Source organism: Ignavibacteriales bacterium, from assembly GCA_015709675.1.
In the GTDB taxonomy this organism is placed as follows: Bacteria; Bacteroidota; Ignavibacteria; order Ignavibacteriales; family Ignavibacteriaceae; genus H2-BAC3.
In genome coordinates, this window is the sequence record CP054182.1 from 3,344,941 (window position 1) to 3,575,626 (window position 230,686).

Sequence of the window (230,686 nt, forward strand, 5' to 3'; positions counted from 1 at the left end):
CAAAACATCAGCGGCAAAAAACAGCTCCCATTTCTTCTCCGGCACATCCAAAATATAAAGCGGATTTCCCGTCGGGAGTTTTATCAGATATCCCGTAAACAGCAGAAGCATCGCACGCTTGAATCCTTTAGCAAAACGGGGATTATCCGTAAAGCCTGAGGACTGTATCCTGAACAGATACGTAAACGTTGTTCCTGCCGTAAACATAAAAAGCGGTGCTGTCATCCCCCGGTTAAAATTCCAGATACCGTACAGCAGATAATCTAATGAACGGTAATCTTTGCTCAGAAGCACATCTATCGTATGCCCCTGAACCATATTCAGCACAGCGAAAGCCCGGATTAAATCCAGGAATATCACCCGGTTTCTCTTAGCCGTCTGAGTCATAGGTCTGAATTATCAGTTAAGCGGTTTAAGCTTAACCGTCATCTCAATTTCAACAGAAGAGTTCTTCGGAAGACCGGCTGCCCCTACTGCCGAACGCACATGTTTTCCCTTCTCTCCGAAAATCTTCTCAAGCAGCTCCGAAGCCCCGTTTGCTATCATCGGCTGATCGCCGAATCCCGCGGCTGAATTAACAAATACCGTCAGCTTTATAATCCGGTCAATTGCATCCAGAGAACCCGTAAGTCCCTTAATGGCAGCCAGACAGTTCAAACAGCAGATTTCGGCTGCTTTCCTGGCATCCTCAGCGCTCAGCTCCGTGGGCACCTGACCAGTATAAAGTATCACTCCATCCTGAAGAGGCACCTGACCGGATGTAAATACCAGATCTCCGGTCTGTATGGCTGGAATATATGCTGCAAGAGGTTTGGCGGGTTCCGGAACGGCAAGCCCCAATGCCTTAATTTTTTCTTCTATTATCATCTGTCTTCTTTTCCTATTTTAAATGCTGTTTTGAAGAGAATTCAGTGAACATCCCGCAGGATATTTTGAATGTCTGAAGTTAAATTTAACGAATTTATCGCTATCGTGAAACGCCTCCGCAAAGAATGTCCGTGGGACAGGGAGCAGACTAACGATTCAATTAAAGCCAATACCCTTGAAGAGGCCTATGAAGTAGTCCATGCAATTGATGAGGGAAATTATTCCGAACTCAAAAAAGAACTCGGTGACTTGCTCCTCCATGTAGTCTTCCATACTATTATGGCAGAAGAAAAGAAAGAGTTTACCATTGATGATGTAATAGATTCCATCACGGAAAAACTCATCAGGCGGCATCCGCATGTCTTTGGCGAAACTGAAGTCAGCGGTTCCTCCGAAGTCAAAAAAAACTGGGAAACCATTAAACTTGCTGAAGGAAGAACTTCTCTTTTGGAAGGAATACCTTCGGACCTCCCCGCCCTTCTCAAAGCCCACCGCATTCAGGAAAAGGCATCTAAAGTCGGATTCGACTGGTCTCACAAAGATGAAGTCTGGAAAAAAGTAACTGAGGAAATTTCAGAATTACACGAAGCCGAAGAAAAGGGAAACAAAGAAAAAACAGAGGAAGAGTTCGGAGACCTCCTGTTTGCGCTGGCAAATTACTCCCGGTTCATTCACGTTAACCCGGAAGATGCTTTGCGGAAATCAACCGCAAAGTTTATTAGACGATTCAGATATATAGAGGATGAGCTCCGAAAAAAAGATATCCCTCTGCCTGAAGCCGGTCTCAAACTGATGGATGAACTCTGGGAAGAAAGCAAGAAAAAAGAAGTATCCTGAACCGATATATATCACCCCGCACGCACACCACCATCTTTCCCATGTCGCTCTCGGTGCTTGCCCTTTCGTAAACGATGGCCGGTTCCAGCGCTTGCCCCGACGCAGTCGGGGTAGTCGAGGGGCGGTCCCCGAGCCGGTCCCCGAGCGGAGCCGAGGGGTAGTCGAGGGGTTCCCCTAACTAAATCAATCGAGCATCAGCTCTGAAAAAAAACAGAAAAAAAGAAATTACTTTAAAATCTTCTTATCCTGATACTTCTCATATGCGTCAATAATATCCTTCACCAGTTTATGGCGCACAACATCGGACTTCTCAAAGTATATAAACCCAACGCCCTCTATCCCCTGAAGGATTTCCTGCGCTTTAATCAGCCCGCTTGCGGTTTTTGTCGGCAGGTCAATCTGAGTTATATCACCGGTGATTATGGAGCGCGAATTTGCCCCGAGCCGTGTAAGAAACATCTTCATCTGCGTGTCAGTGGAGTTTTGCGCCTCATCAAGAATAACGAATGCATTATTCAGCGTTCTTCCGCGCATATACGCAAGAGGGACAATTTCAATAATCCCTTTCTCTATATATGACTTCAGCTTTTCCGTGGGCAGCATATCATCAAGTGCATCGTATAACGGCCGTAAATAGGGATCAATTTTTTCCCTGAAATCTCCCGGCAGAAACCCGAGGCTTTCACCTGCTTCAACCGCCGGACGCGCCAGCACGATCTTCTTTACGAATCCGTTTTTTAGTGCACTCACGGCAAAGGCAACAGCCAGATACGTTTTTCCGGTACCCGCCGGCCCGATCGCAAAACAGATATCATTCCTCCGCGCCATCTGCAGATAAGCAATCTGCCCGGGTGTTTTCGCTTTAATAACATCATTCTTTGTGTAAAGAATAATGGAGTCAAAGTCCTTATCATTTACCATCTCCTTCCCCTTGCCCACCAGCTCAACAATCATAGCCACATCCCGCTCGGAGAGTTCCCCTTTGGTATTCAGGACAAAGGCCATCTCCTTAAGCAGTTTCTCCACAATTTCTACTTCCTGCTGCACTCCGCGTATCAGCAGAGATTCCCCGCGCGCAATCAGCGTGGTGTTGTAGCGGTTCTCAAGAAGACGAAGGTTGGTGTCGTTAAAGCCAAAAAAGGTGAGAAGATTTATTCCCTCAAGGGAAAAACGTTTTTCAAACTCAGCCATATATACCTTTAAAAATAAAAAGCCCCGGCTGCCGGTTAAGGCAGCCAAGGCATATATACTTATCTGACGTGAGAGGTCAAATTACTGCACTGGTGCAGGCTTATAGTTCCTTCTCAGTTTGTCATACTTTTCTTTTTCATCAGCGGTCAGAGCCGGAATGGTGAAGACCTGCTTCGGATAAATCAGATCAGGATTCTTGATCTGATCTCTGTTTGCCTGGTAAATCTTCGGCCATGCAAAGCCGTTGCCGTAGAATTCTTTTCTGCGTGCGATAAACCAGAGGCAGTCACCTTTTACTACAGTGTAGTTATTATCTGCTTCAACTTTAGCGGTTTCTTCTACCCAGTCATTCAGCATCTTCTGCATCTGATTGTGTACTCTGTCATAGAACTCAGGAAGCGCGCTGATTTTGTTAGCTTTCAGTGCATCAAGATCTTTCTGTCTGTCAGCCTTAGGGCCTTCTTTTCTTCTGATCTTTCCTTCGAGCTCATTTACTGCTTTACGGAAATTATCAACTTCAGCTTTTTTAGCACCAACGAGTGCATAAGCATCATCCATACAGTCTTCAAATGACTGCATTTTTGAAAGCTGATTGTTGAGATTGCTGATATCAGAGTTAAGTGTCTCAATCTCTTTCTGGAGTGAGGTTACTTTTGCTCTGTTTTTGTCCATTTCGTTCTGCCACTCTTCAACTGTCATCTCTTTATTCTGAGCATAGAGATTCAGGCTTAAAGCGAGTACGAAAACAAATGCAAACATTCTATTGAATTTCATGTTTTTTCCTCACTTTCCTTACTTATTCAGTTTCTGTAAATTAGCCTGAGTTTCCTGCTTAATCTTAGCGCACTCTTCAAGCTTTTTGTTTTTATCAGAGATTTCTTTCTCCAGTCTTGCTCTCTGTTCTTTCAGGCTGTTCACCTGCTTTTCAAGGGAGCTGACTTCGTTTTTGATAGACTGGAGCTGAGCTAACTGTTCTTCAGTAACTCCGCCGCAACCTGCAAAGAAGGAAGAAATTCCGAAAACACCTACCATAGCGATCGTTCTCAGAGATTTTCTCATCGTTGGATTCCTCCGTTTAGTTGATTAAATAATTACGATTTTTTTAAATTCTTATCTAATAACCGGCTGGAAAACCGGGTACAACTGTTAAAAAACAGAAATAGTCCCACAAATATAAGATGACTTACCCGCAGAGTCAATTTAAATCGGTCATCCCCCCCCTATTTCTGCCATTTTATGCTATTCTTACCCTGTATGACGATGACCTGAACTAAATGTTTCCGGCCCCTCAAAAAAATTAAAGAAATCAGATTTTTGTCAGATAATCGTGAACATCCGTAATCAGTCCCTTGGCCGCAAAACTGGTATAACTGTTACCCGCAATAATGATATGATCCAGCACCTTAATCGAAAAAATCTGTCCCGCTTTAACCAGCCGGTCAGTAATAGCAATATCTGCTTTGCTGGGCTCAGTATTTCCGCTGGGATGATTATGCAGCAAAATGATGGATTTTGCGCTATTTTCCACCGCGAACTTAAATACCTCCCGGGGGTGAACCACGCTGGCATCAAGATGTCCGGATGAGATCATTTTACTTGAGATGATGCTGTTGGCTGCATTGAGGGCAATTACGTAAAATTTCTCAACCATCTCATTTCTAAGCTCAGAACTGAACTTGTTCACGATGTACTCAGGTGAGGTCACTCTTATATTCGGATCTTCATAGCGTTCATCCGGTTTAAGGCGGCGGGCTATCTCAAAGGCCGCAAGAAGTGTGGCTGCCTTATCCGCTCCAATACCCTTATGCTCGGTGAGTTTCTGCGATGTTCTGACCTGTGAAAGAATTGTCAGATTCTTATGTTCAAGAATCAGCCCTCTGGCGAGATCAAGCACGGATTTGTTCTTAGTCCCTGTTCTGATCAGAATCGCGAGCAGTTCGGATTCGGAAAGTTTATCAGCGCCATACTTCAGGAGTTTTTCTCTGGGTTTATCATCCTCAGGAAAATCCCGGAACTTTAGCGGTTCATCACTTCCGTTCATCGGCTCACCCTGAACCGGTCAATTAGTTCGAAACCTCCGTTCTTATACCGGAAGAATATCATATAACGGTTTGTTCTGCCGTCACCAAAACTGAGAGAATTATGGAAGCCGTCAAAACTGGTTTCCTTTTTAAGTGCTTCGGTTAGATTTTCATCTTTGTGCTTCTGGACCAGAGGGAGCAAACCTGCCATGAGGTCGTAGCCGTAAAAGTGATTACGGAGTGGTTCATCACCGGTAAGGTCGTAAAACTGTTTAGCAAACTGCTGATATGCAGGTGAGGCGTATTCTACAAAATAGTCAGATGAAATTACCATATTATCTGTAAGCTGCTGGTTAAGTGCCAGTTCCTTTATGGAAAACCAATCCTGATTTCCGTACAGATTCATCTTAAAACTGGTTCTGGTAAAGGCATTATTCAGAACGGAAATGAACTTTTTATCCGCAAAGGGAAAGAACAAACCCTCCGTTCCTGCCGTGCTCTGGACCGCCAGATTAGCGGTAATGGACTGAATCTCACTGCCTGTGGAAGAGACCGGTTCGAAGAGCGTTACTCTGCCGCCAAGTTTTTCAAACTCCCTCCGGAAAGAGAACGCAATAAGCGATGCATAGGTCTGATCCTGATAGACTACCGCTATTCTTCTTTTCCCCTCGGTATATACCAGATACTGTGCCATTGATTCCCCCCTGATTGAGAAAGAAGGATTTGCCTGAAAAAACCTTTGATGAGAAATGGTAAGACTGTCGTCAGTTGCGGTAGGAGAGATTACCGGAACATCAAGATCATGCAATAGATAACACAGAGTGTTGGTTTCACTGCTGAAAAGTGAACCAATAACCGCCTTCAGCCCCTCAATCTGCTTAATTTCCGAAGCGATGCGGATTAGCTCGGAGTTTTCTCCTCTGGTATCATATATAACAATTCCGATATTGGAATCATTACTACGGTTAAATTCATCAACAGCAAACTGTATACCGCCAAGCACCTGTGTACCGGCCGTATTGGGCTCTCCGGTCTCGGGATTGGTCAGGGGCAGCACAACTGCTAATACACCAATCCGGGCTTCCGCCTCACCGCCGAAAATTTCCTTAAATGTTACCAGAATTTCAGATGTCTTTTCATGCACGAAAGATCCGGGAGGAGTCTGAATAATATCCAGCAGCAGTTTATGTGCCTGTTCAGCACTTCCCGTATGTATGAGTTTTTCGGCAAGTGCCAGTATTAAAAAAGGTGCTTCTTTACTGCCGCTGTAGGATTCCGCCTTTCCTCGTATATATTGCTCATCAATAAAATAGATGGAAAGATTTTCAAGATTATTGAAAAAGGCAACCGTATCTTCACCTCCTGATAAGAAAGGGAATGAACTGAGGAGAAGGTCAAAAGACTTATTGAATTCTGTCAGATTATAAGAAACTTCACTCCCCAGAAAGAACCATTCTTTTTTCAGCGGTTTTTCAAGACGTGAAGTATCAATTCCTGCAAGAATACCTGCTGCTTCATTATATTTTTTTGTCTGTAGATGGTACCTGGCAAATAGGAGAGAAGCGGAAGATGATACCGGCGCGGAATCGGATTTTCTGAGTAATTCAATAATTGGCAAAGCTTCGGCGTATCTTGCCTCACGAAGATATCCGGAAACCTGCAGAAGTCTGGCAGCATCTGCAGAATCAACCTGTAGATTCTGTCCGCTGAGAAATGCCGGTATCAGAATCAAAAAAAGTAAGAATATAAAATTTTTCATCAATATTTTCTTGCTATTATTTCCAGAGCATGTTTTGCTTTTACATTATCGGGATCACCGGCTAAAATTTCAAGGTATTTACGCCGGGCATGTGCATACTTCTTTGCATGCAGCAAACCTTCGGCCTGCCAATGAATAATTCTATTCTTCACCGTCTGAGAAGGATTATCAGCGACTGACTCATATTGCTGAATGAGTTTTAATGCTGCCTGACCCTCCCTGTTCTGAAGCAGAACAGATATCGCCAAGGCAAGCATTTTCCTGTTTTCGGGCAGCAGTTCAAGAGCTTTCTTAGCCGCCTGAAGCGCATGCTCAGGCATGCCGCATTTCACATACATATATGTCAGCTGCCGGGCGACCCGCGGGTTATCCGGAAACAGATCTGACAGGCTTTCTATCAGAGGAAGCCCCTCATGGTGCATTCCGGTCTTTGCGTATACAAGTGATAAAAAGTAATATGCAACAGAGTGTATTCCCTTTTCTTCATTTCTTCTGATGTAATATTCTAGATATTTTCTGGCTGCCGTCAGCCGGCCGGCTCTGAATGAACAATAACCACTGAGCAGAGCGAGATTGGGAAATCTGGTGATGCCAAGGGAACGAAAGACTTTGAGCGCTTTTATCCATTTCTTATGGTGAAAAAGAAATCTGCCATAGGAAAGGACAATCCAGTCATCATCAGGATTTGAATCCAGATAATCAAGATAAGCATCATTAGCCCGGCCGATTTTCCCCTGCCGTATATAATATTCTATCAGAAGTTCTGTAATCCTGAATTCATCCGGAAATTCGATACCGGCCTTTTCTAAAAGCTGATAGGCATGCAACATATCCCCGGAATCCATTAAATTCCGGATCTTTTTTACCTCATGATCAAGCTTATAATTAGGAGCAGGTTTAAGCCGGATTATTCCCATTCAATAGTCGCCGGTGGTTTTGAACTGATATCGTAGACAACCCGGTTAATTCCTTTGACCGAATTGATAATCTGATTTGAAACATCCGCAAGAAATTCACCATCAAAACGGAACCAGTCTGCAGTCATACCATCTTGTGATGTCACCGCCCTGAGAGCAAGAACATTCTCATAGGTACGGGCGTCACCCATTACACCCACTGACTGTACCGGCAGGAGCACTGCAAAGGCCTGCCATATCTGATTATATAAACCCGCTCTTTTGAGAGATGATATATAAATATCATCCGCATCCCTCAGAACACTAAGTTTTTCCTCCGTTATATCTCCGAGAATTCTTACAGCCAATCCCGGACCCGGGAAGGGATGCCGCTCCAGGAAATCAGCAGGGATACCGAGTTCTGACCCAATCAATCGCACCTCATCCTTAAAGAGCTCTCTGAAAGGTTCGATCAGTTTAAGGTTCATTTTTTCAGGAAGACCGCCGACGTTATGATGGGTTTTAATTTTGTGAGAGGTGCCGCGCAGTGAAACAGATTCAATTACATCCGGATACAGCGTACCTTGCACAAGATACTCTATTTCACCTGCCTTTTTTGCTTCATGCTCGAAAATTTCGATAAACGTATTCCCGATAATTTTTCGCTTTTTTTCGGGATCGGAGATTCCGGCAAGCCGTGAGAGGAAGACATCCGCTGCATGGACAAACGAAACATGAAGATCAAGTTGTTCGTTAAATAGCTTTAGTATCTGGCTGCTCTCATTCTTGCGCATCAGCCCGGTGTCAATATGAAAACAAAGCAGATTCTCACCAATGGCTTTTTTCATCAGCACCGCTGCCACGGTGGAATCAACACCGCCGCTAAGAGCGAGCACCACTTTTTTACCTCCGGTTTTTTCCCGGATTGACTCAACAGCATGAGAGATAAAATTGCCCGGAGTCCAGTCAGGTTCACAATTACAGATATTGAATACAAAATTGCTGATTAAGCGGAGTCCCCCTGCAGTGTGATGCACTTCCGGATGGAACTGCACTCCGTATATACGATCCGCATCATTGGCTATAACGCAATGAGGGGTGTTATCCGTTGAAGCAATATTGATATATCCGCCGGGAATAGCAGTTACTTTATCTCCATGGCTCATCCATACCGCTGAACCGTTATCCAGAGACTGTAATAACGGATGCTGCTGTTCTACTGAGAGAATTGCCTTACCATATTCTCTTGCACCGTCACTCTCAACCACTCCGCCGTTGAGGTGGCAGATCAGCTGCAGACCATAACAAATACCAAGAACCGGTATACCCTCTGTAAAAATTCGCTTATCAATTAGAGGAGAGCCCTCATCATACACGCTCACCGGACCGCCGGAAAGAATGATTCCTGCGGTATCCTTCAGAGGAAGTTTTTCATAAGGCATTGTTGCCGGAACAATTTCCGAAAAGACCTTCAGTTCGCGGACCCGCCTGGTTATCAGCTGAGTGAACTGCGAACCAAAATCAATAATCAGTATTTTTCTGGAGCTCATGATGAGTTAGGTAAGTAAAGTCTATAAACAAAACTGCCGGACTATCAGCCCGGCAGTCAATCAAATCAGTTGCCAGTCAGAGCAGCGTAGGTGCTGCTGTCAAGCAGTTCCCCCAATTCTGAAGTATTGGTGATTTCAATTTTAATCATCCATCCTTCTCCGTAGGGGTCTGAGTTTACCTTGTCAGGGTTATTATTCAGATTCTGATTAATCTCCAGCACTTTGCCTGAGCAGGGTGCGTAGAGATCTGAAACAGTTTTAACCGCTTCGATTGATCCGAATATCTCACCTGATTTCAGTTCGGTCAGTGAAGGATTTATATCAACGAAAACAACATCACCAAGCTCGCCCTGAGCATATTCTGTAATGCCGATTACACCGGTATTGCCTTCAATTCTGATCCACTCGTGGTCTTTTGTATATTTTAATTCTGACGGGAAATTCATATCTGCTCCGTTAATTCGATTTGTTCTTGAGAAATTTGTCCAGGAATGAAGTATCAAAGTTGCCTGAAAGGAATCGCTCGTCCTGCAATACTTCAAGGTGGAATGGAATGGTGGTCTTGATGTCTTCAACCGTGAATTCTTCCAGAGCACGTCTTGCTTTTGCAATAGCACGCTGGCGGTCTTTACCCCAGACGATCAGTTTCGCAACCATTGAATCATAATAAGGAGGAATAACATAGGATTGATATATATGTGAATCAATTCTTACGCCCATACCGCCGGGAAAATGAAGTGAATCAATTTTACCGGGAGACGGACGGAAATTGTGATCAGGGTCTTCAGCATTTATTCTGAATTCTATTGCATGACCTCTCGGTTCCCCCGGTGAAGAATGCAGTTTTTCTCCCATGGCTACCAATATCTGCTCCCTGATAAGATCAACATCGTAAATCATCTCCGTAACAGGATGTTCTACCTGTATACGTGTGTTCATCTCCATAAAATAAAAGTTCTTATGCTTGTCAACCAGGAACTCGATCGTACCGGCTCCTTCATAGTTAACCGCTTTTGCGCCGAGTACAGCCGCTTCACCCATTCGTCTTCTGAGGTCTGCGTCCACAATGGGAGAAGGAGCCTCTTCAATCAGTTTCTGATGCCTTCTCTGCACAGAGCAGTCTCGCTCTCCGTAATGATACACATTTCCGTGTGAGTCCCCCATCACCTGGATTTCAATGTGGCGCGGTTCTTCGATGTATTTTTCGATATAAATATCAGGATTTCCGAACGCTGCCTCTGCTTCGGTGCGTGCCATCTGATAAGCATTTTCAAGCTCTCCTTCTTCAAGGACCACACGCATTCCCTTTCCGCCGCCGCCTGCCACTGCTTTGATAATGACGGGAAGTCCCATCTCCTGGGCAACTTTTCTTGCGGTCTGTAAATCGGGCACAACACCATCGCTGCCGGGAATGACCGGAACGCCATTACGTTTCATGGTGTCCTTTGCGATTGCTTTATCCCCCATCATATTGATCATGTGGGGAGAAGGTCCGATAAACTTAATGCCGGAATCAGTACAGATTTCAGAGAAATTTGCATTCTCAGAAAGAAATCCATACCCGGGATGAATCGCATCAGCTCCGGTGATCTGAGCGGCAGAAATCAGAAGAGGAATTTTAAGATAGCTTTCTTTACTCTGAGGAGGTCCGATGCACACTGCTTCATCAGCAAACGTTACATGGAGTGAATTCCTGTCTGCTTCAGAATAAACGGCTACCGTTTTAATTCCTAACTCTTTGCAGGTTCTGATAACCCTGAGGGCAATTTCGCCTCTGTTTGCAATCAGTATTTTTTTAAACATTTACCGGCTCAAATCTCAATAAGGAAGAGCGGCTGATTGTATTCCACCGGCTTGCCATTTTCAACAAGAATTTTTACTACTTTGCCGGAAACATCAGACTCAATTTCGTTCATGAGCTTCATTGCCTCCACGATGCAAAGAACCTGACCAACAGAAACTTCATCACCAACTTTTGCGTAAGAATCAGCATCAGGAGCAGGAGCGCGATAAAACGTACCGACTATTGGTGACTTAACTTCATGCAGATTGGAGGGAAGGTTTTCTTTTGGTTTTGGAGAAACTGCCGGTTCCTCGGCAGGTCTCAGATGGGCATGCTGTGAGGCAACAGGCACCGGAAACTGAGCAGCGGGATGCTGAGGAACAGCCATATGAACAGCACCGGTATTTTTCGAAATTTTAATCCTGCTGTTTTCCTCTTCAATTTCCAGCTCGGTGATGCTGCTGTCTTCAACAATTTTAACAATTTTTTTTAGGAGATTAATATCCATGTTGATGCCCTGCAAATAATTTAAACATGAAACAAGAGAAATGGCAAAATACACAATTTTGCCATTTTTCTCATTTATTTAATAAAACAGGTACAAAAGTAACAAAAAATTGCAATTTTTCTTAAAAATTGTCAAAATTTGATACTTACTGAAATATGCTGAGCATTCTGGAGCCGGCCAAAATCCTGATAGGCATAATCCATATAAAGCACCGCCGCGTTAAATAACCGCGTATTAAAGCCAAAACCGAAGGTCAGCCCCTGCTCTCCCCCTTCCTCGAACAGCGATTTTACCCCTGCCCTGAAAAATACGGTTTCGTTCCAGGCATATTCCATTCCTGTATTCACTACCTCGGTATTATCATTCGGATGAACCGCATCCACCGCCGCGGTTACTCTCTGATCCTGAGTTTTCACAAAATCAGCGGCGACACCTACCCTGAAGGTAAGGGGCAGTTCAAACTCTTCCAGTTCTACCAGGGTATTAATCTGATTACCGATTCCTCCGCCGATGTGAACTATCCGGTAAAGATCACGTCCCTCCATTTTCATCTTTGGACCAAAATTGGAAATTGAAGCGCCAATCCTGAATTCATTAAAGAGCGGAATCGTATAAAGCGTGCCAATATCCAGAGCCAGCGCTGACGCAGTTTCATTGTAAAGTTTTTCGCGAATATATTTTCCATTGAACCCAATGGAAAAATTATCCGTGAGATTGCGTGCATAACTGAGTCCGATCATCAGAGTACCGTAGTTAAAAAATTCTCCAGTACCTTCCGGCTGCTCAATGGTTCTTACCATCATCTCCCCCATGGAAAGGACAGAAACAAAAAGACCGACGGTACCAAGATCAGGGATTCCGGTCGCAAAGGAAGCATAATCATAGTTCACATCTGCAATCCAGTCAATATGGTTGAAGTTCACCTCGCGTGAATATATATGCGCGATGCCTGCCGGATTCCAGTACATGGAATTCAGATCTCCCTTAAAGGTGGTAAATGCTCCGCCTAGACCAAGTGCCCTTGAGCCTACTCCGATTTTCAGAAACTGGGCTGCCGTCGTTCCGGTTTTATTGGTGCCTGACTGTGCAAGATTTACGTTCACTACAATCATGAGAAGAATGAGAGTCTTAACTAATGTTTTCATGTTCATTCCTCCTACTTAATAAGTGCAAATTTGACGATTTTCTCACCGATACCAGGGGCATCAATGTGAGCAAAATAGATTCCGTAAGAAACACTGAACCCGTCCTCATTGAGCAGATTCCAGAACTCCTGTGCCCGTTCTGTAGTACCATCGTGTTCTATTCGCTTAACCAGTTCACCCGAAAGCGTATAAATTCTGATGGTGCAGCGCATCGGAAGATTCTCGAAGTATATCCTCCGTTCACCCCTGGTTTTACCGGGGAGAGCATTGGTTGGCTCAAGTTCATTAAATCCAACGTACGGATTCGGAACTACATAAACATTATCGAGTGCGGAATTTGCATCAGGCTGCGCGTAGGTTCCGCCTTTAACAGAGAAGGTGAACTGATCATCTTTCCTGAAAGGACGGTACGTGCGCAGGAAAAACTTATCACCATCGGTCGGCACTTTCACACCGCCTGTAGTATCAGCCGGAGGTTGCAGAACCACGCCCCATCCGACCGTATCGGTCTCAGTACCATTTACACCGGTTTTGAAAATCACGATTTCCTCACCGGGTTCCCATTTCTGATTGCGCGGCGGAACAGCTTCATAAACATAAGCCCAGACACGCCGGGGGACGGATGTGGTGATATCCTTAATTGAAAAATTCACCGGTGCAGACATAAGCCGGTTATTTGTTCCAAGGAACTTTGCCGAATCAATTGGTGTGGAAGAAAAAGTTATCTCATAATCAGCCGGGAATTTATCTTTTCGCAGCGGCAGATTTGAGAGGCGTACGATATACCTGAAATTTGTATTTCCGGCTATCCATCCTGAGCCAATTGAATCATAATCAATCGAGGTATAATCATTAATCTTGATATTCATTCCGCCAAAGACAGGATTTCCATCCTCACTCTTTAGCAGAGTGCTCTGGAAGACAGCATAATGCTTGTAGGTTACGCTGTATGTTCTGCTGAGCGGCATGGTTGAGGTTCCTGTCCTTCTTACTATTCCTCTTAGGTAATCAACTTCATAATCCGTGCCTTCAGTATATATGGTACCATCGGTACCCTTTACCTGGAATCCGGAAGCTTTGTCAATTGCAAGCTTTGAAAGTTTGGTAAAGTTGGTATCATAGAATACAACATTATCCGTATGATCTGCCATATCAAGGACGGAATAGTTCTTGAACGGGAGTGTATCGAACGGAGAATAAAGCAGATCAGAGAAAGTGATGCGGTAATTTCCGTTTTCAGGAACCTGCAGATCATCTATCAATGAAAGTTTAATTGCGCCGTTTCCGATACCGGATTCGTGTGTGAGCGGAATATCAGATACCGAGGGAGGAGTATATCCGTTCGTCCGGGGACCAGGTATTACCATCAGAGTATTATCATCAAATTCATACTGACCGGTTATCGGGTTCAGTGTGATCTTTCTTGTTGTCTCAGTAGGCGGAATGCCCACAGAGTCGCCGTGATCATAAGCAACCAGAGCGTAGAAATACGTCTGCCCGTTTATGACGTTATTTGAATCAACATAGCTGTGCACCAGACCGGAGTTATTGCCGATGAAATACTGAATTCCTCTTCCAAGGAAACTGACCGGGTGATACCCCTTCCACCAGTCCGGTATATTAGCTGACCAGCTGCCGTTGGTATTAATATCAACAAAAGGTTCACCAGCATCGTACTTTTTATTTCCGTTCAGATCTGTGTACGGTTCATCCCGCCGGGCTACATCCCATTTTGCTTCAGCACCGCTGATATCTTTAAGGGGAGTTGAAAAGAATGCATTACCCTTTCCGTCAGTTACCGTCTGAATATCACTGAAGGCATAATCGGTACTTCTGTAAAGGACATAGCCTTCAAAATCATTTCCGGTGAGCGGGTCACGGCTTGCTTCCGCTTCGGAATCCCAGTAAAGGGTTACCTTTTTATCATCCGCAATCGCTGAAAGCTTAGGAGTTTTCGGCGGCTTGAAGAAACGGTAATTTGCATTGTATATACGCTGAACAGTTTCTGCCGAAATAAGGAGATCATCCAAAGTCTCGCCGAACAGGAGGGACATGGAAATACGTTTGATTTCCTGTTTATGCAGCTTAATAATACCGGAACCAAAAATAAATACGATATCGGTATTCTGAATAATATCGCTGAAGTTACCTGCGCGGATCCGGTTCCACATGGACTCATCATTAGAGACTTTGTCCTGATTCCAGCTCCAGCTGTTAAAGCTGGTAAGACCAATCTGATCTGCTTCATCAAGATCAGTATATTCAAAGTTTGGCTCACCGGGGCTCAGCGGATTAAGAGTACCATTCGGAAGAATTGCTCCTCTGGTTGGTATTCCGTCACCTTCGCCAAAATCTCCGGTGTTGGCAATTCCGTCCAGTCCCAGATCATCAGTGACTGGATTCCAGTCACCATCGTTATCTATTCCGTCTGACTGTGACTCATCGGTCATACCGTCACCGTCATTGTCAATTCCGTCAAGAGGATTACCGGGGCTCTCAAGAAACTTTGAAGCAACATAGCCGACTTTTATGCCACGGTCACCTGTTCCGTCAGGGTCAAAGAAATACACCATACTGCGGGAGTAAACGGGTATATCGTCAACGTTATGATTCCCGTCATAATCATACGGCGGAACAAAAAGACCATTATCATCAGTATTTTCGGGTGATCCGCCTCCGACATCACAATCCCCATATATACCAAAATAAACCGAGTCAAGATCTTTCTCACTGACATTGGTTACCGTATAGACAAAAAATATGCTGTTCTCTGCAAGAGTGTTACTCCACTGCAGCGCTCTTCCGTCAACCTGAAGTCCAAGACCTCTGAGAAGAGTGTCTGATGGGTAAGGATAGTAAGGGAACTCTGCATTGTGGCGGTCATCCATCGCCCAGAAAACCTCTAAATCAGCATTCGTAGCATCCAGTTCAAGATAGCCAGGCCATACATATTTCCCGAGGGTCGGGTTGTACCATTCACGGGGCCATGAATCTGGTTTTCCGTCATTATCCGAATCAACCGCCGGATTGGATGCCATGAAATTAGAATTTGAATCGCTGTATCCTGGTATCGGTTCAAACATCCACCGCTCACCTGTGGGTGAAACTTCGCGGAGGTTCGGGTAATCCCACAATCCGTCTGAAACAATATGAAGATAATTGGCAGGGTTCAGATCACTTGGAACAGATGCGGCAAATAAAGGGCAGAACTGGAAAATATAGGATGATCCGCGCCAGACACCATTATTAACACCTCTTATCAGATCATAACCCGGGGCAATAGCGCCGTAATTATATACATCCGTCTGAACTTTATTGCCGTTCATGAAATAGCTTTTTCTTCTTTCATGAGACTGCACAGCCCCTTCTTTATAAAACTCGTTAACTGAGTAACTCTTGCCCTGCTGGGGTGCTGAACTCACCGGCTGAAGCCCGAAAGTCCTTGCAATAAATGCCTTAACGGCATTGTGATCGGCCGCCCGCTTCTGTGCAGAAGACTGCTGTGCGTTAAGAGGAACGAGCAGCGCCGCGATAATTATATATACCCGCAGACCGGAAGCAATTGATAGTTTTGTTCTCATAAACCTGGCTGATGAAACTGTTTTCATAAATTAAACTCGAATGATACTCCTAAACGGACTTCTCTGGGAGGGAAGAAATAATTAGGCCGCTGAAAGTATTCCTGCGGGGAATGAATGCCGGGAATGGTTTCAGAAAGCTCCTGAGTGGTTTTTGTTCCGCCGGAGTTCTGGAAAAGAGAGTACGTCGCGCGGCCGGTATCAAAATATACTACTCTTTCATTCAGAGTATCGAACAGGTTGAATATCTTAAGGAACAGATTTAAACGGATATCGAAGAGAGATATAGTTTTTTCGGCAAGCAGGTCAACGCGTGCATTCGAAGGCCTGCGTCCGCTGTTGGTTTTAGCATAGAGCTGGGTCTGAGTAATCTGCGGGGTATACGGAAGACCAGTTCCGAGACGTCCGATAAGACTCACATTCCAGTCTCCTGCCTCCCCGACACTCACCGTCGTATTTAGCGTATGTGTCTGATCCCATGGAAGATATACAACTACTTTCTCACTCTGTCTGCCTGATGAGAGATCAAGGAAAAATGCATCTGCATCGGTATCATTTCCTTCTGCGATCTGTAGAGTATAGTCGAGAGTTACGCCAAGCCAGTCACTCTTAGTTCTCCTTTTTGTCAGTGAGAAGGTAAACCCTTTTATTCCGCCGTAATCCTTATTCACATATTTAAGGTAGGTCTTATCACCAGCAACACGGACAACCTGTGTAGCCAGCAGATCACGGACATCCTTAAAGAATCCGGTAACGTTAAAAGCAAGATCTTCCGTTAACTGCTGCTGAAGGCCAAGTTCATATGTAACGGTTTTTTCAGGATTCAGATTTGCATTGCCATAAAGGGGCTGCCCGACCGAGTAACTGAACTTAAAATCAGAGTTTGAATAGAGATACTGAAAAGGAGGAATCTGGAAAAAATGACCATAGGAAAAATGGATAATTCCTTTGTCAGTAATCGGGAAGGAGATGCCGAGACGCGGTGAAATCTGATGTTTTACCGATGCATCCTTAAGCAGTTCATCTTTGTTGATATATGGCGGTATCTCCGGATCATTGGGAGTGGGATAAAAGATATTCACTGAGGCCCGGGATTCAGGATTAAACATATCATAGCGGATACCAAGATTCACGATGATATTGTCATACTCCATTTTATCCTGAATATATGCTGAAATCTCAAATGGCTTTTTTACGTAATAATCATGAAACGCGGTACTTACAGGCAGGATAGTCGGCTCAAGGAACCGTGAGGAATCACGTTTCACGGTGAAGTTCTGATAGTCCATAGTGTGTGACTTTACTTCAAAACCGGTTTTTATCTCATGATTCATGTCAATCTGAGAGACAATATCAAACTTTGCCAGAAGAGTCTGTGATTTTTCGTAATTGTGGTTATTTTGTGTGCCTCCGAAATAGAACATATACGGGGCGGGAGTGGTAAGTTTTTCTTCAGGCTGATGCCGGGGGTCGGGGCGAAGTCCGGAGAGTGACATTCCCGGTTCAAAATCAACCTGATTACCTGATGCATTAAGCAGAGGATAAAGATAAGCAGATGATTTATTGTAATTATGTGAACCGCGCAGGGTATAGAATGTTTTGTCGCTGATTGCCTGACGGATTTCAATCGAGTTCAGCATACCGTCATCATAATAGGTTCTGGTGCCTTCAGGATTATACTTAAAGTTATGATCATATCCCTTACCGGTGGAACCGGAAAGAATTAAATCGTAATTTATTTTAACCGCGGTCCAGGGTTTAAGGGTCAGTTTAAAAGTTGCCGAATACGATTCATTCCAGTTCATGGGAACAATGGCATTATCACCGGTCAGAGCAATACGAATATCATTGGGATTCATCGGATTAACATAGGCAGAATCAGAGGTTTTGTGTTCCCTTATTCCGTAAAGCCAGCCGTCATCTTTATCATGACGCCCTGAGAAAAAGAAGCCCAGCATTTTTTCAAGACCAGGAACCGGACCGCCGAGAGTGAATTCTGTAACAGAATTACTCAAGACATCAAGATCGTCTATATTTGGAAAACGGGAAGTTTTTCCACTGAAATGGTCTCCGGTATAAAAAGAAAATTGCCCGGTATATTTCTCTCCCCCCTCTTTCGTAATACTGTTTACGATACCGCTCATTGCATTGCCATATTCAGCATTAAAAGTACCGCTTATCACGGAGAGCTCCTGTATCGCATTTGTTGCAAGCTGCACTGTCGCACTGTTATCAAACGGGTTTGAAACCGGAATTCCATTAATGGTATATTGAATTTCGCTGGATCTTCCGCCGCGGATATGAATACTTCCGTCCACACCCTGCGTGACTCCCGCCTGAAGCGTTAATAACTGAGATATACTTTCAACAGGGAGTGTTTTAATCTGCTGGGCATCAATGGTTGATTGCGATGAGGTGAGGTCTTTCCGGACGAGGGGAGCTTTTGCTTCAACGACCACTGCATCAAGCAGAACATCTTCAGTGCCAAGATTCACATCCAGGCGCGTTGTGAAGTCAACATTGATTTTTACTGAAAGGAATTTTTTTGACTGATAACCGACGGCTGAGAAGATAACAGTATATTCACCCGGGGGGATATTATTGATGAGGTAGTTACCATTCAGGTCAGTCGCTGCACCAAAACCTGTGCCTTCAAGGATGATGTTCACTCCGTAGAGCGCCTCACCGGTTGACTCATCTTTTACTCTTCCGGAAAGTTTACCTGTTGTGCCGGCAAGCAAAAGCTGAACTGAAAGTAAGCACAGTAGCAGTACTTTTTTCATTATTTCGACTCCTGTTGTTGAAGAGGGATGCATCAGAGATCGATTAGGTCATTTAAAAATGCCCTGAGATGCAAAACCTAAAAATAAGTAAGCCCGGGCATCTGACCAAATACTGTTCTGATATTTTGAGAGGGAATTTTGTTCGAGGGAGCAGAGATTGAAAAATTCGGAAAATAATCTGATAAACTTAAAATCTAAGTTCATCAGGAATCAAAAGTATGCAAATTTGCAATCTGACTGCAAATTTGCATACTTTTTAACCCGCAAGGGCAGCTTAAATCTCTGCCGGTCTCAGGACCATTATCCCGGTGTGTTTTTTTATTCCGGCCAGGTATTTGTCAAGGGGGACATCGGTTATCTGCACTTTGGCACCGACCTGAGGAGCATGCATAAAATGAATCCTTCCATTTATCTCAACAGCTATGCCAACGTGATTGATATCGAGACCGTTTACACTTGAAGTGATAGCGATCAGGTCTCCGTTTTTAATTTTCTCTTCAGCTATGGAAACATTTTTCTTAGGGATGTAATAATACTGACGGCTGTTAATCTCATTCTCGGTTTCCTTAATTGCCTTCAGATTTTCCGGATTCCCTTTAATCTGCTTATAAAGGTTCTGATTTTCAGACATGAAAGAAACCTTTTTGTTATAAGGCACTCCCCCGGTCTCCTTCGTGATATCCATAACAATTCCCTTGGACTGATTATCATGAATCCAGTCGGTAAAATAGTGGAGACGAGAGGGGTAACCGTCAATTCTGCCTCCGCGGTAACGTATATACTGAAGTTCTGCCAGATATGCTTCAAAGCCGTTTTTCCCCTGCTTTATGAGCCGGGCAAATACAAGACTGTTTTCAAGAAAAGTTGTGCAATCAAGACTCCTGAGATTCACGACAAGTGACTCTTCTCCCGGCTTCTCAAGCGTGAATGCTTCGTAATCCACGCCCAGAAAGGATTTACCTATCTCAACAATCACATCCCCTGCCGGAAGCTCAGAAAGACCTTTACTAACAGCAAGTTCAAATTTTGATTTGCAGATTTCCATATCCTTTTTGTCATGATCACCAGCCATCATAATGAATGGAATGATTATGAACAAAATCATAAAACGGAGGTCAGAACGGACCATCTTCATCCTCATCTTGATATTTTTTAATTCCGGCCTGAACACTTTCAGGTATCTGATAATGCTCACCGGCAAAACTTTCGAATCGGGAATATTCTCCGATAAAATTCAGATTAATTTCACCGGTCGGGCCGTTCCGGTGTTTCGCGATAATGATTTCCGCCAGCCCTTTTTTTGCTTCTCTTTCCGGATTGTTTTTCTGCATATAATATTCCGGCCGGTGGATAAACATCACCACATCCGCATCTTGTTCAATTGCACCGGATTCACGAAGGTTGGAAAGCTGAGGACGGTTATCTTTCTGATTTTCCACTTCACGGTTTAGCTGTGAAAGCGCCATGACGGGGATATTAAGATCCTTGGCCATCGCTTTTAATGACATGGATATATACGCAATTTCACGCTCGCGGCTTTCCGACACTTCAGGGGCGCGGATTAGCTGCAGGTAGTCAATAATGATAAACTGTACATTATGCTCAAAAACCAGACGCCTGGCTTTGGCACGGATATCCATAATGGTCTGCCCTGCGCCGTCATCAAGAAAGATGGGTGATGATCTTAGTTTGGAAGTAGCAGTTGCAAGTTTTCTGAAGTCATCATGCGAAAAATTACCTTTCCGCAGGCGGTTCGAATCCATTCGTGCCTCTGCTGCAATCAAACGCATCATCAGCTGAATGCGGCTCATTTCAAGCGAGAAAATCGCTACCGGCGCATTGCTGAGTACGGCAACATTCCTCATCAGGGAGAGAGCAAGGGCAGTTTTTCCCATAGCGGGACGGGCAGCAAGAATTATCAGATCAGATTTCTGAAAGCCGTTTAGGATATTATCAAGATCATAATAGCCGGTTTTAACAGCGTATTTATCGGTATCCCTGTCAAGCAGATGCTCGATATATTCAAGTGCCTCCATTGCAGCACTGGACATCTTTACAAAACCTTTTCGGGTCTGCTCCTGTGAGATCTGCATCAGTTTGCTGTTTGCGTGGTCCAGAATCTGAAACGCATCATCCTCCCCTAAATACGCTGCCTGAGCAGTTTCATTTGAAACCGCAATCAGCTGCCGGAGAATGTTCTTTTCCTGAAGCACTCTCGCGTAGTATTCAACATTTGCGGCTGAGGTAACATTCTGTGTCAGCTGAGCGATATAAGCTACTCCCCCCGCCTGCTCAAGTTTACCGGCCTTTTTCAGCTGCTCAATAACCATAACGCCGTCAACCGGCTGGGTCATGCTAAAGAGTTCATACACCGCTTCATAAATTAAACGGTTAGCTTCTGAATAAAAGGATTCAGCAGTAAGAATACCCAGAACTTTTGGAACCGCCGCCTGATCAAGCAGCACAGCACCCAAAACTTTCTGTTCAACATCCGGCGCGGATGGTGTTACTAGTACACCGTCAATTGTTTCCGGTTCTCTCTGCTTTTTTCTTTTCTGATATCGTTCCATATATACTCGTTACTCTGCCGGAAGTTCGTCATAGAGTTTTCTAAACTGCTGCACATCAGTCCAGGTATCCCTCTTGAGGGCAGGGTTTCTTAAGAGTGCGGCCGGGTGGTAGGTAACCATTACCCGTGCATGGCCGTACTCAAACACCTTACCGCGCATAGAGGAAAGAGTGGCCTTTTTGCCCAGAAGCCCAAGAACCGCAGTCGCTCCGAGAAGCAGAATCAGTTTGGGTTCAACCAGATCAATCTGCTTTTGCAGATATGGCATGCATGCTTCAATTTCAGCAGGAAACGGAGTACGGTTTGCCGGAGGCCTGCATTTTACAATGTTTGCTATATATACTTCTTCCCTGGTAAATTTTATGGCTTTAAGGATATCGGTTAAAAGCTGGCCCGCTTTGCCTACAAAGGGCTCACCCTGCCTGTCCTCATCCGCCCCTGGTCCTTCGCCTATGAGCATTACTTTTGCATTCGGATTTCCTTTACCGAAGACAAATTTATTACGGCCTTTTGCGAGCTCACACTTCTGACAATTGCATATTTTCTGTTCAAACTCGTGCAGTGTGGTAATGTGATTAAACACCTGAAGCACTTCTGAGGGTATAATACGTTCGGTCTGAAGCGGAACACTGGCCGGCTGAACCGGAGAAGGTGTGGAACGGGTAATAATTGCAGATTCCGCGCCAGGCTCTTTCGCAGATACTGATCTTCTCTCATTAAGAAGTGAAGGTATTTTCACGCTGAGCGGCTGATATAAATCATCACCGAAAATCTCCTGCTGCTTTTTCAGCAGATCAATCAGTTCAGTTCTTTCCATGAGACTTTCTGTAGTCTATGATCTGATCCAGCAGTCTGTTCGCTACTTCGAATTTTGAGGCCATCCCTATTTCTTTTTTTCCTCCATCTGAGGTAAATACCGTTACTGAATTGGTCGGCACCTCAAAACCAGAGCCGGCATTATTCAAGGAATTCAGCACAATCATATCAAGCCCTTTTTTGCTGAGCTTTTTTTGCGCGTTTGATTCTTCATTATCCGTTTCAAGAGCAAAGCCAACTACGGTCTTTCCCTTTTTTTCGACTGATGCAATAAGATCTGGATTTTCTGTCAGAGCAATTGAACCAACTGATGATTCTTTTTTAATCTTTCTATCAGATATAACAGCCGGACGGAAATCAGCCACTGCTGCCGCCATAATCGTAATATCTGTTTTGGCTGAGGATTGCAGCAGTGCTTCCTGCATCTGAAGAGCAGAACGTACTGAAGTAAATTTCATTTCAGGGTAAGGTGTATATACCGAAGGACCGGAAATCAGTTCAACATCAGCACCCCTGAGCCAGGCTGCTTTTGCGATTGCATATCCCATAAGTCCCGTTGAGCGATTGCCGATAAACCGCACGGGATCAATATCTTCATAAGTAGGTCCGGCAGTTACCGTAATTGAAGTTCCGGCAAGATCACGTTTATACCCCATGAGCACAGAGGCGGCTGCTTCAATGATCTTTTCCGTTTCAGGAAGTCTTCCGATTCCCTGAAGACCTGAAGCAAGTTCACCTGATTCAGCAGGGAGAATATGATATCCTCTTCTCTCAAGGACCTTGATATTTTCCGCGGCTGCGGGACTGTTATACATATCCAGATCGGCGGCGGGACAAATCAGTACCGGTGAGCGCATCGCGGAAAAAAGTACGGTCAGTGCATTATCAGCGATACCATAAGTAATTTTTGCGACAGTATTCACTGTGGCAGGAGCAATGATCATTAGATCGGCTTTAAGCGCCAGGTCAATATGCCAGGTGCCTAGTGAGGAACCGGATTTCTGATTTTCAGGAAAAACATTGATGATGACAGGGTTTCCGGAGAGTGCGGAAAACGTGAGAGGGGCAACAAACTCAGCGGCAGAGGAGGTCATGATAACATGAACCTCCGCTCCGCTTTTCTTTAATTCTCTAACGAGCAGACATGCCTTATAGGCAGCAATTCCTCCTGTAACTCCAAGAAGAATTTTTTTCCCGGAGAAGACTTCCGGGAGCATGTCACTTTTCCTTTCCCTTGTAGGTGTATTCGATCTCGTCGTTGAGGAACTGTTTCAGAGCATGAATGTGGGGTTTATCCCTTTTTTCAAACTCAGCAGAAAGACTTCTCTGCTGCGGATTGTTGAAATCCTCTGCATCATCATCAACCACGGTACCAACAACATCCTTAAGGCGGTTCTCAAATTCAAGTTTTACTTCATCATTGAGATCGCGGGCTTTGCGTCCGGCTATGACTATAGCTTCATATATATTACCGGCTCTTTTATCTATCTCACGCAGATCAATTGGTTCTAACGGCATCTATTCGTTTCCTTTTTGTTTAATTTCATCAATAAGACGGTCAAGTTCGAAGACGGCTTTTTCAACATCAGAATTAACCAGATGATATTCAAAATGCTCTTTCTGGCTTATTTCCATTTCGGCTCTGTTAAGACGTTTTGCCAGGTCCTCTTCAGTCTCCGTTTTTCTTTTTGTCAGCCTCTCCCTAAGCGCTTCAAGCGAGGGGGGCTCAATAAATATCAATGCTGCCCCGGGATAGCTTTTCTTTATCGAAAGCGCTCCCTTCACGTCAAGTTCAAGCAGAATATGACGGCCGTTTTCAATGGTTGTGCTGATAAACTCCTTCAGAGTGCCATAATAATAATCATACACTCTTTCCCATTCAGCAAATTTATCTTCGGCTATCTTCTGTTCAAACTCCTCACGGCTTATGAAGAAATAATCTCTGCCGTGAACTTCCCCTTCTCTCATTTTTCTTGTGGTTGCAGAAACCGAAAATACAATATCCGGGTGTTTCTGCAAAACCTGTTTCAGAATGGTTGTTTTTCCCGTTCCGCTGGGGGCCGAAATAACCAGAATTTTACCCTTCTGCAGAACCGGATTATTCAATATTCTGAACCTGTTCCTTTATTTTCTCAATTTCCTCTTTGATGACCAGAGTCTCATGGATGATTTCGGCTGCAATGGATTTCGCGGAAATCGTGTTACTCTCGCGATGCAGTTCCTGACAAAGGAAATTAAGTTTTCTGCCAACTTCACCGCCAGTTTTGAGGGTGGTGGTAAATACTTTAATATGGCTTTTAAGCCGGGTGCATTCTTCAGTAATATCGGCTTTATCCGTTAAAAGCGCAAGTTCCAGTTCAAGACGTTCGTTGAATGAAGTGGATTCCGCCACTAATTCGCGGGCACGTTCTTTCTGCTTCTCAAAATGCTCTTTAAGCGATGACTTGAATGCTCCCATAATTCTCTCAAGTGCCTCATCTATCAGTTTCAGCCTCGAAAGCAGATCATCTTTAAGATGATCTCCCTCTTTGCCCCGCATTCCTGAAAGGTTATCAACAGCATTGCCGAGCACTTTTTTCACCCCTTCAAAGGTCTCATCGTCCACTCCGTCCGATTCGATAACAAACAGTTCCTTGAATGCAGTCAGGTGGCTGAGCCCGACATCTTCCTTCAGACCAAATTCCTCTTTAACTGTTCTGAGTAGACTGATAACCTCTGAAAAGCGTTCTTTATCAATTGTTTCAGCGTTTACGGTTCCGGGTTCTGACCTTTGGGAAATATAGAGAGAAATCTTGCCCCTTTTAATTCTCTCTCTGAGAAGCTCCCTGATTTCGAATTCACGGCTCTGCAGCGAGGCAGGCAGCCGCATACCGACTTCTAAAAATCGGCTGTTTACGCTTTTAATTTCGACTTCAAAAAAGAGACCGTTGGAAGACCCTGAGGCCTTGCCAAAACCGGTCATACTGTAAATCATGCAAAATCCGGGATAAAAAGACCTTAAAGATAGGGAATTTTTAAGGAATTATGAAGTGTGAAGTATGAATTAAGAAAATTTGGTCAACGGTATCCGGCAGAAGTAAGGATTATCAGCACCAAGTTCCCCGAGTCAGTGATATTTCACCTCAACCAACATGAACCGTCAGCGCGGGTGACTGGTTGGCATAGTCTGTTATGACCAAAATCCCCGAGCCGCAGAGCGGCGACATATTAATAACAACCAACAATTCCCAAAATCCCCGAGCCGCAGGGCGGCGACATATTAATAACAACCAACAATTCCCAAAATCCCCGAGCCGCAGGGCGGCGACATATTAATAACAACAAATAATTACCAAAATCCCCGAGCCGCATCGCGGCGACATTTTACTATTCTTTCAAAACATTCACTCAGTTTTCAGACCCTCAGGGCTGATCCCGCTACTTCTCCTTTTTGCCCAGCAGAACTGCCATTCGTTTTTCTCTCCGGTCTTTGTCAGCTTCTTGAATTGTTTTGAATTTATAAATTCCGGGTTTGTAACCTGTCCTGAAATCTATCAGTTTTTCAGTAAAATCAAAGAATGCTCTCAGCCGGTCATAGTACTCCTGATCAGGATTCGAAACCCAGAGGTCACGGCGGGCTTCTTCAAAGGTTTTGAATTTTTTAATCATTACTTTTTGAATTTTTCCTTCAGCATTTCACTGATGAACAAGGAATCCTCCTGGTCAATTGGCCTATAGGTATTTTGCTTAAGTTTAAAAAGTGTTTCCAGAGAAGCAACTCTTATTGAATTTCCATCAACCAGAATATCCTCAAAAACTAAATCGTCAATTGAGAACATTTCCCCTAAATTACTAATAATATCGATAGTAATTTCCTCCTCTGAAATGAAACGCAATACCGAATACTCATTAAGTTCTGATACAGTTATTTCCTCAATAGACTGTTCATTGAAAACACTTTTGAGTGCCTCTCTTAACTTATGCAGGTTTTCATCCGTAGTCCGTACAAAAATATCCAGGTGTGTCGTTGTACGCTGGGAACCATGAAGAATAACGGCATATCCTCCCACAAGAACATATTCCACTCCCTTATCTTTGAGCGCCTTTAGAACCGCAAGAAACTTTGCATATCTCATTTTGTCAGCGGTCTTTTCAACCACTTAACAATACTTTGCGATGCCTAAGCCTACTCCTGATACGCCCCCATATTCGCGAATTTTTCGATGCGGTTTTCAACCAGGCGGTCGGGTTTAATTTTAACGAGCTGGTTGAGTTCTTCAATCAGCGCTTTTTTCAGAAGAGACGCTGCTTCCTCGTGGTTTTTATGAGCACCGCCGAGAGGTTCGGGAACGATGCGGTCAATTACTTTCTGCTCGATCAGATCTGGTGCAGTAAGTTTAAGAGCTTCAGCTGCCTGTTCCTTGAAATCCCAGCTTCTCCAGAGAATCGAGGAGCATGACTCCGGACTGATTACCGAGTACCAGCAGTTTTCAAGCATAAGGATTCTGTCTCCAACTCCGATACCGAGAGCACCTCCGCTGGCTCCTTCGCCAATGATGACAACAATGATCGGGACTTTTAGCCGCGCCATCTCAAAGAGGTTTCGAGCAATGGCTTCGGCCTGCCCCCGTTCTTCTGCTTCAAGCCCGGGGAAAGCGCCTGGGGTATCGAGCATTGTTATTACGGGCTTGTTAAATTTTTCAGCAAGTTTCATCAGCCGCAGAGCTTTACGGTAACCTTCCGGATTCGGCATACCAAAATTGCGGTAGAGATTTGACTTCGTGTCTCTTCCCTTCTGGTGCCCTATCATCATGACCTTATAATCGCCAAGCTGAGCAAATCCGCCGACGATTGCTTTGTCATCCTTAAAATACCGGTCACCGTGAAGCTCAACAAAATGCTCGGTCATCAGATAAATATAGTCCAGGGTATAAGGCCTTTCGGGGTGCCGGGCAAGCTGAACCCTCTGCCACCTTGTGAGTCCCTTATATATACTCTCCTTGAGTTCGTTGACTTTCTTCTCTATCTGAAGAATCTCGCCTTCAATTTCAAGTGCATCCGACATTTTTTTCATTTCTGCCAGCTTTTCTTCCAATTCTACAATTGGCTTTTCAAATTCCAGGTAATTTTTTGCCATTTACTGCTGCTTTAGTGTTTTTAATACTGTTTTCCCAAGAATATCCAGATCAAGCCAGACATTCTGATTTTTTGCGTAATATAAATTCAGTTTTGCTTCATCCTCTCTTCCCTCAAGAAACCAAAGTCCCGTAATACCGGGTTTGCCGACATAAAGTCCGTCAAGATACTCAGATTCGGCCGGACCAACAAAACTCTTTCTTCCCTTCAGGATTTCCGGCACCTGTATCAGCATCCGGTGAAGTTCTCCCTTTTTACTTCTGAGAAGCGCCAGTCCAAAAGTGAAGGGCAGAACCAGAAGAAAAATAATTGATGCAAAGGTATAATCAAAAACAAATTTAATTGCCTTATTAACCGGCAGAGAGATATTGTACGAAATCTCAATAAGCGGAACATCTTCCGTAAGGGTAACCGAGTGCTTGCCTACAAGGAAATCATTCTGACCTCCCGCAATCCGAAACTCGATATTACTGCCGCTATTTTCCGAAATAATACTCATTATCCGGTTATATGATAAACCCGGGGGACAAAAGATAATTTCCGATATTCTATGTTCTTTAACGATTTTCGGGATATTGGAGATATGCCCAATTACCGGTGTACCCTGAATTTTCTCCCCCGTTTCGCTCAGCAGCGGAGTTGCCACGCCAACCAGAGTATGATAAAGCGGAAATTTCCCCGACAGACGGTTAACCAGTTTTTCTGCTTCCGGCTTTTCACCGATGATCAGGGTTCTGATACGGGGTCTGAGAGTTTCGTTGCCGAATCCGGCAAAAAGTTTGATCGCCGCCCTCCAGAATATCAGAAGGAAGAATATATAAACGTATGCCTGGATGAGCACACCGCGGCTGTATGCAAAATCCTTAAAGAAAAAGGTTGTTGCGGAAAGGAAGACAAAACTAAAAACCGTGGCTGCCAGAACGGGAAGCACAGAAATTCTATCCCGCCGGTAAACACGCATGACTGACGAGGTGAGCAGATGAATAATAACCGGAATCGTATATACCACGGGAAGGGCGAAATCGGGGAATTCCCTGAACCGTTCGGATAAAATATACGTATGCTCAGCCAGATAAAGCGAGAGATTATAAAATACCGTATCAAGAATTACTGAAAGTATAATGGTTTTTCTCGCGGCAGCATAAGCCATGCTCTCCCTGAGACCTATTGCAAATCTGAGCATCAGTTTTACCAGGAAAGAACCTGAAAGATTCTTTTTTACGAAGAGATGCATTGCATTATAAAAATGCCTTGTTTCATCTATACTGCTGCGCTTGGTACTTTCTCCCTTATAGTGGATAATCTGTGTTGAGTGAACATAGTGAACCTTATAACCGGCTTTCTGAACCCTGAGGCACCAGTCAAGGTCTTCGCCATACATAAAATAACTTTCATCAAGCCCCCCCATTTTTTCATACACTTCCCTTTTCACCATCATGAATGAACCGGAAATAGCATCTACTTCATAAGATTTATTTTCATCCAGAAAAGTGAGGTTATAACGGGCAAAAAGAGGACTATGCGGGAACAATGCACTGAGACCAGTGATACGGCAGAAAGATACCCAGGGGCTGGGGAAACTTCTCCGGCAGGCAAGCTGAAGGGTTCCGTCGGGATTAAGAATTTTGCATCCTGCCATCCCTATTGAGGTATCCTGTTCCATATACTGCATCAGTACGCGGAATGTGTCTTCCCTGACCAGTGTGTCAGGGTTAAGCAGGAGAAGATATTTTCCGGTTGCTGCTTTCAGACCGATATTATTTGCTTTGCTGAATCCGGCATTAACCCGGTTTTCAATTAGCATTACCCGGGGATGATTTTGTTTTATATACTCCTGGCTGCCGTCAGCGGATGCATTATCAACCACAATAATTTCCGCCTCGATTCCCTCTATCGCCTTATATAGAGTATCGAACAGATTAGCGAGGAATTCCCTCACATTATAATTAACAATAATGATTGATAACTGCAATAGTGTTACGGTGATTCTTTGAGAACAGTTTGCTCAGTTAAATAATTACTGTATTCTGCCAAAAATGCTCATGATTCTGAGCTTCCAGACCAGTGTAACAGCTTCGCGCACTATCTTTTTCGACATTTTGCTCTTGCCCATGTAGCGGTCAACAAAGATAATCGGAATCTCCTTTATGCGGAATCCTTTTTTCCATGTCTTAAAGTTCAGTTCAATCTGGAATGCATATCCGTTTGATGTAATCTTATCCAGATTTATGGATTCCAGAACTTCGCGCCGGAAACATTTATATCCGCCGGTTGAATCATGAACCGGCATTCCTGTTATAAACCGGGTGTACTGATTCGCAAACCAGCTAAGAAGAAGGCGCTGCATGGGCCAGTTAATCACATTAACGCCTGTAAGATACCGGCTGCCAAGAACCAGATCTGCATTTTCGATTTCACGAAGAAAAACAGGGAGCTCTTTGGGATCGTGTGAAAAGTCAGCATCCATTTCAAAAATAAAGTCATATCCGTTTTTTATGGCATAGCGAAAACCGTCAGTGTAGGCAGTGCCCAGCCCCATCTTTTTCGGCCGGCTGAGAAGGTGAATCCTTTCATCTTTTTCAGAGAGCTCTTTGATATATCCGCCCGTTCCGTCAGGGGAATTGTCATCAACCACAAGAATATGAACATTACTGTCAGTATACTGATATACAGCAGGAATGAGGCGGGTTATATTTTCCATCTCATTATATGTCGGGATGATGATAAGTGCTTTACCTGGCATATGTTAACTCCTGCTTATTATTCAAAATGCCCTTTACCAAAGGACACTACAAAAACGGTACGTAAAAGAATTTTAAAATCCATCCTCAGGGACATATTTTCGATATAAAATAAATCGTATCTGATTTTTCCTTTAACATCATCAAGGGTTTCATCATACTTATGACGCACCTGAGCCCATCCGGTTATACCCGGACGTACCCTCAGGCGCCTTTTATAATAGGGGATTTCCTGTGAGAGAAGTTCCACAAAATAAGGACGTTCCGGTCTCGGTCCAATCAGACTCATTTCTCCTTTGAGAACGTTAAATACCTGCGGAATCTCGTCTATACGTACTTTTCTAATAAATCTGCCAACACGGGTAACCCTCGGATCATCTTTTGTTGACCAGACAGGTCCCGTTTTGGCTTCCGCGTCTGTATACATGGACCTGAACTTTACAATCTTAAAAAGTCTCCCTTTCAGTCCTACTCTTTCCTGTGTAAAAAATACCGGCCCTCTGCTGTCAAGTTTAATGGCTATTGCCGTTAGTATGATAACTGGGAGAGATAGGATAAGCATAATCATTGAAAAAACGATATCCATGAGCCGCTTGGTATTTTTTTCCCAGTCTTTCATCGGCTCAGGATTAATATCAATCAGCGGAATGCCATAAAGCTGCGAGGTTCTTGCCTGACCGCTCAGAATTTCATACATCTCAGGTACCATCTTCATCCCCACATCATGAGTCTCGCATCTGCCAATGATATCAACAATGACGGAATCATGATGCTGCTCAAGAGCAATTACCACTTCTTCGATACGATTTTCTTTTATGATCCTTTCGATATCATGAATTCCGCCCAGTACCGGTACTCCTTCAAGTGAATCCCCCGGGCCCTGATTCTCTATATCAATAAATCCGGCAATGCGTACACCTAAAGCCGGATGAGCATTGATATCCTTAAAAACATCCACCGCTTTTTGTGTGCTACCGACGATGATGCCTTTTTTAGTACCGACTCCCCTTATCAGAAGATTTCTCTGCATACTGCGGACAAACAGCCTGCCTGCACCTACAAACGCAAGCAGGAATCCCCAGTAGTAAAAAATGATCACTCTTGATGTGGATTCAACTCCATGCGAATAGTCATCAAAGAAAATCAAAAAGAAAAGGATGAATATGCCAACAAAGGTAACCTTAAACAGCTCGGATAACTCATCGAAACGGGAAGGGGCAAACACATGTTTATACATCCCGACAAAGTTAAAAATAAACAGCCAGTAGCCGTTTACAATCAGCATGGGAAGAAGGAAATCAGGCTGAAGAATAAGATCAAACCATCCGGTGGTGACTCTGAAATAGAAGAAGAATATATATCCCAGCATCAGAGATATAAAATCGGCGGCAAATACCGTAAGCCGGAGTACTTTTTTACCGTCCATTAGATTGCCTGCTCCCTTGCTCCCGAAAGTGATAATCGCTTTCGTGAAGAAAGCAATTCCAGTTCCTGTTCAAACCCGCTGAGGATTGTATCCCATGAAAGTTTCTCTCTTATTACCGCAGATAACTGTTTCGATTCTCCGGCATATTTCTCTCTGTTCCGTAATACATCAACAACAAGTTTAGCGAACTCTTCAGGAGTATCCCCTGCCGGGATTCTGCTTTTAATCTCGGCGGGAAGCCCCGATACCGCCATTGAAGTTGAAACAACCGGAATACCAAGGGCAAGGGATTCGATAACTTTATTGAGGGTACCGGCTCCGAAGCGGATTGGTGCAATGTTTACCGCGCTTTTACAATATTCAGCGCGTATATCTTCAACAAATCCCGTTACAATCACACTTTGTGATGCGAGATCTTTAACTGCCTGCGGAGGTTTCTGTCCGACTATATAAAACCTTGCATCAGGTATCTCTTTGAGTACCAGAGGAAAAATCTCCCTCACGAAATATACTGCTGCATCCGAATTTGCAAAGTATGGCATGTTACCGGTAAAAATAATCCGGTTCGGCTCATAGGGAATATCAATCGGGGAAAAAGTTTCAAGATTGACACCGTTCATCAGAAGACTTATTTTTTTTCCATCATATCTTCCGCTCAGATAATCACGGTCTTTTTCACTGCAGACGTATATCGCATCGAATGACCGGGCTTCTTTTTCATAAGATTCGATCCTTTTTGCCTCTTCACCGATTCCGAATTTCTTAACCGGATTTTTTTCTGCCATCAGGTAACGGCTGAGATACATTGAGACTGCGTCAGTAAAATCCTGAACCTTGACAGCCGAAGTTCCTGAAACATATTTCAGATATTGTGTTGTGCGGATCAGATGGAAATAAATTACATCATATGAGTTATCCCTGGTGATTTCTCTCAGTTTTTCTCCAAATGCCTCTGACTGATAGAAGAGAACCTGGAAGGGCAGCTTCGAAAATATACCCTTTCCAACACTCAGGACGGATTCCGCCAAAGTACGCCTGATTGCGAAGGCGGAGTGGGTAATCTTCTCAATTTCCCTGAAATCGCCGTGAAGCTGCGTTTCATTTTCGTAGAAAGTCAGCAGAGATACAGCGTGATTTTTAGAGAGATATTTGATAAGATTGAAAATTTTCAGTTTGTCTCCGCGGTACGGGGGATAAGGAATCCGCGGGGTAACAATAAGAATCTTCAAATTTCAGAATTATTTTTAATAAATTGAGTAAAATAATAAATAAGATTTAGATTGACAGGCCAAAACCGCATCTTATGAACAATTCGAGCGTTTACGTTAAAACAGACTGCCTTAAATTCCGGGGGGATTTACCCTGCCTTCCGCATAAAAAATTCGGCTTTCACTGCCAGAATTGCCCGGAATATGTGCAAACTAAGGGAAAAATCCTTATAATTAAGCTCGGGGCTATCGGTGATGTTATCAGAACCACCCCGCTTCTCCATAAAATTGCAGCAGAATACCCTGATTACGCTGTCCACTGGCTGACCTATTCTCCCGAAATCCTTGATAAAGACTCAGTTACGAGGATTTTCCCCGTAACGGTGGAGAATATCGAACTGATCAAAAACATCAAATACGACCTGCTTTTTAATCTGGATAAAGATCCCATAGCCATTGCACTGGCTAATCAGGTGCAGGCGAAGAAAAAGCATGGATTTACCATTGATGAATTCGGACACGCCACCTATTTCCCTTCTGAGGCCTCAAAGCATAAATGGCTTACAGGGCTTTTTGATGACCTGAATAAAGAGAACACAAAGCACTATGTGCAGGAGATTTTCGAAATCTGCGGATTTGAATTCGGCGGAGAAGAGTACATCCTTAAAGTGGAAGAGCCCTTTGCCGAATACGTACCGGAACCCGGTAAAAAAGTTGTCGGGCTTAATACCGGATGCGGCGGAAGATGGACATCCCGCCTCTGGGCTGAAGACTATTGGGTTACAACTGCAAAATCTCTTCTTGAGAAAGGATACGATGTTATCCTGCTCGGCGGAGAACAGGAACACGAAAAGAATCTCCGTTTGCAAAAAGCGAGCGGAGCAAAATACTTCGGCTACTTCCCCCTTAAAAAATTCATTGCACTGGTTGACCGCTGTGACCTGGTAATTACTGCGGTAACCATGGGAATGCATATCGCGATAGGTCTGGGTAAAAAACTTGTTCTGTTTAACAATATTTTTAACAAGAATGAGTTTTATCTTTATGATAAGGGAGTAATCCTGGAACCGGATTATGACTGCCCATGCTATTTTGCTGCAACCTGCCCGAATGACTGTATGCAGTATCTCTACCCGGAAACTGTGATAGAAGAGACGGGGAAACTTCTTTGAACTATCCCCGCCCCTGTGTTTATAAAGATTACCAGCAGCCTCCCCTCATGCTGCATCAGAAAGTATTCAGGGCTCTGGCCAGGTTTCTCGCGAAAAAGAATATATACCTATCGAAGTCGCTGAGCTATGCCGCATATCCGCAAAGAGTTTCGGTTGAACGTCTGGATTTTGTCAGGCTGGCAATGCTTGACCTTGCGGCAAATGAAATATACTCAAAGAATATGAAAGGCAGCACCGCAGAACTAGGGGTTTATAAGGGGGAGTTTTCAGCTGAAATTAATACTGCCTTCCCTGACAGAAAACTTTATCTGTTTGACACCTTTGAAGGATTTGACAACCGCGATGTTTCAGCCGAACGGGAAAAAGGATATTCGAGAGGAAATCAGGATTTTTCTGATACCTCTGTTGATGCGGTCCTTTCGAGAATGCCGGTAAAACAAAACTGCATCGTCAGAAAAGGCTATTTTCCTGAAACTGCTGAGGGGATTGATGATACGTTTGTCTTTGTAAGTATTGATACCGATCTTTATGAACCCATATACGCAGGATTAAAATATTTTTATCCGCGCCTGGCTCAGGGGGGCTTTATCTTTGTGCATGACTATCATAATCATGAATATCCCGGAGCAAAAGAAGCTGTCGAAAAATTCTGTGTGGAGATGAGCGTGGCTTTTGTCCCCTTTCCTGATAACGGGGGTTCTGTGGTAATCAGGAAACCGCAGAGCTAATAGGCTACGGACTTCAAACTTTTTCCTGAGTAACACTCCGTAAATTTTTTGGCAATACTGCTCCAAGTATAGTTTTGCAGGATAAACTCCCTGGCGTTAACTCTGATGCTTTGGGATTCATCAGGATGATTTATAACCCGAAGTATCTTCTCCACAAATATTTCTGCTGAATCTGCAACCAGTATTTCCTTTCCATCCGATGCATCAATCCCCTCCTTTCCGATAGAAGTACTGACCACAACTTTTGACAATGCCAGCATTTCAAGAACTTTAATTCTGATTCCGCCTCCGACCGAAAGCGGAACAATGCACATATGCTTGTCTGCAATTTCTGCAAGTAAATCCTTAACATAGCCGGTTATATTAACAGCGTCTTTTACATCAGAAGGGACGGTAAGTTTCTCAACAGCTTTACCGTATATATGCAGACGGATGCGGGATTCACGTTTTATAAGTTCAGGCATTACCCGGTCAATAAACCACTGCAATCCGGTGTAATTGGGAATCCATTCAAGTGAACCTACATGAAAAAGAGTAAAAGGATCCGTCTCACCAGCCGGCTGGTTTAGAAATTCTTCAGTAACCCCCGCCGGGATTACCGTTGTCTCCAGCCGTGTATCAAAGGAAAGAAGTTTGTCCCTGTCAACTTGTGTGATCATCATGGCAGTATCAGTCATACCGCAAAGGCGGGGTTCGTAACGTCTGAATTTCTGATATTGCATCCAGGCAAAAAATTTAATCAGCGGATTCTTTTGATTTTCATAAAACCGCTGCATAATCTCCATCTCAAGATTATGTTCTCTGAGAACGACCCTGATGTTTTTAATTTTCTTTATCTCCCCTGAAAGCCATGCGAGATGCAAATGATCAATGTGAACAACGTCATAATCATTCTTCAGTACAAGTTCTTTTACTTTAGCAAGCATCTCCGGACGGATATACTTAGAGATATTATATGGAACCAGGGAAAACAGATTTTGCAGTGCCCCAACAGGTGAATCTTTTGTGTCAGCCACTACAAAATGAGGTGTGCAGAATTCAGAGAGCACATCTGAGGCCTCTTGATTCCCCTCAGTCTGGGAATACATAACCAAATCAATTTTATGACCAAGCGCGGCAACATACTTTGTGATGTTAAATATACCTATTCTGCCCCCGGCATCAAGGGGATAAGGAACCTGGGGAGCAATCTGCAGGATTTTCATTCCTGAATCCTGTATTTGCCTTTGGGATAAATAAAGAGCATCTTACAGAAAAACCATCCACGTACAATCAATTGCTTTTTCATAGTGAGCACACCGGCAATCAGGTTAAGCACTCCCCGGATGATATATCCAAGATACTGTGAAAGAAGTACGACGGGAAATCGTACTCCTTTAAACCATTTCTTAAAAAGTACGATTCTGCTTTCAGCAACATTGCGGAACTTAAACCAGGAGTAGGATCCGGTGCTTACTTCTCCGTAATGGATGATACTGGTCAGGGGATAAAAAAGAACCTTTCCGATATTCTTCTGAAATCTGCGGCAAAGGTCGGTTTCCTCGGAATAAAAGAAAAAATCTTCATCAAAACCTTTTAACCGGTTGTTTGCCTCGGCTGAAAGAAAAATAAAACACCCCTTAACCACATCAGTCTCAATTGGCTTTGTCCCCTCATAATAACTTGGGGCAAAGAAATTAAAAAATGCCGAACGGGGAAAAAATTTAGCCAGATAGATGCTTTCAAAAAAGATATGCCTGAGCCCGGGGAAAAGGAAAATGGACTCCTGCAATGTCATATCAGCATTCAGTACTTTACAGCCAAGGAGGACTTCTTCATTTGAGGCATCAGAATATGTTACCAGTATGGACAAGGTATCCTCAAGAAACAATGTGTCATTATTCAGGTAGAGGATATACCTTCCTTTTGCCAGAGCTGCACCCATATTATTTGCAGCTCCAAATCCCCGGTTCAATTTGTTTTTAATGATGCGCAGATCATCTGATTCAGAAAGGTGGTCAAGGATATCCCCTTCGGTAGAGCAGTTATCAACCACAATGATTTCGTATGTTACACCCTTTGTATGCTCCCTGAGAGAATCAATACACTTTGTAATAAATTCAAATGCATTGAAATTCACAATGATTACCGAAACATCAACCATTACGCACCATCATAATGATATCACGGACTTCTTTCTGTTTGTTCTCGGAGAGTACAAAACGAAATGTAAGATAAGACACCATCAGGAGCCCCAGACCAGCCAGAATCTTCACCACTAATTCCTGATAGGTAATATAATACACAGCAACAGTGCCGGCTGAGAAAAGAAGCAATATGGCAGTTATAAGTTTATATGAGACGAATTTTTCGATACTACTGTTTAAGAAATATAAATGCACGATTATACCCGCAAGATATCCGCACCACATTGCAATACTCATGCCGAGTGCGCCGTAAAATGAACCTGCCAGAATAAGTGATCCAATCACTATTGCGTTAAAGAATGAAAGCTTTACCATGAGCCGTTCCTTACCTGCAGAGACCATTACTGTACCAATAAAGCTATGGAACATCATATTCAGTGTAATCCAGAATTGCAGAGCAAGAGGAAGTGAGGCCGGATCATAAGGTGCGCCTAGAAAAAGTAAAATCATTTCCCTGCTAAACGTGCCTGAAACAAAACTTAACAGGATTCCTCCGAGAGCAATAAGCAGAAAGAGATTACGGGTCATTATTCTGAAGCTCTCTTTGTCTGCCGTATATTTTTGTGAGAGTTTTGGAAGAATGATGGTATTAAGATTATGAATCAGAAGGGTAATAGGAACAGTAAATTTGGAAATCGCGGCAAAATACCCTACCTCTGCTTTACCAGAAAACTGACTGAGGAATAACACCGGCATTTGTATTATCGGAAGAGAAAGCAGCACTGTACCATAGAGCGGCAGACTTGAAACAAGCAGTGAGAAATTCCCCTGTTCACTAGCTGATTTATTGCCGTACAAATCATGAAGAAAATAACTCATAACCAGTAATTTCAGCAATCCGCCGGAAGCCATAATCACCAAAGCGAGCGTAAGCTGACTGCTGTTCTTTACTCCGAAAAACACTGAAACAAAAATAACAATCGCAAAAACAGCCCCTGTTAATCCGGTAAGGCGGAACTTTGAATAGCCGAAGGCAATTGCCTCAAAATAATTCCATCCGGTGTTTATAAAAAATAACAGACAGATAATGATCAGGATAGTTATATCAGAGACAGCTTCAAAATTGAAAAGGTAAATGACGGTAATAATCGAAGTAAGTAACGCTGCATAACTTAAATACATCCTGAAATTCCGGATCAACACCGGGGCACTTTCAGGACGGGCGGCAATTTCTCTTGTAACTATCCGGCTCATACCAAGGGAAGCTATAAGCTGGGCAATGGAAACAGCCGTAAGTATTACAGAAAAGCGGCCGTACTCTTCCGGCTTAAAGACCCTTGCCAAATAAAGATAAGTAACTGCGGTGAATCCGTGCTGAATGACATTACTGCCAAGCAGAATGATCCAGTCCTTAAGCAAACCTGCCATGTATCAGGAATCGCTTTTTAACGGTGTGAACACTTTTTCTGAGTAGTTCTTGTGAAACTCGACAGCTTTAATAATCAGATAAACTGATACAAGACTAATAAGCCAGATTGATACCTTTGTTACCAGAATCATAAAACTCATCCCTATTCCGATATAAATATAACTCAACAGCAAAAGATCAGTAATCTTGCCGCGCTCGTAAAACCGCATCCAAAAGAATGAGGCCAGCAGACCCGTTAAAAATGGAGGAATGAACAGGCCAAATAATCCAAAATCCTGATGCAGATAGCGGTAAACTGTTGAAGTATTGCTCCACATGGGTATAAAAAAGCCCTTATCATACATTTCGGGAGCTTTCACCAGATCGAACTTGCTAAGAATATTATAAACAGAGAAGAACGTTGTTTCTCCGGGAGGAAATTCTTTTTCAAAATCTTTATCAAGATATTTGCTTAATACACCTGCATGACTTGATATATAAAGATACAAGGAGGGAGTTATGAAGAAGCCCCCCGCCGTTTTGTTGAGTGATGAACTTGCGGCTTTATATGATTCGAAGGTTCCTCTAAAAGTACGAACCAGCCCTGCCGAACCAATGACCAATCCGATAATAATTAAAAGAGGAAGTATTGAACTTTTATTAAAAAAACTTTTTGAACCCTGGGATGAATTCGCCTGAATAGAGTAGCGGCTCAGAAAAATAACACTTATGAACATCATAAATGCAAATAAAATACCTGCTCTGCCAACATTTGCTAGTTCACGCAGAATAACTCCGATAAACGGGCTTAATGAAAGCAGACCGACTTTTCCTTCCTTAGCCACTTTAATTCCGGCAAAAAATACTCCCGCAAACGCCATGACAAATGCGTAAGGAATAAGTCCTTCTATTTTATTCTCGACACGAAGACGATAAATCACATTATAATTGATAAGGACTTTGGTCAGACTCCCGAACATATCAATAAGTACAAACCAGTGGTGAACAGCCGAAACAATACCAATAAAACTGCAGAGGAAGATGAGTCGGTTCAACAATTTATCATTTTCGAAGAATATTTTATACAGAGGATCAGATCCCGCTGAGACTGAACTCCTAGATTCAAAAGCCTTTTTAATGGCTGGATATAAGAGAGATCCAAACAAAAAGGAAAGCGAACCGGCAAATACCACCAGCCAGAAACGGTCGGATAAGTCAAAATATGCCATCAGTTTCATTTCATAAAATGAAACCATGCCTGCCCAGAGCGCAAAGTAAAAAGAGATGTGATTAAACCATTTGCCGAGAACCGCGCGGGACACAACTATTGCCAGAAATGAAACCAGCAAAAAGAGTCCGAAATACATCAGTTGTCAGAAACCCTGAAAAATCTTTTACACCAGTTTGCAAATCCTCTCATCTTTACTTCAAGTGCATTGGATGCTGTATCGGTTTTCAGAAAATATTCATTCGTAAAAACAATAACCGCAACGCCAAAAAAGCTTATAAAGAAGCCGAAGAGCACAATCAGCATTCTCTTGGGACTATCCTTAAGCATGGGGGGAACTGCCGGGTCGAGAACCATTACTGTTGGAAGGCTTTTTTGTTCCTCAACTTTAGCCTGTTCATACAGAGGCAGTACTACCTCCAGTATTTTTGATTGTATCTCTATCTCACGGAAATACCGGAAATACTGAAGTGTTAGAGAAGGGACTTCCTTGAACGGAAGAAATACATTTGACGGATTAGAGAGCTTGTCCGAGAGTTTCAGTTCGCTAACTTTGTTCTTAAGCAATTTCAGTTCAGCCTCTACAAGCGCCGCCTGCTGTGATGTCTTTCCAAACTGTTCCTGCATGAGAAGCAGGGCTATCTCCTGTTTTACAATCTGTGATTCCAGTTCGGCAGAAGCTTTTACCGCTGCCTCAAGCTGTTCAGGCACGGCAAATACGCCGTACTTCTTCTGGAATATATATAAAGAATCCTCTGCGTTTTTAAGATCAAGAACATTTTGCAGATAACGTTTTTCTATAAACAGACGGTTATTTGTGGCTTGCTCCACATTGATTTTCCGGTTGAGACTGTCCAGGAGAACAACAAAATAATTTGCCATTTCAGCGGCAAGTTTTGGATCTTCGTTTATAACCTCAATCTCTATCATACCCCATTCATTCGGAGAAAAAACCACATCTTTGGTGAAAGCTCTTAAGATTTTATCGGTATTACCGTCATCAATCTCATAATATTCCGCAAGATTATATCTTTCCACTACATGAACAAGTGACGTGCGGGAATTCAGAATACCGAGCAGCATATCCTCAGAGGAAGAGGAAATTCCAAAAAGTTTAGCTCCGAGAGCCGCTGTAGAAGATTTACCGCCAAGGAGTCCTGTGAGTCCGCCAAGCCCCATTTCGGTGCCCTGGGGTACAACAACAACTGTAGATGCCTTAAATTTCTCCGGAATCAGATACGAAATAACGACTGAGACCGCTGTAATGAATATGACAATCGAAAGGATTAAACTCTTCCATTTGTACATAACACCCAGGTAATCTATAAGACCCGGTTTTTTGCTTTGTTCGAGCTCCAAATACTATCCTATGCTAAAAAAATTAATATAATTTAGTAAATTAACGAGTAATATTTCAAAAAAAAACCTGATTCAGCCGGGGGAAAGAAATGCCCCCGCCGGAAGACACCAGATGTCCGATAAAATTCAAAAAGAAAAAGAGTTTCATAATCACGCCTTCTCCGATAAACGGAGATCCAAACTGGATTCAATTTACACGATCGTTGAACCCAGCCGGTCTTTTTATCAGAGTCTGATCTCATCAGAATGCAGAGGCAAAAAGGTACTTGAATATGGATGCGGTCCTGGCAGCCAGTCCTATCTGCTGGCCTCCAAAGGCGCCGAGGTCACCGGAATAGATATCTCTGAAGTAGCGATTGAACAGGCAGTCGAAAAAGCTGAAAAAGAAGGTCTTAAGATTGAATTCAGGGTGGCGAACGCTGAAGAACTCGATTTCAGGGATAATGAATTTGACCTGATATGCGGAAGCGCAATTATCCATCATTTGGATATTGAAAAATCTTTCAAATCCGTTACCAGAGTTCTTAAATCAAACGGGGAGTGTATTTTTTTTGAACCCCTGGGCCACAATATTTTCATTAATCTTTTCCGCAAACTTACTCCCGGACTTAGAACAGAGGATGAACATCCCCTTACGAGCGGAGAATTAGAGACCATCAAAAATTACTTTTTTGAGAGCAAAATCCGCTATTTTCATCTGATTAGTCTGTTTTTAATCCCTTTTACCCGATTCCGCTTTTTCCCTGGGCTGCTTAGTTTTACCGAATTTCTTGACAAAATTCTCTTTAAAATCCTGCCATTTCTTAAAAATCAGGCCTGGATTGTCGTAATTCACCTGAAAAGACCCAAAAAAGCACAGAACTGACGCCGGTAAATTTTACCGCTCGTCCTGTTTTGTTGTGATTTAATTAAAAACCGGATTATATTGTTCTGTTCTTTTACTGAAAACTTGATGAGGCCGGAAATGTGCTTCGGAACACTCCAGTAAATATGCAATTCCCGGTACATGAAACTTTTTTACCCATATGAACATCTAATCAGGTAAAATGAGCAATCTTTACGGCGGATTTAAAATGCCGGAACTAAAATTTAATTACTATTTGTTATCGTGCTAAAACGGAGGTCATTTAAGGTTTCTTGATACTTTCTTAAAATAGTCAAAACTGTATCAACTAAAAGAAGGATGTGTACTATGAACACTCTTAAAGCACGGATCGAAAACCCGCTTTCTGATTTGATAAGCGATGATATCTATGAACTGCTGAATTCCCATCAGCTTATTGATGAAAAAGCCGTCAGAGATTATCACATCAGAAAAAAATTCAGACAAATGCGGCACGAAAAAGTCAGCGCAGGTGATGCTATTGACAACATCAGAGAACAGTATCCTTACCTGCAGTTTGATACTATCAGAAAAATTGTTTATCAAATAAATAAATAATTTTAAATAGTGCTTGACAGAACATCAAAAATTTTCTAATTTTGTGATGTCTTGTCTGTAGGTTTCTCCCCTGGCCTACGGACCTTAGTAAGAGACAGCCCAGTGTATCCCCCAGCGCTGGGCTTTATTATTTTATGGAGCAAGAATGGCAAAAACAAAAAAAAGTACTTCAGTTAAATCAGCTAAGCGCGTTATTCAGTCACCGTTCAGTATTTACTGGACAAAAACGAATTATATATTCTTCAGCGCTGCAGTCCTCCTGATAATCATTGGTTTTTATGTAATGTCCATTGGTCCTTGGGATAATGTGACCGGACTGGTTTACGCTCCGATTATATTATTTGTTGCATATATCATTTTGCTTCCGCTTTCAATTCTCTACCGTGACAGGAATTCTGCTAAAGCAGACGAGTCAAAAATTGATACTGGCAAAAGTTAAAGGAAACATTGTTGCAACCCAGAAGGACTCCCACCTGGTGGGACATAAACTTCTGATTGTGCAGCCGGTTGATCTTTCTGGGGAATATCTCTCTTCATCTGAAATAGTCGCTATTGATCTGACAGGAGCCGGAGCAGGTGAAACTGTTCTGGTTACGCAGGAGGGAGATGCAGTTCAGCAAATTCTGGGACATAATAAAGCACCTGTAAATACTATTATTGTCGGAATCGTTGACTCAGTTGATGTAGAGGGGTAATAAGCAGCGTGTTCGGCCAGGAAATCAGGGAACTCTCAGCACTGCGCCTTCTTCTTTCGGTGGAGGGAGTTGGCTCAAAAAAAATTGCATCGCTTGTCAGTAAATTTCGTTCCCCCTCACAAATTTTAGATTCCTCCGTTAACTCCCTTGCAGCTTCTGAAGGTATAGGTCCTCTTCTGGCTTCGCGAATCAATCTTGCAGCAAAGGGCATTGATGTATTCACACAAACAACACAAAAACTGATTGATACCTGCCACAGAAAAGATATCGGTCTTCTCACTCTCTGGGATGACGAATATCCATATCTGCTAAAAAACATCTCTGATCCCCCTGTTATTCTTTATTATAAAGGAGCCCTCCTTAATCAGGAAGTAAACCCGGTGGCTATTGTGGGAACAAGAACACCAACTCAATACGGCAAGAATCAGGCGGAACGTATGGCAGTTATCCTTGCCCAGAAGAATATCACGATTATCTCCGGAATGGCACGGGGCATTGATTCTATTGCTCACCGCGGAGCTCTCTCAGCAGGTGCAAGGACTCTAGCCATCCTCGGCAGCGGAGTTGATGTGATCTACCCGCCAGAAAATGCCGACCTTGCTTATGAAATAACAAAAAACGGTCTGCTCCTTTCTGAATTCGAACCCGGTACAAAACCGGACGGTATCAATTTCCCCAAACGAAACAGAATCATTGCCGGTATGTCGCTCGGTACAATTGTAGTTGAATCAGGAATAGAAGGAGGTGCAATTCATACCGCTAAACTTGCTCTTGACAGCGGCAGGGAAGTTTTTGCAATACCGGGAAACATTGGTGTAAAACAATCTGAAGGGCCAAATTATCTCATTCAAAACAGCGGAGCTAAACTGGTAACTTCTGCTGATGATGTTATATCTGAACTGAGAATAGAAGCAGGAGAAAAAAGCATTTCCTCTCCCCCGCCTGAAATTTTTAATCTGAATATTTTTGAAGAAAAAATTATCTCACTACTGAACAAAGAGAATCCGGTACATATAGACAGTATCTCTAAACTTGCAGGCATGAGCACATACGATGCTCTTACCCATCTGCTTCAGTTGGAGTTCAAAGGTGCAGTCAAACAACTGCCGGGAAAGAACTTTATAACTTCTTTCTGATAAATGAAGAATGAAGAATTAAAAATGAAAAATTGTCTTTAAAGAGCCAAGTATCTCACCGTTGTTATCCCTAATGTCGTTGCAGTCCTTGTTGTCTTTATTGTCCTTGAATACATACTGCAATACATTCTCACTCATACCTCTTCTTCCCTTTCCATAAGGCTTTCAGACGGTCTTTAAGGGACTTTTCCTGCCCCTCCTCTTTCGGAAAATAAAACTGACTTCCGATCAGATCTTTGGGCAGATAATCCTCTAAAATAAATCCATTAGGGAAATCATGAGGATAGCGGTATCCCTTGCCGTATCCTTCGCTTTTCATATACTGTGTTACGCCATTCCTTAAATGAAACGGTACCGGTTTATCTCCGGTTCTCCGTACAGACTCTGCTGCTTTTTCGATACCAAGATAAGAGGCATTTGATTTTGAAGCCGAGGCAAGATAGGTAACAGTTTGCGCCATGACTATTCTTCCCTCAGGCATTCCGATTTTTTCAAGCGCCTGAAAACAAGCAACCGCCAAAAGCAGTGCACTCGGTGATGCATTGCCGATATCTTCTGATGCAAATACAATCATCCTGCGTGCAATAAAAAGCGGATCTTCTCCCCCTTCAATCATTCTTGCCATCCAGTAGAGTGCTGCATCAGGATCACTCCCCCGCATACTTTTAATGAAAGCAGAAATCAGATTGTAATGCCCCTCACCGCTCTTATCATACAGCGTATTCTTCTGCTGAAGAACATTCTCGATAATCTGCTGTGTAATTTCTGTTTTACCTTCATGTACTGCATACTCAGCGGATGATTCAAGAAGATTCAGCAATGTTCTTGCATCCCCTCCTGATACAAACAAAAGATAATCTTCATCAGCAAGCGTAATCTTATTTCCGGTTATCAGGGAATCTTCTTTTACAGCGCGGTGAAGAATGAAACGTAGTTCTTCTTCACTCAGACTATGAAGCATAAAAATTCGCATCCGGGAACGGAGCGCGGGAATAACCTCAAACGAAGGATTTTCGGTAGTTGCGCCAATCAGTATAATGATCCCCTGCTCAACAGGATTCAGAAGAGCATCCTGCTGGGCTTTATTAAAACGGTGAATCTCATCAATAAACAGAATTGTGCCCTTACCCTGCCGGCGGTTATCAACAGCTTTTTCAAGAATATCACGTATATCCTTTACACCGGAGGAAACCGCGTTAAGCTGATAGAATATATATCCGGATGAAGCGGCAGCAAGTTTGGCGATGGTGGTTTTACCGGTGCCGGGAGGTCCCCAAAGAATAAACGAATATAGTTTTCCGCTTTCAAAAAGCATCCGTAGCGGTTTTCCTTCTCCCAGAAGATGCTGCTGGCCGGCAATGAGATTTAATGAATCGGGGCGGAGCCTTTCAGGAAGCGGCTGCCTTATCTGATCAGCCATATCTTTACTATTTTTCGCTCTTTATAATAAGAAGCTGTTCCCCCGGCTTCAGCATGGAGTATTTCTCGCGGGCAATTTTTTCCATCTTAAAAGGAATCTTTTTTTCGACCGAATCTATTTCGGCTTCAAGAAGAATGTTGGCCTGTTCAACGGAATCAAGAACAGCATACAGTGAGTCATTCCGGGAGGAGGCAGCAGAATAATCAATATATCCTTTATCCCAGAAGAGAATTATTCCGGAAAATATCAGAATAATGGAAAGATAAATAAGGGCTGCAACACTTTTCATTTCAGACTGACTTTTATTATCTGCTCTATCAATTCTAAAAAGGAATATCCTTTGGCCTGTGCCATTTTAGGCAGGAGACTTGTGGCTGTCATACCAGGAAGTGAATTCATTTCAAGGCAGGAAAATCTTCCATCGGGAGTTAATCTGAAATCGGCCCTTCCGTATCCTTCGCATCCGAGTGCATGAAAAGCTTTATTGCCTGCTTCAACAATTTTCGCGGCAAGTGCTTCAGGTAAATCAGCCGGACAAAAGTAATCTGTCATTCCCTGCGTATATTTACACTCATAATCGTATAGGTCGTGTTTAGGCTTAATTTCTACCACAGGCAGTTCCCAGCCTTCAACCACTCCAACGGTTAGTTCGCGCCCGGGAATAAACTCCTCAAACAAAACCTTTGTTGAAAACTTCCCGGCCAGTTCAAAGGCCTTATGAAGTTCAGCGGGACTTTTACAGATGGTCAATCCAACCGTTGATCCCTGATCGTTAGGTTTAACCACAACCGGGTACCCGATTATTTCATCAGCTAATTTCAGGATATCCGCTGAGGTATTACGAGAGGAGATACAAAAACCCTTCGGCACATCAACACCGGCAACACTGTGCATCACAGACTTTGCTATATGTTTATCCATAGATAGCGCTGAAGCCATTACGCCCGAGCCTGTATATGGAATCTGCTTTAATTCGAGTAGAGACTGAATAACACCATCCTCACCGTTATGTCCGTGTAAACCAATAAAGGCGATGTCATATTCACTTTTATTCAGTGATTCAACTGAATGAATAAAATTCGTCGCGCTGTATTCCTCAGCTATAGCAGTTTCGAAATAAGGCTGAACATTTTTGACAAAAGGTGAAGCGAGAGCTGGATCAAAAAGGGTAACCTGATGTCCCCCGTTCAGCAAAGTTGAATAAACCGCGGCAGATGTCCGCTTGGAAATTTCTCTTTCTTCTGAAGAACCGCCGCTGATAACCAGTATTCTCAATTATAAAAACCTGTTCTTTGGGTGAAGCGTAATGCCGTAAATTTTTTCTGCTATTGCATAGAGTTCTTTAAGCTTTTTCCTTTTAAGCTGATGAAATCCGCCCGTGGTGATGAGAATACTCATCATCTTTGCATAATGCTCAAGTTTATCCATTCTGTTAAAGGCTTGCTCAAGAGTTTTTCCCGTTGCTACTGCCCCATGGTTTTGAAGGAGAAAAACGGTTGCAAACTCAATATATGGATCAAGACTTGCGGGCAGGTCTGCTGTGGAAGGAGTTGCATATTTACACAGAGGTATCCTGCCTAAGGAAAGAACCACTTCCGGAAAAACGGGCTGATCAAGTGAGTGCGGTGATGCGGAAAATGCAGTTGCATGAACCGGATGAGCGTGCACAACTGCTCCGATATCAGGCCTTGCTCTATATAACGCTGCATGTATCTTGGATTCAGTTGAAGGTTTGTTGCTATGAGTTACGGGATTGCAGTCAAGATCAAGTTTACTTATATCATTCTCCGTCAGAGAATCTTTGCGCACTCCCGAAGCAGTAATGTAAAATGAGTAGGCATCCGCCCGGACTGAAATATTACCGTCTGTTGCAGCGACCATCCCTGCCTGCTGAAGAAGTTTTCCTATACGGATTATTTCAGCTGCGGGGGACATAACTGCTCAAGTTGTTCCATTAATTTCATATTAACCAGACCATCCGTACCGGTCACAAGCGGTTCTTCTCCTCTTAGAAATGAATCGTTAACACTCTTAAAAAGACGAAGGAATTTATTCGCTCTTTTTCTGAAAGCTTTTTTCACCTCGCCGTCAATAAGGATGGTCATCTTGGCTGAAGCAAACCGGGATGCGACAAGATTATCAATATAGATGGTCCCCTTGCTTCCGATAACTTCGATCCTGTTTGACGCCTTGGGAGTTGAATAGGACACTTGAAAGAATGTATATCCTCCCCCCTGCGTTCTGAGCGTTCCCGCGAAGAAGTCCTCAACATCCCCCTTGAAGACTAAATTATCTGAGACTGCGTTCAACGGATAAAGTTCACCGCCGATATAGCGGCACAGATCAATCATGTGAGTCCCGACATCACGAATGGCTCCTCCGCCGGCAAGCTTTTTATTGTAACGGAAGTTATCCCTGTCCGCAAGAAGAAAATTGCACTCAGCCCTTATGCTGATAATCCTGCCAATGACGTGATTATCCACCAGTTCTTTTAATTTAGTGATCAGCGGATGAAACCGGTATACATAACTCATAGCCAGTTTAGAGCCGCTCTTCCTGCAGGCATCAACCATTTCTTCCGCTTCGGCAGACGTGATTGAGAGGGGTTTTTCGCAAAGTATGTGTTTCCCGGCTTTGGCGGCTGCCAGCACCTGGTGATAATGATCGCTGTTGGCGCCTGCTATATATACTGCGTCAATTCCTGATTTCAGAAATTCGGAAAAATCAGAAGTCGCATATTTCGCGCCGGCTTTTTCAGCAATAAATCTTGCGCGGGAAAGATTGGAACTGTAAACAGCTTCAAGTTTCGCCCGCCTGATAAGATTCAGTGCAGGAAGCAGGGAGGTTTCAGTAAACTTGCCGCAGCCGGCAACCCCCCAGTGCAGTTTTTTCTTCCGTCTGATTTTATCTAATATCATTTAACCGGCAATAAAATAATATTGTTTATGTAATTTAAGTTTCTGCATCAGCAGATTGATTGGTTTTGCATTCTGCATAATATAAAAATGAATGCTCGGCACACCTTTATCAAGCAGGTCTATTACCTGTTTAGCTGCCCAGTTAACGCCAATTTCCATTACGTGTTCATTGTTCTTCGCTTCCATCACCTCACCCGTCAGATCCGGGGGAAGGTTGATAAAGAAGTTCCTCGGGATATTTGTCAGATGTGATTTTGCGGTGATGATTTTAAGGCCTGGTATGATGGGCACGTTAACACCTTCAGCGGCACATGCATCTCTATATTGAAAATACACTGCATTATCAAAAAACATCTGCGTAACAATGTAGTCCGCTCCCGTGCTGATCTTTTTGCGGGTATATAAGATGTCAGTCTTCAGGTTCGGTGCTTCGAAGTGCTTTTCAGGATATCCGCTGATTCCAATGCAGAAACTGGTCGGTTTTGCATCAAGAAGTCCGTCTTCAAGGAATTTTCCAGAATTCATGGCAGCAATCTGGGCAACCAGATCAATCGCATAATTGTTCGCGGACCGCCCGGCGGGCACCGGTTTCTGGAATCCGTTATCATCCCCTCTTATGGCCAGCACATTATCAATCCCAAGATAACTCAGTTCAATAAGGAAATCTTCTGTTTCTTCCCTGGTAAAGTTTTTGCAGAGTATGTGCGGAACAGCATCAATATTGTATTTATTCTGAATCAGCGCGCAGATTCCGAGTGTACCCGGTCTCTTTCTTTTAACATGTTTTTCGATACCGGTCTTGGTTTCAACATATTCAATTTCCGCTGAATGACTGGTAATATCAATAAACGGGGGTTTGAATTTCGATATCTCTTCAATGACAGCCAGCAGGCTCTTAATATCTCCGCCCCTCTTGGGAGGGATTATCTCAAAGCTTATAAAAGGTTCTTTTGCTCTGTCTAAATGTTCGGTAACCTTCATTATCCTCAAATCTAAAATTATTGCCCCCAAATTTAACATATTCCCCAATCACTCAGTAAAGCAATATTAAGACCCTTTTTATTGCGGTTTTAACTATTCCACAGGGATTTTGCACTATTAATTCCCCTGCTCAGGGAACTGAGATAAAGTTCAGGTTTGTTATTTTTCGAGATGAAAATTGCAGTATTATTAAGCGGCGGGGTTGATAGTTCCGTTGCCCTGAGGATTCTGAAAGACCAAGGACACGAAATCACCGCCTTTTATCTGAAAATCTGGCTTCAGGATGAGTTCTCTTTTCTTGGTAACTGCCCCTGGGATGAGGATATCCAGTTTGCGAAGGAAGTCTGCCTTCAAGCCGGAGTACCTTTTGAGACGATCACCATGCAGAGTGAATACTGGGAACACGTAGTAACGTATACGATACGGGAGATAAAAGCCGGCAGAACCCCTAATCCGGATATCTTTTGCAATAGTCTGATAAAGTTCGGGAAGTTCATTGATAAAATTGATCCTTCCTTTGAAAAGGTAGCTTCAGGGCACTATGCCAGGACAGAGATTGCGGAAAACTATGCCTTGCTCAAAACATCACCTGATGCAGTCAAGGACCAGACCTATTTTCTTGCCTATCTCAATCAGGAGCAGTTAAAAAGAGCACTGTTCCCTATCGGCTCATTCAACAAAAAGGAGATCAGGCGGATGGCTGAGAGTTACAATCTTCCTAATATGTCCCGCAAGGACAGCCAGGGAATTTGTTTTCTCGGGAAGATCAAATTTCGTGATTTCATAAGGCATCATCTTGGAGACGCACCAGGTGATATTATTGATATTAATTCAGGCAGAAAACTCGGGAATCATAATGGTTATTACTATTACACCATTGGTCAGCGGTCAGGTCTTGGATTAGGAGGCGGCCCGTGGTACGTGGTAAGAAAAGACACGGAAAATAATATAATCTATGTTTCAGGCACTGAGGAACTGATAAAAAAAGAACGGGATATGTTTATCATGGAAAATATGAATATCATCTCCCCCGACTGGCAGGCGGCCCTTAAGGATGAAGCGCTGCGGGTAAAAATAAGACACGGTGCACGTACCTTCGGAGCAAAGGTTTCGGAAGGATCCGATGGTTTATATACCGTCCACATTGACAGCCGCGAAAAGGGCATCGCCCCAGGGCAGTTTGCAGTATTTTATCTTAATGATATCTGCCTCGGCGGAGCAGTGATCTCAGAAAAAACTTTCTGAACATCACTCCGGAATAAGCCGCAAAACCTTTTTATTCTTTGAGAAGGATTCTTTATCCGTTTTCACCTGTATATATTTCCCCTCAAGCCATAAAGCCGTCAGATTCTTATAATGATCTGACATACTGTTTCCGCTCTGGCCTCCGGTGGTTGCATAATAGAAATTATCCGGCTGAGAAAAATCGCAGATAAACCTCATTGAGGGTCCGACAAGGTTTTCAAATTCTTTAGCCTCTCCGAATGAATCATACCGGTAAAAAGGATATTCAGAGAGATTAAGTGTGGTTCCATCCCCGCCAAGCGGATGAGGCCCGTCATTGATAAACCTGTCCAATAGTGCATTATTGCCTGAAAAAAAGTGACGAAGCGTGAGCGTGTGCAACTCACCCCACTGCCAGGCGGCAAGATTACTGCCAAAACGGTTCTCCAGGAAATTCAGGGCATCACTAAGACTTTTACGCAGTATCTCATCCCGTTTTTCAATTTTAGGCGTTGTAATGTCATCAAACACCGCGGCCTCAGGATTGGTGATTAATTGAAACATTATTTTCAGAGGCACATTTGCTATGCGGGAATACTGATTCAGCAGGTCAGCACCAAGCTCATCTTTAAGCGTGTTTTCATAAAACTTATATAAAAATACGGAATAGACTGCAGGTGTCTGGCTGAGCGGCTCAAATGAATAATCCCATGCATCAAGAAGCTCAAGCGATTCTTTAAGATTGGGGTCCTCAACTTTTACTTCCTTAAAAGCGGACAACAGATACGGTGTTACCTTTTCAGCGTAAAATGATATTCTGTCATACTGGTAACGCATAAAATCTTCAGCACTGTGCTTCTCTTTTTCTGAGAGCAGCAGATTTATGCGTTCAATCCTGCTGCTTGGCTCCCATAAAGTAGAAATATAAAAAGGTGTAATCTGAGTACGGTTATTTGCAGTGGCAATAAAACCTTTTGAAGGATTAACAGCAGATGGGAGCATCTGGAAAGGTATATACCCGCGCCATTTGGTTTTACTGCTTGTACCGTCCAAAATCATGCGGGGATCACCTTCTCCCCTTTCAGGTATGCCTGCACCGCTGTAATAGGCAATATTTCCGCTTTTATCGCCGTAAACGAAATTTTGCCCCGGAACTTTGAAATGAGAAACGGCTTCTTTGAATTCTTCAAGACTGCGGGCTTTATTTACTTTATAAGCAGCATAATACTCATCTGAAAGTCCGTTCCCCGTCCATTTAATTGCAATTTCACGGAGATAATTGGTTTCAGCGGAGTCTGTGTTATGTGGATGAACAGCCGAGACAACCGGCCCAAACTCAGTGATATATATACGGAACGGCTGAGGCTCCTGGTCTTTAACTTTAATCATTTCATCAATGATTTCAACTGCCGCAGTATCCCCGTCAATCAGGTAACCCTTCCTGTCCTGTGTAAACTGAACCGAGTAAAAATCCGCGTCATCCGCCATCACATTGGTAAGACCCCATGCAATGGAATCGTTCTTGCCAATTACAACGGCCGGAATTCCGGCAAGAGTAACCCCTGAAACATTTAGTGAACCTGCTCTGATCACTGCCAGATACCATTTACCCGGCTGCTGCAGACTCAGATGCGGATCGCTTGCAAGGATTACCGCGCCCGATGCTGACCGGGATGGAGAGACTACCCAGTTATTGGAACCTGACTGGTTTCCCTGTATCCCTGCAAACTCGCGATAGTCTTTTACAATATCAAAAAACGCGAAATCATGATTTTTAGTTGACTTAATATTCAGGGAACTTACCAGCGGTGCATCATCAGGAAACGAAGGGATAACATTATTCCGCTTAAGATCACCGGCTTTCTCTACAACACGTGTAAGAGAAATATCCTGCCACCAGGCTATATTCAATTCCCAGGCCATCATTCGCATCATGATAATACTATGGAGCGGCTGCCACTCTTCAGGTGTATATCCCAATATATCAAACTCAACCGGAAGCCGGTTTTTATTCAGCCGGAGATACGTATTAACTCCCTCGGCATACGCCTGAAACATGTTTCTTGTTTCATCGGGAGTTTTTGAGAGTATCTCTTTTGCTGTGCGCTCTATGCCAACCGTTCTGAAAAGCTGATCAAACCGGAGTGTTTTTTCACCAATAACTTCACTCAGTCTTCCCATTCCGGCCCGCCTGCCAAGTTCCATTTGAAAAAGCCGTTCCTGAGCATGCAGATATCCAAGAGCATAAGCAGCATCGGTTTCATCCTGTGCTTCTATATACGGAACTCCGAGAGAATCAAACCAGATGGTAGTCTCCCCTTTTAACCCCGCAGCATCTATATTCCCCTCGTAAGAAGGGACTGACTGCTTAAGAATGGATCGGACAATAAAAATTCCGGGGATGATCAGCAGAACCGCGACAATGATAATAATAACCGTAACACGCAGCAGTTTCTGCATAAGCAGTCAGTCCTTTTTAATTAACTATTCTGGAATTTTTCAAAGTAAGCTGCTATGCTCTTATAAGCCTTCTCAAGGATTTCTTCATTCGGAAGAAATACTACTCTGAAATGCTGCGTGCCAGGCACCTGTCCGAATCCGCTTCCGGGCACAACAACTACTCCCGTCTCTTTAATAAGTCCCGAGACAAAGTCTGCATCCGGTTTATCAGTGTGCAGCCGCGGAAATGCATAAAACGCTCCTTCGGGCGCGACACAAGTAATCCCTTTGATACTGTTCAGCATTGATACCGTCAGATCTCTTCTGCGGGTCAGTTTTTCCATTGCCAGACCGATATGACTCTGATCACCCAGCAGTGCGGAGTGAATTCCATGCTGTTCAGGATGGTTGGCGCTTAGACGCGCGCGGAGAATTTTGTTTATTGCTTCAATATAATCCGTAAGAAGCGCTTTTTCACCGCTGATAATACCCCAGCCAATACGGAAACCGGGTACAAAATAGTTCTTTGATAATCCTCCGAAGGTAATGCAGGGTACATCCTTATCGAGCGATGCAATTGAGACGTGATGCTTTCCGTCATAGAGCAGTTTATCGTAAATCTCATCGGCAAAAATTACCAGATTATTCTCTTTAGCAATCTTAATAATTTCCCGCAGAATATCTTCAGTATATAAGGAGCCGGTAGGATTATTCGGATTAATCAGAACAATTGCTCGTGTCTTGCTGTTTATCTTGGAACGGATATCATCAAGATTAGGCTGCCAGCCGTTATTCTCATCAAGATAGTATGGGTTTTCAATGGCTCTCAGTTTGCTTGAAATTGCCGTATAAAGCGGATACCCGGGAGTGGGGGTAAGCACATTTTCATCATCATTCACCAGAGCAGTCAGGCAAACTTCAATTGCTTCACTTGCTCCGTGTGTGATAAATATATCATGAATATTGCTGATGCCTTTGCGTTCAGCCTCTTTTTCAATTGCATCAACCGCCTGTTTAATACCTGAGGAAGGGGCATAGCCGTTTTTATTGCTAAGCATTGCCTGATAGGTATCTTCAACCAGGTGTTTGGGCGGAGCAAAGTCATAAAGATTCGGATCGCCGATATTCAGATAAAGCATTTCTTTGCCCGATTTGGCAACCTGGTTTGCAAGCACCACGATATCGCGGACTGCGTAGGTAATATTTTCTGTTCTGATTGCAGGTTTAATTGCTCTGCTGCTCATGATTTATTCCTTTTAAATTTTACTATACCCGCGGCCTGCCGGCAGCCTTTTTCTTCATAATTTCAAAAAGAAGAATTCCGGCAGCAACGGAAACATTTAACGATTGTATCTTACCCCTCATAGGTATCTTTACCTTGAAATCACTCAGCTGAAGGAGAAGTCGCCTTACTCCTTTTTCCTCATTCCCCATGATAAACGCAATTTTACCGGAATAATCCGGCTCTGAATAATCTAAACTTTCTTCCAAAGAGGAAGCACCAATCCAGTAACCGATGTCCTTAAGTTTTTTTATATAATCAGACAGATTCCTAACTGCACAAATCTGCAGATGATTAAGCGCTCCCGCTGAAACTTTAGATACTGTTTCATTCAGAGGAGCTGAATTAAACTTTGTGGTAATAACCGTCTTAACTCCGGCACATTCAGCTGTTCTGAGTATAGCCCCCAGATTATGGGTATCCTGAATTGAGTCCAGCAGAATAATTAATTCATCCTGATTCTTAGCCAGCATCTCAAGACATTCTTCTTCCTCAAGAAGCCGTTTTTCCGGAGTAAGGGCAACCACTCCCTGATGATTTCCATCACCGGCAAGTTTCTTAAATTTATCCTGCTGTAACTCCTGCCAGGGAAGTTTTTGTCTGATGACGATTCCCTTAATCTCATCAATAACATCACCTTTTATTCCCCTCAGGAAATATACTTTAAGTATATCCTGCTTTGATTTAAGAAGTTCTAATACCGGTTTTCTGCCGAAAAATTTTGGCATTATTTTCCTTTTTTAGCTTTTGGCTTTTTAGAAGCAGCTGTTTTATACTGATCATTAAGGGAATTCAGTGATGGCGCAGTCTTCATCATAACAAAAAGAGCAGCGCCGCTTAACATCAACCCAATGGAGATAAGCTGTGCTTCAGAAAGGCCAAAGACCAACCGGGGGTTAAGCCTGATAAACTCAACCAGAAAACGGAAAAGCCCTGAAAAAATCAGATATATACCAAAAATCTGGCCGGTTCTCCAGTCTTTTTTAAGCAGGTAGCGCAGAAAGAAAAACAGTGCGGCAGCAGCCAGGAATTCATAAATCGGGGTTGGGTGCAGAGGTGTGTCATTCGGTACTAACCCATTCGGAAATCCGGCGGCAATATCTGAACCGGCAAACATATCAACCGGTTTTACAATCCCGTTCTCGTAATTGGTACCCCAGGGAAGCGTGGTCGGTATACCATAATCCCCGTCACCTGCAAGATGACAGCCGATTCTCCCGATTCCATACGCAAGCGCAAGTGCAGGGGCTGTTATATCTGCAACATAAAAAAAATTGATACGTGTTTTTCTGGTATAAATAAAAATTGCAATGGTTGCAAGTATCAGACCGCCATAAAAAGTAAGCCCTCCCGGAGAAAAAGCCATCTCAATAGGGTCTTTGATAAACGCATGCCAGTTCTCAATCAGGTGGAGCAGTTTGCTTCCGATAATACCAAATATAATCGCAATCAGGGTAACTTCAGTTGCATATGCCTTATCCAGTCCCCGTTTTTCATAATCGTAATTAAGGACAAGATTAGCCGTTATGAAGGCAATGCCCAGCATGAGTCCGTAACTGTAAACCGTAAAGGGACCAATACTGAATAATTCAGGTAACATAGAAGGGGAACTCCTCAGCCAAAAGTAAATTGTGAAATATCCGTCTCAAACTGACAGAAAATTCTGTCAGTTCCCTGGTTGCCGGAACTGGTTGAACGGATTTCAATTGTTTTGTTATATATATTAAACGCAACCTGGGCACTGTTCACAGTGCCATCCTGTTTGACAATGTTTACGGTAAAATCACCGAATAAATCCTCGAATCGCAGAAAAGAAACCGCAGAATATGAGTTTGTGTAGTAGCTGTTATTAGTACTGAGACCAAGCAGGCTAATGGTAATCTGGTCTTTTTGCTTTTTCACTTTGGTGGTGATTGAATAATTCAGCTGTGAAAACAGCCGGAACGTGCTCAGTTCTACTATATAATACTGTTTGCCCGTCAGTTTATCAAAGCTGAAGTAAAAGCGAATGAGATATTCAAGATTCGTTTTGCCAAGCCGCTTCCTGTCCTCAATCAGAGTGGATTTCCTGACTTCCGGGTCATCCTGCGGCTTTTTTGACTTAACCGCTGCTTTTGATTTGAGCTTTTTCTTCTCTTCAACAACTGCTGATTTAGCCATGCAGATTCTTGGTAATAAAGTTAACGATTTGATTCAAGGCTACAATTTCCTGAGAACTGTCTTTCATGTTCTTAATCGTACAGTTTCCATCCCCTGACTCATCGCCTCCAAGGATAACGACAAATGACACTTCCAGTTTATTTGCTTCCCTCATCTGAGCTTTCATACTGCGGCCCAGTATATCTATTTCAACAGATATGCCTTCGTCACGGAGTTCTTCCGCCACTCTGAATGATCCCGCGGTGTTATCCCGCTTCAGATTTGCAATATATACATCCGGGTGGCTGTTCCCGCCAAAAGCGATTCCTTCATTTTTGGCAGCAAGCAGAATTCTTTCAACTCCGGCAGCGAATCCGACACCCGGAATTGCAGGTCCGCCCAGATCACTCACCAGATTGTCGTATCTGCCGCCCCCGCAAAGTGCGCTCTGAGAGCCGACTTTTCCGCTAACGATTTCAAAGGTGGTTTTAGTATAGTAATCGAGTCCGCGGACAAGCTGATAATCCGGCTGATAAGATACTCCCCGCGAAGAAAGCACTTCCTCCACGAGATTAAACTCAGCTCTGCTCTCTTCATCAAGATACTCATAAAGAAGAGGCGCTTCAGCCATGATTGCCTTGTCCTGCTCTTCCTTGCTGTCAAAAATCCGGAGGATATTCGTGTGAAACCGCTTCTGGCTTTCAGGGGAAAGAGAGTTCATCCGGCCATTCAGATAGTGACGCAGTTTTTCTTTATATGCCTCACGTGCCGCAGGTGAACCAAGGGAGTTAATCTTAATGGTAAGATCCTGTAACCCTATTGCTTTCAGAATTCCTGCCGCAGAAAGAATTATTTCACAGTCAGAAAAAGGTGAACTGCTCCCGAGAATTTCAGCACCAAACTGGTGGAACTGCCTGAGACGGCCTGCCTGGGGCCGCTCCTGACGAAACATCGGAGCAAAATAGAATAATTTAGTAACCTGACTCTGGTTAAACATCGAATGCTCGATAAACGCCCTTACAACCGGAGCTGTCATTTCCGGCCTTAGTGTAAGTAGGTCATCCCCTTTGTCACGGAAAGTGTACATCTCTTTGCTGACAATATCGGTTTCTTCCCCTATTCCCCGCGAAAAAAGCGAGGTGGATTCAAAAACCGGGGTTCGTATTTCACGAAAATTGTATCTGCTGAAAATCCGGCGGGATAATTCTTCAATCCGGTACCAGGCACCCATTTCATCGGGCAGAAGATCTTTTGTCCCCGGGACTGCTTTAATGGTTTTGCTCATAAATCAAAATATTTGGATTCTTCTTCGGCAAAAATCCCTCTTATTTCCGCGGCAGATTCCGCCAGGCGGAGCTTTTCGCGGAACTGATCATTGGACATCATTCTGGAGATGCGGCTGAGAATCTTAATATTAAAACTGACGCTGTTTTCCCTGCCAATCATCAGCAGGACGAGATACACCGGCTGGCCGTCTAAAGAACTGTAGTTTATCGGATTATCAGATTTTCCGAATGCTATAATAATGTCACTTATTCCATCTGTTTTGCCGTGCGGAATGGCAAAGTTTTTACCGACTCCCGTACTCATGACTTTTTCTCTGTCAAAAACCGATTGCTTCACTTTCTGGAAATCCAGCACTCTCGGGTCATGCTCAATAAGTTTCAGCATTGCTTCTATAACCTGATTTTTATCAGATACCGGCAGGTCCGTTGTGATTAATTCAGGTGTCAGAAGTTCAGATATTTTCATGAGCAACAGGGTTTTCTGGTTAGAATTCTTGAAATTTACAGGTGCAAGATACTCATTTTAAAATTTGGAAAAACGGGGTAAATCCCAAAAAGAGCATCGTTTATGGGGGTAAAATTGAGGGGATTCCCTGTAATCCCCGCTACAAGTCCAGCCAAGAAAGGCAGCTTTCCAGAAGGGGTATTTCAGTCCTTTTTACCAAAGATTCCTGTGTTATTCCTCCCCTCGCTCAGAGAGAGAGAGCTGCCTGCCTCAGAAAATTACCTTGATTTTATGTGGCATCAGAAACAGTTCACCCGGTGCAAAACCTGAGAGCAGTCCTCACTGTCACTATAAAAAAATTCAATCCTGTTTAATCAGGTCACAATGCCCTGTCAGCACTCCGTAAACGCTGTCAACGATTTCGAAGAGTCTGCCTGATATTCTGTTCCAGACTTTATTATATTTTCCTTCAAAGTTAAATTTCCTGGTCGGGGAATACAGAGTGAAGAAAACAAGAGGATAACGTATTGAGTAAGCGCCTATGGTCACCGGCTCTTCATAACTGGCATATCCGGTTCCGGCAGGAGAATTAAAGCGTAAGGTTCCGCTGCCTGAAAGAGTGTCATTCTTAAAAACTGTATTAAGTGAAATCTGCAGACCAGTCTGGTTAAAATTATTATGCACCCAGGTTCCTGAAAAATTCGGAGAGATTCTGAAACTTATGCCGGTTGATGCCCTTACATCCTTAAACTCCTGCGATTCTATTGTGAGGTAGCAGTTCGGAGACGGAACTATATGCACCGGTATATAATATTTATAATAACCAAGATCAGGAATATTCAAAATTGAATCGATAATTGTACTTTTTTCAAACAACCGCAGTTTTAACGGACCCGCAGGTTTTGAGGAAGTCCATGTAACTTCAATGGTGTCACCAACATTGAAAATTCCGCCGCCTGAAGGATATTTCAGGTAAAGTACCGGTCCTGGTTCCTGCGGATTTGCATGAATTGACAGATCATCAAGATAACAGGAGGTCTGCATAACCAAAGAGACAGAGAGAACCAAAAGCAGTAACGGAATATTTTTTTTCATTTGCTTTCCCTTAGGATTATAACTATTCAACTTCTCTCTTAAAGCTCTTTTCAGAATCTTTCATAACTGATTATAATACGGCGATTATTCATCAGCCCGACGGATTAATAAAAAAGATACTTCTTGAACTTAGAGAAAAAATCAATAGTGGCAAAATCAAAGAAATATCCACCGGAAATAAACTATGCACAAGAAAGCTTTTTTGAATACTTAAAGAAATTATTCACATTCATGTCTGGCTGATACTTTTTAGTATGAGCGCTATTAAAAGTTTAATTGTCTTGTGAACTGCAACTTCCCCCGGTTCCGGCTGATAGCGCTGGTGGTATGGAGGATATAATCCTGAAATTCAGTCGATAAACAATAATTTTCTGAGGAAACCCCTCCGGGATGATCGATCCCGGAAAGGTTTTTGTTTTGGCTATTAAGGCAAATGTCGTTATTTCAAGTAAATCATCTTCTTCATTATCTTCTGTCCATCAGCTTCCAGAATATAAAAGTATATACCAGAGGTATAGCCCTCAGCAATAAAGCCGACTTCATACTCACCTGGCTCATGGTAGCCATTTTTTAGCAATGCTATCTGGCTGCCCATTACATCATACAATGCAAGTTTTATGTTTCCTGATTTACCTGCTGTGTATTTAATTGTTGTCTGGCTGTTAAAAGGATTAGGATAATTCTGGCTTAGACCAAACTCTAATGGTAAGTTAGTTGAGTTTTCTTCAGCAGAGGTTAGAATTTCAGCTAGTGGCCTCCTCCACACGCCAGCAGCCGATATACCAGCAAAAAGATTTGTTTCACTGAAAGCTAAAGACCACACACTAAGGTATGGCAAGCCATCATTGACCTGCGACCAACTCGTCCCGTTGTTCGTAGACAGAAACACTCCACCATAAGTCCCGGCAAGAAGATTCGTCCCGCTTACTTGAAGTGATAGGACATTAAGATTTGGCAAACTGTTATTAACAGCAGACCAACTTGTCCCGTTGTTGGTTGAAAGAAACACACCACTATCATAAGTACCAACAAAGTAATTTGACCCAATCACTGCAAATGAAGTGATAAATGAATGAGCTACTCCGGTAAAGACCAGCGTCCAATTTGCCCCGTTGTTCGTAGAAAGAAATACTTCGCCGTTCCAAGTCCCGGCAAATAGATTTGTTCCATGAACGGTCAAAGTCCGAATATTAGAATTTGTTAAACCAGAATTTACGGCCGTCCAGTTAGTGCCACTGTTCGTGGAAAGAAACACACCGCCGCCCCAGGTTCCTGCAAACAGTCTGTCACCATCCACAGCCAAAGAATAAACAAATGAATTATCCAAACCATTATTAACGACCGTCCAATCTGAACCGTTGTTCGTTGAAAGAAATACGCCACCACCATAAGTTCCGGCAAAAAGTTTGGTGCCATTCATAGCAAGAGACAGAACAATATACTCCGATAATCCGGAATTGACCTCACTCCAATTTGTACCGTTATCCGTAGAAAGAAATACACCGCCGCCCCAGGTACCCGCAAAAAGATTATCTCCGTTCATCGCAAGAGCCAGAACTTCAAAATCTGTCAATCCGGAGTTAACCGATTCCCAGTTTGACCCACCGTTTGTGGAAATGGACACGCCGCTTAAAGTGCCTGCAAAGAGATTGGTTCCGTTCACTGATAGGGACCTGACATCATAATTTTTTAAGCCAGAATTGACTGATGTCCAATTTATCCCGTTATTAGTGGAAAGAAACACACCTCCACCCCATGTCGCGGCAAAGAGGTTGGTTCCGCTAACAGAGAGAGTATGTATATAAGAATTAGTCAGGTTGGAGTTGACGCTGTTCCAATTAGCTCCATTATTCGTAGAAAGAAACACACCTCCACCCCAAATACTTGCAAAGAGGTTCGCTCCGATCACCGTCAAAGAATTTACTGAGGAAAGTGAAGGCAAGCCCTCATTGACCATTGTCCAATTGCTTCCGTTGTTCGTAGAAAGAAACACAGCAGCTCCTTGAGTACCAGCAAAGAGATTTGTCCCGTTTACTAAAAGTGTTTGAACAACAGTTTCCGCTAAACCAGAATTGACTGCAGTCCAGTTTGATCCGTTGTTCGTAGAAAGAAACACACCGCCGCCATGAGTTCCGGCAAATAAATTCTCCCCATCCGTTGCAAAACACAGGACTTCATGCTCTGTTAAACCGGAATTCACCGCTACCCAGTTCGACCCATGGTCTGTAGAAAGAAACACACCACCACTAAAGGTCCCGGCAAAAAGGTTTGTCCCGTTCACAGCAAGAGATTTAATATAAAAATCCGTTAAGCCGTTACTGACAGCAGCCCAGGTTGCACCATTGTTTGTGGAAAGAAACACCCCGCCGCCTTCAGTCCCGGCAAACAGATTTGACTCGCTCACAGCAAAGCAATTTACTTGACCGCCATAAGGTCCGTTTGTTTGCACCCATTGAGCAAATAAACCAGTGCTTGATAACGAGATAACAATAGATACAACTACGTAACGTAAGAATAAAAATCTTTTCATGGTGTTTGTTCCCTTAATTAGCCGGTTATGTTTATTCGATTAATGTTAACAGTATAAAGAATAGATCCCGGGAGTCAATTTCAGAAATTTCGATAAGAGAAATATCTATTTTTGGTGCGAGGAACAAGGAATCGAGGAACGAGGGTACCCATGGAAATTCCACTTTGTTGTTTTAGACGGGACAAAAATAGAACAAACCGGAATAAATGTCAAGTTTTACGGGACTTGACAGTCCGATTCCGTTAAATCAGTGGGTCCAAAGCGCGGGTTTACCTCTGCGATACTTTGCGGAAAACTCAGCGTCCTCTGCGTTAAAATTATACCCGTTAAAGTTCTTTTTCTTTGCTCCTTTGCGCGAAATTGTTGAAGGATTTAGGGATTCAACTCTGTGCGATTTTACGCTAAAAAGATCACATCCGTGCCCGGGCATTCGAAATTCAAACTTCATAATTCATCACTTATAATTCAAAGACCGAATGTCATCTGTTTGTACGAAAATTGAGTCAGGAGCATTCTTCATTTTTTCATTCTTCATCATTCATTCCTCAAGACAGATTGTCATCTGTCTGTACGAAGATGCAATAAATGCAATTCATACTTCAATATTCATAATTCATTTGTCGTTATTTCATCAGCACCATCTTTTTCACTTTACTCGTCCCTGCTGCTTCGAGTGAATAAAAGTATATTCCGGATGGTAAATTCTCTCCGCTAAAATCAACTTCATACATTCCTGGCTGATGAAATTCATTTTTGAGCAGCAGCATTATCCGTCCCATAACATCATACACAAGCAGCTTCAAGTGTCCTGCATTTCCAACTTCATAGGTAATTACGGTCTGGTTGTTAAAAGGATTAGGATAGTTACCAAGGAGCCGGAAACTCTGTGCAGACGTGCCTGCTTCATCTGCTCCGGTTACCAGAAGTTGTGAAGAAGTTTGTGCAAGTATCTCCGGCTGATTACCCTGCGCCTGATACAACTGCAAAAACTGCTGAATATCAGGATGAGAAAGATGTGAGAGGTGATGTACTATTTCAGGCTTAACGGTCTGAAAACACACTTCTGCTGAAACAATCAGATTACCTGAGACGGAAACCGGAATACGGTACTCAGTTATATCAGCCCCAGTGCCTTCTGTTCCGTTTTCATCAATATTAAAATTCAGGTCATTACTGACTCCGTAAATTTTGACGGTATCGTAGGATAAATGCCCCGAACTGAATCCGGCTGGCGGAAGCCGGTTATCCTTGATATATCCGGCTGCGCGGAGTAATGTATAGGTCAGTTGGCCATCACTGTTGGCGAGCACCGGTTCATAGATCTGAACCTGATCTTCAGAAGTAATAAGATCATGATGAGGTTCAAAGATGGAATCTTTCCCTGTGATTTCGCCAGATGTATCCCATGCCCCGGATTCAAAAATCACACTGCCGCTCTGATCCGAAACTGTAAGATGAATCCACATTCTCCGAAGAGGTATTCCTGAGGGAATTTTGTGCCCGGCCAGATTCTGCAGCCGGACTTTTACGACAAGTTCACTACCTGACTGAAAGTTTTGAAGACTCAAAGAAACTGATTTCTGTTTTGTCATTTCAGCAGTTCTCATCATTGTGGTATCAAAGTGAGAGGCCGATGCAGTTAAACCAAGGGTTGTAATGTTATCTTTCAGCATGTTCAGCATAAAAAGATTGCTTCCGGCAAACTCATGTTTCCAGAACGGACTTCTCAGAGTGGTATGCCATGGCGGGGTAGTGGATATATCAATCCCGTCACTAATCGAAGGCATATGGCAAGTCTGACACTGCACACCTCCCTGACTATATACACTATTTTTCCATTCAATGTACGGCGTCTGCTCCGGGAAATAGCCCGCCGGCTGATTCTGAGAATCAAAATACGGTGTGAAAAGAGTATGACAGGTCGCACAAAGTTCTGATGTGCCTATATGCGGGCTGAATACGGAAGTATAATTAACGGAGGTTATCATAGGCCCGGTAAGCGGATTTGTATAAGGTCCATATATCGTCCGGGAGGGTTTAATCGTATAGCCCCCTGAATAACTGCTGTCACTCCCCATATTTCCGGGATCTATCTGATGACACAACGTGCATGAAACACCATCATTTGCCATGGGACTTGCTTTCATCTGAGCCATCGTGAAAAACTCCTGTCCGTCGTGCTTCGCCTGAGCCCAGCCCAACGGAGCATGACACCTTGTGCAGGTAGTTTCTATCGTATTAATCAGCGCGGGAAACTCGATCCCCTCTGCTGCCACGAATGCCCTCCACAAGGGATCCTTTGATGAGTTTGCCATGATAGAGGATCGCCAGTGTGTAACGGGTGAAATATCAGTCCCATTATGAGTAAGCACTGTTGTCCCATTACTGCTATGGCAGGCAACACAGTTACCTGAGCCGGAAAACAGACTGGAAGTTTGTGTGGGGAGCGAATTCTGAGCCTGCGTTGTAAATATGCCGCAAAGTAAAAGAGCTATAATACGATTCATGTTAAAGCATTTCTGTTATTCTGACATTGGACAATTTTCACTGTAGCCGGGTTTAGTATAAAACCGGAATTATTTTTTTTTTTCTCCTGAATACCGCTATTCAAGTTTCAGCATTTTTACTGCAGAGGAAAGAATAACAGGATAATTCTTTTCTTCGTAGTATAGCTTCTTAAATACTTCGATATCAGGATGTTGATGACTAAACATATATTCGGCTATTTCCGGTTTCAGAGTCTGATAACAGATTTCTGCTTCAATTTTAACGGATTTAGTTTTTTTTAGCGGAATCCGGTATTCTGTTATATCAGTTCCTGACCCTTCGACTCCGGCGGTAGTCAGGTTAAAATCCTTGTCTTCACCGGTCCCAACCGGCTTTAATATATCATAGAACTCGTGATCACTTCTGAAACCTGCGGGAGGAAGCCGGTTATCTTTGAGATATCCGGATGCGCTCAGAAGCGAAAGTGTTTTGTTATTCAGATAATCCTTCAGTACCGGTTCATATATCTGTATCTGATCACCGGAGGTTATCACATGGTGATGAGGTTCAAAATCCCTATTTTTGCCTGTTATTTCACCCCGTTCGTCCCAGCTGCCTGATTCGAACAGAATCCTGCCGTCATCATCATTTACTTTCAGATGTATCCATATCCGGCGGAGGGGAATTCCCGTGGGGAGTTTATGACCAGTCAGATTTTTAACTTGAACGTTTGCAATCAGCATGGTGCCATTCATTTCAGCATCAAGAGAAAGTTGAACCGTACCCTTTTGAAGAAATTTTTGAGCACTTTCTTTTGTGACTTCGAATAGTCCGGGCGAAGCAGTCAGATTAAGATTCTCTGCATTTTGCCCTAAAATGGATGCCATATAAGCATTTGCCCCCCTGAAGTCATGCTCACTAAAGGGTGAGCGCAAAGTTTTATGCCAGGGAGGCATTCTGGCAATATCAATTCCTTCCTCTATTTTGCTCATATGGCAGTTTTTGCATTCAATTCCATTTCCGGGATATATACTGTTTTTCCATTCTGGATATGTCATCTGTTCAGGGAAAGTGCTCCTGGTCAGTTTTCCATTCTCAACAACCGGGGTAAAAAGTGTGTGGCAGGTTCCGCATAACTCTGACTCAGCTATGTGAGGGCCGTGTACCGGCGTATATCCGGTGTGATTAATCATCGGATTAGGGAAGGGATCTTCATACGGGCCATAAATTTCCGCAGCACCGGTGATGATATATCCGCCGGTAAAACTGCTCTCCTTGCCGAAGTTCTCCGGCTGAATCTGATGGCAGACTGTGCAGGAGACACCATCATTTGAGAGAGGATCTGCCTTCATCTCTTTCATGGTATAAAGCTTCCGGCCATCGTTTATTGCCTGAGTATAGCCCATGGGTGCATGGCAGCGGGTGCACGTGCTCTCAATTTCCCGGGAGAGTTCCGGGAATTCCAGTGTCTCCGCTGCTACCATGGCCCTCCAGAGGGGATCTTTGGAGGAGTTTGCCATTATGGAGGATCGCCATCCGGTAACCGGGGAAACATCCCTTCCTTTATGGGTGAGTACCGAGCTTCCGTTGCTGGTGTGGCACATTACGCAAACACCGGAACCGGAGAAAAGTTCGCTGGTTTCTTCAGGAAGTTCAAATTGTGGGAAAATGACACCGGAGAGAGTCAGGAAGGAAAAGAGAAAATAACAAAAGGTGTTCATGAAAACTCAAAAATCTGATAAAACTAAAATAATGCTCCCCCGGTTAACAAACCTGAAAAAACAGCTATTTCCCCGGGTTGGTAACTTTGGGGACAAAATCCTCATCCTTACTTTTTCTGAAGTCCACTTTAGAAAAGGTCTTACTTTTTCTAAAGTCAAGTTGCCATTTGGTAAGATAATGAGAAAAACAGATCTCAGAATTATTGAAAGATTAGCTTATCTTAAAAATTGTACTAATAAAACGATTGCCACGAATACACGAATAATTCACGAATGAATTCCGATCCGTGCTAATCAGCGTTGTAAAGCATCCGTAAAATCATCGTGCCATAGCCGGGTCTCAGTTCTGAGTGTCTTTGCGTTAAAAAAACACATCCGTGCCCCGGTAAGAGTAATTCATACTTCATAATTTATCACTCATAATTCAAAGACAGATTGTCATCTGTCTGTACGAATTTCTTGTTCAATCCGTGAAAATCAGCGTTGCGAAGCATCTGTAAAATCAGCGTTCTATATGGGAAGAAATGGTAAAATTCTCTTGGTATTAGATATGAACTGCTTGCAGTGAAGAGGGTTTAAAAACAAAAAAGGTTAGCCATAAGACTAACCCTTTATAGGTTTTAATATAAAACCGGCAACTAGTTACTCTCCTATCCCGACCAGTCGGGACGCATGTAGTACCAATTTATCTTTAAATAATTTTAAAATAAAAAAGGGTTAGTCATAAGACTAACCCATTATAGGTTTTAATATAAAACCGGCAACTAGCTGATCTCCCATCCCGACCTGTCGGGACGCATGCAGTACCAATTTTTAGTTGAGTGATTTTAAAATAAAAAAGCCGACCTCAAAAGATCGGCTTGTAATATAAAACCGGCAACTACCTACTCTCCCATCCCGACCTGTCGGGACGCATGCAGTACCATGAACCATATCAGACATTTAAAATAAAAAAGGGTCAGTCCTAAGACTGACCCTTGTATTTTAATATAAAACCGGCAACTACCTACTCTCCCACACACCTGCGCATGCAGTACCATCGGCGTATGAGGGCTTAACTTCTCTGTTCGGAATGGGAAGAGGTGTGACCCCTCAGCTAAAGTCACCGGAAAACTTTTCAAAAAACAAGTTCTTTGAGAGCTGACTGCTCCATAAAAATTACGGCTTTTAGAAAAAAAATAATAGATTAAGCCGCTCGACCTATTAGTAACACTCGACTGAACATGTTGCCATGCTTACATCTGTGTCCTATCAACCTCGTCATCTACGAGGGGTCTTAGAGGCATTGCTGCCTGGGAAACCTAATCTTGAAGCGTGCTTCGTGCTTAGATGCTTTCAGCGCTTATCACAACCGAACATAACTACCCAGCGGTGCCTCTGGCGAGACAACTGGTACAATAGAGGTTCGTTCGCCACGGTCCTCTCGTACTAATGGCGACCCTTCTCAAGTTTCCTGCGCCCGCATAGGATAGGGACCGAACTGTCTCACGACGTTCTGAACCCAGCTCACGTACCGCTTTAATTGGCGAACAGCCAAACCCTTGGGACCTTCTTCAGCCCCAGGATGCGATGAGCCGACATCGAGGTGCCAAACCTTACCGTCGATATGAACTCTTGGGTAAGATCAGCCTGTTATCCCCGGCGTACCTTTTATCCTTTGAGCGACGGCACTTCCACTCGCTACCGTCGGATCACTAAGTCCTGCTTTCGCACCTGCTCGACTTGTAAGTCTCGCAGTCAAGCTCCCTTTTGCCTTTACACTCGCCGCACGATTACCAACCGTGCTGAGGGAACCATTGAGAGCCTCCGTTACATTTTAGGAGGCGACCGCCCCAGTCAAACTACCCGCCTAACACTGTTCCTCTCCCGGATTCACGGGAGGAGGTTAGAATCCAAATAAAACAAGGGTGGTATTTCACCGTTGGCTCCACCGAGACTAGCGTCCCGGCTTCAAAGCCTCCCACCTATCCTACACATGCTTTACCCGAACCCAATATTAGGGTGCAGTAAAGGTGCACGGGGTCTTTCCGTCCATATGCGGGTAACCGGCGTCTTCACCGGTACCACAATTTCACCGAGCCCGTGGTTGAGACAGTGCCCAAATCGTTACACCATTCGTGCAGGTCGGAACTTACCCGACAAGGAATTTCGCTACCTTAGGACCGTTATAGTTACGGCCGCCGTTTACTGGGGCTTCGATTCAATGCTTCAGATTGCTCTTGACATCTCCTCTTAACCTTCCAGCACCGGGCAGGTGTCAGACCGTATACGTCGTCTTGATTGACTTCGCACAGTCATGTGTTTTTGTTAAACAGTCGCTTGGGCCATTTCTCTGCGGCTCTGAAACCAGAGCACTCCTTTTCCCGAAGTTACGGAGTTAATTTGCCGAGTTCCTTAACCACGGCTCACTCGAGCACCTTAGAATACTCATCCTATCTACCTGTGTCGGTTTGCGGTACGGTCCAACAACAATCTCCCATACGAAGGTTTTCTCGGCAGTCTGTTTAGGGTAAATTTGCGGGCTGAGCCCTCTCATTCGGCTTTCGACGTAAAACGTACGGATTTGCCTATACGTTCTATCTACGACCTTAGACCACCTAATCCAACGGGTGGCTTACCTTTCACTCCTGCGTCACTCCTTATGGTCAAACGATTGTTGCCAGGTACAGGAATATTAACCTGTTTTCCATCGCCTACGCCTTTCAGCCTCAGCTTAGGACCCGACTAACCCTGAGACGACTAACGTTGCTCAGGAAACCTTAGATTTTCGGTGAGATGGTTTTTTACCATCTTTATCGTTACTAATGCCTACATTTGCTTTTCTATCCGCTCCAGCATGGCTCGTGCCACACCTTCAGTGCAGAATAGAATGCTCCCCTACCGATCCGCAAGCGGATCCCATATCTTCGGTGAGTAGTTTAAGTCCCGCGAATTGTCGACGCCGAGTCGCTTGACTAGTGAGCTATTACGCACTCTTTAAATGAATGGCTGCTTCTAAGCCAACATCCTAGTTGTCTATGCAACTCAACATCCTTTCTCTGTTAACTACTACTTGGGGACCTTAGATGATGATTTGGGTTCTTTCCCTTTTGGCCACGAAGCTTATCCCTCGTGGCCTGACTCCCTGTGAACATGTCTATGGAATTCGGAGTTTGTCTGGGTTTGGTACCGTTGTGACAGCCCTAGCCCAATCAGTGCTCTACCTCCATGACATTTTAGACAGAGGCTAGCCCTAAAGCTATTTCGGGGAGTACGAGCTATTTCCGAGTTTGGTTGGCCTTTCACTCCTATCCTCAGCTCATCCAAGCGGTTTTCAACCCACACTAGTTCGGACCTCCATGAGGTTTTACCCTCACTTCATCCTGGCCAAGGATAGATCACCCGGTTTCGCGTCTACCGCCTCTTACTTAGTCGCCCGATTAGGACTTGCTTTCGCTTCGGCTCCGATTCTTAGAATCTTAACCATGCAAGAGACGAGTAACTCGTAGGCTCATTATCCAGAAGGCACGCCGTCATCCCAACAAGTTGAGACTCCGACTGCTTGTAAGCACACGGTTTCAGGTACTATTTCACTCTCCTAATAGGAGTTCTTTTCACCTTTCCCTCACGGTACTTGTTCACTATCGGTTACGAGAGAGTATTTAGTCTTAGGAGATGGTTCTCCCGGATTCCCGCAGACTTTCACTTACTCCGCGGTACTTGGGGTACTTTCAAGAGTCACAATGCTTTAACTTACAGGACTATCACCTTCTATGGTCAACCTTTCCAGGTTGTTCAACTAACATTATGATTTTTTACTCTTTGAGCTATCAGTAATTCGCTCCGAAAGCCCCGCAACACCTGCAATCCAACGCTTACTGGCTTGACAGATTGCAAGGTTTAGACTCTTTCCTTTTCGCTCGCCACTACTCAGGAAATCTCTTTTGATTTCTTTTCCACCAGGTACTTAGATGTTTCAGTTCCCTGGGTTGACTTCCTCCGCCCTATATATTCAGGCGGCGATACTACAGTGTTACCTGTAGTGGGTTGCCCCATTCGGACATCTGCGGATCACGGAATGTATCCTTCTCCCCGCAGCTTATCGCAGGTTACCACGTCCTTCATCGTCTTCTCGTACCTAGGCATCCACCGTGTGCCCTTAGTAACTTAATCAATAAAATGATTTTTTCTAAAAGTTTACTCGATGTGATAATTTTTTTTGAAATTATCGCATTTCATAATTTAATTTTTATGGAGTTTACAGACAAAACATTGCTGCCTCATCTGTACAGTCAAACTTTCAAAGAACTTTAGTGGAGCTAATCGGGATCGAACCGATAACCTCCGCCTTGCAAGGGCGGCGCTCTCCCAATTGAGCTATAGCCCCAAAATTTTCATTTTGGGGTGCGGGTTAAGAACCAACACACCTGAAGTGGGCCTGAGTAGAGTTGAACTACTGACCTCACGCTTATCAGGCGTGCGCTCTAACCACCTGAGCTACAGGCCCAGTTACTACCTGCTATCTCAGGTATCAAACAAACTTTATCAGAACGTACGGACAAAAAAAATTGAAAGTGAGCGAGGAAGAAATATAACGATTACTCTTAGAAAGGAGGTGATCCAGCCGCACCTTCCGGTACGGCTACCTTGTTACGACTTAGCCCCAGTCACTGATTTTACCTTAAACAGCTTCCTCTTGCGTTAGAACACTGTCTTTGGGTACCCTCAGCTTCCATGGCTTGACGGGCGGTGTGTACAAGGCCCGGGAACGTATTCACCGCGCCGTGCTGATGCGCGATTACTAGCAATTCCAACTTCATGGAGTCGAGTTTCAGACTCCAATCCGAACTGGGGATGCTTTTATGGGATTAGCTCCACCTCGCGGCTTGGCAACCCTTTGTAGCACCCATTGTAGCACGTGTGTGGCCCTAGGCGTAAGGGCCATGCGGACTTGACGTCATCCCCACCTTCCTCACTACTTGCGTAGGCAGTTCTATTAGAGTGCTCAGCATTACCTGATGGCAACTAATAGTAGGGGTTGCGCTCGTTGCGGGACTTAACCCAACACCTCACGGCACGAGCTGACGACAGCCATGCAGCACCTGTCCTTATGCCCCTTGCGGGGAGAGCTACTTTCATAGCCGGTCATAAGTCTTTCAAGCCTAGGTAAGGTTCTTCGCGTTGCATCGAATTAAACCACATGCTCCACTGCTTGTGCGGGCCCCCGTCAATTCCTTTGAGTTTCAACCTTGCGATCGTACTCCCCAGGTGGAATACTTAATGCGTTTGCTGCGACGCCGAATTTTTAATCCGACACCTAGTATTCATCGTTTACAGCGTGGACTACCAGGGTATCTAATCCTGTTTGCTACCCACGCTTTCGCGCCTCAGCGTCAGTTACAGACCAAGAAGCCGCCTTCGCCGCCGGTATTCTTCCAGATATCTACGTATTTCACTACTACACCTGGAATTCTGCTTCTCTCTTCTGCACTCAAGATTTGCAGTATCAAAGGCAGTTCTGCGGTTGAGCCGCAGGATTTCACCTCTGACTTACAAACCCGCCTACGCGCCCTTTACACCCAGTAAATCCGGACAACGTTTGCCCCCTACGTATTACCGCGGCTGCTGGCACGTAGTTAGCCGGGGCTTCCTCTGAAGGTACGGTCAAATTTTGCACATTGCTATACAAAATCATTCATCCCTTCTCACAGGAGTTTACAACCTTACGGCCTTCATCCTCCACGCGGCGTTGCTGGGTCACCCTTGCGGGCATTGCCCAATATTCCTCACTGCTGCCTCCCGTAGGAGTCTGGACCGTGTCTCAGTTCCAGTGTGGCTGATCATCCTCTCAGACCAGCTACTGATCGTAGGCTTGGTGGGCTGTTACCCCGCCAACTACCTAATCAGACGCAAGCTCATCCTCAGACGTGGCAAAAGCCACTTTAACAACATCACCATGTGGTGCCGCTGCATTATGCGGTATTAGCGTGTCTTTCGACGCGTTATTCCCCATCCGAGGGCAGATTACTTACGTGTTACTCACCCGTGCGCCACTTTCCTCTAGTATTGCTACCAGATTCTCGTAGACTTGCATGTGTTAAGCACGCCGCCAACGTTCGTCCTGAGCCAGGATCAAACTCTCCGTTGTGGATTTTAATACTGTGTAATCACTCAAAGTACGTTAGCACTTGTTTGCTATATTTCTTCTATCTCGCTCAAACTTTCAAAGAACATTCCGTTAAAAACGGACTTCAAACTTACTGCTTTTTTGTTTCATTGTCAAGTCCACCTTTCGGTTTTCTTTACAATTTTTTAACATTTTTTCGCAGAACAAATTCGAAAACAGACTTTAAACTTACTGCTTTATTTTCTAATTGTCAAGCTAATCTTTCGATTTTCTTGAAAATTTACATCAATTTTTTCGCAGAACAAATTCAAAAACAGCTTATTAACTTACGGCTTTCCTGTATTAATGTCAAGTATTATCTGATATTTTATTCTGTTTTTATCCTTCCGCTACCCAGAGCCCCCCTTTTTTCCTCTTTCTCCTCAAGCCGGGACCGGCTACCCTGACCTGAATGGATAAAAAAAAGCCCTGCCTGAATGGGCAGGGCCTGAATTCCTTGGTGGTTGTATATACTGTTATTTGCCGAACTGCGTCAGCAGAAGAATCAGCGTTGCTATATTACCAATGATGCCGAAATAACCCGCGACTTCACTTACCTGCCATGCAAATGAACGGTTCAGCTCGCGAGGAATATATATAATATCACCCGGCTCAATCTCTACGTTCTGCTCAACCGGTGAAAGCCACTCCTGCGTACCCCCCTTGATTACCATGATTTCATCCTCTATGGCATACTCACCAAGTCCGCCCGCAAGTTCAATATAATAACGATAATCCTTACCTTCTTTATGCACCAGTGCACCCGGCTTTTTAATATATCCGAGCATCTGCACGTGCCGCGCCTTTTCCGGTATGATCACCAGATCACCGTCACGGACAATAAACTCTTTTGCATCTTCAAGATTCGCGGAGAGATCAACTTTAGTGCCGCCAATCAGATGCTGAAATCTTGTTTCCATTCCGAAGAATACCGTATCCCGGTCATTCAGATTCGAAAGGCGCATCAGCTTGGTGACCTCGTAATCAGCATATATATTCAGAAGATCAGTAAGATTCTCCTTAAATTCAGGATCGTCTGCCAGTCCGTATTCTCTGGTGAGGAAATACGGAGGAAGCAGCTCAGACCGCACAATGCGAACCGCTTTCAGATCAGCGGTTTCCCGCAGAACAGATCGCTTTATTACATCATACAGTGTTGTACTGTTTTTTGAAACCGGGAACTCACCTGCAAACTGAACTTCACCGGCTACGATAATGGTAAAGTTCTTACGCTGTGTTTCGCCTGACCCGACTCTTATCCGGTCACCTCTTTTCAGCAGAAAATCATCAGCGATCTTTACCTTTATGATTTCTTCATTATTGCCATTAAAATCAAGCCGTGATATTTCTGCTTCGTTAACATTATCATACGCTTTATTGATGCCGAGCGCTATTGCTATTGCATCGCTTAGTTTATCACCGTCCACATACTGATACGTACCCGGCTTATTCACAGCACCGGTAATAAGAAAGAAATTTCTCTCAATATCAAGCGGAGGGAAGATGATAACATCATCATTGCGAAGCTGCGGATTGAGTGAAAGATCCCCGGTATTCCGGAATTTAAGCAGGTCAATAATCTGTTCACTTTTATCACTCCGGATAAACCTGATATTCCGGAGAGGAACTTCGGCAATCAGCTCTTTCTTTTTCATCAGCAGCAGTTCTGCAGGCATGGAGCTCAGCAAATTCTGTTTTGCTTCAAGATGAATGCGGGTAATAAACTGATCAAGTTTCTCCCCCGGCACGGCAGGGAAGGTTCCGGTAACGATAAAATCACCGCCAATGGTTACAGATATCCCCGCTCCCAGTTTGGAAAGAAGATCAGTCTGTGACTGCGATGCTCCGGTAACAATCATTAAAAGGACTAACAGTCCTGTAACTTGTAATTTCATAGATACGGTATATATACTTGTTTAATTTATCTTTTCAGATATTGTGTTTCGTAATATTTCTGATAGTCGCCTGAGATAATCCGCTTCCACCATTGTTCATTCTTTGTGTACCATTCAATGGTCTGCCGGATACCCTGCTCAAAGGTTACCCTCGGCTTCCAGCCAAGTTCGGTTTCAATCTTAGCTGAGTCAATTGCGTAACGCCTGTCATGGCCGGGGCGGTCTTTCACATACTCAATCAGGTCTTCACCTTTACCGAGTGCAGAGAGTATCAGTTTAACAATTTCAATATTCTTCCGCTCACTGTCAGCCCCGATATTATAAACTTCGCCTGGTCTTCCCTTCTGAAACACCAGATCAATTGCCCTGTTATGGTCATGCACATAAATCCAGTCTCTCACATTCAGACCGTCACCATAAACCGGAAGTTTTTTGTCATGCATTGCATTAATTACCATCAGGGGTATCAGTTTTTCAGGGAACTGATATTCTCCGTAATTGTTTGAACAGCGGGTAATAACGCCGGGGAACCCATAGGTATGAAAAAATGCCTGCACCATGATATCAGAGCCAGCCTTGCTTGATGAATAGGGGCTGTTGGGTGAGAGCGGAGTAGTTTCGGTGAACTTGCCCGTCTCGCCTAAACTTCCGTACACTTCATCAGTAGAAACGTGTACGAACTTTTCTACTTTATGACGGCGTGATGCCTCAAGCAAAACATTTGTTCCGAGGACATTTGTCTTATAAAATACTCCGGAACCAAGTATGCTTCTGTCAACATGAGACTCGGCAGCAAAGTTTATTACGTACTTTATTTCATATTCCGAAAATATATAGTCAACCAGTTCAGCATTGCCGATATCCCCCTTTATGAATTTATAATTGGGGTTCTTTTCAGATTCTTTCAGATTCTCCAGATTACCCGCATAGGTAAGTTTATCAAGATTGACGATAAAATAGTCCTGATGTTCTTTAAGCATCAGATTAACAAAGTTGCTTCCGATAAAACCGGCGCCCCCGGTTACCAAAATGTTTTTCAAATGGTTTCCTTTATTATTTAGTATGCAAAAAATCCAAATAAAATGCCTGCTGTAAAGAAAGTACCTCCTCCTTTAACACCATCGGGCACATTAAAAATCTCAACATCGCCATCTGCTTTCCATTCACCACCGAGAGCAAGAGCATAGCCGGCACCGGCACGAATGCTGAACAGACGGTAAACAGGGATATCAATATTCAGCGTAGGGGTAACGGTAAAATACTGGGAAGTGATTCTTCTGGAAAAACTTGTTGTGCCGGCAGCGCCGCCAATTTCAGCCCAGATATTGTTCCAGTCATAAGCGCCGGAAGTCTTTGAAAACTCAAGACGGGATTCCCCCGCTCCGAGAACCACACCTGCTGAAAGACCAAAAGCCCTAATGAACGGCATGGTATATTCAAAGGTGAAACCGCCAAAGCTATTGGTATATTCAGCTTCACGCTTTTCACCGCCGAACATCGCCGATGTTTGAGCCGAGCCGCCAAAACCGAGCCCGCCGATACGTACATTCGGGATAAATGGTATATAAACAAAGCCAACACCGCCTCCTGCAAAGAAGCCCCCCTCAGGAAGTTCGCCCGAGCCAAAATTCTTCAGTTCCTTATTAACATCGGTCATATCAACCATAAACCAGCCCGGCAAATATCCGCCGCCGGCGCCAAATGGAGAATCAAAATAGGTTTTTTCCTGAGCCAGAGCCGCGGAACTTACGAAACAGAGTACCAAAAGTGTTCTTAGCATGTTCATACTGTTGCTTCCTTATTTATCGTTGGGAAAATTTACTTTCATTGAATAATTCCACGAGTCGAAATAGAGATTACCCCCCTGCCATTCAACTTCTCCCCTCTGAAAATCAACGGTCTCACTGCGGTGATGTTTCTTGGCGGGGAAAAATCCGCGTGAATAGTCATCATTTACCGTCAGGTGATAATAGTCAGTACTTCCCAGAAAGAAGTACTTTGCATCATCCTTTAAAAGATCCTGAACGCCGAATGACTGGTCAACCGGCACCCAGCCAAGTCCGCCAATATATACCTCTGCCCAGTCATGAAGATTAAGACTGCCGGGATGCAGCATCCAGCCGCTCTGCCATTTGGCGGGGATATTATTATAGCGCGCCAGAGTCATAAAAAGAAGGGTCTTTATGCCGCAATCTCCTTTACCGTTGGTGATGCAGTAGTCGGAGATATTCGGAATGGTTGAATACTCAAGAGCGCTCGCCCAGGGAATATTGCTGCTTATCCAGGTATAAAATGAAGTAAGTTTTTCAATATCCGTCATACCGGGTTTAACCAGCTGAGCAGAAAGAGCTTTAATTTTATCGGTAAAAACGATGTGCGGAGGACGTTCTGAAATATGTTCCGCCAGTAATTTTGCATCAAAAGGCTGGGGATTTACCGCCGTCAGCAGATTCGTATATTCCGATTTGGCTTTATAACTCACCTTAAATGAAAACTCTGTTTTTTTACCTGCTTCGGCTTTTTTCTCCATATATATAGACCGGTGAAGCTGTTCCTCCGGGGCTATGATATAATTATCCTGAGAAGCAGAAAGGAGCTGAATATCAGACTGCCGGACTGTTGCACGGGGAAAAGGCATCCAGCATCTTATGATTTCACCTTCGGGAACCATATCCGCTTTAACGGAAAGTGTGTAATGAAGTTCAATTGTTTTCGGGGCGGTAAACCTGCCTCCGGCTTTTGCAGCGGCCTGAATTATCTGGGGGATTTCTTTTTCTAAAAAGGTATCAAGAGTATCAGGAAGGTTTCCCTCTTTTTCAATCTTTTTCTTTTTTGCCTCTGCATTTACCCTGAAGAGATTTGGTGCAGCGTTGCCGAAATATTTCTTTTCCCCGTCAATCATTCGCATCTCAAGATGACCGGAACGCTCCCATTCATCCATCATTGCATCGGTTACGGTATCGTAATATTTCTTTATATAGGTAATTACTTCTTCCCGTGTTCTTCTGAAATCCAGACGAATTCTTCTCATCAGATCTTTTTTAAATGTCAGCTCGCTTATTTTCGCCTGATCCGTTTCCGTTGTAAGAAGATGGTCAATAAGTTCACCGGCTTTGGTGAATTCTCCCCGGTTCATCAGAATATCCACCGAATCTTTCCCGCTGGCAGATGCAGCGGAGACAAAACCAAGAATAAACAGGAAAACAAAGAGATGTGTTTTCATAAGAACTGCTCCGGTGTATCACCCAGGAAATAGGCCGCGAATTCCCTGTACGCTCCCTTGCCGCCCCGGCGTTCAGTAACAATATCTACTACTTCTTTAATTCTCGAAACAGCATCATTTGGGGCACAACTAACCCCGACTGCCTGCAGGAGGCCAAAATCATTTACATCATCCCCGATAAAAGCGATGTTTTCGAGTGTGAGATTATTCTGTTTAGCAATCTGAGTAACAAGAGCAAGTTTATCAGGCACCCCGATATGCACAAAATCCATCTTGATCCGCTCTCCTCTGATCTGAGCGATAGGGGTGACATCGGTGGTGATTATCCCTGTTTTATAACCGGCATTTTTAAGCAGGTGAGAACCCATTCCGTCTTTCACCTGAAATTTCTTCATAACCAGCCCTTCAGCGGTATAATACATCCCTCCGTCAGTGAGGACGCCATCCACATCAGTGAGGATAACCTTAATTTTTGAGAGTTTTTGGGCTAATTTTTTGGAAATTTTACGCGATTTTTCCGTTTTCACGGTCAGTCCGGTGTTAAGTGAATTCTGAATAAATTAGCCCTAAAGATAGAGATATTCAGAGTTTCTTGCTATACGAAAAGAAGGGCAATGGAATTATGAAGTATGAGGTATGAAGTATGAATTGTGAATGGTGAATTTTTTTGCCAGTTTCGCTCCTGATTAAATTTCTGCGACAATCTGCAGAATCTGCGGGTTATTTTCTAGACCTCTATTTGCAAGCCGATTTCTCAGATTCCGTAAATACACGCCGCGGCGTGTATCTGCCAATCAATAGCTGCCGAGCAGCACATATTAACAGCAGCAATAAATCCAGACGTATTCTGCTTCTTAATTCAATAGCTCCCGGCTTAAGCCGGGAGCTATTGAAATTTCTATTCTCCAATTTTTTCGCCAATCTACGTAGTCGGCGGGAAACAATTTCGCCCGTGGCTTCGTTTGTGAATTTCCAGATTCCGTAAATACACGCCGTGGCGTGTATCTGCCGATCAACAGCTGCCGAGCAGCACATATTGCATCAACAATAAATCAAGACGTATTCTGCTTTTTATTTCAATAGCTCCCGGCTTAAGCCGGGAGCTATTGAAAATTCTATTCTCTAATTTTTTGAGCCAATCTGGAGGAAACCTTTGGGTAATGGTCAGACCATACCGCATCCGCCTGACCCCCGATGTACTGCCTTATGGACAAACATCCGGCGGTTTAATCTCACCCTCCTCTGCATTCGGGAAATACTTCTTCTGAATCCAGAGCGCAACACCTACCAGACCAATCAGAACCGGTACCTCCACCAGCGGACCAATCACTGCAGCAAATGCCTCGCCGGAGTTAATACCGAATACCGCAATGGCAACCGCAATAGCCAGTTCAAAATTGTTACTGGCAGCCGTGAAAGAAAGCGTTGCAGTCTTTGAATAATCCGCCCCGATCTTCTTCCCCATATAAAATGAAATGAGGAACATCACCACAAAGTAAATCACCAGCGGAATAGCAATCCGGACCACATCAAGCGGGATTTTTACGATATACTCCCCCTTGAGCGAGAACATCACCACGATGGTAAAGAGCAAAGCGATCAGCGTAATCGGAGAGATTGCCGGAATGAATTTTTTCTCGTACCAGGTTTTATCCTTCAGCCGGAGCATTGTGAAGCGCGTTATCATTCCGGCAAGAAAAGGGATACCAAGATAAATAAACACACTCTCCGCTATCTGCCGGATGGTGATATCCACTTTAAAGGTCTGAAGCCCGAGCCAGTCAGGCAGCACAGTCAGGAATATATACGCATAGACTGAAAAGAAAAGCACCTGAAAAACAGAGTTGAATGCAACCAGACCGGCTGCATACTCCGTATCACCTTTAGCCAGTTCATTCCAGACGATGACCATGGCGATACAGCGGGCGAGCCCGATCATGATCAGTCCTGCCATATATTCAGGGTAGTCCTGCAGAAATACCACCGCTAAAACAAACATGAGCACCGGCCCGATCACCCAGTTCTGAATAAGCGAAAGCACGAGCACTTTGGTGTTCTTAAATACATCCCCGAGCTCCTCATACTTGACCTTGGCAAGCGGAGGATACATCATCAGGATAAGCCCGATGGCAATGGGGATATTTGTGGTACCGCTCTGAAACGAGTTCCAGAAATCTACAATACCTCGGAAAAGATACCCGCTGAAAACTCCGGCAAACATCGCCAGAAAAATCCAGAGGGTAAGGTAACGGTCTAAAAAAGAAAGTTTTTTTGTTAGTGTGGACATGGAAAATTCCTATTCTTTTGTTTTTGATATGGTGCAGCACATTTTTAATTTCAAACTATCACCATGACCGCCAATATCAGAGCATACAATCACGTTTTGCAGAGAAAAATTTTTGTATTAAGGGGGAAATCTTTTTAAATAAAATAATATAAACCTTTTTTCGCTTCTTGTATCGTTTGTGCAAAATATAATTTCTTGTCAACTAATTCTTGAATTATTATATAATTATCATCTGTCATAATTCTTAAATTCATAAACCTTACTTTATAAACGATTGATCCAAATAAGACAATTGTTACTATAATTTCGTCACTCTTGTTTTCGCGATATATTTTGTGATAAGGTTTATATGGGCCATTATATGGAAATTGTTCAAACTGCAAATATTTGGAAATAATACCCGACTTAATATATTCACGAACTGAGTCAAAATACTCATCGAATATCATTTCCCCAGTTGTAATACAAAGATAATTATAAGCCATCAATGCAATAATTCTATTATCCATATTAGTGGCACTAGCTGCGGGAAACCAATTCAAAAATCTACGTTTAACGATAGTATGGCGATTAGTCAGTTTAATAGGTTCATCTGACCCTTGCTCATGAAATTTAATGAGTTTTTCTTCAATCTCATTCTCACTTAGACCTTCCTTTTTCAGTAATCGGCGTAAATTTTCTTCTACATCCCTAATATCAATATTAATCATGTTATCCGAAACTTTTTTAGCCTTTGTAATGATTTTTCCATTCTTAAAGAAAGCAGGAATTATTGATTCATCAGAAGATTTAGCAGTATAAAGCTGACCTTCCTCAATCGATTTGAATAATTTGGGCAATTCAGATTTCAAGGATCGTATTGCCAATCGAATAGGATAAATTTTTTTTGCTTTAGAAATTAGTTTACTCCCAAGTGAATCGTTGTTGCACTTTGCACATTGAAGGTTTACCTCAACAAATCCGCCCAAAGATTCAGGAATCATATGTTCATAAGTGAGTTTTATTTCAGATAAACAAATAACACACCGATTAAAGCCACTTTGCAGTTTCATAGTAATTTATATTAATAGTATTTTTTTTATTCCATTATTTCGTACGGTAAATCCAAAAGCTTTTATTGTCTATTTATACTTAGAAAAAAATCAAAATAATATACATTGTATATTTAATAGGAAGTTCCAGCTATCATCACCAGGTTTAGCCATTCCCTTTCAATAAATCAGTTACCGCTCAGCCATTCCTTTATCTTCGTCTCAATCTCATCCCTTATTACCCGTGTCTCTACCAGTTTCTCATCCCAACTTCCCTGAAGTGCCGAAGGGTCTCTGAATCCCCAGTGCAGGCGTTTACCCTGTCCGGGGAAGGTGGGGCACCGCTCGGCGCTCGTTTCATCGCAGACGGTTATCACAAAATCGAATATATCTTTCCTTTCAAGAAACTCATCCACACTTTTGGTACGGTTTTGTGAGATGTCTATTCCCTTCTCCCTCATTGCTTCCACCACAACCGGGTTCAGCTTACCCGGTTCAATGCCGGCGCTTTCAGCTGCATAGCGGTCACCGCCGTGCAGATTCAAAAACGCCTCGGCCATCTGACTGCGGGCACTGTTGTGTATGCATACAAATAAAACTCTTTTTTTATTCATGGTCAGTCTTCTCTTATTAATTCAAAATTTCATCGTTCAGGTGCTGCATATTTGTCTGCGGTCAAGGTTCCCGAGCTTTGCAATATCCCCTCTGATATCCTCCGCCGGCTGAATCCACAGATCAAGATTGTTTAAAAGCTCCCGGATGCGTTCATCGTCGGTTTCTTTATTCAGATAATAATTGACCCATTTCCCGTCTTTTGCTTCGGTTACCAGTCCTGCCTCCTTAAGCACCCCCATGTGCTGGTTTACGGTTGAGTTTGCCAGCGAAAGCATTTCCGTGATTTCGCAGGAGCAGAGCATCCTCACCTGCAGCGCTTTCAGGATTCTCTGCCTGTTCCGGTCTGAGAGTGCCTTAAATAGTATCGTGTGATTCATATTTTATTTCGTTACCTGCCGAAATATAAGAGTATTTATCTGAAATAAGAAAATGGTATTTTCCTTTCAGTATTGTGGCATGGTTTTGGCAGCTGAAAAAGCATAACTATTTACATAATTTTTTTCTAAGGTGTTAATTTCAATGAAAAAGACAGCATTACTTTTCCTGTTTATCGCTTCCCTGGGATTCGGCCAGACCTTCAACAATACCTTTACCTCCAACCCTATCCCGGGAGCAACCGCATCGGGCTGGCTTTATTTTGAGAAGGACGGGGATAACTGGAAAAGCCGGATGTATTATCTTGACACCATTCAGTTCAAAATAACCGGAGGCACTTTTTCGAACGCCATAACCTATTCCCATATGTTCACTCCTGAAGAGCAGCTCGCCGGATATTATATTTATAGTCTTATGACTGACTTAAACGGCGACAATTATACCGATTTCTATATTCTCTCCTACACCGGTAATTCAAGTGCCTACCGTCAGGGCTTTAAAATCTTCAGCATGGTTGACGGAAGCACTATTTTTGAGCGGAAAGACAATAATACCTGGTATTCTGAACCCACAATTTCGGATCTGGATAATGACGGCGTGCTTGACTGCTCATTTTACAGCTACACCTTCCCTTATAACGGCACCTATAAGTATGAAGTCTACAGCACAGGTGTTACCACCGATATGAAGGAAGCTTCCCCGCGCGGCTTTGTGCTGAATCAGAATTTCCCGAATCCATTTAACCCATCAACCGTCATCCGCTTCACGCTTGAAAAAAGCCAGCAGGTTTCAGTTGAGATATATAATGTAGAAGGCCGGCTGATCAGAACACTCGTTCAGGAAAACCTCCCCGAGGGCAGCCATGAAATCTCCTGGGACGGTAAAGACGAACGCGGATTCAACCTCTCCTCTGGTATATACTTTTACTCCCTTCGCGGCAGCGGTCATCAGCTGACAAAGAAGATGGTTTTGCTGAAATAATTCCGGCTTGGAAATCCATTCCAGACAAATCGGACAGATTACAAAACAGCTATTGAAAGTTAAGTATAGAAAGCGGGAGAAGGTGAAGTATGTTTTGAAGGACTACTTTGCTCTTGGCTTTATCGGTCTCTCCCGCTGAACCTTCTTGAAATACTCAACAATTTCCTGTTTGGTCATACGGGAAAGCTTTTCGCTCAATCTGTCTCTTTGCTCACGCATGAATTTTACTGCGTCAAAGGTTTTTTTGATGTTGTCTTCATAGATCACAAATTCTTTTGGAGAACTGATTTCTAATCAATTTAATCAATTCCTCGAAATTTTTCATAAAGTATTTCGAAAGGAGCAGATAATCCTGTCATATATTTGTGAATGTCATGATACAATGACGAAAGACAGTCACAAAAAGACAAATTATTCATTTCTAGTTATTCTTTAACATTCTTCACATCATTAATATAATATTTTCCAATTTCAGCAATAAACTCACCTAAATCGCCATAACTTATTTCAACTTCAAAATTCACTAATCCATTCTTGATATTCCAAAATTTCAGTTTTGCATGCTCTACATCAATAGAAAAATTAGCGTGAGCCAGCGAATTTCTCAGTAACCTCAGAAAATCAAGAGTCGTAATATTATCATTTGGTGAAGTATTAATATGGAATTTGTTTCTTGTTGTAAAATTAAAACTTGTATAAGATTTTTCCCAAATTTCTTTTGGAACAACTAGTAGCCCATATAACAACAATATAACTGTCCCTTGATTCTTTGTATGATAAATATTCAGGTTCAATAATTCTTGACTGCTAAGAAAGTTATTATAGAATTCGAAAACCGTCTGACTTGGGTTCTTCCGTAATTGTTCGTCAAACTGAAAGAGGAATTGACCATTATACCAAGTCCATTGAGGAATTTCATCTCTCGAGTCAAACATAATATATTCAATTTAGCTTTAACGTTGTATAAGCAAATGCGGTTTCAATGTTATTGTATTTTTTTATTGAAGTAAACATGGAAGCATTCCACTATCAAAAACAAAATCACCTTCGAAATTGATAAAATTTTTTAATCAACCACTGAACCTTCAATTTCTTGTAGATTCTGTTAGCTGATGTTTTTTAATTGTTTATATAATTCATTCGATGCTTGAAAACCTGATGCTCCAAAATAGTCTGTATTTATTTGTCCGTTTAACCGATGAATATAAGTTAGACGATTATAAAAATAGTCGTAGGATAAATCGTTATTTCTAATTCCTTCCGATGAAACATCTTTGAACAATTTTATAATTGCATTATATCCGGTTGTTTTATTTAAAATTGAACTATCATTTAGCCAGTCGTCAGGCAAGAGATTTTTTATTGCGTTAAAATAATTGAAGAGGATTTTATAGACAATGTGAGATTCTTTTCGTTTATAGAGTGACCAAAAAATATACTTGTCGCTGTTAATGCCAAAATCAGGTAATTCAGATACGTTTTCGTTTGCCATTAATGCGTTTCTAATCTGATAATACTCATTTTCTGGAAATGTTAAGTCCAAAAGTGGTGAAACAAAAGCACTTAATGAGATAAATCCATTATAACCACTACCACCAAATTTGATGCTATTAAACCAAGGAGAGTCCTTATCATAATTGAAAGATTGAGCAACTTCAATCATCATTTTCCGCGGAGTATAAACCTTGCTATTTAATTCGAGGTTTAGGTTTAATGAAGGGTCAACCTTTGTTTGTTGAGAGTTAATGGTTGAAAATATATTTGCTTGTTCGTGTAATTCAAGGTTTTTGAATATAGAAACTATTAGCTCGAAATTTTCAATGGGATTGTCCCTAAATCCTTCAAGCCTGTGTTGTCCGTCAATAACTGTAAATGTATTTGGGTCTATCCGTAATTGTAAGGTATTCTCTGTTTCATTCAAAACAAAATCGTCAATTGTGTTAAGGATAATAGAGTTTGGGAAAGTAGCGTCAATTGATTTTAAATATGTTCTAATTTGATTAATTTTAGTTTGCTTCAATTCTCTTTGAATACCCAGAAACTCATCATCATTCTCTATTCTTCGTCTATCCACGAATGACATTTCCAACAATTCCGAAGGTGAAATTTTAGCTATATAAAATACACCAATAGGTTGCGTTATTTTTATTGTACTTAATGTTGTTGAATTCATATCTTAATTTTTTTACCTTCAATTTCTGTTGTAGTTGTTCCTTTCCCTTTATCTGCTCTATATATGCTTAATGCTTCTACCTCATCATATTTTGTAATTAAAAGCAGTAGAATGGAAACAGCAAGTGTTGTAAATGATCCAAACTTATAAATTTCAATTTGAATGAAGTCATTTTTTAATTCTACTTGCAGAAGACACAATACATACAATGCAACAGAAATAACAATTGTCAAAACACTGACTACATATGCCATTTCTCTTTTTTTTTCATTTTGATAAAATAAATGCAATAAAGAAGTAATTATACAGCTATTTGTTGCAATGATTATTGAAAGAATATTAATGTCGATTACAAATTCATCACGCCTAATGCCCCTTAGTATGAGAATATTAAGTAGTGGGATTATGTAAGAAATCATCAACCAAATGACGGACTTCTTCAAAGTCTTTCCGAAATTCAGAAAGAAGATTTTTATTTTTTCGATTGTCTCATCTTTTATCAATGTCATTTGCTTTTATTTGTTGTCGTTGTCGCCATGAAAAATTTCAAATTACAAGTGTACATACTTTTATACCGCTATCAACCTGACTTGTCTTCAACCCAGCCGCCCGGCATCAACAACCCGGATTTGCGTCTCAAATATAAGAATATTCTAAATATCTAATAAAACGCCTGAACTTTCTCGACCGCAAAGTTCTTAGCATCCAAATAATTAAAAATTCCGTCCTTTGCCTCCGTATCCCGACTCGCTTTTAAAAACATCGAATTCGATGCCCTTTAAATCCGGTTTATGAAGTTGTTCCCAGAGTCCGCAGAACTCAAAAGCGCTTCTGGTTCGCATCCAGTTCTGAATGATATAATTTGTTCTGTCGGGGTCGCTGTAGCATGCCACATCTATCAGAGAAATGTAGTCGTTCTTTTAGTCGGAAATTAAGGCAACTTCGCTGACCTGTTCATTAATAGTTTTACTTCTTGCCATTTTATAACCTATTATTTTAGTTCGTCTAAACCAAAATAAGCAAATTCCAATATTCCCCAACAACTACTAAACCCATCGAATTCGATGGATTTTGAATTCAGGAAGTCAAAATCATTCGTCCTCTGCTCCGGCAAAATCCCTCCGGAGATTCAGCTGCCCATTCCCAGGCAATACCAAGTTGCAATTCCTCAGAACCAGCAACTGCCTTCGGTTGACGGATTTCCTTATTTTCCATCCTGTTATTTAATGTAATCTGTCTAAGGAATGGGTTTTTATGAAAAATTTTGCTTGGTATGCCTGTTCCAGACGCTTTATACGTTGTACCAGACAGGTAAAATGACTGAAAACCTGCCGGAAACCCCCTTTTTGGTCTGGCACGCAGATTGCTATTCATATTGAAAACATAAACGAGGTTTCAATGTCAACATTTTTTATCCCCGAGAATTTAGCAGTGAGCGATTCCGGATTCCTTTTTCTCCCCAATACCGGCGAAACTTTTTCACTGAACGAAATGGGACGGGTTATCTTCCGCATGCTTCAGCAGAAAAGAAGCGAAGAAGAAATCATCGCGGAAATCTGTTCTGAATATCAGGTTGACCGTTCTATTGTATCACGCGATGTGGATGATTTTGTTTCACAGCTTAAAAACTATTCCCTTATAAAGGTAGCATGAATATCGCAGTAACCGGCCTTAACGCCACAGACAATCCGGGTCCGGGTGTACCCGTCATCCGCTGCCTCAGGGAGCAGGATGAATTCACCCCGCGGCTTATAGGGCTTAACTACGATGCCCTGGAGCCGGGTATCTATATGGATGATATCGCCTCAGCTAACTACTTTATTCCCTACCCGTCAAACGGGCTGGAAAATCTTTTTGAGCGGCTGATGTACATCCATTCAAAAGAGAAGCTGGATATTATCATCCCCACGCTGGACTCAGAACTCTACGGCTTTATCAAGCTGCAGGACCGCCTGAGGGCAGCAGGCATTGAAACCTATCTCCCCCGCATTGACTCTCTCAACTGGCGCGGTAAGGACAAACTCTTTGACTTCTGCAAAGCCAATGACATCTCCTTTCCGAAAAATGAAGTGGTCACCAATGAAAAAGACCTTCGTCAGAAAGCAAAAGAGCTCGGCTATCCGGTTGTGGTCAAGGGCATTTTTTATGAAGCATATATATCGCATAACGAGGAAGAACTTGAGGGGCACTACAGGAAACTAGTAAACAAATGGGGCTTCCCGATCATTCTTCAGGAATATATAAAAGGGGACGAGTTTAATGTTTGCGCGCTCGGGGATGGCGAAGGAGAGACCGTCGGCGCGGTGGCCATGAGAAAATTGTATATAACCGACAAAGGCAAAGGCTGGGCAGGAGTAAGCATCAGTGATGAAGAACTGCTTTCGCTGACCTATAAAACCATCCGGAAGATGAAATGGCGCAGCGGAATGGAGCTTGAATTCATGAAATCAAAAAAGGATGGAAAGTTTTATCTGCTCGAGATTAACCCCCGGTTCCCTGCATGGGTTTATCTGACCAAAGCAGCAGGGCTTAATCTGCCTCACCTGATGGTCAAACTGATCAAAGGGGAAAAATTCACCTATCCCAAGGAGTTTGAAATCGGCAAAATGTTTGTCCGCTGCTCGTGGGATTTAATCACTGACATGAAACAATTTGAAAATATTACCGTAAACGGAGAGATGACGAACAATGGCTAAGAGATATGAAAAACCGGTTATCACAAGACATCAGTCTGGTTTGATGAATAAGATTGGGGCAGCACCGCTGATCGCTCCGAGAACAGAAATTGACGGCGTCCCCGTCACCAAATTAGTTGAAGAGTTTGGCAGTCCGCTTTTTGTCCTTTCAGAAAAGAAGATGCGGCAAAATCAGAGAAACTTTTACCGCGTGTTTAAGACCCGTTATCCGAAGGTTCAGTTTGCATGGTCGTATAAAACCAATTACCTGAATGCAGTCTGCAAAGTGTTTCATTCAGAAAACTCCTGGGCTGAGGTAGTATCAGAATTTGAATATGACAAAGCGCTGCGGCTTGGCGTAAGCGGTGACCACATCATCTTCAACGGTCCGGACAAAAGCGATGAAGCGCTGCTCAAAGCAGTAAAGAACCACTCAAAGATTCACATTGACCATTTTGATGAGCTTTATTCGCTGATTGAAATCACCGAGCGTGAGAACCTGCAGGCAGATGTTGCTATCCGCATCAACATGGATACCGGTATATATCCCCTCTGGGACCGCTTCGGCTTCAACTATGAAAACGGCGAAGCATGGCAGGCAATAAAGCGTATTATTGCGGCGAAGCATCTAAACCTGACCGGACTCCATACCCACATCGGCACCTATATCATGAGCGCTGATGCGTATAAAATTGCTGCAACCAAATTAGCCGGCCTTATGAAAAGCATCAGGGACGAGTTCAACATCCTTCTTGAATATCTTGATCTCGGCGGCGGCTTTGCTTCCAACAATACCCTGCTTGGCCAGTATCTCCCCGCAGAGCAGATGGTTCCGGGCATTGAGCAGTTCGCCGATGCAATCTCAGCCGGCATATTCGAATTCAATTTCAGAAATGATGAACTCCCCCTGCTCATCCTTGAAACCGGCCGCGCTCTGGTTGATGATACCGGATTCCTTATTACCAGCGTGCTTGCCAACAAACGCCTTTCAACAGGAAAGAAAGCCGTGATCATCGATGCAGGAGTAAACATTCTCTTCACCAGTTTCTGGTATAAACACAAGATACAGCCGGCGCAGGAAACGGGCATCCATACCGAAGATACCGCGCTTTACGGCCCGCTCTGCATGAATATAGACTGCGTACGGGAGTCGATTGTTCTTCCTTCTCTGAATAAGGGAGACAAACTGGTTATTGAATATGTGGGTGCTTATGATATGACGCAGTGGATGCAGTTCATCGCCATGCGGCCAAATGTGGTGATGATCATGGAAGACGGAAAAGTAGAACTGATAAGAAAGTCAGAGAATCTTGACTATATCCTGGACCGCGAAGTAATGCCGGAACAGCTCAAGTGAATATTCTCTATAAAAACAGGCATCTGAAAGGTCTGCTGCTCTCCTACGCGCAGATCTTTTTCAGCTCGAATGCGGCATTCGGCGCAGGACTGATGATAACCACGTTCATTAATCCCGCAGCGGGTCTGACGGCCATGCTGAGCGCTCTCGTGGTTAACCTGATTGCAGAGGCTGCAGGATATGACAAAGACCGTATTGCGTCAGGATTCTATGGCTTTACCGGATTCCTCCTCGGGGCCGGTTACAGCTATTTCTTTGTCCCCTCACTGCAGGGCTATCTCTATCTTGCCGTTTTGCTTGCGGCATCGGTATATATATCAGCCTTCATGCAGAATTATATCTACAACAGCCTCAAAACAGGCGCTTTCACGCTTCCGTTTCTGATTGCGTTTTATCTGCTGTTTGCAATTTTGCTGTATTCAGGCCAGCAGATGCAGGACTGGACGTATGAAGCAGATCCCTTTTCTCTGAACCTGTTTCTTGAGATCTACTTCAAGTCACTGGGCTTTATTCTGCTTCAGAAGGAACTGATTACCGGAATCGCAATAGCAGCATTGCTGCTGATATACAGCCGGGTGTTATTCGCGCTGAGTCTGCTTGCTTATGGTGTGGCGTTTCTGCTCGGTTATATAATGCATGCTGATATCAATGAAGGTGTGATGATCTTTGCCGGATTCAATTCCATTCTCACAGCATTTGCCGTTGGAGGATGTATGGTGATTCCCTCACGAAGCAGTCTGATAACCGGATTCTTCGGAGTAATCCTTGCATCATTTATCACCGTGCTCTCGTACGATCTGTTCTCCGGAATTGGTCTCCCGATTCTGGTATTGCCGTTTAATATCGCTGCAATCATCATCCTTTCGGCACTCTATTACAGAACAAACGGACTTCATCCGCAGCTCCTCTACTTTCTTCCCGGCTCACCGGAAGAAAATCTTTATTACCATCTTACCAGAAGATCTCGGTTTGAAAAATTTAAATACTATTTTCCCGAACTGCCTTTTTATGGTGAATGGTCAGTTTCGCAGGGTGTGAATGGCAGCATTACACATAAAAATGCATGGGGGTTTGCATGGGACTTTGTTATTACTGATAAAAAACAGTCGCAGTTTGATAATCACGGTTATGAACTGAAAGATTACTACTGCTACGACGCCCCCGTTACCGCACCGCTTGATGGCCGTGTTGTTGAGGTAATTAATACCGTGCCTGAAAATATCATCGGTGAGGCAAACCTGAAGAATAACTGGGGAAATACAATCATTATTGATCACTATGAAGGGCTCTACAGTGCGCTTTGCCATCTGAAGCAAAACTCTGCCAAGGTTTCTCCCGGTGACTATGTAAAAAAAGGAGACATCATTGCTTCCTGCGGCAATAGCGGCAGATCCCCCTATCCGCATCTGCATTTTCAGTTTCAGCTAACACCGAAGATCGGTGAAAAAACCTATTACTATCCGCTCAGTCACTTTGTTGAACAGACTGAAAAGGGCTGGCTATTAAAGAATTTTGACAGCCCGGCTGAAGGGGCAGTAGTAAGTAATCTGGAAGCGGACCGTATGATGACTTCTGCTTTCCACTTTTCCCTGGGTGATGCCATAACGGTTAAAGGAAAAGTTAAGGGGAAAGAAAAAAAGGAAACCTGGACCGTGCATGTTACCATATATAATGAGCTTTACCTGCTTTCCACTTCGGGAGATATTGCCTATATCTACAACACCGGAAAAGTATTTTATCTTTCAAATTATGTGGGCTCCAAAAGCAGTCTGATCTATTACTTCTATCTCGCCTCATTGCAGGTTCCGCTCACGGCTAAGGAACATCTTCACTGGTCAGATAAATTCTCCCCTGCCCATTACCCTGACTCACTGCAGAGAATACTGAGTGAGGCTTTTGTTTTCTTCTACAATAAAATTGAAGCAGAAAGTTCATTTATCCTTCACAAGCCGCAGCCGGATATGGTAAAAATCGAGTCAGATATTCACCTGAAATCCATGCTCAGTACTCAGGAAAAGAAAAGATATAAAACCAGTCTGATTGTAACAAAATCAAGGGGAATAAGCAGTATAGCCATTTACAAAGACAGCACTCCTGTTGCTGAACTTGAAATAACAGAATATGAAAGGAATACCTTATGAAAAAGTATATCATCACCGGCCTGCTCGCGCTGAGCATTGTTGTGGCAGGGAGCACCCTGCTGCAATCACAGACAGCTAAAATTAAAGCATTCAACGAGTCTGTGCAGTATGAAAAGAATAAAAACTATCAGCAGGCGCTTTCGGTTCTCGAAAAGATTTATTCCGATAACGCAAAGGATTACTTTGTTAACCTGCGGATGGGATGGCTTTATTACAATTTGCAGAGCTATGATAAATCAGAAAAATATTACCGTCTTGCAGCCGAGATTAACAGCAAATCAGTTGAAGCAATGATTGGGCTCACCTATCCGCTCGCAGCTAAGGAGCAATGGAAAGAAGTTGAGTCCCTGTATCAGAAAATCCTGAAAATTGATGGTATGAACTATACAGCAAATCTGCGGCTTGGTCAGATGTACCTCTACCGCGCTGACTACACCGGTGCAAAAAAATATCTTGAACGTATTTATTACGTTTATCAGAGTGATTACGAACTGAATCTGTATTTCGGCTGGGTGATGTATTATCTCGGCGATAAGAACAACGCGCGCGAAATGTTCACCCGTGTGCTCATGCAGAACAGCAAAGATGCCTCAGCAAACGAAGGATATAATCTTGTTAAATAAAAAACCCCTCCGTCTCTTCTTTTTCATTGCTGCGCTATTGTTGTCGCATAATGAAAGTGCCGCGCAGACTGTATATACTTCCCCTTCACTCTTTGTTTCATCTGGTGATTACTCTACCGGCAGAACTTCTTCGGGGACAGAATTCTTCCTCCCCATTACCTTCAACGGACAGTACACCGTTGGAGGAGGATTTTCCTCAGTCCTGCTTAAGGAGACTGACTGGGAGTATCAGCAGACGCTCATTCCGCTGAGTGCCGGCTATTTTTCCTATCCCTGGCAGGGGCGCATTGCCTATGCATCACTCACCGGTAAATATGATTATAAACCGGCTCAGGGTTATAACTATAAAGACAAAGGAAATATCTTTTCAGGGGAAGTTCACTACTGGGATAATTATGACAACTTCGGACTGCACTACGCGTACCACGAGTATAAAGGCATTTTAACTTCAGACAGTCTGAGACAGTTAACCGTGCAGCAGATTCAGGCACGGTATGAGTTTGTGATCATTCCGGAGTTATATCTTTCACTGCGCCCCGGAGCAAGTCTGCTTTCCGATGACAGGAATCTCTATTACTTTGGAGCAAAACTGCATTATTTTCCGCTGCCGGAATTAATAATCAGAACGGGCGGTTTTATTGGCAAGCGGGCTTATTACTTTGATAATGATACATTTACCCTGTTTAATCAGTATAAAACGCAAAAATCGCAGGTATTTATTCAGGCAGAATATTTCCCGATGCTGAACCTGAAACTTACCGCTGGATTTCAGACTACACAATTTGAAGGATATAATATAAACTATATTTACGGAGGAGTGAGTATTCCAGTGTTGTTTTAGTTCTAAAAGGGCCCCGAAGATTCATGGTGATATTATTTCCCGATCAGATAGCACCGGATAATGTCATCCCTTCGGGATTTTATTGATTTCCTGATGATGCTTCTCTACAGTAATTTCATCCCTTCGGGATTTTCTGTGAACCCGCAGCGCGAGTGACCCGTTAATAACACGACCATAAAAATAAAATTTGAACCCACAGCGCGGGTGACCCACTAATAGAGCAACAAACCAAAGACAGCTAAGGAACCCGCAACGCGGGTGACCCGTTAATAGAGCAGCAAACCAGAGACAGCTATGGAACCCGCGGAGCGGGTGACCCGCTAATAACACAACCAGTGACCCGTTAATAACACTACCAGTGACCCGTTAATAACACTACCATCAAAAAATAAATGTTGAACCCCGAGAATCGGGGTGACCCATTAATAGCACCAAAACCAAAAAATAAACTTCTGAACCCGCAGAGCGGGTGACCGGTTAATAACGCGACCATCAAAAAAAGTAAATTCTAAAACCCCAGCGCGGGGAACCCACTATCGAACCTTCCCACTTTTCATTTTATTTGTAACTTTGCACTTACACAATTTCAATTATCATGAAAACCATAAAAGACCTTAACCGCATTTCAGAAAAGAAAACCCGCACCATCGTGGGGATGATGTCAGGCACCTCACTTGACGGCATTGATGTCTCCCTCTTCCGTGTGAGGGGAACCGGAAGTTCATCAAAACTCACAGTACTTAAAAACAGATCATTTCAGTTCCCCAAAGGGATGCAGGAAATGGTTCTGAAAAACTCCGAAACCGGGGGAGGAAATGTTACTGATATCTGCCGGCTTAATTTTATGGTGGCTAATGTCTATTCTGACTGCATCCTTAAAACGATCCGCTCAGCAGGTCTGACCACGAAAGATGTTGACCTCATCGGCTCACATGGGCAGACCATCCATCATATGCCGATTGAGGGGAAAATGTTCGGAGTGTCTGCTGCTTCAACTCTGCAGATTGGTGACCCTGCTGTTATAGCCAAGAAAACCGGTATCATTACCGTCGGCGATTTCAGAACCGGTGATATTGCCCTCGGCGGTCAGGGTGCCCCGCTCATCCCTTATTTTGATTATATACTCTACTCATCAAAAAAGAAGAACCGTGCTCTGCTAAATATCGGCGGTATCTCAAATATGACCGTACTTCCTGCAAATGGGAAGAGCAGTGATGCAATAGCATTTGATACCGGTCCGGGCAATATGCTTATTGATTACCTGACAAAAAAATTTTTCAACCAGCCGTATGACAAAAATGGCAAGATAGGTTTTTCCGGCACCGTTCAGAGGCAGATTGTTGATTTCATTCTTGAAAAAGACAGTAACCTTGCCATGAAGCCGCCAAAGTCTTCGGGACGGGAGTTCTACGGAAAAACTCTGCTAAATGAAATTGTAAAAAAATTCAAAAAAGCAAATCCTGAAGATCTTATCTCCTCTGTATCGTTTTATACTGCCTGCTCGGTATATCTTAATTACAAGCGGTATATAGAGAAGAAAACCGCAGTTCAGGAAATCATTGTCAGCGGCGGTGGCAGCAGGAATCTCTTTATCCTTGCAATGCTTCAGGAGCTTTTTGGTGATACTGTTCTTGTAACCACCTCAAGGGCAATCGGGTTGAATCCTGACTTCAAAGAAGCACTTTGCTTTGGCATCTATGCAAACGAACTGATTGCAGGAAATCCGATAACGCTTCCTCAGGTTACGGGAGCTAAAGAGGCAACCCTTGCCGGAAAAATATGCCTGCCATAAAAGTATTAATTACAGGAGGCAGCGGGCTTCTCGGGCAATATCTGAATAAAACACTCAGCCAAAAGTTTGAGATACTCACCTGTTGGAACAAACATCAGGGAAATTGCACTAATTATCCGAACCTCCGTCTTGATCTTACAAACAATGATCAGATAACCGGAACGGTTAAAGAATTCCAGCCGGATGTTATTGTCCACGCTGCTGCTTTTGCCTCTCCCATCCTCCCGCCGGAGATAAGCAGGGCCTATGTTAATCAGGTGAATGTAACAGCCACTGCGCTGCTCGCCCGATTGGCACAGCAGGTCAGCGCAAGAATGATATATACCTCAACCGACCTGGTCTATGCCGGGTACCGCGGCTCCATGCTTACTGAATCCGCAAAACTGGTTCCCCTTTCACTCTATGCTGAGACAAAGTTAATCGGCGAGGGTAAAGTGGCCCGCGAGTGCGAAAATCATGTTATACTCCGCACATCTCTCATGTATGGCATCGGGCTTAATCATGCTGTCTCGCACTTCACCGGAATGGTGAAGTCACTGAAAGAAGGAAAACCGGTAAAACTGTTTACCGACCAGATACGCACCCCTCTTTCGTATGCAGATGCAGCGAGGATGATTGGCGAAGTAATTTCTCAACTTGAAATAAAAGGTATATATAACTTCGGCGGAAAAGACCGGCTCAACCGTTTTGAGATGGGAGAAATCCTCTGTAAGCTCGGTGGATTTGATACCTCTCTCCTCATCCCCTCCTCCTGCCGGGATATACCAAACTATCCGGCTGTTGAAGATGTTTCACTAAATACTGAAAAACTTGGAGCACACGGCATTAACGCGAACAGCTACGAACATCAGATAAAAACTTTGCTGAGCAGACTCTCTTATTAACTCATGAGTAAAGCCAAAAAGCAAAATCAGATTCTCGGAGCGCACACATCCACACAGGGGGGTGTGAGTGCGGCAGTAACACTCGCCAAGAAACTTGGTTTCACCGGAATGCAAATCTTCACCAAGAATAATAACCGGTGGGAAGCCAAACCTCTGGCAGAAGAAGAGATTACAAAATATAAATCGCTGATGAAAGAATCAGAAATCAAGTATGTTGTCTCCCATGACTCTTACCTGATTAACCTTTGTGCTAAGGATGAAACGCTTCTGGAGAAATCACGTACTGCATTTATCGACGAGCTCCAACGCTGCGAACAGCTTGGCATTACCCATCTGAATTTTCATCCGGGAGCACATGGCGGCATGGGAGAAAAGGAAGGAATCAGACTGATTGCTGACTCACTCAATTACTGCCATTCTCAAACACCCCGCTTTGAGGTAAAAAGTATGCTTGAACTTACTGCCGGTCAGGGCACCGCACTCGGCTCAACGTTTGAGCAGATAGCAGAGATCATCTCACTGGTTAAAGCAAAAAAACGAATGTGCGTCTGCATTGATACCGCACATATCTTCGCTGCGGGATATGACATCAGAGATAAAAAGAATTATCGCAGCGTGATGAAGCATTTTAATGAAATCATCGGGGCTGAGCTTTTACAATGCTATCATCTGAACGATTCCAAAAAAGAACTCGGCTCACGGGTTGACCGTCACGAGCATATTGGTAAAGGTCATATCGGGCTTGAGGGTTTCAGAAATATCATGAATGACGAGCAGTTTCTCCATGTCCCTAAAATCCTTGAAACCCCAAAGGGCAAAAAGCAGCTTGAGGATCTGGAAAATCTGAGCGTCTTGCGAAGTCTCATTAAATAAAAAGCCAGGTCATTCTCTCCCCCCTCTGTTATTCCGTAATTTTTCTCTAATTTCCGCTTTCTTTCGTAAAAATTTCTATTCATACATCATTAAGGATCTGCCACTTGAGCCCAAGATCAGGTATTCTTTTGTTTTTTATTTGTCTGAGTATCAGCGTTTCCGCTATCATTCCTCCGGCACCGGGAGTTAAAACGGATGAGAATTTCCGTAAAGCAAAACTGGAAATTGAAAAATCCTATAAAGGAGGTTACTTTGCTTCCTACTTTCAGAAAAAAGCTGAAATAAGGGAGAAAGTCTCGCGGGGAATTCTTCCCGCCTCTGCTCTTACCATTGATACCGTATTCGCCCTCACATTGCTCGGCAAATATTCTGATTATAACCCGATCTACTCTGCTCAGTCAATGCAGAATCAGATTTTTGACGGACCAACCGCAACCGGCAGCGGCACTGTTACCGATTATTATCGTGAAGTTTCTTATAACCAGATGCATTTCACCGGCTCATGCAAAGGGTGGTACAGCGTTCCGGGAACCATGGCTTCTTATGTAGGAAATAATTCCGGACTCGGTGTTCAGGGCGGCCCCCGGTTTGTGAAGGAACTTATTCAGGCATCAGATGGCGATATTAATTACGCAGACTATATACAATATTATGACACACAGGGAAATCCAAGAATCGGATTCATTGCTGTTGTGCATACAGGGGCTGATGCTGCTGCAGGGGCAAATAACATCTGGTCACACCGCTGGACCTTCACCGTTGCAAATAACGGTCAGCCGTATACAACCAATGATATTGATCCCGTTTCAGGCCGTGCGGTTATCATTGATGGTGACTATGCCATTCAACCGGAGTTAAAAGGAAATAATAATTCAAACGGAGCCATCATAGATATCGGCGTTTTTGCTCATGAGTTCGGACATATTTTCGGACTGCCTGATTTGTATGATACCGACAACTCCTCTGCCGGACTTGGCAACTGGTGCCTCATGGCAGGAGGCTCATACGGCGGAGACGGTTCATCAGCTCATCTTCCGGTGCACATGAGTGCTTGGTGTAAAAAAGAGATGGGATGGGTCAATATTCAAAACGTGACTGGTAAACTGACTGACTTCGAAATGGCAAGTACTACAGAGAATCCTGTAGTGCTCAGGATGTGGCGCTCTGGTCAGGCAACCGGTGCTGAATATTTTCTTGTTGAAAACCGGCAGAAAACCGGATTTGACAGCCGCCTGTATAATCCCGGATTGCTTATATATCATATAGATGAAACCCAGGGGGGTAATTCAAATGAAAACCGCCGTCTGGTTGACCTTGAGCAGGCGGACGGACTGCGCGGCCTTAATACTTCGAGCGCACGTGGCGACGGCGGAGATCCGTTTCCCGGCTCAACGAACAACACAAGATTTGACCGCCTCTCAAATCCAAACTCCAATGCTTATACATCGGGTGCCACCCATGTATCGGTGAGAAATATCAGGCAATCAGGCAGCAAAATGATTGCCGATTATGATGTAGGAACTGTTCCCTATTTAAACTTCACAGGCCTTTCGCTTTCAGAAGTTACGCCGGAAGACGGCAGAGTCTCACAGGGTGAAACAGGAAATATCTCCGTATCAATTTCAAATATTGAACCGGTAGCAGGACAAAATATTCAGGTGCAGATTTCAGTTGATGACCCCGGTATTGAGGTGCTGAATGCATCAGAAACCGGCACGGTGAATGCACTTTCCGGTCAGACAATTACCATTCCTTCCGCAATCAGAGTAAAACCGGAATTTGAAAGCAAGATGATCACGGTTAAATATACCATTACTTCATCCGGCAATATAATTAAGGACAGCATACGAGTTCCCGCGGGCAAACCGTCTGTGCTGTTTGTTTCACGTTCTGAGTCCCCTGCCCATTCAGCGTATTATGATACAGCGTTTGCATACTCTGCGGTGAATGCAGAATTGGATTTTACAGCATCGCCAAAGTTTTATTCTGAAAGAAATATTATTATCTATTCGACCGGCAACAAGAAGGACTCATTATTTACAGCGGAAGAAATAGATTCACTTTCCGCTTTCCTAAACAACGGAGGCCGGCTGCTGCTCACCGGGCAGAATATTGCTGAATACCTTAAATCAGCTTTTCCCGGATTCCTCCATGATGTAATCGGCGCACGCTGGGTAAAAAATAATAACCAGCTCGCAAAAAATGTCTACGGAATATCCTCTGACCTGCTCGGAGCCAATATTTCGTATATACGCTTCAATGGCACCGACGGCGCAGGTAATGAGCGGTCAACTGACGTCCTGGCCGACACCAATGGTTTCAACATTGCTTTCTCATACAAAAACACCAGTGTTGAAGGAGCCGGCGGATGGAAGCGAAACCCTGATACCGGATCAAAAATCATTCTGCTGGGCTTCGGTTTCGAAAGCATTCATAATTACGAATCTTCCATGACAAGGAATCAGATTATGCGCACCCTGCTCACCTGGCTGGATGTTCCGACTTCAATAGAGCAGGATCTGGCATCATCACTCATTGCTGATTATGAGTTATCACAAAATTATCCGAATCCCTTTAATCCTTCAACAACGATAAGATATACTGTCCCTGATGCAGTGAAAGCATCATTTCTGCTTTATAATGCAAACGGCGAGCAGATTGCCGAACTCTTTAATGGTGAAATACAGGCCGGGGCAGGAAGCATGGAACTGAATGCCGGCAAATATAATCTTGCCAGCGGTATATATTTTGTCAGGATGATTTCGGGCAGTTTTTCTAAAACCATTAAAATTACCCTGCTAAAATAATTGATAATGGATAGCGGAGAATGGAAAATGAAAATTTTCCATTCTCCAATTTTTTATGCTTCAGACAGATTAAGCAGAGTTCATTTTGGCGGTTTGTAGATTCAAGCTGCTAATCGGTCATACGCTACGCGCATTTCATTCAACCCGCAGAGCGGGTGACCCATTAATAGCACACAACATAACAAAAACACCAATGCAACCCGCGTAGCGGGTGACCCATTATTTATTCGACATTATTCGCGGGGTCATACGCTACGCGCATTCAAAGGAGAATTGGGGCTGTACCATTTTCTATTAATCGGTCATACGCTACGCGCATTCCATTCAACCCGCGTAGCGGGTGACCCATTAATAGCATACAACACCACATAACCGCCAATGCAATCCGCATCGCGGGTGACCTCTGGAGTAACCTATATTCAACCTTCACCAATTAATATATAAAAAAAAATAAGACCACTGCCGATACCCCAACACCCTTTAAAACACAAAACCCCGGATTTACCGGGGTTCTGTGAATTCTTTTAGAATCTTAAACTATGACTGAAGCAATTCATACTTCATAATTCATAATTCTTATTTCATGAGTGACATTTTAATGCTCTGGCGGAATGCATTATCAGCTGTTTTCATGACAGCATAATAGATACCGCTGGTAAGACCGGTTGCATCAAAATTAACGGTATGTCTGCCTGCGGCAGTGAATCCGTTGTAAAGTTCAGTAACCTGCTGTCCGAGTGCATTATATACTGCGATTGTTACAACATTATCAGCCGGCAGATCAAAGGTGATCGCGGTTGAAGGGTTGAACGGATTGGGATAGTTTTGATGAATTGCATAGGCATCAGCAGCAAACACTGTGCTTACTTCAATTTCATCGCTGTATTCATACTGTCCGCCGAAGTCAATCTGTTTCAGACGGTAGTAAATTTTTTCAGCGTTAAGGCCGCTGATATCGTCAGCAAAAACGTATTCAGCGCGTTCGGTTGTGGTTCCCATTCCTGATTTGAATCCAACAACGGCAAATTCACCTTCTTCACCAACTTTACGCTGAACTTCAAATCCCTGATTGTTGGTTTCTGATGCGGTAACCCAGTTAAGATTAACCGTTTTGCCTGAAACAGCAGCAGTAAATGAAGTGAGTTCAACCGGCACAACCATGAAATAACGTAAAAGCTGTCCGCCATTACCGCCAACCAGAACTTTATAGCTATTGGCATTAACAACGAAAACTTTTGGCATAACTGAGGATGAGAATCCTAAAGGAAGTGTTTCTGCAGCCCAGGTAACTCCGCCGTCCTGAGTTCTCCAGAGACCGGTTGAAGTAGCAGCCCAGCCGATGTTTGTGCCGGGGAGGAATTCAAGTCCTCTCGTAAGACCAATTGAAGGGGTGGTAGCACCAAAAGAGATACCGCCATCAGTGCTTCTGCCAAGTGAATTGGTTGCCTGCCAGTAACCGACCAGACCAATTCCGGTAGCACTGTTAAAAGCCAGCGAACCGGTGAATTGATTGTTGGCTGTAGCAAAGGTCCATGGACCATCAACACCATTTGCTGAACGGTAAACACGGTTTGCAAGCGTAGCGCCAGATGCGCCGCCTGTACCAAACCATAAGGTGTTGCCAATGCTGTAATAGCTGGAATTAGCGCCAAACACATTGGTTGCAGGAGCTGCGGGCCTGTTTGATGCTAATGCCCATGTTGCGCCTGCATCTGTTGATTTAACAATGTGAAAACTGCCATCGGTAGGATCGGATTGTGCCCAGAGAAGAGTTGAGCTCAAATTATCAACAGAGTTAAACCAGGCACCGGTTGCAGTATAAACCTGTGTCCAGTTGGTACCGCCGTTTGTTGTTCTGAAAATTGCACCATTTCCTGAGGCAGGGCCGGTAACCACAACAGCAGTTGTAGCGCTAAGACCGGCAATGGAATATGCTGCAGCGCCGACAGATCCCGCGGCAGTGAATGTCATACCGCCGTCCGTGGAGCGGGCAACTGCACCGTTTGCATCCACGATCCATGCAGTGTTTTCGTCAACCCAGTCCACTCCCCAGATGTCTCCGGTGAGACCGCTGGTCACTGCAATCCACTGTGCCTGAAGGCTGAATGAAAGTAAGAAAAGAAAAAGAAACAAGTTCTTCACAAGAACCTCCTGATATTAGTTGTTAAAGTTCAATTTTCTGCGAACTCTTACCCATGAACACAAAACCTTACTCAAAATTAACAATTTATTCTTCAATGTCAATGTGAAAAATAAAAAATGCCTGAAAAGGTTTTAAGGCCTTCCAGGCATTTAGAAAGACGGAAATGCTTCTCGCGCGGGTTAAAGCGCTGCTTTTATCATCAAATAGCTCCAAAATGAGGGATCCAGTTCCGTACTCCCCCCTTTGGCAAATCTGGTTTTCATCAGTTCACCGGGCAGGAATACTGAGCCGCCCCAAAAGAGATTTACTCCCTTAGTGACTGTGTACCTGATTGTCAGATCAAGTTCCTGTCCGAATACTGATTCTCCTGCTGCACTTTCTTCAGCGGATGCAAGATGATGAAACGCCGCGCTGTACAGAAAAGGAGAATTTTCAGGAGCATAATCGTAGTTCAGAAAAATATCCTGGAGTCCGAGATTTCCGGTATTTGCGGGAATTGAAGTAAAATAATCCATAAAGCCGTAAAATTTATGTCCGGTCCCGAACGCCGCGTCAAAAGAATTATACTTGGTAAGTTCAGTCGGATTTGTCCCCGAAAGAAGATCAATACCTGGTGTGAACTTTGAAGTACCCATGGAATACGCAGCGGAGACCGATACCAGATATGCAGATACATCTTTAGCGCCGATGGTACCGCCCTGATAGATGAATTCGACAACCGTGCTGAATGGTTTCATCATATAATTATGCTCGGCTCCGAGTGTATATCTGGCTAACTGCTGATCAATACCGTTAGGTACTTTCCTGTCGGATTCATAATATCCTTCCAGACTCAGAGTATTGCTTTCATTCAGTTTTCCTTTAACCGTTACGGCAATCATGTTTACTGAGGAATCTCTCAGTGCAGGATATACATACGAACCGGGAGTCGCGTTGGAAACATATTTCTCAACTTCATGAATATTAGCAATGATGAAGTCCGTTTTCCATGGCATATCAAGACTGAGCAGCAGCCCGTCATAGGAGCGCCCGATCGGACCCCAGTCACTGTTGCCAAACAGTCTTTCGTTGCCGAATGAATACTTGAATCTTCCTGCCTGAATGTCAAGCGGAAGCGCAAACACATCATTAAATCTGAGATACACCTGATGCATATCCACATTTGCCAGATAGGCTGACGTTGTTATTCCCTGTCCGAACGTGCGTGAATCCTGAAACTGTGCGAAGAAGGTTACTTTTTCGCCAAATGTTCTTGTTACACCAATGCGGGTACGCATGGTTGTAACGTATGAGGGGTAGGTTGTATTATAGAAATCACGGCCGTCAAGTTCTCCTCTCAGTTGAACGTCTCCGTTGAACTCCCAGGTTTTTGGGGATTCCTGTGCGTGCAGCATTGCAGCCGCTAAAAGAAAAACGATAAGTAAAGTTTTCATAACTCCTTCAAAAAAATTTGTTAATAAGATGCCTGCCGGGCTTCGGCTTTTTTATCCCATTCCTGGGGAACGGTCTTCAGGAATTCAGCTTTAGCTTCATTCAGTTTTTTCATATCAAGACCGATGTATGCCTGGGCTTTCTCCTTCGTTGTAAGATCCGGCAAAGTTATTGGGTATTTGATGCCAAGTTTCGATAAAAGGAGCGCAAGTTTTATCTGCGCTTCATGAGCTTTTTGAATAGATGAGGAAAGCACCCTGGCAGACTCCAGCGGTGCATGGAAAGCTGCTCCATGAGAAGCGGCCACATAGTCCCATCTCCACTGTGCGTGTCTGATGAGGGTGTGGATTTCTTTCATATCTTCTGTTTTAGCACCGGCATCAAGGGCAGTTTTTGCTTCAATATGTGCCTTAACAATTGCGTGTTCGGCAGCAGCAAGAAGCTCCGTAATCTTATCCTGTCTTTCATAGACGTTGTTTCGGAGTGTCTCTTCACTTTCGCGGTGGCAGACCTGGCAGGAACCGGAGATATTATTCAGCGGGCTCTGTATATGATGGTCAGTGAATTTTACTCCTCCTTCACTTTTGTAAGGCATATGACAGTCAGCGCATGAAACTCCGCGCTGTGCATGAATACCCATCTTGAAAACTTCATAATCAGGATGCTGTGCCTTAAGAATCGGGGTTTTACTCAGTGTGTGCACAAAATCCACATGTTCAACTTCATCGTAATATTTTTCCATATCCTCCACAGTCATACCGTCATCCCAGGGGAATGTAAGATATTTTTCTTCCTTGCCTTTAAAATAGTACTCAACATGACACTGCGCGCAGACCAGCGACCTCATCTCCTGATGGGTAGCTTTTGATATATCTTTTCCCATTCTGGTAAACGCTTCAGCAAGAGCAGGTCTGGTAATACGCAGATTCATTGATTTAGGATCGTGGCAATCCTGACATCCGATTGCATTTACCACCTCGGAGCCAAGGTCACTCCACTTTTGTTTATAGAAATTTGCAACCCCCATCTGATTCATCAGCCGCGGAACATCGGTGCTTTTACAGCTCCAGCAGGTAGCAGGCTGAGGTACATCGGTTCTCAGGGTATTGCGTATATCTTTGATTGCGTAATAATGTCCGCGCCCCTGATTATAATCACGGGAGAAGGCATATCCGGCCCAGAGTACCACCAGGTTGGGCTCTCTTTTAAGCATATCAACCATTGCTGATCCGCCGTATTTGCTTGCAAAGGATGTATCAAGGGTTTCAATATAGCTTTCATACTGACGAGGAAAAGCTTCACCCCAGACTTCATTGCGGGGTTCCCATTCTTTTATGGGTTTGGCGGCAAGCAGAAGATTCTGTGATTCACTTCTGCGTTCTATTATTGACGCGCCGAAAAGTCCGGCAAGAAAAACGACAACAACCGTCACACCAAAAAGAACCCATGCCATATAGGGCTTTTCACTTATAATGTCTTTAATTTTTTTCATGTTTTATCCTCTGATGATGTATATATAAAAATTATTGTTTTGTGCCCGAAAGATATTTTTTCATCCACTCAGGCATAACCGGCGTCAGTTCAGGAACTCTTGCCATCGGGTATGAAGAGAGACTGCTTACCCTTCCATGCGGCGTTTCGCGGTGGCATGACCAGCAAAGCTGAGCTTCCCCCTCCTTTGCTTCAGAGAAGGTTCCTGTTTTCAGCTTGGTATCGTGCAGGTATGAACCGTGGCATCTGATGCAGTTCTCCATTACCACCGCTGCTCCCATATCCTTTATACGGATAACCTCCGGCTCAAGACGCAGAGTAAACATCGTTGCGTGACGTGTTCCGTCCATTGCCTTGAAGAGGTACGTCCTGAAAAAATTGTCCTGCGGCACATGGCAATCATTGCAGGTCGCTACCCGTGCATGACTGCTCTTCTGCCATGAGGCAAATTGAGGTGTCATCACGTGGCAGTTCATGCAGGCTTCAGGACTGTCTGAGAGATATGAAACAGCATTTGATATACGGAAAATGACCAGACCAACTCCCGTGAGAACCGCCAGCATAAAAATGACCGGCACTTTCCAGCCGGAAGGGGGTGAGATGGCTGATAGGATTTTTTTTATCATATGATTTCCTTGATGATCTTCTGTGTTCGCTTAAGATTTGTTAGAGAGTAATTTCAGTGTCTGTCTGCTTCCAGTTCCGCAACTTTTACCAGTTCTTCAGAAGTAAGATGATCCTGAAGGTACGGAAAGTATTCCCGTTCCTCATAACGGATATGACCTTCAAGAAGCCGGGCAAAATCATCCATTTCATTCGTTATTTCATCGCTCCCCTTTTTAAGAGCGGCAACGGATTCCCTTATCGCGGCATGCTCACTATATATATTGCGGTGCATGGATGCAAATATTTCTGACCGGCTGTCCAGATATGCCATAATACGCTCTTCAGCCCTGAAATGGGGCTCAAGATGGTTTTCCATCATCTGAAACAGATAGGCGAGTTTATCTTCGGTGGTAACGGGAAGCCCTTTATATTCAGGGGCATTCTTCTTAAGAAGCTGGGCGAGAATGAGCCCCGTGTGGTGTTCACGGGAAAGAGGTGCGAGCGCCGGGTCTCTTTTCATGGTTATTAATGTCCTATTAAGTCTATAATCTGATATAATTCCCGGTATTCTTCGGCAGTAACATTGTTCTGCCAGAATCCGGTCAGGATAGCCAGTCCGGTTATTCCGGTATATATAATGACTATTCCTGCAGCAGTTACCAATCCGGTCCGCTTACGCTTTGTTATGATATTCTGCTGAAACAATGTGTCCTTAACCGGGCAAGCATCAACACAACTCAGACACAGAGAACACTCATCAGAAATGACCCGTTTAACTTTGTCAACCTTTATGGATGATGGACATGCCTTCGCGCAAAGTCCGCAGTCAATACAGCTTATGGGATTTCTTGTTATTTTAACCGGACTGAAAAGTCCGATGAAACCAAGCAAAGCGCCATAAGGACAAAGGTAACGGCACCAGAATCCTCTGATGAATGTTGAAAAAATAAACAATAGGAGGATAATAACAAACCCTGTCGTGCTGATTTGCACGAAAAAGTTATACATTTTAATATCTGCAACCTTATTATACGGGCTGTTCAGAAAAATCTGAAGCTGCATTGCCGACATGGGCAATATCGCCCAGAGGAAAAAAGCAAGAAGAAGATATTTCAGTGAGCGAAGCGGCCAGTCAAGCCAGCGGGGAACGGTAATTCTTTTTCCGGTTATTTTTTCCCCAAATTCAGCAATCATTTCAGAGATAGTTCCGATCGGGCAAAGCCAGCTGCAGAAAGATTTACCCGCATAAACAGATACCGCGACAATCGAAATAAAGATGAAAAGCCCGGAGGGATGAACCATATTAATCATTCCGCTCTGAATCCAGTACCAGAGACTCATAAGAGCGCTTATCGGAAGGAAACCGTCTACTCCGGCAGGACGGTTAACAGCTGCTGCGGAATCGGGAGATAATGAGTTGACAAAAAACCAGAATTCAGCACCAATCCAGATTACGAGCAGCAAAAAAACTGTCTGAACGGCAAATCGTATATGTTGAATTTTCTTTTCGTCATTTTTTACTATTTTTTTCTTGTTCAGGCTATTGTACAGCATAAGGAAGAGTCAGTAATAAGAGAATTGAATAGGTCATCAGAATCAGACCCAGCTGTTTGAAATTCCTCGATGGAGTCATGCGGAACCGGTCCGCAGCAAAATGAACCAGCAGAGGAAGAAATCCGGGAAGCAGCCAGAGAGGTCGTATATATCCGGCAAGGTAAAGGCCCGATAAAACCGCGGCGGTAATGATAAAAAACGCAGGAATGATCAGGCGGGCATGAATCACCTTTCCGGCATCTTCTCTCAGTTCTCTCATCTTAAGGTCTGCAAATGAAGATGATATGGTGAAAAAGAGGAGATTGATCACTGATGCGGATATCCCACTCTGCGTGAAAGTACCGTTGAATGTGATATCAGCCAGGAATCCGCCCGAGGTAAGCAACAGAGTTCCGGTGAAATTTCTGAGGGGAGAATAGCCGGCCGTGGTCATAAATAATTTCATGAGCACAAAAAGTACAGCAATGATACCTCCTGCTGGAATCAGCATCCATGCTTCAGAATGAAGCAGAAGCATGGTACTCAGAATAAACGCGATTGCAGCATATTTGGGAAGCCAGTAAAGCGCTTCCGTCTGCTTCCTTATTCCGGGTTTTCCAAACCGGTGATACGCATTGATCAGCAGTTCAGCAGGTTTATATACCATAAACCAGCTAAGTGCCGAGAGCATCAGAAGCACTGCCTTCAGGCTGTATTCCCCGCTGACAAAAATCACCGAAAGAACCGGCACGGCAAGGATAACCCAGGCGCCATGTTCATTGGTAATAAGCGGGCGTCTCATGGTCAGATCAGTTTGTTCCTGATAGCATCAAGTTTAACCACGGTTTTTTGTGCCAGCTGATGCAGATTCCGGCTGCCAAGCATTACCCTGGTCTCCTCAACCAGCTTTATCCAGTCTGTGTGAACAGCACAGGGATACTGATCAGAACAGCCGGGAAACCCCAGCACACAACCGTCAAAAACGTTTTTCCCCTCAATTGCCTTAACAACTTCTATCAGATAAATCTCTTTAGGATTCTTTCCGAGGAGAAATCCTCCTCCTTTCCCTTTGCGGGACTCAATAAATCCGCTGTTGGTAAGTTCCTGAAGGATTTTTGATACAAATTCTTTTGGTATTTTAAGATGATCGGCAATTTCGCCCGAAGTAACTGCCGCACCCTCCTCGGTAAGGGTCAGATAAAGCAGGGACTGTATGGCGTATTCGCTCTTTTTTGACAGTAGTAATGACATAAATAAATCAGACTTTTAACTCTGATTAAAATACGGAATTACTGATTCTCAGTCAATAAAAATCGGACTCCTTTTGAAAGAATGGAGCGAAAACGCTTTTTCCCGGCAGATTTGTGCAGAATTATTTCGGCGGCAGCCGTTCAGAATATAGTTTTGAAATCTCAGCGCCGATCAGAAAGACATAGGCGGAATAATAGATCCAGAAGGCAATAACCACAACAAGTGCATAAGCTCCGTAAATCTTTCCGTAACTGGCAAAATTATACACATAATAACCAAAAATCTGCTTGGCGATCTCCCATGCAATGGCTGCGGTTAGTGCCCCGGCAAATACGGCCCGGCGCCTCAGTTTAACCACCGGCACCACTCTGTAGAGAAACAGAAACATCCCGAATACGATACCTAACGAAAAAATGGTTGAGTAAAGTTTTGGTATATATTCAAACCCTATAAAGTCAATAGTTCCGGCGGTAAATGAAATATTATTGAGGACCTCAAGCACCGGCAGGAGCAATGTGGCGGCGAGAAACAAAAACATCATCAGAAAAATCAGTCCTATATCCCTCAGTTTCCCTACAAAAAAGTTCACGTCAGACCCTGCTTTGAATATCCTGTTTAGGATGGTCCGTATGCTGCTGAATAAACTGGAAGCCGCAAATAAAAGACCGAGACCGCCGACTATTCCGGCAACATTACGGTACTGAATTACTTCCGTTATCCGGTTGAAAAGTATTTGTTTTACGAATTGTGAATATGCTTCGTATGGAATGATAGTATCAATAAACGTATTAATCTGGACTTCCACTTCAGCGGAATCAAGAAATATACCCAGGATCCAGAAGAGAATGAGTACAAGCGGTATGATGCAGATAAACAAAGAAAATGCCAGACTTCCTGAGTAGAGGAAGAGATGATTTTCATCCATCCGGTCAATTAACCCGATGATATAATGCCTGAAAAATCCGACGATATAACCTATTTTTGGTGAGAGTCTTGAAAGGAGTTTCAGTTTCCTTTTAAGTCCCTCAATCCACTCAAACAGTTTATCTTTCATCAGCGTTTTCAGGGTTTGTTATGTCATCTCCGGTTCTCTTCACCGTAAAAGACCGCGAATTATGATATATGCTCCATTATACGTGAAATGGCATTGTAATACAATCCTGAGAGAGTCTCAATGTCAAATTCATGTGAATTGATTTTTAAGGTTTTTCCGCCGGTTACACCTGCCTTCACAAACTCCTGGTTCTGAGAATTCAGGTATTCCTCAACAGCAGAAGCATGCTCCGGAAGAACGGAAATAATCACCCGTGACTGCGTTTCTGAGAAAAAAGCGAAATCCTCTCTCAATCCTGCCGGCAGGGTAACTTCAGCCCCTATCTGCTGCTCTTTGTTCATAATGCAGCATTCAGCAAGTGCAACAGCCGCGCCTCCGTCAGCTATATCATGAGCCGAGAGCACCTGTCCGGAACGTATCAGATGAAGCAGTGAGTCATGCAGTTTCTTTTCTTTTGCAAGATCCATCCGCGGGCAGTCTCCTGTTACCTGTCCGTGCATGGTTTTCAGGTATTCTGATCCGCCGATTTCCTCCTGATCTTTTCCGAGTATATATACGATGCTTCCCTCATGGCTGAAATGACTGCGGGTTATATGATCAAGATCTTCTATCAGGCCAAGCATGCCGATCGTAGGTGTGGGATAGACGGCACTTTCCGGTGATTCATTATAAAAACTGACATTCCCTCCGGTAACCGGTGTATCAAGATATCTGCATGCTTCTCCCATACCGGCAATTGCTTCCGTAAACTGCCAGTACATCTCCGGTTTATAGGGATTGCCGAAATTAAGGCAGTTGGTAATAGCGAGCGGAACTGCTCCGGTACAGACCACATTACGCGCGGACTCTGCCACCGCAATCTTCGCTCCTTCACGGGGGTTGAGATAGACATATCTGCCGTTGCAGTCTGTCTTAAGCGCCAGGGCCTTTCTGGTTCCTTTTATATATACTACCGCCGCGTCTCCTCCGGAACCGATCACGGTTGCCGTCTGTACCATTGAATCATACTGGCGGTATGCCCACTGTTTTGATGCAATATTAGGAGAAGCCAGCAGTGTCAGGAGAGTTTCTTTGCAATCCGTCACCGGCAGCCCTTCCATACGGAACGCGTGTACTTCGTCAAGGTAAGCAGGGCGCTTTGTCTCACGGATATATACCGGTGCGCCTCCGCCAAGCACCAGGTCATGCGGCGGCACAGATGCTTTTACTTCCCCCTCATAACGGATATTAAGGATACCGGTTCCGTTAACTGTGCCTATCTGAGAACAATTCAGATCCCACTTGTCAAATACTGCTTTAATCTCTGCCTCTCTCCCTGTCTTGCCGACTACCAGCATCCTCTCCTGGCTCTCGGAAAGCATAATCTCATAAGCTGTCATCTGTTTTTCTCTGAGCGGAACTTTGTTAAGGTCAATATCCATCCCTGATTTGCCTTTTGCACTCATTTCCGTAGTTGAACAGCTTATTCCGGCTGCACCCATATCCTGTATTCCCGCAATAAGTTTTTTCTGTATTACTTCAAGAGTGGCTTCAAGCAATAATTTCTCGGTGAACGGATCCCCCACCTGCACTGAAGGTCTTTTCGCTTCAGACTCTTCGGAAATTTCTTCCGATGCAAATGTAGCTCCGTGAATGCCGTCTCTTCCTGTTGAAGACCCGACAATAAATACCGGATTTCCCTCACCTTCCGCTGTTGCGGATGCAGTTTCCCCAACTTTAACCAGTCCGACAGCCATGGCATTCACAAGAGGATTGCCTTTATAAGCATTTTCAAAATAAATTTCACCGCCTACCGTGGGAACTCCAAAACTGTTCCCATAATCCCCGATACCTTTAACAACTCCTTCAAATAAGTATCTGGTCCTCGCATCATCAAGTTCACCAAACCGGAGTGAGTTAAGGCAGGCAATTGGGCGGGCACCCATGGTAAAAATATCACGCAGAATTCCGCCAACTCCTGTTGCCGCCCCCTGATATGGTTCAACAGCCGAAGGATGGTTATGGCTTTCAATTTTAAACGCTACAGCAAGCCCGTCTCCTATATCCACAAGGCCTGCATTTTCATCACCCGCCCCTACAAGAAGTCTTCCTCCTGAGCGGGGCAGAGTTTTAAGCTGTACAATAGAATTTTTATAACTGCAGTGCTCAGACCACATTACGCTAAAGATGCCAAGCTCTGTAAAGGTTGGCACCCGGCCTAGTATATGTAAAATTTTCTGATACTCATCTTCATTCAATCCATGTTGTGCAGCAAGTTCAGCTGTTACTACCGGTTCTTTCATGTGTCCTGATTCTTTGAGATTAGAATTTTAAAGATACTGAATTTCAGCGTCTGTTTTTCTCACCCTGGTGAGCAGATTATGCTGATTTTGACTAATTTTAATGGATTATACTTTGCGCTGAATGAAGTCATACTTCCCGATTTCTCCATGTTCCTCCGTCAAAATCCTTTATATTGCAAAATTGCTTCAAAAAAATTGCGGAATATGAATTTGTCAAATCAAACTATCTCCATACTGGGGGGCGGAAATATCGGAACTGCTATTGCCCTGGGGCTGGCTGAATCCGGTTTATTTCCTGCTCAATCCATAATTATAACCAGAAAGAACCGGGAAGCACTTTTACAGCTCAATGAAAAAGGGTTTGAGACAAATAAGTCCAATCTGGAAGCCGTTTCCTCCTCCAAAATTATCCTGCTCTGTGTCCAGCCCGGCCAGCTGAACAATCTGCTGGAAGAAATTGCCCCGGGTCTGCAGGATGACCATATTATCATTTCGGTTGTCTCAGGAGCCTGGATTAATGACCTGAAAAAACGGACCGGCAATAAAGGCAGTATCGTAAGGGCTATGCCTAATACGGCTATTGCCATCAGAGAATCTATGACATGCCTTTCCTCCGATTCCGGCGATGGGCTTAAGATAGCAGAAAAGATATTCAGTTCAGTAGGCCTCTGCATAACCATTCCTGAAGAACTGATGATCCCCGCAACTGCACTCTGTGCCTGCGGAACAGCTTTTTTCCTCAGAGCCGTCAGGGCAGCATCTCAGGGAGGTATTGAAATTGGTTTTCATGCTGAGGATGCATTGCTTATGGCAGCGCAGACGGCAAAAGGGGCAGCAGCACTTTTATTACAGGGAAAAAATCATCCTGAAGATGAAGTTGATAAAGTCACAACTCTCCGCGGCTGCACCATCTCCGGCCTTAATCAAATGGAACATCATGGTTTCAGTTCTGCAATGATAAAGGGAATTACCACATCAGCAGAGAAAGCTTCCAAACTTTATTCTCCCGCGGATTAACCATGAAGAATTACTTCGTAAGCTTTAATGCACTGAATGAGTTTTCAGAATACTGCTTCCTGGTAGATAAGGAAGGAACAATTCTTGACGTTAATAAAGCGGTAATTCTTGATATAAAAGTAGCTAAAGAGGAAATGCAGGGCACACAGTTTTATACGTGGCTGCATCCGGCATCAATTCTGAAAGCTGAAAACGCTCTGATAAGGGCTAATCAGAACAGCGGGACAATTGAGATAGAATGTAAACTCAGGCTTTATGGCGAGTTATTCTGCGATTCTAAGATGTACTTTTCCTGTTTCTCGCTTCCCAATGATTCTAAGAAGCAGAAAGTGCTCATTATCGGCAAGAATGTAACAGAAGAGAAAAAGCGTGAAGCAGATCTTCTGCGGTTTTATTTTGTTGCACAGAATACCGTTAACCCGCTTCAGATAACTGATCTGAGCGGAAAGATGATATATGTTAATCCTGCTTTCGTTAAAGCCAGCGGATACTCTGAAGAAGAACTGATTGGAAAAAATCCTTCCGTATTCGGAAGCAAAAAATACCCGAGAAAATTCTGGGATAAAATGTGGAATACTATAACTTCGGGCAAGGTGTGGGTCGGTGAAGTTGAAAACCGCAAGAAAAATGGTGATGCATTTCATACGCAGCTTCTGGTCTCCCCTATTATTAATAATGATAAACAGGTTATCGGATTTTTTGGAATTCATCGCGATCTGACGGAAAAAAGAAATTTTGAGAAACAGCTCATCCATACGCAAAAAATGGAAAGTATCGGTACACTTGCGGCCGGTGTAGCGCATGAAGTTGGCAATCCGCTTGCGTCAATCTCAGCGCTGGTGCAGCTTATCCTCAGAACCAGTGACGATCCCTTCACCAAAGAAAAACTGGATCTGGTGAAAAGCCAGATAAACCGTATATCCAAAATCATACGTGATCTTGTTGATTTTTCGCGCCCGTCGAATTATGAAATGCGGCTGACGGATCTGAATGCAAACGTAAAGGAATCCATTGAAATCGTCCAGGTGGGTAAAAAAGCCAAGAATATTACCTTCAAATCAGATTTCGATCAGAATATAGCCCCCATTCCGCTTGTTGCTGACCAGCTGCAGCAGGTATTTGTTAACATCCTGATCAATGCGGTAGATTCAGTCGCTGATAAAATTGCCCAGTCAGAAGACTATAAGGGAGTCATTAAAATAAAAACCTCATTCGATTCCGAACACGTGTATATAACGTTTGAAGATAACGGACTTGGCATTGATGAGGCCAGTATTGTGAAGATTTTTGAACCGTTCTTTACCACAAAGAAAGAAGGTAAAGGAACAGGGCTGGGACTCTGGGTCAGTATAGGCATTATTCAGAGCTTCGGCGGAGAAATTAAAGTAAACAGCATACCGGGTGAGTGGACCAGATTTACCGTCCAGCTCCCCATATATACAAATTATTAAGGATTGAGGTCATGCCCGAGAAAATATTAGTTGTTGATGATGAAGATATAATAAGAGATACGATTTCAGTTGTACTGAAAAAAGAAGGATACCAGGTTGATGAGGCAGAAAACGGCCTGATTGCATTTAATAAGATTCAGGAAAATTTTTACGACTTAGTAATCACAGATATTGAAATGCCTGAAATGAAAGGCATTGAACTGCTGGAGAGATCTTCAAAAGCACAGGCAAATGCCTCATTCATTATTATTACCGCTTACGGTTCCCTTGATACCGCAATACGAGCCCTCCGCTCAGGCGCAAATGATTATATACTGAAGCCGGTTGAGTTTGACGAACTTCTTATTAAAATCAACCGTCTCTTTGAAACACGCCGGCTGATTCTTGAGAATCAAATGCTCCGCCGTGAAGTGCAGCGTGATTTTGATTACTCCAACTTTATCGGTAAAAGCCCCGCGATGAAACGGATATTTGACATTATCTCTGCAGTGGGTCCCACCGAATCAACCGTGCTAATCACCGGCAACAGCGGTACTGGTAAAGAGCTGACTGCCCGCGCTATCCATCAGTCCAGCAAGCGTAAAAACCGGCCGTTTCTTGCGGTAAACTGCGGCGCAATATCAGAAAATCTTATTGAAAGTGAACTCTTCGGACACAAGAAAGGTGCGTTCACCGGTGCAAGTAATGATAAAGAGGGTTATCTGAAAGCAGCAGACGGGGGCACTCTCTTCCTTGATGAGATTAGTGAAATGCCTCAGCAACTTCAGGTGAAACTGCTCCGGGTCATTCAGGAGAAAGAATGCACGCCGGTTGGATCTACGGTTTCACTGCCGATCAATGTGCGGTTTATCGCATCAACAAACCGCAATCTTCGTGAAGAAATAACCAAAGGTACTTTCCGTGAGGATTTGTATTACCGCCTGAATGTGGTTGAAATAAAAATGCCTTCACTCCGTGAAAGGAAAACCGATATACCCCTGCTGATTGACCATTTTCTTGATAAATTCCGCAAGGAGATGGGGCGCAGCATCAAAGGAGTTGACCACAAAGCCATGAAAGCATTAATCGCTTATGACTGGCGGGGTGAGGTAAGAGAACTTGCAAACGTGATGGAGCGTGCTGTTATCTTCGCTGATACCGAGTATATCGGTGTAGAAGAACTGCCCGATTATTTCAAACCGGACCGTGATGCGGCAAATCAGGAAAAAATCGGCGTCCTTGACGAATATATACGCAAAGTAGAACGCGATTATATCGTTAAGACCCTTGAAACATATAACTATGACAAAGAACAGGTAGCTATGGCGCTTGATCTCGGCCTTTCAACTCTTTACCGGAAAATTAAGGAACTAGGTATAGAAGTATGAAGTATGAATTATGAAGTATAAATTGGTTTATATAAATATTGTAGAGACGTTGCAATCGCCGCCACCGATATATGTTATGATTCAAACCATCACGGCGATTGCAGCGTCTCAAACCCACACATGGTAAGGATTTTCTCGTTTTTCCCTGAGACGATGCAATCACGAAACAGAATATACTTAATCACAGATTTCATGTGACTGCATCGTCACAGCGCGTACCTGTGTTTACACCAATTATGTTCTTCATGTTCTTCCATGAGTTAATCCAGAACCGAGTTTCTACGGCAAGAACATTCTTAGGCAATCAGCGGAAAACTTTTCTGCGTCAATCAGCGGGAAACTTTTCCCCAATTCATTTGCCGCCACCAATCTACCCTACTTTGTTAATGCCTGAAAAAATTAAAAAACACCCGCTGCTCTCCGCTCATATCCTCAATCACCACCTTTAACTCATCTCCTTTGGGGAATGAGTACCGAATCCTTTGCGGAAAGTCATGCCCCGGGTTTTCAAAAATATACTCCTCCCCTGTTGCTTTTAAGGTGAATAGAACTTCTTTCCCCTCATTCTGATTTATAACACGGGCTCCATAAAAAAGAGAATCCTCCTTAATAAACAGTCTCATTTCTTCAGTCAGCGCCGAGTCCCCTCCTGCTACTTTCCAGGTTGTTCCCTTCAAATCCCCCTGCTCCCCTTTTTTCCAGACCTCGTAAACCATCCCGGTCCGGGTAACTCTTATCCAGGTACCCTCGAGACGTTCAAGTTCTGTTAAAACTTCGTGCGGAGGTTTGAGATCCCCTCCGCCGCATCCGGCAAGCGGCAGTTGTGCCATGAAAAGAAAAACCAATAAGCCGGCTGTTCGTACATACAAAATCATAACTAAAAGTATTCTTTTTTCTAAAACCCTAAATTACTCCAAGTGATCCAATTTCCGGTATGATGATCTGCCTGCCCGTCTGAGGTCATGGTACGACTGGCGGATTTTTCAGGTTTACTATACATTTTACTTTAAAAAGAGGATATTTTACTTTAGTTTTAGGGGATTGATAAAATAAAGGTCAAATCCAGGAGATTTAGATGAAATTCAAAATCAGTGAAAAATATAATGCTGCAATCGTAGAGGTAAAAGGCAATATGATGGGCGGCCCTGAAGCAGCGGAATTCAGTGATCAGCTTAAGAAACTGCTTGCTGAAGGAAAGAAAAATATCGTAATTGACCTGTCAGATGTTAAATTTATGAATTCTTCAGGTCTGGGTATGCTTATCAGCGGTTTAACCACTGTTAAAAATGGCGGCGGACTATTAAAACTTGCCAATGTTACCGATAAAATTCAGAGTCTCCTGATGATCACAAAACTGATCACCATTTTTGAGACTTTTGAATCTGTGGATGATGCTGTAAAAAGCTTCGGCGTCTGATACCAGCCGGTTCAGTTTTATCCTTTCATTTTTACCCGAACGGGCGGTGTTTACCGCCCGTTTTTGTTTTCTGAACTACCCTCAAAATTCTTAGATTAAGCTGTCATTTTTATAAAATTGCCCGCCGGAAACTTTTCACCGGCAGGATTATTTAACATTACATTTACCGGAGTAAAATCGTATGCGGGTAACCGTGCTGGTCGGCAGTCAGTGGGGAGACGAAGGAAAAGGAAAAATTGTTGACCTTCTCAGTGAAAAATTTGATGTGGTCGTTCGTTATCAGGGGGGAGCCAATGCAGGCCATACCGTTGAAATCGGCTCAAAAAAATATGTCCTCCATCTTATTCCTTCCGGGATTCTGAGAGAGGATGTTGTCTGTGTTATTGGCAATGGCGTGGTGATTGACCCGGTTGCCCTTCTTGAGGAAATCGCTCTGCTTGAATCTCATGGCATTACGGTAAAAGGGCGACTGTTTATCAGTCACAATGCCCACCTTATTATGCCCTACCACAAACTTCTGGACTCAATCTCTGAAAGCGGAAAAGTAAAAATCGGAACAACCGGCCGGGGTATTGGACCGTGTTATATTGACAAATATGCCCGCAAAGGAATTAAGATTATTGATCTTCTGTATCCTGAAATTCTTGAAGAAAAAATCAGGCAGAATCTTGAGGAAAAAAACCTTCTCCTTAAAAATATCTATAATGTTGAAGAGCTTGACGTTGAAAAAATTATCAACCAGTATCTTGAATTCGACAAGCAGATTGACGTATATATAAAAGACGTGCCTGCCTACCTGAATCAGATGATTGAAGAAGGTAAATCTGTACTGCTTGAAGGAGCCCAGGGCGCCCTGCTGGACGTTGACCACGGTACCTATCCCTTTGTAACATCATCAAATCCGACGTCAGGAGGGGCCTGTACCGGTACCGGCATCCCGCCAAATAAGGTAACTGACGTTATTGGAATTGTAAAAGCATATACAACCCGTGTTGGTGAAGGGCCATTCCCCACTGAACTTCTTGATCAGGAGGGGGAAGAACTGCGCCGTCAGGGTAATGAGTTTGGCGCCACAACCGGAAGACCCCGCCGCTGCGGATGGTTTGATGCTTTCCTGGTCCGGTATTCCGCGCTCATTAACGGTATATCTTCCGTTGCCATCACAAAGCTTGATGTGCTGAGTATGTTTGATGAAATAAAAGTCTGTACCGGATATGAGTTCGAAGGAAAACTGCTAAAGTCATTCCCTACCGATTTTCAGAAACTCTCTTCAGTGAAACCGGTTTACGTTACACTCCCCGGCTGGAAAGAAGATATATCCGCCTGTTCTTCATATGATGAACTGCCTGAAAATGCAAAATCGTATCTGCGGTATATTTCTAAGGCCGCCGGCATAAATGTTTCAATCATATCGGTCGGACCCAAAAGGGAAAGCACGTTCTTTACCGATGCACTCTGATGGTGATTCTGCTCTGATCCGGTCATGAAAAAGATGAGCGGCGGACCTGCCTCCGCCAATATCAAAATCATCCTCCTTGCCATTGCTATTGCCATTGGCGGAGGAACACTTCTCTACACTTCTGACCTGGTCGAAAAACTGCAGCAGAAAGAGCGGGAGATTGTTCAGCTCTATGCCCGCGGGATGGAACATATTGCAAACGCAAGTTCAGACAATTCTGATATTACCTTCTTATTTGAAAATATCATCAAGCCCATTGATTTTCCTCTCATTCTCACCGATGCCAATGATAATATCAATATGTCATCCCGGCTTGATATCAGAAATATTAAATATGATTCAACCCTGAGTGACTCTGCGCTTGAAGTCTTCTTTAATGACATGGTAAAGGAGATGGATGCCACCAATCCTCCCATCCTGGTTAAATACGCAGCCGGAGCCGATACCATTATTCTTACAAAAATTCATTACGGCAATTCTGACTCCATTAATCAGCTTAAGTATTATCCGTACATACAGATTCTCATCGCCGCGGTTTTTATCATCATCGGATATATCGGGTTCAGCCAGATTAAGAAAAGTGAACAAAGCAATATCTGGGTCGGGCTCGCCAAGGAGACCGCCCATCAGTTCGGCACTCCTATTTCAAGTCTTATGGGATGGGTTGAACTGCTTAAACTGAATCACAACGACCCGGTTAAGGTACTGGATTCGGCTGAAGAAATTGAAAATGATGTTGCCAAGCTGAATAAAATTACCAACCGATTCTCAAAAATCGGATCCAAACCGGAACTGAAAAGTGAAAATGTCTATGAAGATATTAAACGCGTTGTTGAATATTTTAACCGCCGGCTGCCCCAGACAGGCAAGAACGTTGAAATCATCCTCACCGGCAATTCAGCAGCAGAAGCGCTTCTGAGTAAGGAGCTATTTGAGTGGGTTATTGAGAATCTTATCAAAAACGCTTACGATGCCATTGATCATGACAAGGGGAAAATTGAAATCGTCATTACCGAGATAAGAAACAAAGTTGAAATTGAAGTTTCTGACAACGGTAAAGGGGTTGACAAAAAGAGAAGAAAGGATATTTTCCGTCCCGGTTATTCAACTAAAAGACGCGGCTGGGGTCTCGGGCTTAGTCTTTCAAAACGCATTGTTGAAGAATATCACCGCGGGAAGATTTTCGTTAAACACTCAAGTCCCGGTGAAGGAACCATATTTAAGATAATTCTGAACAGGTAACTGCTCCGGCATTATCCGGTTCTCAAATATGCCTTCACCATCTCTTCCGCGTCAAGCGACTCTACCAGCATAATTTCTTCTTCGCTGAAACTTTCGGTATCGCCAAAATACTTGTTTTCGGCACTATCCCACTGCAGTGATGCTTTCAGATCGGTGACCTTCATCAGTTCAAGATTCTCCACAATCAGATTCGTCGGCAGTTCCCTGTCCACTCTTCCCTCAACCAGAAAGGGCCCCATGCTGAGGGTTTTTTCCGCAACCTTGTTATATATACCGGGGAAAAGCACCGCTTCAAACGTCCCGGTGGTGTCTTCCAGAGAAAGAAACTTCATGATATCCCCTTTCTTTGTCTTAACCCGTTTGGATGACATATACCAGCCGGTCATGCGTATTTTTTTTCCTGCCTGATGCTTCATATCAGCAGCGCGCACTAATGTTGAATCCTCCCGGTAGGAAGGGAAAAAATCAAGCGGATGACGGCTTACCATATATTCAAATGCTTCCAGTTCCCTGATGCATTTTTCCTCCAGAGTATAGTCGCGCGGGGTAATCACATCCTGCTCAAGCCTCACCGACTCATGGCCAAAGAGCCCCGGCTGAGATATATCAAGCAGCTTTTTATGCTTCAGATACACATCCAGCAGCCGCATCAGCGAAGGGCGTGTCAGGCCGAAGCAATCCATCGCTCCGCAGGAGATCAGCAGTGCTGCTGACTGCTCCTTAACAGGAGTCCGCACCAGCAGGTCGGCCAGTGAAACATATCTGCCGTTTTCCCTCCGCTCTTTAATAATGCAGTGAGCCGTCTGTGCATTCAGTCCCTTTATTGCCATCAGCCCGATGCGGAGTTCCTTCCCCCTGCCGCGGTATTCATACTCACTCTCGTTAATGCAGGGAAGATGCACCTGCAGCCCGAGCCGTTTGCATTCCTGTATATATACTGCCGCTGAATAGTAGCCCCCCTGATTGCTCAGCACCCCAGCCATAAACTCGGCCGGATAATGCACCTTAAGATAGGCAACCTGAAAGGAAAGCTGGGCAAAAGAAGCACTGTGTGCCTTGCAGAAGGCATATCCGGCAAACGACTCCACCTGCCGCCACAGTTCCTCCACTGTTTCCCTGCTGTACCCCTTCCCCATACCGGAAGCAGTAAATTTCTCTTTCAGTCGTACCATCGCATCCCGTGAACGGAGTTTTCCGCTCATAGCCCGCCGGAGCAAATCCGCCTCTTCAAGGGAGAGCCCCACCACATGATGCGCAACCTTAAGCACATCCTCCTGATAAATCATCACACCATAAGTGGTTTTCAGCAGCGGCTCCATTGCCGGGACGAGGTATTTCCGCCGGGAGGGATTCTTGTGCCGCAGAATAAACTCCTGCATCATACCGCTTTCAGCCACCCCGGGGCGGATGATGGAACTGGCCGCGGTCAGCATCTCAAAATCATCCACGTTCAGCTTTTTCAGCAGAGTCCGCATCCCCGGTGATTCAATGTAGAAACAGCCTATGGTATCCCCATCCCTGATTAGTTTTTTGGTCGGCTCGTCATTGAGGATCATCCCGAAATCAGTAATGTCAAACCGGACTTTTTCAGTATTCCGGGGGAGAACCGGATAAAACTGTATTGTTCCGTCATCCTTGGGGAGCCGGTAACGGCCGAGATCGAATTCCTGGTTTTTCTCTTCCTGATTCATAAAAAGGTGAACATTTGTTCACTATTTTAGGCAAAGAAAACCTGATAGTCAAGAGAAAACTTAGGGGAATATGAATTTTGAAGTATGAAGTATGAAGTATGAATTATGAATTTCCCACTCTGGAGAAGTCGCATATTGGTAACATAATAATCACCCGCAACCTCCCCGACTCCGGAGGAGTCACAAATTGGTAGAAATTCCAATAAGAGATTTTTCGCCGGCTCCGGAGGAGTCATAAATTGGTAAAAATTCCGAGAAGCGATGTCAGCCCCCCGACTCCGGAGGAGTCATAAATTGGTAGAAATTCCGAGAAGCAATTTTCCCCCCGACTCCAGAGGAGTCATAAATTGGTAGAAATTTCGAGAAGCAATTTTTCCCCCGACTCCGGAGGAGTCATAAATTGGTAGAAATTCCAATAAGAGATTTTTCCCCCGACTCCGGAGGAGTCGCAAATTGGTAAAAACCACACCGGCCCCCAAAATCCATCTCCTCCAATCAGAATTCACAAATCCGTTAATAACTCATTTTATCAATTTTCACTTTACCGCGAAATACCCAGTAAATGCTGATCGTATATGCAGCCACAAAGGGCAGACCGATCAACGCAACAGTGAGCATAATACCTAGAGTTTTCTGTGAAGAGGCAGCGTTATATATGGTAAGATTATACGCCGGATTGGTTGATGAAATCACCAGATTCGGGAAGAGTCCGATTGCAAATAACATCAGCAGCATGGCTATAGAAACTGATGAAGATAGAAATGCCATAAACTCCCTTCCGTGATGAATCTCCCTCGGAATATTGGCAATGGCGAGCATATTTAAAAGTGCAACAAGAAAAAGAACAGGATAATCCTTAAATGGCTGGGCCATGTGAGGGAAATAAATCAGTGTAGCCATGGTAGTAGCGGTATAGCAGATTACAAAGAAGATGATCGTATTGTTAATCCATCCCTTCACCTGTTTCTGCAGAAATCCGTCGGTTTTCATGGAAAGATAAATTGCCCCGTGCATCATGAAAAGTGCAACGGTGGTTATTCCCACAAGTAGTGTATAAGGCGTGAACAGATCAAGATCAGTTCCTGAATACTCTTTATCAGCACCGACGGGAATTCCCTGAATAATATTTCCAATGGCAATTCCCATAATCAGCGCGATAAGAATACTGGCAATGCTGAATGCTCTGTCCCATGATCTTCGCCAGACAGGAGACTCCTGCTTGCTGCGAAACTCAATAGCCACCGCACGGAAGATAAGCATGAAGAGCAAAAGCATAAAAGCTGAGTAAAAACCTGAGAATACGGTTGCATAGACATCAGGAAAAGCCGCAAACAATGCACCGCCGCCAACAACAAGCCATACTTCATTACCATCCCAGACCGGCCCGATGGAATTAAGAACAATTCTGCGTTCCATATCCCCCTTTGTAAGAAGATGCAGAGAGCCGACACCAAGATCAAATCCGTCAAGAATAGCATATCCGGTAAGCACAGCGCCGAGAAGAAGAAACCAGGTCAGATTAAGGTCAATTCCGAATTCCATATATATTATCCTTTCATCTCGGGAAGCGCTGCTGAATCTTCCGGCCCGTGTTTAATCTTCTGATCCAGCAGATAGATGAAAAGGAAAAACAGAAGTGCATAAATAAGCCCGAACAGGATAAGGGAGAAAAGGATTTGTCCCGCGGAAACCGCCTTTGACAGTCCCTCTGATGTCCTGAGATAACCATATACAATCCAGGGCTGCCTCCCGATTTCTGCGGTGTACCACCCTACCTGATTGGCAATCTGCGGCAAAAGTACTGACGGCACAAGCAGTTTGAGGAACCAGTTGGTTTCGAATAATCTGCCGCGCCACAGTAAAAAAAGGGCAAAAGCACTCATACCAATAAGCAGAAATCCGATCGCCACCATCAGATGATAGGTCTGAAAAACAATCTGCACCGGGGGCAGATCGTTTTTGTCAAAAGCACGAAGTCCTTTAACTGGCGCGTTGATATCATTATATATCAGAAAGCTCAGCATGCCAGGCAGGCTGATACCATACACTTTTTCATTTTCTTCATCAACCCATCCGAAAAGATAGAGGTCACCCGGCGCTGAAGCTTCATAGTGTGCTTCAATTGCCGCCAGTTTTGCCGGTTGATTTTTTGCAACACCTACGGCGCTGCTGTGCCCGGTGACTAACTGAAAAAGTGAGGCAAACATTGCAACGCCCAAAGCAATTTTCATGGATGAACGGGCAAATTCAAGATGTCTCTTTTTAATCAGATAATACGCACTTACACTTATTACCAAAAACGACCCTGCAAGCCAGCAGCCTGACAGTGTATGAGAGAGGCGGTCCACTGAGGACGGATTAAAAACCATTGCCCAGAAATCAGTTATCTCTGCACGGGCATTCATACCTTCTCCTACGATATGAAATCCGGCGGGAGTCTGCATCCAGGAGTTAGCAACCACTATCCAAACCGCACTCATCATTGATCCGAGTGACACCATAATTGTCGAAAGGAAATGAATACGGGGGGAAACTTTATCCCATCCAAACACCAGAATGGCCAAAAAGCCGGATTCCAGGAAAAAAGCGAATATTCCCTCAGCAGCAAGCGCGCTGCCAAACACATCCCCGACGTATCTGGAATATGTCGCCCAGTTTGTTCCGAATTCAAATTCCATAACAATACCTGTTGCAACACCTAATGAAAAGGTAAGCGCGAAGACCTTGACCCAGAACCGGGTCATGTTTTCATACAGTTTATTGCCGGTTTTAAGGTACATTCCTTCCATAATAACAAGAATGACACCGAGACCGATGCTTAAAGGGGGATAGATATAATGAAACGCAATGGTGAAAGCGAACTGAAGCCGGGCTAATATTTCGGTATCCATAGGTCTGATTTTATTTGGTCCAATAACTTAAGAAAAATCAGAATTAAAAGGGAATAAATTTCTCATATTTATGAAACTTTATTTTGCCGATCAATTTGAAATTGCATTGGAATTAAATCGCCCCGTTGCTAAGTTTTAATAGCAGATAACAAAATTTTATCTGCAACTGTAATTTGTTCCTGAGTTGTTGCTATGAAACAGAAAATAAAAGTCAGAACTGATGAAGAGATGATCTGGCAATGTCAATACTGCGGGGAAGAGAATGGTGTCTGGGTAGATCTGACACTCCCAGGCAAGCAGGATTTTGTTGAAGAATGCAGAGTATGCTGCCGCCCGAATCATCTGATAATCCAAAATCACCTCGAAGAAGGCGTATATATAGAAGCCCGGCCCGCTGACGAGTAGCGGGAGAGAGAGACCGGCTCTGTGTCTGAAACCGTGTGTCATCAGAGCAAAAAAAAAGCGGACGGCACCCGAATACCGTCCGCATCTTACCCCGAGTCCCCGAGGGAGGACTGCGAAACTGTTAGTCCATCATCAGCCGCAGGAAGTCTGAACTGTCGCTTTCGTCTTCATGCTTCGGATTGATATCACGCTCGTAGGATTTTGTTACCCTGTTTGCGTGTTCATTCATGTCAAAATTCAGACGCGGCTGAATTGCTTCCCTGGCTGCATCTTTCTGCTGTCTGTTCTGCACGCGTATAAAGGTCGGCGTTTCCAGATTGTTCATATCAACATCATGGTCAATAATTCCGCGCCCTGTCTGCCGGCCTGAGGGCATAACAGGAGCTTTTGGTTTTTGCGTCACGCTTTCGGGAGCTTTCATTGCAGTTTTTACCTGCGGTGAAAATCCTGTTGCAATAATAGTATATGAAACGTAATCATGCATATTGTTATCTTTAACCATACCCCAGATCATGCTCGCCTCTTCACCGGCTTCCTTTTGTATATACTGATTAGCTTCAATGATATCCTTCATCGGAATATTGCCCGAACCGATGATATGAACCAGAAGGCTTTTAGCGCCTTTGAGTGATACACCTTCAAGCAACGGAGAGGAGATTGCCTTAGTTGCAGCTTCCATCATTTTATGTTCACCGGTGGCTATTCCGGTACCCATCAATGCAATACCGCTGTTTTTCATTACTTTTTTGACATCCGCAAAATCAACATTAATCTCGCCGGTAAGGGTGATGATATCTGAGATACCTTTTACCGATTCATAAAGAACCTGATTCGGCATATGGAATGCTTCTTCAAATGTTTTGGTACCATCAAGCAGATTAGATACTCTGTCATTCGGAATGATGATAAGACTGTCGCAATACTGGCGCAGCTCCTGTGCGGCTTTTTCCGCGGCAAGCTTTTTATCTTTTCCTTCATACTGGAACGGCATGGTAACAATACCTACAACCAGAATATCTTTTTTCTTTGCAATTTCAGCAACAACCGGAGAAGCGCCGCTGCCGGTTCCTCCGCCAAGGCCCGTTGTAATGAAGACCATGTTTGCGTCTTCAATAATTTTTTCAATTTTGTCACGGTCTGCTTCCGCACATTTTTTTCCAAGTTCAGGATCGCATCCGGTGCCAAGACCCTGAGTCAGACGGTAACCAATGGTTAACTTAACATCAGCAGCTCTGGAGGTGAGTGACTGTGTGTCAGTATTTACGGCAACATAATCCACACCACGAAGGCCTTTTTGAATCATCCAGTCCACCGCATTGCAACCCCCGCCTCCTATACCAACTACTTTGAGTACGGCACCTCTGGCCATCTCCGGGTCAACCATCGCGAAGCGGTCAGCATAATCAGGTGCTGCCGGCTGTGGAATATTGTGGATTACTGATTCGAGCATGATGCGTGACATAACGTTAACCTCCTAGAAGTTTTTAAAAAAATCAATGATGTTGGATATAACTCCCTTTCCGCTGTTTTTCTTCGAAGCGGCTGGAGTCGGTTTTTCCGGAGCAGTTTCGGGCTGAGCCGGAGTTTCTTTTTTCTCAGGGATCTCATAAGGAACAGATGCTGAACCTTCTTTACCGGGTGTGCCGCGCAGAAGCCCGAGCACAGTAGCAAATTCCGGTTTTTCCAGTTCGGGAAAATTCTTTGTTAATGACTGAAGCGGTACTCCCAGACGTGCTGGCAGTGAAAATACGGTGAACGCAAGATCAGTTGCACCTTTTAGCATTGAGCCGCCGCCGGTAAGAATGATGCCCGCGCGAATTTTATTCTTGTGGCCTGAGCTGCGTATATCTATTTCAATGAGCTCAAACAGCTCTTTCATTCTTGAACCGACAATCTGTGTCAGAAGACTGAGAGGAATATGCGTGGATCCTCTTGCTCCCACACCCTTAATCAGAATATCTTCGTCATGCACGAATGCTGACTCAGTAGCATAGCCATATTTTCTCTTTAAGTCCTCGGCTTCATCCGTAACCACACCAAGCGCTTCGCGTATATCATTAGTAACAAGGTTACCGGCAATACCGAAGACTTTTGAATACTTAATCGTATTGTGATGAACGATTGCTATATCAGTGGTTCCTCCGCCGATATCAATCAGAAGTACTCCAAGATCAGCTTCATTATCTTCAAGTACTGACTGCGCTGAGGCGATTGGCTGGAGAATCAGATCACTTACCTGCAGACCAGCTTTCTCAACTACCTTTTTCAGATTAGTGACAGCTGAGTTCCCTGCAAGAACTATATAGTTCAGTGCTTCCAGTTTAATACCAGTCATCCCGATCGGATCATCAATACCGTTTTGATCATCAACGATAAATTCCTCCTGAATGATATGCAGGATTTGTTTTTCCGGCGGAAGTTTGATAAGCCGGACGTCTTTATCAAGACGGACAAGATCATCCTCAGTTACTTCATGTTCTGCATTAGTAATGGTTACATAATTCCTGTGCCGCAGGCTTGATATATGCTCGCCTGCAACTCCCACATTAACGGTACGGATTTTAATGCCAGCTCTGGTCTCTGCAATCTCCACGGCCTCACGTATTGCGTCCACAGTCCTGCCGACGTTCATTATCATTCCTTTGGTCATCCCCTCAGATTTCGCCGTTCCGTAGCCGAGTACTGTGTACTGATCGTTTCCGGTCTTCTCAGCTATTACCACACATACTTTTGTGGTGCCCAGATCAAGAGCTGCTACAATATTCTTTGTCATATATTTGTCTCCTCCCGGTTATGGGTGGTAATGTATACTTTTTTTCCGAATCTCATGTCTATATAATTACTGTTGCTCAGTAATGCCGTAAAATCTTTATTTTTTTGCATGCTTGAAGCAGCCGCTAACGCATCAGGGAGCAAGTGCATTTGTGTCCGAATATAACCGCTGATACCGGCAAACATGAGCAGAACCTCTTTATCCTTTCTGAAAACAACTTCTGAGAGTTTGACTCCCGGTGTCTTTACTGAAGGATGAAGAACAACGCTGCTGACAAGCCGTGCAACGGAATCTGTAACAGCCATTTTCCTGCCGGAAGAAGCAGTAAAGGAAATACCGCTTATCATGGGAAAATCCGTGTATTGCAGATTTTCTCTTACCGGAAGCACCTCACCTGCTGCGGTTAATAAGCCATAAGTTTCCTTATCTCTCATCAATGCAATGATATCCTTTTCATGCAGCTTCACCTTCAGGATGTTTTTCTGGGTGAGAATTACATCCGCCTGTTCTATATAAGGATGTCTTTCAAGTAAAGCTTTCAGCTCATACGGGCTTTTTTCTTCAAAGTTTTTTCTGGTCTGCAGCCCTGACTGCGCAAGATATTCCCTTGCGGAGAGATATATATTATTGCCGAGCTGTACCTCCTGAATACGTTCATCCGGCTTTTCCATAAGTAGATGAGCCATCAGTCCTGTTATGCCTGCTATCACGAGCACCAGGAATGATACCTTGAGTATCTGGTACACTTTCTGCTTCTTCATTTGTTCTCTTTAAGCAGATTGATGAAAGACTCACCAAATTTCCAGATATCCCCTGCTCCCATGGTAACAACGATATCACCCGCCACGGTTATTTCTTTCAGCAGCGCTGGCACTTCCTTTTTATCTTTGATATAGATTACGTTCTTATGGCCAAATCTGCGGGCTGCATCAGCAATCAATTCTCCGCTGACTCCCTCAATGGGTTCTTCACGGGCGGGATATACGTCTGTGCAGATAAATACGTCCGTATTAAGGAATGATCTGCCAAACTCCTCGTAAAAATCTCTGGTGCGGCTGTAAAGATGGGGCTGAAATACAGCAACCAGACGGCGGTCCCATCCGCTTCTGACTCCGGAAAGTGTTGCTGAAGTTTCCGTCGGGTGATGTGCGTAGTCATCAACCACCATGATCTCTTTATCATACTTCACTTCGAACCTCCGGTATACTCCGGTGAACTTCTCCAAAGCTTTTTTGATCGTCTCAAAAGGAATGCCAAGTTCAAGCGCGATACAGACTGCAACCAATGAATTCTTAACATTATGAACGCCCGGGATTTTTAATTCAATTCTTCCCAGATCCTTGCCAAGAAATTTAACGGTAAATTCACTCTTATTGGCAGTGTGAATAATATTAACAGCGCGTAAATCCGCCTGTGCCGTCAGACCGTATGTATATACCTTTTTATTAATCTGCGGTATAATCTCTTGCAGGGCCGGTTCATCAAGGCAGAGAACCACAAATCCGTAGAATGGAACTTTGTTGGCAAATTCGATGAATGCTGACTTGATATCTTCAAGGTCTTTGTAGGTATCAAGATGTTCTTTTTCAAGCGTGGTAATCGCTGCAATAGTCGGAGTAAGGCGCAGGAATGTTCTGTCAAACTCATCTGCTTCCACGACAATATATTCGCCGTTGCCAAGACGTGCATTCGTGCCGCCGAGTCCTGAGAGTTTACCGCCGACGATAATTGTAGGATCAATTCCTCCCTCTGTCAGAACAATACCGGTCATTGATGTGGTTGTGGTCTTACCATGAGTTCCTGCAATACCTATGCCGTATTTCATCCGCATGCACTCGGCAAGCATTTCGGCCCGTTTGATAACAGGTATTTTTCTTCTCCGGGCTTCAGAAACTTCCGGATTATCTTCTGTAACGGCTGAAGAATAAACTAACACATCAACATCTTCAACATTTTCAGTTTTATGACCTTCGTAGATTTTCATTCCGAGAGACTCAAGCCGGTGCGTGATTTCAGTTAACGCTCTGTCTGACCCGGAAATGGTAAATCCCTGATTAAGCAGTATTTCAGCCATCCCGCTCATGCCGATGCCGCCGATACCGACAAAATGAATTTTTTTGATATTCTTAAACATGTTCTGATTTTCTTTTTCTGTAAAGTGAGATCACTGATTCAGCAACAATCCGTGCTGCATCAGGTCTTGCAAATTTCTTTATATTGGTGCTCAGCTCATTTCGCAGAGAAGCATCCGTAAGCAGTCTCTTAAATTCATCAGCAAGCCTGTTTTCAGCTTCTGATTCCCTTATCATCACCGCCGCACCTTTTTCCTGCAACGCGCGTGCATTACCGGTCTGGTGATCATTCGCCACATTCGGAGAAGGAATAAGGATTGCCGGCAGACCATAATAAGCAAGCTCGGATATCGTCGTGGCACCTGCACGGCAGATGGCCAGATCAGCAGCAGCATAATAGATATCCATTTGGTCTATAAAGGGCTTTACCTCTGCTCTTTCCGAGGCATAGTTTTTATATGTTTCAAAATCATTTTTACCGGTCTGCCAGATTGTATATACAACTGACTCTTCGAAAATTTCCTTACACGCGGCTATTTTTCTGTTCATTGATCCGGCGCCAAGGCTTCCGCCAAGGATCAGAAGAACCTGGTTATCCGCAGGTATTCCCAGTTTGGTGCGTGCTTCCGCTTTTGACATCTGGTTCTCTGATTTGCGCACGGGATTTCCTGTAACAACCGCATTTTTACGGTTGGAGATATACGCAGCTGAATCTTCATAATTAAGATGAATTTTCTCAGCATATCTCTGAAGCAGTTTTGTCGCAAGTCCCGGCACACTGTTCTGCTCCAGCAGTATCAGGGGAACTCCAAGCCACCGTGCTGCAAGCAGCGGGGTTACTGATACATATCCGCCTGAACCGACTGCAATATCGGGTGATATCCTTTTTACCAATTTTCTTGCCTTTAGCAGCGTTGAGGCAAATTCAAAAAGATAAAGAATCAGTTTAACAATATTCTTTCTTGGCATTCCGCTGGACATCAGAGGTTCAAATCTGTATCCATGCTGAGGAACAACAGTGCTTTCAATTCTGTGAGGAGTACCTACAAACACGATTTCCGTATCTGCGTTCATCTGTTTTAATTCACCTGCTACTGCAAGCGCAGGGAAAAGATGACCGCCGGTTCCACCTCCTGAAAACAGCACTTTCATTCAGATGCCTCCGGTAAAACCGCTGTATCACTTGGACCGGCCTCAGCAGCTCTTTCATTCGTTGAGGCGATATTTATCAGGATGCCAAATGCTGTACACATTGATAACATTGATGCGCCCCCCTGACTGATAAATGGCAGAGGGAGTCCGGTTGTCGGAAGCTTTCCGGTTGCAACCAGAATATTTACAAACGCATACAGGATGAATGAAAATGACACACCAAAGGCCAGATATTTACCGAATAAATTATTTGTATCCTTTGCAACTTTCATTCCGGCAAGAAAGAGTAACAGATAGAGCACAACAATCAGCACCGTTATCAGGAAGCCCCATTCTTCGCCGATTATGCTGAAAATAAAATCACCCCACGCCTCTGGCAGAAAGTGATTGCTCATATTGCTCTTCCCTGCACCCAGTCCGAATATACCGCCGCTTCCTATTCCGATGATTGACTGCTGTATCTGAAATCCTGTCTCACCGCTCCCTGACATCCTGTTATAAAAATCAATGATGCGGTCTTTGCCATGGCTTGTTGCAAATGCTCCTGCTGCAGCAGTGGTTAAAAGAACAAAACCTGTCAGAATAAGTTTGCTGAAGCGCAGTTTTGATATATACAGCAGCCCGAGTCCGATCAGGATAAACATGATGCTGTTGCTCACGTTCGGAAGCCTGAAGATAATTGCCGCGGAAAGAATCAGCCAAAACAGCGGAAATACCTGGCCTTTCTTAAAATCATTTACCAGTTCCTCCTGCTTTGCAAGCATAGACGAAATATGTACGATAAATGCAAGCCGGGCAAACTCAATCGGCTGAACAGAAAATCCCATCAACGGCAGCGATCTTTTGGCACCTTTAACTTCTGATGCAAAAAAGAAAAGCGCAATGACGCCTATAAGCGAAAGAATCAGGCCAAAGATGCTGAATTTCCGCAGTGTTTCATAATGCAGATTGGCAAACAGAATCATAAGGGCAATGCCGATCAGCGCGAATACTGCCTGCTTCGTTAACATAAAAAATGAGTCACCGTATACTTTGGCACTGAATGCAAAACTTGCACTCAGCATCGGCAGCATTCCGAATGCAATCAGCAGTACCACAAGAATGAAAATCAGGCGTGAAAGTTTTTTCATAAACTCAGTTCTTTCACGGTTTCTTTGAAAACTCTGCCCCGGTGCTCATAATTTTCAAACATATCAAAACTTGCACAGGCAGGAGAAAGCAGCACGGTATCTCCCTCTTTCCCCTCTTCAATACCCGCTGCAATACACTCTGCAAGATCTTTTTTATATACCACCGGAATTTTTCCTTCAAAATAACCGGTTATCTTCTGAGCAGAAGATCCAATCGCATAAATCTTTTTTACATTTCCCATGAGGGGGAAAAGTTCATCATAGTTATTCCCTTTATCCTGTCCGCCAAGAATCAGAATAACAGGTGTTGAAAAACTCTTCAGCGCAACTTTTACGGAATCAATATTTGTTGCTTTTGAATCATTCACAAATTCAATTCCCTTAATCTTTCCAGCGGGCTCAAGACGGTGTTCAACCGCCTCAAAACTGTAAAGTCCTTGTGAGAGTTTTTCATTTTCAATACCCGCGAATTTTGCTGCAATTATCACTGCCGCTGCGTTCTGCCAGTTATGAGCGCCTTTAATTCTGAGCTGCGCCGTATCTGCAGTAAATTCTGCTTTCGAACCGTTAACATATACCAGTTTTCCCATCCGCAAATAAACGCCGTCGGTAACCGGCTCAGTCATGGAAAAAACAAACTGCCTTGCCTTTGTTTGCACCGGATACTCACTGAAAACCGGGTCATTGGCATTCAGAATAAGGATATCCCCCTGCTGCTGATTCATCGTAATTCTGTGTTTCGAACTGATATATTCAGCAAAGTTATTATTATAACGGTTCAGATGATCCGGGGTTATATTCAGAATCATAGCGGCAGCAGGTCTGAACTCAGTAATAGTATCAAGCTGAAAACTTGATACTTCAAGCGCAACAAAACCATCCTCCGGAACATCCGCCGCAATTTCGGAAAAAGCGAATCCAATATTGCCTGCAGCAAAGCAGACTCTGCCCGACTGGCTTATCACATGATGCAGCAGCGAGGTAGTGGTTGTTTTTCCGTTCGTTCCGGTTACCGCAAGGATAGTACCTTTGCAGAACCATGACGCGAACTCTATCTCACTGATAAATGGTATTCCTTTTGCTGTCAGCTCTTTAAGCACAGGTGCGTTTGAGGGAACCCCGGGACTCACAATTACCAGTTCCGATTTATATATCCTGTCGCTGTGTCCTCCGGTCTCATATGCAATGCCAAGCTCTGAAAGCGGTTTCAGAAAATCAGTGAGCTTCTCAGCCGGATTCATATCAGTAACAAACGGCACTGCCCCGAATCTCCGGGCAAGTTTAGCCGCTCCAACACCGCTGCGGACCGCGCCGATAATTCCGATATGTTTTCCTCTGATTTCCATTATCTTATCTTAAATGATACCAGTGTAATAATTGCAAAAATGATTCCGACGATATAAAACCGGGTTACAATTTTTGGCTCAGGCCAGCCAAGCTGTTCAAAATGATGATGAATCGGAGCCATCTTAAAAACTCTCCGTCCCTCACCATATTTTTTCTTTGTATACTTGAAATACAAACGCTGAATAATCACCGACAGCGTCTCAATAAAAAAAACCGCGCCAAGTATCGGTATAAACAGTTCTTTTTTGATTAGTACTGCCATAATACCGAATGCACCGCCCAATGCCAGTGAGCCGGTATCCCCCATAAATACCTGTGCGGGATAGGAATTATACCACAGAAACCCGAGTCCTGCACCCGCAAGTGCAGCCACATAAATTGTCAGTTCGCCTGAGCCGGGTAAATACATGATGTTAAGATATTTGGAGTATATCGCGTTGCCGCTTACATAGCAAAGAACAGCAAGAGCAAGCATCACAATCGTTATAAGTCCTATCGCCAGTCCGTCCAGTCCGTCAGTAAGATTAACCGCATTCGATGTTGCAGTAACAATAAATATCACCGCGGGGATATACAGGATGCCAAGATCCAGATTCACATTCTTAAGAAAGGGCATAGTGGTCATCGTATTATAACCGCTGAAATCCCCTGACAGGTAAATGGTTACTCCAACGATCAGCCCGATACCTACCTGACCAAGCAGCTTATATCTTGCAATAAGCCCGTTAGGGAGCTTTTTGATTACTTTCAGATAATCATCCAGGAATCCCACACCGAAAAGCCAGAGCGTACCAAGCAGAATCAGCCACATATATACATTCAGAATATCTCCCCAGAGCACGGCGGGAACTACTCCTGAAAGAATAATAATGATGCCTCCCATGGTAGGAGTTCCAGCCTTTGACCAGTGATTTTTTGGTCCATCCGCCTTTTTCGCTTCTCCTATCTGATGTTTCTGCAGATATCCGATAATCTTCGGTCCCAGCCAGAAACTGATAATAAGCGCTGTAATTGCTGCCATTGCTGATCTGAACGTAATAAACCTGAACAGATCAAATCCCGGCGGATTATACGTCTTATTGAGGTATTCAAATAAATAGTAAAGCAATTATGCTCCTGTTACAGGATTAATGAACTGTTCCATACGCATACCGCGGGAACCTTTGAATAAGTATAATGCCTTCTCCGACCTGATACTCTTCAGATATGAGCTGAGCATCTCTCCATTATCGAAATAAATAATATTCTTCTTTTTATCCTGAATCACCTTAAACAGATGTCTCATCTGTTCACCGGTGAGAATTACTTCATCAATAGCCAGTTTCCTGATTACCGGAGCAAGCGCGGTATGAAGTTTCACTGATTGTTCTCCCAGTTCAAACATATCACCAAGAACTGCTATTTTCTTTGCTCCGGATTCCATGCTGCTTAGTAGTCTCAGTGCTGCCTGCATTGAATTTGGATTGGCATTGTAGGTATCATCAATGATAACTGTATTGCCGGTTTTAATAAGTTCAAGCCGAGAACGTGCCGGCTTCACTTTTCTCATCCCTCTCAGGATATACGCTTCTGGCAGTCCTGCACTGTGCGCAAGTGCTGCGGCAGCAAGTATATTGCCAAGACTGTGTTCCCCAAGAAGCGGCATGGTAAATTCCGCTTTCAACTTTTTGCCGGTTATCTTTGCCTGACTAAAAAATCCTTTTTTCTGCTTCAGCATTCTGCCGGTATATGCAGCTTTTCCAGAAGTGCTGAATGTTACGGCATCTTTATATTTTTTTACAAGACCTTTCAGCAGGGCATCGTCAAGATTTAAGAATACCTTTCCTCCTCTTGCTGCGGTAAAGGTAAATATCGCCTCTTTTTCTTTTAGCACACCTCTCCGGTTTTTCAGATATTCAAGATGGCTGTCACCAATCACGGTTATAAGAGCAAGATCGGGCTGCGCGATTGAGGCAGTATATGGAATCTCGCCGAAGTGATTTGTGCCGAGTTCCAGCACCAGCATCTGTGTCGCAGCGTCACACCGGAATATGGTAAGCGGAACTCCGATATGATTATTGTCATTTGCTCTCGTGCTCACAGTTCTGAATCTGGTTCCCAGAAGTGTGCTCAGTATATCTTTCGTAGTAGTCTTGCCATTGCTTCCGGTAATTGCGATCACTGTCGCGGAAAGTTTGTTTCTTCTGATACGGGCAAGAGAACCTAAAAACGCAGTTGTGTTGTCAGTAACAATGTATCTCGCACTGCTTTCTGGCGCGGCATTCAGATTATAGTTCCTGTCAACCGCGATATATGCGGCACCTTTGGCAATCGCATCCTGAATGAAGGTATGACCATCATGTTTTTCACCTCGCAGTGCTATATAAAGCGACCCAGCCGTCAGAGTTCTGGTGTCAATTGAAACAGTATCAATGCTGTATTCATCTGCCGGTGAAACAAGTTCCGTTCCGGTTATATTGAGTATTTCTTTTCCGTAGATCCGGATATCTGTTTTCTTAGCCATTTCCCAGTGCTTTCTTTACTTCTTCAGTATCAGAAAAGTGAAACTTTTCTTTTCCCACAGTCTGGGTCGCCTCGTGTCCTTTACCTGCTACGAGAATAATGCTCCCGTCCGGTGCATTTCCGATTGCGTCCCTGATTGCTTCTCTTCTGTCCTGAATGATTTTATAGTTGTTCGTGTTTATTCCTTTCGCAATATCAGAAATGATTGCATCAGGATCTTCCAATCTTGGGTTATCATTGGTCAGTATCACCTGCCGGCTCAACTCTGATGCTATGGCACCCATCAGCGGACGCTTTCCTTTATCTCTGTTGCCTCCGCAGCCGAATACGGTATAGATACTGCTTCCGGGCGCAATCTCATGAATGTTCTTCAGCGTCTTTTCAAGACTGTCCGGGGTATGTGCATAGTCAACAATTACCGTTTTTCCGGAGCCGGTATATACCTCAAAACGGCCTGGCACCTGGGGCACTTCTTTCAGAGCCGCAATGATATCTTCCGGTTTTACTCCCTGCTGATGCGCGGCAGCAAATGCAGCAGCTGCATTGTATGCATTAAACTCTCCTTTAAGTCCAGTTGCAAGCTGAAATGTATCATTTCCGTGTGAGAGTTCAAATGCAGTACCGGTCAGCGAGCAGTTTACAGAATCTATACGGTAATCAGCTTCCGGATTCCGGCCGTAGGAAATTCTTCTGGCGCGGGTGTCTTCAACTATGCTTTCGCCGAATTCGTCATCAGTATTATATACCGCTATATCTGATTCATGCAGCAGGTCAAACAGTTTCTTCTTTGCCTGGAAGTAACTTTCCATATCACCGTGATAGTCAAGATGATCCTGGCTCAGATTGGTAAATACTGCACATCTGAAATGAAGCGCTGAAACACGCTCCATGGCAAGCGCGTGAGAAGAAACTTCCATTACCGCGCTGCTGCAGCCGTTTGTATTCATCTCAAAAAGCATCATGCTCAGGTCGGATGATTCCGGTGTGGTCAATTGCGACTGCACGGTTTTACTGCCATTATACGTTTCAATGGTACCGATCAATCCGGTCTTTTTACCGGCTTTCTCAAAGATGGTTTTAAGAATATAGGTAACAGTTGTTTTTCCGTTTGTCCCTGTAACACCAGTAAGTGCAAGTTTCTCTGAAGGATTCTTGTACAGATGATGAGCTCCCTCAGCAAGGGCATGCCGGGAATTAGCAACCACAATCTTCGCTGTTTTTGAATGCAGATAAATCTCATCGGGTATTGCATTGGCATCTTCAACAATCACCGCTATAGCACCCCTGCTTATCGCTTCAGTTATATATTTATGTCCGTCTGAAGATTCCCCCTTTATGGCCACGAATACACTGTTCGCCTGAACCTTGCGTGAGTCATACCAGATTGAAGAGACGTCTTTCCGCTGTACCTCTCCGGTGACAGAAAGCACCCTGAGACCATTCAGAAAATCGGTTAACTGCATCAGTTTTCCTCCGTAAAATGATGCGATCCGCCAAGCACAACCATATCACCCGGTTTCACTCTGCTTTCGGGAGCTACACTCTGGCTTACGATTCTGCCATGGCCGTTTACCTTAAAACGCAGCTTCATTTCACCGCAGATATCCAGAGCTTCCCGGATTGAGAGCCCGGTCAGATCCGGCATGATGGTTTTTCTTACGGTTATTTTTCCCGCTTCTTTCATCGGTATATATTCAGATGGGGTAATTTCATTCTTAGCAAATGAAAACTGTACCGTCTCATCCTGCTTCGGCTCTGGAGCACTGTTTCCCCTGAGGAGCTCAGGCCGTTTCTCAATAATTTTGAGAGCAATTTCACGGAACAGAGGAGCAGCCAGTTCACCGCCGGTATACAAACCTTTTCCGGCCGATTCAGCAACAACCAGCACGATGTACTCGGGGTTTTCAGCTGGGAAAAATCCCACGAATGATGAGTTATATCTCTCTTTCGTGTATTTCCCGTCAATAATGCTTCTTGATGTTCCGGTTTTGCCCCCGATACTGATGCCTTCAATTGCCGCTTTTTTGCCTGTACCGTTATCAACAGCCCTGACAAGCAGGCCCCTCATCAGTTCTGAGGTTCTGGCTGTATATACCTTTCTGATTTCTTTTGCCGGATACTCCTCGTAAACACTGCCGTCCGGATTCAGTACCGATTTTACCAGCCGCGGTTCAAAGAGTACTCCGCCATTGATGATGGCTGCGTAGGCAGTGATCAGCTGAATGGGTGATACACCAATCTCATAACCGTAGGAGAGTGATGATTTGCTCAGCTTACTCCATGAAGCCGGACTTGCAAGGCGTCCTTTGGTCTCAGCCGGCAGCTGTATATTCGTCTTGCTGCCGAACCCGAGTTTTCTCAGGTCATCATAAAACTCCTCATCAGTAATCCGCTGCACCAGTTTCATGGTTCCCACATTGCTGGATTTTGCCAGAACATCGCTTACCGAAAGCATAGGATAAGGATGAACATCGCGGATTACCACCCCTTTAAACGGAGAATAGACACCGTTATCAGTGTCTATTATCTCGGTGAAACTCGTGAGCTTTCCCCGGTCAATAAGCGAGGCAAACGTTATTCCTTTGAAGGTTGATCCGGGTTCGTATATATCAGTGACGCCGCTGTTTTTTCTCACCCTCGTTTCACTGCTGCTGTAGTGATTCGGGTCATAACCTCCCGAGTTGGCAAATGCCAGTACTTCCCCCGTCCGGGGATCCATGATGATAACCGTTGCTTTGAGAGACTTTGTCTTTTCATCAGCGAGGATATCTTCGATCGGTTTTTGTATCCCCTGATCTATTGTCAGCACAACACTTTTACCCTGTACCGGAGGAATCGTCATTTCCTCAATAAGCGATGCAATGCTTCCGGAACGGTTTTTCCTTACTGACTGAACACCCTCAACACCGGCTAAAGTCTTTTCGAAAGAATATTCAATTCCGTCTCTTCCTTTCAGGGTTTTGCGGTCAACATAACCCAGCACATGAGAGGCCAGGTTTCCGTAATGATATATACGGGTTGGCTCATAGGAAACCTTCAGAGCGCTGATATCCAGATTCTTGAGTGCGAGTACGGTGCTGCCCGTAATTTTTTTCTCAAGAACTGCTTCATATCTGCCCGGCTTCATTTTTGCGTAATAATAAGCTGTATCCTTACCGGTGACCTTGCTTACTTTTCTTATAATATCCTGAATGGTTTTTTTGGTAAGTCCGCGGAAATTAAAGTTAACGGTATAATCGGCGCTGTTATAAACGAGCAGATTGCCATCACGGTCATAGATCAGTCCCCGCTCAGGCTTTACCGGAACTGTTCCAAACTGCTGGCGCTTAGCTTCAAATAGATACTTTTCATGATTGGTAATCTGCAGATCAACCAGGGTGAGAACGATCCAGACGAACAGTCCGCCGACCGCCGCGATGGTCACTCTGATCTTAAGCGTTTCCGGAGAAATGCTTTTAAACCAATCACTCACTTTTCTGATCATTCTGTACGATTATTGTTCCTAATGTGTCACTGTTTTTTATCATGCCGAGCCTGCTCATGGCAAAAGGCACCACTGAATCTTCAACGGTAATTGACTGATAATATCCTGTCAGTTTCAGGTTTTTATTACGGGCGATGTTAATCGCTTCTTCAATCTTAAGCGCGTCAGAGTCTTTTTTATCAACCGACCGTTCAAGTGCCGCTTTCAGCAGAACCAGTCCAATCACCAGAATAACTGATACGATAAGATGTACACGGAATGCCTTACTCACCGGTTCTCTCCGCGCATCTGAGCTTCGCGCTGCGTGCTCTGGGGTTTTCTTTTATCTCTTCTTCAGCCGGAAGCAGTCCTTTTTTGGTAACCGGTTTCAGCCGAGGCTTTTTTCCGCAGGTGCAAATGGGGAACGACGGAGGACAAATACAGCCTTTTGCTTCCTCACGGATAAATTCTTTTACGATCCGGTCCTCCAGCGAGTGATACGTCAGAATCACGATTCTGCCCCCCGGTTTCAGCAGGTTAACCGCTTTTTTCAGGAAGCGTTCAAGATTGCCCAGTTCATCATTGATATATATTCTGAGCGCCTGAAACACCCGTGATAATGTTTTATTCAGAAAATTCGGCGGAGTGATTTTCCTGATAATGCCTGCGAGATCTTCTGTTGAGCGGAGTTCTTTTATTGTGCGGTGCTGCACAATTTCGCGCGCAATTCTTCGTGAATTCTTTTCCTCACCATAGCGGTAAAGGATATCCGCGATCTGCTCTGCGTCCATCGTTTTCAGAAGGTCAGCAGCAGTCAGAGGCAGCGTTTTATCAAGCCGGAGGTCAAGCGGGCCGTTCATCCGGTAAGAAAATCCGGCTTCCGCGGCGTCCAGCTGATAGGAAGAAACGCCAAGGTCTGCAAATACACCGTTCAGGGTCTCCACTCCCTCAATCCGTGTTACTGAATCAATTTTTTCAAAATTCATTTTATACCCTCTCACCCGGGTATCACCGCTGAACGCCTCTGAGCAGTAAGCAAACGCGGTGTCATCAGTATCTGTATATATCAGTACCGCGTCCTTCCCAAGCCTGCTCTGAAACTCCCGTAAATGCCCCCCGAATCCTGCTGTTCCGTCAAAGTAACTCCCGTCCGGATCAGTTATCAGGTAGTCTGCACATTCCTTGAGCATTACCGGTCTGTGCTGCTCTCCCATATTATGATTTCAATACCTGCTCTATCAGATCATCGTATGCCACGGCAGAACTTCTTTCATACTCGGCATACACCTCAGGGTCCCAGAATTCAATTTTTTCAATCGTTCCCATAATCAGGATTTCGTCTTTTATCCGGGCATGCTCCAGGAGAAATTTGGGTACAATAATTCTTGACTGCCCGTCCATCTCCTCCTCATCTGCATTGTGAGAAAGATACCTGAGCACCCGGTTGTCATTTTGATTATATTCGTTAAGCGTTTTTAATTTTGCTACAATTTTATTGTTCCAGATATCACGCGGATAGACAGAGATGCACGAATTGCTCCCCCTGGTCAAAATCAGGGTGTTTTCGGCATCAGGAGAGATAACCTTCCGGAGTTTTGCCGGAATTGCTACCCGCCCTTTGGCGTCTATCGTATGTCTGTATGTACCTTGGAACATTTCTCCACTTTATGGGAATTTATGGGTAAATCCCCCACCACAAAATAACTCAAATATCTTCCAAAAGTCAAGAAAAAAGAATTTTTTCTGATTTTTTTATTTTGGTGCTCCTTTTCAGGGTAAAGTGGGGCCCGGGTGGGGAAAGTTTTTAGGGGTTTTGTTTCACACGTTGGTGGGGAAATTTCCCAAATCCCCTTTTCTGCCCAAAAATGGTGGGGCAAAGTGGCGGAAAATTTTTATAAAAACCGGTTTCAGCGTGAAACCGGTGTTACAATTCTTTGGCTGTTACTGAAAAGTCGTAGTTATTTCACTCAGAAGTAAGTTTACACATATAGAAGCCATCAAAGCCCGTTATGCTTGTCTTCACTTTCTTCTCTGTCAGAATGCGGAATTTTGGATTGTTCAGTAAGAATTTTTCAGTCTGCCGTTCATTTTCATCAGGAAAGACTGAACAGGTGGAATATACGAGAACTCCTCCCGGCTTCACCATAGCAGCATAATCATGCAGAATTTTCTCCTGAAGGGAAATCAGTTCATCTATCCGCTCCCTGGTCAGTTTCCATTTTGCGTCAGGATTTCTTCTGAATACTCCTGATCCGGAGCAGGGCACATCAAGAAGCACTTTATCGGCAGATCCGGAAAGCCTTTTGATTACCTTGGTAGAATCAATCAGCTTGGTTTCTATAATATCCACCCCGTTTCTTCTTCCCCTCTTTTTCAGTTCATCAAGTTTCCACTGCACTGTATCCATCGAAATGATTTTCCCTTTATTTTTCATCAGAGCGGCAATGTGCAGCGATTTTCCTCCGCCCCCCGCGCAGGCATCAATTACCCTCTCCCCCGGCTTAGGGTCAAGAAAAATCGAAATCAGCTGCGATCCCCCGTCCTGCACTTCAAACATACCCTTTTTAAATGATTCAGTCCGGAATACATTCCCCCGTTCTTTCAGTTTAAGCAAATCAGAAAGGGCTTCATTTCCTGTGTATATATCCGATTCAATCCCTTCCGCCAGCAGTGCTTTTGCCGCGTCCTCCCTCGCGCACTTCAGAGTATTCACCCTGAGAAATACCTCTGCCGGTGTGTGCTGGCTTTTCATTTCCTCATCCCAGGCTTCACCGAGCTGCTCTGTACCGTATTCATCCAGCCAGTCAGGCAGGGAGTATATATACTTTCGTTTGTGGACAGTTGCAAGGCGGTCAGAGCAGCGGCTGATCCAGTCCTGATCCTCAATCAGGGGCTGGGCATCAACCTTGCGGCTCAGAAAACTTGTCTGCACCAGTTTACGGAGTGCAGCATCGCTGAAGTCATTTTCATCCCTTCCGGCAGCGAAAGAATAGAGCCGGAAATTACGGATGATATCATATACAGCTTCAGCAACAAACCTGCGGTCCCGCACGCCGTATTTTTTATTCAGCTTAAATGAACGTTCAAGAGCAATATCGGCGAGATGATTCTGCTGAAAGATTTCTCTGAGAACCGAATAAACAGAAACGAGGAGATTCGGAAAGATTTTAATCATGATGTTATAGTGAAAATTTATGCTTATTTCATCCAAACAAAAAAGCCCCAAACTGGGGCATTTTGAGGCATTTTCAGAGCCGACTATGGGAGTTGAACCCACGACCTATTCATTACGAGTGAATTGCTCTACCACTGAGCTAAGTCGGCTTAAAGAATTCCGTATGAATAAACCGTACCGTATATACCGCGCCTTCCTGATCAGAAGGCACGGTATATTTTCAGCAATGGTTATCTTACTCTCTTCTTATGACGGTTCTTTCTCAGGCGTTTTTTGCGCTTGTGAGTTGCCATTTTATGGCGTTTTCTTTTTTTGCCGCAGGGCATCTGGATTGTCTCCTTTGATTAAATAAAACTGTTAGTGAGATTCTAATAATGACTGTGCTTTTTTACCAGCTTCGGTTGTGGGTCCAAGCGCAACAGCTTTCCGCAGCCATTCCTTGGATGTTTCCGTATCACCTTTAGCCAGGTTTACAATCCCGAGATTCAGATGACCGATCTGATGTTTCGGATCAATTTTTACTGCTTCCCTCATAATCTGGTCAGCTTTCACGTAATCCTGTTTTTCGAAATAACAGACAGCCATGTCAATCATTACGTCCGGAACTCCCGGATGCGTTTTCAGATAGGAATCATAGGTCTGAATTGCTTCGTCAAACATTCTGGAATCCATCAGCGCGTGAGCAAGTTCAAGCTCCGCCTGATGATCCTGAGGATTGGCTTTGATTCTGTCTCTCAGAGAATTTATCTTCTGCAATGAGTTCAGGTCAACTGAGGAGTTTTGCGTATTTCCTGCCGGCGGCGGCGTTACATTAGCAGCCGGGGAGGATGCAGTGTCAAAAACACCTCCAGCATAAAGCATAATGACAACAACCACAATTAATCCTCCGAAAATCATCAGTATCTGATTCGGGGAAATATGGTCAGAGCTTTGTTTTGAAGCCGGTTTAGTGCTCTTTTTATCTGACTGATTTTTATGAGATTGTAAATCCGCTCCGCAGTTTGAGCAGAAATTTGAATTATCTTTTAATTTAATACCACATTCAGGACATGCCCTCATGAATTCTCCTGCAGTTTGTCTTTCATTCCTTCAGCCACAGCGTTTTTAAAGTCTTTCGAAAACTTAAATACCGGAACAAAATGTTCGGGAATTTGAACCTGAGCCCCGGTAATCGGATTTCTGGCGTTTCGTGCGTTCTTTTTCTTAACTTTAAAAGAGCCGAATCCTCTGATCTCAATTCCTTCTCCGGATTTCATGGCAGCAATAACGCTCTTGAAGAAACCTTCAATGACTGCTTCCGTATCAATTTTCGTGATTCCGGTGCCCTGGGCAACTATTTCTATTAAATCAGCTTTCCTCATCAGGAACTCAGAGATTTTCTCGTAAATTATTAAAAAACAAGAAGTTAAGTTAGCAATCTGCCAAGAAATAACCAAGAAATTCTGTTATCGGGGCCTATCATCCGCTTGATTTGCCTGCGCTCCCTGACCTTTAATCCTGCAAAACCGAAATAACCTTGCAGCATAGGTTGGCCCCCGAGCGGAGCCGAGGGCGGTCCCAGCGCTTGTCCCGACGCAGTCGGGAGAGTCGAGGGGGTCCCAGCGCTTGCCCCGCCGCAGCCGAGGGGGGCCCAGCGCTTGTCCCGACGCAGTCGGGGGAGTCGAGGGGGTCCCAGCGCTTGTCCCGACGCAGCATAGGTTGGCCCCCGAGCGGAGTCGAGGGGGTCCCAGCGCTTGCCCCGACGCAGTCGGGGAAGCCGAGGGCGGTCCCCGAGCGGAGTCGAGGGTGGTCCCCGAGCGGAGCCGAGGGTGGTCCCCGAGCGGAGCCGAGGGTGGTCCCCGAGCGGAGCCGAGGGTGGTCCCCGAGCGGAGCCGAGGGGGGAACTTCTACACTATTGAGACCCTATACCATCATATATATTTTGTATCATTTTGATAAACTGAACACCGCATTGTTTAATTTTGGTATATTCTATCTGATAAATATTTGTTTTTTGACGAATTCTGAGGCTTTTCTAAATGGTACAGGATTTGAATAACAGTAATAACAGTATTTAAGACAATTTCAGATTAATGGATTTTTTCACTCTTATAAAAGTTACCGCTGTCGGCTTCACCGCGCTGATGGTATTCGTGATGACTGTCTCCTGGCTTCTTTCAAAGTTCAGGAAAAAGAAGGTTCATTATGGCAGCAATAAACCTCTGAAAAAACCTGGCTCCAAAACCAGAGCTCAGGCAACCCCTTACAGCAACAGTCCGGCACCTGCGTCGCCCTCTCCTGCTCCTGCAGCAAGACAACCGCAGCCGGCAATGCAGGTTAAAGTTCCTGATCATATGCTTGTTCAGCGCCCGGTTATGCAGATATATAATCAGCAGGCACAGATGGCTAAACAGAGGACGATTGAGACTGTATATAATGTGAGAAGCTATATCCCGATGAATCCTCCCCGTGAACGATTCCAGATAATAAATGCACAGCAGCCCGAACTTCGTAAAATGCAGATAGATGATGCACGGGCAGGCCAGCGCCCCTCTTATGTCCCGCGTCCGGTAAGACCTCAGCAGGGTATTTCCCCGTCAGGCTCCGGGCTTCTTAAGAATTACGCTTCAGGTAAAGACCGACTGAACAAACTTAACTTCGCGCTGGTATAATAGCAGAATTTATTTCTGCTTTTCCCGTTCAACATCAGGCACGAAATCTTTTCCGCGGCCCTTCTTTTCAAGTCCTAATATTTCACGGGCTCTGTCAAGAGCATCATCAATATTGCCGTAAAAGTTCTTCTCCCCGACCATATCCAGAAATCCTGATTGCGTGAAGGCAAAAAGCGGCTGTGTATGCACACCGGAAAAGATAATCTGTGTCCCCTCTTTTTTTGAATCATGCCAAACCTGCTCAAGCGTATGTATTCCCGATGCATCAATAACCGGAACATTTCGCATTCTGATTATCAGAATTTTCGGATTAGAACTTGATTCACGAAGCGCTTCCTGAAATTTGGTCGTAGCACCAAAAAAGAAGGGTCCGTTAATTTCATATACCTCTACATCATGAGGTACTTCCTTTTTTTCAATACTGTTAGGATCACTTTTATCTTCTTCATCACTGAATTCCCGTCTGATTACCTCAACATTCGTCACTGATGCCATTCTGCGCATGAAGAGAAATACCGCCAGAACGATACCTACTTCAATTGCAACCGTCAGATCAAAGATTACAGTGAGAAAGAACGTCGTGAGAAGAACAATGATATCACTTCGCGGACTCTTTAACAGCGCGATAAAAGAGCGCCATTCGCTCATATTATATGCAACAACCACCAGTACCGCGGAAAGTGCTGCCAGAGGTATTAAAGCCGCGTACTGACCGACAAATAATAATATGAGAAGCAGTACTACTGCATGCACGATTCCGGCAATTGGTGAGCGTCCTCCGTTTTTTACATTAGCCGCGGTCCGGGCTATTGCACCGGTCACAGGTATTCCTCCGAAGATAGGAGAGGCAATATTAGCAGCACCCTGGGCAATCAGTTCCATATTGGAGCGGTGTCTCCCTCCGATCATTCCATCCGAAACAACTGCCGAAAGAAGCGCTTCAATTGCAGCGAGCAGAGCGATTGTTGTTGCTGGTTCAATAAGTGCCCTTATGGTCGCGAGATCAAGATCAGGGAATTGCGGTGAAGGGAGAGAACCCGAAATTTCACCAAATACTGACCCAATGGTTGCGACCGGTAAATTAAATACGCTCACACTTACCGTTGCCAGAACAATTGCAACCAGTGAACCGGGTATCTTATGCGTTACCTTGTTCCAGAAAACTATTATTAAAAGCGAGACAACGGAGATAGCCGTCGCGTAATAGTTCACCGCGCCGGAGTTAGCTATATATAATTCCCATTTATCAAAAAATTCTGAAGGAACTTTTTGAATTCCCAGTCCGAAAAAATCATTAATCTGTGTGGAAAAGATAATCAGTGCTATACCGCTGGTAAACCCTACTGTAACCGGATGCGGTATAAATTTAATCACTGACCCGAATTTTGCAAACCCCATAATCACCAGAATCACCCCTGCCATCACCGTGGCAATCATCAGACCGTCAATTCCGTAAGTCTGCACAATTCCGTAGATAATCACAATGAATGCACCGGTAGGACCGCCAATCTGCACCCTGCTCCCGCCGAGAAAGGAGACCAGAAATCCCCCGATAATAGCTGTTATAATTCCCTTTTCAGGAGAGACACCGCTGGCGATAGCAAATGCAATTGCAAGAGGGAGGGCAATAATCCCGACGATTATGCCGGAATTTATATCCTTAAGGATCTGCTCACGCGGCAGATCCTTAAGGAGGGTAAAGAGTTTTGGTTTAAGCATTAATCTGAAATTGAATCATCAATACGCCCTGTTGCGTATCATCATCCTGGAATCATAAGGTGCCGGCTGACCGCCAAGATATTTATGGAACCACTCTAAATGTGAATTGTAATATAAAGGCATTGAGCGGAGATTGCTCGGCCAGTGCCCGTCATTTTTATATACAATTATCCTGGAGTCAATTCCCAGTTTCTGCAGTGCAGTGAAGTATTCCAGACTCTGTGTATAGGAGACACGGTAATCTTTTTCACCGGTAATGATCAGGGTTGGCGTTCCGAAATTCTTAACGTATTCAGAAGGAGAAAACTTTCTGTATAATTCAGAATTCCATGGCTGACCTCCAAGATCCCATTCCGGAAACCACAGTTCTTCAGTAGTGCCGTAGAACGATTCGATATTATACAGCCCCATCATACTCACAAAGCACTTAAATAAGCCTGACTTACCCTGCTTTGCCTGCAGCCAGTTCATCATATATCCGCCGTATGACCAGCCCATAGCCCCTATTCTGTTCTTGTCTATATATGGCAGGTTTGCAAGATATTCTGTTACCTTCATAACATCCTCATATACCTTGCCGCCCCAGTCTTTAGAAATTGCTGCAGTATATTCCTGTCCGTAACCCGTTGAGCCATGGGGATTAGGGAATGCAACCACGTAGCCATAACCGCCATACATCTGACCGTCACCGCGGTATGCATCCTGCCACTGACTCTGAGGACCGCCGTGAACGTTAACCACAAGCGGATATTTCTTAGAGGGGTCAAATCCATGCGGTTTGACAAGCAGTACATGCACTTTTTTACCGGCAGCACCATCTATCCAGAGATGTTCCATGGGCCTGAAATCAACTTCATCAAGAAGAGCATTGTTGAACGTGGTGAGCTGCGCTTCTTTTTTGGATGCAAGATCAAAGGAATATATCTCACCAGGTTTGTGATTCAGCCGGTAATTGTAATAAAGCTTTTTTCCGTCAGGTGAAACTGAAAAAGATCCGACACTCAGGTCTCCGGTGACTTTCTCAATCTTGCTGCCGGTAATATCAATTTTATATACCGGAGTATATCCCTTTACATCACCGGTGAAGTAAATCGTTTTTGAATCGGGTGCCCAGACGATATCGTTCACCCAGTTATCAAAGCTCTCACTGATAATTCTGTGAGTCTTTGTCTTCAGATCATAAATTGCGATGCGGAACTTATCCGCCTCATAGCCGGGTAAAAGCTGTGTGCGGTATGCAAGCAGATTTCCGTCAGGTGAAAAAGCGGGTGTTCCGTCCCAGGCCTTATTAGCCGCTGTGATGTTCTCGCCTCCTGGTGTTCCGAGCGGCGTCATCCATAAGTCAGCATTTGTTGTGGCTGCCTGATCTTTTTCCCGGTTAGAGACAAAAACTACTGTTTTATTGTCCGGTGAAAGAACAAAGCCGGTTCCTCCTCCGGCAGAGAACACCGGAGACTGCCAGTTCCCCGGGGTAAGGTCTGTCAGTTTTTTGTCTGAAAGAGAATACTGGAATATATGGGAAGATTTTCCGCCGGTATAATCTGTCCAGTGTCTGAAAAGAAGCTCATCAGCCATGTTTGCCTGGACGGGGCCGTTTTCAGATGCTTCCCCGAATTTCTTGTTGCAGTCCATATCGGCGCCGCAGTCAGGATATACTTCCGCCGAGAAGAGCAGAGTCTTTCCGTCGGAGGAGAGCACCGGTGAGCTGATGCCGGTATATATATCAGTCAGCTGCCGTGCTTCTTTACCCTTCAGATCATAACTAAAAAGCTGTGTTGCCCCATCCGTTGTTTTGGTATAATAGAGAAGATTATCATTACCGCCCCAGAATGGTGAATATTCGCTCCCCTCACCAAGATCAAGTTCTGCCTGGCTGCTGCCGTCTGAATTCATCAGCCAGACCGCCGTAGCTGATTTTCCTGACTTCAGGGTGAAACTTGTTACAGTAAAAGCGATCAGTTTTCCTGAGGGGGAGAGCGAAGGTCCGCTCACGCTTTTAACCCGGTAATGATCTTCTAAGGTATAAGCTCTCTTCTGCGGAAAAACCATTGCGGTGCAGAGCAGAAGAACGAAAAAGAATATTGTTTTGTTCATTGAATGACGCCAAATAATATTAGGAAAAATTTGCGTTAAATTCGCCAATTTTGCTGAAAAAATGAAACCACTGATCAAAAAAGCGTAAATTTGGTAAACGAATAAAAATTATGAGTAAAAAATATTTTCTTCAGCGGAATCCGGTTCAGATACCGGTTCCTGATAACAAAACCATCCTTGAGCACTTTGGCAATGCCTCCCTGCAGGCAGGGGGTTTCAGCGTGGCTCACATGAAAGCACCCTCCGGCTGGGGTGAACCTTTTCAAACTCCGGATTTTGATGAAGTGACTTTTGTGATCCGGGGTAAAAAGCAGTTCGAGATTGATGGAGAAGTGATTATCCTCGGCAGCGGAGAGTCTATTTGTGTAAAAGCAGGAACCCGGGTAAGGTATTCTAATCCTTTTCCGGAGGAGTGTGAATACCTCTCCTTCTGCACACCAGCATTTTCCATTGACCTGGTACACCGCGAAGCGGAGTAATCCGGTCAGAAAACAAAAAGGGCGTCAATGGTTCAATGACGCCCTTTTGTTTTTAAAGGTTCCTGCCTTTATATATACCTGATCACACCCGGTATTATGCTTTGGGCAGCCGCTCCAGATAGGAAGAGTTGCTCAGTACAGCGAAGGTTTCTGTCTTTCTCAGGTCATCAAGCGTGTAACAGTTCATATAACTCATCGAACTTTTCAGCCCGTCAGATATACTGTTAATAACATTCCTGACGGTTCCCTTATAGGCAACCATGGTTTCCTCCCCCTCTATAAATTCATTGCGCATCTTTACACCAAATGATGCAGAACCGCGGTATTTTTTCCATAGCTGTCCATTATATTTAATGACCTCACCGGGAGTCTCCTTGGTACCGGCGAGCATTCTGCCGAGCATGATGACATCAGCTCCGAGAGCTATCGCTTTTGCAACATCACCCGGGCTTTTAATACCCCCGTCTGCAATGATCTCAATATCTATCTTCTGTTCTTCGCGGGTGGTAAGCACGTCAAGCAGTGATGTCACCTGACCGATGCCTATTCCCGTCTGGATGGAAGTTGAGCATACGCTTCCGTTGCCGATTCCCACGCGGACTGAATCAGCACCCGCATCCTTAAGCTGCCGGAGGGTTGCACCGTGAGCTGTATTGCCTACCATCACTTTAGGATTAAACTTCGTCTTGATGTGTTCACATTTTTGAAGCACTTCCCGGTTATTCGCGTTAGCGGTATCAATGCAGATAACCATTCCTGCCTCAGCAAGCCGTGCTGTTACATCATCTTCTGTGTTAAGACCAATTGCGGCGCCAAGCACTCCGTTTCCCCCGTTTTTTCCGCTGATAACCGTCTCAAGTGAAGAATCAAACCGGTTGAGTATTCCCAGACAACCAGATTCCGTTAGGGCTTTAGCCATTTCGATACCGGTTACCGTATCCATAGGGCTTGATACAACAGGAACAGCAAGTTCAATTCCCATAAATACTGCTCTGGTATTTGCTTCCGTACGCGATTTTATGGTGGAAATCACCGTTGGTACAAGACTGATATCATCGTAGGTTAACGCCTGGAAAAAATTATTCAGTTCTTTTTTGGTATATAACTTCATCGCTCGCTCAGATTATGGATTCAAGTTCATCAAGCACCGTATTCATGCGTGCTGCAACGGCTGCAACCGGCTCAGGGCGGGTAAGGTCAACCCCCGTGCGGAAGAGTATCGGCAGCGAATAGTCAGAGCTTCCGCTCTTGAGGAACTGTATATATTTAGGTATCAGTTCATCAGGATTCTGCTTCAAAAGCCGGTTCAGCTCAGCTGATGCAGCAAAGCCGGTCGCATACTGATACACATAGAAATTATAATAAAAGTGTGGTATCCTCGCCCAGGAGAACTGCTCGGCATGCCCCATATCCATTGCCGGACCGTTATACTTGTTATATACACGGGAGTAGGCCTCCGAAAGTTCCCTTGCCGAAAGGAATTCTCCTTTTTCAATACGGCTGTGTGTTTCAAGTTCAAATTCAGCAAACATCGTCTGCCGGTAAAAGGTTGCGGTAATATCATTCAGATATTTTTCGAGCAGCGGACGTTTGGTTTCAGCATCTGCATTGGCTATCAGATGATCAAACAGGAGCGCTTCATTAAACGTTGACGCTATTTCGGCAAGAAAAATTGTATAATCTGCGTAAATAAACGGCTGATTGTTACCCGAATAGGTTGAATGGACATTATGCCCTATCTCATGCGCGAGCGTGAACACATCATTCAGCAGGCCGTTCCAGTTCATTAATATATACGGCTTCATCCCGTGAGCAGCGCCGGAAGAATATGCCCCGCTCCGTTTTCCGCGGGTTTCATATACGTCAATTCTGCGCTCATCATAAATGGCTTTCACCGTATTTACATATTCATCCCCCATTGGCTTAAATGCCTCGAGAATGAGTTCGAATGCTTCATCAAACGTGAATTTCTTTTCGGCTCCGGCTTCAAAGAGTGAAACATACATATCATAAGGATGAATTTTTTCAGTCCCGATTTTCTTCGCCTTAAGAGCCACCCACCGGTGCATCGGCGCAATATTGCTGCTTACCGATTCCAGAAGATTGTTATATACGGCAGCGGGAATGGCATTTTTTTCAAGAGCCGCCTCAAGTGATGAGGCATAATTCCTTGTTTTGGCATAAAAAGCATCCCGCTTCAGAGCATTATTCAGAAGAACGGAAAATGTATTTGCAAATGTTTCAAACGGCTTCAGATACGCGGTATATCCCCGTTCCCTGAAACCGCGGTCTTTTGAATACAGGGCTGAGTAATAACGGCCGTGTGACATACGGATGGTCTGCCCCTGTTCATCCGTTGTTTCGGGAAATTCGATATCACTGTTGGAAAGGATGGAGAATGCATCATACCCGGCAGTGGTTATCTCCGCCACCGTTGCAAGCAGCCGTTCCTGTTCGGTATCCAGTACATGATTTTTTGTACGCAGAAGATCATCAAAAAAATGGCGGAACCGGCTGAGATGCTCATACCCTTCCAGCCATGAATTGAGCAAATCCTCATCTATGGTTAGTAATTCGGGCCGGATAAACGAAGATTTTGCTCCCAGGGCTGCATAGAGAGATTTAACTCTCTCGTACATTGCCTGATAGGTGTTATCTCTTAAATCAGTGTCTTTTCTCAGCATCGCGTAGAGATGAAGTCTCTCTAAGGTAGAGCCGGTTTCCTCATCCATAATCAGGCATTCATGCAGAATATCGGGGCTTTCACCCAGCTTTCCCTCATACGACGCATATTTCTCCCCCCTGGCTTCAGCTGCTTTGAATGTCTCCTCCCACTCCGCGTCGGAAGAAATGATGTGAGTATAATCCCATGTATGTCGGGGGTCAATCTGATCCCTCTCCGGCAGTGTCCCTGATTCATCCTTATAAAAAATGCTTGATTCTCTGATCATAACTGAAATACTTCATTCTGAAAAAACAACCTTGCAAAATAAGGATAGATTCAGCAATCCCCCCAGAAAAAACACGGTTTCCGTTGAAAATTACCCTCCCGGCGGTGAATTAACCTTACTCTGATTCACCCGGCCTCCCCAAAAAAAACTAATGCTTCCTGGCACTGATCAGGGTATTTTTTTCCCCCTTTTGATCCTGGAGTCCGGTCATCTCAAATACCCCGGTAATGCCCTGATGATCTGTTCTAAATAGCGAAATTTATTGACTTTAAGGGGTTTTTACGGTAACTTTAATGTCTTATTTTTTTAAACCTTAAATCCGATTGAGTTTATGAAGAAATACACCTTCAGGATTGTAATCATTGTCAGTGCGCTTGTTCTAAGCATCTATAAGTTGTATCCGACTTATCAGGATTATATGAACACCAAGGATATTGAAAAAGTCCTCTCACAGAAGTCCGACAGCATTAAAGCCGCTAATCCCGGCATCTCAAATGATCAGCTTACCAAACTGCTCTCAGAAACTGAGGACAGTATAAAACTCGCTGATCCTGAAATCCGTGAAGCACGGATGAATAGAATTAAGCTGGGTCTTGACCTTCAGGGCGGTATGCGTGTCGTGCTTGAAGTTAACACAGCCAAGCTGCTCGAAAAACTTGCTTCAAACGTTGACGAAGATTTTACCAGCATTCTGAATGCTGCTGCTGCCGAAGCTGCAATTTCTGAAGAGTCTGTGGTTGATATCGTTTACCGCAAGTTTCAGGAAAAGAATATCAGAATCAGCAAATATTACGGCTCAATCAGATCTGAAGATTCAGAAATCCTTGACGACCTGAGAACCCAGACTGAAGATGCTGTTACCCGTGCAATGCAGATTATCAGAAACCGTGTTGACCAGTATGGTGTTTCTGAGCCAAGCATTCAGCGGCAGGGTGACAGAAGAGTAATCGTTGAACTCCCCGGTGTCGCTAAAGAAGAAGAAGCCCGTCAGCTTCTGCAGGGAACAGCGCTTCTCGAATTTAAACTCCTGAAGGATCCGGATTACGCTATTACCATCATCCAGAAAATTGATGAAGCTTCATCCGGCAAAGTTTTTTCAGATACCACACTTGCAGGTGATACAACCGCTGTCAGTACAGATACTACTGCAAACACAGCTTCAAATGATACGACCGATCCTGAAAACATGACTGCCGAGCAGTTTGCGAAAGAACATCCGTTCTTCGCCCTCGTGCAGTATGATCCTCAGTTCCGTTCAACTGAAGGTTATGTTAACAAAGACAACCGCGCAAAGGTTGAACAGCTCTTGGCATCAGATGAAATTAAAAATGTTATCCCTGAAACTGTTGAATTCCTTTTCAGCGCAAAAACCATTAAAGATGCTGAGTCCGGCCAGGAGTTTTATCAGCTTTACTTAGTGAATAAAGCACCGGAACTTACCGGTGGCGTTATCACCAATGCACTTGCCACACTTGACCCGACAAACTCAAATCCTATTGTTAATATGGAAATGAGTTCTGAAGGCGCGATTGAGTGGTCACGTATCACCGGTGCAAATGTTGGTAAAAGATGCGCAATCATTCTGGACGGAGCAGTTTTCACTGCACCGACCATTCAGGGTAAAATTCCAGGCGGAAGATCTCAGATCAGCGGTATGGAAAACCTTGACGAAGCAAAACTTCTGGAAATCGTTCTTAAAGCCGGTGCACTTCCTGCCCCAGTTGACATTATCGAAGAAAGAACAGTGGGACCATCACTCGGTCAGGATTCAGTCTCAAAAGGATTTAACTCAGCGCTGTTTGGTTACCTGGTGGTAGGATTGTTTATGATTTTCTACTACCGTCAGGCAGGATCAATTGCGGCATTCTCATTGATATTCACAGTAACCCTGATTTTTGGCGTCCTCTCTGCATTCATGGCAACTCTTACTCTGCCAGGTATTGCAGGTATCATTCTTACAATGGGTATGGCGGTGGATTCAAACGTTCTTATCTATGAGCGTATCCGTGAGGAGCTTGCAGTTGGAAGAACGCTCCGTGCAGCAGTTGACGGAGGGTTCGGTAAAGCGTACTCAGCTATCATTGACTCAAATATTACAACCATGATTACCGGAATTGTCCTCTATCAGTTCGGAACCGGTCCTATTCAGGGATTTGCACTCACACTGATGATTGGTATTCTTACCAGTTTATTCGGTGCGCTTGTGGTCACTAAGGTAGTTCTTGACTATCTGGTTGATAAAGGTTACAAGGTTTCATTAGGATAATATCAGGAATAAGGAGTTTTAAGAATGCAGATATTTCATAATCTAAATGTTGACTGGATGGGAAAAAGAAAATTTTTCTACATCCTCTCAACAATAATTTTCATTGTTGGTTTTATCAACATTGTTTTCAGAGGACTGGTCTTCGGAATTGATTTCCGGGGCGGAACTGAACTTGAAATCGGTTTTAACAAACCGGTAAATATTTCAGAGGCAAGAGGAGTACTTAACAGTATTGGCCTTGGTGCCCTGGAAGTAAAAACTTTCGGCAGTGAAACCGGTATGCTTGTCAGAACTGATATGCAGACGATCCCTGCTGAAATTTTCCCGAAACTGGAATCCAATATCGAAGCAGCTATTAAGACCAGTATGCCTGATTCTGTCTTCTCTATAAGTGATAAATCAGAGAATTCAGTTATCTATAACTTCAGCTCTCCTGAAGCAGCAAATCTGGCTGCGGAGAAGCTTTTTGTCGCAGGTTATCAGAGCGGCAAAGTTTCAGAAGAAATGGATAATACTCAGGTTATAGTAAGAGTCGGCATTGCTGACTGGATAAAAGAAAATCTCCGGAAGAATTTCAGCGGTTACACGTTTGAAATTCTCAGATCAGAAGTGGTCGGACCGAAAATCGGTAATGAACTCAAACGTGATGCAGTCATCGCAATAGTGGTTTCACTTATTGGTATTCTGATCTATCTTGGCTTCAGATTTAAGTTCGTTTTCGCGCTCGGATCTGTTGTAGCTTTGTTTCATGACGTTCTGATCACACTGGGTATTTTCTCTCTTTTTTACGGTCTGATTCCCGGATTGAACCTTGAGATCAGTCTTACCGTTGTTGCAGCGTTCCTTCTTCTTATCGGTTATTCCATTAACGATACCGTTATCGTGTTTGACCGTGTGAGAGAAAACCTCAAACTTCACAAGACGGAAGATCTTGAAAAACTGCTCAATGAGAGTATCAATAAAACCATGTCAAGAACAATACTCACCGGCGGTACCACGCTGCTGACTACGATAATACTCATGATCTTCGGCGGTGAAGTACTCAGAGGATTTGCTTTCACCATGTCATTTGGAATTATCGTTGGAACATACAGTTCAATCTTTGTTGCAACTGCTCTGGTTCTCGAATACACAAAAAAATTCAACAAGAAGGTTAGCTTCTAATCTGAGTATCTCCCAAATAAAAAGGGCTAAGGTTTTACCTTAGCCCTTTTTTTATGTCTATGTTTTTGTAGACCTGTCATAACGTCGGCAAGTGAGAGTTTTACCATGGAAGCATCAGGACAAGTTACGACTTGTCCCTACCGATATGTTTCCCCAATTCATACTTCATAATTTACAATTCATAATTCTAAACCGGTTTTACAAGTACCAGTGTAATATCATCATGCTGACCTGCTTTTCCGCTGAAATTTCTTACAGATTCGAAGATTTTTTCCGAGATTATTTCAACCGGTTCATCTGCTGAGTCACGGATAATCTTCGTGAGCCGCTCTGATTCATACAGCTCTCCTCTTTCATCCAACGCCTCTGAAATACCATCAGAGAAAAATACCAGAATCTGGTCCTTTTCAAGAGGTAACTCTTCTTCAATAAGCAGTTCGGCAAAACGGACTCCGCTTCTGTCCAATCCGATGCCAATTCCCTGAGGTGCTACAAACCGTTCTTCCTGTTTGTTTATAATAAGCAGAGGAGTATGCCCGGCTCTTGCAAAACGTACGGTCTGCTTTTTATTGTCAAATAACGCTACGGTCATGGTTACAAATGAGGTCCTGTCCAGCACGTTTGAAAGCTGCTTATTCAGGTTAATAAGAATCTCTGCAGGAGTTGAAGTTTCCCTGCATGCAATCTGGAGCAGGGTTTGAATCTTCGTCATATATAATGCAGCGGAAAGTCCTTTTCCCGAAACATCACCTATCACAATAAACATCTTTGAGTCTGAAACTCTGATCACGTCAAAATAATCACCACCCACCTGCATGGCCGGTATCATATCCCCCGCCACACTCAGATTACCCAGTGACTGTATTTTAACCGGAAGAAGACTCTGCTGAATTTTTCTTGCCAGTTCAAGATCACGTTCCATTTTTACTTTTTCAGCTTCAGCTTCATATAACCGTGCGTTCTCAAGAGAGGTAGCTGTCTGATTTGCAAGAGTGATCATTAATTCCAGATCACGGCCGCCGAACTGTTTGCCGGTATAGGAAAGTCCGAAGAGGAAAAATCCAATCAGTTTTTTATTGGTGATCAGCGGCAAAATGGTATATACGCCCGCCTCGGCAAGCCTCTCTGCGTCATTCGGAAAGATGTAGCGGGCGTTTGTCTGGTCAATAACCGGTTTTTCACCTGCTGAATATCTCTGCTGAATCAGAGTTTCAAGATTTTCTTTGTGATAAAAAATATCACCTGAAAGCTGTTCGTCAGTACCACAACTTCTGACCGTCTCAGTGCGGTTTCCCTCACGGGCAATCAGAATACTGCAGAGATTAACCTGCAGCCGGTTTTGAAAGATATCCTCAAGCGCGTCCAGGATTGTATCAAACCCGACAATCTGAGGAAGCCGCTGGTTAAAATCCAATATAACCTGCTGGGTTGCAAACTGTACCGGAAAAAACTTTCTCGTTAATACATCCTGAAACTTATCTCTTGTCGGCTGAAAAAGAAGAGCAAGAAAAACAAAAGTCATTCCTGAAATAACCGTGCGGTATTCCTCGGTAACCACGCCGCCGACAGCCTGACCGAGTATATAAACGGTAGCCAGATAAATGACGCCAAGGGTAAGTGTTGCGGTTGCATAAACAAGTGTTGTTTTAAGCACAACCGTTACATCAAGCAGATTATACCGGAATATGGAATACCCGAATGCTATCGGCAAAAGTACCAGCAGAATGATAGGCATATAATATTCAGGTGAATTATACACCACATCACCAAAAACAGGCGCCAGAAAAACGGTAAAAATATATCCGCTGATACCAATATAATAGGAGATCAGAATTGCAAATATCGGGCGCCGCTTTGCCTGATCCTTATTTCGCAGATATGTTGTAGTCAGGAGGAAAAGCCCGGATACAAAAGCACCGTTGATAAATACAGGAATAAGCGGAAATTGCAGTGCCCGTTCCTGCCCGGGTATTTTAATTCCGAGGATTGCCCCGAAAGAACCGATTAAGTTTATGGCGAAATAGGTAATCCAAAGTCCGATTAAAACCTTTTTGAAATTTTTATCCAGAGCCCACTTGTGTGGTTCAGGAAAAATAGAAAAGAAATGGAAAATGGAAAGCGGAAGACGGCTTACGATAATAAGCCAGAATAACATCAGGATGACAAAAAACGGATCTCCTGGTTTAAGGAATCCCGGACCGCTCAGATTTCCGATTGCATTCGGCAGATAAACCATCGCCATGCCGAATCCCGCCTGAAAGAATAACTTCTGCTGAAGTCCCTCCGGTTTTGCCAGATACGTGATAAAACTTACAAATAGCAGTATTACCGCAAAGAGCATCATTGAAAACTGACCGTAAATAATCAGTTTTTTTATCTGCACCTTTACTTTTACCGGATCAGTCTCCCCCTTTTTAATTATCGTATATTCGGCTAACTCCCCTTCTTTCATTTTATTTATCAGTGCCTGGTAATCCAGTGCATCTGAATAGCTGTGTCCGTTTATCGCGACAAGCTGATCTCCTTCACGTATGCCCGCCTGCCAGGTAACTCCCCCCTCCTTGACGTTGCTGAACTTAAAAACAACACTATCCTTGCCTGCCTTTACCGGCATCCAGATACATTCATCGTTGGAAACACGGTTGGTAGTAACATTGCTGTATATATTAAAGAGTATCAGGATACCCATAATAACCGTAAATACGGTTATCAGCTTAAGTCTGACTTTGCCATACAGCTCTTTTATGCGCATCAGCATATCTCTACCTTACCTTAATGATAACAACGGTGATATCATCAGACTGCGGAGTCCCCTTTACAAATTCTCTCAGGTCATCTTTAATTATTTTCATGATTTTTTCAGCTCCGGCAGCGGAATTCTTCAGGATGAGTGATTCAAACCGCTCATCGCTGTACTCATAGTCTTCAGGGTTTTTTGCCTCGGTTACTCCGTCAGTAAACAGAACAACCAGGTCACCATGCTGCAGATCAACTTCTTCCGCTGTATATGGAACTAACGTCGGAGCCACCCCAAAAATGATTCCTCCCTTGTCTAGATGACGGATTTTGCCCCCGCGGATAAATAACGGCGGATTATGTCCGGCATTCACATACTGCAGTTTTTTTGCTGCTGCATCAAGCGAAAGCCAGAAGAACGTTATAAATCTGCCATCGCTGGTATTTTCAGTAATCAGGTTGTTAATAAGTCCCGTCGCCTCAGCAATAGGAAGATTCTGCTTTGCGGTCACTTTTAAAAATGCCTGAAGGTTTGCCATCAGCAGCGCGGCCGGTACACCTTTGCCGGAAACATCACCAATAGCTACCGTGTAGTGTGAATCAGCGGTCTCAAGGATATCATAATAGTCACCGCCGATCTGTTTTGAGGGAATACTTTCTGCGGCAAATTCAATATCTGATACCTCAGGCAGGAACTTCGGAAGAAGATTCTTCTGAATCTCTTTAGCGATCTGCAGTTCTTCCTCCATTTTTTGCTTCTCGAGAGCTTCCTTAAAGAGCCGCTTATTTTCAAGAGAGTTAATGGCAAGCCCCCCTACTGAATAAATAAATTCTATATCCTGCTCACTGTACTCTTTATTACTCATCCTGGGTCCCAGCAATATATATCCGCGTGACTCCCCCTGTACCTGCATCGGAATGCACAAACTTACAGAGAAGTTATCCAGTCCAGGGAAAAAATTATACACTTCTTTTCCCCTGAGTATTTTATTTACTGATACCGTGCTCCGTCCTTCTATGGTATTCATTAATACAGCTTTGGGAAAAGTGGATTCCAGTATTCGCAGCCTCCTGTCATCGCAGTAAATAACTGCATAACCGGTCATCATAAAATTACCGAGAAGGGAATAAATCAGAAGCTTACTTATTCGCTCTTCATCCACCAGCGCGCTGAACTCCTTGCTGAGTTCAAAAAGTGAACTGAGAGAATTGAGCCGCCCGTCAAGCTGCCTGTTCAGCACTTTCAGCTCTTCGATGAACTGGGAATTTTCAATCGATGTTGCGGCAAGGTTCAGAATTATCCGGAGAAATTCCTTTTCCTCATCAGAATATGGTGCTTTGTTTATTTTCTCTCCGAGAGCAATAATACCCAGCTTCTTACGGGAAGATTCAATTACTTCAGTAAGAACAATATGATGTTCTTTAAGATATTGAGAAAAATCCGGTGAATCTGCAGCGGTGCTCCAGTCACCTGCCCCGAGCGTTAAAGGAAGATTAGTCGGAAGTCCTTTGGATGCCTGAATAACAAGCGTTTCCCCTTCATAAAGTGCTACAAATCCCTTAGTGGTAAGGAATTTACCAAAGCAGCTGAAAAGTAAGTTATTAAGTGTGAAGTTGAGGTCTAAACTGGTATTGATGATCCGGCTGAATTCTATAAGCGCGGTTAAATTCCTTTGTACCCTCTGAGAATCTGCAGTGTTCATTTCTTATCAACCGTATCGCTTAACCATCGTGAGACGATTATATTTACCCTTAACGGTATGATACTCAACAAAATCCATCAGCGTGCGGATGAGCATAAGGCCAAGCCCCCCCACTCTTCTCTGCTTCAGATATTCGTTCATATCAGGATTCGGAACTTTGTCAGGATCGAATGATTCCCCGTAATCAGTCAGGGAAACCGTGCAGTTTCCGTCCTCAAAACTGAGATGCAGTTTTATCTCTTTTGAATCATCAAAATGATAGGCATGTTTAACAATATTGGTTGATGCTTCATCAACAGCCAGAATAATTGAGTCAATCGTCTTCTGTGAGACTCCTGCCTGAGCGGCTTTCTCCTGAATGAACTCCCGGATAGCAGCAAGCTCGCCGGTAGTACTGGATACTTTTAACTCAAAACTATGCTGTTTCACGTATTAGTCAGTTCTCAGATGACTGTTGAAATTTCTGAATACCTTCCTGCTGCGTGGGGAATATTTCATACAGCAGGGGGAAACCCAGCAGATCGAATATATTATATACGTTCGGCTGCATTTCCGTCAGTTTAATATCACCGCCGTTGCTCCGCATCGTCTCAATAAAAGCCATAAAGACTCCGAGCCCTGCGCTTGATATATATTTAAGGTTACGGAAATTTACCACAACCCTGTACTGCTGCCGCGTGAGCAGTTCATTAAATGTATTTTCAAGCCGCGGTGCGGTATGGGCATCAAGGAAACCCGCCAGTTCAATAATCTGGACGTTTCCGTTCTCTGTTATACCAGCGTTAAATTCCGCCATGGTGTGTTGTCTCCGATAATAAATTTTTTCTCCAGCGCAGGATCATCAGCGTAATATCATCATGCTGTGTGCCGCTTTCAGAAAAGAGCGTTACTTCATGAATGATTTTTTTCGCCAGATCTTCCGCCGGAAGTTTCTGATTATTTTTTATAATGTCTTTCAAGGCATCCATGCCGAAATCTTCCATGTTTCCATTCTTTGCCTCGGTTATTCCGTCGGTAAAGAAAATAAACACATCATCTTCTTTCAGCTCAAGTGTAATCTCTTCCAGTGATGAGCTGAATAGTTCACCGAAATGAAGACCGAGTCCGATGCCGCCGGGAGTAATTTCTTCAACCAGACCTTCTCTCAGTCTGAGCACGGGAAGATGCCCTGCTCTTACAATTTTTATTTCATTCCGCTGATGACAAATACTTCCAAAGACAGCGGTTACAAAGTGCTTCCTGTCCAAAGACCGGCGAAGTATCTGATTAGTCATAATCATCAGATTTTTCGGTGAATCAGTCATTCTGCTCAGCGATGCAAAAATTCCTCTGGTCTCCGCCATGATAAATGCCGCACTGATGCCTTTGCCTGAAACATCCGCGATAACAAAACCGGTATTGCCGCCTCCAAGTTCAAAAAAATCATAATAATCACCGCCAACTTCAAAGGCGGGGATGAACAACGCCGAGAGTTCCATTGAATCCAGCGATGGCAGCACAGCCGGTATCAGTTTTTTCTGAATCTCTCTTGCCACATCAAGCTCGCGTTCAAGCCGTTCCTTTTCTATTGACTCTGAAAGCAGGTGCGAATTTTCAAGTGCTATAGATAGATAATCACTGAACGTATCAAATGCCGAAATCTCCTCACTGTCATAAGGGAGATTTGCTTTCCTTGCCGTAAACAGATAACCGTTAATCCGGGAATGGGATTTAAGCGGTCTTACTGCGACAAACTGGAACTTCTCTTCCACCGATTCATCACTGCTGGTAACCGTCGGATGATAAAAAAGTGTTCCGGCCGGCCGGGTTCCGTACCGGTTCATAATCTGCGTTGTGAGCCAGCCGGCACTGTTTCTGCGGATATTCTTAGGAGCAACAGGTACTGAATGTAACTGCTCACCGGTAATCAGCCATGCAGCATCCGCACCGCAGACTGTGAGTGCAAGTTCCGATGCTGTCTCAGAAAGTTCTCCCGGATCAAGCGCCTGATTTATCAGCCGGCTGAAATATTGCATTGATGAAATCTCTTTGGTCTTCCTGTCAAATGCTTCCGCGGTAGGAAGATGGAAAAGAGTCGTGAAAAAGAGAAAGCCGAAATAGACAATGCCATATATACTGATAAGCATTCCGAACAGATAAACCGAAGGAGAAAACTGTTCAAGCAGCTGATGTTCGTCCGCAGAAAGCCGGACAAGGTTTATTACACTTAAAACAATTATCCCGACGGAAAGCAGCAGTAACCGCTTCTTTTCCGCTTTGTCCAGAAATGCAATCCAGGCAATCCGGAATGAGTTAATGGTTATAAGGATTATCGTATTAACAAAGAGTGCAATATGGATAAACTGGTAGTCATCAAACTGAGGAAGATTCAGCACTGCGGTCAGGGCGGAGAGCAATATAAAAACCAGCATTGCCTGATAATAGGTTTTTAGATTTCTCCTTTGCTTCAGAAAGAAAAGCTCACTCTGCATTACAAACCAGGTACCGGAAGCAAACAATAGAAGAATGCCTGAAGTGAAATGGATCGAGCGTAAAACCAGTCCCGAAGACTGCAGGTTCTCAATACTCTTTAATCCGCTTCCTGAAACAAGTTTCCCTTCCAGAAAGAGCAGAACAAAGAGTGCAACCGAAAGAAACAGAATGTACTGAACCAATTCGATCGGCTTCTTGCTCATTCTTTTCAGAATAATCAGAATATTCAGCGTGAATGCATACCCGAGAATGAGTATCAGCACATCACTCAACAAAATGACAAAGAACGCACTTCTGTCCAGGGGCAGGAACTGCAGTATCAGCAGTCCAAGGATTCCCGCGAACAGAATCTGAGCCCGGATACTTTTAAGTATCTCCTGTACACTCACCTGCATTATCGAGTTCAGTAAGTTTCTCTTTTTCCTTTAATTTTGGGCTTAATTTAACCCGCCTTTAAGCCGTCTGAAATGCTTAATGGATTAGCGGGTAAATTCCGTGATAAATGTTCAAAAAACACCGCAAAGTGTTTCCAAAATTTAATAAAGATTGGGAATTATGGGGGAAATAAAAAACCCGCCGGGTCCGCCGGCGGGTTATGTTGGTCAGATTTCTATTGGCTTCTTTTCAGCTTTTTTGTCCGGGCGGACTTCTCTCCTGAAATTCTGCATCTCCTCCCTGAAGCGGTTCATCTCTTTCCTGAGCAGTTCAAGTTCCTTTTTCAGATTATTAGGAACATTGAATTTGAAGGCCAGAGAGTCACCCCAGTTAAAATTATAGAATTTTGCAAGGGAGTCAAGCGAACCCGCTCCAAAATTATAATTCTTAAGGACGGCCATGCTGTCGTTCAGGAATTTCTGAAGCTGATTGAACAGGGAGTCATTAAAAACCGTTGTACCCTTGCCCAATGGGGGAATTCCTTTAAAGACAAAGTTCTTAATGGAGTCAGGATTCACGGATCTCATCCTGTATTTGTATTCTTTTTTCTTTCCTGACGTATCCACCTTTATGGTAACTGAAAAGTGCCGTATTGAGGATGTAAGGGTATCAAGCCGTTCGAGAATACTGTCCAGTTCGGGCATGGCAACCGTAAATCCGTCAATCTTCGGTACAACCACTTTACAGTAATTGGAATCAATAATTATCTGCAGATCATCCCTGTTAGGATTTACGGCTCTCGGCATGGAGAAATCTCTATGAAAATCTACTTTTACTTTCAGATTCCCGGCTGCGCTATTAAAGCTGTAATTCATATCATCAAGATCAGGAGTGAATCGCGCCATATCAACATCCAGCTGGCGGCTGAATATGGTGTCTGCCGAAATCAGATAATAAAGATCACTCTTAGGCACGTTTTTTATGGAACCGGCCAGCTTCTTAAGTTCGACCGGAGAGATTGTAACATTCGGAGCATAAACCTTACCGACATTTTTGTTCACCGAGGTTATGTACGAGAGAAGATCAGCTCTCAGAGCATTTTTATACTCCCAGAGATTTGAGTTTACCGCTACGGTATTATTCTCATTAACCAGAACGGCAGCAGCAATTTCGTCGGTATAGCTCCTGAGGATAGAATCCACTGTTGCAACTTCAGTCTCTTTCAGTCCGAGAGTCGAAACAAACGTTTTGAATGATACCGGGGTTGAATTAAACCCTGCTGATTTAACTTCAATAATTCCTTTGCCAGATTCATCAGTTCCGAAGGAAAGAATCTGATCAGATTCCTTGTTCAGAGGAAGAATATTGTTGAAGGCGAAGTTAAAAAGATCTTCATTGGAAAATCCGGCAGTATATAACAGGGGCTGAAGATTGGCCGTATAAAGGTCACTCAGGTTTTCTTTCTGCTGATTGATAAAATCATCCAGAATTTCCGGTTCGAATCTGAACACTGCCATAAGCAGCAGAGACAATGTACCGAATACCAGCACAGGTTTTTTCAGTAAGTAGATTCCGGATTTTTTATTTTCCTTTATTCTTTCCTGAAGCCGTGTGTAAAAATATTCATCCTGCGGAAGCGCGGAAAGTTTTCCTACAGATTCCTTAACATACTTTAACCCCTCCAGTTCCTGTCTGAGTGACTGGCTGCCAAGCAGCCGTTCTTCAGTCAGCGCTTTATCAGCCGGACTGAGTTCATTATCAAGATATGCGGAGAGGTTTTCTCTTTGTAGCATTCTATTCATCAAATAAGTTCCTTTCTGAGAGGCTCAAGGGATTTTCTCAGAGTCTCACGGGCTCTGAAAATTCTTGACTTCACCGTTCCCATCTCAACACCTCCGAGTGCTTCAGCAATTTCCTGATAGCTGAGTCCTTCAAAGTCCTTCAGCACTAATGGAATCCTCAGTTTTTCCGGGAGTTTGCTTACGGCATTCCGTACGATCTGACTGACATCGCTGTTGTCATCATGTGATACGGACAGGGTCGGGTCTTCATCATCTGAGAATGGGGAGAAAATGCTGCGGATTTTAGCTCTTCTTATGCTGTCCCTGCATTTATTCACTGTGATACGATAAAGCCAGGTCGTAAAACGGGATTCATATCTGAACTCTTTAAGATGCCTGTAAACGGAAATGAATACCTCCTGGGTAATATCATCAATCTGATCGGTATTGCCCAGAGTAAGGAATACAAGGTTTCTCACCTTTTCCTTATGACGGTTCACCAGCGTTCTGAACGCCAGTTCATCCCCTTCATTAAAGGAGCGGATGAGCGCAAAGTCATCATTCAGAGTTAAGACGGATTCCGGTTTCACTTGTCCTCTTTTGTTAATTAGTACTTATTATGACGATAGTAATTTTATGAATGTTCCTTTTACCGGGTCCGGATTTCAGCACCGCCGAAAATTGCCACACCCTTGATGAATACTGTCTGAGGTGTCAGAACAATATCCTCATCACGTTTTCTGAGTTTATTGGAAAAACCGCCAAAAAGCTGGAATGCATCAACCTGAACTTTCCAGTCACGGGGTACTATTAATTCGCATGCTCCGAACAGAGCAGTAATTTCAATCTCAATTTCCTGACTGTCATTTGGCAGTTTGCAATCCGTCAGATCTATTTCAGAGCCGCCGAAAATATTTGTGATTCTCCCCCCTCTGAAATTATCCGAGTGCACCACTTTTTCTCCTCCCCCAAAAACCGCCACCTCATCAACGAAATCTTTTGAATCGCTTCTGCTGATTACTTTTCCGAATCTGTCAAATCCTGATTTGGTCTTTTTATTCTTCATAATCAAGTAAAAACCGATCATTATTATGATAACCGGAAAAATAATACGCATATCAATTTCAAGATCAGGGAAAATCCTTCCTGCCATCAGCAGGCCTCCGATAATTAAAACAACTGTGCCGAGAATTTTGTTCGACGAATTGGCGAAAATAATGGCACCTACCAGGATCAGAAAAGAAGGTATGGAAATAATCACATCATAAAGCTCTTCGGAAATGATATCAGCTCTTTCCAGCAGAATACTGCTGCCGATGATGATGAGCAGCAAACCTGCAATATTTTTAGGAGAGGCTGAAATACCTGATTTCATTGATTAATCCTTATTTTTTATTGTTAAAAAATGTGATAATAAAAATATTCAACCTTGAAAATTTCAGCAATATTTTTGTGATAAGCGGAAAATCTGCTTATTGTTATCTGCCATTTAAAAGCAAGCAAAAAAATCATTATTATTTTTTTTTATTTTCACCGATTGCTTGCAATCGTAAAAGTATGCTTACTATATTTGCACTGCAGGGGAGAAAAACTTGTCACCGGTTAGTTGCCCGAACAACATGATGATACCCTCTCAATCAATAACCGGTGAATTCCCGGCTGGGAGTGTGACAAAGGTCCTGCACCCTAATAAGAGTTCGTTCATGGTGGATGAACTGAAAGAACATTATTAATATCTTAAACCCCGATACAATATGCAGATTAACAGGTACTATACTCAGTCTGGCGAGTCCCCATACTCATCATTGAAGTTTGTTTCCCGAACCTCAGAGATTAAAAACCCGGACGGTTCCAGTATTTTCAGAATGGAAAATGTTCAGGTCCCTGAATCCTGGTCTCAGGTGGCAACTGACATTATTGCGCAAAAATATTTTCGCCGGGCCGGTATCCCGGTAGTCCTCAAGAAAGCTAATGAGCCTGGTGTGCCGGAATGGCTGCAGCCCTCATTACCTGATGAAGAAGAACTGGCAAAACTCCCTCAAAAGGAGCCTTTCAGAGGTGAAACTGACTCCCGTGAAGTTTTTAACCGCCTGGCAGGCAACTGGACTTACTGGGGCTGGAAAGCCGGCTATTTTGATTCAGAAGAGGATGCAAGAGCATTCTACGATGAACTCGTCTATATGCTTGCCAACCAGATGGCAGCTCCTAACAGCCCTCAGTGGTTTAATACCGGTCTGAACTGGGCCTACGGAATTACCGGCCCCTCTCAGGGTCATTTCTATGTTGATTTTGAAACGGGAGAGCTTTCCGCTTCCCCTGACGCTTATACCCATCCTCAGCCCCATGCCTGTTTCATTCAGTCAGTAGATGATGACCTGGTGAACGATGGCGGTATTATGGATCTCTGGGTTCGTGAAGCCCGTCTATTTAAATACGGCTCTGGTACAGGAACCAACTTCTCGAATCTCCGCGGAGCCAATGAAAATCTCTCAGGAGGCGGTAAATCCTCAGGTCTCATGTCATTCCTGAAAATTGGTGACCGGGCAGCCGGTGCTATCAAATCCGGCGGAACTACCCGTAGAGCTGCCAAGATGGTCTGCCTTGATATGGATCATCCGGATATTGAAGAGTTTATCAACTGGAAAGTGGTTGAAGAACAAAAAGTTGCATCATTGGTTGCAGGCTCAAAACTCAACAATCTGCATCTGAATGCAATAATGAAGGCATGTTATGATGAGCATCCGGAAAACGACCGTTTTAATCCGAAATTAAATCTTAAGCTCCAGAGCGCAATCCGCGAAGCCCGCAAGGCAATGATTCCGCAGAACTATATTGACAGAGTTATTCATCTTGCTAAACTGGGCTATACTTCAATTGAATTCCCGGTTTATGACGTTGACTGGAACTCCGAGGCCTATGGCTCCGTTTCAGGGCAGAACAGCAATAACTCAATCCGTGTGACCAATGAGTTCATGGAAGCCACTCTTAATGACGGCTACTGGAATCTCTACTGGAGAACAGAGAAGATTAAAGCAAAAAGAGAGAACAGAGCCCCGAAACCCAGCAAAACGGTTAAAGCAAGCGAACTCTGGGATCAGATTGCCTATGCTGCATGGACTTCCGCAGATCCAGGCATTCAGTTCCACACAACCATCAATGAATGGCATACCTGCCCCGAGGGAGGGGAAATCAGGGCTTCTAATCCCTGCAGCGAGTATATGTTCCTTGATAATACAGCTTGCAATCTTGCTTCATTAAACCTTCTCAAATATTTTGATCTGGAGACCCACAGATTTGATATTGACGGTTACCGGCATGCATCAAGGCTGTGGACCATTGTTCTTGAAATCAGTGTGCTCATGGCGCAGTTCCCAAGTAAAGAGATTGCAGAACTTAGTTACCAGTACAGAACACTCGGTTTGGGGTATGCAAACCTCGGCTCTCTGCTGATGGTTCAGGGCATTCCTTATGATAGTGATGAAGGATTTGCTCTCTGCGGCGCGCTTACTGCAATCATGCACATGACTTCCTATGCAACCTCAGCCGAAATGGCAAAGGAGTTCGGACCGTTTACTAAATTCCCTGCAAACCGTGAGAATATGCTGCGCGTCATCCGCAATCACCGTGCGGCGGTATATAACATGGACGGCACCAAATATGAAGGACTTTCAATCTCCCCCGTCGGAATTGATCCTCAGTTCTGCCCGGCTGATTTGCTTAAAGCAGCTAAAGAGGATGCAGACCGCGCCCTGCTGCTCGGAGAAGAATTCGGATACAGAAATGCTCAGGTGACCGTTATTGCTCCTACCGGAACTATTGGTCTGGTGATGGATTGCGATACCACAGGTGTTGAACCTGATTTTGCGTTAGTTAAATTCAAAAAACTCGCCGGCGGCGGTTATTTCAAGATTATCAATCAGTCCATTCCCCCTGCTCTTGAAAAGCTCGGGTATAATGCTGACCAGATAGCTGAGATTGTCCGTTATGCCCGCGGCGCAGGAACACTTAAGGGCTCTCCTTTTATTAACGAAGAATCCCTTAAATTAAAGGGCTTCACAGCAGATATAATCGAACGAATTGAAAAATCGCTTCCGACGGTGTTTGATATAAGCTTCGCTTTTAATAAGTACACCATTGGTCAGGATTTTCTGATTAAGAAACTCGGCTTTCAGGAAGAGCAGATTAACTCCATGAGTTTTGATCTTCTGAAACAGCTTGGTTTCTCAAAGCAGGAGATCAGTGCCGCAAATGACTATATCTGCGGTACCATGACCGTTGAAGGCGCCCCGTTCCTCAAGAATGAACACCTTCCGGTATTTGACTGCGCGAATAAATGCGGAAAGCGCGGCACCCGTTTTATCAGAGCGACCGCCCACATCAAGATGATGGCAGCCGCACAGCCATTTATCTCAGGCGCAATCTCAAAGACGATCAATCTGCCTAATCAGGCATCAATTGAGGATATCAAGGATGCTTACTTCAAATCGTGGAAACTTGGTCTTAAAGCCAACGCACTCTACAGAGATGGTTCAAAGCTCTCACAGCCGCTGAACAGTGTTACTGATGAAGAACTTGAAAACATCATTGAAGAAAAAGAAAAGAACGATATCGTAAAGATTGCTGAGCGTATTATTCACCGCTATATTGCTCACCGCAGAAAACTTCCGGACAGAAGAACCGGTTATACACAGAAAGCGAAGATCAACGGCCAGTCTGTGTATATACGTACAGGTGAGTATGATAATGGTCAGCTCGGAGAGATATTCATTGATATGCACCGTGAAGGAGCTACTGTACGCAGTCTGCTCAATGTTTTTGCAATCTCAATTTCACTCGGCCTCCAGCATGGTGTTCCGCTTGAAGAGTTTGTAGATGCATTTGTATTCACCCGGTTTGACCCCTCTGGTCCTGTGACCGGCAACTCAAGGATCAAATTCTCAACTTCCGTTATTGACTATATCTTCAGAGAACTCGCGGTCAACTATCTCGGCAGAAATGATCTGGCGCATGTTGACGCTGATAATGAGGACAGCAGCAGTTCCCCGAAGAACGTGGTAAAGCGGTTTGTAAGTGATTCTGAAGATGATGACCTCGAGTATTCCGGAGAAAGACTTATTGAACTTGAGAGATCTTCCGATGACGGAGGAAAATCAAGAAGCTCGATCTCTCTTGCTCCGCAGAACACGAAGAAAATTTATGTTTCTGATGAATCCGCAGGTCTGAAGTTCAAAGTTAAGCAGGCAATCGAAAGCGGATATACCGGCGATGTCTGCACCGAATGCCAGAGTATGACAATGGTAAGAAACGCAACATGTCTGAAATGCATGACCTGCGGTGCGACTACCGGCTGCAGCTAAGAACATAATAAAAGCTAAAAAGGCGGCATTTATGCCGCCTTTTTATTTTTAAACTGTACATGAACGAATCCGGACCGATCACATATGGCTTCTAAGAAGTGCGCCGGTAACAGTAAACTTGAATCGCTCCTCAATATTCCGAATCATATATTACACACTAACAAATATTTTGGAAAAAACATGACCGAACAAAACCATACAATACCTGCAGCATTACCCCGTATAGGTGAAAAAGCACCAAGTTTCAAAGCAGTTACCACCCAGGGAGACATTAACTTCCCTGAACAGTATGAAGGAAGCTGGGTTATCCTTTTCAGTCATCCGGCAGATTTCACACCGGTATGCACATCAGAATTCATGACCTTCGCAGCAATGGAAGACCAGTTCAACAAAGCCAATTGTAAACTGGTTGGCTTGTCAGTTGACGGACTCTACAGCCACATCGCATGGCTCAGAACCATTAAAGAGAAAATTGAATTCCGCGGCATGAAGAATATCGAGGTTACCTTTCCGCTTATTGAAGATATCACCATGGATGTTGCACGCAAATATGGCATGATTCAGCCGGGTGAAAGTTCAACAAAAGCCGTCAGGGCAGTCTTTATTATTGATCCAAAGGGAATCGTGAGAGCAATGATCTATTATCCGCTTAGCCTCGGGCGTAATTTTGATGAACTTTACCGCGCTCTGATCGCAATGCAAACCGCTGACGCTTTCTCAATTGCAACTCCGGCTGACTGGCAGCCAGGGGACGATGTAATAGTACCAACCGCAGGTTCATGCGGCACAGCAAAGGAAAGAATGGAAAGCAAAGATGAAATGAACTGCCAGGATTGGTTCTTCTGCACAAAACCACTGCCGAAGGAAAAAGTCTTAAGCACCATTCTGAAAAAGTAAAACCCGCATAAAAGAATTCTGCCGGTGCTATGATTAATGGCCATGCGGCATGAAAAAGTAACAGTATATCAAATAAAAAAGGGCAGTCATTTGACTGCCCTTTTTTGTTTAATACTGGACTGATGAAAACATCAGCGCTGATGCTAAAAGCTAATTGCTCAATACCCCAAGAACTCTTCTTGCTCCCATGTATTTACGGTCATAATAGTTTTCCTCCATGGAAGAAATAATCACCCCATGCTTGGAACTTGCATGGGCAAAAAGACCGTTTGCAATATATATACCCACATGTCCCGGCTTCACCCTGCGGCGCGTATCAAAGAACACCAGATCACCAAATACCAGTTCTTCCCTGTTTGCAATTATTTCTCCCTGAGTATACTGATCACGCGCTGTGCGGTGAAGCCTGATTTTGCCTGCCTGATCAAAAACATTCTGCGTGAATGCTGAACAGTCAATGCCATCTTCATCATTTCCGCCAAATTTATACGGGGTATCATGATACATGATTATTGCCATCTTGAATTCATCTTCAAGATTAAGGGCAGTGGTAGAATTGGTGGTTTTCTGATCTTTGGGAATTGAGGAAAATGCGTCTGCTATTTTATAAGCATTTTCACTCTGGAGGTAGGTAAATTCCGGGTCCTCATCATCCTCTTCAGAGGTTGTGAGGAGACTATCAGGAGTTTTTGGCTCCTGATATCTCACTTTTTCTTCAGTTTTCTTTTCTTCTTTATTCTCACCGTAACGGATTGTACTCGTTGCCGGAGCACAGCCGGTCAGTGCGTAGACCAGTGGCAGCAGCAACAGTAAAAGATAACGGTTAGTCATCTTTTATCAGCCGAGATAGGTGCGGAGATTTTTGCTGCGTGAAGCATGCCGCAGTCTTCTGATCGCCTTCTCTTTTATCTGACGGACCCGTTCTCTGGTAAGACTGAATTTTTCTCCGATTTCCTCAAGGGTAAGCGAATGCTCTTTATTCAGACCAAAATAGAGGCGGATAACCTCTGCCTCACGTTCAGTAAGAGTTGAAAGAGCTCTTTCAATTTCCATCTTGAGTGACTCACTCATCAGATTGTTATCAGGAGTCGGCTGCTGATCATTCTGTAACACGTCGAGTAGGCGGTTATCTTCTCCCTGAGCAAAAGGTGCATCCATGGAAACGTGACGGCCGGAGATTTTGAGTGTGTCAGCCACCTCATTAACATCCATATCCAGTTCCTGAGCGAGTTCGGAAGCACTTGGCTCTCTTTCATACTCCTGCTCAAGACTGCTATACGCTTTTCCGATTTTGTTGAGAGCACCAACCCGGTTAAGGGGAAGTCTTACAATTCTTGACTGTTCTGCCAATGCCTGTAAAATTGACTGCCTGATCCACCAAACCGCGTAGGAAATAAATTTAAATCCTCTGGTCTCATCAAATCTCTTTGCGGCTTTAATCAGACCAAGATTACCCTCGTTGATGAGGTCACCAAGGGACAAGCCCTGATTCTGATACTGCTTTGCAACACTTACTACAAAACGGAGATTTGCCTTGGTTAATGCTTCAAGAGCTGTCTGATCCCCTTTTTTAATTCTTATTGCTAATTCAATTTCCTGGTCGGGGGTTAACAGGCTTACTTTGCCTATTTCCTGAAGATATTTATCAAGTGACTGGCTTTCCCTGTTTGTATATTGTTTGGTTATTCTCACTTAGAGCACCTGAATTTAGTTATTGATTGAGTCAATTATTCCGACAATTGAAGCATCCACCGGGGCCATATCCACCGGAAGAGGTATTACGGCTTCGCTTGCGGTAACATAGAGGACCTTTTCCCCGGGGCCTGCACCGCTGGTATCCACTGCAATCAGCGGTTCCCCTCTTGGGTTTTCGTCAGAATCAACCGGCTGAATGAGCATCAGTTTGAATCCTTCGAGTGCGGGGTACTTTTTAGTAGCCCAGATGTTTCCGATTACTTTTGCTAAATACAATCTGTCTGAATTTCAAGATTGCAAAAATACGAAAATCGGGGGAGAATTCTGAGTCAATTTACTCTCCATTCCCTGTTTTCTTGACATCAAGACGGTCAACAATGGCCATTACTACGGCATCCACCGGCTTATTCTTCGTATTCACCGTCTGCCGTGCTGAACTGCCTGTGGCGACCAATACCACCTCACCATGTCCTGCCCCGACGCTGTCTACTGCAACTACAAAGCTGTCTTTTTCTTTATACTGCAAATCGAGCTGCCGCACAATAAGCAGTTTCGCGCCGGTGAGGCTTTCATCTTTTCTGGTTGCCCAGACGGTACCGATAATTTTTCCTAAAATCACTTAAATGACTCCTGAAACGATTAATTTAAGATCAGCAAATTCTGCTATACCCTCGGGATATTCCTCCCTGCGCAGGGTCGCAATTTTCATTTTATTTACTGATGCGGTCGCAATAAATAATGCCTGACTGCTGCTCAACCCTGAGTATGATTCTGATTCCGCCTCAAGCGCATATCTTGAGTGAACCCCCAGAACGTTCAGTCCATTCAGCAAAGTCCGCACCGCCTGTTTTTCCATTCTGTTTTCACACGCGGTAAACAATTCTGCCGCATTTATTACCGATGTAAAGCAAACATCCTTTGAAAGTAGAATTTCCAGCAGCGAAAGCGGATGTAAATATTTTTCACTGTCGTGTATTAGATGCTCAAATAAAATATCGGTATCTAATAACAGCCCTTTCATTGCAGATTTTTCAGTTTACCATTGATTTCCATCAGAGCCGTCATTACCTCAACAGGGTTTTTTTGCAGTTTAGACAGCATTTCCGGTGTAACTGTTTCAGTCTTTTTGCAATCTTTGTATAACTTGTGAAGTTCCGCTTTCCTTGTGAGAGCAGAATGAGATAATCTCATCTTCATGATCAGATAAAACTTTCACCCTGAAGTTCATTAGGTACTGAAAAAAAACTGGCAACGCTTTTACCCGCATCCGAAAAACTCTTTCTTGTACCCAGGTTTTTACCTTCTTTACCCCGGCGGTAAACCAGAAGAGGAACATACTCCCGGGAGTGATCAGTACTTGGAGTTGTCGGGTCATTTCCATGATCAGCTGTGATGATTACCATATCGCTCTCATCAGCAGCCTCAAGAATTTTAGGCAGCAGATTATCAAACTCTGTTAAAGCCAGAGAAAACCCGCGGTAGTCATTGCGATGACCGTAATAAACATCAAAATCAACAAGATTGGCGAATATGAAAGCATCCTTCTCAGACTTCATATTCTGAATGATGCGCATGACCCCCTCAGCGTTGGATTTTGTAGCAACCGCTTTATCAATACCTTTATAATTAAATAAGTCTCCGACTTTGCCTATTGAAATAGTTTTAATACCCGCGCGCTGAAGGTAATTAAACAGAGTAGCCGAAGGAGGATCCATCGAAAAATCTCTACGGTGAACAGTTCTGGTGAAGGTCCCCGGTTTTCCTATGAAGGGGCGGGCAATAACCCTTCCGACTATATCCGGAGGAACCAGTATTTCATCTCTGGTTATTTCACAGATTTTATAGAGCTCTTTCAGGGGAATAATATCCTCATGTGCGGCAATCTGAAATACTGAATCTGCCGATGTATATATAATCGGGTATCCGGTTTTCATATGCTTTTCACCCAGTTCTTTTATGATCTCGGTACCGGAAGCAGCTTTATTTCCTAAAAAACCTTTCAGCCCGGTTTTTTCAAGAAACAGGCTGGTTATCCTTTCAGGAAAACCATCCGGATAGTATGAGAAATCAAAATCAACGTGAATTCCCGCGAGTTCCCAATGCCCTGTAGTCGAATCTTTTCCTTTCGAAACCTCAGCCATCTTTCCGTATGATGCGGATGGAAATGAAACCTGCGGCACTCCCTGAATCAATTCAATATTGCCCAGTCCCAAAGATTTAAGATTAGGAATCTGCAGTCCGTGTACTTTTCGCGCGGTATTCGCAAGAGTATTGCTTCCCTCATCATGATATAAATGTGCATCCGGCAGTTCGCCGATCCCCACCCCATCAAGAATAATCAGGACACAGTTATTGATACAGAAATCCTATAGTTGTAAAACTTTATTTCCGCCGGTTTCCGAAGCTTTTTTAACCGCAAGCCGCAGCTGCTCCAGAAGTTCATCAACATCAGTTTTGTCCGTGGAATTAAGTAAACCAATTGAAACCGTAAACGTTGTGCTTCTGCTACCGGTTGAAACAGGAATCCGTGCAATCTTAACGCGAATCTTATCCGCTCTTACGGCAAGTTCCTGTTCATCATTATGCAAAAAGAACAGAGCAAAAGTGAGGTCATCAAGACGCCCGCAGAAACTTAGCGCGTCAAGTTCCTGATCAAGAGCATCAGCAAACTCCTTCATGGTATTCTTAATCACTAAGGGATCGCTTAACTCCTGACGGTTTTTACCTTCATCAATCTTGATAAGAACAAGATTTGAACGCAAATTAAGAATACTGGCTTTTTCAAGTTCCTCAGCCGCTCTTCTGCGGAAAAAAGCAGAAGAATAGACTCCGGTCTCAGGATCAAATGTAATTAGTGACTTTAAACGCTTTATCTGTCCGAAAGCATGCATTAGTATACCTAACTGTCCGGTAACTTTCTTCAGATAATCATGATCACGCTGAGTGAAAGCATTCTTTTTCATACTTTCAAAACAAAGCGCTCCGAGGACCTCACTGTGATATATTATCGGCACAGCCATAAAAGATCCGTCTAAAAGTATATCTTCACTATGAGAGAACCGCTTAAGCGAAGCCGCGTTCAGATCACCAATACGCACCTGGCTGCCTGTAAATACACATTTTCCGACTATTGTGTTGTCACGTTCAATTACTTCACCGCTTTCTATATAGGTGAACGCTTTAGGATTTACAACAGCAGATACCTTGAACTGATGTTCTTCCTGATGCCAGGTAACAAAACTGAAGCAGTCTGATTCAACAAGGATGGATGATAATGCAGCAATGGAATGATGGAGTGATTCCTCATCATCAGTATGTATATTCTGGCTGAGAAAATCCGCAAAACCCTCCGAGCGTCTGTTGGCTATGGACTCAGCATGTTTATGTGCGAACAGGTCTATCAGGACGGTTATAAGTCTTACAAACCGGCCGAGCATATACATTTGCTCTATACCAAACGCATCCGGGCTTTTGGAGTCAACGGCGAGTATTCCGATAAGATTGGAATTGTGAAATACCGGGACACCGAGGAAACTCTTTATCTTTTGCGGATGGGTATAATATCTGAAATTTTCCCTTTCGCTTATTTGCGGTATATCAGTGAGCAACCCCGGTTCCTGCTTGCTTATGATCTGCCCTAATATATCATTCTGAATCTCAAGTTTTTTCTTTTCGATTTCATGACTGACAGAAGCATATTTTTCAATAGTAAGTGTTGATTTCCGTTTATCATACCAGAAATAAATGGCAGTATGGGCCGAAAACAGTTCACGGACGATGATAAGAATCCGTTCGAGCAGGAAACTTAACTGCTGGTTAGCTGCAAGATCAACCGGGAATTCTTCAGTGGCAAGGTTACGGAATTTTTCCAGACTATGTTCCGTATCTTCATCTGAGCTGCTCAACTTATTGCCGATTGTGGTAATATTATTTTCGGTAAGTACACGGCTGGATTTTCTGACAATCGAAAATCCCTCATCCACATGGTCAAGATTAACATCCGTGTAATCCTGTACCTTTTCAGCGGGACGATTGATGATTCCGTCTGATTCGGGATTGTCAGTACCCAGCGAAGACCCGAGGGGAAGGTTTTCTTCCGGAGGTTCAGTCTGTGCTTTCTTTTCGCCATCAAGGCGGAGAAAAAGGATGACGGAAGTAATAAGGAGGACGATAAAGGTAACCGCCTTCAGGAGAAAATCCTCAAAGAGAACGAACAGTATCAGAAGTGTCGCAGCGGCTACGATCAGCAGCGCATTGCTGTATTTCATAGTTCCTTTATCAGACTGATTAATTAAGGGTTTTGAAATATAATTAAAATTCTTTAACTTTTACAGAACTGCGTGAAATTTTGAATCCTTGAAGCTATAGCTTTTTTGCCGTCAAGAGAAACTGCAGAGTACGGGTAAATTCCCTCCTGCAGGCTTAATTCCGGAAGGATAGCCCGGACCTCCCTTGCAGCCTCGGAAATCCTGTTTCGCTTAACTTTATCGCACTTTGTAAGAATTACTGCAAAATTCAGTTTTTCACCGACCAGGAAATTCCACAACTCCAAATCCAGTTTCGAAGGTTCATGTCTGGCATCAACCAGGGAAAAGATCAAACGGTTTTCATTTTTAAGCTTGAGAAAATTTTCAGTAAGCAGGGAGTACTTTTTAATATCACTCTGAGAGGCTTTGGAGTAACCATAGCCTGGCATGTCAACCAGATACACATCAGAATTGAGCCAGAAGTAATTAATGGAACGGGTTTTACCCGGGGTCGAACTGGTTTTAGCCAGACCCGGGACATTAAGAAAAGTATTGATAAAAGAAGACTTCCCCACATTTGAGCGTCCGCAGAGTATCACCTCCGGCTTCTCCTCTTTCGGGAGCTCCTTCAGGTCAAAAACCGCTTTTAAGAATTTTGCTTTCTCTGCCATAATAAAAAAAAGAGTAACCCGGATATCTCCGGATTACTCTTCCTGTTAAAGATTCAACGAAGTTTACGCGTTGGCTTCAGCCGTTTTTTCGGCTTTTTCCTGCTGTTTTTCTTTCTTCTGCTTGGATTTTTCTGCGCGTGATTCGCGGAGATCAGCAGCTCTCTGATTTGCTACTTCATTGTAGTCAACCAGTTCAATGATAGCCATCTCAGCAGCATCACCAAGGCGTCTGCCTCTTTTAATTACACGGGTGTATCCGCCCTTACGGTCTTCAACTTTTGCCGCGATTTCACCAAAGAGTTCTTTTACAACATCCTTATCCTTCAGACGGTCCATGATCAGCTTTTTGCGGTGCAGATCGCCAACCTTAGCTTTAGTAATGATAGGCTCAATAAATGAACGGAGTTCTTTCGCCTTGGCAAGGGTTGTAGTAATTCTTTTATGCTTAAGAAGAGAAACAGAGAGATTTCTCAGCAGAGCTTCTTTATGAGAAGCTGTGCGCCCTAATTTTCTTCCTTTGATATTATGATTCATTTTTCAATTCCTCAGCGTATTAATTATTGTCGGTTTCGGATTTCAGATATTTGTCAATATCCATTCCGAAATGCAGACCAAGTTTTTCAATATGTTCGGAAAGCTCAGCAAGTGACTTACGGCCGAAGTTTCTGTATTTCAGCAGTTCTGATTCTTCTCTTCTAACCAGATCACCTACACTTTTAATGCTTGCGGCCTTAAGGCAGTTATGGGCACGAACACTCAGTTCCAGCTCATCAATACTCATCAAAAGCGCTTTTTTGGTTTTCTCAACTTCCGGATCCTTTTCAGCACCTTCTTTCGGAGCTTCAGGTTCAAGATTCAGACCAGTGAAAAGGTCAAGATGTTCTTTCAGCAGTTTAGCTGACTGCGTCATTGCATCCTGCGGGGAAATACTTCCGTCAGTGGTTACATCAATGGTGAGTTTTTCGAAATCATTTCTGTCTCCGATTCTCACGTTTTCGATATCATAACGGACATTCTTAATCGGAGTGAAAATTGCGTCTATTGCAATAACTCCGATTCCGAATTCCACATATTTTGCTTCACTATTCTTAATCTCTACTGCCGGAACGTAACCTCTGCCCTGACCAAGAATCAGCTCGATGCTGAATTTAGCCACGCTGTTAAGCGTTGCTATATGGAGTTCAGGATTCAGTACTTCAACATCTGATGTATATTTCGCAAGATCACCCGCTACAAATTCACCTTCGCCATTAAAAGAAATTTCAATGCGGCCTGGTTTCTTGGTAAGAGCTTTTAATCTGATCTGTTTCAGATTAAGTATGATCTCAGTAACATCTTCAACAACCCCGGGAATGGTGGTGAACTCATGAAGCACATCACTTATCTTTATTCCGATAATTGCTGTGCCCGGAAGCGATGAAAGCAGTACTCTTCTCAGAGAGTTGCCAAGAGTGGCTCCATAACCCCTCTCGAGCGGCTGAAGGGTAAATCTTCCGAATGTATCACTTTTCGTTGATTCATCAAGAATTACTGCCTCAGGCATTCTTAATTTTATCTGGTTCATGTATATGACCTCTAAATTTCTTTCTTAATTATTACTTAGAGTAGAGCTCAACTACCAACTGTTCATTGGCATTTAGAGGAATTTCACTTCTCTCAGGAAGCTGTAAAAATGTTCCTGTTAAAGTAGCTTTATTAACCGACAACCAAGAGAACTGAGCATCAACAACTCTCTTGAGGGAGTTATGAATCAGTTCAAGATTCTTGCTCTGGTCTTTAACTTTTATCACATCACCAGGAGTTACGGTATATGAAGGAATATCAACCAGCTTGTCATTCACCAGTACGTGACGATGACGGACAATCTGACGGGCTGACTTGCGTGAAGGAGCAAAACCAAGACGATAAACCACGTTATCAAGTCTTGTTTCAAGCAGTCTCACCAGGTTCTCACCGGTAATACCCTTCTGTCTGGTAGCTTTTTCAAAATAATTTCTGAACTGTGTTTCAAGCACTCCGTAAATTCTTTTGATTTTCTGTTTTTCCCTGAGCTGCACACCGTATTCAGAAATCTTTGACTTTCTGGATAATCCGTGCTGTCCGGGAGGATAATTCTTCTTTTCAAGAGGACATTTTTCTGTTAAACATTTCTGTCCTTTTAAATACAGCTTAGTCTTTTCTCTTCTGCATAATTTACAAACTGATCCTGTATATCTTGCCATTTAGCGCATTCTCCTCGTTTAAACTCTTCTTCTTTTAGGTGGTCTGCACCCGTTATGTGGTATGGGAGTAACATCCTTAATTGAGGATACTTCCAGCCCTGCTGTTGTCAGCGCCCGGATAGCTGACTCTCTGCCTGATCCGGGACCTTTTACGCGCACTTCAACTCTGCGCAGACCCATGTCATAAGCTTCCTTTGCAGCGGCTTCAGATGTTACCTGAGCTGCAAACGGAGTGTTTTTTCTTGATCCTTTAAATCCGTTTTTACCGGCGGACGACCAGGAAATTGCATTGCCATATACATCAGTGAGAATTACAATTACGTTGTTAAAGGTTGCCTTTACGTGGGCTATACCATTTACATCAACAACTGATTTTTTCTTAACTTTTTTTACTGCTTTTGCCATATATATCTAAATCCTTATATCGGTTATTTCTTTGATACAGCTTTCTTCTTGCCGGCAACTGTTTTCCTCTTGCCCTTGCGGGTTCTGGAGTTGGTTCTGGTTCTCTGACCGCGAACCGGCAGGCTGCGTCTGTGGCGAAGGCCGCGGTATGCTCCTACATCCATCAGGCGCTTGATATTGAGCTGTACTTCAGAACGAAGCGCACCCTCAACCTTATACTCTGCCTGAAGTACCGAGCGGATTGCTGCTACTTCATCCTCGGTAAGGGCTGAAACTTTTTTATCAGGTGCTACGTTAGCTGCCTGGAGAACATCTCCTGCAACTTTCGGTCCGATACCGAATATATACTGTAAACCGTAATATACCTTTTTATTCTTTGGTAAATCAACACCGGCAATGCGTGCCAAATTTTTACTCCTGTTTAATTAACCTTGACGCTGTTTGTGTTTCGGGTTCTTGCAGATTACCCGCACCACACCTTTTCGTTTAATCACTTTGCAATTATCGCAAATTTTTCTGACCGATGACCTTACTTTCATCTCAGATCTCCGTTATTTATATCTATAAGTAATACGACCTTTAGAGAGGTCATAAGGAGAAAGTTCTATTGAAACTTTATCCCCGACCAATATTTTTATAAAATGCATTCTCATTTTTCCGGAAATGTGCGCAAGTATCTCATGCCCGTTGTCGAGCTTCACTTTAAAGTGTGCATTGGGCAGAGTTTCTGTAACTGTGCCGTCAACTTTTATGGGACCCTGTTTAGCCATTTTATATTTTTGTTAGTATTTCCGGTTCACCATCGGTTATCGCGATGGTATGTTCAAAATGTGCTGAGGGCTTTCTGTCTCTTGCGAAAACAGTCCAGCCGTCATCTGAAAAAACTACATCTCTTTTGCCCATGTTAACCATAGGTTCAATTGCGATGGTCATTCCTTTTTTCAGCTTTGCACCGTAACCCTTTTTACCGTAATTCGGTATTGAAGGGCTTTCGTGAAGGTGTTTGCCTACTCCATGTCCGGTTAGCTCACGCACTATGGAAAAGGAATTCTTTTCAACATATGACTGAATTGCAAATGATATATCCTGTACTGCGTTTCCGGCTTTTGCCTCGGCAAGTCCGAGATACAGAGATTTTTCAGTCACTTCAAGAAGTTTTGCAACCTCAGAGGAAACAGCTCCTACCGCTATGGTTGTTGCGCCGTCTCCGTAATAACCATTCTTCAGCACGCCAACATCAACTGAAATGATATCCCCTTCTTTCAGTTTTCTGGATCCCGGTATTCCGTGTACTACCTCTTCATTCACCGAGGAGCAGATGGAACCAGGAAAATCAATGCTTCCCGCCTGTGAGTATCCCTTAAACGCCGGGATTCCTCCTCTTGACCTGATATGCTCTTCTGCCATCCTGTCAAGTTCCAGTGTCGTTACACCGGATTTAATTTCTTTTTTTAATAGTTCAAGAACCTCTGCAACAATCCGGCTGCTTTCTCTTATGTAGCCGATTTCCTGCTCAGTTTTAATTATGATCAACTATTAAGCTCTTCTGCCCTTTATTCTTCCGGACTTCATAAATCCGTCATAGTGGCGAATCTTAAGCTGTGATTCAATCTGCTGAAGTGTATCAAGCGCTACACCAACAAGAATGAGAAGACTGGTTCCGCCAAAGAACTGAGCAAATTTACCTGACACGCCAAACGCACCAACAAATGCAGGCAGTATGGCGATTATCGCCAGGAAGAATGAACCCGGCAGAGTAATCTTGGTTAATATGTTGTCAATAAAATCAGAGGTCTGTTTGCCTGGTCTTAAACCGGGAACAAAGCCGCCCTGCTTCTTCATATTGTCAGCAACATCTTTCGGATTGAAAGCAATTGCTGTATAAAAATAGGTAAAGAACACAATCAGTATTGCATACATAATCGAGTATACTGCTGAGTCATAATTGAAATATACCGCCGTTGACTGCAGAAATTCGCTGTCAGGGAAAAACGAAAGCACAGTGCTCGGTATAAACATAATTGACTGAGCGAAAATGATCGGCATAACGCCTGCGGTATTAACGCGAAGCGGTATATAATTGGTCACGCCACCGAAGACTTTTCTTCCGACAACTCTTTTTGCATACTGAACAGGAATTCTTCTGGTACCCTGAGTAACGAGGATAACACCCATGATTACCGCAACCATGAAGACGAGAAGAATAATTTCAACGATAACGTTTCTCTGTCCGGAGGCAAGAAGCTGAATTTCATCAAGAACTGCATACGGGAACCGGTCAATGATTCCGATGAAGATGATGAGAGAGATACCATTTCCGATACCTTTTTCTGTAATCTGCTCACCCATCCACATCATGAAAATCGTACCTGAGGTAAGAATTATGATGGTTGAAAGGGTCCAGAAGAAGCCCTGGATTTCAGCCGGAATAATAGAAAGTCCGCTGACTTCCATATTGTTAAGGCGGATGGTTACGCCCCATGCCTGCATAGCAGCAATAAGAACGGTACCCTGTCTGGTTAACTGGGTAATCTTTTTTCTTCCTTCTTCCCCCTCCTGCTGGAGTTTCTGGAAGTAAGGAACCACCGCACCCATAAGCTGGATGATAATGGATGCACTGATATACGGCATAATACCGAGAGCAAAGATTGCAGCATTGGAGAAAGCACCGCCCACAAACAAATCATACAGACCAAACAGGTTGTTGGTATCCGCATTATCCATTGCCTGTTTCAGCAATCCGGAATCAACACCGGGAAGCGTGATATGCGCGCCGATTCTCACAATAAGCAGAAGCGCCAGAGTATATAATACTCTTTGGCGCAGCTCATGCACTTTGAATATATTTCTGAAAGCTTCGGTTAATTTCGACATGTAATTCCGTTCGTTAAATCGTAACCACGTTCGTAGTTCCGCCGGCAGCTTCAATCTTTTCTTTAGCGGATTTACTGAAAGCTGCTGCTTCTACATTGATTTTACTTTTTAATTCACCGTTGCCTAATATCTTATAAGGTTTTACACCCGAAGAAATCAGTCCGTTTTTATAGAAAACTTTAGCGTCAAACAGCTCAACTGAAGAACCAAGCTTGTCAGCAAGAGCCTGAAGCTGATCAACATTGATCACCTGAAAGTGCACCTTAAAGGGACTCTTAAAGCCGAACTTAGGAATTCTTCTCTGAAGGGGCATCTGACCGCCTTCAAACCATGCACGCTGCTTGGCACCTGAACGTGAAAGCTGACCGTTCATACCGCGGGTAGACTGTCCGCCGTGTCCTGAACCTTCGCCGCGTCCGACGCGCTTTTTATTTTTGGTAGAACCCTTAGCAGGGGTTAAATTACTTAATCTGTCCATTGTATATATCCTAGTCCTTCACTTCTTCAACTTTAACCATGTGAGACACTTTGTTGAGCATGCCTCTGATCTGTGGTGAGTCGTTAACAATTTTAGAATAATTAGGTCTTCCTAATCCGAGGGCTTTGATCGTTCTTTTCTGATCTTTCGGATAGTCGATCATGCTTTTGATCTGAGTTACTTTCAATTTCATTCTGAGCACCTATATCAGGGTTTGAATAAGTCGTTAATAGTTAATCCTCTCTTAGAAGCCATTGCTTTTGCAGTGATCAGACTCTGCAGTCCGTTCAGAGCAGCTTTAACCTGGTTGTGAGGGTTACTTGAACCGAGTGATTTGGTTAATACATCTTTTACACCTGCAGCTTCAAGCACTGCTCTTACTCCGCCGCCGGCAATAAGACCGGTACCGGGTGAAGCCGGCTTCAGAAGCACTTTGCCCGCGCCGAATTTTCCGATAATGGTGTGAGCAATAGTGTTTTTGTGAATTTCAACGCGCACAAGATTCTTCTTTGCGTCATCAATTCCTTTTTGGATAGCATCGGTTACTTCATTGGCTTTACCAAGACCAACGCCAACCAGACCGCTTTCATTGCCGACTACAACAATCGCATTAAAGCTGAATCTGCGTCCGCCTTTCACAACTTTTGCTACACGGTTGATATGGACTACTTTTTCTTTCAGTCCTTCAACTTCATTTGCCCGTATATTTAAGGTTTTCTTCAATGTATATATCCTAATGCTTAAAATTTTATGTATTAGTTTCTGGCTGCCGAGGGAGGATTCGAACCTCCGCATACGGCTCCAAAGGCCGCTGTCCTACCGTTAGACGACTCGGCAGTGGTTAAAATTGTAAACCATTTTCGCGAGCACCGTCAGCGACAGCTTTTACACGGCCGTGATAACGGTAACCGTTGCGGTCAAACACAGCTGCAGTAATGTTGGCTGCTTTTGCTTTTTCAGCAAGCAGGCTGCCAATCATTTTGCTGCGGGCAATCTTTCCTTTAGCACTCTTCAGGTTTTCCTGAACGCTTTTTTCAAGACTGCTCGCTGCTACCAGTGTGGTACCGGCAACATCGTCAATTAACTGTGCGTAAATATGGTTGAGACTTCTGTAAACCGTCAGTCTCGGCTTCTCAGGGGTTCCTGAGATTTTTTTTCTGATTTTTGTTTTTGATCTTAATCTTGTACTCATGTTATCCGCCTTTGCTTACTTTCCTGCTGTCTTGCCGGCTTTTCTTCTGATCTGTTCGTCAGAATACTTAATGCCTTTGCCTTTATATGGTTCCGGCTCTCTGAAAGATCTGATCTTTGCAGCAACCTGACCAACCAACTGCTTATCAATTCCTGATATAACAATCTGGGTCGGGGTGGTAACTGCTAAAGTCACACCTGCCGGCGGAATAAAATAGATCGGGTGAGAATAACCGATGTTGATCAAAAGATTGGTACCCTTCAGTTCAGCTCTGTAACCGACACCAACGATATCAAGGGTTTTGGAGAAGCCTTCAGTAACACCTTTAATCATGTTAGCGGTTAATGCTCTTACTAAACCATGCAGTGAGCGGTTTTCTTTCTGATCGTTTGACCGGGTGAAAGAAATTTCGTTATTCTCAATTTTGAAATCTATCGGCTTAGGTAAATCCGCTGAGAGCTCACCTTTGGGACCTTTCACGGTAATAACTCCGTCGGTCACCTTCACGTTGATTTTTTCCGGGATAACAACCGGTTTTTTTCCGATTCTTGACACGATATTCTCCTAGCTTACCAAATATAACAGAGAATTTCACCGCCAACAGAGTCTCTGCGAGCCTGTTTGTCGGTAAGGATTCCCTTTGATGTTGAAATAATTGCTATTCCGTATCCGTTAAGAACTCTTGGAAGTTCATCAGCCGGTGCATATTTTCTTAAGCCCGGTGTGCTGATTCTTTCCAATCCGGTGATTGCCGGAGTACCGTTTGTATATTTTAACTGAATACGAAGATTCGATTTACCTTCCTGGGTTGTTTCTGCGAAATCAGTTATAAAATTCTGATCTTTCAGTATCTGAAGGATTTCTCTCTTGATCTTTGAATACGGAACATCAAGCCGTCTTTTGTTAGCTTTAACTGCGTTGCGTATTCTGGTTAAAAGATCTGCAATAGGATCTGTTACTGGCATATACTCATTTCCTCCTTACCAACTTGCCTTTTTAACTCCGGGGAGAAGTCCCTGAAGTGCTTTTTCACGAAGAACCAGACGAGACACACCGAACTTTCTGTAGTATGCCCGTGCTCTTCCTGTTAATGCGCATCTGTTGTGTAAACGGATTTTAGATGAGTTTCTCGGGAGTGACTGCAGAGCGTCCCAGTCACCTTTTGCCTTCAGCTCCTTGCGGAGTGCCTCATATTTTTCGTAGAGTTTTCTCTTTTTTTCTTCTCTTGCAAAAAGACTTTTCCGTGCCATTAAAATCCTTTAATTTATTTCTTTCTTCCTGAAGGGGAAGCCGAATGCAGTGAATAATTCAAAAGCATCTGTATCAGACTTTGCAGAAGTTACAAAGGTGATATCCATACCTTTAATTTTATTAACCTTATCAACGTTAATTTCAGGGAAAATAATCTGTTCTTTGATACCCAGGGTATAGTTGCCTCTTCCGTCAAATGACTTATCCGGAAGCCCCTTGAAGTCTCTCACACGCGGAAGTGCGATGTTGAGCAGCCTGTCAAGGAATTCATACATTTTATCTTTGCGCAGAGTAACCATAGCACCGATCGGCATATTCTCACGAAGTTTGAAATTCGAGATTGCCTTTTTTGACTTTCTGATGCTTGGCTTCTGGCCTGCAATTGCTTCGAGTTCTTTTACTGCCTCTTCCAAAATTTTCGGATCGGAAACAGCATCACCGAGACCCATATTAATTACAATTTTCTTTAGTACGGGAACCTGCATGATACTCTTGTACCCGAGTTTTTTGTACAAGGCCGGTCTGATCTGTTCATTAAATACTCCCTGTAAACGAACAGGAATTTTTACAAATGATTCAGCAGACTGCACAGGTTCTTCGCCAGAGCTCTTTTCTTCTTTCTTGCTCTTGCTTTCTTTGCGAACTTCTTTTTTTGCCATGACTGAAGTAACCTATCTGATTTTTACTTTAACATTTCGCCGGATTTTTTGCTGATCCGGACAAATTTTCTTTTCTTGTTGTCATCACCAAGAATTTCCTGTGAGCCGATTCTTGCTGGTTCACCGGTTTTAGGATCGAGGATCATGACATTTGACACATTAACCGGGAGTTCCTTTTCAAGGATACCGCCCTGCTGATTGCGCTGTGAAGGTTTGGTGTGTCTCTTTCTCAGATTCACGCCTTCAACAATCACTCTTCCCTTTTCAGGGAATACTTTTAATACTTTGCCGGTTTTGCCGCGGTCATTGCCGGCAATTACACGGACGTTATCATTCTTTTTCAGTTTCATCGTAATATATCCTATAAAACTTCAGGTGCTAATGAAACAATCTTCATGAACTGTCTCTCGCGGAGTTCTCTTGCCACGGGTCCGAAAATACGGGTTCCTTTCGGATCGTTCTGATTGTTAATCAGTACCGCTGCATTCTCATCAAAGCGTATATATGAACCGTCTTTTCTTCTGACTTCTTTTTTGGTTCTTACAATCACCGCGCGGCTTACTTCGCCTTTTTTTACGGCTCCGTTAGGAAGTGCAGCTTTAACTGACACAACGATGATATCTCCGAGACTTGCATACTGTCTTCCGCTTCCGCCGAGGACTCTGATACAACGAACTCTTTTTGCTCCGGAGTTGTCTGCGACAACTAAATTGGTTTCCTCTTGAATCATCTTACTCCTCCTTCCTACTTCGCTTTCTCAACGATGCTAACCAGGCGCCATCTCTTATTTTTGCTGAGAGGTCTGGTTTCCGCAATCTTTACAGTATCTCCGATGCCGCATTCATTCTTCTCATCATGAGCCATGAACTTGGTGGTCTTCTTAAAATATTTTTTATATATCGGATGTGCAACCTGGCGCTCAATAGCCACGGTGATGGTTTTTTCCATCTTATTGCTTACCACAACACCGATACGTGTTTTGCGTAATGCTCTTGTATTATCCATTACTCTTAGCCTCTTTCGAATTCCGTAATTTTAATTCAGTCATCAGCCTGGCGATAGTTCTTTTTGTATCACCGAGTTTAGCAGTATTGGTCAACTGTTTCAGAGCATGCGTGAACCGTAAATCTACAAGATTATTCTGTTCGTCTTCTAATCTTCTTACCAGTTCTTCAGTGGTAAGCTGTCTAATTTCTGATATCTTCATAACTATGCTTTGGTTTGATTGACTAAGTCTCTTCTGGAAACTATTTTCGTTTTAATTGGAAGCTTATGACCGCAGTTCTTTAATGCTTCTGCAGCAATTTCAGCGGAAACACCGCCAACTTCAAACATAATGCGGCCCGGCTTTACAACAGCAACCCAGAATTCCGGAGCGCCTTTACCTTTACCCATACGTGTTTCAAGCGGCTTTTTAGAAACCGGCTTATCTGGGAAAATTCTTATCCAGATCTGACCGTCTCTTTTCATGGCACGTGCAAGTGACACACGGCATGCTTCAATCTGACGGCTGGTAATCCATGCCGGTTCAAGCGCTTTCAGACCATAATCGCCGAAATCAACATTTGAACCTCTGAAAGCTTTACCGGTTCTGCGTCCGCGGTGTGCTTTACGATATTTAACTCTTTTTGGTAATAACATTTAAATCTCCGTAGATTAATCTGATGCTTTCTTGCCGAGAATTTCTCCGCGGCAAATCCAAACCTTAATTCCGATGGAACCGTAAACGGTTTCAGCTCTTCCGTAAGCAAAGTCAATGTCAGAACGGAGTGTATGAAGAGGAATCTTTCCTTCTTTATACTGGTCGGTACGGGCAATTTCCGCGCCGCCTAATCTGCCTGAGCACATAACCTTGATTCCGTCTGCACCGCTGCGCATTGCAGCGCTGATTGCCTGCTTCATTGCTCTTCTGTAGGAAACTCTTTTTTCCAGCTGCTGGGCAATGTTATCTGCAACCAGGATTGCATCCTGTTCAGGTTTTTTATTTTCAGTAATCTGAATTTTTACATCTTTTTCAGTAAGTGACTTAAGCTCTTTTTCAATCTTGTTGATCTCTTCTCCGCCGCGGCCGATAACAACGCCAGGACGTGAAGTATTGATGTTAACAACAATATTCTTTGAAGTTCTTTCAATAATGATTCTTGAAATTCCAGCTTTCTCAAGTCTGCTCTTAATGTAACTGCGGAGCTTATCATCTTCCAGCAGTTTTCCGGTGTAGGATTTCTTTTCGAACCAGTTTGATTCCCAGCCTCTGTTAATTCCTACTCTGAATCCGATCGGGTGTGTTTTCTGTCCCAAGTTATACTCCTTACACTTCTTCTACAACGATGGTTAAATGGCAGGATCTTTTACGAATCCTGTATGCTCTGCCCATCGGTGCGGGAGAAATCCTCTTCATCGTGGGTCCCTGATCTACGAATGCTTCCTTGACGACAACATTTGCTGTATCAATCCTGGTTGAGCCCTGATCATTATTAAGGAGATTTGCAACAGCAGATCTTAAAACTTTTTCTGCGGTTTTAGCTGCATGTTTGGGCTGAAAGTGCAACACTTCCAGAGCTTTCTCAACATTCATTCCGCGTACCAGATCAATAACCAGTCTCATCTTTCTGGGTGATGAGGGTATAAATCTGCAAACAGCTTTTGCTTTCATTTACTCTGAATCCTCTGTCTTATTTTGCTTTTGAAGCCTTCTCGGCTTTGGTGCCGGGATGAGCTCTGAAAATTCTTGTTGGTGAAAATTCACCTAATTTATGACCTACCATATTTTCTGTTACAAAAACAGGGATCATTTTATTACCATTATGAACAGCAATCGTATGGCCTACAAAATCCGGGTGGATTGTTGAAGAGCGTGACCAGGTCTTAATGATCTTCTTCTGACCCTGCTTGTTCATCGCATTGATTTTTGCGAGTAACTTCAAATCAATATATGGACCTTTTTTTACCGATCTTGGCATAGTTTACTCTGTTACTTCCTGCGTTTGATAATATATTTGTTCGATTCGTTCTTCGGCTTTCTGGTTTTCAGTCCTTTTGCCTTCTGACCCCATGGAGATACTGGATGACCACCGCCTGAAGTTTTACCTTCACCGCCGCCCATCGGGTGATCTACCGGGTTACGGGCAACACCTCTTGAAAGAGGACGCTTTCCGAGCCATCTTCTTCTGCCGGCTTTACCAAGACTGATGTTTTCGTGCTCTGAGTTTCCTACTGATCCGTAAGTAGCCATACAATCAAGACTGACCATTCTTACTTCACCTGAAGGAAGTTTAATCTGAGCCATATCGCCGTCTTTACCGATGAACTGAACAGCACATCCTGCTGATCTTCCGAGCTGGCCGCCTTTCTTTGGCTTCATTTCAACATTGTGAATAAAGCTTCCGAGAGGCATTTCTCTCAGAGGAAGAGCATTGCCTACTTTAATATCAACGCCTGAACCTGCAATTACCGTATCGCCAACCTTCAGACCGGTGGGGGCAAGTATATATCTCTTGTCACCATCCTTGTAGAATAACAGCGCTATACGTGAAGAACGGTTCGGATCATATTCAATTGCCTTTACCAGAGCCGGAACACCAAACTTGTCGCGTTTGAAGTCAATCATTCTGTACTGACGTTTGTGTCCGCCTCCTCTGTGGCGTGAAGTGATTCTGCCGAGGTTATTTCTTCCGCCTGATTTGCTCAGCGGTGCAAGCAGTGACTTCTCGGGCACGGTCTTTGTGATTTCCTCAAATGTATAATTTGAGCGGAATCTGCTGCCGGGAGTCGTCGGATTTAATTTTTTAATTGGCATGTACTGCTCCTAATTCCTGCTTCGTCTCTTAAACTTGTTCGTAAAGATTAATCGTCTGGTCCTTCTTCAGGGTGACGTATGCTTTCTTATAACGGGCTGTGCTGCCGGAAAATCTTCCGCTTTTACGGAACTGGGATTTAATCTTGCCTTTATATTTAATCGTTTTTACCGATTCAACTTCTACGTTGTATTTCTTTTCAACTGCTTTGGCAATTTCAATCTTGTTCGCGCTGTAATCCACCACAAAGCCGTATTTCGGGTCTTTTTCATCGGTGGACATCTTTGTTACTTTTTCAGTATATAAAGGTTTAATGAGTATGCGTACCATTATTCAGCGCTCCTTTTTCCTGCACCGGCCATTTTCTCATTCAAAGCGAGAATTGCGCTCTTCTGATATATAACAACCTGGTTGTTCAGTATATCATAGGTTGCAGCTTTTTCTGATTCCATGACCTGTACTTTTGCGATATTTCTGCCGGAACGGTAGATTTTATCATTCTTGCCGTTTGTCAGAAAAAGAATTTTCTTTCCGGAAACTTTCAGCTTCTCAAGAATCTCATTAAAATTCTGAGTCTTATAACCCGGAAGCTCAAAATCTTCAACAACCATCAGCTGCTGATCCTGAACTTTATAAGAGAGAGCAGATGCTTTTGCAAGCGCTTTCACTTTTTTGTTCAGATCCTGGCGATGATCTCTCGGCTTAGGACCAAAAATGGTACCGCCGCCAACCCAGAGTGGTGATCTGGTTGTACCTGCTCTGGCTCCGCCTTTACCTTTCTGCTTCCATGGCTTTTTACCGCCGCCGCTAACTTCGCTTCTTTCCTTTGCCTTGCTTGTTCCCTGACGCTGATTTGCAAGGAACTGCTTTACGGAAAGATAGATAGCGTGATCATTTGGCTTCTCAAGTGAGAATACTGCGTCTGACAGATCAACTTTTTCTCCTGTCAGCGTACCGTCTATTTTATAAACATCTAACTGCATTGCAAAATCAACTTGTTTTAATTATTTCAACGATTGAATTCACTGCACCAGGAATAGCACCTTTTACAAAGATGAGATTCTTATCTGCAACTACTTTAACAACCTTCAGATTACGAACGGTAACATTCTCATGTCCCATTCTTCCGGCCATTCTCTGACCTTTGAATACTCTTGAAGGATAGGATGAAGCACCAACCGAACCGGGAGCTCTGAGACGATCGCTCTGACCGTGTGTTGTGCCGCCGACACCGCCGAAGCCATGTCTCTTCATAACACCCTGAAAGCCTTTGCCTTTGCTCTTTCCTTTGACTTTTACTTTGTCGCCTTCCTTAAAGAGTTCGGCTGTTACATCGTCACCAATTTTGAGCGAATTCGGGTTACCGGATCTGAATTCTTTTACGACCTGAAATGCCGGTAATCCGTTCTTTTTATAATAAGCTTTTGTAGGATTGGGAAGATTTTTCTCTTTCCTCTCTCCGAAACCGATGGTCAGCGCTTCGTAACCATCTGTTTCCGCCGTTCTGAGACGGACAACTTTACAAGGCCCAGCCTGTATTACAGTAACAGGTATGATTGCACCATTACTGTCGAAGATGCTGGACATTCCTAATTTTTTACCTAATAAACCGTTCATCTTTTCTCCGAAGACTCTATGTTAACTTTATCTCGATATCCACACCGGCAGGTATATCAAGTTTGCCGAGAGCATCAATAGTTTTTGAATTAGAGTTGGAAATATCAATTATTCTTTTGTGAATACTTAATTGAAATTGTTCTCTGGATTTTTTATCAACATGGGGAGAACGGTTAACTGTAAAAATCGTCTTCTTCGTGGGAAGCGGAATTGGTCCGTTAACCACGGCAGCTGTCATCTCAACAGTTTTGATGATCTTCTCACATGATTTGTCGATCAGTGTATGATCGTATGACTTTAATTTAATTCTGATATTAGAACCAGCCAATTTGAAATTCTCCTTGTTGAATAAAGAAACAAAAAGGGAGGTGAAACTCCCTTCTTGTTTTCAGTCAAATATATCTTATTCGATAATTTTGGTTACTACGCCTGAACCTACGGTTCTTCCGCCTTCACGGATAGCGAAGCGAAGCTTCTCTTCCATAGCGATGGTTCCGATAAGTTCAATTGACAGTTTTACTGTTTCACCAGGCATTACAACCTGCATTCCTTCAGGAAGGGTAGCAACACCGGTAACGTCGGTAGTTCTGAAATAGAACTGAGGTCTGTAACCGTTAGCGAACGGAGTATGTCTTCCGCCTTCTTCTTTGGACAGGATATATACTTCGCCTTCAAACTTCTTGTGAGGGGTAATTGAACCCGGCTTAGCGAGAACCATTCCTCTTTCGATTTCATTTTTGTCAACGCCTCTGAGCAGCAGACCTGCATTATCACCAGCCTGAGCTGAATCAAGTTCTTTACGGAACATTTCGATACCGGTAACAACAGTCTTCTTGTGAGCGCCAAGACCGATCAGTTCAACTTCTTCACCGATCTTTACGGTTCCTCTTTCAACTCTACCGGTTGATACGGTTCCGCGGCCGGTGATTGAGAATACGTCTTCCACAGGCATAAGGAACGGTTTGTCCATTGCTCTTTCAGGAATCGGTACATATCTGTCAACTGCATCCATCAGATCCCAGATGCACTGATATCTTGGATCGTCAACAGGAGCGTTAGCTGAACCTGCATCAAGAGCATGAAGCGCTGAACCGCGAATGAATGGAATATCATCGCCAGGGAATTCATACTTTGAAAGGATTTCTCTTAATTCCATTTCAACCAGGTCGAGGAGTTCAGGATCGTCAACTGCATCCACTTTGTTCATGAATACAACGATTCTTGGTACACCTACCTGACGTGCAAGGAGGATATGTTCTTTGGTCTGTGGCATCGCACCGTCAGTAGCAGCTACAACGAGAATAGCTCCGTCCATCTGAGCAGCACCGGTGATCATGTTCTTCACATAGTCAGCGTGACCCGGGCAGTCTACGTGTGCATAGTGTCTTGCTTCGGTTGCATACTCAACGTGAGCGGTTGCAATGGTAATACCTCTTTCTCTTTCTTCAGGGGCATTATCAATTGAGTCAAATGTTCTAACCTGAGCATAACCTTTACGGGCAAGAGCCATGGTAATTGCTGCGGTTAAGGTTGTCTTTCCATGGTCAACGTGGCCGATTGTACCAATGTTCACATGGGGTTTACTGCGGTCAAATTTTTCTTTTGCCATTAATGTATCTCCTTAAGTTAAAATCTATTATGCGTTAACTGCTTTTTTACCAGATGACTTTTCTGCAATTTCTTCAGCCAGTGACTTCGGAACTTCAGAGTAATGAGAGAACTGCATGCTGTAGATCGCTCTTCCCTGTGTCATTGATCTGAGTACGGTTGCATAACCGAACATCTCTGAAAGTGGAACAAGTGCTTTAATTACCTGAGCATCTTTTCTTGCGGTAAATCCTTCGATTCTGCCTCTGCGTGAGTTAAGGTCTCCCATAACATCTCCGAGGTATTCTTCCGGAGTTACTACTTCGACGCTCATGGTCGGCTCCAGAAGTACTGGCTTTGCTTTACGTGCACCTTCTTTGAAGCCAATTGAGCCGGCAACTTTGAATGAAAGCTCATCTGAGTCCACATCGTGATATGAACCGTCATAAATTTTAACTTTCACGTCAACAACCGGGAAGCCGGCGATAACACCGTTTCTCATTGCTTCCTGCACACCTGCTGATACTGCAGGCACATATTCTTTTGGCACAACACCGCCGACAATACCGTTGGTGAACTCGTAACCTTTACCCGGTTCGTTCGGTGAAATCTCAAGCCATACATGGCCGTATTTACCGCGTCCGCCGGACTGTTTTACAAATTTACCTTCTGCATTTACCGTGGTTGTAATGGTTTCTCTGTAAGCAACCTGAGGTTTACCAACATTTGCTTCTACTTTAAATTCTCTCTTCATTCTGTCAACCAGGATTTCCAGATGAAGTTCACCCATACCAGCGATAAGGGTCTGACCGGTTTCTTCGTTGGTCGAAACTCTGAATGTCGGATCTTCATCAGAAAGCTTCTGAAGAGAATCTGAAAGTCTGTCCTGATCAGCTTTGGTTTTGGGTTCAATGGCAATTTCAATAACCGGTTCTGGGAATACCATCTTCTCCATGATTACCGGATCGTCTTCCAGACAGAGTGTATCACCGGTTCTGGTGAACTTGAGACCAACTGCAGCGGCGATATCACCGGCGCGTACTTCTGAAATCTCTTCTCTGTGGTTTGCATGCATCTGCAGCAGACGCGAAATTCTTTCTTTTTTTCCGCTGATTGAATTGTATATATAAGAACCAGCGTTCAGTTTTCCTGAATATACTCTGAAGAAGGTGAGCTTCCCTACAAACGGATCGTTCATGATCTTGAATGCAAGAGCTGTAAACTTTTCATCTTCAGCAACTTTTCTTTTTACGACATCATTAATGTTTACATGATGCGCTTCAATTTCACCTGCATCAACCGGCGCAGGAAGGAATTCAACTACTGCGTCAAGCAGTCTCTGAACACCTTTATTCTTAAATGATGATCCGCAGAGAACAGGAATAATTTTACCCTGAATGGTCGCTTTGCGAAGCACTGAGGTAATCTCAAGATCTGAGATATCCTGGCCTTCAAGATATTTTTCGAGAAGGGTATCATCTACATCAGATACTGCTTCGAGCATCTGTGTTCTGTATTTTGTGGCTACCTCTTCCAGATCGTGCGGAATAGCAATTTCGTCAAATGTTGTGCCCTGTGTTTCAGCATGATACATACGGGCTTTATATTTAATCAGATCAACTTCACCGGCAAACATATCACCTTCTCCGATCGGGAGAGTTACAGGGATAGCGTTTGCACCGAGGCGCTCTCTGATCATTGAGAGGGCATTATAAAAATCTGCACCAATACGGTCCATCTTATTGATGAATGCAATTCTTGGCACATTATATTTGTCTGCCTGTCTCCATACTGTTTCAGACTGAGGTTCAACACCGCCGACCGCGCAGAAAAGCGCAACAGCTCCGTCGAGGATACGGAGAGATCTTTCAACCTCTACGGTAAAATCAACGTGACCCGGGGTGTCAATAATGTTAATCTGATGATTGTTCCAGAAACAGGTGGTAGCAGCGGAAGTAATAGTAATACCGCGCTCTTTTTCCTGTTCCATCCAGTCCATCGTAGCAGCACCGTCATGAACTTCACCAAGGCGATGCAGCTTTCCTGTATAGAAAAGAATTCGCTCGGTTGTAGTAGTCTTACCCGCATCAATGTGAGCCATGATGCCGATATTTCTTACTTTATCAATTGGTGTTGAAGTTTTAGCCATCTAATCGTTAATCCTGATTCTTCTTATATCTGTCTATTACCACTTAAAGTGAGCAAAAGCTTTATTAGCTTCAGCCATTCTGTGGGTATCTTCTTTCTTTTTAACTGCGGAACCTTCGCCATTGTGAGCAGCAACCAGTTCACCCGCTAATTTTGCAGGGAATGATTTCTCATTTCTCGCGCGGGAATATTCTCTTAACCATCTGAAAGCGAGTGCAAGACGTCTTTCCGGACGTACTTCCATCGGAACCTGATAGGTCGCGCCGCCAACTCTGCGGCTTCTCACTTCGATTACCGGAGAGATATTAGCAATTGCTTTCTTAAAAACTTCAATGCCGGGTTTTTTAGTCTTTTCTTCAGCCAGTCTGAAAGCTTCATATACTGCATTAGCCGCGGTAATTCTTTTACCGTCATACATAACAGCATTGATAAATTTTGCAACCCAGAGGTCATTATACTTTGCATCCGGGAGTAAATATCGTTTTTCGGCTCGTTTTTTTCTCATACTTATTTAGCTTTTGGTTTCTTAGCACCGTATTTGGAGCGGGCCTGTTTTCTGTCCTGCACACCGCTGGTATCTAACGTACCGCGAATGATGTGATAACGAACGCCAGGGAGATCTTTCACTCTTCCGCCTCTGATGAGAACGATAGAGTGCTCCTGAAGGTTGTGTCCTTCACCCGGTATGTAGGCCGTTACCTCTATGTGATTTGTTAATCGTACTCTGGCAACCTTACGAAGAGCTGAATTTGGCTTCTTCGGGGTAGTTGTGTAAACTCTCGTACAGACACCTCTGCGCTGAGGGCAGGCATCCAAAGCCGGAGCTTTGTTCTTGCTCTTTACAACAACTCTGCCTTTTCTGACTAGCTGATTAATCGTAGGCACAAATATCCTCGTTTTGTCAATGTCAAAAAAAATTCAGACTTTAAATATACTCACTTCCTGACAATTAGTCAAGAAGTGAGCAAATGTTTTATGTTCTTTGGAGAGAAGCCGAAATTATTCGGCTACTTCTTCTTCAGCCTGGGGGGCTGGTACCTCTTCTACTTTTATCAAGAGGTTCTTATATTTCTTAAGGCCAGTTCCTGCGGGAATAAGTCTTCCCATCACAACGTTTTCCTTCAGTCCGCGTAAGGTATCTACCTTAGCTGCAACTGCGGCATTTGTGAGAACTTTAGTGGTCTCCTGGAAAGATGCGGCTGAGATAAAACTTTCAGTGTTCAGAGCAGCCGATGTGATACCGAGTAATTGGTGCGTAAAGCTTGCACTCACGCATTCTCTTGCCTCGATAATTTTTTTTCCTTTTCTTTTCAGATCCGCGTTAAGCTCTTTAAACTTAGTGCGGCTGATAATCGTTCCTTCTTTCAGTTTACTGTCACCCTTGTCTGTAACAGCTACGGAGTTCCTGATTCTTTCGTTTTCTTCGTTCAGTTCAACTTTGTCAACCTGATCGTCTTCGAGGAATCTGGTATCACCCGGATCGCTGATTCTGACTTTCTGGAGCATCTGACGAACGATAACTTCAATATGCTTATCGTTTATCTTTACGCCCTGGAGACGGTAAACGTCCTGGATTTCATTTACGAGGTATTCCTGTACCGCCGTTGGTCCGTTAATCCGCAGAATATCATGCGGATTGATATGGTTTTCAGTAATTTTCTCGCCATTCAATATCTGCTCACCGTCGAGTACTACAATATTATGGCTGAGCGGCACGTTATACTTCTTTTCAGTAGAGCCGTCGAGCGAGGTTACAATGATTTCCCTGTAACCTTTTTTCTTAGCTCCAAATTTAACAATTCCTACGATATCAGACAAGATCGCAGATTCCTGCGGAGTCCTTGCTTCGAATAATTCTGTTACTCTTGGCAGACCCGCGGTAATATCTTTCGATTTTGAGGCCTGTTTTGAGATTTTAGCCAGTACGGTACCAGCTGAAACCTGCTCGTCCTCATCAACTGCCAGATAGGCTTTTGAAGGAATGCTGAAGGTTTTGGAGGTTCCGTCCGGCGCCTCAACAATAACGCTTGGTGACATATTCTTGTCTTTGGACTCAATAATCACCTTTTGCACGTAACCGGTCTGATCGTCAGTAATCTGCTGGAAGGTTATATTTTCCTTCATATCACTGAACTTGATTTTACCGGCGATATCGGTAAGAATCAGTGAGTTATACGGATCGTGCTTGAAAAGAATGGTCTTCTTATCAACTTTGCTTCCGTCCTCAATCCTGAGTTCAGCACCGTTGGGCACCTGATGCTTTTTGGAAAGAACATTATTTTCATTGTACACTTCAATAACGCCTCTTCTTCCGAGCACAACTTTTACCTTGGAACCGTCGAACGAATCCTTCAGGACAAAGTTGATATTCTGGAAGCGCACGGTACCAACAGCATCTGCTTCAAGCAATGACTGGCTTGCTTCCTTAGAAGCAACACCGCCTGTGTGGAAGGTTCTGAGCGTAAGCTGAGTACCCGGCTCACCGATTGACTGTGCAGCAATAACACCGACCGCTTCTCCTACCTCAACTAATTTTGCATTGGTCAGGTTTCTGCCGTAGCATTTTGCGCATACTCCCTGCTTTGATTCGCAGGTAAGTACTGAACGGATTTTAACTGATTCGAATCCGGTTGATTCAATTTTCTTCGCGATGTCTTCAGTAACCATCTCCCCTGCTTCAATCATCAGATCGCCGGTAACAGGATCATATACTGAATCTGATACCACACGTCCGGTGATTCTTTCAGAGAGTGATTCTCTTTCTTCATTTGCGTCTTTAAGCGCGCTTACGTTAATACCAAGGAAGGTACCGCAGTCGACTTCGCTGATAATTACATCCTGAGCAACGTCCACAAGTCTTCTGGTCAGATAACCTGCATCCGCGGTTTTAAGAGCTGTATCAGCAAGACCTTTTCTCGCACCGTGTGTGGAGATAAAGTACTCAAGTACTGAAAGGCCTTCTTTGAAGTTAGCGATAATCGGGTTTTCGATGATTTCACCCGCCTGACCGGACATGGATTTCTGCGGTTTCATCATAAGACCGCGCATACCGGCAAGCTGTTTAATCTGTTCCTGAGAACCTCTAGCGCCTGAGTCAGCCATCATGTGAACGGAGTTGAAGCCGCCGCTTACGGTAGAAAGTGTTTCCATAACCACCTTCGCAACGTCATTCGATGTATGGTTCCATATATCAATGAGACGGTTATATCTTTCATTCTCAGTGATAATACCCATATCGTAGTTGCTTTCAACTACTTCAACTTCTTTATTGGCCGCATCAACAAGCTGCTGTTTTCTTTCAGGGATAACCAGATCGCTGAAGCTGATAGAGATACCGCCTGCGGTTGCATAACGGAATCCGAGATCTTTCAGATCATCAAGGAACTTTGAGGTAACTTTGTTGCCCATCTTAACGAACATCGCGCCGATGAACTTACCAAAGTTTTTCTTTATAAGTACCTGATTATAGTAACCCATTTCTTTGGGTACAATTTTATTGAAGATTACTCTTCCAACCGTGGTTTCAATTAACTGACCATCAATACGGACTTTAATTGCAGCATGAAGAGCTACTACTCTGTTATCATATGCAACGGTTACTTCTTCAGAACTTGAGAATACCATGCCTTCGCCGAGAGCATTATCAAGCTTCTTGGTAAGATAGTAACAGCCAAGTACGATATCCTGCGTAGGCACAACAATCGGACTTCCGTTTTGCGGAGAGAGAATGTTGTGTGAACTGAGCATAAGGAGCTGTGCTTCAAGCTGTGCTTCATGTGAAAGCGGAACGTGAACCGCCATCTGGTCACCGTCGAAATCCGCGTTAAACGCGGTACATACCATCGGGTGAAGTCTGATTGCTTTTTCGTCAATCAGCACCGGCTGGAATGCCTGGATACCAAGTCTGTGCAGAGTCGGAGCTCTGTTCAGCAGAACCGGGTGTCCGTCAATAATTTTTTCAAGAATTTCCCAGATAACCGGGTCTTTTCTTTCAACAATTTTCTTCGCGCTCTTTACGGTCTTGCTGTTTCCTCTTTCAATAAGTTTGCGGATTACAAACGGCTTAAAGAGTTCAACGGCCATATCTTTAGGAAGACCGCACTGAAACAGTTTCAGTTCAGGACCAACTACAATTACTGAACGGCCTGAGTAGTCAACGCGCTTTCCAAGAAGATTCTGACGGAATCTTCCCTGCTTTCCCTTGAGCATATCGCTGAGGGATTTCAGTGGCCTGTTGTTGTCCGAACGAACAGCGCTGCCTCTTCTTGAGTTATCAAAAAGTGCATCAACTGACTCCTGAAGCATTCTCTTTTCATTACGAAGAATTACTTCCGGAGCTTTAATATCAATCATCCTCTTTAGACGGTTATTGCGGATGATAACTCTGCGGTAAAGATCGTTCAGATCACTGGAAGCAAATCTTCCGCCTTCAAGGGGCACAAGCGGTCTGAGTTCCGGCGGAATGATTGGTATATAACTGAGTACCATCCATTCAGGTCTGTTATCCACGCCTTCTTTGGGGCGGAATGCTTCAAGAACCTTTAACCTCTTGAGCAGATCTTCACGCTTCTGCATACTGGTCTCACCGCGAAGCTGATCGCGCAGTTCGTGGAAGAGGTTTTCTATTTCGGTATTCTTGAGAAGTTCTTTTATAGCTTCGCCGCCGATTTTAGCATAGAACTTATTCGGGTCTTTATCATCGAGCTTATCATTTCCCGGAGGAAGTGACTGAAGAATTTCAAAATACTGTTCTTCAGTGATAAGGTCCTTACGACTCAGACCGGTTGGTCCGGGATTAAGCACCACGTATGATTCGTAGTATATAATCCTCTCCAGTTCCTTTGAACTGAAGCCGAGGATGTTGCCGATTTTTGACGGAAGTGACTTAAAGAACCAGATATGAACTACGGGTACTGCAAGCGCAATGTGACCCATTCTTTCTCTTCTGACGTTCTTTTGTGTTACTTCAACACCGCATCGGTCGCAGATAATACCTTTATAGCGTATTCTCTTATACTTTCCGCAGTAACATTCCCAGTCACGTGTAGGACCGAAAATCTTTTCGCAGAACAGACCATCTTTTTCAGGACGGTAAGAGCGGTAATTAATGGTTTCCGGCTTGGTTACTTCACCATGAGACCGGTTTAGAATATCATCGGGGCTCGCGAGCGTTATACGGATGCTCTCGATATCCCTGCTGGTTGTTTCCTGTGTTCTGTTAATGGACATACAATCTCCTGTTAATAGTTATATATACCCGGTACCGGATTAATTAATTTTAATATCAAGACCAAGGCCTTGAAGTTCTTTAATTAATACGTTAAAGGATTCGGGTATATTCGGGTCCTGAATATTCTGTCCTTTTACTATTGCATCATATACTTTGGTTCTTCCGGCAACGTCATCACTCTTAACCGTGAGAATTTCCTGAAGGATATGCGATGCTCCGTAGGCCTCAAGCGCCCAGACTTCCATTTCTCCGAATCTCTGGCCGCCGAACTGGGCTTTACCGCCGAGAGGCTGCTGAGTAATGAGAGAGTAGGGTCCGATGCTCCTTGCGTGGATTTTATCGTCCACAAGGTGGCCCAGTTTAAGCATGTATATATATCCGCAGGTTACCGGCGAATGGAATTTCTCGCCTGAGCGTCCGTCAGTAAGTTCAGCTTTCACGCCGTTTGGCAGACCGGCTTTGCTCACCCATTCGTTCACATCTTCCGGAGAAGCACCGTCAAATACCGGTGTAGCGAACTTAACTCCAAGCTTTTTGCCAACCCAGCCGAGCGCTGTTTCATACAACTGGCCAAGGTTCATACGTGAAGGCACGCCGAGAGGGTTAAGAATGATATCAACAGGTGTACCGTCTTCAAGGAATGGCATATCTTCGACCGGAACGATCTTGGATACCACACCCTTGTTGCCGTGTCTTCCTGCCATTTTGTCACCAACGGAGATTTTTCTCTTTTTGGCAACATACACTTTAGCAAGCTGAAGAATTCCCGGAGGAAGCTCATCACCAAGCTGCAGTTTCATCTTCTCTCTCTTATACTCTTCTTCAAGAACGTTCAGATACTGGAAGTAGCTCTTATACAGCTTTTTTACCAGTTCGCTGAGCGCGCTGTCATCAAACCATGCTTCTGCAGGTTCATAATTCTTAACCAGGGTAACATCTTCAAAGTGGCTGTCTGAAAGTTTTGTGTTTGCTTTAATAACCACTTTACCTTCAAGATCTCTGATGCCCTTGGTAGTATTGCCTGAGCAGATTGATTTCAGCTTAGCAAGAAGTTTCTGATCATGTGAATAGAAGCGGTTCTTGAAGTCATTTTCGAAATTATCAAGAATTCTCTTTTCGTTCTTCTTGGTATCAGCTTCTTTTTTCTTCTTGCTGAAAAGACGGGTTTTAATAACCGTGCCGCGGAGACCCGGTGTTGCTTTCAGCGATGCATCTTTTACATCGCCGGCCTTATCACCAAAGATCGCACGGAGCAGTTTTTCTTCAGGAGTAGGATCGGTTTCACCTTTAGGAGTGATTTTACCGATAAGAATATCTCCTTCTTTTACTTCTGCACCGACGCGGATGATTCCGTTTTCATCAAGATTGCGGAGTGTTTCATCATTCACGTTCGGAATTTCACGGGTCAGTTCTTCTTCACCGCGCTTTGTCTCACGTACCTGGGTTTCGAACTCTTCAATGTGGATAGATGTATATATATCTTCAGCAACGAGGCGCTCGCTGAGGATGATAGCATCTTCAAAGTTGTAACCTCTCCATGGCATGAACGCGACAAGCACGTTTCTTCCAAGCGCAAGTTCGCCGCCCTGTGTGGCAAAACCGTCAGCAAGAACATCGCCTTTTTTAATCCGCTGTCCTTGTTTAACGATCGGCTTCTGGCTGATGGAAGTTTCCTGGTTGGTACCGGAGAACTTAATCAGTTTGAAGGTTTTAAGATGGCTGTCTTCAAATCTGAGCAGTGTTTCTTCTGAATTAGGATCAAAGTCATACTTAACCATGATCTTATCAGAATCTACATATTCAACCACGCCGTTGTCTTCAGCAACAATAACTGCACGGGAGTCTCTTGCTGCTTTGCCTTCGAGACCGGTACCTACGACCGGAGCTTCCGGACGGAGGAGCGGCACAGCCTGGCGCTGCATGTTTGATCCCATGAGCGCGCGGTTAGCATCATCATGTTCAAGAAATGGTATCAGGGCTGCTGCTGCAGATACAATCTGAGCAGGAGCAACGTCCATATAGTCAATCTTATCCGGAGTTACTATCGGGAATTCACCGTGATTTCTGGACTTAACTCTTTCATCAACGAATGAGCCATCCTTATTCAGCATCGCATTTGCCTGAGCAATTGTCTTCTGATCTTCCATCTCAGCGGTGAGATATATCAGTTCATTGGTGACTTTACCATTTTTCACAACACGGTACGGAGTTTCAAGGAAACCGTAACGGTTTACACGGGCATATATCGTCAGTGATGAGATAAGACCGATGTTCGGACCTTCAGGTGTTTCAATCGGGCAGAGGCGGCCGTAGTGTGTGTAGTGTACGTCACGGACTTCGAAGCCGGCTCTTTCTCTGGTAAGACCGCCTGGTCCGAGTGCAGACATTCTTCTCTTGTGAGTAAGCTCTGCAAGCGGATTGGTCTGATCCATGAACTGTGAAAGCTGGTTTGTACCGAAGAATCCGTTGATAACGCTGCTGATGGTACGCGCGTTTACCAGTTCGGAAGGAGTGAAATTCTCCGAATCACGGATATTCATTCTTTCTTTAATGGTACGGGCCATTCTGGCTATACCAACGTTAAACTGTGAACCGAGCTGCTCGCCCACTGTTTTTACTCTTCTGTTGCCCAGATGATCTATATCATCTGATTCTTCAAGACCATCTTTCATGCGAAGTATATACTTCATGATTTCGATGATATCTTCAGGAGTAAGAACCGTAGTGGTTTCAGGAATTTCAAGTTTCAGCTTGTCATTCATGCGGTGACGGCCTACATCACCAAGATCATATCTCTTATCGTTAAAGAAGAGTTTTTCAATAAGTGCCTGAGCTGCTTCAAGATCAGGCGGTTCACCGGTTCTTAACTGCCGGTAAATTGCAAAAAGTGCTTCTTCACGGGAGTGAGAAGTATCTTTCTTAAGCGTATTCATAATAAGGTTCTGCTCAACCTTAGTATCGGTTTTGATGACCTTTATTATTTCAACTTCTGCTTCATGAATTCTTTCGAGATGATCTTCAGAAATCACATCTTCGCGGGTAAGGAAAATTTCACCGGTATTCATGTCAACCACGTCGCTCGCGATAGTGCGGCCGATGTAGTCAGCGATATTTACTTCACTTACCTTAATTTCTTCAACTAAGTTAAAGAGTTCAAGAATCTGCTCATCGGTAACAAAGCCAAGCGCACGCAGCAGCATGGTTGAAGGGAATTTTTTTCTGCGGTCAATGTAGCAGTAAAGAATGTAATTAATATCTGTCGCGAACTCAACCCATGAGCCCTTCAGAGGAATAATTCTCGCTGAATAAAGCGGGGTATTGTTCGGATGGAATGCTTTGGAGAAAGCCACACCCGGTGAGCGGTGAAGCTGTGTTACCACAACACGCTCAGCACCGTTAATTATAAAGGTTGCTTTATCAGTCATGAACGGAAGATTGCCGAGATAGACAACTTCTTCAACTGCATCAACCCATTCCTGTGTTTCCTGATCTTTGGCTGAAAGGCGGAGTTTTGCCTTTAGCGGAGCAGAGAAGGTAAGACCTTTCTCAGTGCACTCAGCCATGGAGTAACGCGGCTTTTCAATGTAGTATTCTACAAAATCGAGCCGGAAATTTTCTTTATTATCAAAAATCGGAAAGTTAGATGTAAATACCTGCTGAAGGCCGAAATTATCCCTTTCTGCCGGGGCAGTGTGAAGCTGTAAAAAGCCTTCAAAGGATTCTTTCTGAATAGCTAATAGATCGGGTACATTAAGAATTGGCTCAATCTGTCCGAAGGAAATTCTATTGTTATTTTCCAAGGTTTGTTTCTCCGATAGTTCTTTTCATACGATGTCGTATCAAATAAAAAAACGATAAGACGGATTACTCCGTCTTATCGGCAACGTAACTATTGCAATAATGTAGGGACGAAAAAATAAAGTAATAAAAGAATTACTTTACCTGAACAGTAGCGCCTGCTTCTTCGAGCTCTTTTTTGATCTTTTCAGCTTCGTCTTTGGATACAGCTTCTTTAACGGTCTTTGGTGCACCGTCAACCAGATCCTTAGCTTCTTTCAGACCGAGACCGGTATGAGCGCGGACAACTTTAATAACGTTAATTTTGTTTGCGCCAGCAGCTGAAAGAACAACATCAAACTCAGTCTTCTCTTCAACCGGAGCGGCAGCAGCAGCGCCTGCAGCAGGCATTGCGCCCATCATCATCGGTGCAGCAGCGCTAACGCCGAATTCTTCTTCGAGTGCTTTCTTTAATTCTGAAGCTTCAACTAAGGTTAACGCTTTGATTTTTTCTACTAATTCTGATACTTTTTCAGACATTATATATCTCCTGATCTATATTATATTAAAAATTTATGCAGCTTTTTTCTTTTCGATCTCGTCAATAACACTGACAAGTTCTCTGATAACTGCGTGAATTGAACCGACGATTCCGGATGCCGGTGCGTTGATGCTGCTGAGAATTGCTGCAATTACTTCCGGCTTGCTCGGCAGGGAAGCCAGCTCGTTTAAGCTGCTGCCGGGGAAATACTGTGCATCTATGCAGGCACCTTTTAAGGCGAATTTTTTCTTATCATCAAAATACTTTTTAATCACTTTTGCAGGTGCACCCGGATTATCGAATGCGAATGCAAATCCTGACATGCCTGGCAGTGAACCTTTCAGTTCAGTATATTTACCGGCCTGGTCAACGGCACGTGAGAAAAAAGTGTTCTTAACGACTTTGTAAACAATTCCCTCTTTCCGGAACTCAGCGCGAAGCTTGCTTATATCAGCAACATCCACACCGGCATAGTCCACACAGTAGACAGCCATGCTTTTGTTGATGAGCTCAGCAACCTCGTCAATGACTTGTTGTTTTTCGTTTCTATCCATTGTACTCCCGGATAATAAGGTTGTTAATCATTACGAACGAGAACTTAGAAGCGATTTAGTGCGTAATCTCTTAATGAGCGCCTATTTCATCTTTAAGGATCTTAAGACCAGGACCCATGGTGCTGGTGAGCGTTAAGCTCTTTATATAATTTCCTTTTGAGGATGAGGGCTTTAACTTAACCACGGTGTTCAGGAATGCCTGAACGTTTTCTACCAGCTGGTCAGTTTCAAAACTCAATTTGCCTAATGAGGTGTGGATGATACCGGCTTTTTCAACGCGGAAATCGATTTTTCCGGCTTTAACTTCTTTTACGGCTTTAGCAACATCCATGGTAACCGTTCCGCTCTTCGGATTCGGCATAAGGCCTTTAGGACCAAGCATCTTTCCGAGCTTTCCTAATTCAGCCATTACATCAGGGGTTGCTATAATGACATCAACATCTGCCCAGCCGCCTTTAATTTTTTCGAGGTATTCTTCAAAACCAGCAAAATCTGCACCGGCTGAAAGAGCATCCTGCGCCTTGGGGCCTTTGGCTATGACGAGTACTTTGACACTCTTTCCGGTTCCGTGTGGCAGTGATACTGTTCCTCTTACGTTCTGATCTGCGTGACGCGGATCAACGCCAAGACGAATAGCAACATCAAGCGACTCCGTGAACTTTACGTTCGAGTGTTTCTTCAGTTCTGCGACAGCTTCTTTCAGAGTGTACTCTTTCTGAGTATTTACTGTCTCCTGAATTTTTGTATATCTTTTTGATGCTTTCATTGGTATTCTGTTTAGGTGAAATTATCCTTCTACGGTAATACCCATTGAACGGGCGGTACCGGCAACCATGCTCTTGGCTGCTTCAATATCATTTGCGTTAAGATCAGGCATTTTCAGCTTTGCGATTTCCTCTACCTGTGCCATGCTTACTTTGCCGACTTTGTTTCTGTTCGGGATGGCTGATCCTTTGTCCAGTTTAGCTGCCTTTAAGAGGAGCACCGGAGCAGGAGGGGTTTTGGTAATAAAGGTGAATGACTTATCTGAGAATACGGTAATAACAACCGGGATGATCAGCCCGTCCTGTGAAGCAGTTCTTGCGTTGAACTGTTTACAGAACTCCATAATATTCACACCCTTCTGACCGAGTGCCGGACCTACCGGAGGTGACGGATTTGCTTTGCCTGCCGGAATCTGAAGCTTAATGTAACCTGTTATTTTCTTAGCCATAGTTAAACCTGATTATCTCTTATAATTCTACTTTTCTAATTCTGCCTGATCAAAGTCAATTTCCACAGGTGTTTTTCTTCCAAGAATCGGCACCATAACCTTGATCTTCATTTTTTCTTCGTTTACTTCTTCAACCTGACCGCTGAAAGACTTAAACGGTCCGTTTACTATTTTCACGGTATCACCGTGTCTGAAAAGTGTTTCCATTCTTTCATCAACTGCATCGGGATTAACGCGGTTGAGAAGGGACTTAACTTCATGAGCCGGAAGCGCTGTGGGGTGCAGACGTCCATTACCTACGAAACCGAGTACAGATGTGGTGCCAAGGATAAACTCCTTTACGGCAGCATCCATATCGCAGTTAATGAGCATATGGCCGGGGAGAAGATTTTTTGTTTTGCTCTTCTTTTTACCGTCCTTAACCTCAAAAACTTTTTCCATGGGAATGACGATTTCCGTTACTTTTGCACGGAGCTTTTCATTGTCCTTAAGCTCATGCTCAAGGATGGTTTTCACCTTGTTCTCGTGACCGGTAACGGTTTTAATCACATACCACTTATGTTCCATGGTTCCTTCTTAGTAGATTGCCTTGAATAATTCGGTAAGACCGATATCCACAGCATACGTGAAGACGGAAATAACGAGACAAACCACGATAACAATCGTGGTTGACTCTTTAAGTTCTTCCTGAGTTGGCCAGGTAACTTTTTTCATTTCCTTAACCACATCATTAACGAAGTTTACAATTTTATCTTTCATAGCGTCTTTCGATACTTGCACGGCAGGAGGGACTCGAACCCCCAACCTGCGGTTTTGGAGACCGCTGCTCTACCAATTGAGCCACTGCCGTATGGGTATAAATTATTTTGTCTCTTTATGAATGACATGCTTCTTGCACCAGCGGCAGTACTTTTTGTGCTCTACGCGCTGGGGATGCGTTCTTTTGTTCTTTGTCGTGGAATAATTCCTTCTTTTGCACTCGGTGCATTCTAAGGTGATTATTTCTCTCATCGGAAGTATCCTGTTGTATAAAAAGTAGTAATGAGAGCTGACGACCGGGATTGAACCGGTGACCTCATCCTTACCAAGGATGTGCTCTACCAACTGAGCTACGTCAGCTTATGGAATAAGGTTGAGCGAGAGACGGGACTCGAACCCGCGACCAACAGCTTGGAAGGCTGTGACTCTACCAACTGAGTTACTCTCGCGTCTCTGAAAAAGCTATCTCCACAAGAAAATAAAAGGTTAATCTGAGAATCAAATTAACCTTTTCTCTAAGTGGGCGGCGAGGGATTCGAACCCCCAAAGGCGTCAGCCAACGGATTTACAGTCCGCCCCGGCTCTCCAACTCCGGCGTCCGCCCAGATTTTTTCAGAACAACAAAATTAGGGGAAAAATTTTTAAAATGCAACCTTTCTGCAAAAATAAAATTCCCTTTTCTGAATTTTCCCCCGTTTTTTTTAATCTATCTGTGAAGATACGTGGAATTTGTGGCTCCATCTCCCCATTTAGTAACGGAAATGCTTAATTGACTCTCCCCTCCCCACAATATCCGTCATCGCATCAATCCCCAGACTCAGATGCACATCAGCCCACTCCTGTGTGACTTTGTTGTCTGACTCTTCCGTTTTTACCCCGTCAGGAGTAATCGGCACATCAGAAACCAGCAAAAGAGCACCACGGGCAATGGAATTATAATGCCCGACAATAAAGAGCGTTGCGGTTTCCATATCAATGGCAATGCAAGTGAGCTGCTGCAGCTTCTGACGGAATGCATCATCATGCTCCCACAGACGCCTGTTCGTGGAATAAATTACGCCTGTGCGGTACTCAAAACCCTTCTCAATTATCTTTTCCGAAACGAATTTATGCAGTTTGAACGAAGGCAGAGCGGGAACCTCCGGCGGGAAATAATCCCCGCTGGTCCCTTCACCGCGTATTGCAGCTATCGGAAGTATAAAATGCCCAATTTCACTTGAGCGCTTCAGACCCCCGCATTTACCCAGAAAAAGCACTCCTTTAGGCTGTCGTGCAATTAGAATATCCATAATGGTTGCCGCATTGGCCGAACCGATTCCGAAATTAATGAGCGTGAGACCGGCACTATTGGTCGCGCAGGGCATTGGGCGGCCGATTCCCTGAACATCACATTTAAATTTCTCTGCGAATTTATTAAGATAGTTCTGAAAATTGGTCAGAAGAATATAATCACCAAAGCCGTCAATGGGCATTCCGGTATAGCGCGGCAGCCAGTTTTTAGCTATTTCAAGGCGGTCAATCATGGAAAAATTCTTTGTTATTCAATAAAAACAAATATAGAAAAGAATTATGAAGTTTGAATTATGAAGTATGAATTTATGTGAGATTGATAGAACGGTGCTGCAAATTCTTGATATTTGTCAAAGACAAAAAAATCAGATGCCTTTTCCTGGTCTTTCCTGAATACTCAATAGCAGCAGTCCTTTTTGTCCTTTCTGTCCTCATTGTCCTTAGAAAAAAACCGGTTTAATCAAAACAAAAAAGCCCCGCCTGACTAACTCAGACGGGGCTTTGTATTAAGTAGCTTTAGAAACTGCCGGGGGCAGCCTCAGAATTACTTTATGAACATCATCTTCTTTGTTGAAGTGAACTCACCTGCTTTGATAGTATAGAAATACATACCTGAAGCAAGGTTGCTTGCATCAAAGTTGAGTGAATAGTATCCTGCATCCTGACGTGCATTAACCAGTGTTGCAACTTCGGTACCGGTAATGTCATATATCTTCAGTGATACAACTGCTGCTGCAGGTATTCTGTAAGAAATGGTTGTAGCCGGGTTGAACGGGTTAGGATAGTTCTGATTGAGTGCAAAGGTAATCGGGGTGCCGACTTCTACTTCAACTGTATTGGAATAATCATACGCTCCGTCATAATCAATCTGTTTCAGACGGTATGTATAATTACCATCTTTCAGACCTTTATCAGAGAAGGAATATTCATGAATTCTGGTTGAAGTACCGTTGCCTGAAACATAACCAATCTTTGACCAGCTGCCTGAAGCATCTTTTCTTTCGATTTCGAAGCCGCGGTTATTCAGCTCTGTAACAGTTTTCCATGAGAGATTTACATCATTTCCGGTAACAGTTGCTGAGAAAGCAGCCAGTTCAACAGGAACAATGCTGATGGTGTTTTTCAGAATAGCACCGTTAGTTCCGGCGGTAAAGAGTGCCCAGGTGTTGGTCTGAGTATCAAATGACCAGTGGGAACCATTAAGAGTAGCAGCGGAAGTATTCTTGTTCATCCAGGTAAGTCCGCCGTCAACTGTAATAAAATTCACGCCAGTTCCGCCAAAAAGAGCGAGTGTCTGCGGATTAATCATCTCCATTGAGTTGAATGCATATGATCTGGTTGGAACCGAAATGGTATCCCAGAGGAGACCTCCGTTTGTAGTTTTGTAGAATCTGCCGGACGAACCAACCATATAACCAGTAGAAGTATCAACCATTTTTATATCATAAAGGAATCCGCCATGGCCATCAACAGTTGTCTGCAGAGTCCAGGTCGTACCGCCATTGGTGGTTCTGAGAACTCTTGGCTCCCAGGTAAGTGCATAACCATCAGTTTCGGTGAGCATGTGCCCGCCGTATATCTGAGCGTTTGATCCAGGAGCAATACCGTGATCCTGACCTGACCATGTAGCACCACCATCTGTTGTTTTATAAACATAGGTTGTTGATGTGTTAGGAGTACTAACAAACACCCATCCGGTATTTGCATTCACAAAATCAATTTTTCTGAAGGTAAGACCTGCCGGGAACCCGCCGGTCGTAACAGAATCCCATGAAGCACCGCCGTTTGTGGTTTTGTAAACAGCACTGTTTGTGCCGCTGATAAATCCGGTGTTTGCATCAATCATATCAATTGACCAGAAGGATGCTGTTGATGTGGTTGAGAAAGGAACGATTGACCAGGTGCTGCCGCCGTCGGTTGAACGGGCAATCTGATCAAAAGATGAACCTGCAACGGTAGGTGCACCAACTGCAATCACGGTTCCTGTCGGGCTTGAACTCCAGATGTCATACCATGTGCCCGGCTTGCCAAGGGCAGTATGAGCAACTGGTGTACCGGCAGAACCTAATTTTGACTGAATAAGCCCAAAACTTCCGACAGATACTAATGAATCACCTGTTGGTGAAAAAGCTGTAGCATAATAGGTGCTGGTCCACGGCTGGGTCGGATTCAGAACTGAAATCGCGGTCCACGTGGTGCCATCGTCTGTTGATTTGAAGATATCGAAACTGTTGCCGGTTACAAACCATGCACCATTCACGTAATCAATATCCCATACGGTGGTGCTTGCGGTAATTCCTGTGCTTTTAAGTGTCCAGGTTGCGCCGAGATCGGTCGAAAATCTGACCTGAGGTACCGTTGAAACTGAAGTACCACCCACCATTACATTATTGCCGTTAACAGCAATTTTATAAACAGTGTAAGAAGCACCGGTTCCTACATTCGTCCAGGTTGCACCTGCATCTGTTGATCTTCTTACGTTGCCTGCAGAAGTTGCAAGCATGATAGTATTTCCGTCATCTGAAGCCCATACATCGTTCATGGTAGTGGTAACACCCGTTGGAACGTCCACCCAATTGTTTCCGCCGTCGGTGGTCTTCATAAGAGTGCCGGAACTTCCTGCAACATAACCGGTAGTGGAGGAGGTGAAATGTAGCTGATAAAAGGTCCTGGAGGTAAGTGCCGGGTTTGATGCAACTTCCTGCCAGGTATCGCCGCCGTCGGTGGTCTTAAGAATGCCGCCGGTTGAACCGCAAAGAATGCCGTTCTGCTCATCAAAGAAATGAAAATCAAAGGCATTTGAAGTCTGGCCAGAGGTGGCAAAAGGCCTTCCTGCCTGATGATGGAATGACCAGGTAGCACCGCCATCGGTGGTTTTCATGAAGGTACCTGCTGCACCGAGTGCATACCACTTAGTAGGGCTAAATGCATGAACAGCTCTTAACTGGCTGCCCTGCGGGTTTGGGTGGAGCCATTTCCAGTCGGAACCGGTCTGAGCATTAAGCAGGCCTGTAACAGAAAAGGCAAAGAATAGAACAAGTAAGAAATTTCTCAATGAGAACCTCTCGTTGATTTGTTAATGAATAGACTATAGTAAAGAATGAACTGACAGAACTACACACGTGTAAAGCACGAAAAACCAGAAAAACCCGATTTTCCGCACGGAAGCTAAACAATCTTTGTTTTTTACACAACAGGAAATTTTTAGGGGAATGCTATTTTTGACGGATAAATGCCATTTTTACCCGGTTAGCTGGCAGTTCGGAAATTCACTGCCAATTCCGGATGTGTTTTGGTCCCCTCCCCCAGCCGCTGAGGAGTTTGGATGAATCGCGAAATTTGCGCTGAGATACAACCCTCGTTAACCGGGTAATTGATGCCCCTTTTTTGAGATATTAAAGTTCTTCCCTGAGACAATGCAAAATGCAGGATGGGTTTCCTAGAATCCGCTCAGAAACCGGGGCCTATTGTTTTCCGTAGAGACGATGCAATCGCCACGATAAATTATTATAGACAATATATTACTGCGATTGCGTCGTCTTATTGCGTATCTGTGTTTTTAAACCACCAACTGTTCTACCTGAAACGTTACAAATCCAGAATGGGTTTCCTCGACTCCGCTCGGAAACCGGGGCCTTGGAAATTTTCTTTTGATATGTCGCACGTTCAGGAATTCACCGTTATTTAAACACCCGGTTGGTATTTGGATAAGAGGTCTGCTCGTTCTTGCCTGAGACGACGCAAATGCAGAAGATCTCCATTAGCGAAACACCCGGTTGGCATTTGCATCGTCTCTACGGAGATATATATCCATTGCTTGCATGAAAACCCCTTATGTTATTGCCCCGGATCAATGTTCCATCTGATGGAATTATAAAATTAATTCACAATTCACAATTATAATATCATCGCTTCCACAACTCCCTGTCAAGCGAACGGTACTGGATCGCTTCGCTGATATGCTGTGCCTGAATCTGTTCTGAATCACTCAGGTCGGCTATGGTACGGGCGACTTTAAGAATGCGGTCATAGGCACGGGCGGAAAATCCAAGGCGCGTCATTGCCATCTTGAGCAGTTCATTGCCGGAGCCGTCAAGTTTGCAATAGGTGCGGACCTCCTTGCTTCCCATATCCGCGTTGTTATATATATGGGGCTGATCCTTAAACCGGGCATACTGCCTCATACGGCTTTTTATCACCCGCTTCCGTATATCAGCAGATGGCTCGCCACCGGCCTCTGAAGATAGTTCTTTATACTTAACAGCCGGCACTTCAATATGTATATCAATCCTGTCCAGAAGCGGGCCGGAGATGCGTGACATATATTTCTGAATCTGCGGCGGAATGCAGGTGCAGTCGCGGCCCGGATCGGTGTAAAATCCGCATGGGCACGGGTTCATGGCAGCGGCAAGCATAAAGTTTGCGGGGAACTCCAGGGACATTTTTGATCTGCTCACCGTAACACGCGAATCTTCAAGCGGCTGGCGCATTACCTCAAGAACATTCTTCTTAAACTCCGGCAGCTCATCAAGGAACAGCACACCATGATGCGCATAGGAAACCTCTCCAGGACGAGGAAATGATCCGCCGCCGACTAATGCGGCATCAGAGACCGTATGATGCGGGCTGCGGAAGGGCCGTTCGGTTATAAGCGCCTGATCTGATGGTAGGATTCCCGCAACGGAATGAATCTTGGTTGTTTCCAATGCTTCTTCAAAACTGAGAGGAGGAAGAATGGTCGGGATCCGTTTTGCAAGCATAGTTTTGCCTGAACCGGGAGGGCCGATCATCAGGATGTTATGTCCCCCGGCCGCGGCAACTTCAAGCGCGCGCTTTACATTTTCCTGCCCCTTCACATCGGCAAAGTCAAGATGATAATGATTAACTTTGGAGAATATCTCTTCGCGGGATGTATATACCGGCTCGGCGGTTACTTCATCATTCAGAAAGGCAATCACATCAGCAAGCTGCTGAAAACCGTACACACTGATTCCGTCAACAATGGATGCTTCTTTTACCGAATCAGCCGGGAGTATCAGCCGTTTCATCCCCTGCTTTTTTGCCTCCACGGCTACAGGCAGTGCACCTTTAACCGAGCGGAGTTTGCCATCCAGAGCAAGTTCGCCCAGAAATACAGTATCCTCAAGCATGGCCGGACTGATTTTTTCATTTGCGGCGAGTATTCCGATCGCGATGGGAAGATCAAACGAGCTCCCCTCTTTCTTAATATCTGCCGGTGCAAGATTCACCGTGAATTTGCGCGGGGGAAATTCAAATCCGCTGTTCTTAATGGCGGCTGAAACCCGCTCACGGCTTTCTTTGATAGCATTATCGGGGAGCCCTACAATGAGGAACGAAGGGAGTTTCTGTTCGGCGCTGGTTTCAACTTCTACGATATATGCGTCAATGCCGTAGGTTGCGCTTGAGAGTACTTTGGATAACACTGGGTATATATCCCCTTTCCGGCTTCTTTAAAATAAAAAAGGTGTTTACTTACCTTGAGGAGAAGCAAACACCTGTTTCATTAATTACAGATTATTTATGAGAGCGGAGGAAGTCAATCCTGTCCTGAAGCTGTGCAACGGGAATCAGGAGTTTATCCTTGCCGTAGATTGCGTCTTCACGGTTGTGGAAGACCATTTCATAATCTTTGCTCATTACAATTGCTTCTTCCGGACAGACTTCCTCGCAGAAGCCGCAGAAGATGCAGCGGAGCATATTGATTTCAAACTTTTCAGGATACCGTTCTTTTTCACGGTCCGTTTCACCTGCCTGCACTTCAATTGCAAGCGCGGGACAGACGCGTGAACAGAGTCCGCAAGCCACACAGCGCTCTTCACCGCCTGCTTCCTCTACAAGCACAGGGCGGCCGCGGTACGATGACGGCGGTTCGAATTTCACTTCAGGATACTCCATCGTAAACTTCGGCTTAAACATCGTCTTCAGTGTAAGAGCAAGACCCTTAACAATTTCGGGTATATATGCTTTCTGCCATACGGTCAGGTCTTTTATTCTTTTCTTCTCAGCCATAGTATCTCCGTGGTCTAATTCATAATCATTGCAAGAATAGCCGCCCACACCAGGTTAAGCAGCGAGAGAGGGAACATCACTTTCCATCCTAAGTCCATCAGCTGGTCATATCTGAATCTCGGAATGCTCCAGCGAACCCAGATAAAGAAGAAGAGCAGAGCTCCGATTTTAACAAAGAATGCTGCTATCTGAATGCCTGTCTGCACTCCCGTTGATAGTCCGAGCGTCTCTATATACGGCACCTGCCATCCGCCAAGATAGAGCATAACAATCATTGCTGCTGCAATAATCATGTTTGCATACTCAGCCAGGAAGAAGCCCGCAAATTTCATGCTGCTGTATTCGGTGTGATATCCTCCGACCAGTTCCGGCTCTGCCTCAGGCAGGTCAAACGGAAGGCGGTTGGTTTCAGCAAATGCCGCGGTTACAAAAGTGAGGAATCCGATCGGCTGGAGAATTGCGTTCCACATCCATCCGCTCTGCGAAGCAATAATATCAGCCGGACGAAGCGACTCAGCAAAAATGAGCACGCCGGCTACAGAGAAGCCCATGGAGATTTCATACGAAATCATCTGCGCTGAAGAACGCACACCGCCAAGCAGCGAATATTTACTTCCTGATGACCAGCCGGAAAACGTGATCGCGTATACACCGAGTGAAGTTAACGCAAGGACTAAAAGAACGCCTGAATTAACATCCACAACAGCAAGATTAATGGTTCTGCCAAAGAGTTCAACCGGCGGCCCAATAGGTATCACTGCATAGGTGGTAAACGCCACAAAAAGCGCAAGCATCGGCGCCAGGGTGTGCAGCGGCTTATTTGCGGCAGTGGGAACGATATCTTCCTTAAAAAGAAGCTTGAATACATCAGCAAAGGGCTGAAAAATACCGGCCGGACCTACCCGGTTCGGACCGATACGGTTCTGCGCCCATGCGCTTATCTTTCTTTCGAAATATACCGAGTATGATACCGTAAGCAGCATCAGTGTAACGATTATCAGAATTTTTACCAGAGGAATAAGAATCAGATCTATAAGCATATATACTTACTCCTTACGCTTTCACTTTAACGGAGACTTCAAGCTGAACGCCCTGCTCTCCGATTTTTTCGTAATCAAGCTTTTTGAATGCGTCAATGGATTTGCCCATATCAATCAGCACATCTTCAGCAGTGTTATATTTCATTTTATTGCCGAATGCTGTTGAGAGGCCTGCAAAAATTTTCCAGACCGGACGGGCATCCAGTTTGACACTCTTGCCCCAGCGGTCGAGCTCAGTGCCGAATTTATCAAGGCGGCTCTGCGCAAGATTATCAAGGGTTCTGTCTGCCTCAAGCGTAGTGACGGCAGGACGGATTCTCTGAATCCTTCCCTGGAAATTCACCCAGGTGCCGTTCTTCTCAGCATACGCAGCTGACGGGAAAATAATGTTGGCAAGCGCGGTAGTGCGGTTGTGATGGGTTGAAACAGCAATAAGCACATCGAGTTTTGCAAGAGCGGTTTCCATTTCAGGACTCATTGCAGCCAGATTTTCATCAACCACGATGAGCGCCTTAATGGTGCCTTTTTTAACCCCTTCAAGAATTGCATCGCGGTTAAGGCCTCCTGCAGCGGGCTGAACACCGGCAAGCTCTGTTCCGAGCGCGTTTGGTGATTTATCCTCGCGGATCAGCAGATCATCACCTGAACCCGGAATCACATGCGGTATATAATCTATATGCTTTGTTGAAAGAACGCTCTTTGCAAACTTTGCCAGCATAAAGTTATCTTCGCAGGTTGAAGAAGCAGAAGCAATAACAGCAATCTCATCTTTATTAAAATGCTTCAGTTCGCCTGCAGCATTTGCATACGCTTCATCCCAGCTTACTTTTACATCCTGCCCCTCGCGCTTCATATATACGCCGTTAACGCGTTCGGCTGAGTGAACCTGTTTGAACGTTTCAAGACGGCCGTGGTCACACATCCAGTAGCTGTTTACCGCGTCATTCTGGCGCGGGGTTAAACGCAGGATTTCATTATTCCTAACCCACATCTCGGTATTGCAACCTCTTGCGCAGCCGGAGCAGATGGTCTTGGTTGCTGACATATCCCACACGCGCGCCTTAAAGCGGAAGTCACGGTTTGTGAGAGCGCCAACCGGGCAAATATCTGTCACGTTAAGTGAATAAGCATTGTCAAACTCTTTGCCGGGGAAGGTAACGATGGTAACACGGTCACCGCGCTGAACAAAGGTAAGCTCGCCGGTTTTGGTAATTTCATCAGCAAAACGGATGCAGCGGCTGCATGATATACAGCGCTCGCCGTCAAACATCACATTCGGTCCAAGCGGTACGCGCTTATCCTTATGCTGTTTTTCTTCAGTGAATCTGCTCTCACCTACACTATGCTGGTAAGCGTAGTCCTGCAGTTTGCACTCTCCGGCTTCGTCACAGATGGGGCAGTCAAGCGGATGATTAATAAGCAAAAACTCCATAACCGCGTTACGGGCTGAAAGAGTTTTCTCTGACTGGGAGTGTACAACCATTCCTTCTGAGGCGATAGTGGAGCAGGCGATTGCCAGCTTTGGCATCTTTTCGATTTCAACCAAACAGACACGGCAGTTACCGGAAACCGAAAGAGATGGATGCCAGCAGAAGTGCGGTATATCCACTCCCACTTTCTTTGCCGCTTCGATGATGGTTTCACCGGGCTGAAATTCTACTTCATTTCCATCTAATGTAAATTTTGGCATAGAGACCTTTAGTTCTTTTTTGCTAAGCTGCCAGTATTTTAACTTTGGCAGGTGTAATAGTTAAACTGAATAATTTTTCCGGGTTGAGTATCTCCCGTGCAACTTCGAGCAGTTCCGCTTCAGTAATTGAAGCGATCCGCTCCAGGGTTTCATCAATGGGAATTACCCTGTTAAAATAAAGCATGGAAGTGGCCTGACCAATCTGACGGTTGGTGATATTTTCCAGACCGAGCAGAATGGTTCCCTTCATATACTCTTTAATCCGCTTCAGCTCTTTTGCGGGAAGCGGTTCATTTACAATTTTTTCGAATTCTTTATAAATTTTTTCTTTTGCTCTTTCAAGATTCTTAGCTCCGGTCGAAAAGAATACCCCGAAGCAGGATGTATCATAATAGGTATTCATAAATGTGCTGATCTGATAGGCGATGCCCATCTTTTCGCGCACTGCCTGAAAAAGCCGCGAACTGGTGCCGTCACCAAGCAGATAGGAAAGCAGATTAAGCACTATCCTTTTTTCACTGTCAAACCCGTAGGATGGAGCCCCGAGTATGCAGTATATCTGGTTCGTATTTTTTTCAATATTTTCGACCTTTGCCGGTATAGGGCTGAAAAGCTCCAATTTTTTTCTGGCCTGTGAACCGCTGCGGTTAAGGTATTTTAATGCCAGTTCGCAAATCTGCTGATGATGCACATTGCCTGAGACCGAAATGAGCAGTTCTGACTCCAGAAAATTCTTCTGATAATAAGCCCGGACTGTTTCTGCGTTAAAAGCGCTCACCGTGGCTTCGCTCCCCAGAATAGGGTGTGCAAGAGAGTGCCTGCCGTAAATCAGCTCTTCAAATTTGTCAAAGATCAGTTCTTCAGGATTATCCTCCAGATCCCGGATTTCATCCAGTACCACTCCGGCTTCCTTTCGGATGTCAGATTCCTTAAACCGGGGGAACTGTACCATATCAGCCATCACCTGAAAAGTGCGGCTAAGGTTTTCAGTTAGTCCCCTGCCATAAACGGAGATATTTTCCTTGGTTGTGAAAGCGTTCAGGTAACCGCCGGATGACTCCACAATGTCCGAGATTTTTTTTGAGGTATAATGATCAGTACCCTTAAACAGCATGTGCTCAATAAAGTGCGAAATGCCGTTCATTTCGGGGGTCTCGTCCCGGGTACCGGTTGCAAACCAGAAACCGAGCGAAAAAGAGCGGACATAAGGGATATTTTCGGTTATCACCGTAATATTCCCCGGAAGTTTAGTGGTTTGAACCTGTGTCAAAAATCTCGGGTGTAACTGATAGAATTTTTCAGTTTGAAATATATTGATTTCAGGGCAGTCTGACAAACCAGAGAGGGGGGATTTTCGGGGGAAATTGAGGGGAAATGACCGAAAAATGCCGCTTGTCTGAATTGTTGCCAGCAGGGTTTTCAACAATGTAGGTCAGCTTCTTTACACGAGGCCGGGGGGAAAGGAGTTTAATCTCTTGAGTAACTTAGCGTTGAACTTTGGAAACTTTGCGTTTAACTGATACTTTGCGCCTTGGCGTCTTTGCGTGATCATGGGAGTCAAAGGTCTAAAATTTTGCGTTCCTTAGCGTTTAACTGCGTTTTCCGCCGCGGCGGATTGCGTTAAAAAAGGGAAACAAAAAAGCCCCGGCAACGAACCAGGGCTTTCTTTAATTAAAAATTAAGAATGAAGAATTAATAATGCAAATAAGAATAATTATTCATTATTCATTTTTAATTCTTCATTATTTAAGCATTGTCATCTTCCTCGTAATACTCTGCTCCTTACCTTCGCCCTATTGCGATGTATGCCTTTCTGTTGTTATAGCCAACTGCCACTATTGTGTTTTTATAGATTTTGCACTTGTAAAAACTGCCATTTTGAAATCCCATTTCATCAATGAAGTTTTTCCATTTTAAACCATTAAAGTGAACTATTTCGGTAAATGATCCGCTCACTACTACATCATTAAAGTCTTGAGCATCTACAGATTCGCTGTAATATCTTGCAATTGAGCCAGTTGGAAACTTTATCCAAGACTCTTTTTGATTAAAAATATCCGATTTAGTGAATATTCCATCACCAACCACATAATATTTTAATCCATTTATACTCGCAATATCATCCGCTCCGGATCTTAAACCACCAATACTAAGTTCGGCTACCTTATCCTGTTCACTTACATGATAAATTTTCGGGCTAACCGTCTGATAAGCTAATGAAGCAATCCCGAAGATATCTGTACGCTTATGTCGTAAATTGTTGACAATTGTCATATCCTGAATCCTCAGATCGGTATCTCTGGTAAAATCTTTCCAGACTTTACCTTCCCTTTTCAGTAATGTACCTCTGCTTCCATAAACATATAAACTGCTATCGTTTTTTAACGAAATCCCAAATATTTCTCCAACTAATATTCCAGCAACACTACAATCAATTTGAACGTCATTCCCATTATAAACTCCTAAAAAATTTCCATTGGTAAAGTATATTTTCTGCCCTGATCTGGTAGCGCCAGCGTTTAGGTAAGCAGATTGAGCCGGTTCACAATCTGAAAAAGTGTTAAATCTTTTCTGTTCCCATTCTTGTCCATTCCAGTGAACAGCGTTAAAGAGATTGTACGAATAAACTGAAGAGTCCTCAAATTTAATTTCTCCAAAAGCCCAAATATTATTCTCGTCAATTATCTCCACATCATATAAAGTGCTGGTACCTACCTCCCCGAAAGACCAGGTTTGCCAGGTAAAGTTCTGGCTGGTTTCTTTTAGTGTTGTTATCTGAGCTTGGTTGGAACCTTTGACAGCTTCATCTTTTTCGTTGAGAATAAATGTCTGAAAGGATAATGACTGTTCTGGTTGGAAGCCACTTAGCAAAAGAAGAGTGTCGTTTTTTGCCTTTATGATTGTTTTAATTTTAACACCATTTTGCCGAATTTCAACATTTGCCGGCTGGATAAGATTGCTGAACTTAAGTTCAAGCCACACTTCGGTGCAGGAGGCATCTAATGCTTCAATAGTAATTTCCGTCTGCCCATACGGGCTGGCTGGCTCTGAGCAGGAGTATGCGGTGAGGGCAAAAAGCGAGAGTGCTGCCCAGAAGAGTAGTTGATTTAGTATCCTATTTCGTGCCATAGGTCCGCCCTAATAAATTGAGTAAAAAAAATTTCAGGTGCACGAACAAAAGTTTTAGCCCGTGGTGTTTAGAATTGACACGGACATAAAAATTCAATCAAGTCAAACTTATGAAAAACTGAGGGAAATCAGTAATAGAAAGTATATTCCCTTAAGCACCAAACACTTTTCATCCCAAATGAATTCTCACCTGAGGAGTAATCAATAAATCAATCGCTGACTTACAGAAACATAATAATTTTTGTCAAAAAAAAACACAGTATTTAGGATAATTTTTAGCGCCCTATCTTTTTTTGAGCGAAAGCAGAATATCAGGAACTGATTCAAAAACCTTGTTTTTAGAGCAAAATCAAATGTTTTTGCTCAATTCTGCGTAAAACAGTAAAAGGACATCAGAGTTAAACAAAAAGCCCTGGCTGCAAACCAGGGCTTTTTTTTAGTTAAAAGTTCAGAGTGAAAAGTGAAAATTCACAATTCACCATTCACAATTCACAATTATTTAAGATAAACAATTTTCTTCGTTTCACTCAGCATCACACCTTCAGAAGACACTGCTTTAACACGAAGATAATATATACCCGCGGCAAAAGCGGAGGCATCCCACTGCATCTCATGTCCACCCGGCGGCAGTTCGCCCATTCTTACGACAGAAGCTTCCCGCCCAAGAAGGTCAGTTATCATAACTGTTACCTCAGCCATGACTGGAATTGCAAATCGTACCGTGGTGGATGGGTTAAACGGGTTCGGATAATTCTGTACCATTATATATTGTTTATCATCAGATTCAAGCAGTACAGATACTTCACCGCTCAGGGAGGATGTTCCGTCATAGTCAATTTGCTTCAGGCGGTAATAAACCGCACCGGCAAAATTTCCAAGATCATCATTAAAGCTGTAGCTTTGCGCCTCAGCCGTGCTCCCCGCACCGCTTTGGAACCCAACAGCCAGCCAGCCGGTATTGTGGTAACCGCTCTGCCTTCTCTGGATTTCAAACCCCCGGTTATTTGTTTCCGAAGCAGTGCTCCATGTAAGCGTAATTGCTGAACCATGAGCCGCTGCGGTAAATGAGACCAGTTCAACCGGAACGGGGGCAGAACTGCTCACCGTGTTGCTGTAGCCGGATGTTCCTGACGCGTTAATGCCCCGCACACGGTAGTAATAGCGCGATGTATCGGCAATAGTGCCGTCCGTATATACGGTTACATTGGCATCGGTTGTATCAACCGGCACAAATTCACTTCCCGCGGTTTTTCTTTCGATAACATATCCTGTCTCGTTGCCTGCGTTATCCCTCCAGGAGAGTCCTATCTGACCAAAGCTGCTTCCGGTTACCACAAGGCGGGTTGGCGCAATTACGGGGGCAGTTGGAGTAAATTTCCAGATTTTACCGCCGCTCAGATCACATATATACAGCTCTCCGTAACGGTCAACGCCAAATGAAGAGAGACTTCTTCCTGAGCTGAGAATGACATTCTGGTTAACCGCAGGTCCGGAGCCATCATAGGTAATTGCCCAGATATGTTTTGTGCCATAGTCACCGTATATATATTTGCCGTAAAGACCGGGCTGGTTCGGTCCGCGATAAACATATCCGCCGGTTACAGAATATCCCTGAGTGCGCGGGTACTCCCATATCGGTAGTATTTTTCCTGAAGTATCACATCCGGTTGAGGGTGAGTAGCAGAGAGTGCCCTCCATAGTTTTCCAGCCGTAGTTACCGCCATTTACGATAATGTCAATCTCCTCCCGCGCTGACTGCCCCACATCAGCGCACCAGAGCCATCCGGTTACCGGATCAAATGCCATACGCCATGGGTTGCGCATTCCATACGCATATATCTCTTTGGTCTTGCCGGTGTTGTCATTTGCAAAAGGATTGGTCGGAGGAATAGCATAATTGAGTGATCCGTTCGTATTGTCAACATCAATTCTTAAAATTTTGCCAAGCATGGTTGAGAGGTTTTGCGCGTACCCCTGAGGGTCGCCTCCAGAACCGCCGTCACCGGTTGCTATATATAAATAACCGTCAGGACCAAAAGCAAGCTGCCCGCCGTTGTGATTTGAATAGGGCTGATTGAAGGTAAGCAGCTGAAGTTCGCTGCTTTTATCGGCTGAATCAGGATTGGATGCGCTGACCTTAAACCGTGAGACCACCGTCCTTCTCTGCGGAGTGTTGGTGGTATAGTTCACATAGAAATAACCGTTCTGCATATAGTCTGGATGAAACGCAAGCCCGAGCAGCCCCATCTCACCTCCGGAGGTTACCCGGTCAGTGATATTAAGAAATTGTTTTGCAGATGGCGCAGTTTTTTCGTTCGGGAATACATAGATGATCCCTGATTGCGCAACAACGAAAATCCGGTCACTCTCATCATCCGGTATGCTTTGCAGGTCAACCGGTGAGGTAATCGTGATATTAGGGAATGCCTGCTCAAGTGCGTATTGAGGCAGGAGCAATGAGGTAAACAGCATAAAGCTGAAAACCAGAAGCGTCTTCTTCATGTAAGAGAGCCCTCTCTTTTATGGGTTACGGTTTATATTATGATTTCTTTTTCTTCTCAGAACTCTTTTTCCCCTTCTTTTCCGAAGAGGATTTTTTCTCTTTTTTCTTTTCCTTCTTTTTTCCGGAATCAGATTTCTTTTCTTTTTTTGCCTTTTTCTCTGATTTCTTTTTTTCCGGCTTCTCTTTTTTCTTAACATCGGCTGATTTTTCCTCAGCCAGAGATTTTTTCTCACCCGCGGCTTTTTTCACTTTTGAAGGTTTTTTCTTTTCCTCCTTTGCAACTTCCCCTGCCGGCTCAGCTCTTTTTGCTGTTGATTTTCTTGCTGCGGGTTTTTTTGCCGCAACAGGGGCAGATTGTTTAACCAGAACTTTTTCGCGGAACAGGTCAAAGTTAAAACCGCTCTCTCCGGCAGTGCCAAGTAGTGCGGATATATAGTCAATCATCTGCAGCGTGGATTCAGTGAAATCTTTCGACTTCATAAATTTAGCGGTTGTCTCCTTTGGTGAGACATCAGCCCTCAGCCATTCTATTCTGCGCAGATGTTCAATCGTAAACATCCATTTGAGCAGAAGTTCAAACCGCTCCTTGCTGAAATAGACAACCCCCTGCCAGGTATTAAAGTTCAGAAATTCCCTTATCTCCGGTCTGATCATCAGTTCCAGGAGCAGAACACGGTCCTGCATCGATGAAATATATATCTTTCCTGCCGCGGTGCCTGATTTAATCAGACGGCTGTAACGGGGGAAGATACTCTGTGCTGTTGAAAAGATCCGGAGCAGTTCAAATTCATCTTTAATCACCCGGTAATTATCCGAGAGGCGGATGAAGTTCTGCCAGAGGGGTTTAGCCAGAATAAGCAGATCATAAAGCGCTCCGGCATTGCGGCCTGACTCTTTTTCCTGGAAAACCAGCAGCAGGCGCCGCGTAATGGTATATATCAGCAGCAGGTCATAATACCCGGCACCTGACTCAAGCCGGATGGTATAGTCCTGCAGTTGAACATTCCTCATACCCAGTTTCTCTGACGGAATGATAGTAAAACGGTACTCCTTCAGGCGGTAGAGATCATCAGCCACCTGCCCGATTACCGCTTCCTGCTGAACCGGCTTATTCAGGAAGAGGGAAAGCTCACGCACAACAGGAGTAAGGAGCCGTTCAGCTTTTTCAGGCAGAGTATATGCGGTATCAGGTTCCGCGGTGAGCGAGTCCTGCAGAACGGCAATCACTTCCCTGGTGAAGAGATTATTCACGGCGGTATGCAGCGGCATCAGTTCCATTTCACGCATAGCGGTTTCAATGGAGGGAACACCGCTTCCGTTAAGCATCGCGGCAAGACGGCGGTATTTGCCGTTAACATCCCGGACTTCAGTAAAGTTCAGCAGTACTTTATACTCGTATCCGTTCAGCCGGAAGTGCATTCCTCCTGAAACAATCTCCGCCGCGGATGTTATATACTCAAGCCCGGAGCGGGATTCATAATAGATATAGTAGATATCAGGCTGGGAATTAATCTTAAGTGCTGAGGCAACCGGCAGCGATCTGAACTCCGCGGTCTCATCCTCATGTTTATCTCCAGTCACTTTTCCGGATGAATGATTGATATATCCTTTTACGGCAGCGTAAGAGTTATTGTAAACAACAACCGTTCTCTCGCTTCCCCTTCCGTTTGAAAACGCAATGACGCTTTCTTCCGGTTCATCCTCTTCATTTAGGAAATCATACAACTCAAAATTTTCAACTTCGGCAAAGAGAGCCCGTTTCTTAAGCAGAGGAAAGATTTCCCGTTCATGACGGCGCACCAGATATTCATCCGCCTGTTCATTATAGTAAGCGCGGGAGTACTCCATCCCGTATTTTTCTGTGAAACCCTCAATCTGACCGTGGGCGAACATCGGCAGTCCGGGCAGTGTTGCCATCATTACCAGCACACCGAAGTATTTATCACCTTTACCAAACTGATTAACCGCTGTTTCCTCATCAGGATTGCTCATGAAGTTTACATAGCGTTTCAGGATTTCCGGATTAAACTCAAGCGTGTTTTTTATCAGCAGGCGGTATTTGTCATTCTCCTCTTTCATGAACATATGCATGAAAGCACTGTTATAGACGCGGTGCATACCAAGCGTACGGACGAAGTATCCCTCCATCAGCCAGAATGCCTCGGCAAGCAGCAGCGTATTCGGCATCTCTGCATTCATCCGGTCAACCACTTCGCGCCAGAATTCATTCGGCATTGCCTGATTAAACATATCCGGTGACATTGCATATTCAGCACGGGAGGGAACCGCTCCCCCGCTTCCCGGCTGAGGGAACCATAAGCGTGAATAGTGCTTCTTGGCAAGAGTCATTGCCGCATCAAACCGGATAACAGGGGTCATCCGCGCTACATGCATGATATTCTGTATAAGGGCCTCACGCACCTCAGGCAGCAGCAGATTTAGCTGTGCCGTATCGTTCCATGGCATATTGGTGCCGTCATTGCCATGATATATATAGCGGGTGAGCCCGGTGGCGTTTTCAATCACCTGAAAGACTACCGCTGCATCCTGACGGGTATAATATTTATCTTCTATCCTGATTTGCATGGCAGGATTTTCTGAAAGATCAGGCCCGGTGAATGAGTACGATGGATACGGAGGGGAAACCCGCTGAATAAAATATTCAGGATGCTTAAGTACCCAGTCGGAATATATACCGGTATGATTCGGCACCATATCGCTCGCGAGTCTGATTCCGCGCGCGGCGCACCGCTGCTTAAACTGATTAAATGCTTCCTCGCCGCCTACTGCCTGGGCGATTTCATAACTGTAGAGTGAGTACGCGGAAGATGTTGCGTCGGGATTGCCGCAAAACTGCTTAATTTTTTTTGAAGCAGTTGAACGCTCCCATATTCCTATGAACCAGAGCGTATTAATGTTCCATGCAGCAAGCTGGTCAATTTCCTGATCGGGTATCTGGTCAAGCCGGTTTATTTCCCTCACATATTTCTTGCTCAGCTGATCAAGCCATACCAGGGTATTCTTTGCGATCATCACCACATTAGGCATCCAGTCCAGATCTTCGGTGAACTGCTCAGTCTCCTGCATATAGGAGAAACTTATATCATCAATCGAGAACTTTTTCTGCAGTGCAGCCCATTCTTCCGGAGTGAGCTTTCCTCCTCCGGCTTTCATCATTGCTTTCAGTTCTTCAAGATACTCCTGCAGGGCTTTGCTGTATTCCGGAACTGGCGGCGTACCCACTCCTCCATGTGAGATGAAGAGTTTCGCGTCTTCTCTGATCAGGTCAGAGCCGCTGAGCAATTTGAATACCAGCAAGTCACTCAGCACCACTCTCCACTTGAATGATATATAATTCAACTGGGCAAGAATATCCGCAGGATTCTCAAGAATCGGTTTCCTGAGCGCTTTAAGCAGAGGAAGATTTTCTATGCTTGCGGGTTTTTCACTGTCAAAAAACTGTTCTGTTTCCTTCAGGAATGTTTCATAGACCGGAATTTCTTTAAGCGGTGCATCATCAAAAAGTTCACTCAGCGCATTAAATCCGGGGTTTTCATTTTCAAGGTAAAGCAGCAGGATTTCTTCGAGGATGATTTCCCTGTTCGGCTTACCGGCCGTTGAACCTGCAAGATACTCCTCCGGTGTAACTTCATTCAGATAAACCGGAAGAGGAGGGAAGTGTTCGATGAATTTTTGGAATATCAGCCCGGCATTTTCCTGAAGTTTGTCTTCAAGATATTTCACTCCCCGCTCAAAAACCCCGGGGTTCTCGTTTTCCTCATACTTTCTTATGACCAGGTGCAGCACCTCATGAAAAAGGCCCGCGGTGTTAATAAGTCCCGGAGTAACAAAAGTACCCGGTTTCCCGAGTTTATTAATCCGGTCGGAAAGTTCACGGGCAGCAGTAAAGTCGGCAATTATCAGATTTCCGGTAACGGAAAAGAGAGTTGATTCAAACCCGAATTTCTCACGGGAGTCTTTCGAGACATGAAGATTAAAGGTTGTCAGGTGAAACATCTGAAGTCAGTTATCGGTTAATTTCAAAAACCGGCATGGGCCGGATTATGTTAACGAATTGAATAGTTACTGTCTAAATATAAGAAAATTACAGGTACTGAAGGGGTACCCTCTTTTGACATTGAAAAAAGAATGGCACAATTTCCCCGAAGTCCCGCGGGCGGCATTATATTTGGGCAGTCAATTTACAATTTCTGTCAGAAACCAACCTTTCCATGAAACTAATTTTATTAGCTGCATTGTCATTTTTATTTTGGGGTAAACTCTCTGCCCAGTGTTCAGACGCCGGAGTATGCTCGGTTCACAAAATGTCTGATATAAAAAAGAAGCAATCGGTGTATTCAGCCGGCTACTCGTACGGACAGAGCGGAGATGCCAATAATCTGAATTTTCACACATTCCATATTGGTGCCGAAGGGTACCTTCTTACCGACACAAGATACTCCGTGATTATTCCGATACATGGCATAACCGGTTCGCTGGGTTCAGTTCAGGGACTCGGAGATATTCTCGGCATCATCACCATCCGTCAGCCAAAGCAGAATTTTTCTTTCAGTGCAGGAGTGCGGCTTGCAACGGGTAATGACAACAAAGCAGGCCTCCCCCAGGCATATCAGCCTGGTACCGGAACGACCGACCTGCTTCTGGGAATCGGATATTATTACGAAAAATTTCTCTTCGCCGCCGGGTACCAGAAAAGCAGCGGAAGAAGTAAAAACACCCTTACAGAACTTAAGCGCGGCGATGATCTGATGCTGAGAATGACGTATTCAAGTGAGTATGATGAAGACAGGGATTATGCGATATCTCTTCTTTATATTAATCGTCTCACCGAAATGAGCGTGGTCTCTTATACATTACCGTCTACATTTTCAGGAAAGACCTATGTTGCGGTAAACGGAAGCAATCAGAAGCAGTTAAACCTTCTGCTGCAGGCAGGGTGGAAACTTGATGATCACACCAAGATGGTTATTGAGGGAGCATTCCCTTTCTTTAAAAGACCCGTCAATATAGACGGGCTTTCAAGGACTTTTACCATCGGGCTTGGGGCATATTTTAATTATTGAGCTGCGGGGAGAGTGGATATATCCCCGGTAATAGTTTAATTCTGACTGATCGCTTATATCATATAGCCTCAGCGGCATAAGGCAAACAGCCCCCAAGGGGCGATATATTAATAACAATCCCAATAAAACAAAAAAGCCCCGCAGGGGCGATATATATTGACGGAAATTGGCAAATAGGAGGTCACCAGCGCTGCGGGTTCAGCATATCGGGTTTTCATCGGATTGTCTATTAAACGGTTACCCGCGCTGCGGGTTCAGAGATATTGAGGCCGTATCGGATTATCTATAATCAGACCACCTGCTCTGCGGGTTCAACATATCGGGGTTTTCATCGGACTGTCTATTAACCGGTTACCCAGCCTTCGGGTTAAGGGATGTCCTGCTCCCCACTCCCGGTTTTAGACTTTTAACTTTTCTCTTTTAACTTTTAACTAACAGGTCATCCTTGCTGCATACAATGAGACGACAAATCCATCTGCGTTTAGAAAACGGATAATCAGCAGCTCACACCACCGGATGAAAAGCGCAGCTTGACCCGACCCAGGTCTTATTTTTGTTAAAATCAACACCCATCATGGCGCCTTTGCTGGTACGTACGAGATTATTCACCAGCAGCGGTTCATTATCCCACAGATACATCATCCGTATTTCCACCCGGGAAAATCCGTCCGGTGTGTCAATCAGCGGTGCATATTCAATCTTTTCCTGCAGTATATAATTACTTCGGTCGGTAATGCTGTCAAGCCGTGCCTTGTCAAAATTCATTTCAACCCCCAGTCCCGCAAACGAATAGAGCGGCTTCAAAATATATTGCGACAGATCATCCGGATATGACTGCATTTCGCTCAAAAATGATGATGCCGGAACATACTTTGACTTCAGGAAGGGCAGCGTATTCTTGCTGATCTTAAAAAACCAGTTTGGATGCCCTACCCACGTTACATCCATTTCATCAACAAAGCGGAAACCGTAATCGGGACCCTTTCTTTTCAGCTCATCATAAATTACACGGTTGTATATCCGTTCAACCGGAATTTCCCGCCCGTTCTTTTCATAAAAAAGTTTCCGTCCCTGTTTTTTAACCTTTGTAATGCATACGGTTGAGATTCCGGTGAGTTCTTCCGTTGCCGCGAAATCAATCCGGGTCTTCTGTTTATCAGGTTCAATCTCAAGCAGGATTACATTCTCCGGATCAGCATCGCCCACAATGATATGTTTCAGATGAGATATATATGCATCATCGTCAAAACCGGAAAAGTAGGGAGTCAATTCATCCGGTATGTTAAAATGCCTCCTGATTACGAGAGGAAGATAATACTGGAACGCGTAGAGCGAAGGAAAACCCTGCAATTCAATCAGCTTGGGTATAAAGTTACCCTGAGAGTCCTTTGTGATCGCAAAATCAATCTGCAAAAACTTGGGATGGCTGTCCTGATTCGGAACCGCAAGCCCCTCCGGTATTGCGTTCCTGCTATATATCTCAAACTCAGGAGTCCGGAGCTGAGAAATAATATCATTACAGGCAGTTACCAGTTCACGGGTCAGGGTTTCCGACAGGAAAAGGGGTGTTTCACAGACACGGAAATCACACGGATACCTGAGAATGGAATTCAGGTCATTATTAAATGCTTCGTATGCACTTTCAGTGAATTCGCTGTTATATTTCTTCCGTAATTCCGTGACCATTCTGAGGATTTCCTTTTAGATTAAAAATCTGCCTTTTTCCATGACCTTTTCATCATCAAGCCAGATGTCAAAGTCACGGCCAACACAGTCAATATGGGTTGTTGATACCCAGTCAGCGCCGGTATGCTGTGCATAGGGATGACCAAAAGCGATGTGTATACCGGGGATTTTTTCATCCTGAAGGATATTTCCGATTACCCGGGTTACCGCCAGATTAGTGCCAATGGCAAACTCACCAACGCGGTTGCTGTTTTCATCCGTCATGGTATATGCGGTAAATTCTTCAAGAAGTTCCTGATTATCGCATTCCATCCTGGTAATGCGGCTGTCACTGATATGAATAGTCAGAGGAGTTTCTTTCAGGTCACCATACTTTTTGCAGAGATAATCTCCCACAACACCATCAACCACAAAAACGCCATTAACATTAAACGGTGAAGTGAATATCTCACCACCGGGCAAATTGCCCCATTTGTCGGTATTGATGATGCCGCTGGTTTTAATCCATTTCAGTTTTGGTGAAAACTCGGCAATAATATCAGTACCGGCTGCAGTTTTGCAGGTGATAAATTTTGCTTTGCGGGCTTTTTCAATCAGTCTGGTGCTCATGTCATCCACCAGATTGAAATCGGCACGCATTCCCTGCTTCATGATCTCCTTGGTTATATTCACCATGTGACCGTGGCGGAGTTTATACTTATTCACCACATCAGTCATCTGAATCCGGGAGCCCAGTTCCCCTGTCTGTGTGAAGCAGGCATATATACTCACCTGCGATTTTGCCAGATCCTCAAGTATCTCCTTCGGCATATCGGTCATCGGACGCGCAACATAATCCTCAAGCACGAATGTGTGGCACTCAGCACCGATTTTTTCAACTTCCGCGACAATGCTGGCGGCAATTTCAACTGATTCCTCATCAGTGATAATGGTCATTCTCTCTTCCGGTTTCAGTTTCAGGCAGACGTTTACGGCGTTATAAGCGCCGGGAGTCAGTTCGCTGTCAAAGGAGATCGCTTTTATATCTTTCACCAAATTGTAACCTTGTTCTGTTATATAAATTATTTCGTTAAATCAAGCCCGACATGGGTTTCTTCAATAATGAAGTCCACTACCCGCTTCAGGTCATAGGACTGCTCCCAAATCCGGAGCTGACGGTCGGCGCCTGTTCCGGCTTTTACCATTTCCTGTATATAGTTGATTTCTTTTCTGCTTCCGAGATCATCAACCACTTCATCAATAAACTCAAGCAGTTCATCAATCAGGCTTGCCGTCGGAACTTCTTCCTTCTTTCCAAAATCAATCAGCTTGCCTGATATACCGTAACGGCATGCTCTCCACTTGTTTTCGGCAATCAGGGCTCTTCTGTATAACCTGAAGCCAAGATTCTGCTTAAGCAGTTTATGAAGTTTCGCGACCAGGGCCTGCATTACCGCTGCCAGCGCAATCGTTTCATCAACCCGCATCGGCACATCGCATACGCGGAACTCAAGCGTGCTGTAAAAAGGATGCATCCGTATATCCCACCAGATTTTTTTAGCGTTATCTATACAGCCGGT

206 protein-coding genes, 8 tRNA genes and 3 rRNA genes (2 of these 217 running past the window's edge) are annotated in these 230,686 nt (G+C 44.0%); 35 read left to right on the forward strand and 182 right to left on the reverse strand.

What is annotated here, in order from left to right:
• Together HRU80_13015 and HRU80_13020 are read right to left on the reverse strand one after the other, a co-directional pair.
• A protein-coding gene (locus HRU80_13015; protein ID QOJ29743.1) for a DUF1624 domain-containing protein crosses the window boundary here: on the reverse strand, positions 1-387 show its beginning. The gene continues 711 nt to the left of window position 1, outside the view; only the first 387 of its 1,098 coding nucleotides appear in the window; the start codon lies at positions 385-387; the stop codon falls past the left edge of the window.
• Positions 388-399: 12 nt separating this feature from the next.
• Positions 400-867 (reverse strand): RidA family protein, encoded by a 468-nt coding sequence (locus HRU80_13020; protein QOJ29744.1) that lies wholly within the window; start codon positions 865-867, stop codon positions 400-402.
• Between the two features lie 69 nt (positions 868-936).
• Here HRU80_13020 and mazG point away from each other — a divergent pair, with 69 nt between their 5' ends.
• Positions 937-1,704 carry a nucleoside triphosphate pyrophosphohydrolase gene (mazG, locus tag HRU80_13025; GenBank protein ID QOJ29745.1) on the forward strand — a complete coding sequence of 256 codons (768 nt, stop codon included), beginning with the start codon at positions 937-939 and terminating at the stop codon, positions 1,702-1,704.
• Between the two features lie 225 nt (positions 1,705-1,929).
• On the opposite strand, the gene HRU80_13030 is transcribed toward mazG, so the two are convergent.
• The 27 genes from HRU80_13030 to HRU80_13160 form a co-directional block, all read right to left on the reverse strand.
• A complete protein-coding gene (locus HRU80_13030) occupies positions 1,930-2,895 on the reverse strand; it encodes a PhoH family protein (GenBank protein QOJ29746.1) in 966 nt (321 codons plus the stop codon).
• 81 nt (positions 2,896-2,976) lie between these two features.
• On the reverse strand, positions 2,977-3,669 hold the full coding sequence (locus tag HRU80_13035; GenBank protein QOJ29747.1) for a LysM peptidoglycan-binding domain-containing protein: 693 nt from the start codon (positions 3,667-3,669) through the stop codon (positions 2,977-2,979).
• 18 nt (positions 3,670-3,687) lie between these two features.
• Positions 3,688-3,954: a hypothetical protein gene (locus tag HRU80_13040; protein ID QOJ29748.1), complete on the reverse strand. Its 267-nt coding sequence runs from the start codon at positions 3,952-3,954 to the stop codon at positions 3,688-3,690.
• Positions 3,955-4,201: 247 nt separating this feature from the next.
• A complete protein-coding gene (radC, locus tag HRU80_13045) occupies positions 4,202-4,936 on the reverse strand; it encodes a DNA repair protein RadC (GenBank protein QOJ29749.1) in 735 nt (244 codons plus the stop codon).
• The gene (locus HRU80_13050) at positions 4,933-6,675 is read right to left on the reverse strand and encodes an ABC transporter substrate-binding protein (protein ID QOJ29750.1); all 1,743 of its coding nucleotides are present in this window, start codon (positions 6,673-6,675) and stop codon (positions 4,933-4,935) included. Before HRU80_13050 ends, radC begins: the two co-directional genes overlap by 4 nt.
• Positions 6,675-7,520 carry a tetratricopeptide repeat protein gene (locus HRU80_13055; GenBank protein ID QOJ29751.1) on the reverse strand — a complete coding sequence of 282 codons (846 nt, stop codon included), beginning with the start codon at positions 7,518-7,520 and terminating at the stop codon, positions 6,675-6,677. The genes HRU80_13050 and HRU80_13055 overlap by 1 nt, the downstream gene beginning before the upstream one ends.
• A 62-nt stretch (positions 7,521-7,582) precedes the next feature.
• On the reverse strand, positions 7,583-9,121 hold the full coding sequence (gene guaA / locus HRU80_13060; protein ID QOJ29752.1) for a glutamine-hydrolyzing GMP synthase: 1,539 nt from the start codon (positions 9,119-9,121) through the stop codon (positions 7,583-7,585).
• Positions 9,122-9,186: 65 nt separating this feature from the next.
• Complete coding sequence (gene gcvH / locus HRU80_13065) at positions 9,187-9,567, reverse strand: glycine cleavage system protein GcvH (GenBank protein ID QOJ29753.1); 381 nt, start codon at positions 9,565-9,567, stop codon at positions 9,187-9,189.
• A gap of 10 nt (positions 9,568-9,577) precedes the next feature.
• Positions 9,578-10,924 (reverse strand): acetyl-CoA carboxylase biotin carboxylase subunit, encoded by a 1,347-nt coding sequence (gene accC / locus HRU80_13070; protein ID QOJ29754.1) that lies wholly within the window; start codon positions 10,922-10,924, stop codon positions 9,578-9,580.
• 8 nt (positions 10,925-10,932) lie between these two features.
• The gene (locus HRU80_13075) at positions 10,933-11,412 is read right to left on the reverse strand and encodes an acetyl-CoA carboxylase biotin carboxyl carrier protein (protein QOJ29755.1); all 480 of its coding nucleotides are present in this window, start codon (positions 11,410-11,412) and stop codon (positions 10,933-10,935) included.
• A 131-nt stretch (positions 11,413-11,543) separates the two neighbouring features.
• A complete protein-coding gene (locus HRU80_13080; GenBank protein ID QOJ29756.1) occupies positions 11,544-12,557 on the reverse strand; it encodes a PorV/PorQ family protein in 1,014 nt (337 codons plus the stop codon).
• Positions 12,558-12,568: 11 nt separating this feature from the next.
• Positions 12,569-16,138, reverse strand: coding sequence for a hypothetical protein (locus HRU80_13085; GenBank protein ID QOJ29757.1), 3,570 nt, complete (start codon positions 16,136-16,138; stop codon positions 12,569-12,571).
• 23 nt (positions 16,139-16,161) lie between these two features.
• On the reverse strand, positions 16,162-18,918 hold the full coding sequence (locus tag HRU80_13090) for a TonB-dependent receptor (protein QOJ29758.1): 2,757 nt from the start codon (positions 18,916-18,918) through the stop codon (positions 16,162-16,164).
• 274 nt (positions 18,919-19,192) lie between these two features.
• Entirely contained in the window at positions 19,193-20,047 is an 855-nt protein-coding gene (locus HRU80_13095; protein ID QOJ29759.1) for a DUF1460 domain-containing protein, read from the reverse strand.
• Positions 20,034-21,488, reverse strand: coding sequence for a replicative DNA helicase (gene dnaB, locus HRU80_13100; protein QOJ29760.1), 1,455 nt, complete (start codon positions 21,486-21,488; stop codon positions 20,034-20,036). The genes HRU80_13095 and dnaB overlap by 14 nt, the downstream gene beginning before the upstream one ends.
• 9 nt (positions 21,489-21,497) lie before the next feature.
• On the reverse strand, positions 21,498-22,304 hold the full coding sequence (locus HRU80_13105; protein QOJ29761.1) for a uracil-DNA glycosylase: 807 nt from the start codon (positions 22,302-22,304) through the stop codon (positions 21,498-21,500).
• The gene (gene coaBC / locus HRU80_13110; GenBank protein ID QOJ29762.1) at positions 22,291-23,520 is read right to left on the reverse strand and encodes a bifunctional phosphopantothenoylcysteine decarboxylase/phosphopantothenate--cysteine ligase CoaBC; all 1,230 of its coding nucleotides are present in this window, start codon (positions 23,518-23,520) and stop codon (positions 22,291-22,293) included. Before coaBC ends, HRU80_13105 begins: the two co-directional genes overlap by 14 nt.
• A 1-nt stretch (position 23,521) precedes the next feature.
• Positions 23,522-23,821, reverse strand: a complete 300-nt coding sequence (locus HRU80_13115; GenBank protein QOJ29763.1) for a DNA-directed RNA polymerase subunit omega — start codon at positions 23,819-23,821, stop codon at positions 23,522-23,524.
• On the reverse strand, positions 23,822-24,394 hold the full coding sequence (gmk, locus tag HRU80_13120; protein ID QOJ30553.1) for a guanylate kinase: 573 nt from the start codon (positions 24,392-24,394) through the stop codon (positions 23,822-23,824).
• A gap of 7 nt (positions 24,395-24,401) precedes the next feature.
• Entirely contained in the window at positions 24,402-25,277 is an 876-nt protein-coding gene (locus HRU80_13125) for a YicC family protein (protein ID QOJ29764.1), read from the reverse strand.
• A gap of 443 nt (positions 25,278-25,720) precedes the next feature.
• Complete coding sequence (locus HRU80_13130; protein QOJ29765.1) at positions 25,721-25,951, reverse strand: hypothetical protein; 231 nt, start codon at positions 25,949-25,951, stop codon at positions 25,721-25,723.
• Complete coding sequence (locus tag HRU80_13135) at positions 25,951-26,418, reverse strand: nucleotidyltransferase (GenBank protein ID QOJ30554.1); 468 nt, start codon at positions 26,416-26,418, stop codon at positions 25,951-25,953. The genes HRU80_13130 and HRU80_13135 overlap by 1 nt, the downstream gene beginning before the upstream one ends.
• A 50-nt stretch (positions 26,419-26,468) precedes the next feature.
• Positions 26,469-27,419 carry an acetyl-CoA carboxylase carboxyltransferase subunit alpha gene (locus HRU80_13140; GenBank protein ID QOJ29766.1) on the reverse strand — a complete coding sequence of 317 codons (951 nt, stop codon included), beginning with the start codon at positions 27,417-27,419 and terminating at the stop codon, positions 26,469-26,471.
• Positions 27,420-29,405 carry a glycosyltransferase gene (locus HRU80_13145; protein QOJ30555.1) on the reverse strand — a complete coding sequence of 662 codons (1,986 nt, stop codon included), beginning with the start codon at positions 29,403-29,405 and terminating at the stop codon, positions 27,420-27,422.
• A gap of 30 nt (positions 29,406-29,435) precedes the next feature.
• Complete coding sequence (locus HRU80_13150) at positions 29,436-30,161, reverse strand: polyprenol monophosphomannose synthase (protein QOJ29767.1); 726 nt, start codon at positions 30,159-30,161, stop codon at positions 29,436-29,438.
• A gap of 17 nt (positions 30,162-30,178) precedes the next feature.
• Positions 30,179-31,585 (reverse strand): undecaprenyl-phosphate glucose phosphotransferase, encoded by a 1,407-nt coding sequence (locus HRU80_13155; GenBank protein ID QOJ29768.1) that lies wholly within the window; start codon positions 31,583-31,585, stop codon positions 30,179-30,181.
• On the reverse strand, positions 31,585-32,814 hold the full coding sequence (locus tag HRU80_13160) for a glycosyltransferase (GenBank protein QOJ29769.1): 1,230 nt from the start codon (positions 32,812-32,814) through the stop codon (positions 31,585-31,587). Before HRU80_13160 ends, HRU80_13155 begins: the two co-directional genes overlap by 1 nt.
• Before the next feature lie 185 nt (positions 32,815-32,999).
• On the opposite strand from HRU80_13160, the gene HRU80_13165 reads away from it, so the two are divergent.
• Positions 33,000-33,965: a glycosyltransferase family 9 protein gene (locus HRU80_13165; GenBank protein ID QOJ29770.1), complete on the forward strand. Its 966-nt coding sequence runs from the start codon at positions 33,000-33,002 to the stop codon at positions 33,963-33,965.
• A gap of 47 nt (positions 33,966-34,012) precedes the next feature.
• Positions 34,013-34,693: a class I SAM-dependent methyltransferase gene (locus HRU80_13170; GenBank protein QOJ29771.1), complete on the forward strand. Its 681-nt coding sequence runs from the start codon at positions 34,013-34,015 to the stop codon at positions 34,691-34,693.
• Here HRU80_13170 and HRU80_13175 read toward each other — a convergent pair.
• The 5 genes from HRU80_13175 to HRU80_13195 are packed head-to-tail and all read right to left on the reverse strand — an operon-like array spanning position 34,690 to position 40,814.
• Positions 34,690-35,898 carry a glycosyltransferase family 4 protein gene (locus tag HRU80_13175; GenBank protein ID QOJ29772.1) on the reverse strand — a complete coding sequence of 403 codons (1,209 nt, stop codon included), beginning with the start codon at positions 35,896-35,898 and terminating at the stop codon, positions 34,690-34,692. The two genes, HRU80_13170 and HRU80_13175, sit on opposite strands and share 4 nt — an antisense overlap.
• The gene (locus tag HRU80_13180) at positions 35,895-36,836 is read right to left on the reverse strand and encodes a glycosyltransferase family 2 protein (GenBank protein ID QOJ29773.1); all 942 of its coding nucleotides are present in this window, start codon (positions 36,834-36,836) and stop codon (positions 35,895-35,897) included. The genes HRU80_13175 and HRU80_13180 overlap by 4 nt, the downstream gene beginning before the upstream one ends.
• Positions 36,829-38,247, reverse strand: coding sequence for an oligosaccharide flippase family protein (locus HRU80_13185; protein QOJ29774.1), 1,419 nt, complete (start codon positions 38,245-38,247; stop codon positions 36,829-36,831). The genes HRU80_13180 and HRU80_13185 overlap by 8 nt, the downstream gene beginning before the upstream one ends.
• Before the next feature lie 3 nt (positions 38,248-38,250).
• Entirely contained in the window at positions 38,251-39,594 is a 1,344-nt protein-coding gene (locus tag HRU80_13190) for an oligosaccharide repeat unit polymerase (GenBank protein QOJ29775.1), read from the reverse strand.
• Positions 39,594-40,814, reverse strand: coding sequence for a hypothetical protein (locus HRU80_13195; protein QOJ29776.1), 1,221 nt, complete (start codon positions 40,812-40,814; stop codon positions 39,594-39,596). Before HRU80_13195 ends, HRU80_13190 begins: the two co-directional genes overlap by 1 nt.
• A gap of 112 nt (positions 40,815-40,926) precedes the next feature.
• Here HRU80_13195 and HRU80_13200 point away from each other — a divergent pair, with 112 nt between their 5' ends.
• The 5 genes from HRU80_13200 (at position 40,927) to dprA (ending at position 44,086) form a co-directional block, all read left to right on the forward strand.
• Complete coding sequence (locus tag HRU80_13200) at positions 40,927-41,679, forward strand: class I SAM-dependent methyltransferase (GenBank protein QOJ29777.1); 753 nt, start codon at positions 40,927-40,929, stop codon at positions 41,677-41,679.
• A 327-nt stretch (positions 41,680-42,006) separates the two neighbouring features.
• The gene (locus tag HRU80_13205) at positions 42,007-42,255 is read left to right on the forward strand and encodes a hypothetical protein (protein QOJ29778.1); all 249 of its coding nucleotides are present in this window, start codon (positions 42,007-42,009) and stop codon (positions 42,253-42,255) included.
• A 145-nt stretch (positions 42,256-42,400) separates the two neighbouring features.
• Positions 42,401-42,694, forward strand: coding sequence for a hypothetical protein (locus HRU80_13210; GenBank protein QOJ29779.1), 294 nt, complete (start codon positions 42,401-42,403; stop codon positions 42,692-42,694).
• Entirely contained in the window at positions 42,675-42,950 is a 276-nt protein-coding gene (locus HRU80_13215; GenBank protein QOJ29780.1) for a EutN/CcmL family microcompartment protein, read from the forward strand. The genes HRU80_13210 and HRU80_13215 overlap by 20 nt, the downstream gene beginning before the upstream one ends.
• Before the next feature lie 8 nt (positions 42,951-42,958).
• Complete coding sequence (dprA, locus tag HRU80_13220) at positions 42,959-44,086, forward strand: DNA-protecting protein DprA (GenBank protein ID QOJ29781.1); 1,128 nt, start codon at positions 42,959-42,961, stop codon at positions 44,084-44,086.
• Between the two features lie 130 nt (positions 44,087-44,216).
• Here dprA and HRU80_13225 read toward each other — a convergent pair whose 3' ends face one another.
• Genes HRU80_13225 through HRU80_13250 form a run of 6 tightly spaced genes read right to left on the reverse strand, consistent with a single transcriptional unit; the run spans position 44,217 to position 49,405 of the window.
• Positions 44,217-45,506 carry a replication-associated recombination protein A gene (locus HRU80_13225; protein ID QOJ29782.1) on the reverse strand — a complete coding sequence of 430 codons (1,290 nt, stop codon included), beginning with the start codon at positions 45,504-45,506 and terminating at the stop codon, positions 44,217-44,219.
• A 7-nt stretch (positions 45,507-45,513) separates the two neighbouring features.
• Positions 45,514-45,795: a septum formation initiator family protein gene (locus tag HRU80_13230; GenBank protein QOJ29783.1), complete on the reverse strand. Its 282-nt coding sequence runs from the start codon at positions 45,793-45,795 to the stop codon at positions 45,514-45,516.
• Positions 45,792-46,781, reverse strand: a complete 990-nt coding sequence (locus tag HRU80_13235) for a D-alanine--D-alanine ligase (GenBank protein QOJ29784.1) — start codon at positions 46,779-46,781, stop codon at positions 45,792-45,794. The genes HRU80_13230 and HRU80_13235 overlap by 4 nt, the downstream gene beginning before the upstream one ends.
• On the reverse strand, positions 46,782-47,441 hold the full coding sequence (locus HRU80_13240; GenBank protein ID QOJ29785.1) for a class II aldolase/adducin family protein: 660 nt from the start codon (positions 47,439-47,441) through the stop codon (positions 46,782-46,784).
• A complete protein-coding gene (locus HRU80_13245) occupies positions 47,420-48,424 on the reverse strand; it encodes a Gfo/Idh/MocA family oxidoreductase (GenBank protein ID QOJ29786.1) in 1,005 nt (334 codons plus the stop codon). The genes HRU80_13240 and HRU80_13245 overlap by 22 nt, the downstream gene beginning before the upstream one ends.
• On the reverse strand, positions 48,425-49,405 hold the full coding sequence (locus HRU80_13250; protein ID QOJ29787.1) for a methylenetetrahydrofolate reductase: 981 nt from the start codon (positions 49,403-49,405) through the stop codon (positions 48,425-48,427).
• Between the two features lie 171 nt (positions 49,406-49,576).
• Here HRU80_13250 and mnmA point away from each other — a divergent pair, with 171 nt between their 5' ends.
• Positions 49,577-50,650, forward strand: a complete 1,074-nt coding sequence (gene mnmA, locus HRU80_13255; GenBank protein ID QOJ29788.1) for a tRNA 2-thiouridine(34) synthase MnmA — start codon at positions 49,577-49,579, stop codon at positions 50,648-50,650.
• Between the two features lie 3 nt (positions 50,651-50,653).
• Here mnmA and HRU80_13260 read toward each other — a convergent pair whose 3' ends face one another.
• The 11 genes from HRU80_13260 to HRU80_13310 all read right to left on the reverse strand — a co-directional run bounded on the left by HRU80_13260 (position 50,654) and on the right by HRU80_13310 (position 66,053).
• Entirely contained in the window at positions 50,654-53,089 is a 2,436-nt protein-coding gene (locus HRU80_13260) for a penicillin acylase family protein (GenBank protein ID QOJ29789.1), read from the reverse strand.
• A gap of 20 nt (positions 53,090-53,109) precedes the next feature.
• Entirely contained in the window at positions 53,110-54,312 is a 1,203-nt protein-coding gene (locus HRU80_13265; GenBank protein QOJ29790.1) for an aminotransferase class I/II-fold pyridoxal phosphate-dependent enzyme, read from the reverse strand.
• Between the two features lie 22 nt (positions 54,313-54,334).
• Complete coding sequence (gene rlmB / locus HRU80_13270; protein ID QOJ29791.1) at positions 54,335-55,078, reverse strand: 23S rRNA (guanosine(2251)-2'-O)-methyltransferase RlmB; 744 nt, start codon at positions 55,076-55,078, stop codon at positions 54,335-54,337.
• A complete protein-coding gene (lgt, locus tag HRU80_13275; GenBank protein QOJ29792.1) occupies positions 55,078-55,950 on the reverse strand; it encodes a prolipoprotein diacylglyceryl transferase in 873 nt (290 codons plus the stop codon). Before lgt ends, rlmB begins: the two co-directional genes overlap by 1 nt.
• 14 nt (positions 55,951-55,964) lie before the next feature.
• The gene (locus HRU80_13280) at positions 55,965-56,510 is read right to left on the reverse strand and encodes a hypothetical protein (GenBank protein QOJ29793.1); all 546 of its coding nucleotides are present in this window, start codon (positions 56,508-56,510) and stop codon (positions 55,965-55,967) included.
• On the reverse strand, positions 56,503-57,774 hold the full coding sequence (locus tag HRU80_13285; GenBank protein ID QOJ29794.1) for a histidine--tRNA ligase: 1,272 nt from the start codon (positions 57,772-57,774) through the stop codon (positions 56,503-56,505). Before HRU80_13285 ends, HRU80_13280 begins: the two co-directional genes overlap by 8 nt.
• Positions 57,771-58,241, reverse strand: a complete 471-nt coding sequence (locus tag HRU80_13290; GenBank protein QOJ29795.1) for a PTS sugar transporter subunit IIA — start codon at positions 58,239-58,241, stop codon at positions 57,771-57,773. The genes HRU80_13285 and HRU80_13290 overlap by 4 nt, the downstream gene beginning before the upstream one ends.
• A gap of 339 nt (positions 58,242-58,580) precedes the next feature.
• Positions 58,581-59,315 (reverse strand): hypothetical protein, encoded by a 735-nt coding sequence (locus HRU80_13295; protein QOJ29796.1) that lies wholly within the window; start codon positions 59,313-59,315, stop codon positions 58,581-58,583.
• Positions 59,316-59,754: 439 nt separating this feature from the next.
• Positions 59,755-61,845, reverse strand: a complete 2,091-nt coding sequence (locus HRU80_13300) for a T9SS type A sorting domain-containing protein (GenBank protein QOJ29797.1) — start codon at positions 61,843-61,845, stop codon at positions 59,755-59,757.
• 623 nt (positions 61,846-62,468) lie between these two features.
• The gene (locus tag HRU80_13305) at positions 62,469-64,352 is read right to left on the reverse strand and encodes a T9SS type A sorting domain-containing protein (GenBank protein QOJ29798.1); all 1,884 of its coding nucleotides are present in this window, start codon (positions 64,350-64,352) and stop codon (positions 62,469-62,471) included.
• Positions 64,353-64,448: 96 nt separating this feature from the next.
• Positions 64,449-66,053: a hypothetical protein gene (locus tag HRU80_13310; GenBank protein ID QOJ29799.1), complete on the reverse strand. Its 1,605-nt coding sequence runs from the start codon at positions 66,051-66,053 to the stop codon at positions 64,449-64,451.
• Here HRU80_13310 and HRU80_13315 point away from each other — a divergent pair.
• Positions 66,052-66,330: a hypothetical protein gene (locus HRU80_13315; protein QOJ29800.1), complete on the forward strand. Its 279-nt coding sequence runs from the start codon at positions 66,052-66,054 to the stop codon at positions 66,328-66,330. The genes HRU80_13310 and HRU80_13315 overlap by 2 nt on opposite strands.
• 716 nt (positions 66,331-67,046) lie before the next feature.
• Here HRU80_13315 and rrf read toward each other — a convergent pair.
• The 14 genes from rrf to HRU80_13385 all read right to left on the reverse strand — a co-directional run bounded on the left by rrf (position 67,047) and on the right by HRU80_13385 (position 81,626).
• Positions 67,047-67,163, reverse strand: a 5S ribosomal RNA gene (rrf, locus tag HRU80_13320).
• Between the two features lie 63 nt (positions 67,164-67,226).
• Positions 67,227-70,207 (reverse strand): 23S ribosomal RNA (locus HRU80_13325).
• A 139-nt stretch (positions 70,208-70,346) separates the two neighbouring features.
• A tRNA-Ala gene (locus HRU80_13330) sits at positions 70,347-70,419 on the reverse strand.
• A 46-nt stretch (positions 70,420-70,465) separates the two neighbouring features.
• Positions 70,466-70,539 (reverse strand) — tRNA-Ile (locus tag HRU80_13335).
• Between the two features lie 98 nt (positions 70,540-70,637).
• Positions 70,638-72,177 (reverse strand): 16S ribosomal RNA (locus HRU80_13340).
• The 16S, 23S and 5S rRNA genes sit together here with 2 tRNA genes alongside, the layout of an rRNA operon.
• A gap of 497 nt (positions 72,178-72,674) precedes the next feature.
• The gene (locus tag HRU80_13345) at positions 72,675-74,093 is read right to left on the reverse strand and encodes an SLBB domain-containing protein (protein QOJ29801.1); all 1,419 of its coding nucleotides are present in this window, start codon (positions 74,091-74,093) and stop codon (positions 72,675-72,677) included.
• Between the two features lie 26 nt (positions 74,094-74,119).
• Positions 74,120-75,133, reverse strand: coding sequence for a dTDP-glucose 4,6-dehydratase (rfbB, locus tag HRU80_13350; GenBank protein QOJ29802.1), 1,014 nt, complete (start codon positions 75,131-75,133; stop codon positions 74,120-74,122).
• Between the two features lie 17 nt (positions 75,134-75,150).
• Positions 75,151-75,879: a hypothetical protein gene (locus tag HRU80_13355; GenBank protein QOJ29803.1), complete on the reverse strand. Its 729-nt coding sequence runs from the start codon at positions 75,877-75,879 to the stop codon at positions 75,151-75,153.
• A 12-nt stretch (positions 75,880-75,891) separates the two neighbouring features.
• The gene (locus HRU80_13360; GenBank protein ID QOJ29804.1) at positions 75,892-77,316 is read right to left on the reverse strand and encodes a transglutaminase domain-containing protein; all 1,425 of its coding nucleotides are present in this window, start codon (positions 77,314-77,316) and stop codon (positions 75,892-75,894) included.
• Positions 77,313-77,843 (reverse strand): HAD hydrolase family protein, encoded by a 531-nt coding sequence (locus tag HRU80_13365; protein ID QOJ29805.1) that lies wholly within the window; start codon positions 77,841-77,843, stop codon positions 77,313-77,315. The genes HRU80_13360 and HRU80_13365 overlap by 4 nt, the downstream gene beginning before the upstream one ends.
• 677 nt (positions 77,844-78,520) lie before the next feature.
• Positions 78,521-79,603: an ACR3 family arsenite efflux transporter gene (gene arsB / locus HRU80_13370; protein ID QOJ29806.1), complete on the reverse strand. Its 1,083-nt coding sequence runs from the start codon at positions 79,601-79,603 to the stop codon at positions 78,521-78,523.
• 134 nt (positions 79,604-79,737) lie between these two features.
• Entirely contained in the window at positions 79,738-80,655 is a 918-nt protein-coding gene (locus HRU80_13375; GenBank protein QOJ29807.1) for a hypothetical protein, read from the reverse strand.
• Positions 80,656-80,822: 167 nt separating this feature from the next.
• On the reverse strand, positions 80,823-81,248 hold the full coding sequence (locus tag HRU80_13380; protein ID QOJ29808.1) for an arsenate reductase ArsC: 426 nt from the start codon (positions 81,246-81,248) through the stop codon (positions 80,823-80,825).
• A 36-nt stretch (positions 81,249-81,284) separates the two neighbouring features.
• Complete coding sequence (locus HRU80_13385) at positions 81,285-81,626, reverse strand: winged helix-turn-helix transcriptional regulator (GenBank protein QOJ29809.1); 342 nt, start codon at positions 81,624-81,626, stop codon at positions 81,285-81,287.
• 142 nt (positions 81,627-81,768) lie between these two features.
• On the opposite strand from HRU80_13385, the gene HRU80_13390 reads away from it, so the two are divergent.
• Complete coding sequence (locus tag HRU80_13390; protein QOJ29810.1) at positions 81,769-82,605, forward strand: T9SS type A sorting domain-containing protein; 837 nt, start codon at positions 81,769-81,771, stop codon at positions 82,603-82,605.
• Between the two features lie 102 nt (positions 82,606-82,707).
• Here HRU80_13390 and HRU80_13395 read toward each other — a convergent pair whose 3' ends face one another.
• From HRU80_13395 to HRU80_13410, 4 genes are all read right to left on the reverse strand, one after another.
• Positions 82,708-82,872 (reverse strand): hypothetical protein, encoded by a 165-nt coding sequence (locus HRU80_13395; protein QOJ29811.1) that lies wholly within the window; start codon positions 82,870-82,872, stop codon positions 82,708-82,710.
• Positions 82,873-83,030: 158 nt separating this feature from the next.
• Positions 83,031-83,540, reverse strand: coding sequence for a hypothetical protein (locus HRU80_13400; protein ID QOJ29812.1), 510 nt, complete (start codon positions 83,538-83,540; stop codon positions 83,031-83,033).
• A gap of 170 nt (positions 83,541-83,710) precedes the next feature.
• The gene (locus tag HRU80_13405) at positions 83,711-84,778 is read right to left on the reverse strand and encodes a DGQHR domain-containing protein (GenBank protein ID QOJ29813.1); all 1,068 of its coding nucleotides are present in this window, start codon (positions 84,776-84,778) and stop codon (positions 83,711-83,713) included.
• Complete coding sequence (locus HRU80_13410; protein QOJ29814.1) at positions 84,775-85,287, reverse strand: hypothetical protein; 513 nt, start codon at positions 85,285-85,287, stop codon at positions 84,775-84,777. Before HRU80_13410 ends, HRU80_13405 begins: the two co-directional genes overlap by 4 nt.
• A gap of 889 nt (positions 85,288-86,176) precedes the next feature.
• On the opposite strand from HRU80_13410, the gene HRU80_13415 reads away from it, so the two are divergent.
• The 10 genes from HRU80_13415 to HRU80_13460 all read left to right on the forward strand — a co-directional run bounded on the left by HRU80_13415 (position 86,177) and on the right by HRU80_13460 (position 98,771).
• Entirely contained in the window at positions 86,177-86,431 is a 255-nt protein-coding gene (locus tag HRU80_13415) for a PqqD family protein (protein QOJ29815.1), read from the forward strand.
• Positions 86,428-87,474, forward strand: a complete 1,047-nt coding sequence (locus tag HRU80_13420) for an ATP-grasp domain-containing protein (GenBank protein ID QOJ29816.1) — start codon at positions 86,428-86,430, stop codon at positions 87,472-87,474. Before HRU80_13415 ends, HRU80_13420 begins: the two co-directional genes overlap by 4 nt.
• Positions 87,467-88,810: an alanine racemase gene (locus HRU80_13425; GenBank protein ID QOJ29817.1), complete on the forward strand. Its 1,344-nt coding sequence runs from the start codon at positions 87,467-87,469 to the stop codon at positions 88,808-88,810. Before HRU80_13420 ends, HRU80_13425 begins: the two co-directional genes overlap by 8 nt.
• On the forward strand, positions 88,807-90,951 hold the full coding sequence (locus HRU80_13430) for an urea transporter (GenBank protein ID QOJ29818.1): 2,145 nt from the start codon (positions 88,807-88,809) through the stop codon (positions 90,949-90,951). The genes HRU80_13425 and HRU80_13430 overlap by 4 nt, the downstream gene beginning before the upstream one ends.
• On the forward strand, positions 90,948-91,574 hold the full coding sequence (locus tag HRU80_13435; GenBank protein ID QOJ29819.1) for a hypothetical protein: 627 nt from the start codon (positions 90,948-90,950) through the stop codon (positions 91,572-91,574). Before HRU80_13430 ends, HRU80_13435 begins: the two co-directional genes overlap by 4 nt.
• Positions 91,564-92,415, forward strand: coding sequence for a hypothetical protein (locus HRU80_13440; protein QOJ29820.1), 852 nt, complete (start codon positions 91,564-91,566; stop codon positions 92,413-92,415). The genes HRU80_13435 and HRU80_13440 overlap by 11 nt, the downstream gene beginning before the upstream one ends.
• A gap of 595 nt (positions 92,416-93,010) precedes the next feature.
• Positions 93,011-94,207 (forward strand): anhydro-N-acetylmuramic acid kinase, encoded by a 1,197-nt coding sequence (locus tag HRU80_13445; GenBank protein ID QOJ29821.1) that lies wholly within the window; start codon positions 93,011-93,013, stop codon positions 94,205-94,207.
• The gene (locus HRU80_13450) at positions 94,204-95,091 is read left to right on the forward strand and encodes an SDR family oxidoreductase (protein QOJ30556.1); all 888 of its coding nucleotides are present in this window, start codon (positions 94,204-94,206) and stop codon (positions 95,089-95,091) included. Before HRU80_13445 ends, HRU80_13450 begins: the two co-directional genes overlap by 4 nt.
• 3 nt (positions 95,092-95,094) lie before the next feature.
• Entirely contained in the window at positions 95,095-95,964 is an 870-nt protein-coding gene (locus HRU80_13455) for a deoxyribonuclease IV (GenBank protein QOJ29822.1), read from the forward strand.
• 104 nt (positions 95,965-96,068) lie between these two features.
• Positions 96,069-98,771 (forward strand): M6 family metalloprotease domain-containing protein, encoded by a 2,703-nt coding sequence (locus HRU80_13460; GenBank protein ID QOJ29823.1) that lies wholly within the window; start codon positions 96,069-96,071, stop codon positions 98,769-98,771.
• Between the two features lie 576 nt (positions 98,772-99,347).
• Here HRU80_13460 and HRU80_13465 read toward each other — a convergent pair.
• From HRU80_13465 to purL, 10 genes are all read right to left on the reverse strand, one after another.
• Positions 99,348-100,913 carry a T9SS type A sorting domain-containing protein gene (locus tag HRU80_13465; protein ID QOJ29824.1) on the reverse strand — a complete coding sequence of 522 codons (1,566 nt, stop codon included), beginning with the start codon at positions 100,911-100,913 and terminating at the stop codon, positions 99,348-99,350.
• A 180-nt stretch (positions 100,914-101,093) separates the two neighbouring features.
• Complete coding sequence (locus HRU80_13470) at positions 101,094-102,347, reverse strand: alginate export family protein (GenBank protein ID QOJ29825.1); 1,254 nt, start codon at positions 102,345-102,347, stop codon at positions 101,094-101,096.
• A gap of 20 nt (positions 102,348-102,367) precedes the next feature.
• On the reverse strand, positions 102,368-103,837 hold the full coding sequence (gene nrfA / locus HRU80_13475) for an ammonia-forming cytochrome c nitrite reductase (protein QOJ29826.1): 1,470 nt from the start codon (positions 103,835-103,837) through the stop codon (positions 102,368-102,370).
• 31 nt (positions 103,838-103,868) lie between these two features.
• Positions 103,869-104,462 (reverse strand): cytochrome c nitrite reductase small subunit, encoded by a 594-nt coding sequence (gene nrfH, locus HRU80_13480; GenBank protein ID QOJ29827.1) that lies wholly within the window; start codon positions 104,460-104,462, stop codon positions 103,869-103,871.
• A 53-nt stretch (positions 104,463-104,515) separates the two neighbouring features.
• Complete coding sequence (locus HRU80_13485) at positions 104,516-104,962, reverse strand: hemerythrin domain-containing protein (protein QOJ29828.1); 447 nt, start codon at positions 104,960-104,962, stop codon at positions 104,516-104,518.
• A gap of 5 nt (positions 104,963-104,967) precedes the next feature.
• On the reverse strand, positions 104,968-105,996 hold the full coding sequence (locus HRU80_13490) for a 4Fe-4S binding protein (protein ID QOJ29829.1): 1,029 nt from the start codon (positions 105,994-105,996) through the stop codon (positions 104,968-104,970).
• A complete protein-coding gene (locus tag HRU80_13495; GenBank protein QOJ29830.1) occupies positions 105,983-106,777 on the reverse strand; it encodes a YwiC-like family protein in 795 nt (264 codons plus the stop codon). Before HRU80_13495 ends, HRU80_13490 begins: the two co-directional genes overlap by 14 nt.
• A 2-nt stretch (positions 106,778-106,779) precedes the next feature.
• A complete protein-coding gene (locus HRU80_13500; protein QOJ29831.1) occupies positions 106,780-107,226 on the reverse strand; it encodes an Rrf2 family transcriptional regulator in 447 nt (148 codons plus the stop codon).
• Positions 107,227-107,347: 121 nt separating this feature from the next.
• Positions 107,348-108,280 (reverse strand): YihY/virulence factor BrkB family protein, encoded by a 933-nt coding sequence (locus tag HRU80_13505; protein QOJ29832.1) that lies wholly within the window; start codon positions 108,278-108,280, stop codon positions 107,348-107,350.
• Between the two features lie 59 nt (positions 108,281-108,339).
• Positions 108,340-110,562 (reverse strand): phosphoribosylformylglycinamidine synthase subunit PurL, encoded by a 2,223-nt coding sequence (gene purL / locus HRU80_13510; protein ID QOJ29833.1) that lies wholly within the window; start codon positions 110,560-110,562, stop codon positions 108,340-108,342.
• A gap of 204 nt (positions 110,563-110,766) precedes the next feature.
• Here purL and proC point away from each other — a divergent pair, with 204 nt between their 5' ends.
• From proC to HRU80_13525, 3 genes are read left to right on the forward strand one after another with little or no spacing between them, the layout of a single operon-like run.
• The gene (gene proC / locus HRU80_13515) at positions 110,767-111,579 is read left to right on the forward strand and encodes a pyrroline-5-carboxylate reductase (GenBank protein ID QOJ29834.1); all 813 of its coding nucleotides are present in this window, start codon (positions 110,767-110,769) and stop codon (positions 111,577-111,579) included.
• Between the two features lie 2 nt (positions 111,580-111,581).
• A complete protein-coding gene (locus tag HRU80_13520) occupies positions 111,582-113,030 on the forward strand; it encodes a PAS domain S-box protein (GenBank protein QOJ29835.1) in 1,449 nt (482 codons plus the stop codon).
• An 11-nt stretch (positions 113,031-113,041) separates the two neighbouring features.
• Entirely contained in the window at positions 113,042-114,397 is a 1,356-nt protein-coding gene (locus tag HRU80_13525) for a sigma-54-dependent Fis family transcriptional regulator (protein ID QOJ29836.1), read from the forward strand.
• A gap of 383 nt (positions 114,398-114,780) precedes the next feature.
• On the opposite strand, the gene HRU80_13530 is transcribed toward HRU80_13525, so the two are convergent.
• The gene (locus HRU80_13530) at positions 114,781-115,242 is read right to left on the reverse strand and encodes a hypothetical protein (protein ID QOJ29837.1); all 462 of its coding nucleotides are present in this window, start codon (positions 115,240-115,242) and stop codon (positions 114,781-114,783) included.
• A 230-nt stretch (positions 115,243-115,472) separates the two neighbouring features.
• On the opposite strand from HRU80_13530, the gene HRU80_13535 reads away from it, so the two are divergent.
• The 3 genes from HRU80_13535 to HRU80_13545 all read left to right on the forward strand — a co-directional run bounded on the left by HRU80_13535 (position 115,473) and on the right by HRU80_13545 (position 118,515).
• Positions 115,473-115,814 (forward strand): STAS domain-containing protein, encoded by a 342-nt coding sequence (locus tag HRU80_13535; protein QOJ29838.1) that lies wholly within the window; start codon positions 115,473-115,475, stop codon positions 115,812-115,814.
• Between the two features lie 181 nt (positions 115,815-115,995).
• Entirely contained in the window at positions 115,996-117,273 is a 1,278-nt protein-coding gene (locus HRU80_13540) for an adenylosuccinate synthase (GenBank protein ID QOJ29839.1), read from the forward strand.
• A gap of 24 nt (positions 117,274-117,297) precedes the next feature.
• Complete coding sequence (locus HRU80_13545; GenBank protein ID QOJ29840.1) at positions 117,298-118,515, forward strand: HAMP domain-containing histidine kinase; 1,218 nt, start codon at positions 117,298-117,300, stop codon at positions 118,513-118,515.
• 11 nt (positions 118,516-118,526) lie between these two features.
• Here the strand turns inward: HRU80_13545 and HRU80_13550 are convergent, their stop codons facing one another.
• The 3 genes from HRU80_13550 to HRU80_13560 all read right to left on the reverse strand — a co-directional run bounded on the left by HRU80_13550 (position 118,527) and on the right by HRU80_13560 (position 123,097).
• Positions 118,527-120,206 (reverse strand): hypothetical protein, encoded by a 1,680-nt coding sequence (locus tag HRU80_13550; GenBank protein QOJ29841.1) that lies wholly within the window; start codon positions 120,204-120,206, stop codon positions 118,527-118,529.
• A gap of 513 nt (positions 120,207-120,719) precedes the next feature.
• Positions 120,720-121,748, reverse strand: a complete 1,029-nt coding sequence (gene cydB, locus HRU80_13555; GenBank protein ID QOJ29842.1) for a cytochrome d ubiquinol oxidase subunit II — start codon at positions 121,746-121,748, stop codon at positions 120,720-120,722.
• 5 nt (positions 121,749-121,753) lie between these two features.
• Entirely contained in the window at positions 121,754-123,097 is a 1,344-nt protein-coding gene (locus HRU80_13560; GenBank protein QOJ29843.1) for a cytochrome ubiquinol oxidase subunit I, read from the reverse strand.
• A 192-nt stretch (positions 123,098-123,289) separates the two neighbouring features.
• On the opposite strand from HRU80_13560, the gene HRU80_13565 reads away from it, so the two are divergent.
• Positions 123,290-123,502 (forward strand): CPXCG motif-containing cysteine-rich protein, encoded by a 213-nt coding sequence (locus HRU80_13565; protein QOJ29844.1) that lies wholly within the window; start codon positions 123,290-123,292, stop codon positions 123,500-123,502.
• Between the two features lie 121 nt (positions 123,503-123,623).
• On the opposite strand, the gene ftsZ is transcribed toward HRU80_13565, so the two are convergent.
• The 18 genes from ftsZ to HRU80_13655 all read right to left on the reverse strand — a co-directional run bounded on the left by ftsZ (position 123,624) and on the right by HRU80_13655 (position 142,477).
• Positions 123,624-124,952, reverse strand: coding sequence for a cell division protein FtsZ (ftsZ, locus tag HRU80_13570; protein ID QOJ30557.1), 1,329 nt, complete (start codon positions 124,950-124,952; stop codon positions 123,624-123,626).
• Between the two features lie 24 nt (positions 124,953-124,976).
• Positions 124,977-126,275, reverse strand: a complete 1,299-nt coding sequence (gene ftsA, locus HRU80_13575; GenBank protein ID QOJ29845.1) for a cell division protein FtsA — start codon at positions 126,273-126,275, stop codon at positions 124,977-124,979.
• On the reverse strand, positions 126,272-127,036 hold the full coding sequence (locus tag HRU80_13580; protein QOJ29846.1) for a hypothetical protein: 765 nt from the start codon (positions 127,034-127,036) through the stop codon (positions 126,272-126,274). The genes ftsA and HRU80_13580 overlap by 4 nt, the downstream gene beginning before the upstream one ends.
• Complete coding sequence (locus tag HRU80_13585) at positions 127,033-128,409, reverse strand: UDP-N-acetylmuramate--L-alanine ligase (protein ID QOJ29847.1); 1,377 nt, start codon at positions 128,407-128,409, stop codon at positions 127,033-127,035. Before HRU80_13585 ends, HRU80_13580 begins: the two co-directional genes overlap by 4 nt.
• A complete protein-coding gene (gene murG, locus HRU80_13590; GenBank protein ID QOJ29848.1) occupies positions 128,402-129,499 on the reverse strand; it encodes an undecaprenyldiphospho-muramoylpentapeptide beta-N-acetylglucosaminyltransferase in 1,098 nt (365 codons plus the stop codon). Before murG ends, HRU80_13585 begins: the two co-directional genes overlap by 8 nt.
• Positions 129,496-130,629, reverse strand: coding sequence for an FtsW/RodA/SpoVE family cell cycle protein (locus tag HRU80_13595; GenBank protein QOJ29849.1), 1,134 nt, complete (start codon positions 130,627-130,629; stop codon positions 129,496-129,498). The genes murG and HRU80_13595 overlap by 4 nt, the downstream gene beginning before the upstream one ends.
• Entirely contained in the window at positions 130,626-131,975 is a 1,350-nt protein-coding gene (murD, locus tag HRU80_13600) for a UDP-N-acetylmuramoyl-L-alanine--D-glutamate ligase (protein QOJ29850.1), read from the reverse strand. Before murD ends, HRU80_13595 begins: the two co-directional genes overlap by 4 nt.
• Entirely contained in the window at positions 131,975-133,084 is a 1,110-nt protein-coding gene (locus HRU80_13605; GenBank protein ID QOJ29851.1) for a phospho-N-acetylmuramoyl-pentapeptide-transferase, read from the reverse strand. Before HRU80_13605 ends, murD begins: the two co-directional genes overlap by 1 nt.
• Positions 133,085-134,479 (reverse strand): UDP-N-acetylmuramoyl-tripeptide--D-alanyl-D-alanine ligase, encoded by a 1,395-nt coding sequence (locus tag HRU80_13610; protein QOJ29852.1) that lies wholly within the window; start codon positions 134,477-134,479, stop codon positions 133,085-133,087.
• Positions 134,472-135,941 carry a UDP-N-acetylmuramoyl-L-alanyl-D-glutamate--2,6-diaminopimelate ligase gene (locus tag HRU80_13615; protein ID QOJ29853.1) on the reverse strand — a complete coding sequence of 490 codons (1,470 nt, stop codon included), beginning with the start codon at positions 135,939-135,941 and terminating at the stop codon, positions 134,472-134,474. Before HRU80_13615 ends, HRU80_13610 begins: the two co-directional genes overlap by 8 nt.
• On the reverse strand, positions 135,941-137,950 hold the full coding sequence (locus HRU80_13620; protein QOJ29854.1) for a transpeptidase family protein: 2,010 nt from the start codon (positions 137,948-137,950) through the stop codon (positions 135,941-135,943). The genes HRU80_13615 and HRU80_13620 overlap by 1 nt, the downstream gene beginning before the upstream one ends.
• Positions 137,943-138,233: a hypothetical protein gene (locus tag HRU80_13625; GenBank protein ID QOJ29855.1), complete on the reverse strand. Its 291-nt coding sequence runs from the start codon at positions 138,231-138,233 to the stop codon at positions 137,943-137,945. The genes HRU80_13620 and HRU80_13625 overlap by 8 nt, the downstream gene beginning before the upstream one ends.
• Complete coding sequence (rsmH, locus tag HRU80_13630) at positions 138,226-139,155, reverse strand: 16S rRNA (cytosine(1402)-N(4))-methyltransferase RsmH (GenBank protein ID QOJ29856.1); 930 nt, start codon at positions 139,153-139,155, stop codon at positions 138,226-138,228. The genes HRU80_13625 and rsmH overlap by 8 nt, the downstream gene beginning before the upstream one ends.
• Before the next feature lies 1 nt (position 139,156).
• Positions 139,157-139,597 carry a division/cell wall cluster transcriptional repressor MraZ gene (gene mraZ / locus HRU80_13635; protein ID QOJ29857.1) on the reverse strand — a complete coding sequence of 147 codons (441 nt, stop codon included), beginning with the start codon at positions 139,595-139,597 and terminating at the stop codon, positions 139,157-139,159.
• 307 nt (positions 139,598-139,904) lie between these two features.
• Positions 139,905-141,113 (reverse strand): RsmB/NOP family class I SAM-dependent RNA methyltransferase, encoded by a 1,209-nt coding sequence (locus HRU80_13640; protein ID QOJ30558.1) that lies wholly within the window; start codon positions 141,111-141,113, stop codon positions 139,905-139,907.
• 80 nt (positions 141,114-141,193) lie between these two features.
• Positions 141,194-141,265, reverse strand: a tRNA-Thr gene (locus HRU80_13645).
• 208 nt (positions 141,266-141,473) lie between these two features.
• Positions 141,474-142,175: a tetratricopeptide repeat protein gene (locus HRU80_13650; protein ID QOJ30559.1), complete on the reverse strand. Its 702-nt coding sequence runs from the start codon at positions 142,173-142,175 to the stop codon at positions 141,474-141,476.
• Positions 142,172-142,477, reverse strand: a complete 306-nt coding sequence (locus HRU80_13655; protein ID QOJ29858.1) for an integration host factor subunit beta — start codon at positions 142,475-142,477, stop codon at positions 142,172-142,174. The genes HRU80_13650 and HRU80_13655 overlap by 4 nt, the downstream gene beginning before the upstream one ends.
• A 711-nt stretch (positions 142,478-143,188) precedes the next feature.
• Between HRU80_13655 and HRU80_13660 the strand changes: the two genes are divergently transcribed.
• Complete coding sequence (locus HRU80_13660; GenBank protein QOJ29859.1) at positions 143,189-143,767, forward strand: hypothetical protein; 579 nt, start codon at positions 143,189-143,191, stop codon at positions 143,765-143,767.
• A 9-nt stretch (positions 143,768-143,776) separates the two neighbouring features.
• Here HRU80_13660 and HRU80_13665 read toward each other — a convergent pair whose 3' ends face one another.
• A complete protein-coding gene (locus HRU80_13665; GenBank protein ID QOJ29860.1) occupies positions 143,777-145,486 on the reverse strand; it encodes an STAS domain-containing protein in 1,710 nt (569 codons plus the stop codon).
• A gap of 18 nt (positions 145,487-145,504) precedes the next feature.
• Positions 145,505-147,580 (reverse strand): S9 family peptidase, encoded by a 2,076-nt coding sequence (locus HRU80_13670; GenBank protein ID QOJ29861.1) that lies wholly within the window; start codon positions 147,578-147,580, stop codon positions 145,505-145,507.
• A 110-nt stretch (positions 147,581-147,690) separates the two neighbouring features.
• Here HRU80_13670 and HRU80_13675 point away from each other — a divergent pair, with 110 nt between their 5' ends.
• On the forward strand, positions 147,691-148,059 hold the full coding sequence (locus HRU80_13675) for a cupin domain-containing protein (GenBank protein QOJ29862.1): 369 nt from the start codon (positions 147,691-147,693) through the stop codon (positions 148,057-148,059).
• Positions 148,060-148,153: 94 nt separating this feature from the next.
• Here HRU80_13675 and HRU80_13680 read toward each other — a convergent pair whose 3' ends face one another.
• A complete protein-coding gene (locus tag HRU80_13680; GenBank protein ID QOJ29863.1) occupies positions 148,154-149,170 on the reverse strand; it encodes a guanosine monophosphate reductase in 1,017 nt (338 codons plus the stop codon).
• A gap of 7 nt (positions 149,171-149,177) precedes the next feature.
• Entirely contained in the window at positions 149,178-151,010 is a 1,833-nt protein-coding gene (pepF, locus tag HRU80_13685; GenBank protein ID QOJ29864.1) for an oligoendopeptidase F, read from the reverse strand.
• Positions 151,011-151,341: 331 nt separating this feature from the next.
• Here pepF and secD point away from each other — a divergent pair, with 331 nt between their 5' ends.
• On the forward strand, positions 151,342-153,276 hold the full coding sequence (gene secD / locus HRU80_13690; protein ID QOJ29865.1) for a protein translocase subunit SecD: 1,935 nt from the start codon (positions 151,342-151,344) through the stop codon (positions 153,274-153,276).
• 24 nt (positions 153,277-153,300) lie between these two features.
• Positions 153,301-154,440 (forward strand): protein translocase subunit SecF, encoded by a 1,140-nt coding sequence (secF, locus tag HRU80_13695; GenBank protein ID QOJ29866.1) that lies wholly within the window; start codon positions 153,301-153,303, stop codon positions 154,438-154,440.
• 187 nt (positions 154,441-154,627) lie between these two features.
• Here secF and HRU80_13700 read toward each other — a convergent pair whose 3' ends face one another.
• The 8 genes from HRU80_13700 to HRU80_13735 all read right to left on the reverse strand — a co-directional run bounded on the left by HRU80_13700 (position 154,628) and on the right by HRU80_13735 (position 164,882).
• Complete coding sequence (locus HRU80_13700) at positions 154,628-157,198, reverse strand: SpoIIE family protein phosphatase (protein QOJ29867.1); 2,571 nt, start codon at positions 157,196-157,198, stop codon at positions 154,628-154,630.
• 4 nt (positions 157,199-157,202) lie between these two features.
• On the reverse strand, positions 157,203-158,879 hold the full coding sequence (locus HRU80_13705; protein ID QOJ29868.1) for a SpoIIE family protein phosphatase: 1,677 nt from the start codon (positions 158,877-158,879) through the stop codon (positions 157,203-157,205).
• Between the two features lie 6 nt (positions 158,880-158,885).
• Entirely contained in the window at positions 158,886-159,308 is a 423-nt protein-coding gene (locus HRU80_13710; protein ID QOJ29869.1) for an ATP-binding protein, read from the reverse strand.
• 7 nt (positions 159,309-159,315) lie between these two features.
• A complete protein-coding gene (locus HRU80_13715; protein QOJ29870.1) occupies positions 159,316-159,675 on the reverse strand; it encodes an STAS domain-containing protein in 360 nt (119 codons plus the stop codon).
• On the reverse strand, positions 159,662-161,746 hold the full coding sequence (locus HRU80_13720) for a PP2C family protein-serine/threonine phosphatase (protein QOJ29871.1): 2,085 nt from the start codon (positions 161,744-161,746) through the stop codon (positions 159,662-159,664). The genes HRU80_13715 and HRU80_13720 overlap by 14 nt, the downstream gene beginning before the upstream one ends.
• A 207-nt stretch (positions 161,747-161,953) precedes the next feature.
• Positions 161,954-163,528, reverse strand: coding sequence for a hypothetical protein (locus tag HRU80_13725; GenBank protein ID QOJ29872.1), 1,575 nt, complete (start codon positions 163,526-163,528; stop codon positions 161,954-161,956).
• Positions 163,528-164,115, reverse strand: coding sequence for a sigma-70 family RNA polymerase sigma factor (locus HRU80_13730; protein ID QOJ30560.1), 588 nt, complete (start codon positions 164,113-164,115; stop codon positions 163,528-163,530). The genes HRU80_13725 and HRU80_13730 overlap by 1 nt, the downstream gene beginning before the upstream one ends.
• Positions 164,116-164,156: 41 nt before the next feature.
• Positions 164,157-164,882 carry a hypothetical protein gene (locus tag HRU80_13735; GenBank protein ID QOJ29873.1) on the reverse strand — a complete coding sequence of 242 codons (726 nt, stop codon included), beginning with the start codon at positions 164,880-164,882 and terminating at the stop codon, positions 164,157-164,159.
• Between the two features lie 379 nt (positions 164,883-165,261).
• Between HRU80_13735 and HRU80_13740 the strand changes: the two genes are divergently transcribed.
• Both HRU80_13740 and HRU80_13745 read left to right on the forward strand, forming a co-directional pair.
• A complete protein-coding gene (locus HRU80_13740) occupies positions 165,262-168,864 on the forward strand; it encodes a vitamin B12-dependent ribonucleotide reductase (protein QOJ29874.1) in 3,603 nt (1,200 codons plus the stop codon).
• Between the two features lie 180 nt (positions 168,865-169,044).
• A complete protein-coding gene (locus HRU80_13745; GenBank protein QOJ30561.1) occupies positions 169,045-169,761 on the forward strand; it encodes a peroxiredoxin in 717 nt (238 codons plus the stop codon).
• 150 nt (positions 169,762-169,911) lie between these two features.
• Here HRU80_13745 and HRU80_13750 read toward each other — a convergent pair whose 3' ends face one another.
• The 66 genes from HRU80_13750 to HRU80_14075 all read right to left on the reverse strand — a co-directional run bounded on the left by HRU80_13750 (position 169,912) and on the right by HRU80_14075 (position 226,374).
• Positions 169,912-170,592, reverse strand: a complete 681-nt coding sequence (locus tag HRU80_13750) for a C40 family peptidase (protein ID QOJ29875.1) — start codon at positions 170,590-170,592, stop codon at positions 169,912-169,914.
• A gap of 6 nt (positions 170,593-170,598) precedes the next feature.
• A complete protein-coding gene (locus HRU80_13755; protein QOJ29876.1) occupies positions 170,599-171,453 on the reverse strand; it encodes a sigma-70 family RNA polymerase sigma factor in 855 nt (284 codons plus the stop codon).
• Between the two features lie 15 nt (positions 171,454-171,468).
• On the reverse strand, positions 171,469-171,732 hold the full coding sequence (locus HRU80_13760; protein ID QOJ29877.1) for a EutN/CcmL family microcompartment protein: 264 nt from the start codon (positions 171,730-171,732) through the stop codon (positions 171,469-171,471).
• A 58-nt stretch (positions 171,733-171,790) separates the two neighbouring features.
• Complete coding sequence (locus HRU80_13765) at positions 171,791-172,075, reverse strand: EutN/CcmL family microcompartment protein (protein ID QOJ29878.1); 285 nt, start codon at positions 172,073-172,075, stop codon at positions 171,791-171,793.
• Positions 172,076-172,477, reverse strand: a complete 402-nt coding sequence (locus HRU80_13770) for a PIN domain-containing protein (GenBank protein ID QOJ29879.1) — start codon at positions 172,475-172,477, stop codon at positions 172,076-172,078.
• 178 nt (positions 172,478-172,655) lie between these two features.
• Positions 172,656-173,813: a phosphopentomutase gene (locus HRU80_13775; GenBank protein QOJ30562.1), complete on the reverse strand. Its 1,158-nt coding sequence runs from the start codon at positions 173,811-173,813 to the stop codon at positions 172,656-172,658.
• 9 nt (positions 173,814-173,822) lie between these two features.
• A complete protein-coding gene (locus tag HRU80_13780) occupies positions 173,823-175,724 on the reverse strand; it encodes a GAF domain-containing protein (protein ID QOJ29880.1) in 1,902 nt (633 codons plus the stop codon).
• Between the two features lie 53 nt (positions 175,725-175,777).
• Positions 175,778-176,374 carry a YihA family ribosome biogenesis GTP-binding protein gene (locus tag HRU80_13785; protein QOJ29881.1) on the reverse strand — a complete coding sequence of 199 codons (597 nt, stop codon included), beginning with the start codon at positions 176,372-176,374 and terminating at the stop codon, positions 175,778-175,780.
• 63 nt (positions 176,375-176,437) lie between these two features.
• Positions 176,438-176,908 (reverse strand): 50S ribosomal protein L17, encoded by a 471-nt coding sequence (gene rplQ, locus HRU80_13790; protein ID QOJ29882.1) that lies wholly within the window; start codon positions 176,906-176,908, stop codon positions 176,438-176,440.
• Positions 176,909-176,927: 19 nt separating this feature from the next.
• A complete protein-coding gene (locus HRU80_13795) occupies positions 176,928-177,938 on the reverse strand; it encodes a DNA-directed RNA polymerase subunit alpha (GenBank protein ID QOJ29883.1) in 1,011 nt (336 codons plus the stop codon).
• A 31-nt stretch (positions 177,939-177,969) separates the two neighbouring features.
• Positions 177,970-178,596: a 30S ribosomal protein S4 gene (gene rpsD, locus HRU80_13800; protein QOJ29884.1), complete on the reverse strand. Its 627-nt coding sequence runs from the start codon at positions 178,594-178,596 to the stop codon at positions 177,970-177,972.
• Positions 178,597-178,614: 18 nt separating this feature from the next.
• A complete protein-coding gene (rpsK, locus tag HRU80_13805; GenBank protein QOJ29885.1) occupies positions 178,615-179,001 on the reverse strand; it encodes a 30S ribosomal protein S11 in 387 nt (128 codons plus the stop codon).
• A gap of 23 nt (positions 179,002-179,024) precedes the next feature.
• Positions 179,025-179,408 carry a 30S ribosomal protein S13 gene (gene rpsM / locus HRU80_13810; protein QOJ29886.1) on the reverse strand — a complete coding sequence of 128 codons (384 nt, stop codon included), beginning with the start codon at positions 179,406-179,408 and terminating at the stop codon, positions 179,025-179,027.
• A gap of 18 nt (positions 179,409-179,426) precedes the next feature.
• Complete coding sequence (gene rpmJ, locus HRU80_13815; protein QOJ29887.1) at positions 179,427-179,540, reverse strand: 50S ribosomal protein L36; 114 nt, start codon at positions 179,538-179,540, stop codon at positions 179,427-179,429.
• Positions 179,541-179,552: 12 nt separating this feature from the next.
• Positions 179,553-179,771 carry a translation initiation factor IF-1 gene (infA, locus tag HRU80_13820; protein QOJ29888.1) on the reverse strand — a complete coding sequence of 73 codons (219 nt, stop codon included), beginning with the start codon at positions 179,769-179,771 and terminating at the stop codon, positions 179,553-179,555.
• A 1-nt stretch (position 179,772) separates the two neighbouring features.
• Positions 179,773-180,534, reverse strand: a complete 762-nt coding sequence (gene map / locus HRU80_13825; protein QOJ29889.1) for a type I methionyl aminopeptidase — start codon at positions 180,532-180,534, stop codon at positions 179,773-179,775.
• Positions 180,535-180,537: 3 nt separating this feature from the next.
• Entirely contained in the window at positions 180,538-181,875 is a 1,338-nt protein-coding gene (gene secY, locus HRU80_13830) for a preprotein translocase subunit SecY (GenBank protein QOJ29890.1), read from the reverse strand.
• Positions 181,876-181,888: 13 nt separating this feature from the next.
• Positions 181,889-182,353, reverse strand: a complete 465-nt coding sequence (gene rplO, locus HRU80_13835) for a 50S ribosomal protein L15 (protein ID QOJ29891.1) — start codon at positions 182,351-182,353, stop codon at positions 181,889-181,891.
• Between the two features lie 10 nt (positions 182,354-182,363).
• Complete coding sequence (gene rpmD, locus HRU80_13840) at positions 182,364-182,546, reverse strand: 50S ribosomal protein L30 (protein ID QOJ29892.1); 183 nt, start codon at positions 182,544-182,546, stop codon at positions 182,364-182,366.
• A gap of 14 nt (positions 182,547-182,560) precedes the next feature.
• Entirely contained in the window at positions 182,561-183,148 is a 588-nt protein-coding gene (rpsE, locus tag HRU80_13845) for a 30S ribosomal protein S5 (protein ID QOJ29893.1), read from the reverse strand.
• Positions 183,117-183,190 (reverse strand) — tRNA-Gln (locus tag HRU80_13850). The genes rpsE and HRU80_13850 overlap by 32 nt, the downstream gene beginning before the upstream one ends.
• Before the next feature lie 4 nt (positions 183,191-183,194).
• The gene (locus HRU80_13855; GenBank protein QOJ29894.1) at positions 183,195-183,545 is read right to left on the reverse strand and encodes a 50S ribosomal protein L18; all 351 of its coding nucleotides are present in this window, start codon (positions 183,543-183,545) and stop codon (positions 183,195-183,197) included.
• A gap of 15 nt (positions 183,546-183,560) precedes the next feature.
• Positions 183,561-184,100 (reverse strand): 50S ribosomal protein L6, encoded by a 540-nt coding sequence (gene rplF / locus HRU80_13860; GenBank protein QOJ29895.1) that lies wholly within the window; start codon positions 184,098-184,100, stop codon positions 183,561-183,563.
• 14 nt (positions 184,101-184,114) lie between these two features.
• On the reverse strand, positions 184,115-184,510 hold the full coding sequence (gene rpsH, locus HRU80_13865) for a 30S ribosomal protein S8 (protein ID QOJ29896.1): 396 nt from the start codon (positions 184,508-184,510) through the stop codon (positions 184,115-184,117).
• Between the two features lie 15 nt (positions 184,511-184,525).
• Complete coding sequence (gene rpsN / locus HRU80_13870; GenBank protein QOJ29897.1) at positions 184,526-184,795, reverse strand: 30S ribosomal protein S14; 270 nt, start codon at positions 184,793-184,795, stop codon at positions 184,526-184,528.
• Between the two features lie 9 nt (positions 184,796-184,804).
• Positions 184,805-185,455, reverse strand: coding sequence for a 50S ribosomal protein L5 (gene rplE, locus HRU80_13875; protein ID QOJ29898.1), 651 nt, complete (start codon positions 185,453-185,455; stop codon positions 184,805-184,807).
• Between the two features lie 23 nt (positions 185,456-185,478).
• Entirely contained in the window at positions 185,479-185,805 is a 327-nt protein-coding gene (rplX, locus tag HRU80_13880) for a 50S ribosomal protein L24 (GenBank protein ID QOJ29899.1), read from the reverse strand.
• 11 nt (positions 185,806-185,816) lie between these two features.
• Positions 185,817-186,185 carry a 50S ribosomal protein L14 gene (gene rplN / locus HRU80_13885; GenBank protein ID QOJ29900.1) on the reverse strand — a complete coding sequence of 123 codons (369 nt, stop codon included), beginning with the start codon at positions 186,183-186,185 and terminating at the stop codon, positions 185,817-185,819.
• Positions 186,186-186,199: 14 nt separating this feature from the next.
• Positions 186,200-186,460 carry a 30S ribosomal protein S17 gene (gene rpsQ, locus HRU80_13890; GenBank protein ID QOJ29901.1) on the reverse strand — a complete coding sequence of 87 codons (261 nt, stop codon included), beginning with the start codon at positions 186,458-186,460 and terminating at the stop codon, positions 186,200-186,202.
• Positions 186,453-186,662, reverse strand: a complete 210-nt coding sequence (rpmC, locus tag HRU80_13895; protein QOJ29902.1) for a 50S ribosomal protein L29 — start codon at positions 186,660-186,662, stop codon at positions 186,453-186,455. The genes rpsQ and rpmC overlap by 8 nt, the downstream gene beginning before the upstream one ends.
• A gap of 2 nt (positions 186,663-186,664) precedes the next feature.
• Positions 186,665-187,096: a 50S ribosomal protein L16 gene (gene rplP / locus HRU80_13900; GenBank protein ID QOJ29903.1), complete on the reverse strand. Its 432-nt coding sequence runs from the start codon at positions 187,094-187,096 to the stop codon at positions 186,665-186,667.
• Positions 187,097-187,111: 15 nt separating this feature from the next.
• Positions 187,112-187,753: a 30S ribosomal protein S3 gene (gene rpsC, locus HRU80_13905; protein QOJ29904.1), complete on the reverse strand. Its 642-nt coding sequence runs from the start codon at positions 187,751-187,753 to the stop codon at positions 187,112-187,114.
• 10 nt (positions 187,754-187,763) lie between these two features.
• On the reverse strand, positions 187,764-188,108 hold the full coding sequence (rplV, locus tag HRU80_13910; GenBank protein ID QOJ29905.1) for a 50S ribosomal protein L22: 345 nt from the start codon (positions 188,106-188,108) through the stop codon (positions 187,764-187,766).
• Between the two features lie 19 nt (positions 188,109-188,127).
• Positions 188,128-188,415: a 30S ribosomal protein S19 gene (gene rpsS / locus HRU80_13915; protein ID QOJ29906.1), complete on the reverse strand. Its 288-nt coding sequence runs from the start codon at positions 188,413-188,415 to the stop codon at positions 188,128-188,130.
• An 11-nt stretch (positions 188,416-188,426) separates the two neighbouring features.
• The gene (gene rplB, locus HRU80_13920) at positions 188,427-189,251 is read right to left on the reverse strand and encodes a 50S ribosomal protein L2 (GenBank protein QOJ29907.1); all 825 of its coding nucleotides are present in this window, start codon (positions 189,249-189,251) and stop codon (positions 188,427-188,429) included.
• A gap of 28 nt (positions 189,252-189,279) precedes the next feature.
• Positions 189,280-189,579 (reverse strand): 50S ribosomal protein L23, encoded by a 300-nt coding sequence (gene rplW, locus HRU80_13925; GenBank protein ID QOJ29908.1) that lies wholly within the window; start codon positions 189,577-189,579, stop codon positions 189,280-189,282.
• Positions 189,579-190,232, reverse strand: coding sequence for a 50S ribosomal protein L4 (gene rplD / locus HRU80_13930; protein ID QOJ29909.1), 654 nt, complete (start codon positions 190,230-190,232; stop codon positions 189,579-189,581). The genes rplW and rplD overlap by 1 nt, the downstream gene beginning before the upstream one ends.
• Positions 190,233-190,239: 7 nt before the next feature.
• Positions 190,240-190,866, reverse strand: coding sequence for a 50S ribosomal protein L3 (gene rplC, locus HRU80_13935; protein ID QOJ29910.1), 627 nt, complete (start codon positions 190,864-190,866; stop codon positions 190,240-190,242).
• Between the two features lie 16 nt (positions 190,867-190,882).
• Positions 190,883-191,194 (reverse strand): 30S ribosomal protein S10, encoded by a 312-nt coding sequence (rpsJ, locus tag HRU80_13940; GenBank protein ID QOJ29911.1) that lies wholly within the window; start codon positions 191,192-191,194, stop codon positions 190,883-190,885.
• 75 nt (positions 191,195-191,269) lie between these two features.
• Positions 191,270-192,475 (reverse strand): elongation factor Tu, encoded by a 1,206-nt coding sequence (tuf, locus tag HRU80_13945; GenBank protein ID QOJ29912.1) that lies wholly within the window; start codon positions 192,473-192,475, stop codon positions 191,270-191,272.
• A gap of 27 nt (positions 192,476-192,502) precedes the next feature.
• Positions 192,503-194,602, reverse strand: coding sequence for an elongation factor G (gene fusA / locus HRU80_13950; protein QOJ29913.1), 2,100 nt, complete (start codon positions 194,600-194,602; stop codon positions 192,503-192,505).
• Between the two features lie 36 nt (positions 194,603-194,638).
• A complete protein-coding gene (gene rpsG / locus HRU80_13955) occupies positions 194,639-195,106 on the reverse strand; it encodes a 30S ribosomal protein S7 (GenBank protein QOJ29914.1) in 468 nt (155 codons plus the stop codon).
• 2 nt (positions 195,107-195,108) lie between these two features.
• On the reverse strand, positions 195,109-195,486 hold the full coding sequence (locus HRU80_13960) for a 30S ribosomal protein S12 (GenBank protein ID QOJ29915.1): 378 nt from the start codon (positions 195,484-195,486) through the stop codon (positions 195,109-195,111).
• Positions 195,487-195,600: 114 nt separating this feature from the next.
• Positions 195,601-199,830, reverse strand: coding sequence for a DNA-directed RNA polymerase subunit beta' (gene rpoC, locus HRU80_13965; GenBank protein ID QOJ29916.1), 4,230 nt, complete (start codon positions 199,828-199,830; stop codon positions 195,601-195,603).
• 39 nt (positions 199,831-199,869) lie between these two features.
• Positions 199,870-203,631 carry a DNA-directed RNA polymerase subunit beta gene (gene rpoB, locus HRU80_13970; protein ID QOJ29917.1) on the reverse strand — a complete coding sequence of 1,254 codons (3,762 nt, stop codon included), beginning with the start codon at positions 203,629-203,631 and terminating at the stop codon, positions 199,870-199,872.
• Positions 203,632-203,764: 133 nt separating this feature from the next.
• Positions 203,765-204,148 (reverse strand): 50S ribosomal protein L7/L12, encoded by a 384-nt coding sequence (gene rplL, locus HRU80_13975; protein QOJ29918.1) that lies wholly within the window; start codon positions 204,146-204,148, stop codon positions 203,765-203,767.
• A gap of 33 nt (positions 204,149-204,181) precedes the next feature.
• Positions 204,182-204,703, reverse strand: coding sequence for a 50S ribosomal protein L10 (locus HRU80_13980; protein ID QOJ29919.1), 522 nt, complete (start codon positions 204,701-204,703; stop codon positions 204,182-204,184).
• 70 nt (positions 204,704-204,773) lie between these two features.
• A complete protein-coding gene (locus HRU80_13985; protein QOJ29920.1) occupies positions 204,774-205,469 on the reverse strand; it encodes a 50S ribosomal protein L1 in 696 nt (231 codons plus the stop codon).
• Positions 205,470-205,490: 21 nt separating this feature from the next.
• The gene (rplK, locus tag HRU80_13990; GenBank protein QOJ29921.1) at positions 205,491-205,916 is read right to left on the reverse strand and encodes a 50S ribosomal protein L11; all 426 of its coding nucleotides are present in this window, start codon (positions 205,914-205,916) and stop codon (positions 205,491-205,493) included.
• A 27-nt stretch (positions 205,917-205,943) separates the two neighbouring features.
• Positions 205,944-206,483: a transcription termination/antitermination factor NusG gene (gene nusG, locus HRU80_13995; protein ID QOJ29922.1), complete on the reverse strand. Its 540-nt coding sequence runs from the start codon at positions 206,481-206,483 to the stop codon at positions 205,944-205,946.
• Positions 206,484-206,492: 9 nt separating this feature from the next.
• Positions 206,493-206,675 (reverse strand): preprotein translocase subunit SecE, encoded by a 183-nt coding sequence (secE, locus tag HRU80_14000; GenBank protein ID QOJ29923.1) that lies wholly within the window; start codon positions 206,673-206,675, stop codon positions 206,493-206,495.
• 18 nt (positions 206,676-206,693) lie between these two features.
• Positions 206,694-206,766, reverse strand: a tRNA-Trp gene (locus HRU80_14005).
• Positions 206,767-206,777: 11 nt separating this feature from the next.
• A complete protein-coding gene (gene rpmG / locus HRU80_14010) occupies positions 206,778-206,927 on the reverse strand; it encodes a 50S ribosomal protein L33 (protein QOJ29924.1) in 150 nt (49 codons plus the stop codon).
• A gap of 35 nt (positions 206,928-206,962) precedes the next feature.
• Positions 206,963-207,035, reverse strand: a tRNA-Thr gene (locus HRU80_14015).
• A gap of 16 nt (positions 207,036-207,051) precedes the next feature.
• Positions 207,052-207,124: transfer RNA gene (locus HRU80_14020), tRNA-Gly, on the reverse strand.
• 71 nt (positions 207,125-207,195) lie between these two features.
• Positions 207,196-207,279, reverse strand: a tRNA-Tyr gene (locus HRU80_14025).
• 145 nt (positions 207,280-207,424) lie between these two features.
• Positions 207,425-208,198, reverse strand: a complete 774-nt coding sequence (locus HRU80_14030) for an AMP nucleosidase (GenBank protein QOJ29925.1) — start codon at positions 208,196-208,198, stop codon at positions 207,425-207,427.
• A gap of 311 nt (positions 208,199-208,509) precedes the next feature.
• Positions 208,510-211,020, reverse strand: a complete 2,511-nt coding sequence (locus HRU80_14035; protein QOJ29926.1) for a T9SS type A sorting domain-containing protein — start codon at positions 211,018-211,020, stop codon at positions 208,510-208,512.
• Positions 211,021-211,870: 850 nt separating this feature from the next.
• Positions 211,871-213,409: a YifB family Mg chelatase-like AAA ATPase gene (locus HRU80_14040; protein ID QOJ29927.1), complete on the reverse strand. Its 1,539-nt coding sequence runs from the start codon at positions 213,407-213,409 to the stop codon at positions 211,871-211,873.
• Positions 213,410-213,500: 91 nt separating this feature from the next.
• Positions 213,501-213,995: an NADH-quinone oxidoreductase subunit NuoI gene (gene nuoI, locus HRU80_14045; protein ID QOJ29928.1), complete on the reverse strand. Its 495-nt coding sequence runs from the start codon at positions 213,993-213,995 to the stop codon at positions 213,501-213,503.
• 14 nt (positions 213,996-214,009) lie between these two features.
• Complete coding sequence (nuoH, locus tag HRU80_14050; protein QOJ29929.1) at positions 214,010-215,035, reverse strand: NADH-quinone oxidoreductase subunit NuoH; 1,026 nt, start codon at positions 215,033-215,035, stop codon at positions 214,010-214,012.
• 13 nt (positions 215,036-215,048) lie between these two features.
• The gene (locus tag HRU80_14055; protein ID QOJ29930.1) at positions 215,049-216,725 is read right to left on the reverse strand and encodes a (2Fe-2S)-binding protein; all 1,677 of its coding nucleotides are present in this window, start codon (positions 216,723-216,725) and stop codon (positions 215,049-215,051) included.
• Between the two features lie 22 nt (positions 216,726-216,747).
• Positions 216,748-217,995: an insulinase family protein gene (locus HRU80_14060; protein QOJ29931.1), complete on the reverse strand. Its 1,248-nt coding sequence runs from the start codon at positions 217,993-217,995 to the stop codon at positions 216,748-216,750.
• A 512-nt stretch (positions 217,996-218,507) separates the two neighbouring features.
• Positions 218,508-219,854 (reverse strand): hypothetical protein, encoded by a 1,347-nt coding sequence (locus tag HRU80_14065; protein ID QOJ29932.1) that lies wholly within the window; start codon positions 219,852-219,854, stop codon positions 218,508-218,510.
• A gap of 495 nt (positions 219,855-220,349) precedes the next feature.
• Positions 220,350-222,356 carry a PQQ-dependent sugar dehydrogenase gene (locus tag HRU80_14070; protein QOJ29933.1) on the reverse strand — a complete coding sequence of 669 codons (2,007 nt, stop codon included), beginning with the start codon at positions 222,354-222,356 and terminating at the stop codon, positions 220,350-220,352.
• A 37-nt stretch (positions 222,357-222,393) separates the two neighbouring features.
• The gene (locus tag HRU80_14075; protein ID QOJ29934.1) at positions 222,394-226,374 is read right to left on the reverse strand and encodes an alpha-amylase; all 3,981 of its coding nucleotides are present in this window, start codon (positions 226,372-226,374) and stop codon (positions 222,394-222,396) included.
• A 308-nt stretch (positions 226,375-226,682) separates the two neighbouring features.
• On the opposite strand from HRU80_14075, the gene HRU80_14080 reads away from it, so the two are divergent.
• The gene (locus HRU80_14080; GenBank protein QOJ29935.1) at positions 226,683-227,441 is read left to right on the forward strand and encodes a hypothetical protein; all 759 of its coding nucleotides are present in this window, start codon (positions 226,683-226,685) and stop codon (positions 227,439-227,441) included.
• A gap of 504 nt (positions 227,442-227,945) precedes the next feature.
• On the opposite strand, the gene HRU80_14085 is transcribed toward HRU80_14080, so the two are convergent.
• From HRU80_14085 to HRU80_14095, 3 genes are all read right to left on the reverse strand, one after another.
• Entirely contained in the window at positions 227,946-229,127 is a 1,182-nt protein-coding gene (locus HRU80_14085; GenBank protein QOJ29936.1) for a hypothetical protein, read from the reverse strand.
• A gap of 15 nt (positions 229,128-229,142) precedes the next feature.
• A complete protein-coding gene (locus HRU80_14090; protein ID QOJ30563.1) occupies positions 229,143-230,063 on the reverse strand; it encodes an aminopeptidase in 921 nt (306 codons plus the stop codon).
• Between the two features lie 125 nt (positions 230,064-230,188).
• A protein-coding gene (locus HRU80_14095; protein ID QOJ29937.1) for a carboxylate-amine ligase crosses the window boundary here: on the reverse strand, positions 230,189-230,686 show its 3' end. Its footprint extends 624 nt past the window's final position; 498 of the gene's 1,122 nt are visible here — the last part of the coding sequence; its start codon lies beyond the right edge, outside the window — the gene reads right to left on this strand; it ends in the stop codon at positions 230,189-230,191.

Excerpts from the sequence above, each read along its gene's own strand:
- HRU80_13020 (QOJ29744.1), bottom strand. The coding sequence starts at position 867 with ATGATAATAGAAGAAAAAATTAAGGCATTGGGGCTTGCCGTTCCGGAA.
- mazG (QOJ29745.1), top strand. The coding sequence starts at position 937 with ATGTCTGAAGTTAAATTTAACGAATTTATCGCTATCGTGAAACGCCTC.
- HRU80_13030 (QOJ29746.1), bottom strand. The coding sequence starts at position 2,895 with ATGGCTGAGTTTGAAAAACGTTTTTCCCTTGAGGGAATAAATCTTCTC.
- HRU80_13035 (QOJ29747.1), bottom strand. The coding sequence starts at position 3,669 with ATGAAATTCAATAGAATGTTTGCATTTGTTTTCGTACTCGCTTTAAGC.
- HRU80_13040 (QOJ29748.1), bottom strand. The coding sequence starts at position 3,954 with ATGAGAAAATCTCTGAGAACGATCGCTATGGTAGGTGTTTTCGGAATT.
- radC (QOJ29749.1), bottom strand. The coding sequence starts at position 4,936 with ATGAACGGAAGTGATGAACCGCTAAAGTTCCGGGATTTTCCTGAGGAT.
- HRU80_13050 (QOJ29750.1), bottom strand. The coding sequence starts at position 6,675 with ATGAAAAATTTTATATTCTTACTTTTTTTGATTCTGATACCGGCATTT.
- HRU80_13055 (QOJ29751.1), bottom strand. The coding sequence starts at position 7,520 with ATGGATTCCGGGGATATGTTGCATGCCTATCAGCTTTTAGAAAAGGCC.
- guaA (QOJ29752.1), bottom strand. The coding sequence starts at position 9,121 with ATGAGCTCCAGAAAAATACTGATTATTGATTTTGGTTCGCAGTTCACT.
- gcvH (QOJ29753.1), bottom strand. The coding sequence starts at position 9,567 with ATGAATTTCCCGTCAGAATTAAAATATACAAAAGACCACGAGTGGATC.
- accC (QOJ29754.1), bottom strand. The coding sequence starts at position 10,924 with ATGTTTAAAAAAATACTGATTGCAAACAGAGGCGAAATTGCCCTCAGG.
- HRU80_13075 (QOJ29755.1), bottom strand. The coding sequence starts at position 11,412 with ATGGATATTAATCTCCTAAAAAAAATTGTTAAAATTGTTGAAGACAGC.
- HRU80_13080 (QOJ29756.1), bottom strand. The coding sequence starts at position 12,557 with ATGAAAACATTAGTTAAGACTCTCATTCTTCTCATGATTGTAGTGAAC.
- HRU80_13085 (QOJ29757.1), bottom strand. The coding sequence starts at position 16,138 with ATGAGAACAAAACTATCAATTGCTTCCGGTCTGCGGGTATATATAATT.
- HRU80_13090 (QOJ29758.1), bottom strand. The coding sequence starts at position 18,918 with ATGAAAAAAGTACTGCTACTGTGCTTACTTTCAGTTCAGCTTTTGCTT.
- HRU80_13095 (QOJ29759.1), bottom strand. The coding sequence starts at position 20,047 with ATGGTCCGTTCTGACCTCCGTTTTATGATTTTGTTCATAATCATTCCA.
- dnaB (QOJ29760.1), bottom strand. The coding sequence starts at position 21,488 with ATGGAACGATATCAGAAAAGAAAAAAGCAGAGAGAACCGGAAACAATT.
- HRU80_13105 (QOJ29761.1), bottom strand. The coding sequence starts at position 22,304 with ATGGAAAGAACTGAACTGATTGATCTGCTGAAAAAGCAGCAGGAGATT.
- coaBC (QOJ29762.1), bottom strand. The coding sequence starts at position 23,520 with ATGCTCCCGGAAGTCTTCTCCGGGAAAAAAATTCTTCTTGGAGTTACA.
- HRU80_13115 (QOJ29763.1), bottom strand. The coding sequence starts at position 23,821 with ATGCCGTTAGAACCAATTGATCTGCGTGAGATAGATAAAAGAGCCGGT.
- HRU80_13125 (QOJ29764.1), bottom strand. The coding sequence starts at position 25,277 with ATGATTTACAGTATGACCGGTTTTGGCAAGGCCTCAGGGTCTTCCAAC.
- HRU80_13130 (QOJ29765.1), bottom strand. The coding sequence starts at position 25,951 with ATGATTAAAAAATTCAAAACCTTTGAAGAAGCCCGCCGTGACCTCTGG.
- HRU80_13135 (QOJ30554.1), bottom strand. The coding sequence starts at position 26,418 with ATGAGATATGCAAAGTTTCTTGCGGTTCTAAAGGCGCTCAAAGATAAG.
- HRU80_13140 (QOJ29766.1), bottom strand. The coding sequence starts at position 27,419 with ATGGCAAAAAATTACCTGGAATTTGAAAAGCCAATTGTAGAATTGGAA.
- HRU80_13150 (QOJ29767.1), bottom strand. The coding sequence starts at position 30,161 with ATGCCAGGTAAAGCACTTATCATCATCCCGACATATAATGAGATGGAA.
- HRU80_13155 (QOJ29768.1), bottom strand. The coding sequence starts at position 31,585 with ATGGACGGTAAAAAAGTACTCCGGCTTACGGTATTTGCCGCCGATTTT.
- HRU80_13170 (QOJ29771.1), top strand. The coding sequence starts at position 34,013 with ATGCTGCATCAGAAAGTATTCAGGGCTCTGGCCAGGTTTCTCGCGAAA.
- HRU80_13175 (QOJ29772.1), bottom strand. The coding sequence starts at position 35,898 with ATGAAAATCCTGCAGATTGCTCCCCAGGTTCCTTATCCCCTTGATGCC.
- HRU80_13180 (QOJ29773.1), bottom strand. The coding sequence starts at position 36,836 with ATGGTTGATGTTTCGGTAATCATTGTGAATTTCAATGCATTTGAATTT.
- HRU80_13185 (QOJ29774.1), bottom strand. The coding sequence starts at position 38,247 with ATGGCAGGTTTGCTTAAGGACTGGATCATTCTGCTTGGCAGTAATGTC.
- HRU80_13190 (QOJ29775.1), bottom strand. The coding sequence starts at position 39,594 with ATGTATTTCGGACTCTTTTTGCTGGTTTCATTTCTGGCAATAGTTGTG.
- HRU80_13200 (QOJ29777.1), top strand. The coding sequence starts at position 40,927 with ATGTCCGATAAAATTCAAAAAGAAAAAGAGTTTCATAATCACGCCTTC.
- HRU80_13205 (QOJ29778.1), top strand. The coding sequence starts at position 42,007 with ATGAACACTCTTAAAGCACGGATCGAAAACCCGCTTTCTGATTTGATA.
- HRU80_13210 (QOJ29779.1), top strand. The coding sequence starts at position 42,401 with ATGGCAAAAACAAAAAAAAGTACTTCAGTTAAATCAGCTAAGCGCGTT.
- HRU80_13225 (QOJ29782.1), bottom strand. The coding sequence starts at position 45,506 with ATGGCTGATCAGATAAGGCAGCCGCTTCCTGAAAGGCTCCGCCCCGAT.
- HRU80_13230 (QOJ29783.1), bottom strand. The coding sequence starts at position 45,795 with ATGAAAAGTGTTGCAGCCCTTATTTATCTTTCCATTATTCTGATATTT.
- HRU80_13240 (QOJ29785.1), bottom strand. The coding sequence starts at position 47,441 with ATGTCCCCCGCAGCTGAAATAATCCGTATAGGAAAACTTCTTCAGCAG.
- HRU80_13245 (QOJ29786.1), bottom strand. The coding sequence starts at position 48,424 with ATGATATTAGATAAAATCAGACGGAAGAAAAAACTGCACTGGGGGGTT.
- HRU80_13250 (QOJ29787.1), bottom strand. The coding sequence starts at position 49,405 with ATGAAGGTTACCGAACATTTAGACAGAGCAAAAGAACCTTTTATAAGC.
- mnmA (QOJ29788.1), top strand. The coding sequence starts at position 49,577 with ATGAAAATTGCAGTATTATTAAGCGGCGGGGTTGATAGTTCCGTTGCC.
- HRU80_13260 (QOJ29789.1), bottom strand. The coding sequence starts at position 53,089 with ATGCAGAAACTGCTGCGTGTTACGGTTATTATTATCATTGTCGCGGTT.
- HRU80_13265 (QOJ29790.1), bottom strand. The coding sequence starts at position 54,312 with ATGAGCAGCAGAGCAATTAAACCTGCAATCAGAACAGAAAATATTACC.
- rlmB (QOJ29791.1), bottom strand. The coding sequence starts at position 55,078 with ATGCCAAAATTTTTCGGCAGAAAACCGGTATTAGAACTTCTTAAATCA.
- lgt (QOJ29792.1), bottom strand. The coding sequence starts at position 55,950 with ATGTTACCTGAATTATTCAGTATTGGTCCCTTTACGGTTTACAGTTAC.
- HRU80_13280 (QOJ29793.1), bottom strand. The coding sequence starts at position 56,510 with ATGGCTAAATCAGCAGTTGTTGAAGAGAAGAAAAAGCTCAAATCAAAA.
- HRU80_13285 (QOJ29794.1), bottom strand. The coding sequence starts at position 57,774 with ATGAGCAAAACCATTAAAGCAGTCCCGGGGACAAAAGATCTTCTGCCC.
- HRU80_13290 (QOJ29795.1), bottom strand. The coding sequence starts at position 58,241 with ATGAAAATATCTGAACTTCTGACACCTGAATTAATCACAACGGACCTG.
- HRU80_13295 (QOJ29796.1), bottom strand. The coding sequence starts at position 59,315 with ATGAAAAAAAATATTCCGTTACTGCTTTTGGTTCTCTCTGTCTCTTTG.
- HRU80_13300 (QOJ29797.1), bottom strand. The coding sequence starts at position 61,845 with ATGAAAAGATTTTTATTCTTACGTTACGTAGTTGTATCTATTGTTATC.
- HRU80_13305 (QOJ29798.1), bottom strand. The coding sequence starts at position 64,352 with ATGAATCGTATTATAGCTCTTTTACTTTGCGGCATATTTACAACGCAG.
- HRU80_13315 (QOJ29800.1), top strand. The coding sequence starts at position 66,052 with ATGAAAACTCAAAAATCTGATAAAACTAAAATAATGCTCCCCCGGTTA.
- HRU80_13310 (QOJ29799.1), bottom strand. The coding sequence starts at position 66,053 with ATGAACACCTTTTGTTATTTTCTCTTTTCCTTCCTGACTCTCTCCGGT.
- HRU80_13345 (QOJ29801.1), bottom strand. The coding sequence starts at position 74,093 with ATGAAATTACAAGTTACAGGACTGTTAGTCCTTTTAATGATTGTTACC.
- HRU80_13355 (QOJ29803.1), bottom strand. The coding sequence starts at position 75,879 with ATGAACATGCTAAGAACACTTTTGGTACTCTGTTTCGTAAGTTCCGCG.
- HRU80_13360 (QOJ29804.1), bottom strand. The coding sequence starts at position 77,316 with ATGAAAACACATCTCTTTGTTTTCCTGTTTATTCTTGGTTTTGTCTCC.
- arsB (QOJ29806.1), bottom strand. The coding sequence starts at position 79,603 with ATGTCCACACTAACAAAAAAACTTTCTTTTTTAGACCGTTACCTTACC.
- HRU80_13375 (QOJ29807.1), bottom strand. The coding sequence starts at position 80,655 with ATGAAACTGCAAAGTGGCTTTAATCGGTGTGTTATTTGTTTATCTGAA.
- HRU80_13380 (QOJ29808.1), bottom strand. The coding sequence starts at position 81,248 with ATGAATAAAAAAAGAGTTTTATTTGTATGCATACACAACAGTGCCCGC.
- HRU80_13385 (QOJ29809.1), bottom strand. The coding sequence starts at position 81,626 with ATGAATCACACGATACTATTTAAGGCACTCTCAGACCGGAACAGGCAG.
- HRU80_13390 (QOJ29810.1), top strand. The coding sequence starts at position 81,769 with ATGAAAAAGACAGCATTACTTTTCCTGTTTATCGCTTCCCTGGGATTC.
- HRU80_13400 (QOJ29812.1), bottom strand. The coding sequence starts at position 83,540 with ATGTTTGACTCGAGAGATGAAATTCCTCAATGGACTTGGTATAATGGT.
- HRU80_13405 (QOJ29813.1), bottom strand. The coding sequence starts at position 84,778 with ATGAATTCAACAACATTAAGTACAATAAAAATAACGCAACCTATTGGT.
- HRU80_13410 (QOJ29814.1), bottom strand. The coding sequence starts at position 85,287 with ATGACATTGATAAAAGATGAGACAATCGAAAAAATAAAAATCTTCTTT.
- HRU80_13415 (QOJ29815.1), top strand. The coding sequence starts at position 86,177 with ATGTCAACATTTTTTATCCCCGAGAATTTAGCAGTGAGCGATTCCGGA.
- HRU80_13420 (QOJ29816.1), top strand. The coding sequence starts at position 86,428 with ATGAATATCGCAGTAACCGGCCTTAACGCCACAGACAATCCGGGTCCG.
- HRU80_13425 (QOJ29817.1), top strand. The coding sequence starts at position 87,467 with ATGGCTAAGAGATATGAAAAACCGGTTATCACAAGACATCAGTCTGGT.
- HRU80_13435 (QOJ29819.1), top strand. The coding sequence starts at position 90,948 with ATGAAAAAGTATATCATCACCGGCCTGCTCGCGCTGAGCATTGTTGTG.
- HRU80_13445 (QOJ29821.1), top strand. The coding sequence starts at position 93,011 with ATGAAAACCATAAAAGACCTTAACCGCATTTCAGAAAAGAAAACCCGC.
- HRU80_13455 (QOJ29822.1), top strand. The coding sequence starts at position 95,095 with ATGAGTAAAGCCAAAAAGCAAAATCAGATTCTCGGAGCGCACACATCC.
- HRU80_13470 (QOJ29825.1), bottom strand. The coding sequence starts at position 102,347 with ATGAAAACTTTACTTATCGTTTTTCTTTTAGCGGCTGCAATGCTGCAC.
- nrfA (QOJ29826.1), bottom strand. The coding sequence starts at position 103,837 with ATGAAAAAAATTAAAGACATTATAAGTGAAAAGCCCTATATGGCATGG.
- nrfH (QOJ29827.1), bottom strand. The coding sequence starts at position 104,462 with ATGATAAAAAAAATCCTATCAGCCATCTCACCCCCTTCCGGCTGGAAA.
- HRU80_13485 (QOJ29828.1), bottom strand. The coding sequence starts at position 104,962 with ATGAAAAGAGACCCGGCGCTCGCACCTCTTTCCCGTGAACACCACACG.
- HRU80_13490 (QOJ29829.1), bottom strand. The coding sequence starts at position 105,996 with ATGCTGTACAATAGCCTGAACAAGAAAAAAATAGTAAAAAATGACGAA.
- HRU80_13495 (QOJ29830.1), bottom strand. The coding sequence starts at position 106,777 with ATGAGACGCCCGCTTATTACCAATGAACATGGCGCCTGGGTTATCCTT.
- HRU80_13500 (QOJ29831.1), bottom strand. The coding sequence starts at position 107,226 with ATGTCATTACTACTGTCAAAAAAGAGCGAATACGCCATACAGTCCCTG.
- HRU80_13505 (QOJ29832.1), bottom strand. The coding sequence starts at position 108,280 with ATGAAAGATAAACTGTTTGAGTGGATTGAGGGACTTAAAAGGAAACTG.
- purL (QOJ29833.1), bottom strand. The coding sequence starts at position 110,562 with ATGAAAGAACCGGTAGTAACAGCTGAACTTGCTGCACAACATGGATTG.
- proC (QOJ29834.1), top strand. The coding sequence starts at position 110,767 with ATGAATTTGTCAAATCAAACTATCTCCATACTGGGGGGCGGAAATATC.
- HRU80_13520 (QOJ29835.1), top strand. The coding sequence starts at position 111,582 with ATGAAGAATTACTTCGTAAGCTTTAATGCACTGAATGAGTTTTCAGAA.
- HRU80_13525 (QOJ29836.1), top strand. The coding sequence starts at position 113,042 with ATGCCCGAGAAAATATTAGTTGTTGATGATGAAGATATAATAAGAGAT.
- HRU80_13535 (QOJ29838.1), top strand. The coding sequence starts at position 115,473 with ATGAAATTCAAAATCAGTGAAAAATATAATGCTGCAATCGTAGAGGTA.
- HRU80_13540 (QOJ29839.1), top strand. The coding sequence starts at position 115,996 with ATGCGGGTAACCGTGCTGGTCGGCAGTCAGTGGGGAGACGAAGGAAAA.
- HRU80_13545 (QOJ29840.1), top strand. The coding sequence starts at position 117,298 with ATGAAAAAGATGAGCGGCGGACCTGCCTCCGCCAATATCAAAATCATC.
- HRU80_13550 (QOJ29841.1), bottom strand. The coding sequence starts at position 120,206 with ATGAATCAGGAAGAGAAAAACCAGGAATTCGATCTCGGCCGTTACCGG.
- cydB (QOJ29842.1), bottom strand. The coding sequence starts at position 121,748 with ATGGAATTCGGAATTGACCTTAATCTGACCTGGTTTCTTCTTCTCGGC.
- HRU80_13560 (QOJ29843.1), bottom strand. The coding sequence starts at position 123,097 with ATGGATACCGAAATATTAGCCCGGCTTCAGTTCGCTTTCACCATTGCG.
- HRU80_13565 (QOJ29844.1), top strand. The coding sequence starts at position 123,290 with ATGAAACAGAAAATAAAAGTCAGAACTGATGAAGAGATGATCTGGCAA.
- ftsZ (QOJ30557.1), bottom strand. The coding sequence starts at position 124,952 with ATGCTCGAATCAGTAATCCACAATATTCCACAGCCGGCAGCACCTGAT.
- ftsA (QOJ29845.1), bottom strand. The coding sequence starts at position 126,275 with ATGACAAAGAATATTGTAGCAGCTCTTGATCTGGGCACCACAAAAGTA.
- HRU80_13580 (QOJ29846.1), bottom strand. The coding sequence starts at position 127,036 with ATGAAGAAGCAGAAAGTGTACCAGATACTCAAGGTATCATTCCTGGTG.
- HRU80_13585 (QOJ29847.1), bottom strand. The coding sequence starts at position 128,409 with ATGTTTAAGAATATCAAAAAAATTCATTTTGTCGGTATCGGCGGCATC.
- murG (QOJ29848.1), bottom strand. The coding sequence starts at position 129,499 with ATGAAAGTGCTGTTTTCAGGAGGTGGAACCGGCGGTCATCTTTTCCCT.
- HRU80_13595 (QOJ29849.1), bottom strand. The coding sequence starts at position 130,629 with ATGAAAAAACTTTCACGCCTGATTTTCATTCTTGTGGTACTGCTGATT.
- murD (QOJ29850.1), bottom strand. The coding sequence starts at position 131,975 with ATGGAAATCAGAGGAAAACATATCGGAATTATCGGCGCGGTCCGCAGC.
- HRU80_13610 (QOJ29852.1), bottom strand. The coding sequence starts at position 134,479 with ATGGCTAAGAAAACAGATATCCGGATCTACGGAAAAGAAATACTCAAT.
- HRU80_13615 (QOJ29853.1), bottom strand. The coding sequence starts at position 135,941 with ATGCAGTTAACCGATTTTCTGAATGGTCTCAGGGTGCTTTCTGTCACC.
- rsmH (QOJ29856.1), bottom strand. The coding sequence starts at position 139,155 with ATGGGAGAGCAGCACAGACCGGTAATGCTCAAGGAATGTGCAGACTAC.
- mraZ (QOJ29857.1), bottom strand. The coding sequence starts at position 139,597 with ATGTTCCAAGGTACATACAGACATACGATAGACGCCAAAGGGCGGGTA.
- HRU80_13650 (QOJ30559.1), bottom strand. The coding sequence starts at position 142,175 with ATGAGGGCATGTCCTGAATGTGGTATTAAATTAAAAGATAATTCAAAT.
- HRU80_13655 (QOJ29858.1), bottom strand. The coding sequence starts at position 142,477 with ATGAGGAAAGCTGATTTAATAGAAATAGTTGCCCAGGGCACCGGAATC.
- HRU80_13660 (QOJ29859.1), top strand. The coding sequence starts at position 143,189 with ATGGATTTTTTCACTCTTATAAAAGTTACCGCTGTCGGCTTCACCGCG.
- HRU80_13665 (QOJ29860.1), bottom strand. The coding sequence starts at position 145,486 with ATGCTTAAACCAAAACTCTTTACCCTCCTTAAGGATCTGCCGCGTGAG.
- HRU80_13670 (QOJ29861.1), bottom strand. The coding sequence starts at position 147,580 with ATGAACAAAACAATATTCTTTTTCGTTCTTCTGCTCTGCACCGCAATG.
- HRU80_13675 (QOJ29862.1), top strand. The coding sequence starts at position 147,691 with ATGAGTAAAAAATATTTTCTTCAGCGGAATCCGGTTCAGATACCGGTT.
- HRU80_13680 (QOJ29863.1), bottom strand. The coding sequence starts at position 149,170 with ATGAAGTTATATACCAAAAAAGAACTGAATAATTTTTTCCAGGCGTTA.
- pepF (QOJ29864.1), bottom strand. The coding sequence starts at position 151,010 with ATGATCAGAGAATCAAGCATTTTTTATAAGGATGAATCAGGGACACTG.
- secD (QOJ29865.1), top strand. The coding sequence starts at position 151,342 with ATGAAGAAATACACCTTCAGGATTGTAATCATTGTCAGTGCGCTTGTT.
- secF (QOJ29866.1), top strand. The coding sequence starts at position 153,301 with ATGCAGATATTTCATAATCTAAATGTTGACTGGATGGGAAAAAGAAAA.
- HRU80_13700 (QOJ29867.1), bottom strand. The coding sequence starts at position 157,198 with ATGCTGATGCGCATAAAAGAGCTGTATGGCAAAGTCAGACTTAAGCTG.
- HRU80_13705 (QOJ29868.1), bottom strand. The coding sequence starts at position 158,879 with ATGAACACTGCAGATTCTCAGAGGGTACAAAGGAATTTAACCGCGCTT.
- HRU80_13715 (QOJ29870.1), bottom strand. The coding sequence starts at position 159,675 with ATGGCGGAATTTAACGCTGGTATAACAGAGAACGGAAACGTCCAGATT.
- HRU80_13720 (QOJ29871.1), bottom strand. The coding sequence starts at position 161,746 with ATGCAGGTGAGTGTACAGGAGATACTTAAAAGTATCCGGGCTCAGATT.
- HRU80_13725 (QOJ29872.1), bottom strand. The coding sequence starts at position 163,528 with ATGAATAGAATGCTACAAAGAGAAAACCTCTCCGCATATCTTGATAAT.
- HRU80_13735 (QOJ29873.1), bottom strand. The coding sequence starts at position 164,882 with ATGAAATCAGGTATTTCAGCCTCTCCTAAAAATATTGCAGGTTTGCTG.
- HRU80_13740 (QOJ29874.1), top strand. The coding sequence starts at position 165,262 with ATGCAGATTAACAGGTACTATACTCAGTCTGGCGAGTCCCCATACTCA.
- HRU80_13745 (QOJ30561.1), top strand. The coding sequence starts at position 169,045 with ATGACCGAACAAAACCATACAATACCTGCAGCATTACCCCGTATAGGT.
- HRU80_13750 (QOJ29875.1), bottom strand. The coding sequence starts at position 170,592 with ATGACTAACCGTTATCTTTTACTGTTGCTGCTGCCACTGGTCTACGCA.
- HRU80_13770 (QOJ29879.1), bottom strand. The coding sequence starts at position 172,477 with ATGAAAGGGCTGTTATTAGATACCGATATTTTATTTGAGCATCTAATA.
- HRU80_13780 (QOJ29880.1), bottom strand. The coding sequence starts at position 175,724 with ATGAAATACAGCAATGCGCTGCTGATCGTAGCCGCTGCGACACTTCTG.
- HRU80_13785 (QOJ29881.1), bottom strand. The coding sequence starts at position 176,374 with ATGGCAGAGAAAGCAAAATTCTTAAAAGCGGTTTTTGACCTGAAGGAG.
- rplQ (QOJ29882.1), bottom strand. The coding sequence starts at position 176,908 with ATGAATCATAATATCAAAGGAAGAAAATTAGGGCGCACAGCTTCTCAT.
- HRU80_13795 (QOJ29883.1), bottom strand. The coding sequence starts at position 177,938 with ATGAACCAGATAAAATTAAGAATGCCTGAGGCAGTAATTCTTGATGAA.
- rpsD (QOJ29884.1), bottom strand. The coding sequence starts at position 178,596 with ATGGCAAGATATACAGGATCAGTTTGTAAATTATGCAGAAGAGAAAAG.
- rpsK (QOJ29885.1), bottom strand. The coding sequence starts at position 179,001 with ATGGCAAAAGCAGTAAAAAAAGTTAAGAAAAAATCAGTTGTTGATGTA.
- rpmJ (QOJ29887.1), bottom strand. The coding sequence starts at position 179,540 with ATGAAAGTAAGGTCATCGGTCAGAAAAATTTGCGATAATTGCAAAGTG.
- infA (QOJ29888.1), bottom strand. The coding sequence starts at position 179,771 with ATGGCTAAACAGGGTCCCATAAAAGTTGACGGCACAGTTACAGAAACT.
- secY (QOJ29890.1), bottom strand. The coding sequence starts at position 181,875 with ATGTCGAAATTAACCGAAGCTTTCAGAAATATATTCAAAGTGCATGAG.
- rplO (QOJ29891.1), bottom strand. The coding sequence starts at position 182,353 with ATGGACAGATTAAGTAATTTAACCCCTGCTAAGGGTTCTACCAAAAAT.
- rpmD (QOJ29892.1), bottom strand. The coding sequence starts at position 182,546 with ATGAAATTGAAAGTAACTCAGATCAAAAGCATGATCGACTATCCGAAA.
- rpsE (QOJ29893.1), bottom strand. The coding sequence starts at position 183,148 with ATGCGGAGGTTCGAATCCTCCCTCGGCAGCCAGAAACTAATACATAAA.
- HRU80_13855 (QOJ29894.1), bottom strand. The coding sequence starts at position 183,545 with ATGAGTACAAGATTAAGATCAAAAACAAAAATCAGAAAAAAAATCTCA.
- rpsH (QOJ29896.1), bottom strand. The coding sequence starts at position 184,510 with ATGCCAGTAACAGATCCTATTGCAGATCTTTTAACCAGAATACGCAAC.
- rpsN (QOJ29897.1), bottom strand. The coding sequence starts at position 184,795 with ATGGCACGGAAAAGTCTTTTTGCAAGAGAAGAAAAAAAGAGAAAACTC.
- rplE (QOJ29898.1), bottom strand. The coding sequence starts at position 185,455 with ATGGCAAAAAAAGAAGTTCGCAAAGAAAGCAAGAGCAAGAAAGAAGAA.
- rplX (QOJ29899.1), bottom strand. The coding sequence starts at position 185,805 with ATGAAACTGAAAAAGAATGATAACGTCCGTGTAATTGCCGGCAATGAC.
- rplN (QOJ29900.1), bottom strand. The coding sequence starts at position 186,185 with ATGATTCAAGAGGAAACCAATTTAGTTGTCGCAGACAACTCCGGAGCA.
- rpsQ (QOJ29901.1), bottom strand. The coding sequence starts at position 186,460 with ATGGATAATACAAGAGCATTACGCAAAACACGTATCGGTGTTGTGGTA.
- rpmC (QOJ29902.1), bottom strand. The coding sequence starts at position 186,662 with ATGAAGATATCAGAAATTAGACAGCTTACCACTGAAGAACTGGTAAGA.
- rplP (QOJ29903.1), bottom strand. The coding sequence starts at position 187,096 with ATGTTATTACCAAAAAGAGTTAAATATCGTAAAGCACACCGCGGACGC.
- rplV (QOJ29905.1), bottom strand. The coding sequence starts at position 188,108 with ATGAAAGCAAAAGCTGTTTGCAGATTTATACCCTCATCACCCAGAAAG.
- rpsS (QOJ29906.1), bottom strand. The coding sequence starts at position 188,415 with ATGCCAAGATCGGTAAAAAAAGGTCCATATATTGATTTGAAGTTACTC.
- rplB (QOJ29907.1), bottom strand. The coding sequence starts at position 189,251 with ATGCCAATTAAAAAATTAAATCCGACGACTCCCGGCAGCAGATTCCGC.
- rplW (QOJ29908.1), bottom strand. The coding sequence starts at position 189,579 with ATGGTACGCATACTCATTAAACCTTTATATACTGAAAAAGTAACAAAG.
- rplD (QOJ29909.1), bottom strand. The coding sequence starts at position 190,232 with ATGCAGTTAGATGTTTATAAAATAGACGGTACGCTGACAGGAGAAAAA.
- rplC (QOJ29910.1), bottom strand. The coding sequence starts at position 190,866 with ATGAACGGTTTATTAGGTAAAAAATTAGGAATGTCCAGCATCTTCGAC.
- tuf (QOJ29912.1), bottom strand. The coding sequence starts at position 192,475 with ATGGCAAAAGAAAAATTTGACCGCAGTAAACCCCATGTGAACATTGGT.
- fusA (QOJ29913.1), bottom strand. The coding sequence starts at position 194,602 with ATGGCTAAAACTTCAACACCAATTGATAAAGTAAGAAATATCGGCATC.
- rpsG (QOJ29914.1), bottom strand. The coding sequence starts at position 195,106 with ATGAGAAAAAAACGAGCCGAAAAACGATATTTACTCCCGGATGCAAAG.
- rpoC (QOJ29916.1), bottom strand. The coding sequence starts at position 199,830 with ATGTCCATTAACAGAACACAGGAAACAACCAGCAGGGATATCGAGAGC.
- rplL (QOJ29918.1), bottom strand. The coding sequence starts at position 204,148 with ATGTCTGAAAAAGTATCAGAATTAGTAGAAAAAATCAAAGCGTTAACC.
- HRU80_13980 (QOJ29919.1), bottom strand. The coding sequence starts at position 204,703 with ATGGATAGAAACGAAAAACAACAAGTCATTGACGAGGTTGCTGAGCTC.
- HRU80_13985 (QOJ29920.1), bottom strand. The coding sequence starts at position 205,469 with ATGAAAGCATCAAAAAGATATACAAAAATTCAGGAGACAGTAAATACT.
- rplK (QOJ29921.1), bottom strand. The coding sequence starts at position 205,916 with ATGGCTAAGAAAATAACAGGTTACATTAAGCTTCAGATTCCGGCAGGC.
- nusG (QOJ29922.1), bottom strand. The coding sequence starts at position 206,483 with ATGGAACATAAGTGGTATGTGATTAAAACCGTTACCGGTCACGAGAAC.
- secE (QOJ29923.1), bottom strand. The coding sequence starts at position 206,675 with ATGAAAGATAAAATTGTAAACTTCGTTAATGATGTGGTTAAGGAAATG.
- rpmG (QOJ29924.1), bottom strand. The coding sequence starts at position 206,927 with ATGAGAGAAATAATCACCTTAGAATGCACCGAGTGCAAAAGAAGGAAT.
- HRU80_14030 (QOJ29925.1), bottom strand. The coding sequence starts at position 208,198 with ATGATTGACCGCCTTGAAATAGCTAAAAACTGGCTGCCGCGCTATACC.
- nuoI (QOJ29928.1), bottom strand. The coding sequence starts at position 213,995 with ATGGCTGAGAAGAAAAGAATAAAAGACCTGACCGTATGGCAGAAAGCA.
- nuoH (QOJ29929.1), bottom strand. The coding sequence starts at position 215,035 with ATGCTTATAGATCTGATTCTTATTCCTCTGGTAAAAATTCTGATAATC.
- HRU80_14055 (QOJ29930.1), bottom strand. The coding sequence starts at position 216,725 with ATGCCAAAATTTACATTAGATGGAAATGAAGTAGAATTTCAGCCCGGT.
- HRU80_14065 (QOJ29932.1), bottom strand. The coding sequence starts at position 219,854 with ATGGCACGAAATAGGATACTAAATCAACTACTCTTCTGGGCAGCACTC.
- HRU80_14070 (QOJ29933.1), bottom strand. The coding sequence starts at position 222,356 with ATGAAGAAGACGCTTCTGGTTTTCAGCTTTATGCTGTTTACCTCATTG.
- HRU80_14075 (QOJ29934.1), bottom strand. The coding sequence starts at position 226,374 with ATGTTTCACCTGACAACCTTTAATCTTCATGTCTCGAAAGACTCCCGT.
- HRU80_14080 (QOJ29935.1), top strand. The coding sequence starts at position 226,683 with ATGTCTGATATAAAAAAGAAGCAATCGGTGTATTCAGCCGGCTACTCG.
- HRU80_14085 (QOJ29936.1), bottom strand. The coding sequence starts at position 229,127 with ATGGTCACGGAATTACGGAAGAAATATAACAGCGAATTCACTGAAAGT.
- HRU80_14090 (QOJ30563.1), bottom strand. The coding sequence starts at position 230,063 with ATGACCATTATCACTGATGAGGAATCAGTTGAAATTGCCGCCAGCATT.